Origin of the sequence: Acinetobacter sp. YH16053 (assembly GCF_013417035.1) — a bacterium.
In the GTDB taxonomy this organism is placed as follows: Bacteria; Pseudomonadota; Gammaproteobacteria; order Pseudomonadales; family Moraxellaceae; genus Acinetobacter; species Acinetobacter towneri.
On record NZ_VPEP01000001.1, the window covers coordinates 1 to 230,686 of the forward strand.

General features: G+C 41.1%; 213 protein-coding genes, 5 tRNA genes and 2 pseudogenes. 105 read left to right on the forward strand and 115 right to left on the reverse strand.

Features of this window, described 5'->3' with window-relative positions; translation table 11 throughout:
• Positions 1-180: 180 nt before the first annotated feature.
• Positions 181-750 carry an elongation factor P gene (gene efp, locus FTV43_RS00005; protein WP_004971615.1) on the reverse strand — a complete coding sequence of 190 codons (570 nt, stop codon included), beginning with the start codon at positions 748-750 and terminating at the stop codon, positions 181-183.
• 312 nt (positions 751-1,062) lie between these two features.
• Here efp and epmB point away from each other — a divergent pair, with 312 nt between their 5' ends.
• Genes epmB through FTV43_RS00020 form a run of 3 tightly spaced genes read left to right on the forward strand, consistent with a single transcriptional unit; the run spans position 1,063 to position 5,944 of the window.
• Positions 1,063-2,079, forward strand: coding sequence for an EF-P beta-lysylation protein EpmB (epmB, locus tag FTV43_RS00010; protein ID WP_096901068.1), 1,017 nt, complete (start codon positions 1,063-1,065; stop codon positions 2,077-2,079).
• A 14-nt stretch (positions 2,080-2,093) separates the two neighbouring features.
• Positions 2,094-3,839, forward strand: a complete 1,746-nt coding sequence (locus tag FTV43_RS00015; RefSeq protein ID WP_004971620.1) for a hypothetical protein — start codon at positions 2,094-2,096, stop codon at positions 3,837-3,839.
• Positions 3,821-5,944, forward strand: coding sequence for an EAL domain-containing protein (locus FTV43_RS00020; RefSeq protein ID WP_004971622.1), 2,124 nt, complete (start codon positions 3,821-3,823; stop codon positions 5,942-5,944). Before FTV43_RS00015 ends, FTV43_RS00020 begins: the two co-directional genes overlap by 19 nt.
• 86 nt (positions 5,945-6,030) lie before the next feature.
• On the opposite strand, the gene rpmE is transcribed toward FTV43_RS00020, so the two are convergent.
• The 4 genes from rpmE to FTV43_RS00040 all read right to left on the reverse strand — a co-directional run bounded on the left by rpmE (position 6,031) and on the right by FTV43_RS00040 (position 10,249).
• Positions 6,031-6,255 carry a 50S ribosomal protein L31 gene (gene rpmE, locus FTV43_RS00025; RefSeq protein ID WP_004971624.1) on the reverse strand — a complete coding sequence of 75 codons (225 nt, stop codon included), beginning with the start codon at positions 6,253-6,255 and terminating at the stop codon, positions 6,031-6,033.
• 203 nt (positions 6,256-6,458) lie between these two features.
• Positions 6,459-7,457: a bile acid:sodium symporter family protein gene (locus tag FTV43_RS00030; RefSeq protein ID WP_171062555.1), complete on the reverse strand. Its 999-nt coding sequence runs from the start codon at positions 7,455-7,457 to the stop codon at positions 6,459-6,461.
• Between the two features lie 190 nt (positions 7,458-7,647).
• Positions 7,648-8,049, reverse strand: coding sequence for a lactoylglutathione lyase (gloA, locus tag FTV43_RS00035; RefSeq protein ID WP_213064880.1), 402 nt, complete (start codon positions 8,047-8,049; stop codon positions 7,648-7,650).
• Position 8,050: 1 nt separating this feature from the next.
• Positions 8,051-10,249 carry an MFS transporter gene (locus tag FTV43_RS00040; protein WP_179994601.1) on the reverse strand — a complete coding sequence of 733 codons (2,199 nt, stop codon included), beginning with the start codon at positions 10,247-10,249 and terminating at the stop codon, positions 8,051-8,053.
• Positions 10,250-10,476: 227 nt separating this feature from the next.
• On the opposite strand from FTV43_RS00040, the gene FTV43_RS00045 reads away from it, so the two are divergent.
• The gene (locus FTV43_RS00045) at positions 10,477-13,137 is read left to right on the forward strand and encodes a Lon protease family protein (RefSeq protein ID WP_218950762.1); all 2,661 of its coding nucleotides are present in this window, start codon (positions 10,477-10,479) and stop codon (positions 13,135-13,137) included.
• A gap of 123 nt (positions 13,138-13,260) precedes the next feature.
• Here the strand turns inward: FTV43_RS00045 and grxD are convergent, their stop codons facing one another.
• Positions 13,261-13,602, reverse strand: coding sequence for a Grx4 family monothiol glutaredoxin (grxD, locus tag FTV43_RS00050; protein ID WP_019837647.1), 342 nt, complete (start codon positions 13,600-13,602; stop codon positions 13,261-13,263).
• A 161-nt stretch (positions 13,603-13,763) separates the two neighbouring features.
• Between grxD and FTV43_RS00055 the strand changes: the two genes are divergently transcribed.
• Positions 13,764-14,975, forward strand: a complete 1,212-nt coding sequence (locus FTV43_RS00055; RefSeq protein WP_131261143.1) for an aspartate aminotransferase family protein — start codon at positions 13,764-13,766, stop codon at positions 14,973-14,975.
• Between the two features lie 82 nt (positions 14,976-15,057).
• Here FTV43_RS00055 and FTV43_RS00060 read toward each other — a convergent pair whose 3' ends face one another.
• From FTV43_RS00060 to surE, 3 genes are all read right to left on the reverse strand, one after another.
• Positions 15,058-15,987: a LysR family transcriptional regulator gene (locus FTV43_RS00060; protein ID WP_104851775.1), complete on the reverse strand. Its 930-nt coding sequence runs from the start codon at positions 15,985-15,987 to the stop codon at positions 15,058-15,060.
• Between the two features lie 94 nt (positions 15,988-16,081).
• On the reverse strand, positions 16,082-16,900 hold the full coding sequence (locus FTV43_RS00065) for a peptidoglycan DD-metalloendopeptidase family protein (protein WP_104851774.1): 819 nt from the start codon (positions 16,898-16,900) through the stop codon (positions 16,082-16,084).
• Positions 16,901-17,006: 106 nt separating this feature from the next.
• On the reverse strand, positions 17,007-17,783 hold the full coding sequence (gene surE, locus FTV43_RS00070; protein ID WP_096901077.1) for a 5'/3'-nucleotidase SurE: 777 nt from the start codon (positions 17,781-17,783) through the stop codon (positions 17,007-17,009).
• A 211-nt stretch (positions 17,784-17,994) separates the two neighbouring features.
• On the opposite strand from surE, the gene FTV43_RS00075 reads away from it, so the two are divergent.
• The 4 genes from FTV43_RS00075 (at position 17,995) to FTV43_RS00090 (ending at position 20,979) form a co-directional block, all read left to right on the forward strand.
• Positions 17,995-18,366, forward strand: coding sequence for an MCR_0457 family protein (locus FTV43_RS00075; RefSeq protein WP_026438310.1), 372 nt, complete (start codon positions 17,995-17,997; stop codon positions 18,364-18,366).
• A gap of 317 nt (positions 18,367-18,683) precedes the next feature.
• On the forward strand, positions 18,684-19,076 hold the full coding sequence (locus FTV43_RS00080; protein ID WP_004971644.1) for an MCR_0457 family protein: 393 nt from the start codon (positions 18,684-18,686) through the stop codon (positions 19,074-19,076).
• A gap of 117 nt (positions 19,077-19,193) precedes the next feature.
• Complete coding sequence (gene dacC, locus FTV43_RS00085; protein WP_004971646.1) at positions 19,194-20,342, forward strand: D-alanyl-D-alanine carboxypeptidase PBP5/6; 1,149 nt, start codon at positions 19,194-19,196, stop codon at positions 20,340-20,342.
• 106 nt (positions 20,343-20,448) lie between these two features.
• Complete coding sequence (locus FTV43_RS00090) at positions 20,449-20,979, forward strand: gamma carbonic anhydrase family protein (RefSeq protein ID WP_004971648.1); 531 nt, start codon at positions 20,449-20,451, stop codon at positions 20,977-20,979.
• 42 nt (positions 20,980-21,021) lie between these two features.
• Here FTV43_RS00090 and FTV43_RS00095 read toward each other — a convergent pair whose 3' ends face one another.
• Positions 21,022-21,228, reverse strand: coding sequence for a DNA-binding protein (locus FTV43_RS00095; RefSeq protein ID WP_104851773.1), 207 nt, complete (start codon positions 21,226-21,228; stop codon positions 21,022-21,024).
• A gap of 133 nt (positions 21,229-21,361) precedes the next feature.
• On the opposite strand from FTV43_RS00095, the gene FTV43_RS00100 reads away from it, so the two are divergent.
• The 5 genes from FTV43_RS00100 to FTV43_RS00120 all read left to right on the forward strand — a co-directional run bounded on the left by FTV43_RS00100 (position 21,362) and on the right by FTV43_RS00120 (position 25,885).
• Positions 21,362-21,847 (forward strand): NUDIX hydrolase, encoded by a 486-nt coding sequence (locus FTV43_RS00100; RefSeq protein WP_096901080.1) that lies wholly within the window; start codon positions 21,362-21,364, stop codon positions 21,845-21,847.
• A 4-nt stretch (positions 21,848-21,851) separates the two neighbouring features.
• Positions 21,852-22,985: a tRNA 2-thiouridine(34) synthase MnmA gene (gene mnmA / locus FTV43_RS00105; RefSeq protein WP_096901081.1), complete on the forward strand. Its 1,134-nt coding sequence runs from the start codon at positions 21,852-21,854 to the stop codon at positions 22,983-22,985.
• Positions 22,986-22,997: 12 nt separating this feature from the next.
• A complete protein-coding gene (hflD, locus tag FTV43_RS00110; protein ID WP_004971659.1) occupies positions 22,998-23,729 on the forward strand; it encodes a high frequency lysogenization protein HflD in 732 nt (243 codons plus the stop codon).
• A 55-nt stretch (positions 23,730-23,784) separates the two neighbouring features.
• A complete protein-coding gene (gene purB / locus FTV43_RS00115) occupies positions 23,785-25,173 on the forward strand; it encodes an adenylosuccinate lyase (RefSeq protein ID WP_004971661.1) in 1,389 nt (462 codons plus the stop codon).
• 91 nt (positions 25,174-25,264) lie between these two features.
• Positions 25,265-25,885 (forward strand): DUF2238 domain-containing protein, encoded by a 621-nt coding sequence (locus tag FTV43_RS00120; RefSeq protein WP_179994603.1) that lies wholly within the window; start codon positions 25,265-25,267, stop codon positions 25,883-25,885.
• Positions 25,886-25,915: 30 nt separating this feature from the next.
• Here FTV43_RS00120 and FTV43_RS00125 read toward each other — a convergent pair whose 3' ends face one another.
• The 9 genes from FTV43_RS00125 to FTV43_RS00165 all read right to left on the reverse strand — a co-directional run bounded on the left by FTV43_RS00125 (position 25,916) and on the right by FTV43_RS00165 (position 36,709).
• The gene (locus FTV43_RS00125) at positions 25,916-26,542 is read right to left on the reverse strand and encodes a cytochrome b/b6 domain-containing protein (protein WP_179994604.1); all 627 of its coding nucleotides are present in this window, start codon (positions 26,540-26,542) and stop codon (positions 25,916-25,918) included.
• Positions 26,543-26,714: 172 nt separating this feature from the next.
• Complete coding sequence (sohB, locus tag FTV43_RS00130) at positions 26,715-27,677, reverse strand: protease SohB (protein WP_004971667.1); 963 nt, start codon at positions 27,675-27,677, stop codon at positions 26,715-26,717.
• Positions 27,678-27,750: 73 nt separating this feature from the next.
• The gene (locus FTV43_RS00135; RefSeq protein ID WP_004971669.1) at positions 27,751-28,395 is read right to left on the reverse strand and encodes a hypothetical protein; all 645 of its coding nucleotides are present in this window, start codon (positions 28,393-28,395) and stop codon (positions 27,751-27,753) included.
• Between the two features lie 96 nt (positions 28,396-28,491).
• Positions 28,492-29,418: a phosphate ABC transporter ATP-binding protein PstB gene (gene pstB / locus FTV43_RS00140; RefSeq protein WP_154320875.1), complete on the reverse strand. Its 927-nt coding sequence runs from the start codon at positions 29,416-29,418 to the stop codon at positions 28,492-28,494.
• A gap of 15 nt (positions 29,419-29,433) precedes the next feature.
• The gene (gene pstA, locus FTV43_RS00145) at positions 29,434-30,822 is read right to left on the reverse strand and encodes a phosphate ABC transporter permease PstA (protein ID WP_179994605.1); all 1,389 of its coding nucleotides are present in this window, start codon (positions 30,820-30,822) and stop codon (positions 29,434-29,436) included.
• A complete protein-coding gene (gene pstC / locus FTV43_RS00150; RefSeq protein ID WP_179994606.1) occupies positions 30,822-32,201 on the reverse strand; it encodes a phosphate ABC transporter permease subunit PstC in 1,380 nt (459 codons plus the stop codon). The genes pstA and pstC overlap by 1 nt, the downstream gene beginning before the upstream one ends.
• 100 nt (positions 32,202-32,301) lie before the next feature.
• Positions 32,302-33,324, reverse strand: coding sequence for a substrate-binding domain-containing protein (locus FTV43_RS00155; protein ID WP_096901088.1), 1,023 nt, complete (start codon positions 33,322-33,324; stop codon positions 32,302-32,304).
• Positions 33,325-33,798: 474 nt separating this feature from the next.
• Positions 33,799-35,331, reverse strand: coding sequence for an aspartate aminotransferase family protein (locus FTV43_RS00160; protein ID WP_004971679.1), 1,533 nt, complete (start codon positions 35,329-35,331; stop codon positions 33,799-33,801).
• A 4-nt stretch (positions 35,332-35,335) separates the two neighbouring features.
• A complete protein-coding gene (locus tag FTV43_RS00165; protein ID WP_179994607.1) occupies positions 35,336-36,709 on the reverse strand; it encodes a diaminobutyrate--2-oxoglutarate transaminase in 1,374 nt (457 codons plus the stop codon).
• A gap of 494 nt (positions 36,710-37,203) precedes the next feature.
• On the opposite strand from FTV43_RS00165, the gene FTV43_RS00170 reads away from it, so the two are divergent.
• Positions 37,204-37,908, forward strand: coding sequence for an SIMPL domain-containing protein (locus tag FTV43_RS00170; protein WP_179994608.1), 705 nt, complete (start codon positions 37,204-37,206; stop codon positions 37,906-37,908).
• A gap of 64 nt (positions 37,909-37,972) precedes the next feature.
• Here FTV43_RS00170 and FTV43_RS00175 read toward each other — a convergent pair whose 3' ends face one another.
• The 5 genes from FTV43_RS00175 to FTV43_RS00195 form a co-directional block, all read right to left on the reverse strand.
• Positions 37,973-38,227 carry an AbrB/MazE/SpoVT family DNA-binding domain-containing protein gene (locus FTV43_RS00175; RefSeq protein WP_179994609.1) on the reverse strand — a complete coding sequence of 85 codons (255 nt, stop codon included), beginning with the start codon at positions 38,225-38,227 and terminating at the stop codon, positions 37,973-37,975.
• Positions 38,228-38,338: 111 nt separating this feature from the next.
• Positions 38,339-42,118 carry an N-6 DNA methylase gene (locus FTV43_RS00180; protein ID WP_179994610.1) on the reverse strand — a complete coding sequence of 1,260 codons (3,780 nt, stop codon included), beginning with the start codon at positions 42,116-42,118 and terminating at the stop codon, positions 38,339-38,341.
• Positions 42,119-42,311: 193 nt separating this feature from the next.
• Positions 42,312-43,445, reverse strand: coding sequence for a glutamate 5-kinase (gene proB / locus FTV43_RS00185; RefSeq protein WP_096901091.1), 1,134 nt, complete (start codon positions 43,443-43,445; stop codon positions 42,312-42,314).
• 27 nt (positions 43,446-43,472) lie between these two features.
• Complete coding sequence (gene cgtA, locus FTV43_RS00190) at positions 43,473-44,687, reverse strand: Obg family GTPase CgtA (RefSeq protein WP_004971687.1); 1,215 nt, start codon at positions 44,685-44,687, stop codon at positions 43,473-43,475.
• Between the two features lie 46 nt (positions 44,688-44,733).
• On the reverse strand, positions 44,734-44,922 hold the full coding sequence (locus tag FTV43_RS00195; RefSeq protein WP_131261149.1) for a hypothetical protein: 189 nt from the start codon (positions 44,920-44,922) through the stop codon (positions 44,734-44,736).
• On the opposite strand from FTV43_RS00195, the gene FTV43_RS00200 reads away from it, so the two are divergent.
• Positions 44,903-46,099, forward strand: a complete 1,197-nt coding sequence (locus FTV43_RS00200; protein ID WP_179994611.1) for an MFS transporter — start codon at positions 44,903-44,905, stop codon at positions 46,097-46,099. The two genes, FTV43_RS00195 and FTV43_RS00200, sit on opposite strands and share 20 nt — an antisense overlap.
• A 64-nt stretch (positions 46,100-46,163) precedes the next feature.
• Here FTV43_RS00200 and FTV43_RS00205 read toward each other — a convergent pair whose 3' ends face one another.
• The 5 genes from FTV43_RS00205 to uvrB form a co-directional block, all read right to left on the reverse strand.
• Positions 46,164-46,526, reverse strand: a complete 363-nt coding sequence (locus tag FTV43_RS00205) for a helix-turn-helix domain-containing protein (RefSeq protein ID WP_179994612.1) — start codon at positions 46,524-46,526, stop codon at positions 46,164-46,166.
• A gap of 198 nt (positions 46,527-46,724) precedes the next feature.
• The gene (locus FTV43_RS00210) at positions 46,725-48,182 is read right to left on the reverse strand and encodes a glyceraldehyde-3-phosphate dehydrogenase (RefSeq protein WP_179994613.1); all 1,458 of its coding nucleotides are present in this window, start codon (positions 48,180-48,182) and stop codon (positions 46,725-46,727) included.
• A gap of 268 nt (positions 48,183-48,450) precedes the next feature.
• Positions 48,451-49,371: an EamA family transporter RarD gene (gene rarD, locus FTV43_RS00215; protein WP_179994614.1), complete on the reverse strand. Its 921-nt coding sequence runs from the start codon at positions 49,369-49,371 to the stop codon at positions 48,451-48,453.
• 177 nt (positions 49,372-49,548) lie between these two features.
• Positions 49,549-50,148, reverse strand: a complete 600-nt coding sequence (locus FTV43_RS00220) for a lipocalin family protein (RefSeq protein WP_004971700.1) — start codon at positions 50,146-50,148, stop codon at positions 49,549-49,551.
• A 170-nt stretch (positions 50,149-50,318) separates the two neighbouring features.
• Positions 50,319-52,346 carry an excinuclease ABC subunit UvrB gene (gene uvrB / locus FTV43_RS00225; protein WP_179994615.1) on the reverse strand — a complete coding sequence of 676 codons (2,028 nt, stop codon included), beginning with the start codon at positions 52,344-52,346 and terminating at the stop codon, positions 50,319-50,321.
• Positions 52,347-52,598: 252 nt separating this feature from the next.
• Between uvrB and FTV43_RS00230 the strand changes: the two genes are divergently transcribed.
• Positions 52,599-53,387 carry a hypothetical protein gene (locus FTV43_RS00230; RefSeq protein ID WP_004971705.1) on the forward strand — a complete coding sequence of 263 codons (789 nt, stop codon included), beginning with the start codon at positions 52,599-52,601 and terminating at the stop codon, positions 53,385-53,387.
• A gap of 56 nt (positions 53,388-53,443) precedes the next feature.
• On the opposite strand, the gene FTV43_RS00235 is transcribed toward FTV43_RS00230, so the two are convergent.
• A complete protein-coding gene (locus FTV43_RS00235; RefSeq protein WP_004971707.1) occupies positions 53,444-53,623 on the reverse strand; it encodes a hypothetical protein in 180 nt (59 codons plus the stop codon).
• A 218-nt stretch (positions 53,624-53,841) separates the two neighbouring features.
• On the opposite strand from FTV43_RS00235, the gene FTV43_RS00240 reads away from it, so the two are divergent.
• Complete coding sequence (locus FTV43_RS00240) at positions 53,842-55,077, forward strand: pyridoxal phosphate-dependent aminotransferase (protein ID WP_004971708.1); 1,236 nt, start codon at positions 53,842-53,844, stop codon at positions 55,075-55,077.
• A gap of 198 nt (positions 55,078-55,275) precedes the next feature.
• Here the strand turns inward: FTV43_RS00240 and FTV43_RS00245 are convergent, their stop codons facing one another.
• Both FTV43_RS00245 and FTV43_RS00250 read right to left on the reverse strand, forming a co-directional pair.
• Positions 55,276-56,103 carry a DMT family transporter gene (locus tag FTV43_RS00245; protein WP_096901096.1) on the reverse strand — a complete coding sequence of 276 codons (828 nt, stop codon included), beginning with the start codon at positions 56,101-56,103 and terminating at the stop codon, positions 55,276-55,278.
• A gap of 139 nt (positions 56,104-56,242) precedes the next feature.
• Positions 56,243-56,701, reverse strand: a complete 459-nt coding sequence (locus FTV43_RS00250; protein ID WP_178318832.1) for a hypothetical protein — start codon at positions 56,699-56,701, stop codon at positions 56,243-56,245.
• A 250-nt stretch (positions 56,702-56,951) separates the two neighbouring features.
• Between FTV43_RS00250 and FTV43_RS00255 the strand changes: the two genes are divergently transcribed.
• A tRNA-Asn gene (locus tag FTV43_RS00255) sits at positions 56,952-57,027 on the forward strand.
• Positions 57,028-57,308: 281 nt separating this feature from the next.
• Here FTV43_RS00255 and FTV43_RS00260 read toward each other — a convergent pair.
• From FTV43_RS00260 to FTV43_RS00310, 11 genes are all read right to left on the reverse strand, one after another.
• Complete coding sequence (locus FTV43_RS00260) at positions 57,309-57,962, reverse strand: tRNA-(ms[2]io[6]A)-hydroxylase (RefSeq protein ID WP_179994616.1); 654 nt, start codon at positions 57,960-57,962, stop codon at positions 57,309-57,311.
• Between the two features lie 39 nt (positions 57,963-58,001).
• Positions 58,002-58,727, reverse strand: coding sequence for a pyridoxine 5'-phosphate synthase (gene pdxJ, locus FTV43_RS00265; protein ID WP_179994728.1), 726 nt, complete (start codon positions 58,725-58,727; stop codon positions 58,002-58,004).
• Between the two features lie 11 nt (positions 58,728-58,738).
• On the reverse strand, positions 58,739-59,452 hold the full coding sequence (locus FTV43_RS00270) for a DNA repair protein RecO C-terminal domain-containing protein (RefSeq protein WP_179994729.1): 714 nt from the start codon (positions 59,450-59,452) through the stop codon (positions 58,739-58,741).
• 14 nt (positions 59,453-59,466) lie between these two features.
• Positions 59,467-59,661 (reverse strand): NF038104 family lipoprotein, encoded by a 195-nt coding sequence (locus FTV43_RS00275; protein WP_154320888.1) that lies wholly within the window; start codon positions 59,659-59,661, stop codon positions 59,467-59,469.
• A gap of 22 nt (positions 59,662-59,683) precedes the next feature.
• Positions 59,684-60,706: a GTPase Era gene (gene era, locus FTV43_RS00280; protein WP_178318868.1), complete on the reverse strand. Its 1,023-nt coding sequence runs from the start codon at positions 60,704-60,706 to the stop codon at positions 59,684-59,686.
• Between the two features lie 2 nt (positions 60,707-60,708).
• Positions 60,709-61,410 carry a ribonuclease III gene (gene rnc / locus FTV43_RS00285; RefSeq protein ID WP_004971722.1) on the reverse strand — a complete coding sequence of 234 codons (702 nt, stop codon included), beginning with the start codon at positions 61,408-61,410 and terminating at the stop codon, positions 60,709-60,711.
• A complete protein-coding gene (locus tag FTV43_RS00290) occupies positions 61,382-61,753 on the reverse strand; it encodes a DUF4845 domain-containing protein (RefSeq protein ID WP_178865619.1) in 372 nt (123 codons plus the stop codon). The genes rnc and FTV43_RS00290 overlap by 29 nt, the downstream gene beginning before the upstream one ends.
• Positions 61,754-61,777: 24 nt before the next feature.
• Entirely contained in the window at positions 61,778-62,605 is an 828-nt protein-coding gene (gene lepB / locus FTV43_RS00295) for a signal peptidase I (RefSeq protein ID WP_004971724.1), read from the reverse strand.
• A 21-nt stretch (positions 62,606-62,626) separates the two neighbouring features.
• Entirely contained in the window at positions 62,627-64,444 is a 1,818-nt protein-coding gene (gene lepA / locus FTV43_RS00300) for a translation elongation factor 4 (protein ID WP_004971725.1), read from the reverse strand.
• A gap of 318 nt (positions 64,445-64,762) precedes the next feature.
• Positions 64,763-65,209, reverse strand: coding sequence for a thioesterase family protein (locus tag FTV43_RS00305; RefSeq protein ID WP_179994617.1), 447 nt, complete (start codon positions 65,207-65,209; stop codon positions 64,763-64,765).
• A gap of 167 nt (positions 65,210-65,376) precedes the next feature.
• Complete coding sequence (locus tag FTV43_RS00310; RefSeq protein WP_131261155.1) at positions 65,377-66,759, reverse strand: Do family serine endopeptidase; 1,383 nt, start codon at positions 66,757-66,759, stop codon at positions 65,377-65,379.
• 331 nt (positions 66,760-67,090) lie between these two features.
• On the opposite strand from FTV43_RS00310, the gene nadB reads away from it, so the two are divergent.
• Positions 67,091-68,725 (forward strand): L-aspartate oxidase, encoded by a 1,635-nt coding sequence (gene nadB / locus FTV43_RS00315; protein ID WP_162495521.1) that lies wholly within the window; start codon positions 67,091-67,093, stop codon positions 68,723-68,725.
• Between the two features lie 178 nt (positions 68,726-68,903).
• Here nadB and mtlD read toward each other — a convergent pair whose 3' ends face one another.
• The 5 genes from mtlD to pabC all read right to left on the reverse strand — a co-directional run bounded on the left by mtlD (position 68,904) and on the right by pabC (position 74,264).
• A complete protein-coding gene (gene mtlD / locus FTV43_RS00320) occupies positions 68,904-71,033 on the reverse strand; it encodes a bifunctional mannitol-1-phosphate dehydrogenase/phosphatase (RefSeq protein ID WP_131261156.1) in 2,130 nt (709 codons plus the stop codon).
• Positions 71,034-71,227: 194 nt separating this feature from the next.
• Positions 71,228-71,638 carry a PaaI family thioesterase gene (locus tag FTV43_RS00325; protein WP_096901103.1) on the reverse strand — a complete coding sequence of 137 codons (411 nt, stop codon included), beginning with the start codon at positions 71,636-71,638 and terminating at the stop codon, positions 71,228-71,230.
• Positions 71,639-71,756: 118 nt separating this feature from the next.
• A complete protein-coding gene (gene tmk, locus FTV43_RS00330) occupies positions 71,757-72,365 on the reverse strand; it encodes a dTMP kinase (RefSeq protein ID WP_179994618.1) in 609 nt (202 codons plus the stop codon).
• A 2-nt stretch (positions 72,366-72,367) separates the two neighbouring features.
• Positions 72,368-73,438 carry an endolytic transglycosylase MltG gene (gene mltG / locus FTV43_RS00335; RefSeq protein WP_179990082.1) on the reverse strand — a complete coding sequence of 357 codons (1,071 nt, stop codon included), beginning with the start codon at positions 73,436-73,438 and terminating at the stop codon, positions 72,368-72,370.
• Positions 73,431-74,264, reverse strand: a complete 834-nt coding sequence (gene pabC, locus FTV43_RS00340) for an aminodeoxychorismate lyase (protein WP_179994619.1) — start codon at positions 74,262-74,264, stop codon at positions 73,431-73,433. The genes mltG and pabC overlap by 8 nt, the downstream gene beginning before the upstream one ends.
• Positions 74,265-74,424: 160 nt before the next feature.
• Between pabC and FTV43_RS00345 the strand changes: the two genes are divergently transcribed.
• From FTV43_RS00345 to FTV43_RS00375, 7 genes are all read left to right on the forward strand, one after another.
• Positions 74,425-75,432 carry a sulfate ABC transporter substrate-binding protein gene (locus FTV43_RS00345; protein ID WP_179994620.1) on the forward strand — a complete coding sequence of 336 codons (1,008 nt, stop codon included), beginning with the start codon at positions 74,425-74,427 and terminating at the stop codon, positions 75,430-75,432.
• A 319-nt stretch (positions 75,433-75,751) separates the two neighbouring features.
• Positions 75,752-76,357 carry an alpha/beta hydrolase gene (locus FTV43_RS00350; protein ID WP_179994621.1) on the forward strand — a complete coding sequence of 202 codons (606 nt, stop codon included), beginning with the start codon at positions 75,752-75,754 and terminating at the stop codon, positions 76,355-76,357.
• Between the two features lie 80 nt (positions 76,358-76,437).
• On the forward strand, positions 76,438-77,271 hold the full coding sequence (gene cysT / locus FTV43_RS00355) for a sulfate ABC transporter permease subunit CysT (RefSeq protein ID WP_004971748.1): 834 nt from the start codon (positions 76,438-76,440) through the stop codon (positions 77,269-77,271).
• Positions 77,268-78,161: a sulfate ABC transporter permease subunit CysW gene (cysW, locus tag FTV43_RS00360; RefSeq protein ID WP_179994622.1), complete on the forward strand. Its 894-nt coding sequence runs from the start codon at positions 77,268-77,270 to the stop codon at positions 78,159-78,161. The genes cysT and cysW overlap by 4 nt, the downstream gene beginning before the upstream one ends.
• Positions 78,162-78,172: 11 nt before the next feature.
• Complete coding sequence (locus FTV43_RS00365; protein WP_179990088.1) at positions 78,173-79,234, forward strand: sulfate/molybdate ABC transporter ATP-binding protein; 1,062 nt, start codon at positions 78,173-78,175, stop codon at positions 79,232-79,234.
• A gap of 52 nt (positions 79,235-79,286) precedes the next feature.
• Complete coding sequence (locus FTV43_RS00370) at positions 79,287-80,210, forward strand: CysB family HTH-type transcriptional regulator (RefSeq protein WP_131261163.1); 924 nt, start codon at positions 79,287-79,289, stop codon at positions 80,208-80,210.
• A gap of 184 nt (positions 80,211-80,394) precedes the next feature.
• A complete protein-coding gene (locus FTV43_RS00375) occupies positions 80,395-81,603 on the forward strand; it encodes an OmpP1/FadL family transporter (protein WP_179994623.1) in 1,209 nt (402 codons plus the stop codon).
• 74 nt (positions 81,604-81,677) lie between these two features.
• Here FTV43_RS00375 and carO read toward each other — a convergent pair whose 3' ends face one another.
• Positions 81,678-82,421 carry an ornithine uptake porin CarO gene (carO, locus tag FTV43_RS00380; protein WP_179994624.1) on the reverse strand — a complete coding sequence of 248 codons (744 nt, stop codon included), beginning with the start codon at positions 82,419-82,421 and terminating at the stop codon, positions 81,678-81,680.
• Between the two features lie 299 nt (positions 82,422-82,720).
• On the opposite strand from carO, the gene dapD reads away from it, so the two are divergent.
• From dapD to FTV43_RS00405, 5 genes are all read left to right on the forward strand, one after another.
• Positions 82,721-83,542, forward strand: coding sequence for a 2,3,4,5-tetrahydropyridine-2,6-dicarboxylate N-succinyltransferase (gene dapD, locus FTV43_RS00385; protein WP_004971762.1), 822 nt, complete (start codon positions 82,721-82,723; stop codon positions 83,540-83,542).
• Between the two features lie 80 nt (positions 83,543-83,622).
• Positions 83,623-84,333: a 7-carboxy-7-deazaguanine synthase QueE gene (queE, locus tag FTV43_RS00390; RefSeq protein WP_136144777.1), complete on the forward strand. Its 711-nt coding sequence runs from the start codon at positions 83,623-83,625 to the stop codon at positions 84,331-84,333.
• Positions 84,334-84,422: 89 nt separating this feature from the next.
• On the forward strand, positions 84,423-85,094 hold the full coding sequence (gene queC, locus FTV43_RS00395; RefSeq protein ID WP_179994625.1) for a 7-cyano-7-deazaguanine synthase QueC: 672 nt from the start codon (positions 84,423-84,425) through the stop codon (positions 85,092-85,094).
• Between the two features lie 13 nt (positions 85,095-85,107).
• Complete coding sequence (locus tag FTV43_RS00400) at positions 85,108-85,512, forward strand: hypothetical protein (protein ID WP_004971768.1); 405 nt, start codon at positions 85,108-85,110, stop codon at positions 85,510-85,512.
• Between the two features lie 70 nt (positions 85,513-85,582).
• Entirely contained in the window at positions 85,583-86,041 is a 459-nt protein-coding gene (locus tag FTV43_RS00405; RefSeq protein WP_096901114.1) for a peroxiredoxin, read from the forward strand.
• Positions 86,042-86,119: 78 nt separating this feature from the next.
• Here the strand turns inward: FTV43_RS00405 and FTV43_RS00410 are convergent, their stop codons facing one another.
• A complete protein-coding gene (locus FTV43_RS00410; RefSeq protein ID WP_179994626.1) occupies positions 86,120-86,692 on the reverse strand; it encodes a nicotinate-nicotinamide nucleotide adenylyltransferase in 573 nt (190 codons plus the stop codon).
• Positions 86,693-87,103: 411 nt separating this feature from the next.
• Between FTV43_RS00410 and FTV43_RS00415 the strand changes: the two genes are divergently transcribed.
• The gene (locus FTV43_RS00415; protein ID WP_096901116.1) at positions 87,104-87,904 is read left to right on the forward strand and encodes an enoyl-CoA hydratase-related protein; all 801 of its coding nucleotides are present in this window, start codon (positions 87,104-87,106) and stop codon (positions 87,902-87,904) included.
• A 150-nt stretch (positions 87,905-88,054) separates the two neighbouring features.
• Complete coding sequence (locus FTV43_RS00420; protein ID WP_178318846.1) at positions 88,055-88,831, forward strand: nitroreductase family protein; 777 nt, start codon at positions 88,055-88,057, stop codon at positions 88,829-88,831.
• 540 nt (positions 88,832-89,371) lie between these two features.
• Here the strand turns inward: FTV43_RS00420 and FTV43_RS00425 are convergent.
• A complete protein-coding gene (locus FTV43_RS00425) occupies positions 89,372-89,689 on the reverse strand; it encodes an NGG1p interacting factor NIF3 (RefSeq protein WP_167845893.1) in 318 nt (105 codons plus the stop codon).
• Between the two features lie 264 nt (positions 89,690-89,953).
• Between FTV43_RS00425 and FTV43_RS00430 the strand changes: the two genes are divergently transcribed.
• From FTV43_RS00430 to ruvB, 3 genes are all read left to right on the forward strand, one after another.
• Positions 89,954-91,294, forward strand: coding sequence for a deoxyguanosinetriphosphate triphosphohydrolase (locus tag FTV43_RS00430; protein ID WP_019837718.1), 1,341 nt, complete (start codon positions 89,954-89,956; stop codon positions 91,292-91,294).
• 129 nt (positions 91,295-91,423) lie between these two features.
• Positions 91,424-92,026 carry a Holliday junction branch migration protein RuvA gene (ruvA, locus tag FTV43_RS00435; protein ID WP_179994627.1) on the forward strand — a complete coding sequence of 201 codons (603 nt, stop codon included), beginning with the start codon at positions 91,424-91,426 and terminating at the stop codon, positions 92,024-92,026.
• A gap of 242 nt (positions 92,027-92,268) precedes the next feature.
• Complete coding sequence (ruvB, locus tag FTV43_RS00440; protein WP_004971787.1) at positions 92,269-93,276, forward strand: Holliday junction branch migration DNA helicase RuvB; 1,008 nt, start codon at positions 92,269-92,271, stop codon at positions 93,274-93,276.
• A gap of 82 nt (positions 93,277-93,358) precedes the next feature.
• On the opposite strand, the gene FTV43_RS00445 is transcribed toward ruvB, so the two are convergent.
• Positions 93,359-93,937 carry a hypothetical protein gene (locus FTV43_RS00445; RefSeq protein WP_179994628.1) on the reverse strand — a complete coding sequence of 193 codons (579 nt, stop codon included), beginning with the start codon at positions 93,935-93,937 and terminating at the stop codon, positions 93,359-93,361.
• Between the two features lie 228 nt (positions 93,938-94,165).
• On the opposite strand from FTV43_RS00445, the gene ybgC reads away from it, so the two are divergent.
• From ybgC to pal, 6 genes are all read left to right on the forward strand, one after another.
• Positions 94,166-94,573, forward strand: a complete 408-nt coding sequence (gene ybgC / locus FTV43_RS00450) for a tol-pal system-associated acyl-CoA thioesterase (RefSeq protein ID WP_004971791.1) — start codon at positions 94,166-94,168, stop codon at positions 94,571-94,573.
• Between the two features lie 27 nt (positions 94,574-94,600).
• A complete protein-coding gene (gene tolQ, locus FTV43_RS00455) occupies positions 94,601-95,299 on the forward strand; it encodes a protein TolQ (RefSeq protein ID WP_104851739.1) in 699 nt (232 codons plus the stop codon).
• The gene (tolR, locus tag FTV43_RS00460) at positions 95,299-95,748 is read left to right on the forward strand and encodes a protein TolR (RefSeq protein WP_168525762.1); all 450 of its coding nucleotides are present in this window, start codon (positions 95,299-95,301) and stop codon (positions 95,746-95,748) included. Before tolQ ends, tolR begins: the two co-directional genes overlap by 1 nt.
• Positions 95,749-95,751: 3 nt before the next feature.
• Positions 95,752-96,999: a cell envelope integrity protein TolA gene (gene tolA, locus FTV43_RS00465; RefSeq protein WP_179994629.1), complete on the forward strand. Its 1,248-nt coding sequence runs from the start codon at positions 95,752-95,754 to the stop codon at positions 96,997-96,999.
• Between the two features lie 195 nt (positions 97,000-97,194).
• Positions 97,195-98,478, forward strand: a complete 1,284-nt coding sequence (gene tolB, locus FTV43_RS00470) for a Tol-Pal system beta propeller repeat protein TolB (protein WP_179994730.1) — start codon at positions 97,195-97,197, stop codon at positions 98,476-98,478.
• 70 nt (positions 98,479-98,548) lie between these two features.
• Positions 98,549-99,118: a peptidoglycan-associated lipoprotein Pal gene (gene pal, locus FTV43_RS00475; RefSeq protein ID WP_104851736.1), complete on the forward strand. Its 570-nt coding sequence runs from the start codon at positions 98,549-98,551 to the stop codon at positions 99,116-99,118.
• A 156-nt stretch (positions 99,119-99,274) separates the two neighbouring features.
• On the opposite strand, the gene FTV43_RS00480 is transcribed toward pal, so the two are convergent.
• The gene (locus tag FTV43_RS00480) at positions 99,275-99,460 is read right to left on the reverse strand and encodes an NF038105 family protein (protein ID WP_004971800.1); all 186 of its coding nucleotides are present in this window, start codon (positions 99,458-99,460) and stop codon (positions 99,275-99,277) included.
• A 177-nt stretch (positions 99,461-99,637) separates the two neighbouring features.
• Between FTV43_RS00480 and FTV43_RS00485 the strand changes: the two genes are divergently transcribed.
• From FTV43_RS00485 to FTV43_RS00505, 5 genes are all read left to right on the forward strand, one after another.
• Entirely contained in the window at positions 99,638-100,609 is a 972-nt protein-coding gene (locus FTV43_RS00485; protein WP_179994630.1) for a class 1 fructose-bisphosphatase, read from the forward strand.
• Positions 100,610-100,663: 54 nt separating this feature from the next.
• On the forward strand, positions 100,664-101,440 hold the full coding sequence (locus tag FTV43_RS00490) for an RNA methyltransferase (RefSeq protein WP_070154119.1): 777 nt from the start codon (positions 100,664-100,666) through the stop codon (positions 101,438-101,440).
• Positions 101,441-101,596: 156 nt separating this feature from the next.
• Positions 101,597-102,211 (forward strand): RNA polymerase sigma factor, encoded by a 615-nt coding sequence (locus FTV43_RS00495; RefSeq protein WP_179994731.1) that lies wholly within the window; start codon positions 101,597-101,599, stop codon positions 102,209-102,211.
• Entirely contained in the window at positions 102,208-102,528 is a 321-nt protein-coding gene (locus FTV43_RS00500; RefSeq protein WP_168417773.1) for a hypothetical protein, read from the forward strand. The genes FTV43_RS00495 and FTV43_RS00500 overlap by 4 nt, the downstream gene beginning before the upstream one ends.
• Complete coding sequence (locus tag FTV43_RS00505; protein ID WP_179994631.1) at positions 102,518-102,919, forward strand: DUF3106 domain-containing protein; 402 nt, start codon at positions 102,518-102,520, stop codon at positions 102,917-102,919. The genes FTV43_RS00500 and FTV43_RS00505 overlap by 11 nt, the downstream gene beginning before the upstream one ends.
• A 100-nt stretch (positions 102,920-103,019) precedes the next feature.
• Here FTV43_RS00505 and FTV43_RS00510 read toward each other — a convergent pair whose 3' ends face one another.
• From FTV43_RS00510 to cxpE, 4 genes are all read right to left on the reverse strand, one after another.
• Positions 103,020-105,434 carry a CSLREA domain-containing protein gene (locus tag FTV43_RS00510; protein WP_257224081.1) on the reverse strand — a complete coding sequence of 805 codons (2,415 nt, stop codon included), beginning with the start codon at positions 105,432-105,434 and terminating at the stop codon, positions 103,020-103,022.
• Between the two features lie 57 nt (positions 105,435-105,491).
• A complete protein-coding gene (gene rbtA / locus FTV43_RS00515; protein WP_179994633.1) occupies positions 105,492-107,309 on the reverse strand; it encodes a rhombotarget A in 1,818 nt (605 codons plus the stop codon).
• 123 nt (positions 107,310-107,432) lie between these two features.
• Positions 107,433-108,137 (reverse strand): DnaA regulatory inactivator Hda, encoded by a 705-nt coding sequence (gene hda / locus FTV43_RS00520; protein ID WP_004971812.1) that lies wholly within the window; start codon positions 108,135-108,137, stop codon positions 107,433-107,435.
• A 14-nt stretch (positions 108,138-108,151) separates the two neighbouring features.
• Positions 108,152-109,372, reverse strand: coding sequence for a chloramphenicol efflux transporter CxpE (gene cxpE, locus FTV43_RS00525; RefSeq protein ID WP_179994634.1), 1,221 nt, complete (start codon positions 109,370-109,372; stop codon positions 108,152-108,154).
• A 134-nt stretch (positions 109,373-109,506) separates the two neighbouring features.
• Between cxpE and purM the strand changes: the two genes are divergently transcribed.
• Together purM and purN are read left to right on the forward strand one after the other, a co-directional pair.
• Entirely contained in the window at positions 109,507-110,577 is a 1,071-nt protein-coding gene (gene purM / locus FTV43_RS00530; RefSeq protein ID WP_004971815.1) for a phosphoribosylformylglycinamidine cyclo-ligase, read from the forward strand.
• Between the two features lie 10 nt (positions 110,578-110,587).
• Complete coding sequence (purN, locus tag FTV43_RS00535) at positions 110,588-111,217, forward strand: phosphoribosylglycinamide formyltransferase (RefSeq protein WP_179994635.1); 630 nt, start codon at positions 110,588-110,590, stop codon at positions 111,215-111,217.
• A gap of 88 nt (positions 111,218-111,305) precedes the next feature.
• Here purN and FTV43_RS00540 read toward each other — a convergent pair whose 3' ends face one another.
• Together FTV43_RS00540 and sppA are read right to left on the reverse strand one after the other, a co-directional pair.
• Positions 111,306-112,124, reverse strand: coding sequence for an alpha/beta fold hydrolase (locus FTV43_RS00540; RefSeq protein WP_179994636.1), 819 nt, complete (start codon positions 112,122-112,124; stop codon positions 111,306-111,308).
• Positions 112,121-113,143, reverse strand: coding sequence for a signal peptide peptidase SppA (gene sppA, locus FTV43_RS00545; RefSeq protein ID WP_179989048.1), 1,023 nt, complete (start codon positions 113,141-113,143; stop codon positions 112,121-112,123). Before sppA ends, FTV43_RS00540 begins: the two co-directional genes overlap by 4 nt.
• Before the next feature lie 127 nt (positions 113,144-113,270).
• Between sppA and FTV43_RS00550 the strand changes: the two genes are divergently transcribed.
• Positions 113,271-114,260, forward strand: coding sequence for a lysophospholipid acyltransferase family protein (locus tag FTV43_RS00550; RefSeq protein WP_179994637.1), 990 nt, complete (start codon positions 113,271-113,273; stop codon positions 114,258-114,260).
• On the opposite strand, the gene FTV43_RS00555 is transcribed toward FTV43_RS00550, so the two are convergent.
• Positions 114,217-116,562 (reverse strand): DNA internalization-related competence protein ComEC/Rec2, encoded by a 2,346-nt coding sequence (locus FTV43_RS00555; RefSeq protein ID WP_257224082.1) that lies wholly within the window; start codon positions 116,560-116,562, stop codon positions 114,217-114,219. The genes FTV43_RS00550 and FTV43_RS00555 overlap by 44 nt on opposite strands.
• Between FTV43_RS00555 and FTV43_RS00560 the strand changes: the two genes are divergently transcribed.
• On the forward strand, positions 116,561-116,788 hold the full coding sequence (locus FTV43_RS00560) for a hypothetical protein (protein ID WP_154648271.1): 228 nt from the start codon (positions 116,561-116,563) through the stop codon (positions 116,786-116,788). The genes FTV43_RS00555 and FTV43_RS00560 overlap by 2 nt on opposite strands.
• On the opposite strand, the gene lolD is transcribed toward FTV43_RS00560, so the two are convergent.
• On the reverse strand, positions 116,785-117,468 hold the full coding sequence (gene lolD, locus FTV43_RS00565; protein WP_179994639.1) for a lipoprotein-releasing ABC transporter ATP-binding protein LolD: 684 nt from the start codon (positions 117,466-117,468) through the stop codon (positions 116,785-116,787). The two genes, FTV43_RS00560 and lolD, sit on opposite strands and share 4 nt — an antisense overlap.
• Positions 117,461-118,696: a lipoprotein-releasing ABC transporter permease subunit gene (locus FTV43_RS00570; RefSeq protein ID WP_104853304.1), complete on the reverse strand. Its 1,236-nt coding sequence runs from the start codon at positions 118,694-118,696 to the stop codon at positions 117,461-117,463. The genes lolD and FTV43_RS00570 overlap by 8 nt, the downstream gene beginning before the upstream one ends.
• A 25-nt stretch (positions 118,697-118,721) precedes the next feature.
• On the opposite strand from FTV43_RS00570, the gene FTV43_RS00575 reads away from it, so the two are divergent.
• Positions 118,722-119,285, forward strand: a complete 564-nt coding sequence (locus FTV43_RS00575) for a PilZ domain-containing protein (protein ID WP_179994640.1) — start codon at positions 118,722-118,724, stop codon at positions 119,283-119,285.
• A 97-nt stretch (positions 119,286-119,382) separates the two neighbouring features.
• On the opposite strand, the gene FTV43_RS00580 is transcribed toward FTV43_RS00575, so the two are convergent.
• Together FTV43_RS00580 and FTV43_RS00585 are read right to left on the reverse strand one after the other, a co-directional pair.
• Positions 119,383-120,273, reverse strand: a complete 891-nt coding sequence (locus FTV43_RS00580) for a DMT family transporter (RefSeq protein ID WP_179994641.1) — start codon at positions 120,271-120,273, stop codon at positions 119,383-119,385.
• A gap of 12 nt (positions 120,274-120,285) precedes the next feature.
• Positions 120,286-120,753 (reverse strand): YaiI/YqxD family protein, encoded by a 468-nt coding sequence (locus FTV43_RS00585; RefSeq protein WP_004971836.1) that lies wholly within the window; start codon positions 120,751-120,753, stop codon positions 120,286-120,288.
• Positions 120,754-120,992: 239 nt separating this feature from the next.
• Here FTV43_RS00585 and FTV43_RS00590 point away from each other — a divergent pair, with 239 nt between their 5' ends.
• Together FTV43_RS00590 and FTV43_RS00595 are read left to right on the forward strand one after the other, a co-directional pair.
• Positions 120,993-121,925 carry a hypothetical protein gene (locus tag FTV43_RS00590; RefSeq protein ID WP_019837949.1) on the forward strand — a complete coding sequence of 311 codons (933 nt, stop codon included), beginning with the start codon at positions 120,993-120,995 and terminating at the stop codon, positions 121,923-121,925.
• Positions 121,926-122,414: 489 nt separating this feature from the next.
• A complete protein-coding gene (locus FTV43_RS00595; protein ID WP_004971840.1) occupies positions 122,415-122,555 on the forward strand; it encodes a hypothetical protein in 141 nt (46 codons plus the stop codon).
• 95 nt (positions 122,556-122,650) lie between these two features.
• On the opposite strand, the gene serC is transcribed toward FTV43_RS00595, so the two are convergent.
• A complete protein-coding gene (serC, locus tag FTV43_RS00600; protein WP_004971842.1) occupies positions 122,651-123,730 on the reverse strand; it encodes a 3-phosphoserine/phosphohydroxythreonine transaminase in 1,080 nt (359 codons plus the stop codon).
• 255 nt (positions 123,731-123,985) lie between these two features.
• Here serC and FTV43_RS00605 point away from each other — a divergent pair, with 255 nt between their 5' ends.
• The 7 genes from FTV43_RS00605 (at position 123,986) to FTV43_RS00635 (ending at position 131,036) form a co-directional block, all read left to right on the forward strand.
• Positions 123,986-124,429: a hypothetical protein gene (locus FTV43_RS00605; RefSeq protein WP_004971845.1), complete on the forward strand. Its 444-nt coding sequence runs from the start codon at positions 123,986-123,988 to the stop codon at positions 124,427-124,429.
• 241 nt (positions 124,430-124,670) lie between these two features.
• Entirely contained in the window at positions 124,671-124,985 is a 315-nt protein-coding gene (locus FTV43_RS00610) for a hypothetical protein (RefSeq protein ID WP_179994642.1), read from the forward strand.
• Positions 124,975-125,788, forward strand: a protein-coding gene (locus FTV43_RS00615; protein ID WP_167845880.1) for an IS5 family transposase whose coding sequence is annotated in 2 segments (ribosomal slippage) — positions 124,975-125,361 and positions 125,363-125,788 — 813 coding nt in all. Because the reading frame shifts where the segments join, the coding sequence is not laid out codon by codon here. Before FTV43_RS00610 ends, FTV43_RS00615 begins: the two co-directional genes overlap by 11 nt.
• 397 nt (positions 125,789-126,185) lie before the next feature.
• Complete coding sequence (locus FTV43_RS00620) at positions 126,186-127,667, forward strand: TolC family protein (RefSeq protein WP_168370507.1); 1,482 nt, start codon at positions 126,186-126,188, stop codon at positions 127,665-127,667.
• Between the two features lie 11 nt (positions 127,668-127,678).
• Positions 127,679-128,809 carry an HlyD family secretion protein gene (locus FTV43_RS00625; protein ID WP_005252470.1) on the forward strand — a complete coding sequence of 377 codons (1,131 nt, stop codon included), beginning with the start codon at positions 127,679-127,681 and terminating at the stop codon, positions 128,807-128,809.
• Positions 128,809-129,939: an ABC transporter permease gene (locus FTV43_RS00630; protein WP_004971855.1), complete on the forward strand. Its 1,131-nt coding sequence runs from the start codon at positions 128,809-128,811 to the stop codon at positions 129,937-129,939. The genes FTV43_RS00625 and FTV43_RS00630 overlap by 1 nt, the downstream gene beginning before the upstream one ends.
• Positions 129,936-131,036 (forward strand): ABC transporter permease, encoded by a 1,101-nt coding sequence (locus FTV43_RS00635; protein WP_096901141.1) that lies wholly within the window; start codon positions 129,936-129,938, stop codon positions 131,034-131,036. Before FTV43_RS00630 ends, FTV43_RS00635 begins: the two co-directional genes overlap by 4 nt.
• Before the next feature lie 27 nt (positions 131,037-131,063).
• Here FTV43_RS00635 and FTV43_RS00640 read toward each other — a convergent pair whose 3' ends face one another.
• The 10 genes from FTV43_RS00640 to FTV43_RS00685 all read right to left on the reverse strand — a co-directional run bounded on the left by FTV43_RS00640 (position 131,064) and on the right by FTV43_RS00685 (position 141,891).
• The gene (locus FTV43_RS00640) at positions 131,064-131,489 is read right to left on the reverse strand and encodes a DUF3887 domain-containing protein (protein ID WP_179994643.1); all 426 of its coding nucleotides are present in this window, start codon (positions 131,487-131,489) and stop codon (positions 131,064-131,066) included.
• A 68-nt stretch (positions 131,490-131,557) separates the two neighbouring features.
• On the reverse strand, positions 131,558-134,533 hold the full coding sequence (gene gyrA / locus FTV43_RS00645) for a DNA gyrase subunit A (RefSeq protein ID WP_179994644.1): 2,976 nt from the start codon (positions 134,531-134,533) through the stop codon (positions 131,558-131,560).
• A 404-nt stretch (positions 134,534-134,937) separates the two neighbouring features.
• Positions 134,938-135,870 (reverse strand): electron transfer flavoprotein subunit alpha/FixB family protein, encoded by a 933-nt coding sequence (locus FTV43_RS00650; RefSeq protein WP_004971866.1) that lies wholly within the window; start codon positions 135,868-135,870, stop codon positions 134,938-134,940.
• Between the two features lie 18 nt (positions 135,871-135,888).
• Positions 135,889-136,638, reverse strand: coding sequence for an electron transfer flavoprotein subunit beta/FixA family protein (locus tag FTV43_RS00655; RefSeq protein ID WP_179994645.1), 750 nt, complete (start codon positions 136,636-136,638; stop codon positions 135,889-135,891).
• Between the two features lie 547 nt (positions 136,639-137,185).
• Positions 137,186-137,557, reverse strand: a complete 372-nt coding sequence (locus FTV43_RS00660; RefSeq protein WP_004971871.1) for a hypothetical protein — start codon at positions 137,555-137,557, stop codon at positions 137,186-137,188.
• A gap of 282 nt (positions 137,558-137,839) precedes the next feature.
• Positions 137,840-138,754: a site-specific tyrosine recombinase/integron integrase gene (gene xerA / locus FTV43_RS00665; RefSeq protein WP_179994646.1), complete on the reverse strand. Its 915-nt coding sequence runs from the start codon at positions 138,752-138,754 to the stop codon at positions 137,840-137,842.
• The gene (locus FTV43_RS00670) at positions 138,754-139,392 is read right to left on the reverse strand and encodes an alpha/beta fold hydrolase (protein WP_179994647.1); all 639 of its coding nucleotides are present in this window, start codon (positions 139,390-139,392) and stop codon (positions 138,754-138,756) included. The genes xerA and FTV43_RS00670 overlap by 1 nt, the downstream gene beginning before the upstream one ends.
• A 131-nt stretch (positions 139,393-139,523) precedes the next feature.
• A complete protein-coding gene (gene dapF, locus FTV43_RS00675; protein WP_179994648.1) occupies positions 139,524-140,369 on the reverse strand; it encodes a diaminopimelate epimerase in 846 nt (281 codons plus the stop codon).
• 12 nt (positions 140,370-140,381) lie between these two features.
• A complete protein-coding gene (lysA, locus tag FTV43_RS00680) occupies positions 140,382-141,626 on the reverse strand; it encodes a diaminopimelate decarboxylase (protein WP_179994649.1) in 1,245 nt (414 codons plus the stop codon).
• Between the two features lie 25 nt (positions 141,627-141,651).
• The gene (locus FTV43_RS00685) at positions 141,652-141,891 is read right to left on the reverse strand and encodes a lipoprotein (protein ID WP_179994650.1); all 240 of its coding nucleotides are present in this window, start codon (positions 141,889-141,891) and stop codon (positions 141,652-141,654) included.
• Between the two features lie 359 nt (positions 141,892-142,250).
• Here FTV43_RS00685 and FTV43_RS00690 point away from each other — a divergent pair, with 359 nt between their 5' ends.
• The 3 genes from FTV43_RS00690 to FTV43_RS00700 all read left to right on the forward strand — a co-directional run bounded on the left by FTV43_RS00690 (position 142,251) and on the right by FTV43_RS00700 (position 146,524).
• Positions 142,251-143,606, forward strand: coding sequence for a sodium:alanine symporter family protein (locus FTV43_RS00690; RefSeq protein WP_179994651.1), 1,356 nt, complete (start codon positions 142,251-142,253; stop codon positions 143,604-143,606).
• A gap of 424 nt (positions 143,607-144,030) precedes the next feature.
• Positions 144,031-145,422 (forward strand): DNA repair protein RadA, encoded by a 1,392-nt coding sequence (radA, locus tag FTV43_RS00695; protein WP_104853204.1) that lies wholly within the window; start codon positions 144,031-144,033, stop codon positions 145,420-145,422.
• A 115-nt stretch (positions 145,423-145,537) separates the two neighbouring features.
• Positions 145,538-146,524 (forward strand): Tim44 domain-containing protein, encoded by a 987-nt coding sequence (locus FTV43_RS00700; protein ID WP_004971891.1) that lies wholly within the window; start codon positions 145,538-145,540, stop codon positions 146,522-146,524.
• Between the two features lie 350 nt (positions 146,525-146,874).
• Here the strand turns inward: FTV43_RS00700 and FTV43_RS00705 are convergent, their stop codons facing one another.
• Positions 146,875-148,053, reverse strand: a complete 1,179-nt coding sequence (locus FTV43_RS00705; protein ID WP_179994652.1) for a trypsin-like peptidase domain-containing protein — start codon at positions 148,051-148,053, stop codon at positions 146,875-146,877.
• A gap of 167 nt (positions 148,054-148,220) precedes the next feature.
• Between FTV43_RS00705 and FTV43_RS00710 the strand changes: the two genes are divergently transcribed.
• From FTV43_RS00710 to FTV43_RS00740, 7 genes are all read left to right on the forward strand, one after another.
• Positions 148,221-148,979, forward strand: a complete 759-nt coding sequence (locus tag FTV43_RS00710; RefSeq protein ID WP_004971895.1) for a Nif3-like dinuclear metal center hexameric protein — start codon at positions 148,221-148,223, stop codon at positions 148,977-148,979.
• 181 nt (positions 148,980-149,160) lie between these two features.
• On the forward strand, positions 149,161-149,787 hold the full coding sequence (locus FTV43_RS00715) for a superoxide dismutase (RefSeq protein WP_026438302.1): 627 nt from the start codon (positions 149,161-149,163) through the stop codon (positions 149,785-149,787).
• A gap of 146 nt (positions 149,788-149,933) precedes the next feature.
• Positions 149,934-150,009, forward strand: a tRNA-Asn gene (locus FTV43_RS00720).
• Between the two features lie 6 nt (positions 150,010-150,015).
• Positions 150,016-150,091 (forward strand) — tRNA-Asn (locus FTV43_RS00725).
• 217 nt (positions 150,092-150,308) lie between these two features.
• The gene (locus FTV43_RS00730) at positions 150,309-150,611 is read left to right on the forward strand and encodes a hypothetical protein (protein WP_004971899.1); all 303 of its coding nucleotides are present in this window, start codon (positions 150,309-150,311) and stop codon (positions 150,609-150,611) included.
• Between the two features lie 117 nt (positions 150,612-150,728).
• A tRNA-Asn gene (locus FTV43_RS00735) sits at positions 150,729-150,804 on the forward strand.
• Positions 150,805-150,882: 78 nt separating this feature from the next.
• Entirely contained in the window at positions 150,883-151,326 is a 444-nt protein-coding gene (locus FTV43_RS00740) for a DUF2726 domain-containing protein (RefSeq protein ID WP_179994653.1), read from the forward strand.
• Positions 151,327-151,342: 16 nt separating this feature from the next.
• On the opposite strand, the gene FTV43_RS00745 is transcribed toward FTV43_RS00740, so the two are convergent.
• From FTV43_RS00745 to glnA, 4 genes are all read right to left on the reverse strand, one after another.
• The gene (locus FTV43_RS00745) at positions 151,343-151,600 is read right to left on the reverse strand and encodes a hypothetical protein (RefSeq protein WP_167845873.1); all 258 of its coding nucleotides are present in this window, start codon (positions 151,598-151,600) and stop codon (positions 151,343-151,345) included.
• Between the two features lie 196 nt (positions 151,601-151,796).
• Complete coding sequence (gene ubiA / locus FTV43_RS00750) at positions 151,797-152,675, reverse strand: 4-hydroxybenzoate octaprenyltransferase (RefSeq protein ID WP_179994654.1); 879 nt, start codon at positions 152,673-152,675, stop codon at positions 151,797-151,799.
• A 14-nt stretch (positions 152,676-152,689) separates the two neighbouring features.
• Positions 152,690-153,178 carry a chorismate lyase gene (locus FTV43_RS00755; RefSeq protein WP_004971911.1) on the reverse strand — a complete coding sequence of 163 codons (489 nt, stop codon included), beginning with the start codon at positions 153,176-153,178 and terminating at the stop codon, positions 152,690-152,692.
• A 207-nt stretch (positions 153,179-153,385) separates the two neighbouring features.
• Positions 153,386-154,801, reverse strand: coding sequence for a type I glutamate--ammonia ligase (gene glnA, locus FTV43_RS00760; RefSeq protein ID WP_179994655.1), 1,416 nt, complete (start codon positions 154,799-154,801; stop codon positions 153,386-153,388).
• 894 nt (positions 154,802-155,695) lie between these two features.
• On the opposite strand from glnA, the gene FTV43_RS00765 reads away from it, so the two are divergent.
• The 5 genes from FTV43_RS00765 (at position 155,696) to folE (ending at position 159,520) form a co-directional block, all read left to right on the forward strand.
• Positions 155,696-156,280, forward strand: coding sequence for an aminodeoxychorismate/anthranilate synthase component II (locus FTV43_RS00765; RefSeq protein ID WP_004971915.1), 585 nt, complete (start codon positions 155,696-155,698; stop codon positions 156,278-156,280).
• Positions 156,281-156,297: 17 nt separating this feature from the next.
• Complete coding sequence (trpD, locus tag FTV43_RS00770) at positions 156,298-157,344, forward strand: anthranilate phosphoribosyltransferase (RefSeq protein ID WP_096901041.1); 1,047 nt, start codon at positions 156,298-156,300, stop codon at positions 157,342-157,344.
• A 21-nt stretch (positions 157,345-157,365) separates the two neighbouring features.
• Complete coding sequence (trpC, locus tag FTV43_RS00775; RefSeq protein ID WP_179994656.1) at positions 157,366-158,172, forward strand: indole-3-glycerol phosphate synthase TrpC; 807 nt, start codon at positions 157,366-157,368, stop codon at positions 158,170-158,172.
• 16 nt (positions 158,173-158,188) lie between these two features.
• A complete protein-coding gene (locus tag FTV43_RS00780; RefSeq protein ID WP_179994657.1) occupies positions 158,189-158,878 on the forward strand; it encodes a Smr/MutS family protein in 690 nt (229 codons plus the stop codon).
• Positions 158,879-158,971: 93 nt separating this feature from the next.
• Complete coding sequence (gene folE, locus FTV43_RS00785) at positions 158,972-159,520, forward strand: GTP cyclohydrolase I FolE (protein ID WP_171062567.1); 549 nt, start codon at positions 158,972-158,974, stop codon at positions 159,518-159,520.
• Between the two features lie 98 nt (positions 159,521-159,618).
• Here folE and FTV43_RS00790 read toward each other — a convergent pair.
• The 5 genes and pseudogenes from FTV43_RS00790 to hemE form a co-directional block, all read right to left on the reverse strand.
• Positions 159,619-160,886, reverse strand: a pseudogene (locus FTV43_RS00790) (diguanylate cyclase); the annotation flags it as partial.
• Positions 160,887-160,964: 78 nt separating this feature from the next.
• A complete protein-coding gene (locus FTV43_RS00795) occupies positions 160,965-162,914 on the reverse strand; it encodes a DUF4105 domain-containing protein (protein WP_179994658.1) in 1,950 nt (649 codons plus the stop codon).
• 87 nt (positions 162,915-163,001) lie between these two features.
• A complete protein-coding gene (locus FTV43_RS00800; RefSeq protein ID WP_096900956.1) occupies positions 163,002-163,472 on the reverse strand; it encodes a DUF3015 family protein in 471 nt (156 codons plus the stop codon).
• A 237-nt stretch (positions 163,473-163,709) separates the two neighbouring features.
• A complete protein-coding gene (locus FTV43_RS00805; RefSeq protein ID WP_179994659.1) occupies positions 163,710-164,531 on the reverse strand; it encodes a DUF817 family protein in 822 nt (273 codons plus the stop codon).
• Between the two features lie 72 nt (positions 164,532-164,603).
• Positions 164,604-165,674, reverse strand: a complete 1,071-nt coding sequence (gene hemE / locus FTV43_RS00810) for a uroporphyrinogen decarboxylase (RefSeq protein WP_179994660.1) — start codon at positions 165,672-165,674, stop codon at positions 164,604-164,606.
• A 271-nt stretch (positions 165,675-165,945) separates the two neighbouring features.
• On the opposite strand from hemE, the gene FTV43_RS00815 reads away from it, so the two are divergent.
• The gene (locus FTV43_RS00815; protein WP_179994661.1) at positions 165,946-167,190 is read left to right on the forward strand and encodes a L,D-transpeptidase family protein; all 1,245 of its coding nucleotides are present in this window, start codon (positions 165,946-165,948) and stop codon (positions 167,188-167,190) included.
• A gap of 202 nt (positions 167,191-167,392) precedes the next feature.
• Positions 167,393-168,085 (forward strand): pirin family protein, encoded by a 693-nt coding sequence (locus FTV43_RS00820; protein WP_004971950.1) that lies wholly within the window; start codon positions 167,393-167,395, stop codon positions 168,083-168,085.
• 138 nt (positions 168,086-168,223) lie between these two features.
• Here FTV43_RS00820 and FTV43_RS00825 read toward each other — a convergent pair whose 3' ends face one another.
• Positions 168,224-169,291: an ArsO family NAD(P)H-dependent flavin-containing monooxygenase gene (locus tag FTV43_RS00825; RefSeq protein WP_004971952.1), complete on the reverse strand. Its 1,068-nt coding sequence runs from the start codon at positions 169,289-169,291 to the stop codon at positions 168,224-168,226.
• Positions 169,292-169,651: 360 nt separating this feature from the next.
• Between FTV43_RS00825 and FTV43_RS15935 the strand changes: the two are divergent.
• Both FTV43_RS15935 and FTV43_RS15940 read left to right on the forward strand, forming a co-directional pair.
• A pseudogene (locus FTV43_RS15935) lies at positions 169,652-170,098 on the forward strand (sigma-54 factor interaction domain-containing protein); the annotation flags it as partial.
• A gap of 297 nt (positions 170,099-170,395) precedes the next feature.
• Complete coding sequence (locus FTV43_RS15940; protein WP_257224084.1) at positions 170,396-170,602, forward strand: helix-turn-helix domain-containing protein; 207 nt, start codon at positions 170,396-170,398, stop codon at positions 170,600-170,602.
• A 60-nt stretch (positions 170,603-170,662) separates the two neighbouring features.
• Here FTV43_RS15940 and FTV43_RS00835 read toward each other — a convergent pair whose 3' ends face one another.
• From FTV43_RS00835 to FTV43_RS00855, 5 genes are all read right to left on the reverse strand, one after another.
• Positions 170,663-171,082, reverse strand: a complete 420-nt coding sequence (locus FTV43_RS00835) for a DsrE family protein (RefSeq protein WP_004971976.1) — start codon at positions 171,080-171,082, stop codon at positions 170,663-170,665.
• 258 nt (positions 171,083-171,340) lie between these two features.
• Complete coding sequence (locus FTV43_RS00840) at positions 171,341-171,838, reverse strand: DUF2505 family protein (RefSeq protein ID WP_004971978.1); 498 nt, start codon at positions 171,836-171,838, stop codon at positions 171,341-171,343.
• Positions 171,839-172,003: 165 nt separating this feature from the next.
• A complete protein-coding gene (locus tag FTV43_RS00845) occupies positions 172,004-172,288 on the reverse strand; it encodes a hypothetical protein (RefSeq protein ID WP_096900962.1) in 285 nt (94 codons plus the stop codon).
• 12 nt (positions 172,289-172,300) lie between these two features.
• Positions 172,301-172,879, reverse strand: a complete 579-nt coding sequence (pnuC, locus tag FTV43_RS00850) for a nicotinamide riboside transporter PnuC (RefSeq protein ID WP_004971981.1) — start codon at positions 172,877-172,879, stop codon at positions 172,301-172,303.
• A 157-nt stretch (positions 172,880-173,036) separates the two neighbouring features.
• Positions 173,037-173,513 (reverse strand): hypothetical protein, encoded by a 477-nt coding sequence (locus FTV43_RS00855; RefSeq protein ID WP_179994662.1) that lies wholly within the window; start codon positions 173,511-173,513, stop codon positions 173,037-173,039.
• A 281-nt stretch (positions 173,514-173,794) separates the two neighbouring features.
• Between FTV43_RS00855 and FTV43_RS00860 the strand changes: the two genes are divergently transcribed.
• Positions 173,795-174,262: a GNAT family N-acetyltransferase gene (locus FTV43_RS00860; RefSeq protein ID WP_179994663.1), complete on the forward strand. Its 468-nt coding sequence runs from the start codon at positions 173,795-173,797 to the stop codon at positions 174,260-174,262.
• A 101-nt stretch (positions 174,263-174,363) separates the two neighbouring features.
• Here the strand turns inward: FTV43_RS00860 and cysN are convergent, their stop codons facing one another.
• Both cysN and cysD read right to left on the reverse strand, forming a co-directional pair.
• The gene (cysN, locus tag FTV43_RS00865) at positions 174,364-175,980 is read right to left on the reverse strand and encodes a sulfate adenylyltransferase subunit CysN (RefSeq protein ID WP_179994664.1); all 1,617 of its coding nucleotides are present in this window, start codon (positions 175,978-175,980) and stop codon (positions 174,364-174,366) included.
• Between the two features lie 144 nt (positions 175,981-176,124).
• Complete coding sequence (cysD, locus tag FTV43_RS00870) at positions 176,125-177,033, reverse strand: sulfate adenylyltransferase subunit CysD (protein WP_026438300.1); 909 nt, start codon at positions 177,031-177,033, stop codon at positions 176,125-176,127.
• A 354-nt stretch (positions 177,034-177,387) separates the two neighbouring features.
• On the opposite strand from cysD, the gene FTV43_RS00875 reads away from it, so the two are divergent.
• The 3 genes from FTV43_RS00875 (at position 177,388) to FTV43_RS00885 (ending at position 178,631) form a co-directional block, all read left to right on the forward strand.
• Positions 177,388-177,918, forward strand: a complete 531-nt coding sequence (locus tag FTV43_RS00875; protein ID WP_096900966.1) for a hypothetical protein — start codon at positions 177,388-177,390, stop codon at positions 177,916-177,918.
• Positions 177,919-178,044: 126 nt separating this feature from the next.
• On the forward strand, positions 178,045-178,353 hold the full coding sequence (locus FTV43_RS00880) for a type II toxin-antitoxin system RelE/ParE family toxin (RefSeq protein ID WP_104853185.1): 309 nt from the start codon (positions 178,045-178,047) through the stop codon (positions 178,351-178,353).
• Positions 178,350-178,631, forward strand: coding sequence for a HigA family addiction module antitoxin (locus FTV43_RS00885; protein WP_004971994.1), 282 nt, complete (start codon positions 178,350-178,352; stop codon positions 178,629-178,631). Before FTV43_RS00880 ends, FTV43_RS00885 begins: the two co-directional genes overlap by 4 nt.
• Positions 178,632-178,703: 72 nt before the next feature.
• On the opposite strand, the gene lysS is transcribed toward FTV43_RS00885, so the two are convergent.
• The gene (gene lysS / locus FTV43_RS00890) at positions 178,704-180,230 is read right to left on the reverse strand and encodes a lysine--tRNA ligase (protein WP_096900968.1); all 1,527 of its coding nucleotides are present in this window, start codon (positions 180,228-180,230) and stop codon (positions 178,704-178,706) included.
• 316 nt (positions 180,231-180,546) lie between these two features.
• Here lysS and FTV43_RS00895 point away from each other — a divergent pair, with 316 nt between their 5' ends.
• The gene (locus FTV43_RS00895; protein WP_026438299.1) at positions 180,547-181,053 is read left to right on the forward strand and encodes a YqiA/YcfP family alpha/beta fold hydrolase; all 507 of its coding nucleotides are present in this window, start codon (positions 180,547-180,549) and stop codon (positions 181,051-181,053) included.
• 110 nt (positions 181,054-181,163) lie between these two features.
• On the opposite strand, the gene FTV43_RS00900 is transcribed toward FTV43_RS00895, so the two are convergent.
• The gene (locus tag FTV43_RS00900; RefSeq protein ID WP_004972003.1) at positions 181,164-181,706 is read right to left on the reverse strand and encodes an adenine phosphoribosyltransferase; all 543 of its coding nucleotides are present in this window, start codon (positions 181,704-181,706) and stop codon (positions 181,164-181,166) included.
• Between the two features lie 495 nt (positions 181,707-182,201).
• Here FTV43_RS00900 and rubA point away from each other — a divergent pair, with 495 nt between their 5' ends.
• From rubA to FTV43_RS00925, 5 genes are all read left to right on the forward strand, one after another.
• Positions 182,202-182,366: a rubredoxin RubA gene (rubA, locus tag FTV43_RS00905; protein WP_004972007.1), complete on the forward strand. Its 165-nt coding sequence runs from the start codon at positions 182,202-182,204 to the stop codon at positions 182,364-182,366.
• A gap of 72 nt (positions 182,367-182,438) precedes the next feature.
• On the forward strand, positions 182,439-183,617 hold the full coding sequence (locus FTV43_RS00910; protein WP_179994665.1) for an FAD-dependent oxidoreductase: 1,179 nt from the start codon (positions 182,439-182,441) through the stop codon (positions 183,615-183,617).
• A 56-nt stretch (positions 183,618-183,673) separates the two neighbouring features.
• Positions 183,674-184,612, forward strand: coding sequence for an alpha/beta fold hydrolase (locus FTV43_RS00915; protein ID WP_218950759.1), 939 nt, complete (start codon positions 183,674-183,676; stop codon positions 184,610-184,612).
• Between the two features lie 13 nt (positions 184,613-184,625).
• On the forward strand, positions 184,626-185,531 hold the full coding sequence (oxyR, locus tag FTV43_RS00920) for a LysR family transcriptional regulator OxyR (protein ID WP_179994666.1): 906 nt from the start codon (positions 184,626-184,628) through the stop codon (positions 185,529-185,531).
• Positions 185,532-185,894: 363 nt separating this feature from the next.
• On the forward strand, positions 185,895-186,530 hold the full coding sequence (locus FTV43_RS00925) for a LuxR C-terminal-related transcriptional regulator (RefSeq protein WP_179994667.1): 636 nt from the start codon (positions 185,895-185,897) through the stop codon (positions 186,528-186,530).
• A 110-nt stretch (positions 186,531-186,640) separates the two neighbouring features.
• Here FTV43_RS00925 and ppk1 read toward each other — a convergent pair whose 3' ends face one another.
• Positions 186,641-188,722, reverse strand: a complete 2,082-nt coding sequence (ppk1, locus tag FTV43_RS00930; protein ID WP_096900973.1) for a polyphosphate kinase 1 — start codon at positions 188,720-188,722, stop codon at positions 186,641-186,643.
• Positions 188,723-188,855: 133 nt separating this feature from the next.
• Positions 188,856-189,530 carry a monofunctional biosynthetic peptidoglycan transglycosylase gene (gene mtgA / locus FTV43_RS00935; RefSeq protein WP_004972019.1) on the reverse strand — a complete coding sequence of 225 codons (675 nt, stop codon included), beginning with the start codon at positions 189,528-189,530 and terminating at the stop codon, positions 188,856-188,858.
• A gap of 76 nt (positions 189,531-189,606) precedes the next feature.
• Between mtgA and FTV43_RS00940 the strand changes: the two genes are divergently transcribed.
• Positions 189,607-190,422, forward strand: a complete 816-nt coding sequence (locus tag FTV43_RS00940) for a rhomboid family intramembrane serine protease (protein WP_179994668.1) — start codon at positions 189,607-189,609, stop codon at positions 190,420-190,422.
• 46 nt (positions 190,423-190,468) lie between these two features.
• On the opposite strand, the gene FTV43_RS00945 is transcribed toward FTV43_RS00940, so the two are convergent.
• Both FTV43_RS00945 and FTV43_RS00950 read right to left on the reverse strand, forming a co-directional pair.
• Entirely contained in the window at positions 190,469-192,958 is a 2,490-nt protein-coding gene (locus FTV43_RS00945) for an ABC transporter permease (protein WP_179994669.1), read from the reverse strand.
• Position 192,959: 1 nt separating this feature from the next.
• Positions 192,960-193,682 (reverse strand): ABC transporter ATP-binding protein, encoded by a 723-nt coding sequence (locus FTV43_RS00950; RefSeq protein ID WP_179994670.1) that lies wholly within the window; start codon positions 193,680-193,682, stop codon positions 192,960-192,962.
• 12 nt (positions 193,683-193,694) lie between these two features.
• Here FTV43_RS00950 and FTV43_RS00955 point away from each other — a divergent pair, with 12 nt between their 5' ends.
• Positions 193,695-194,324, forward strand: coding sequence for an arylesterase (locus FTV43_RS00955; RefSeq protein WP_179994671.1), 630 nt, complete (start codon positions 193,695-193,697; stop codon positions 194,322-194,324).
• Between the two features lie 39 nt (positions 194,325-194,363).
• Here the strand turns inward: FTV43_RS00955 and FTV43_RS00960 are convergent, their stop codons facing one another.
• The gene (locus tag FTV43_RS00960; protein WP_004972031.1) at positions 194,364-194,978 is read right to left on the reverse strand and encodes a carbonic anhydrase; all 615 of its coding nucleotides are present in this window, start codon (positions 194,976-194,978) and stop codon (positions 194,364-194,366) included.
• A gap of 299 nt (positions 194,979-195,277) precedes the next feature.
• Between FTV43_RS00960 and FTV43_RS00965 the strand changes: the two genes are divergently transcribed.
• Complete coding sequence (locus FTV43_RS00965; RefSeq protein ID WP_026438298.1) at positions 195,278-196,339, forward strand: alpha/beta fold hydrolase; 1,062 nt, start codon at positions 195,278-195,280, stop codon at positions 196,337-196,339.
• An 18-nt stretch (positions 196,340-196,357) separates the two neighbouring features.
• Positions 196,358-197,371 carry a hypothetical protein gene (locus FTV43_RS00970; RefSeq protein WP_179994672.1) on the forward strand — a complete coding sequence of 338 codons (1,014 nt, stop codon included), beginning with the start codon at positions 196,358-196,360 and terminating at the stop codon, positions 197,369-197,371.
• A 73-nt stretch (positions 197,372-197,444) separates the two neighbouring features.
• Here FTV43_RS00970 and nfuA read toward each other — a convergent pair whose 3' ends face one another.
• Positions 197,445-198,083, reverse strand: coding sequence for a Fe-S biogenesis protein NfuA (gene nfuA / locus FTV43_RS00975; RefSeq protein WP_096900978.1), 639 nt, complete (start codon positions 198,081-198,083; stop codon positions 197,445-197,447).
• A gap of 157 nt (positions 198,084-198,240) precedes the next feature.
• On the opposite strand from nfuA, the gene FTV43_RS00980 reads away from it, so the two are divergent.
• From FTV43_RS00980 to FTV43_RS00990, 3 genes are all read left to right on the forward strand, one after another.
• Complete coding sequence (locus FTV43_RS00980) at positions 198,241-198,858, forward strand: rhomboid family intramembrane serine protease (protein ID WP_004972041.1); 618 nt, start codon at positions 198,241-198,243, stop codon at positions 198,856-198,858.
• A 330-nt stretch (positions 198,859-199,188) separates the two neighbouring features.
• Complete coding sequence (locus FTV43_RS00985) at positions 199,189-199,383, forward strand: hypothetical protein (RefSeq protein WP_004972042.1); 195 nt, start codon at positions 199,189-199,191, stop codon at positions 199,381-199,383.
• Positions 199,384-199,635: 252 nt separating this feature from the next.
• Positions 199,636-201,183, forward strand: coding sequence for a hypothetical protein (locus FTV43_RS00990; RefSeq protein ID WP_179994673.1), 1,548 nt, complete (start codon positions 199,636-199,638; stop codon positions 201,181-201,183).
• Between the two features lie 128 nt (positions 201,184-201,311).
• Here FTV43_RS00990 and FTV43_RS00995 read toward each other — a convergent pair whose 3' ends face one another.
• Positions 201,312-202,928: an inorganic phosphate transporter gene (locus tag FTV43_RS00995; RefSeq protein WP_136144404.1), complete on the reverse strand. Its 1,617-nt coding sequence runs from the start codon at positions 202,926-202,928 to the stop codon at positions 201,312-201,314.
• A 495-nt stretch (positions 202,929-203,423) separates the two neighbouring features.
• On the opposite strand from FTV43_RS00995, the gene metH reads away from it, so the two are divergent.
• The gene (gene metH, locus FTV43_RS01000) at positions 203,424-207,113 is read left to right on the forward strand and encodes a methionine synthase (RefSeq protein ID WP_179994674.1); all 3,690 of its coding nucleotides are present in this window, start codon (positions 203,424-203,426) and stop codon (positions 207,111-207,113) included.
• Between the two features lie 325 nt (positions 207,114-207,438).
• Here the strand turns inward: metH and FTV43_RS01005 are convergent, their stop codons facing one another.
• On the reverse strand, positions 207,439-208,497 hold the full coding sequence (locus FTV43_RS01005; RefSeq protein ID WP_257224083.1) for a restriction endonuclease: 1,059 nt from the start codon (positions 208,495-208,497) through the stop codon (positions 207,439-207,441).
• A 65-nt stretch (positions 208,498-208,562) separates the two neighbouring features.
• Here FTV43_RS01005 and FTV43_RS01010 point away from each other — a divergent pair, with 65 nt between their 5' ends.
• Positions 208,563-208,985, forward strand: a complete 423-nt coding sequence (locus FTV43_RS01010) for a hypothetical protein (protein ID WP_179994675.1) — start codon at positions 208,563-208,565, stop codon at positions 208,983-208,985.
• 104 nt (positions 208,986-209,089) lie between these two features.
• On the opposite strand, the gene FTV43_RS01015 is transcribed toward FTV43_RS01010, so the two are convergent.
• A tRNA-Ser gene (locus FTV43_RS01015) sits at positions 209,090-209,179 on the reverse strand.
• Positions 209,180-209,265: 86 nt separating this feature from the next.
• Positions 209,266-209,763: a transcription elongation factor GreB gene (gene greB, locus FTV43_RS01020; protein WP_179994676.1), complete on the reverse strand. Its 498-nt coding sequence runs from the start codon at positions 209,761-209,763 to the stop codon at positions 209,266-209,268.
• Between the two features lie 363 nt (positions 209,764-210,126).
• Between greB and FTV43_RS01025 the strand changes: the two genes are divergently transcribed.
• Positions 210,127-211,242, forward strand: coding sequence for a transglycosylase SLT domain-containing protein (locus tag FTV43_RS01025; protein WP_004972108.1), 1,116 nt, complete (start codon positions 210,127-210,129; stop codon positions 211,240-211,242).
• A gap of 163 nt (positions 211,243-211,405) precedes the next feature.
• Here the strand turns inward: FTV43_RS01025 and FTV43_RS01030 are convergent, their stop codons facing one another.
• Together FTV43_RS01030 and ttcA are read right to left on the reverse strand one after the other, a co-directional pair.
• Complete coding sequence (locus FTV43_RS01030; protein ID WP_004972111.1) at positions 211,406-211,789, reverse strand: SCP2 sterol-binding domain-containing protein; 384 nt, start codon at positions 211,787-211,789, stop codon at positions 211,406-211,408.
• A gap of 248 nt (positions 211,790-212,037) precedes the next feature.
• Positions 212,038-212,958 (reverse strand): tRNA 2-thiocytidine(32) synthetase TtcA, encoded by a 921-nt coding sequence (gene ttcA, locus FTV43_RS01035; RefSeq protein WP_104853169.1) that lies wholly within the window; start codon positions 212,956-212,958, stop codon positions 212,038-212,040.
• Between the two features lie 556 nt (positions 212,959-213,514).
• Here ttcA and FTV43_RS01040 point away from each other — a divergent pair.
• The gene (locus FTV43_RS01040) at positions 213,515-214,402 is read left to right on the forward strand and encodes a lytic transglycosylase domain-containing protein (protein ID WP_004972115.1); all 888 of its coding nucleotides are present in this window, start codon (positions 213,515-213,517) and stop codon (positions 214,400-214,402) included.
• Between the two features lie 188 nt (positions 214,403-214,590).
• Positions 214,591-215,496 (forward strand): protease HtpX, encoded by a 906-nt coding sequence (htpX, locus tag FTV43_RS01045; RefSeq protein WP_004972117.1) that lies wholly within the window; start codon positions 214,591-214,593, stop codon positions 215,494-215,496.
• Positions 215,497-215,607: 111 nt separating this feature from the next.
• Here htpX and FTV43_RS01050 read toward each other — a convergent pair whose 3' ends face one another.
• From FTV43_RS01050 to FTV43_RS01060, 3 genes are all read right to left on the reverse strand, one after another.
• Positions 215,608-216,198, reverse strand: coding sequence for a DUF4112 domain-containing protein (locus tag FTV43_RS01050; RefSeq protein ID WP_179994677.1), 591 nt, complete (start codon positions 216,196-216,198; stop codon positions 215,608-215,610).
• A 146-nt stretch (positions 216,199-216,344) separates the two neighbouring features.
• Positions 216,345-217,679: a magnesium transporter gene (mgtE, locus tag FTV43_RS01055; protein WP_075175071.1), complete on the reverse strand. Its 1,335-nt coding sequence runs from the start codon at positions 217,677-217,679 to the stop codon at positions 216,345-216,347.
• 165 nt (positions 217,680-217,844) lie between these two features.
• Entirely contained in the window at positions 217,845-220,949 is a 3,105-nt protein-coding gene (locus tag FTV43_RS01060) for a multidrug efflux RND transporter permease subunit (protein WP_179994678.1), read from the reverse strand.
• A gap of 281 nt (positions 220,950-221,230) precedes the next feature.
• On the opposite strand from FTV43_RS01060, the gene FTV43_RS15945 reads away from it, so the two are divergent.
• Entirely contained in the window at positions 221,231-223,099 is a 1,869-nt protein-coding gene (locus FTV43_RS15945; protein WP_227865792.1) for a hypothetical protein, read from the forward strand.
• Positions 223,100-223,137: 38 nt separating this feature from the next.
• Here the strand turns inward: FTV43_RS15945 and FTV43_RS01070 are convergent, their stop codons facing one another.
• The 5 genes from FTV43_RS01070 to FTV43_RS01090 form a co-directional block, all read right to left on the reverse strand.
• The gene (locus FTV43_RS01070; RefSeq protein ID WP_179990240.1) at positions 223,138-224,289 is read right to left on the reverse strand and encodes a helix-turn-helix transcriptional regulator; all 1,152 of its coding nucleotides are present in this window, start codon (positions 224,287-224,289) and stop codon (positions 223,138-223,140) included.
• Positions 224,290-224,543: 254 nt separating this feature from the next.
• On the reverse strand, positions 224,544-226,178 hold the full coding sequence (gene groL, locus FTV43_RS01075; protein ID WP_096900991.1) for a chaperonin GroEL: 1,635 nt from the start codon (positions 226,176-226,178) through the stop codon (positions 224,544-224,546).
• Positions 226,179-226,237: 59 nt separating this feature from the next.
• Positions 226,238-226,528 (reverse strand): co-chaperone GroES, encoded by a 291-nt coding sequence (gene groES / locus FTV43_RS01080; RefSeq protein WP_004972131.1) that lies wholly within the window; start codon positions 226,526-226,528, stop codon positions 226,238-226,240.
• 185 nt (positions 226,529-226,713) lie between these two features.
• Positions 226,714-227,487 (reverse strand): metallophosphoesterase, encoded by a 774-nt coding sequence (locus FTV43_RS01085; RefSeq protein WP_178318551.1) that lies wholly within the window; start codon positions 227,485-227,487, stop codon positions 226,714-226,716.
• Positions 227,468-228,406, reverse strand: a complete 939-nt coding sequence (locus FTV43_RS01090) for a diacylglycerol kinase family protein (RefSeq protein WP_179994679.1) — start codon at positions 228,404-228,406, stop codon at positions 227,468-227,470. Before FTV43_RS01090 ends, FTV43_RS01085 begins: the two co-directional genes overlap by 20 nt.
• A 417-nt stretch (positions 228,407-228,823) precedes the next feature.
• Here FTV43_RS01090 and FTV43_RS01095 point away from each other — a divergent pair, with 417 nt between their 5' ends.
• A complete protein-coding gene (locus FTV43_RS01095; protein WP_179994680.1) occupies positions 228,824-230,653 on the forward strand; it encodes a phosphoenolpyruvate carboxykinase (GTP) in 1,830 nt (609 codons plus the stop codon).
• The last annotated feature ends 33 nt before the right edge of the window (positions 230,654-230,686 follow it).

The following is a 230,686-nucleotide window of genomic DNA, read 5'->3' on the forward strand; positions in this document are numbered from 1 at the left end:
GAATAATTCAAGTGAATTTGTTTGAAAGAAGAACTTTAAAAGCTTTATTTTCACCCGATAAAATACCCATAAAACAAGAGGAAGCTCAAATGAGCTTCCTCTTGTGAAAAATTGTGGGACAGCAATGGGGAATGATCTAGATCACTCCCCCTTTTTCAATAATCGTTTATAAATAAACCATTATGCACGTTCTAGGTATTCACCTGTACGTGTATCTACACGAACGCTTTCTTCTTGCTGTACGAATAAAGGAACACGTACCACTGCACCTGTTTCTAATTTCGCTGGTTTACCGCCACCACCAGAAGTATCGCCACGTACACCCGGATCAGTTTCGACAATTTTTAATACCACGAAGTTTGGTGCGTTTACAGTTAAAGGCACACCGTTAAACAACATAATGGTACATTTTTCGTTTGAATCATCTTTTAACCATTTTGCAGCATCGCCCATTGCGGTTTTGTCAGCAGCAATTTGCTCAAAAGATACAGGATCCATGAAGTTCCACATTTCGCCATCGTTGTAGAGGTATTCCATTTCTACTTCTACAATGTCAGCTGCTTCTAGTGAATCACCAGACTTAAATGTTTTTTCTAAAACTTTACCAGAACGAAGGTTACGAAGTTTTACGCGGTTAAACGCTTGACCTTTACCTGGCTTTACATATTCATTTTCCATGATTGAACATGGGTTACCATCAAGCATAACCTTAAGGCCTGACTTGAAATCATTCGTAGAATAATAGGCCATGACTGGCACACTCCAAACTGACTAACTTAACTATTTATGTTACAAAGCAAATGACCAACGCAGCTTTGCGATGCTCGCCATCTTGCAACATCTTTTTTCATCGGACGTATTGTAAATGAGCAAGCCATAACGAAGCAATGAAAATCCACTACCGATCACCTCAAGATATCGGTAAAATCAGCTGTTTTGTAATGATTCTGATTCAAAGCGATTAATCATTCGCGGCATTCACGCTCAATGAACAAAGAATTCATCTACGCTAAATAGATGTGTACTTGGTTCCTTTCACCTCATATTTAAATCTTTTCTGGCATGATCAACTACCTGTACCAAGAACAAAACTGGCAATCTCAACTCAGTGACTTGATCACCGACCCACGCGAATTGTTAAATATTTTAGAGCTGTCTGAACAGCAGTTGCTGTCAGGTGCTTTACTGGCATCCAATCAGTTTAAATTGCGTATCCCGCGTGCATTTGTGGCCAAAATGCAAAAAGGCAATCCACTCGATCCTTTACTGTTACAGGTTCTGCCACATCATTTAGAACTGGAAGATCATCCTGGATTTGTGACCGACCCTTTGGGTGAGGAACAAGCCAATCAACAACCTGGAGTCTTACACAAATATAAATCACGCTTTTTGCTGACCTTGACTGGTGCTTGCGCAGTACATTGTCGTTATTGTTTCCGCAGGCACTTTCCTTATCAGGAAAATCTGCCAAAAACTGAAGACTGGGACAATATCCGTAATTACATTGAAAGTCAGCCCGATATTAATGAAGTGATTTTAAGTGGTGGCGACCCGCTCACTTTGTCAAATCGTAAATTAAATATCTGGATTGAGCGATTGGCGTCTATTCCGCAAATAAAATTTTTGAGAATTCATTCACGAGTTCCGATTGTTATTCCCAACCGTGTCGATGAATCGCTGATTTCCTTACTAAAAAATAGTAGGCTGCGTATTATTCTAGTGGTACACTCGAACCACGCATCAGAATTAGATGACTTTACCTGTTCGCAACTTGCCAAGTTAGTCGAACAAAACATCACCGTTCTGAATCAAGCAGTCTTATTAAATGGGGTCAATAATTCTGCTCAGGTCTTGGTCGATTTAAGCTATCGTCTTTTTGATGCAGGGGTGATGCCTTACTATTTACACGTGTTAGATAAAGTAAAAGGAGCGCATCATTTTGATTTAATGCCGCAAGACATTGATCACATCTATAAAGAGCTTTTAGCGAACTTACCCGGCTATTTAGTTCCTAAACTCGTTAGGGAAATTGCGGGCGAAAAAAACAAGACACCGCTTTTTGGGGTTTCAACTTATTGAGTTAAATAACAATCATGAATATGAATACTTCAGATCTTTTTCTAGTTCCCAGCGAACTAAAGCTGGAGCAATTGAGTTTTTGTCAAAATACGGTTAAAAGCATTCAGGCATGGGCAGCGGATTTATCCATTTTACAATTGGGTGATTCTTCCCAAGCTCTATTTAATGCACTTTTAGAAATTTCAGAACTGAAATGTCAGGAAACATTACGTTTTGACTTAATTCAAGCTATTCATCCGACACTTGAAAATGTGCTTACCAGTCTGGAAAAGCATTTTTTCAACCAGGCTTTGATTAGTAATGACCGCAACGATCATATTATTGAACTCGCGCTGTTATTACGCAGTCATTTCGCCAAAGTCTATATTAATATTTCCCGACGTAGCCACCAACAACTCACCCAACAAAAATTTTCTTTATTTGCCTTTAATTTAAAAAAGAACTTACAAACTGCACGAGTTCTATCTAGCTATTATGCTTTACAACAATTAGCTCTACTGCGCTATCAACAACACATGCTTTATAGCCACGCCTTGCCAAATCAGTGGTTAATTGCACACCAACTTTTAGATACAGCCATTCAACAACATTATTATTTAAATAATATTAATCAGTTACAAGGCACACAACATCAACTGATTAATATTGCTCAAGCCTATGCACAGCTGATTTTATTGGAAATTTTCAATACCCATCAAATTCGACCTGCAGAAATTCAAGGCTTATATCTCTGTAGCTTTGATTGGGCAAAACTGATTCAAGTTTTACCCAAAGAAACGACGCTTTCACGTTATGTGGTCGATGCAAGCAAAGATCATCCACCTATTTACAATACGCACCAAAGCCAAGGTTTTCATGCCAATATTTTTATTGCAACTCAACCCCTACTCGATCATTTAAATGAAGTTCAAGGTCGTAAAGGTGAACATTTATCACGCAATGAAAAGCTATTCTTAACCCCTGCTTTGCATTTCCATTTGCACAATATTTTGACCAATACAGCAGAACGTGTGCATGAGCGTTATGAATATTCGGCACGGATTAAAATTTGCTTTGGTTTGACTGTGGCACATTTTTATCTGTCTAATGGTAAAAACTTCAATGAAACGCTGGCTTTGGGCGATAACTACCAATTCCAGAATGAAAGCCAGTTTATCAATGCCATGCATACCAACTCTACGGTAGATATTAGCGCTGTTAAAACCTTAGACCGTGAAGCCAAACAAATTTACAATGCCGATGTTTTAGATATTAGTGTCAACGGCTATCGTATTAAATGGACGGGTGAAACACCGAAAAACCTTAAAACAGGTGAATTTATTCTGGTTCAGGAAAATAGCCAAAGTCCGTGGCGTGGTGGTGTCATTCGCTGGATTAAACAATCTGCTGAAAAAAGCTTAGAACTTGGCTTGGAAATTTTAACCCAAGATATTTACCCTTGTGCTGTTTTTGTTAAAACAGATCGGCATACAGGACATTATCATCCAGCATTATTGGTACAAAGTACGCAGGTCAATGAAGTCAATACCTCATTGATTTTGCCAAGTCTGCAATTATTACGTGACAAACAAACCGTACAGCTACGTTTAGGTGAAGAAGAACTAAAAGTGTTCTTAATTAAGCCGTTATTGATTACCCAAAGCTTTATGCGCTTTGATTTTGAGTTGTTGAATGACCAACAACAGCCTTTACTTGATGGTTTTATTCAGAAACAAGTGAATGAAGTTAAAAATCACGATTTATGGGAAGCATTAAAGTGAGAAATCCATTATTGTCTAAAAAGCTCAAACGTACCGAAACACGTTTACTCATAATCGATGACAACCAAATACGTTTTAATCAAATTTGTGAACAACTCACTGCAAATGAGCACCGTGTTCAGGCTTATCTATTAGATGACATTAAAAACTTTGAAAAACAATTACATTTAACTTGGGATTTGGTGATCTTTGGTCGTGCTTATGACCTAAAAGTCGATCAGGCACTCACTTTAATTCGTGCATCACAGCAACCAAATTTACCGCTACTTTTGCTCAAACCAGACGATTACGATGCCACGCAATACACCAGTTATGTGCGCAAAGGCATCTATGACATTATCAATTTAGATTACCCCGAACGCTTCTATTTTGGCTTAATTCGCGCACTGTCTTTTAGTCGCTTACAGCAGTCACAAGAACAACTTATGACTGAACTGGAAAATGCACAATCACAAGCTCAGGCGTTGGTCGAAGACAGTAGCAAAGCAGTAGCCATTATTCAGGAAGGAATTCATGCACAAGCCAATGCTGAATATTTACAGCTATTTGGTTTAAAAAGTGAAGATGACCTTATTGGCTTGCCATTATTGGATTTATTGCAACCGCAAGATATTACAGATTTTAAATTCCGCTTTAAGAAAGTCAGTCAAGGACAATTTGAACACGGCCGTTTTGATATTCATAGCCAAAACCCGCTTCTGGCAAAACAAAACCCGCTCAAAATTGAATTTGTTGGAGCAGCTGACGACGCCATACAAATCACCATAGATATTGAAAATACGGCGCAAAATACTGTCCCTGCTCAAACGACAGCAGACAAAGCAGCGGCAAAACCAAGCACATACCAATTGGTAAATCGCACTTTAGCCAAACAGCCTTCTAGTGCCAATGCTTTGGTGGTGTTTTCTTTGGCGAACTGTCCTGAATCAATTTTCCAAGCCGACTGGCAAACCACAAAAAATTACTTTACCAACATTCAAAATTTTTTAAAAGAACAGACCAATGTACCATTATTTAATGTGAGTAATGGTTTAGTGGTTGGTTTGTTCCAAGCAGAATCGCCTGCAATTTTAGAATCGAAACTGATTGGCTTAAATTCACTCACGAAACCGCAATTACTTACGGTAGATCAACATACTTACCCACTTAATTTGCGTATTGGTTATGTGCCATTCACTCCAGACATTCAAAATGAAAGCAGTTTTGAGCAACTGATTAGCCAAGGTTTTGCCAACGCATTACCACAACAGCAAGAACAACATAACTCAGGTTTAACCTTAGACTTGTCCTTTGGTGAATCTAACTTAAATGTAATTGAATCTGCTGCAGCTGTACCACAATCGTATAGTGAATCTGCGATTATTGCAGCGATACGTCAAAGTCTTGATCGTGGTGAAATTCATCTGAAGTATCAACAACTTTATGATAAGCAAGACACCAATTTATATACCTATGAAGTAACTAGTGGCTTTATTTTCAATAGTGAATGGAAATCACTGACAGGCTTAATAGATTTGGCTGAAGACCCAGAATTATCCATTAAACTGGATCGTTGGATTTTGGTCGAAGCTTGTAAACAATTGCACAACTTCATCACCCAATATCCTGAAGCGAAGCTGATTATCAATTTAAACAAATTTGTTTTATTACAAGACCGCAGCTTCCCTGAGTTTGTGTCTAAACTGATAACGATTATTGGTAGCCGCCTCAGCCATCCATTAATTTTGCAATTCTCTGAAGAAGACATCAGCCAAAACTTAGGTGATGCGCAGAAACAAATCAGTTTATTACGTCAGCACGGCGCTGAAATTTCTCTGCGTGATTTTGGTCATTCGATTTATAGTGAATCTATCTTGAAACAAGTCGATATTCACTACTTGACCTTGCACAGTGCACTGACTGAAAAACTGGCTGCTGATGACTCGACGCAAGAATTACAGGAACAATTGAGCATTTATAGTGAAATTAAACCTGTAGAAGTGTTATTGCGTGACTTAAATGATATGAACCTGTTTGCGAATGCGTGGAATGTCGATGCGCGCTTTATTCAGGGTGATTATTTCCAGAAAAAACTCGATCATTTAATTGATGTGCAAGACCAATAAGGTCTTGTGCATTAGGGTCTATTTGTAGACCCTAAAATTTAAGGCACAAAAAAACGGGCAATTGCCCGTTTTTTTCGTACTGGATATTAACGTTTGATAGAACGTGACATACCAGCAAAACGTTGTTTGAACTTGTCGATACGACCACCAGTGTCAACGTTCTTTTGCTTACCAGTGTAGAACGGGTGGCATGCAGAACATACGTCAAGATAAAGAGTTTCTTTACCAACTGCTGAACGAGTTTCGATTACGTTACCGCAAGAACAAGTTGCAACTAATTTTTCATATTTTGGGTGAATATCGGCGCGCATCGTCGATTACTCCTAAGATTTAAGAAGGCTTAAGCTGTCATCGCAATTGGTCACTCTCATTAAAAAAATGAGGACATGCTTTAAAAGCAGACCAACACCACAACAGACCATTCTTTTGGCCCACCGAGACGGATACCGTCAGAGCTAAGCACAACAAGTTGGGCAATATTATACGGAATAAAATATTTTAAAGCTAATTATTCTTAGGAATTTAATTCCTGAGGTTCAGTCGAATCGGGCTGCTTTTCGAGATAATTGGCTATCACACCGCACACCATCAACTGAATTTGATGGAAAATCATGATCGGTAAAACAATCATCCCCAACGGCTGCCCAATAAATAAAATTTGCGCCATCGGTACACCACTGGCTAAGGTTTTTTTGGAGCTACAAAAAAATGCGGCAATTTGGTCTTCACGTGCAAAACCCAACCATTGCGGCACAACCCACGCCAACCACATCACAAGGGTCAATAACACGGAACAAGCAATAATCAACAGCAATAAAGTCATACCACTAACTTGATGCCACAATCCTGCTACCACTGCCCCACTAAATGCACCATAAACCACCATCAAAATCGAACCCTGATCAAATACCTTGACCAGCTTTGGTAATTTCAACATCTGAGGAAAAACATAAGGACGTAATAACTGCCCCAAAATAAATGGCACCAATAACAATAAAGTAATTTGAATAATCGAATTTGTCGGGTCAAAACCGTGTTCAGACTGCCCTAAAATAAAGATGCCTACTAAAACTGGGGTAATAAACATCCCAATTAAATTAGAGAATGACGCACTGCAGACTGCGCTGGCAACATTGCCTTTTGCCACTGACGTAAAGGCAATTGAAGATTGCACGGTTGAAGGCAAAAAGCACATGAACAAAAAGCCCCAATACAGCTCCTGCCCGAGCATTGGCACTAGAATTGGCTTTGCCAGCAAACCTAAAATTGGGAATAACGCAAAGGTAAAAGTAAATACCAACGCATGCAATTTCCAATGCATCATGCCCTGAATGACAGCTTCACGTGATAATTTCGCCCCATGCAAAAAGAATAAGATTGCAATGGCAACTGTCGTAATCACACTAAAAACTTCGGCTGCTTGCCCTGACACAGGCACGACACTGGCGAGGATGACCATCACAAACAAAAGAATGGTAAAGCGATCCAATGCCAATAACTTCAACATAAACACATCCTGTATATTCTTTTACTGTTGCAAAAAAGCCCAGCAATTTTTACCTTTCGATAAAGGTATATTACTGAGCAATATTCAAAAAGCGAGCATTTTCAGGCGATGTTCAATATTTTCAAAATGAATACTGAACAACATTCAGTTTATTGCGCCATAAAGGTTTGGTTTTTACTGCTTCACTGATGAAGACTTAGTTATTACGTGCGTTCTGATCTTGCTGAATCAATTCAACTTTATAACCATCTGGGTCTTCAACAAAAGCAATGACAGTCACGCCACCTTTCATTGGCCCTGCTTCACGTACCACATTGCCACCACGCGCTTTAATTTCTTCACATGCTTTGTAGGCATCTTCTACCGCAATTGCGATATGACCATAGCCATTGCCCAAATCATAGCTGTCTGTATCCCAGTTATGCGTCAACTCTAAAACGGTGTGATTTTCTTCATCGCCATAGCCTACAAAAGCAAGGGTAAAACGACCTTCTTCATAATCACGCTTACGCAGCAAAGTCATGCCTAAAACTTCTGTATAAAATTTTAATGATTGCTCTAAATTACCTACACGTAACATGGTATGCAGCATGCGCATGTCATTCATCCTTTTGTTCAATCGGTTTTGCTTGTATGTGTTGATGGTCACGTAACAATTTCGCCACCCACACCACTAAAATTAAAATAGGGATTCCAATTAATGTGGTCATGAGGAAAAAGTTTGGATAACCAATATTGGTCACTATAGTACCTGAATAACCACCTAAAATCTTAGGAGTCAAGGTCATGAGTGAGCTAAAAATTGCATATTGCACAGCAGTAAATGACACACTGGTTAAACTGGATAAAAATGCGATAAAAGCCGCGCCCGCTAAACCTGAAGCCAAGTTATCGACAATAATCGCAAAATATAACCATGCTGTGCTATATGGCTTAATCACCTTGCCCTGAATTTCAACCATATTGTTTGAAGATGATTGAACGATCGGCAAAGGTTGTATATCTACATCCAAAGCATTGCCTTCATGTGTGTTTAAATCGACCTGATAGGTTTGGCTGTGTTGTTGTACAGTTTGCTGTCCATTTAATAATACAGCTTGCAGTTGTTTACTTGGTGAGTCTGCCAAAAGCTGACCTGCAATCGCTGCCGTAAAAATTCCTTGTGCATCTAGTTTTGCATCAAAATTTTGACCATCTAGCTGCAGTACAATTTTTTGCTGTTCGGTTAAGGCAGGCCCTGCATATTGCCCACGTACGACAATACTGTTGCTGGCTTCATTTTCGCTAATACGATTATCCGAAGTCAGTGGTAAAAACTGGAGTTGTGCAGTTTCAATCTCAGTTTGGTGCAAATACGGCATCGACACTAAACGTGACGGCGTATCGCCCGTTTGGTATTGCGCACGTACCTGAATTTCATCCTGTGTTGCTAAAACCTGACTAGGCACAGCCACTTTCCAATATCCAACTTCATCGGCCTGGGTTTGATATTGTTGCTGCCCCACAGAAACTTGCACATCGCTCAGTTGCTGTCCTGACTTCACCAGACCAATAAAAATAAGATTGGTGGATGATGCCAACACCGCGCCAACAAACATTAATTTCATAATGTTCATACGCTGTGCCAGTAAACCGCCCAAGAAGCCACCCACTAAACTGAAAATGACCCCATAAACCTTAACCGCTTCGGCAATTTGTTCTTTGCTAAAGTTCAAATCCTGATAGAACACATTGGAAATTACACCTGCAATAATGTCTGAAACTCGATAAAAACCAATCAAGAGTAATAACACCAGTGCCAGTTTCATGCCGTAGCGTTTAAAGAAATCTGCAACAGGATGCACCCATGTTTCAAATGCCATCTGTTTATTGACTGCGCCCAATTTGACCAAAATTGTGCCCATGCCTACAGCAGCCGCACCCGATGCAATAAAACGTAAAGCTTCTATAGAAAATAATAAAAATGCATCTTTGAGTTGGAGTTGTTGTTTTAAGGCTTCGGTAAAATTACCCGAAAAGACGTAGCACAATACAAAACTGAATACCGCAACAAAAAACACCGTAACCAGACGAAAATAGTCGCGTCGTTGATAATGCTTGCTGACCCGATTCACTTGCGGCTCACGAATCACCAAAGTCGTGATAATGCCAATCAGCATCACCGCAGCCATCGCCAAATAGGTAATTTTCCATGCACTATAAATATAGTTGCCTTTGGCTGTACCTAACGAGGCTGCCAAAAATAAAGCACCTGCCCCTGCGACAATCATCCCAATGCGATAGCCCGCGTTATAGGTCGATGCCAACACGGTTTGCATTTGAGTTTCAGCCAGTTCGATACGGTAAGCATCAATCACAATATCTTGCGTGGCTGCAGAAAAGCCCAGTAATACTGCACCCAATGCCATTTGATATAAATGCGCCTGTCCCAAAGCTGGGTCAGAAAATGCCATCACCGCAATTGCACAAACAATTAAACATTGGGCGATGAGCAGCCATGCCCGACGTCGCCCTAGTTTTTTGGTTAAATAGGGTACGGGTAATTCATCAATTAATGGTGCCCAGACAAATTTAAAGGAATAACCCAAGGCAGCCCAACTAAAGAAAGTGACCGCACTTTTGTCAATGCCTGCTTCGCCCAACCACAAAGATAGACTGGAAAAAATCAGTAAAATTGGAATACCTGCAGAGAAGCCCAAAAACAGCATAATCAGCGCACGACGGTCTAAAAATGCCGTAAATGCAGCTTTCCACCCTGTATTTTGTGCTGAAGTTTGCCCAGTCTGTTGTGTGGTCATTCGATTATTATTTTCTATCAAGTCAAATTGTTGTTATTCAATCGCGGAATAGCTTCTGTTTCAACAGTATTTATGAAATTATCCACAACAGCCTTGTCATTTTGTAGTAAAAATTACGGCTTAGCTTGAATTTTCCGCTTAAACCTGTATACCTTTAAACTTCTAACTGCAATATTTCGTTTTGGATTTCTACAGTGACCCAAAGACTTGATCAAATCACCCCATCAATGACAACCAACACAACAACAGCAGCGCAAGATGAACAACAACCGCTTCTCAGCTCTGCCTTTGAACAAAGCGAAATACAAACGACTTTAGAAAATACACGACTCAAAGCAACACAACTAACCCATATTCCAAATTACGATAACATTCCCGCTTCGACCCGACGCATTAAACCGCTGAATAATTTTTTAGGACAAGATCGGGCACGCGCTTCGGTGGAAGCAGGTATTTCCCTGCCATATTCTGGCTACAATATTTTTGCAGTGGGTACGGCGGGATTGGGCAAACGTACCATGGTCAAGCGTTTGCTGCAGCAACATGCCAAGAGCATGCCCACACCGAATGACTGGGTTTATGTCAATAATTTCAAACACCCGCGCCAACCGATTGCCTTGCAACTGCCTGCAGGTCAAGCGCCTAAATTTCAAAGTTTGTTACATCAAACTTGGCAAACTATTTTAAAGCAACTCGAACGTCGCTTTACCGCAGAAACCTATCACAACCGCATTGAAATGATTCGTCAGCAAGCAGGTGATGAACAGCAACAAGCCTTAATTGAGCTGACCAGTGAAGGTGAAGAACTCGATTTAAAACTGATTGCGCAGGAAGATGAACATTGCTTTGTACCCGTGCATCTGAAAAATGACAAAATGCAGGAAATGTCTAAGGAAGATATTAACGCCTTGGACAGCAAAACCCGTGCAGAAATTGCGTCCAATATTCGTTATATGAATAAAAAACTGGAGCGTTTGGGTTTGCATTTAGGCGATTTAGAAGATGACGCACGTGACAAAGTACAAGACCTGAACCGTGATATTGCCAAACAAGTGGTAATGCCACGCATTGATATTATTCAAAATAAATATCCTAGTGTCGAAGGTTTGACTGAATATTTACAATACTATGCCGAAGATATTATTAATAATGTCGAGTTTGTTTTAGAACAGGAAGAAGATGATTTCCGTCCTGGCACCTTTAGCCGTATTCCTGCGCGCTACCAAGCCAATATTATTGTGACGCACAAACCCAACAGCGGTGTACCTGTTATTTTTGAAGATTTTCCAACCCATTACAATTTATTGGGGCATGTAGAACAACTCACGCAAAACGGCACCATTACCACTGACTTCACCTTAATTCGTGCAGGTAGCTTACATAAAGCCAATGGCGGCTTTTTGATGCTCGAAGCAGAGCAGTTACTGGAACAGCCTTATGCATGGCAAGGACTGAAACGCGCTTTAAAATCGGGGCAATTGAAACTTTCATCTTTGGAACACATGCTAACTTTAACAGGCAGCATTTCCATTGAACCGCAAGCCATTCCACTAAATATTAAAGTGATTTTACTGGCAGAGCCTGAAATTTATTATGAAATTTTAGAGCTAGAACCCGAACTTGGCAGCGTGTTTAAAATCCGTGCCGACTTTACCGATACATTACAACGTAATGACGAAAACGAGCAGGCATATATGCAGCTGATTGCCGACTATGTGCAATCTGACAAATTATTACCATTTGACCGTTCTGCTTTGGCGGCTTTACTTACTGACTCAAGCCGTCAAGCTGAAGATCAAAGCTCACTCTCCTTACATGCCCTCACCTTGGGGGATTTAATTCGTGAATCGCATCACCATGCGGCACAGGCGGGCGATAAAACGGTTTCCGAACAGCATATCAATACCGCACTGGATCATCGCAAATATCGCTTAGGCTATTTAAGAGAACTATACTGGCAAGATTTATCACGCGGTACGCAGTTAATAGAAACTCGCGGACATCGTTTAGGGCAAATTAATGCCCTGTCGGTCATTCACTATGCCGATGTCGAGTTTGGCTTACCTTCGCGCTTAACCGCCTCAGTCTATCAAGGCGGCGGCGATATTTTAGATATTGAACGCAGTGTTGAACTTGGCGGTTCTTTACATGCCAAAGGCGTGTTGTTGATGGCCAGTTTCCTCAAAGCACATTTTGGCCGTGAGCAAATTTTACATTTTTCTGCTGCCCTTGCCTTTGAGCAAAGTTATGGTCAGGTTGATGGTGACAGTGCAACAGTGGCAGAGCTTTCTGCTTTGATTTCTGCAATCAGCCAACTACCTATTGACCAATCTTGGGCCATTACAGGCTCCATGAACCAACTTGGTCAAGTACAGCCAATTGGTGGCGTGAATGCAAAAATTGAAGGTTTCTTTGATGCCTGCAAACTGCAAGGTTTAACTGGCAAGCAAGGCGTGATTATTCCACGTCAAAATATGCAGCATCTCATGTTACGTAAAGACGTGATTGAAGCCGTAGAACAAGGTCAGTTCCACATTCACGCCATTGATACCATTGATCAGGCCTTAGAAATTTTAATGGCACGTCCTGTGGGTAAACTCACTAAAAAAGGACGTTACAGTAAAGGTTCAATTTACGCTGCAGTGATGGAACAACTTGAGTATTGGCAAGCCATTGAAGATGGTGCTGAAATTGAAGAAGAGCCAAAGAAAAAGAAAAAGTCCAAGAAAGAAAAGGACAATAAAGACCCAGAGAAAAAGGACAAAGCGCAAAAAGCCAAGAAAAAACAGAAATCGGCTGAACCATCTGATGCGGCAACTTCTGATGAAGTCACTGCTGAGTCGGCTGAAACTGCTGAACTTGCAACTGAAAGTACTGCGGTAAACTAAGTGCAGTGATTCAAATCAGCTATTCAAGTGAATTCCAGATATAAAAAAAGCGCCAAGGCGCTTTTTTTATATCAACTTTTTTGTATGGATGACTTTGGTCTAGTGTGACCCAAGTCCAATACTTTAAGCTTCAGGTGCTGGGCTGTATTGCTCAACTAAAGGCTTTAACTCACCTTTCTGGAACATATCCAACATAATATCGCTACCACCAATCAACTCACCGTTAATCCACAATTGTGGGAAAGTTGGCCAGTTCGCAATTTTTGGCAAAGTGGTACGAATATCCTGATTTTCTAAAATATTCACATAAGCAAAAGGACGACCAATTTGACTGAGTGCTTCTACTGCGCGCGCAGAAAAACCGCATTGTGGAAATTGTGGTGTGCCTTTCATGTAAAGAAGAACAGCATGTTTAGCAATTTGTTCACGAATTAACGCTTCGGTATCGCGTACTTGTTCAGTCATTGGTAAATCCTCAACTCATCTGTGTGGCATTATACCCAAAACCGAGCAAAACAGTACGTCTAAAGCAATAAATCCAATTTTATTTACAATTAGGCTTTTCATCTGCAGTAGATTTTGCTTATATAAGTTTTTCCCTCCAACCTAACAGATAAGAGTTAGTCATGAATAACATTACCCTTGCTCCTGTGCAAACTGATCAACCATCACATTTGATGCCTGTATTTGGCCGTCAGCCGATCAGCTTTGTCCGCGGTCGAGGTTCTTATCTTTATACTGAAGATGGCACAGAATATTTAGATGCACTTACAGGCATTGCCGTATGTGGTTTAGGTCACGCACACCCTGCAATTACCGAAGCCATTGCAGATCAGGCGGCTACCTTAATTCACACCAGTAACTTGTTTGAAGTGCCGTGGCAGACTGCTGCTGCACAAAAATTGGCGCAAGTTGCTGGCATGGAAGAAGTGTTTTTTTCAAACAGTGGCGCAGAGTCTAACGAAGGTGCAATTAAAATTGCACGTAAATTCGGTCATATGCAAGGCGTTGCCAATCCTAAAATTATTGTGGCCGATCATTCTTTCCATGGTCGTACCTTGGCAACCCTATCTGCAACAGGCAATAAAAAAGTTCAGGAAGGTTTTGCACCTTTGGTTGAAGGTTTTATTCGTGTGCCTTTTGGTGATGTCGAAGCCATTGAAGAAGCTGCGATTCAGCATCCTGATATTGTGGCTATTTTAGTCGAGCCGATTCAGGGTGAAGGCGGTGTGAATACTGCACCACAAGGCTTTAGCTACCTAGAAGACATCCGCCGTATTTGTAATCAACACAACTGGCTGATGATGCTGGATGAAGTACAAACAGGAAATGGTCGTACAGGTAAATTCTTTGCTTATCAGCACACCAATATTGTGCCTGATGTATTGACTACAGCGAAAGGTTTGGGCAATGGCTTCCCAATTGGTGCAGTCATGACTCAAGGTCGTGGTGTGGGCGTTCTTACTGCTGGTAATCATGGCTCAACCTACAGTGGTACTGCGTTAGGTTCACGCGTGGTTTACACTGTTATTGACACCATCCAGAAAGAAAACTTGGTAGAAAATGCAGCAAAAATGGGTGGCTACATTGTGGAACAATTGCGTCAACAACTCGCAGACCAAAATGTAAGCGTGCGTGGTTTTGGCTTGATGATTGGTATTGAATTACCAAAACCATGTGCAGAGTTGGTCGATATTGCCCGCGATGAATACAAAATGATTATTAACGTAACTGCAGGTTCTGTGGTGCGTTTATTGCCAACATTAAATATTACTCAAGCCCAGGCAGATCAATTGATTGAACGCCTTGTAGCAATGATTAAAAAATTCTTGGCTTAAATAAATCCCTAACAAAAAGCCGCAGTTTGAACTGCGGCTTTTTGCTAACTAAATGGTCGATCAGTATATTATCAACATTCAATTAAGATGCTTCTTGAAACACTCGCCCACCCGGCAATTGAGAAAAATATTGTTTTAAGGCTTCCAAACAACGATGTACTTTCATCGGTTGTTGCTCATGTTTGGAAATGATTGCATACAAGGTAAATGCGGGTAATTTCCACTCAGGCAAAATTTCAACCAAACTGCCATTAAGCAAATCTTTTTGAATATCCAAATGCAAAATTCGCGCAAGCCCATGCCCTTGCATACACAAAGATTTAGACACCAACACATTATTGGTCGATAGACGCGAGCCCAACTCTACATCCACATTTTCAGCAGTGCTGATATGCTTAAAATTGAGTTGCTGAAAATTCTTCATAATGGTTAATGGAATTAACTCGTGATGTTTTAAATCTTCAGGACGTGAAATGGGCGCGGTTTGATTTAAATAACTAGGTGATGCGACTAAAACTTGGTCAATATGGGCAATTGGAATCACATGCTGGTTTTGATCTTCAATTTTTGGACTCATACGCAGCGCAATATCAATGCGACCATCAATCAGGTCAATGTATTGATTGTCGGTTTCTAGATGGATAGATAAACCACGATGGGCCGACATCCAATGTGAAAGAGCAGGAATCACATGATTCGCACCTAACTCAGGAGTGGTGGCAATTCGTAAATCACCGACCAGATCATCTCTTAATTCATTAATGCGGATTTTTCCGCGCTCAGCAGCGGCGAGCATTTCTTGACAGCTGTGGAAAAAAGCTTGTCCTGCTTCAGTCAAACTCAGTTTTCTAGTAGAACGATGCAGAAGTGTGACTTCCATTTCTTGTTCTAATGAACGGATTTGTTGACTGACGGCACTTGTGGTGATCCCTAGATCACGCGCTGCACCGCTAAACGAGCTTTTTTCAACAACACAAGCAAATACACCCATTGCTCGAAGTTGATCTAACATAAATTCCCTCTGAAATTATACAGGTGCTCTTATCTTTCGATAAAAGCAACCTATTGTATTATACGGTGAAATTTATGTTTTGTATTTGCAAAATTTAATTTATTGGTAAAACATTAGTCGGATTGATTGGCTTACCATCTAGGCGTACCTGAAACTCCAACATGGTACGTGTAGCACCCGAAGAGCCCATTTCTGCAATTTTTTGACCCGCTGTTACGTTTTGACCACTGCTCACATTCATCTTACTGTTATGTGCATAGGCGGTGATATAACCATCAATGTGCTTGATTAAAATCAAGTTTCCATATTCTTTTAAGCCATCTGCAGCATAAACCACCTGCCCATCTGCTGCGGCATAAATTGGGTCACCTACATTGCCACCGTAACGAATTCCTTTGATATTACTTGCCAAATTAAACTGTGCAATCACAGCACCTTGAGATGGTTTCACCCAGCGCAATGTGCTGCTACGCACCGGTGTACTTGGTGTTGTTGAGCTAGTGGTCGTGGTTGTAGTCGATGTTACCGGTGCAGGTGTCGTTGGTAAAGTGACTGTTTGACGTTGAATTGGTGCAGCCTGCGTTACAGGGCGAGTGCTTGTTGTACGTGGTGCATTGCCCGCTTTCAAACGAATCGACTGCCCGACATAAATACGATACGGCGGTGCAATATCATTCATTTCTGCAATGCTGAGATAGCTCAAACCATAACGTGCAGCGATACCACTTAAAGTATCACCTGAACGTACAGTATAAAAATTCGGCGCTGTTGCATAACGTGCAGAATTATTCACTTGAGGTTTAGAGGCACAACCACTCAACACGACGGTAGCCACAACAGCACTTGATAACACTAAGGTTTTCAACAATGCTGTTGGTGTGCTAAATAAACGATACTGAAACACCACAGGCATTCTTTCCTCTCTACAAATTCTAAATATTTTCTATTGCGCTAAGAGTAGCAAAAAAGTCCTTGTAATGAGGCTTACAAGCTACTTTTTCACAAAGTTATAACATTAGTTAGCCAATTTGGGAAAATTGACTGTGCAATGATTGCAAAACGTCATAATTGGTGGCATCCATCTGAATTGGTGTCACGCTGACATAGCCATTTGCTACCGCAAAAAAATCAGACTCAATTTCAGTTAAGCCTTTTTTCGGTGCAGCCACTGCCTCGCCCGACAAACCAATCCAATACACTTGACGCCCTCGTGGATCGACCTGACTAGTAATTGGCTTAGATTGGGTACGCTGTCCTTGATAGGTAATTTTTGTGCCCTGCAACACTGGCACATCTGGAATATTCACATTAAAAATATGTCGTGCAGGTAAACTTGGTAAACCTTGAGCAATAAAGTCATGTACCCACTGCGCTGCCTGCATATAATCTTGCGGATGCTGATAAGCACGTACATTATGCCCTGCAAGTGATACCGCAATCGCAGGCTGTTTCATCAAACGTCCTTCAAATGCCGCACCGACTGTGCCTGAGTACAGTACATCATCCCCTAGATTTGCACCGCTGTTAATGCCGCTGACCACCAAATCAAATTCGAAATCGAACAATCCATTCATCGACAAATAGACACAGTCTGCAGGTGTACCATTCACTGCCCAGACATCTTCAGCAATTTGCACAGGACGTAATGGTCGGTCTAAAGTCAGCGCACTCGAAAAACCACTGCGTTCACTTTCGGGTGCAACAATCACCACGCGACCCAAAGGTTTTAAGGCTTTCGCCAAAGCTTGGATACCAGGTGCAAACACGCCATCATCATTGGCTATCAAAATATTCACAGAAAAATCTCAGATAAAACAAATATAAAGGTTATATACTAAAATATAGCAACGTCGGTTCAATCTTAAACTTGTTTGTGCCTGATTCATGCCTAAGCACATTTAATAAGCACACGACAACAAAATGACTGATCAGCACATTTCATTGAAATATACAAAAGATTATATATATTTAGCGCTTAACATCCATCCAAAAATATATGTGATTCTCATGATTTTAGCTTTGTCATTTCGTCGTTTATTGGGTCTAGGTTTTGCTGCTGTATTAACGCAGTCTGTAATTGCAGAAGATTTGACTGCAGCAGAAGCCAATACGATTGTGAAAGAAGATGTTGCAGCGGCACAAGTCATGACTGAAATGTGCCCTGCACTGATTGGAAAAAATGCAAAATTAGATGCCAATATTCAAGCACTGATTCAAACTTATCTACAAGATTATTCAGAATCGAACATGACGCTTGCCAAACTACAAGCCGACGCAGAATATCAATCCGTTTTAGCTGAAGCGCGTGAAGCAGCAAAAGATACAGCCAAAGAAGAGCAAAAAGTAGTGTGTCAGGAAGCTTTAGAATTAGCACTTTAAATCACATGATTTAAATACTATTTTGAGCCTGTAAATAATTTTGCATACTCACCCTTTAAGGCAAACTTTCAAAGTTTGCCTTAAATTTTATGCTTAGTTTTTATATCTGGTATTTTTCCACTATTATTTTACGCTTTATATCAAGCCACTGATTTTCAAATTTCAGACTTTAATCTTCACTTTTTATACATGATTTGCGCTCAGATCACACAGCTTTAATACATTTTCACTCTTTCAATTCGCAAATAAATGATTCATCTTATAAGCACTTAAATGAATCGGTAGATTCAGTTCAAACAATATTTAAGGTACTTGATATGCAATTTTCTGGCTTAAAAAATTCACGTGCAGTTCATTTTTTTGGCGCAGTTGCGCTCAGTTTGGGTTTAAGTCAAGCCGCAATTGCGCAAGAAGAAAATATTGAAGTGACGCCATTACAACAAGTGACTCAGCAAGAATTAGCCGCTATTTATGTGTTATCTGAAGTTTGCCCTTCACTAGTCAAAGAACAAGATCAATTTCATCAGGGTTATACAAAACTTGCCCAAGAATATATGCCTAAAGAAAAAGACGCTGTTACTGCCTTAAGTAAACTCAGCAAACAAAAAAGCTTCCAGCCAATTTTAAAAGAAGCCCGTGCCGATGCCAAAGCTGCTGGAACAGCCAAAAACCAAGCAATTTGCCAAGAATTGACAGCATATAGCAGATAATACAATTTGGTTACAATACTTTTATCAATAAGCCGATTTCTCCCATAGAAGTCGGCTGAGCTTTGCCCTAAAATGCTAGCTCTTTTGTGCATACCTCAAGTATTGGAACCTCTTAGAATGACCCCAAAAAGCGCCCTTGCTGCATTATTACTATTACCAAGCTTTTCTTATGCAGCAACTGTCTTAGCTACACCACCAGAACTCAATAACAAATCATACGTTTTGATGGATTATGAGACGGGACAAATTTTAGCTTCAAAAAATGAAAACGAAAAACTCGCCCCTGCCTCAATGACCAAAATGATGACTAGTTTCATCATTGAACAAAAGTTATTAAAAGGCGAACTCACGGAAGATGAACAAGTCCGCATGAATGAGTCTGCATGGTGTCGTGGCAGCAGCACAGAATCATGTATGTATGTTCCTTTAAATGGCACAGCAACCGTACTTGAAATGCTACGCGGAATTATCGTGCAATCGGGCAACGATGCATCTAAAGCCATGGCAGAGCACATTGCAGGTAATGAAGGCACATTCGTTCACATGATGAATGAAGAAGCCAAACGTATTGGCATGAGCAATACCCAGTTTATGAACTCTACGGGTATGCCTGCTGAAGGTCACTTTTCTACCGCAAAAGATATGGCGACTTTAGCGCAGCACATCATCCATGACAGCTCAAAATACTACCCAATTTATTCTGAAAAAGAGTTTTCTTTTAATGGAATTAAACAAGGCAACCGTAATGCCCTGTTATATACCGACCCAAGCGTGGATGGTTTAAAAACAGGTCATACCAACGAAGCGGGTTACTGCTTAACCACTTCATCTAAACGTGGCCCAATGCGTTTAATTTCGGTGATTTTTGGTGCGCCAACCATGCAAGCTCGTGCAACTCAAACTCGTGAATTGTTAGCTTGGGGTTATGCAAACTACGAAACTGTACGTGTACAGCCTGCCAACCAAGTCTTAGCTAAAGCAAAAGTATGGTACGGTAAAAGCAAAGAAGCACAAATTGGTTTGCCAGAAAACTTTAACGTGACCATGCCAAAAGGCAAAGCCAACCAAATTAAAACTCAATTGGTGGTTCAACCTAAATTGACTGCTCCTTTGAAAAAAGGTCAAGTGATTGGTAAATATGTCGCAACCTTAGATGGTAAAGTGATTGCTGAAAAACCATTGGTGGCGTTGCAGGAAGTGGAAGAAGCGGGTTTCTTTGCACGTATGCTAGACCATATCAAACAATTCTTTAGCAACTTATTCTAAGATTCATAAGCTTAGACTAAAGCGCAAAGCACACATGCCCGCATGTGTGCTTTTTTATTTTATACTGTCCTCAATCCTAAATTTATAAGCTAAAGATTTGTCCATCATGAAAAAAAATGTGCGTGCTTATTTAGAGCAAACCCCAAAAATTGACGCAAGCTGTTATGTAGATGAATTGTCGGTGGTGATTGGTGATGTGCATTTGGCCGCAAATGTATCGGTTTGGCCATTTGCCGTGATTCGTGGTGATGTTAACCATATTCGGATTGGTCAAAATTCCAATGTGCAAGATCATGCCATGCTGCATGTTAGCCATAAAAAAGCCGACAAACCTGAAGGTTCACCGCTGATTATTGGCGAAGATGTCACAGTTGGACATGGTGTGACCTTACACGGCTGCACCATTGGCAATCGGGTGTTATTGGGCATCAACACAATTGTTTTGGATGATGTCATTATTGAAGATGATGTAATGATTGGCGCAGGGTCTTTAGTGCCACCGCGTAAGCGTTTGGAAAGTGGCTATTTGTACGTGGGTAGCCCTGTGCAAAAAGTTCGTCCTTTAACCGACAAGGAAAAAGAGTTTTTGCCTTATTCTGCACGGCACTATGTAAAAGTGGCGGGGAATTATCAATAATCCCCCCCTCAAAGTTCTTTTTGATTGTTGTAATTTGAGGGATTACACGTTCTGCACCGTTAATTTTAAACTCAGTGTATGAATGACATGATTAATCTTATCAAATCGAGAGGCTGAATCTTGACTTAGAGTTTTATACAAAGCTTTACGGTCAATATCTGCCTCTTTTTCTATTTGTGCAATAGCTTTGACTTTGGCAACAACACCTAGCGCAAATGAGATCACATCCAGCATCACCAAATGAATCAAAGAACAAAGTACCCCTCACATCTTCCCACAACTACACAAACCTACATTTACAGTTTTAAAGAAATCCCCTTTCAACATAGCCACATCCCCCTAAATTTTGTAGAATATGCGTTTTACCCCATGGTGCTTTTCAATGACCGCTTGGACTGCTCACGTTACTGTCGCCACCGTTATCGAAAAAAACGGAAAATTCCTGTTTGTTGAAGAACATACAGAAGGTGTGACGCATAGCGTGTTTAATCAGCCTGCAGGGCATGTTGAAGCTGGCGAAAGCTTAATTGAAGCAGCAATACGTGAAACCATGGAAGAAACTGGGCATCGGGTGAAAATTAATGCCTTACTCGGTATTTATAGCTATACTCCGCCTATGTTTCCTGACCGCACCTATTATCGCTTCTGCTTTCTAGCCGAATCGCTGCAACATGATGCGCAAGCCCAGCTCGATCCCGATATTATTGGTACAGTATGGATGTCTGCAGACGAACTGGCTGAATCAGCACGTGCCCGAAGTCCGTTGGTACTGAAAGCGGTTCAAGATGCGCTCAGTGGTCAATCTTATCCTTTATCGCTCATTTACGAGCACCAAAATTCTCCCCTTATTTCTAGTTTGGATGCCTAATCCTATGCAACAACGTGTCATCGTCGGTATGTCAGGTGGTGTAGATTCATCTGTTTCTGCTGCACTTCTACTTCAACAAGGTTATCAGGTTGAAGGGCTTTTCATGAAAAACTGGGAAGAAGATGACGGCACTGAATATTGCACCGCGATGGAAGATCTTGCCGATGCGCAAGCGGTGTGCGACAAGCTAGGCATTAAGTTGCATACAGCCAACTTTGCGATGGAATATTGGGATCGGGTTTTTGAGCATTTTCTTGCCGAATATGCCGCAGGACGCACGCCAAACCCAGATATTTTATGCAATAAAGAAATTAAGTTCCGTGCCTTTTTAGATCACGCCATGAATTTAGGCGCAGATTTTATCGCCACAGGTCACTACGCTCGTCGTGGTGGAACGCAGTACAACTCCAAAGGTGAAGCATACGCTCCACTGTTACGTGGTTTAGATAAAAATAAAGATCAAACCTATTTCTTACATGCAGTGCATGGTCGTGAAATCAATAAAACCTTGTTCCCTGTGGGCGAAATTGAAAAGCCGCAAGTCCGAAAAATTGCCGAAGAACTAGATTTAGTCACTGCCAAGAAAAAAGACTCGACAGGGATTTGCTTTATTGGTGAACGTCGCTTTAATGATTTCTTAAAACAATATTTGCCTGCTCAAGCTGGAAAAATTGTTTTAGACGATGGCAAAGAGGTTGGTGAACATCACGGCTTAATGTACTATACGCTCGGTCAGCGTGGCGGGATTGGTATTGGCGGCTTAAAAGGTGTTGCTGAAGGTGCATGGTTTGTCCTGCATAAAGATATTGAAAACAATCGTTTAGTGATTGGTCAAGGTCATGAACATCCACTCATGCAAAGCACTATTTTATGGAGCGAAGCAATTGATTGGGTGGCAGGTGAACAAGAAATTCCAGCGTCAGGCTTCCGTTGTACTTGTCGCACTCGCTATCGCCAAGATGATCAGGACTGTGTAATTTTCAATGATGACAGCATGCCTGGCGGTGTACGTGTGGAATTTGATGAACCACAACGTGCAGTCACTCCTGGTCAAAGTGTCGTATTCTATTCAGGCGAAATGTGTTTAGGCGGTGGTGTGATTCACCATACCAATGCACCTAAACCCGATTTTATTTAAGGATTGTTTTGGATGACAGAGTTACCGTTTCAACAGTCACCAACTCTGAATGTTCGCCAAAATCGTGCCTTGGCGTTAGCGGGTGTGTTTCAAGCCACCCAGCTCACGCACATGACTGCACTCACAGGCAGACAAAGTATTGGTGAAAGCGGTAACTTTTATTTTGAGCAATTAATTAAAGCCAGTTTAAATATCCGTCCAAGTAGCAATCACAGTTCGCAAACTTTGGATTTTTTTAATCATTTGGCCGATATTTCTTTGGGTTTAAAAACGCTAGAAAGCAGCATCAACCAACCTTTTAATACTGCTCCTAAATCGCGTTTACCTAAACTATCCAATACCAAACTACCCATGTCGTATGCGATGGCACTCTTACAATTAGAAAAGAAAGTGTATAGCAATCCTAAATACGTCGAAATTATTGAGCAGTCACAGCAAAAAATCTTAAAACAACTTTCATTTTTTGATCATAACTATTTGCATCCCAGTATTATTGCCAATTTAGCCCAAACCTATGTCGATACTGCGGGACAAATTAACCCGCGCATTATGGTACGTGGCAATGCAGAAGCATTTAAGGATTCTGCACATACCAACCGAATTCGAGCTTCGCTTTTTACAGGCTTACAAATGGCACACCTTTGGCGTCAACTTGGTGGCAGTTCATGGGGCATGGTATTTAGCAAACGTAAATTATTACGTGATATTCAAGATCTGGCGCGTTTACAGTATCAGGTGGTTTAAACCATGCTGAACACGCTTTTGTTTTAGGTTTAATTCCAAAGTTTAAGGAATCGATATGAACGCTTTAACCGCACTTTCTCCATTAGATGGGCGCTATGCAAGCAAATGTGATGCTCTCCGCCCTTTCCTCTCTGAGTTTGGTTTAATCCATGCTCGTGTGACTGTTGAAGTGCGTTGGTTACAAGCGCTTGCCAATCGTCCTGAAATTACCGAAGTACCTGCTTTCAGTGCTGCAACGAATGCTGCATTAGATGCAATTGTTGCAGATTTCTCTGAAGATGATGCCAACCGCATTAAAGAAATTGAACGCACCACCAACCATGACGTAAAAGCAGTTGAATATTTCTTAAAAGAAAAAATTGCCAACATTGATGAGTTAAAAAATGCAGGTGAGTTCATTCACTTTGCTTGTACTTCAGAAGACATCAACAACTTGTCACATGCTTTAATGCTTAAAAATGGTCGTGAAGTATTGGTTGCAGCGATGCAGCAAATCATTGATTCGATTGTTGCATTGGCAGAAAAACACGCAGATCAACCAATGTTGTCACGTACTCACGGTCAAACTGCAAGCCCAACAACTTTGGGTAAAGAAATGGCAAACGTGGCATATCGTCTTGCACGTCAAATCAAACAGTTCAAGCAAGTTGAGCTTTTGGGCAAAATCAATGGTGCAGTAGGTAACTACAACGCTCACCTTTCTGCATACCCAGAAATCAACTGGCCTGCACATTCTCAAGCATTTGTAGAATCTTTAGGTTTAAGCTTTAACCCATACACGACTCAAATTGAGCCACACGACTATATGGCAGAATTGTTTGATGCGCTACGTCGTTTCAACACCATTCTAATCGACTTCAACCGTGACGTTTGGGGCTACATCTCACTTGGTTTCTTCAAGCAAAAACTGAAAGAAGGTGAAGTTGGTTCTTCAACCATGCCGCACAAAGTAAACCCAATTGACTTTGAAAACTCTGAAGGTAACTTGGGTATCGCCAATGCAGTCTTGGCTCACTTAGGCGAAAAATTACCAATCTCTCGCTGGCAACGTGACTTAACTGACTCGACTGTATTGCGTAATATGGGTGTTGGTTTTGCACAAAGCTTGATCGCATTTGAAGCTTGCTCTAAAGGTATTGGCAAACTTGAATTGAACGCACAACGTATTCTTGAAGATTTAGACAATGCTCAAGAAGTATTGGCTGAGCCAATTCAAACTGTGATGCGTCGTTACAACATCGAAAAACCATACGAAAAATTAAAAGCTCTTACACGTGGTCAAGCTATGACACGTGACATGATGCTAGATTTCGTGAATGGTAATGAGTTGGAAGGCGTTCCTGCAGCAGATCGCGCACGTTTAGCGACAATGACGCCCGCAACTTACACAGGTAATGCAGCTGAACAAGCAAAACAAATTCAAGATTTAATTGCTAAAATCTAATTTGTAAAAGCATTCATCACAATACAAAAATGCGAAGCTTCGGCTTCGCATTTTTATTAGAATAAAACAAATCTTCCAACTTAAACATCACATGGAAAATCAATTCCGCATTCAACATTACTGTGCTTTAGGCTTGGTCATACTCGCCATGCTTGCTGCCAGTATTCAACCACTGGAATTTGAATCGTATCTACTGCATCAGGCAGGCACAGTTTTTATGCTCGCGGCTTTATTGATTGCGTTTAAAAAAGTAGGACTGAGTTTTTCTAGCTTTGTGCTGTATTTAATATTTTTACTGATTCATATTGTCGGAGCACATTATCTGTATTCTTATGTGCCCTATAATGATTGGATTTTGCACAGCTTTGGCTTCAATTTAGATCAGAGCATGGGTTGGTCACGCAATATGTATGACCGTTTTGTGCATTTGGCTTATGGTATTTTGCTCTATCCTGTTTTATTGCGCTTGTTTGAAGTCTGGTTTCCAAAAAACAAACCTATCGTTTTATATCTTTTGGTCATTCAATTTATCATGGCAAGCAGTTTAATTTATGAATGGGTGGAATGGCTCATTGCGCTTGGCTTATCGCCAGAAGATGCTGAAAATTATAATGGTCAGCAAGGTGATATTTGGGATGCACACATGGATATGCTTTTAGCAACGATAGGAGCAATGCTGATGGGATGCTTCTACTTGATCAAGAAACCCTAACAGGATGCCTCTTTCGTACTAAATCCAAATTTATTGCCAATACCACCACCAGAAGCCAGCTAAACTTGCGACTGAAATCATCCAGATCAATATCGTTAATACTGCAGGTTTACCCGAACCCCAAAACATGGTTTTGGCAAGCCATTTTTTAAACAATACGCTGCTTAAAGTTAAGCTTGCTAAATGCATCAGCACTGCAGCTAAGAATAAATTTGCAGCAAATTCATGCACCTCTTTTAAGGTATGACTTTGGGTATAATCGGTGAAAAACCCAGCCAACACGGTTAAAGGCAAAGCCAGCCAAATCAACAAAATACTGAATTGAAACGCACTGGAACTGCCTGACTTTAAAAACTGCAATGAAAAAAACTGCTGTGGCTGTTTCCAATAGCGTTTTACAAATTGTTGAATCATGCCTAAACGTTTAGAAATTCCTGTCGGCTGTGTGCTGTTCAACATACTCAACACCTGCCATACAATTCGTAAAGCTAAACTAATCCCCAACGTATAGCCAAAAGCCATATGTAACTGATGCCATTCTTCCGCATCACCTGTTAAATAAGCCCCTGTAAAACTTAGCAGCATCACCACATGCAAAAAACGAATCATTAAATCTGTAGATGTTGATTGCTTCGCGGGCACAATATTTGTTTGCATATTCAACCTATCAAGGTAGTTTTGTTCTTATCACAAAGATATAACATCAAGCTGAATTGAAAATTAAGATGCTTAAATCAAAGACCCTATATTTTTGAATAAAAGTGAATAAAAAAATTGCGCTCAATTGAGCGCAATTTTTAGATAAATTTTAGAAGTTAGATAATCTCTATTACAGTTTAGGATCACGAATTTGTAGCAAACTGCTGTTGGCTTTGCTTAGACTATCAACCAGTTTATTCATCACCGCAGGAATCAGGCTGTCTGCCATTTGTGCAGCTTGCAAACCCAGTTTTTCACCCAAAGTTGGCTTTTTACGAGTTTGAATCACATAAATATCATGCTGTGGCAATAAGCTCAGTAAGTATTCATCTGAGGTTTGTAGCTTGTCTACCAAGTTTAAATCCAGTGCATCCTGACCATACCAATGCTCACCTGTCGCCACTTTTTCAACATTCAGTTGTGGACGGTATTTTTCGACAAAGTGCTTAAATAGTACGTGAGTTTGTTGCAATTCCTCTTCAAACTTAGCCTTGCCTTCTTCGGTATTTTCACCAAACATGGTCACAGTGCGCTTGTATTGACCTGCTGTGTACATCTCAAAATCTATATTTTTTTCTTTGAGCAAGCGATTAAAGTTCGGTACTTGTGCCACTACTCCAATAGAACCCAAAATGGCAAATGGCGCTGACACAATTTCTGAACCAATACATGCCATCATATAGCCACCACTTGCCGCGACTTTATCGACGCAAATCGTGAGATGGAAACCTGCATCACGCAAGCGTACCAATTGTGCAGCAGCAAGCCCATAACCATGCACCATACCGCCTGGACTTTCCAAACGTACCACAACACGGTCACGTCCAGCTTTAGCCGTTGCCAAAATTAGGGTGATCTCTTCACGCAATTGCTCTACAGCAGATGCGGCAGTATCACCTTTGAAATCCAACACATAAATTTTTTGATTGTTCTTTTTACGGGCGCGTGCTTCACGTGCCATTTGTTGTGAAAGTTGTAATAACTCGAGTTTAGATGCTGTGGTTTGCGCAATTTTTTTTCGTTGTTCATTAATTCGCGCATTCAAATGACTAATCCGAATTTCGGCAGGTAGTTTAGGTAAATGAAATAACATAAAAATGAGTTCTCAATTTAATTCGGTTTATTAGGACTACATTAGGTCAATTTCGACTTTTTCAATACTTTTTCTATCTTAAAGCAGCTTCTTTTTGAATCAATCGTAAATATCGTTTAGAAATCTGCCGAACAGCCATTAAACGTACAGCAAACCAAATTTGCCCCTGATAGCAAATCCCAATAATAAGTGCGTTGATCGGCCACCAACCAAACAGTAGAAAACTACCTCTACGCTCATGATCTGAAGGTGTAAGCATTGAATAGAAACACACTAAACCTACGCAGAAACACATTACGCAAAGAAATTCACCTACTGCACTGTGCAAGAACGGTAACTTATTTTTTTGTTGTGCTTTTACATAGCGATAAAACTTAAATTTAGCATTGGCATCGATATAGTCTCGCCAAGCCTGCCGAAAATGGGGATCACTTGCTTGCTGCTGTACCCTAAAATAAACAACAAGCACTATCACACCTGAAACTATCACAAATTGATCATACAACCAACGATGATAATTGCTCATATTGGGGCTTTGAGAAGTTGGAAACCACCCATCATGGTTAAAAAACGTTGCCAATAAAATACTCAGCAAAACCAAAAGTGCTGCTATCGTCTCTGCACTATGTTGAAATCCAAACAAGGCATCGATTATTTTTTTCGTGGCTTGGCGTGCTGGTTTTGCCTGTTGTCGTTCTTCTTGTGAAGGAAACTGCATTTTTTATTTTCGCTGCGCGTACAAAACAATCAATACTATAACAAAAAAAACAGAATCCTAAGATTCTGTTTTAATAGCTTTCAGGACTTAAGCAGATTAACCAAAACGCCCTGTAATATACGCTTCTGTTAATTGATGGTCTGGCTGAGTAAATACTTTTTCAGTCGCATTCACTTCAATCAAATCACCCAAATGGAAGTATGCGGTACGGTCAGATACACGCGCTGCCTGTTGCATTGAGTGCGTTACAATCGCAATCGTATATTGAGTAGAAAGTTCAGAAATTAATTCTTCTACTTTTGCCGTTGCGATTGGGTCAAGCGCCGAACATGGTTCATCCATCAAAATTACTTCTGGACTTACCGCAATGGTACGCGCGATACAAAGACGTTGTTGCTGACCACCAGAAAGACCTGTACCTGGTTGATTCAAACGATCTTTCACTTCATCCCACAAACCTGCCTTACGCAAGCTGTTTTCTACAATTTCTTCTAAATCGTACTTATCACGTGCTAAACCATGCAATTTAGGACCATAAGCCACGTTTTCAAAAATTGATTTCGGGAATGGGTTTGGCTTCTGGAACACCATGCCCACTTGCGCACGCAATAACACCACGTCAAGGTTCGGGTCATAAATGTCTTGGTTATCCAACATTACTTTACCCGTTACACGACAGCTATCAATCGTGTCGTTCATACGGTTTAAAGTACGCAAGAACGTAGATTTACCACAACCTGATGGACCAATGAAAGCAATCACTTCATTTTCATAGATATTTAAATCAATACCTTTGATGGCTTCAGACTCACCATAATACACATGCACGTCATTGGTGCTTAACTTTACATTTGAAGATTTCGCTTCTTTTTTGCTTGAAGTTTGCGTATCAAATTGTGAAACAAACGAAGTCGATGATTGCTTCTGTTCTACATCGGTAGATGTAAATTGGCTTTGTTGTGGATTCACTTGCTTATCCTGTTCTAAGGAATTCGGTTTTTCTGTGCTTACTACAGTATTCATATTCTCTGCCCTCAATTACCAGCGTACTTCAAACTTCTTACGTAACCAAATTGCAAGGCTGTTTAAGCCAATCATTAGCGCAAGTAGTACGATAATGGCTGCAGCGGTACGTCCCTCGAAGAAGTTACGCAATTCATTACCCTGCCATAAGAAAATTTGCACAGGTAACGCAGTAGATTGATCAAGTGGAGTTGCTGGTACACTGGCAACGAAAGCACTCATACCAATTAATAACAATGGTGCGGTTTCACCTAAAGCTTGTGCGACACCAATAATTGCACCCGTTAAAATACCCGGCAATGCAAGTGGGAGTACGTGGTGGAACACTGTTTGTAAACGAGAAGCACCCAAACCTAAAGCAGCTTGACGAATAGACGGCGGCACTGCTTTTAATGATGCACGCGTGGTAATAATCACGGTTGGTAAAGTCATTAAACTCAGTACCAAACCACCGACCAATGGTGCAGACAATGGTAAATGCATCCAACCAATAAAGATCGCGGCACCCAACAAACCAAATACAATAGAAGGTACAGCGGCCAAGTTATTGATGTTCACTTCAATAATATCAGTAATCGCATTTTTTGGCGCAAATTCTTCTAAGTAAATTGCCGATGCAACACCAATTGGAATCGAAATAAAGATCACAATCAGCATCATGAATAATGAACCCATGAATGCACCTGCCAAACCAGAAGTCGCTGGAGAACTACGTGAGTCTGGGCTAACAAAAATATTGGTATTGAAAGTACTTTCAATAATACCTTGTGATTCGAGCTGATCTGCCAAGTGACGTACTTCAGGGCTTAATTGTTGCTGCTCATCTGGTAAGCTGCGGTCAATCTTGCCTTCTAGCCATACATCAACGTTCGCATCTGCAAGCACTTTCACTTCTTTAGTTTGACCAATTAAAGAAGGATCAGCCAAGACCATGTCACGAATACGGTATGCTTCAGAACTGGTATATAAGTAACCAAGATCATCACGCTTAGCTTCAAGCGCTTTGTCTTTCGCCACAATACCATTCACGATTAAAGCATCCCAATCGACCATACCCATTTCGGTTTGCCACGCAATCATACGGTCTTCGTATTGTGCTGGTGACTCGCCTGCAATCGCCTTAGGTTTTGGACCTGCATTGACAATCGCTGGATCGAAGTAAATTGGAAGGCTCATGCTGCTTTGCCAGAACGCAGGCAAACCTTTAGATAAGATACTGCCGAATAACAATACGACAAAGAATAAACCTGCAATAACTGCCGAGAAACCCATCAAGCGGAAGGTTTTTTCCTTACGATGACGCTTACCCAATGAACTGGCGATGGTTTTTTTACGTTGTTCACGTAATTCGGCAGCAGCTTGTGGATCTAACTGATCCAAAGACGATGTATTTGAAGTACTCATTAGTCGTATTGCTCACGATATTTACGCACGATGTATAGTGCAACAATGTTCAAACCTAAGGTAATCACGAACAGGGTCAAACCAAGTGCGAAAGCAACCAATGCCTGCGGACTTGCGAAATCTGTATCACCTGTTAATTGGTTCACAATCGTAATCGTAACCGTAGATACCGCTTCTAATGGGTTTGCGTGTAGTAAAGGACTATTACCTGCAGCCAACACCACAATCATGGTTTCGCCAATTGCACGTGACGCAGCAAGTAAGAATGCACCAATCACCCCTGGTAATGCAGCTGGCATCACCACGCGACGAATGGTTTCAGATTTGGTTGCACCCAAGCCTAAAGAACCATCACGCAGCGCACGCGGCACTTGCGTAATAATGTCATCAGACAATGAAGATACAAAAGGAATAATCATGATGCCCATCACTAAACCAGCGGTTAATGCACTCGTGGCATTAATATCTAGTCCAATGATTGCACCCGCAGTTTTAAGGAACGGGCCGATGATCATCATGGCAAATACACCGTACACAATGGTCGGAATACCTGCTAAAACTTCAATGGTCGGCTTTGCCCATGCACGGAATTTAGGCGATGCATATTCTGCAAGGTAAATGGCGATCATTAAACCAATAGGTACTGCAACTAATAAAGCAATACCACTCACCATCAATGTACCCCACAGTAATGGAAGTAAACCATAACTGCCATCTGCACTACCCGAGGTGCTAAAACCAGGGTTCCAGACTGTACCAAAGAAGAAATCCAGTGGGCTAACGAAACTAAAGAATCGCATCGCTTCACTGAACATGGACATCACAATACCAACCGTAGTTAGAATCGCAACACCAGAACATAATGCCAAAGAAATGTTGATGATTTTTTCAACTTGGTTACGTGCGCGGAATTGTTGTGAAATACGTTTCTTTGCCCACAGCAAACCAAATAAGGCCGCACAGATCACCACCGCAAGTTTGGCATAAGAACCAATCGTTTTAATTTTCGCTAATTGCTCTGCCGCTGCAACTTCGTATGCAGCAGGTGTATCACTTACACCAAAACCAGATGCAATGGCTTGTACGCGATCAACCAAAACACTTGTACTTGCAGGGTCTAGGCTTGCAGCAATGTGCGCTGGCACATTATTAATTACCACTTGCTCTAGAATACTTGGTTCAACCAAGTTCCAAACAATCAAAATTAAAAAAGCAGGAATACCACACCATAATGCTACCAACGCGCCATAATATCCTGGGCGTGAATGTAACATTGCAGAGTTATTTCCCTTACCTGCTAGGTTACGGCTCTTGCTTAACCCGATTTGATAGGCTACGGCGATAATCGCCAATAACACACCTATGAGTAGCAGATTCATGTATTCTCCACTGTTTTTTCAATTTGTGTTTTTGAAAAAACATTTCTTAGCAAAAAGCTGATGGCAGGTTATTCCCTGCCATCAGCTGCTTTAACTCAAATTACTTAACCGCTTTACCAGCTTTGAAGTTAGCAAGAACTTGTGCACGCTCTTTGTCAGACATAGAGATCAAACCTGCTTTGTCTAATTTAGAACCTTTACCAGATACTTTCTTGCTCAAGAAGTATTCAGTAAATTGCGGTAAACCTTTGATTGATTTAAGGTGCTCACCTTTCACGTAGAAGAACAATGGACGTGATACAGGGTAAGAACCATTTAAAATTGTGTTTTCAGATGGCGCTACGTTGTTTACAGTTGCAACACGTAAACGGTCACGGTTTTGGTCATAGAAACCTAAGCCGAATACACCTACTGCGCTTGGAGAAGTTTTCAAACGTGCCAGTGTTTCTGTGTAGTCACCCGCGATTTCGATTACACGACCATCCTTACGGAAAGTAGTACACGCTTTCTTTTGCGCATCTTTGTCTAATGCTTTGATTGCAGCATAAGCTTCACAGCCTGCATCAACCATTTTCTCTTGGAACACTTCACGTGTACCGTGGTTAGACGCTGGAATTACAAGTGTAATAGGCTCGTTTGGAAGTGTTTTGTCAATTTGGTTCCAACGTGTATATGGGTTAGCAACCATTTTACCTTTAGATGGTAATTGAGCTGCAATTGCTGCATATACATGGTAAGGCTTTAATTTGTAAGCCGCTTTGTTTGCGTTAGAAGCAAATACGATACCGTCGTAACCAATTTTAATTTCTAAAACTTGGTTTACGCCTGCTTTTTTACAAGCAGCTAATTCTGAATCTTTAATTTTACGAGATGAGTTCGCGATGTCGATTGTGTTATCACCCACACCTGTACAGAACTGCTTCAAACCACCTGAAGAACCGCCTGAACCAACAACTGGAGTTTTGAATTGTGGGAAAGTATTACCAAATTCTTCTGCTACAATACTTGCGTATGGTAGAACGGTTGAAGAACCCGCGATTTGGATGGTGTCACGAGCTGCGTTAGCAGTTGTTACAGCTGCTGCAGATACGGCTAAAGCAATGGCGATGTTAGTAAAGCGCATTCTGTTCTCTCTCATAGTATGCAAGTTCGGAGTACGTCACTTGTTATGAAGCTTTGTACTTATTTCGATAACTGCATTGTGGTTTTATAATATGACAACCATGTTACAGCTTTGTTACGCTTTGGTTATATTTGCTTTTCGTATCTGAAATAATTTTTAAATGATTTAAAATCAATAACTAATAAAACACTAGAGTGCTTATTTTTTTCAGTATTTAAATTTCAAATTGTAATAATTCATGCCAATGTCATCATTATTTATGGTTTTTTCTACCAAAATTGATGGTTTATTCGCCAATTGCGTAATTTTTATGACATCCGCAGTGCATTATTTGAGCCCAAAACACCCAATCCATCACAAAATTCAAGCAAGAACGGTACAACACTTCACTGCAATATTTTTAATCAGACACAAAAAAAGCCACCGTAGTGACTTCTTTTGTTGTATTTCATAACAATCTGAATAATGAAAGCATTAGTCGATTGGTGGCGTATAAGTACCCGCGACAATCGCATCTTTAATGCGATCTGCTTCTGCCAATACTAGGCCTAACAAGTTTTTCACGTTTTCAAGTGTTGCCACTGGACTTAAAGTCGTCATCTTCAATGATTGAACATTACCGACTTTAGTTACACCAATATTGGCCTCACCACGTGCAAATAATTCATCTGCCACGTTTTGGTTCAAGCTATCCAAGAACTCTGCAGGATAACCTTCAGGCACAACACGGAACAACACTGAAGCAAATTGTGGTTCAACCAACAATTCTAAACCTGCAGTCGCTTTAATATAATCAGCAACGTCACGGGTTAGCTTCACACCATGATCAATCATAGAACCGTAAAGCTCTTCACCTAATGCTTCAATCGTCATCCAAAGTTTCAACGCATCAAAACGACGCGTTGTTTGCAATGACTTAGACACCAAGTTTGGTACGCCATGTTCTTCATCATAAGCAGAGTTCAAATATTCTGCTTCATAGTGCATGAAACGATAGTTCGCTTCATCTTTCAGTAAGAACGCACCGCACGAAATAGTTTGGAAGTAATGCTTATGGAAATCCAGTGTCACAGAATCAGACAGCTCAATACCATCAAGCATGTCACGATGACTGTTAGAAAGAATTAATGCACCACCCCAAGCTGCGTCAATGTGCATCCACGCGCCATATTGATTAGTGATGTCACGAATCTTTTTAAGCGGATCAATCGCGCCTGCATCGGTTGTACCTGCAGTCGCAACCACACACGCAACGATCTTACCTTCAGATTTTAAATGCGCCATGGTTTGCTCAAGTGCAACCACGTCCATTTGTGCATTTTCATTAACAGGTACAGTAACAACCGATTGGAAGCCCATACCCATCATCGCCATGTTCTTTTGCACAGAGAAGTGTGCATTTTCAGAACAAATGACTTTCACATTACGCATTGCATCGCTTGGAATACCATCGCGCTGAACAGACCACGGATTACCGTTTTCATCTTTCCAGTTCTTTGCAATACACGCATCACGCGCCAATAACACACCCATCAAGTTAGACTGCGTACCACCTGAAGTGAACACGCCCGCTTGACCTGCACCATAGCCAACTTTTTGACGTAACCAGTCAATTAGTTGTACTTCCATCAATGAACCTGCAGGGCTTTGATCCCAAGAGTCCATAGATTGGTTGGTTGCGTTAATGAGAACTTCTGCAATTTGGCTTGCCACCATAGTTGGACAATGCAAATGTGCCAAAGAATGTGGATGATGAACTTTTAAACTTTTGTTTAAGAAAAGCTCAACCATGCGTTCCAATGACTTTTGTACACCCAAACCTTGTTTTGCAGGCTGGAAAGAAATCGCTTCACGCAATTCTTTAATGCTGCCGCCTGTGTACATTTTGTCATTTTGCAACCATGCCGCGACTGCTTGAGTCGCTTGTTCCATTGCTGCACTGTAGTCAGCAATGGATTGAGCATCATTGCAGAGTAACGCTTTACGATGTTCTGCAAAATCTACCATAAACTTATGCGCCTCGAACTGCGACTAACGCTTCAGCAACTGCTTTCTTGAAGCGAGCGATGACTTCTACACACTCTTCTTGAGTAATGATGAGTGGACAAAGTAAACGGATTACCGTACCACCACGACCACCTTTCTCAAGCAACAATTTGTTGTCAAAACATGCAGCTTGAACAGCAGCAGCCAATTGAGAGTCTGCTGGATAAGCACCTAAACGGTCTTTTTCTTGGCGTTCATCTACAATTTCGATACCAATCATTAAACCGCGACCACGCACGTTACCAATACATGGGAATTCAACAGCTAATTTTTTCAATTCAGCTTGTAAGAACTCACCACGCTCTTGCGCATTTTGTGCAAGGTTTTGTTCTTTAATGGTTTTAAGCACCACAAGACCAGTACCCATTGCCAATTGGTTACCACGGAAAGTACCCGTGTGACCTGCAGGCTGCCATGCGTCAAACTTACGTTTAATTGCAAGTACCGCCAATGGCAAGCCGCCACCAACAGCTTTAGACATTACAATCACGTCTGGCTCAATACCTGCATGTTCAAATGCAAACATTTTGCCTGAACGTGCAAAGCCCACTTGAACTTCGTCTAAAATTAAAACGATGTTGTGCTTTTCAGTCACTTCGCGGATTTTTTTCAACCATTTAATTGGTGCAGTCACTACACCGCCTTCACCTTGAATTGCTTCAAGAATCACAGCTGCAGGCTTAGTTACACCGCTTTCTACATCTTCAATGAAGTTTTCAAAATAATACGTTAAAGCATCTACACCCGCTTCACCGCCAATACCAAGTGGGCAGCGGTATTCATGCGGATATGGCATAAATTGAACACCAGGCATTAAACCATTGACTGCGTTTTTTGCAGACAAGTTACCTGTCATCGCCAATGAACCATGAGTCATACCATGATAGCCACCTGAGAAGCTGATGACTGAGCTACGACCTGTATAGGTTTTTGCAAGTTTGATTGCCGCTTCTGTGCCATCTGCACCTGTAGGACCACAGAACTGCAAGCAGTATTCTTCTTGACCACCAGGCATATGTGAAAGTAACGCTTCAGTAAAAGCATCTTTCAAAGGTGTCGTTAAATCTAGGGTATGTAATGGCAAACCACTCGCTAAAGTGTCTTGGATGCTTTGAACCACCGCAGGATGGTTATGACCCAATGCCAAGGTTCCTGCCCCAGCCAAACAATCTAGGTACTCAGTACCTTCAACATCGGTAACCCAACAACCCAGTGCTTTCGCTATCGCTAACGGTAATTTACGAGGATAACTACGCACATTCGATTCCATCTGACTTTGGCGAGTCAAGTAGTATTCGTTTGTGGAATGGTTGGCAGGGTTTACAGAAGTAACGCTCATATCGAATTACCATCTCTGATATGGGTTGAAAGAAATAAGTCTGGTGACTTGCGGTCCTTTGACTCGGTGCTTTTTTGATCTAGCGAGATAGAGTTTTGTTCTTCAAGACTAGGAAGCGGGATAATACCTAATTTTTCTAGAAAATAAACAGGTTTAACCCAAATATTGCCTAATTTCATCGAAAAAACATATCTTGCAGATGATTCGATTGAATTATCATCTTACATTGTGACAAAGGAAAGAAAATTTAACTCTTTCCACTTCCTTTTATACTTTTTTTTGCACAATCTCTCAAGTCATGCAGCATTTATTTTCAAAATAGTATAGATCATTATTTTTATTGAATTTTATAAAGCAGTATTTACCGCAATTTTTAACGCATATTTTACAAAGCCACCACAAATTCAACTAAAAATCCTCACAAAGCAAAGCTAAAATTTAAAGCAGTTAAAACACATTTTAAAATCTCGATAATTTGAACAAAAGGTCAGAATATGCGCTTACTTTCTCTCGCTGCTACCCTGTTGGCTGTTGGTGCTGCCAGCACTGCTTTTGCACAGTCAAATGAATCTTTAAATTACAATATCGTCAATGTTCAAGCCGAAGCTACACGCGAAGTTTCAAATGATCAAATGCATGCTGTATTGTATATTGAAAAAAGTCACAAACAGCCTGCAGAGTTGGCTTCGCAAATCAATCAGTTAATGAGCCAAGCTATTGCAACTGCACGTAAATATCCACAAGTGAAGGTAGAAACAGGTTCACAAACCACTTATCCAATTTACGACAATGACAGCCGTAAGTTAAAAGAATGGCGTGGTCGTGCCGAAGTGCGCGTGCAAAGCACCGACTTTAAAGCCGCAAGCCAATTGGTGAGTGAGCTACAACAAAACTTCCAAACCCAATCAATTAATTTTAGCGTGTCGGATGCGCAGCGTAAAAAAGTTGAAAATGAGTTGATGGTCGAAGCTTCTAAAAACTTCCAGCAACGTGCGCAAATGCTGAGTCAGGCTTGGAATAAATCGGGCTATAACTTAGTAAATTTAAACCTGAATACCAATTCTTATTTCCCGCAGCCTGTTATGCGCGCAAGCATGGCAAAATTTGCAGTCGCAGAAACGGCTGTAGCTGATCAAGATATGGCAGCAGGTGAATCTAAAATTACAGTCAATGCAAATGGAACGATTCAGTTTAAATAAACTTGAAATAAACTATTTTGAGGGGCGCTACTCAGACCAATGAGTCGCTCCGATCAATAAGTGCTTATTCACACCACTCTTTGCCAATAGGCTTTGCAATTAAGTCGCTATGTGCGCTGTCAGCATCAATCTTGGCAAGTAATTCAGCCTCACTGAATGGAAGTTTAGATTGCTTCTGAATCATGAGCTTGATCATCATGTTTCCATTTTGTTCTACGATCTCTACAGGTGTATCTACCCTAAGATTAAATTGTTGCATGACAGATGCTGGAATAATGATGCCTAAGCTATTCTCGATTTTTCGTAATTGTAATTGCATGATATTTCCCTCAACAAAGTGATAACAATATGCGCATTTGCTATTTGGTGAGTGTGTTGAGCATATTAAAGTCCCGCAAGTTGCTGTACGCTGCGGGACTTTTTTTATTACTTACAAATACTTTTGTAAAATGGCTTGTTTTTGCTGAGGTGCTGCATCAATCACTTGTTGCGCTTGTGCAATTTGCATTTCTAGGGCTTCGATTTTTTGAATAATTTTCACTTGTTCATCATACGGAATATTTGGAACCTCTAATTGATAAATATCATTTCGATTTATACCTGGAACACCAATTCCAACAATTGATTTTTCTAACCCTAAAGAATTTAAAAGATAGTAAATAAATTTCATATTACTTTCTATCAACGGCTTAACATAAAATGTTGTGTCAATTGGAAAACATGCTCTTTCGATATAGGTCACTTTTCCTGCTGATCCCTTGCGACCAACAATCACAGCAGGACTATCACATAATGATTCATTGTGATAACCACTGATGCCATTAGAACCCATTACTGGAACTTCTCCTGCTATTCTTTTCGCTTCTGGTAAACTTTTGCCATATTCCAACGCTAACAATTGACCTATTTTAAATTTATGAATAGCGGTTGTTTTAGCATTTTCAATAATGTCCTTAATTTTCTCATGTGCAGTTACGATTTTCTGACTTTCTGAATCCAGAGTTAAATCCACCACCTCACATTCTTCAACAATTTTTTGTTGAACTTCTAAAGGAGGAAGTGGGATTTTAAAACTTGAAATTTGCGCCAATGATAAATTAGGTTGTGCAATTCCAACCTTTAAGCCACTTAAATGTGCCTGCACTAAATTAGATTTCAATACCTCTTTTAAATAATTGTGAAATATAGGTTTTTTTGGTGACAAACGAATAATCGCTAAAGCTTGGTTCGTGTTAGCAGGCAATATAGTTTGTTCTACTTGATATACCCTCCCTAAAGCACCAGCAATCGAAAATAATAGATCATCTTTTTGTAACTGTGACCTCTTCAACTTCTCATGACATTCACTATCAATATAAGCAAATTTATTTTGATCTATCGTACTATCTTCATGAATTGACTCAATCTTAATGAAGTTAATACCTTCATCTTTAAACGAGTAACCTAGTGTTGTAGGTGTGGTTCCTTTGGTAATTACATCACATAACTCACCTAAATTGATTAAATCCCATTGAGTTTCAATCTCAACTTTACTTTGTGCCGATAGATTAAAAGCCTTATTAAACTCTTTGCGACTAAAATCAAGTACATCATGCAAATATACTTGTGACACAAAAGGCGTTAAATGCTCAGGAATACTCACCTGCTCGCCATTAAAATTCTGACGAATCAAATAACTGATTTTTTCACTGTTATCACGGTTTTTCGGGTCAAATAATGGGGTATTGATATCAAATACTGTTTCACCACCAATATAACTTAAACCCTCATTACCTTTGGCACTACTCCACTCATAACCCAAAAATTTCTTCTGCTCTTTATTGTCACTCGGGCTTTTCACCACCAATAACGGACGCGCTTTATGCTCAAGCGAAGCGTTATATTGCGTGAGCATAAAGTAATATAGCTTGTCTTTTTCAATTTCTGTTAAATAACTGAGTAAACGCGCATCTAGTTCCGCTTGTTGCTGCAATTCAGATTTGGCTTTAAATTGTTTTTGTTTCTTCAAATTCACAATTTCAGTGCGCTTATAAAAATCGGTTTTGTAATCTTTAAAAAATTCAACCGCCAATAAGTCATGATTCAGCTCACCTTTTAATAAGCTTTCATACAACGCAAAATCGACCTGAATATGCTGGCAATATTTCTCAACCACTTTAATATCTAAATATGCACCGCCACTACTTACTTTTTCACTGTCCCAATCTGCAAAGAAATTATTGACCCGATTTTTAAATTGTACGGCTTGCTCTGGTCGCTGTGCTTTACGACGCAAAAACAATACAACCGTATTGGTACCCGTTTTACCAAAGGTTTGGCTGCCTAGTTCAACAATGCTTAAAAAATCAAAATACTGTAATAAAATTTCACGTGTCGCAATATGAATACTGTCACTATTGCTTAAAATTGAGCTAGGTACAATCACACCCATCACGCTATCTGGTGCCAATAAGTGTTGCGCACGTTCTAAGAAGAAACACTGAATATTATTATTGCTAGGATTATTCACCAAATTAAATAATTTAAATTTTTCACGCTCCACCTCATCAATGGTTTGTAAAAAATCCTCGACAGCAAATGGAGGATTTGCCACCAATACATCAAAACTTTCAGGTTTAATATTTTCATGGGAGATTAAGGCATCAGCATCAATAATATTAATTTCATTACGCCCATACATAAACGATGCCACTTTAGATACTTTGGCTAAACGATCTTCTTTTTCAATGCCATAAGTTTGTGCATAGTAACTATTTGGTTCATCAATATCTTTAATTGGCTTAAGTAGTTTACTGACTTGCGAGCCATATTCATTAAGAAAGTGCCCTGAACCACACGCATAATCAATCACTTTTAACGGTTCAGAATGTTGTTGCAACATGCTTTCTAATGGCAATGCAGACACAATGAACTTACAAATAGGAATAGGTGTAAAGAACTGCCCTTCACTTTGTTTAATACCGTTATCTAAGAAATACTCAAACATATCCCCTAAGAATTGATTTTCTTCGGTCGAGGTTAGGCGTAAACCTTGCCACATTTGAATAATTTCAATCAAAATTTTGGCATTTTTCTCAAACTTTTCTTTGTTGGAAACTTTAATAAACTCAAAATCTAAGCCTTTATAAAATTTAAGTTGTTGAAAGAGTTCTTTAATTCGTTGCTCGGTGGCATTCGGTTTTTGTTTAATTGCCCAAAATGCACCATCAATATCATCTTGGCTGACATAAATAATATCTTGCTGTAAAAATTGTTGCATACCAATTTTATACAGCTTTTGCAGGCGATCGACTAAATCAAAATAACTGTCATATGCCATGCCTTTCCAATAAAAATGCAAATCTTCAGGATTTTGGGTTTCATCCACAATTTTACATAAAAATAAATTCACCAACACTTCAAAGGCATTTTCACGACGTGACACATTATGCTTACGCAAAATGGTACGAAACTCGTGATATTTTCCTTTAATATTCAGGCTATTAATTGGTTGAGTATCAATCGCTAGAGTGTATTTGTCTTTACCAATTTGGTAGGCTTGAATATTGTCTTCAAAAATGCCTTTTTCAGTCGCTTCTAACTGATAAGTCTCTTTCCATGCTTTAAAACGCTCCTTCACATTTTTGGCATTACTATAATGCAGTGCTTCGGGTAAATCCTTTAAAATAATTGGGTTGTCTTTAACAGAAATAATGCGCTGTTGATCATCAACTTTTTTATCTCGTTCGTTCCACTGTGATGCATACAAGCAAATAAATTCAACTGACTTTTCTTGTTCGACATAGCTAAAAAGCTGTCCGCCATCTTCAAGCGTATCTTTCCAAGCTTTATTAAATTCACGATCAAAGGTTTTACATTCAATAATTAAAAATGGTTGATTTTGATGATTTTTCACCATAATATCGGCACGACCACCACTCGCCCCATGCCCGAGCTTCCATTTAGGTTCAAGCTCAATATGTTCAGGTTTATAACCTTTTTCTAATAAACGATGTACGCATTCAAACACCACAAAATTTTCATTACTTGCGAAATTACAAGTCTGTCTTTCATTCACCTTTAAACCATAATCTTCAGGATAATTTATCGTTTTATTCTCAAAATCAATTGAAAGACTATAATCCCCAAACGAAAATTTTTTAATAAATACGTTTTGATGCTGTGTAAAGTTCAAAAATAATAATAAATCTTTTAAATTATCTTGGTTCATGTAAGACCACCAAACTGAAACATTCGTTACAAGTCGGGCAAAATGAAACCCAAAAACTTGTTCTTGATATCTAAATATATTTAACAGTAAAAAGCCTACTTTATGTTGAGTAGGCTCTTTACCAAGTCGTTAAACAAGTAGCTAATAAAATAAAAGAATAGTTTTATCCATTTATTTTCAATGTATTACAACATCAATAAATCGCCATGTGATTGCGATGGATCATCTCCAACGAACGTGCCTCGCCTAACACCTGATGCACTTTGTCAGAAGCCAAGCCTTTGACCAAATCTGCAGAACGTGAACTAAAATTAACACGTCCCACAGCGACACGATGACCTTGTGTATCTACACACTCCACCACATCGCCACGTTCAAAATGCCCTTCTACCGCTTTTACACCCACAGGCAATAAACTGCGATGATTTTCTTTAATGGCTTTGACTGCGCCATCATCAATCACCAAACGTCCTGCCGTTTGTAAATGTGCCGCCAACCACTGTTGATGCGCTGCAATACGGTCATTGTCAGTAATGAACAGTGTACCCAACATTTCGCCCGCCATTAAACGCGCAAGCACGTTGTCACTTTCACCACTGGCAATTAAAGTTGGACAACCCGATTTAGCCGCCAAACGCGCTGCACGGACTTTGGTCAGCATGCCACCGCGCCCAAACTTGCCGCCACCACCCGCCATATCAAACAGACTTTCATCCAAAGCGCGTACAGTATGGAACAGTTTTGCGTTTGGATTAGAACGTGGGTCGGAGTCAAACATGCCTTGCTGATCGGTCAAAATAATCAACAAATCTGCATGTACCTGCCCTGCCACCATCGCAGCCAAAGTGTCATTATCACCAAAGCGAATTTCATCAGTAGAGACTGTGTCATTTTCATTGATGACAGGAATCACGCGCCATTCAATCAGGTTTTGCAATGCATCACAGGAATTTAAATAACGACGACGATCTGCCAAATCATCATGGGTTAATAGGACTTGTGCAGTTTGAATCTGGTGTTTTTCCAGCACACTTGACCAAGTCTGAATCAGACCCATTTGACCAATGGCAGCGCATGCCTGAAGACTGGGTAGATCAGTGGGTCGATGCTCAAGTTTCATTCGCACCATACCTTCAGCCACAGCTCCCGATGACACTAAAATAATTTCGTGTCCAGCATTGTGTAGATCTGCAATTTGTCCCGCCCAATGCGAGATTGCATCCAAATCTAAACCTTGCCCATTGGCTGTGAGTAAAGATGATCCGATTTTAACAACGATTCGTTTACAACCCTTGAGCTGACGTTGCCCATCTACCACTTCTATCATCTTGTCCTCAGTCACTTTTTGTAGCGCTTAGCGTACGTAGTACACTTCTACTTCGCCATCTTCTCCATCATCGTCTTCGTCGTCATCGCCCAACATACCTGCAAGACGTTGCTGACGGCGCATCTCACGATACGCTTCTTTCGCGGCAATGGTTTGTTCACGTGTTTCAGCTTCCAGCTGATCACGGAATGCTTTCATTTCTGCTGCGTACTCAGGATCTTCAACTTCGCGTTCACGTTGTTGCTCAATTTGATCCATCAAGTAATACACCACTTGCTGTGTACCTTCAGACATTAAGCCTGAAGTTTTGAACACAGGACCATCCCACTGCAATTCTTCAAGAATGTGTTTACACCATTCTTCACGTGAATCTTCAGGAAGTTGATCAAGTTTATTCAACACCAACACGATTGGTAACTTTGCCAAAGTTGGAGAGAATTTTTCCAACTCTTGCAGAATTGCTTTGGCATTGTACGCAGGATCAGAACCATCAATAGGTTGAACATCCACAATGTGCAGTAAAATACGAGTACGCGCCAAGTGTTTCAGGAAGCGAATCCCCAAACCTGCGCCTTCTGCTGCACCTTCAATTAGTCCTGGAATATCTGCCATGACAAAAGAACGATGACGATCTGCATCCACCACGCCTAAATTTGGCACCATGGTGGTAAATGGATAGTCAGCAACTTTTGGTTTTGCCGCAGACACGGCACGAATAAAGGTCGATTTACCCGCGTTTGGCATGCCTAGCAAGCCTACATCGGCAAGGACTTTCAACTCCAAACGGATTTCACGGAATTCACCTTTGGTACCATGCGTGAATTTACGCGGTGTTCGGTTGGTAGATGATTTAAAGTGAGTATTCCCTAAACCACCATCACCGCCTTGAGCGACCAATACTTTCTGACCGCTTTCGACTAAATCTGCAATAATATCGCCAGAGTCTGTATCTACAATGGTTGTGCCCACTGGAACGGTCAAAACGACAGATTCACCACCACGACCTGCACAGTTTGCGCCCGAACCGTTTTTACCACGTTCAGCGCGAAATTTACGGGTATAACGATAATCTACAAGGGTGCTTGCGTTGTCGTCGGCTTGAATAAAAATACTGCCGCCACGACCACCATCACCGCCATCTGGCCCACCAAATGGTACAAATTTCTCTCGGCGAAAACTGGCTACGCCATTGCCACCGTCGCCAGCCTCTACGGTAATGACTGCTTCATCAACAAAGCGCATCTTGCCAATCCTCTAAAACTTTAAAAGCCGTATATTCTGCCATATTTTAGAGAATTTCTCGAATTATATTTATGCAATCGTATGCGTAGATGCTTTTTATCCTTGATTGTTCAAAACACTCATTTCTTTTAGCAATGATATGATCGTTTTTTCTTATTTCTCCTTCGCCATCTAAGTTCTTATAGTGCTTTAACCCTTGTTTGCTTTCTGCCGCCATGTCTAATGCTGTTGCCACCACAACCACGCCTGCTTTATCGCCTAAATTTATTTTACTCATGGCAACCGCCTGTGGCTTGTGTGCGGGATCGGCATATTTTAATCAGCCTTTAATTTATTCAATTGAAAAAAGTTTAGGAATTAGCACCAGTCAGGCAGGCTTTGCTGTGGTTTTGGCACAAATAGGCTATGGACTAGGTTTAATGTTACTCGTGCCTTTAGGTGACTTGCTAAATAAGCGTAAATTGATTGTCAGTCTGATGGTTTTTGCTGCGTTTTCGCAAATTTTGCTGTCTTTTAGCAGCAATTTAGCCATGCTGTATTTCTTTACCGTATGTGCCACTTTTGGTGCGATTTCTGCACAAGTGCTTATTCCATTTGCATCTAGCATCAGTCCACCTGAATCGAGTGCTGCCATTGTCGGCAAATTGATGAGTGGCTTGGTAATGGGGATTATTTTATCGCGCACTTTCGCGGGTTTTGTATCGACCTATTGGTCTTGGGAAGCTGTCTATTTCAGCAGCGGCATCATCACCCTACTTTTTGCAGGCTTAATGTGGACAAAACTTCCCTCTACAGCTGCCAATAAAAATTTGACTGTGGCAGGCATTTATCGTTCTTTAATTCAGTTGGCTATAACCCAACCACATTTAATTCGTAGAGCGTGCGCGGGCGCTTTGGGCTTTGCCATTTTGTCCTTGGTTTTTACTTCCATGACTTTTGTTTTAGCCAATCCGCCTTATTATTTTAGTGATTTTCAAATTGGGCTTTTTGGTTTATTGGGTGTGATTGGAATTTTCTCGTCAAGTTGGTCGGGTAAAACGGTCGGCAAAGGTCGTGAGAATTTTGTCGCAATATTATGTATTGGCTTGATGTTGTTTTCTTGCATTCCACTCTTTTTTGCACAGCAGAATATTGTGGCTTATGCCGTTGGCGTATTGATGAGTTATTTTGGTCTAACTGCTTTTCACGTATTGAATCAAAACTTGGTGTACCGAATTGATGCCACCGCACGTTCCCGCATTAATGCGGTATATATGACTATTTATTTTTCAGGTGCAGCACTTGGTTCACTGACGGCGGTCTACGCATGGCAACACTGGGGCTGGATGGGTTGTGTTGTCAGTATTTTGGTATTTGCCATCGGGATTTTGCTGATTGATCGTTATGATTTTTCACATCGACGCACTATTTAATCATCCAGAATGTGCTTTGGAGTAGGAACATCTACAGCGACTTCCCTAAAAGATGAGTAATCCATTAGTGAGAAGATTGCTGTGAAGTTTCAGGCAAATGCTGTTCTAAATACTCAATCAGTTGATTCACTCTTGCTGCAATTTGTGAACCTTCAAACGTAAGTTGATACTCCACTTTAGGTGGTACGGTTGGATAGACAGTGCGTAAAATCAAACCATCTTGTTCTAAAATTTTCAGGGTTTGTGCCAACATTTTTTCACTCACCCCTTCAATGCGCTGTCTTAACTCACTAAAGCGATGTAAACCCTCACTCAAACAATGCAGCACCAACATCGACCATTTATTGGCAAGGTGTTCTAACAAAATACGAGATGGACAATCTTTGGCAAGGACTTGTCCGAGTACATGACTGCTGGCATATTGCATAACTTAATCCTTGTGTAGATTGACCTTAAAAGTTGAATTAAAAATCAAGCTTACTTTTAAACATAGACTTTATTTTTGTAAGTTTAGAATAACTTATTTTGCTAAAACTTCAAATATCTATCATACGCTTTAAGCATAGAAAAAATGTAGAAAAAAAGAGCCTTAAAAAGGCTCTTTTTCAAATTCTGATGTTACAAATTATGCATTTGTTTCAGCAGGAATTTTTGGATAACTTACGCCACCCATTTGCTCAGCGATACGTAATACTTGACAGCTATAACCCACTTCGTTGTCATACCAAACGTAAGCAGTTAAACGGTTGCCAGAAGTAATGGTTGCTTGCGCGTCAAATACACCCGCAGTACGTGAACCAATGAAGTCGCTTGAAACCACTTCAGTCGAGTTGGTATAACCAATCTGACCTTGAAGGTTAGAGTGAATTGAAATTTGACGAATATATTCGTTCACTTCTTCACGATCTACTTCTTTCTCAAGCGTTAAGTTCAAGATAGCAAGTGATACGTTTGGCGTTGGAACACGTACAGAGTTACCTGTTAATTTACCTTGCAATGCAGGCAATGCTTTCGCAACTGCTTTTGCTGCACCAGTTTCAGTAATAACCATGTTCAAAGTTGCCGCACGACCACGACGATCTGCCTTGTGGTAGTTATCAATCAAGTTTTGGTCGTTAGTGAATGAGTGAACAGTTTCAACGTGACCATTCACAACGATGTACTTGTCATGCAACACTTTTAAAGTTGGTGTAATCGCGTTTGTTGTACAGCTTGCCGCAGAAATGATGGTATCTTCATCAAGAATGTCAGCTTGGTTAACACCGTAAACCACGTTTTTCATGTCACCTTTACCAGGTGCAGTTAAAATTACGCGTGCAGCGCCTGGGCATTGAAGGTGTTGTGCAAGACCTTCTGCATCACGCCATTTACCCGTGTTGTCAATCACCAATGCATTGTTGATGCCATAAGCCGTATAGTCTACTTCAGATGGGTTAGACGCATAGATCACTTTAATGAAGTTACCATTTGCGATAATTGCTTCATTTTCTTCATCTACAGAAATCGTGCCTGCAAATGGACCGTGAATAGAGTCACGACGCAATAAAGACGCACGTTTTTCTAAATCACCATCAGACGATTTACGTACCACAATTGCTTTAAGGTTTAAGCCACGGCCAAGACCAGATTGACCAATGATTAAACGCGCAAGGATACGACCAATACGACCAAAACCGTAAAGTACAACATCTTTGCTTTCTACAGTTGTTGGATTGCCCGCTAAAGATTTCACAGCGTCTGCAACAAATGCATTTACATCGCCGCCTTTTTCTTTATATTCAACAGCAAGTTTACCTAAGTCGATTTCTGCTGAACCGATGTTGTCTACTTTAGCCAAAGCTTCAAGCAATGGGAAAGTGTGAACAACTGAAAGTTCTACGTCCATCATACGAGTACGACGGTGTGCTTTCAAAATTTGAATCACAGAACGGTTAACTAAAGAACGACCAAAAACTGAAACCATGATATTTTTTTCACGGTACAACTGACCGAGTAAAGCAATCATACGTTCCGCGATTTCTTCACGGTTTTTCCAGCGACCTTGGTGCTCTGCGTGTAGGGCGATGATAGTCTCTTTGCTCACAGATACGTCCTCTAATTAATTGTATATCTAGGCATGAATTTCAAAACCCGATAATTGTAATGGAATTGTCGTCAAGATTGAATCAAAAGCTGGTACTGACCCGAATATTTTCCTATATATTCACTATAAATTCATAAAATAGTTGTAATTATTTTTGTGATTTTAGTTTTTTCAACAAAAGTTCAATTTTTTAGACGAAAAGGAGGATGATGCCAAACCTCATTATCCTCTTGGAAATTTGAATATCTCACCATAACGACGGCTTTTATTATTCAGATGACTGTTGAATTTTCCGCTGTAAATCTTGCTGATTCATTTTTTGCTTTCTTAAATGCAAGCACCCTTCAACCACCAATAATGCAACTGCCAACCAAATTGGGATATAAGTCAGCCATTCCCCTGCTTCAACTCGTTCACCTAACAACATAGACACAAAAGCCAACAGCACAGGTTCTAAATAACTCAGTAAACCAAAAATCACAAAAGGCAAATGGCGGCTGGCCAAAATATAACTGCCAAGTCCCAATGCACTTAAAAAGCCCAATCCAAGTACCGACCAAATTAAATATGGAAAAGCTGCGATGACATTTACACTGTCACTATAATAAAAGCCTAAATATACCGCGACAGGAATAACTAGCAGTAAATCCCACCAAAACCCGCCCAAGTGATCGGTTTGAAAGACCCGACGTAAAAAGAAATATAAAGGATAGGCAAATGCCACATATAAGGTTTCCCACGCCACCGTGCCAATGCGCCAGATTTCATGACTGACACCTAGCATGGCTAAGGCAACTGCTGCCATCTGCCAAGTCGATAACTTTTCTTTATATAGCACACAGCCAAGCAAAACCATGATCAAAGGCAATAAGAAATAACCCAAAGAAACCTGCAAACCACGCCCGTTAATCGGCCCCCACAAAAATAACCACAATTGCGTAGTGCATAAAAAAGAACTAAAAATCAGCCAAAGTATGAATTGTGGTTGTTGTTTGAGCCGCTGAAAAATCGCGGAAATATGTTTTAAATCTCCCGACCACCACATAAACAAAGTTAGGAATGGCAAAGTTGCCAACATACGCCACGCAAAAGTTTCTTCGCTGTCTAAAGGTTTGAGTAATTGGGTATAAAAATACAGCACCCCAAAAGTGACCGATGCTAAAACCGATAGTGCAATGCCTTTATACATCCGACTCTCCCCTATATCAGTCGGCATTATACTCATATATACGTTGTTTTAGAGATTGATCGAATGTTCAAAATTTAAAATGACAGGATATAAAAAACCACGCAGCTTTTGCGTGGTCAATTGGTCTGCATACGTTTGTCTGCTTATATCTATAAGTAGCTCTGGAGCTGCTGCAACTTAGTCTGACTTTTTAGTTTGCGTATGTCTGGTATAAATCACATCACTTAAGTCATAACCGAGTGATTTGGCATAGTTCAGATATTCAGTCACGACAGCCTGATCAGGATGCGGCGTACGTGAAAGTACCCATAAATATTTACGGCGTGGTTCACCCACCAAGGCAGTTTGATAGTCATCATCTAGCTTTAACACCCAATAATCACCACGCCCTACAGGCAACCAACGAATGACTTCAGGTAAAAAGCTAACTTTGAGTTTGCTGTTAAAAGGCGCATTTTGTACAAAAGCTTCGCCCAAAGCACGCATTTGTTTGCCATCTTTTGCAATACAACGGTTATCCACCTGCACATTGCCATTTTCATTCAATGTATATGCTGCTGTTACATTTGAACCGCATTTGTTTTGGAAATATAAAGGCTTTCTTGCAACCTCATACCAAACGCCTAAATATTTATCTAATTCGACTTTTTCTACCGTTTTCATCGGTTCATTGGTTTTGGAATATGCCATAGTCGCAGCACCCAAACCAATCAGCACCACACCACCAAGGGCAATTTTGGCAAGTCGCGCACCTGCAAACGGAAGTTTTTTAGCCATTGTCCCAACCTCTAAACTCTAATGTTCAGTCAATTTTGTTTATCTTCTTCAAAAATAACCGCAAGCATTTCAATTTACTGTATGGATATGTAATTTTTGCAACTCAAATTTTACATAGCAAGTTTAGTATGCAAACTCGCACTTACACTGACAGTGCAATTCGCCCCAATTTAGCCAGATTGCAACATTTGCGCTTTTAAACGCAAAATTTCATCACGTAAACGAGCCGCTTGTTCAAATTGCAGTTCTTTAGATGCTTTCAACATCTCTTTTTCAAGTTTGGCAATATGTTTGGCATACAGTTTAGGATCAGCCAAAATGTGCTGTTCATCGTCACTTAAAGCACGGCTTTGTGCATTGATTTTTTCATCAATTTGCTCATCGTTCAGCACTTCACCTGTGTCGATTTCTTTAATCACCTGACGCACTGCACTACGTGGAGTAATGCCGTGCAATTCATTAAATTCAATTTGTTTGGCACGACGACGCTCTGTTTCATCTATCGCCTTTTGCATTGAATCGGTAATGCGATCTGCATATAAAATTGCTTTACCTTTCAAGTTACGTGCTGCACGTCCAATGGTTTGAATCAACGAACGTTCTGAACGTAAAAAGCCTTCTTTGTCGGCATCTAAAATTGCCACTAAAGACACTTCAGGCATGTCTAAACCTTCTCGTAACAGGTTAATGCCAACCAAGACATCATGCACGCCTGTACGTAATTCGTGAATAATTTTGACGCGTTCTACGGTATCAATATCAGAGTGTAAATAAGCCACTTGAATGCCGTATTCTTTTAAATACGAGGTCAAATCTTCAGCCATGCGTTTGGTTAAAGTGGTGACCAACACCCGCTCATTCAATTCTTTACGCAAATTGATTTCAGACAGCACATCATCCACTTGCGTCAGCACAGGACGAATTTCTATTTCAGGGTCAATCAACCCTGTTGGACGCACCACTTGCTCTACAATTTGCTGTGATTTTTCCAATTCATATTGTGCAGGTGTGGCACTCACATAAATTGTGGATGGCACGATGCGCTCCCATTCTTCAAATTTCATGGGACGGTTGTCCAACGCACTTGGCAAACGGAAACCATAATTCACCAAGTTTTCTTTACGGGAGCGGTCACCTTTATACATTGCGCCTATTTGCGGCACAGTCACGTGTGACTCATCAATAATTAGCAAAGCATCATCAGGTACATAATCAAACAAAGTTGGTGGAGCTTCACCTGCGGGACGGCCAGACAAATGTCGTGAATAGTTTTCAATGCCATTGGTATAACCCAATTGTTGCATCATCTCTAAATCATAACGGGTACGCTGTTCTATACGCTGCGCTTCCAGCAATTTGTCGTGTTCACGGAAAAACACCAAACGCTCTTTCAACTCTTCTTTAATGGTACCAATCGCGCGTTCCAAATTATCTTTAGGCGTTACATAGTGACTTTTAGGATATATCGTCACCCGTGGTACTTTGCGTACCAATTTGCCTGTGAGTGGATCAAACCAGCGAATCGAATCAACTTCATCATCAAACAATTCTATGCGAATAGCATGCTGATCAGATTCAGCTGGGAAAATATCTAAAATTTCACCCCGAATACGGTAAGTACCACGCAAAAACTCTAGCTCATTGCGCGTGTATTGCATTTCGACCAAACGACGAATCAAATCATCCCGATTCACCCGATCTCCCTGCACCACATGCAGTAACATACTCATATAGGCATTCGGATCGCCCAAACCATAAATAGCAGAAACAGACGCCACAATAATCGCATCACGACGTTCTAATAATGCACGTGTCGCAGAGAGTCGCATTTGGTCAATATGATCATTAATAGCCGCATCTTTTTCAATAAAAGTATCGGAAGATGGTACATAGGCTTCAGGCTGATAATAGTCATAATAACTGACAAAATATTCGACTGCGTTGTTCGGAAAGAACGCTTTAAACTCACCATACAACTGCGCTGCCAGCGTTTTGTTATGTGCCATGACAATGGTCGGACGCTGTGTTCTGGCAATCACATTGGCCATGGTATAAGTCTTACCTGAGCCTGTAACCCCAAGTAATAGCTGATCATGATAGCCCTGTTCTATCCCTTGAACCAATTTTTCAATGGCTTGTGGTTGGTCACCCGCAGGTTGATAGTTGGTGACTAAATCGAAAGGTTGCTTATCACTCACAAATGCAGCTCTCAGGTTTGATGCGACCTAATATTTTAGCAGATTTGCCTACACTCAGGACATCCGAATATGTTGTGGCGATGTTGCGTAGCTACAAAGCCATTGCTCGGTTTTAATTCTGTATTGGACGCTGTTAGAACGAAGATGTGCTACGACTAAATTGAGCACGGGGAAACTGCTTTAAGACTTGACCCACTGGCTATTCAAAGGCAACATGAAATTTCAGGACGACAACCATAAAAGCACACATTCATGACTTACCAATATCACGACGAATCAATTATCAAAAGCCTCCCTGAAGATACTGTTTTCGTATTTGGCAGTAACATGGCAGGACAACATGCAGGTGGTGCAGCACGAACAGCCAAAGAATTTTTTGGTGCCGTTGAAGGCGTCGGGCGCGGTTGGGCAGGACAAAGTTTTGCCATTCCAACCATGAATGAACATTTACAACAAATGCCACTATCGCAAATTCAGCACTATGTGGATGACTTTAAAATCTATGCCAAAAACCATCCTAAAATGAAGTATTTTTTAACTTCAATTGGTTGTGGTATTGCAGGTTATACGGTTGAAGAAATTGCCCCTATGTTTAAAGGCATTGCCCATAATGTGATTTTTCCTGCGTCGTTTCGTCCTTTTGTCGAAAAAGCATTGCCTAAACTAACGCAAAAATTACTACACACCATTTACCGTGATTCTGTGATTTTTACCCCTGCCACCGATGAATTAATTGAAGTCTTGGCATTGAGCGATAATGAAAAAGCCTTGGCTAAAATCATATTGAATACACAAATGTACCCAACTGACAGCAATGGGCGTGATCGGGTCTTTGAAATTCAGGATATTTTGCACAACTTAAATGGTAAGGTATTCGAGTTCCAAAATAATTCAGAAGGCCCAATGCTATTTGGTGCAGCGATTTTGGCTTTATTGGAATTGTATAATATCAACGAGCAAGATTTTAGCGATGTATGGCATGGCGTACGTGAAATCTCGCCGCCAAAACCTGCCAACAAAGCGCGTAAGCATGTTCGTTAATTTCAATACTTTTAAATCCCCATCAATAAAAAATGCCACGTAATTGTGGCATTTTTTTAGCGCTTACCCATCGAACGACGAGTACCACGTGGCGGTGGCCAAGTCTTATCCGCATATTGCTCAGGTTTAGGACGCACCGAATTATGTACCGCCTGATCATTATCCTGCGCTGTGTTTGGCATTGGGAATGGGAGATTCACCAATGGTTTTTTTGAAGTAGGCTGCTGCTTACTCATGACCATCACTCTTATAAAATTTGGACTATTTTAAAGTTTTTTGCCGCCCGATGCGAGAAACTTCCACCTCACAGCAGTTTTAATCACGATTTCATAGGAAATTGGTCTAATTTGGTGATTTTTTATTAATTTGATGCAATTTTAAACGACGCAGACATCGAATTTAGGCTAAGATAATATGCTTTTTATTTTTTTATCCCTATAAGAAGGAATATGCCGTGGACGTACGTCTCTCTGATCGTGTCAATGCCATCAAACCGTCCCCAACACTTGCAGTAACCAATAAAGCCGCTGAACTTAAAGCTGCGGGTCATAACGTTATTGGTTTGGGTGCAGGTGAACCGGATTTCGATACACCACAACACATCAAAGATGCAGCTATTGCAGCAATTAATAACGGTTTTACAAAATATACTGCTGTTGACGGTACGCCTGGTCTTAAAAAAGCCATTATCGCAAAATTAAAACGTGACAATAATCTTGACTACCAAGCGAACCAAATTTTGGTTTCTTGTGGTGGTAAGCAATCATTCTTTAACTTGGCGTTGGCTTTGTTAAACAAGGGTGATGAAGTGATTATCCCTGCACCGTTCTGGGTAAGCTATCCAGATATGGTGATTATTGCTGAAGGCGTGCCAGTTATTGTGGAATGTGGTGAAGAACAACGTTTCAAAATCACGCCTGAACAATTAGAAGCTGCGATCACTGACAAAACACGTTTAGTGGTGTTAAACAGCCCATCTAACCCTACAGGTATGATCTACACTAAAGCTGAATTAGAAGCTTTGGCTGCTGTACTACGCAAATACCCTGAAGTATTCATTGCATCTGACGATATGTATGAACCAATCCGTTGGGATGATGAGTTCTATAACATCGCAACAGTTGCACCAGACCTTTATGACCGCACAATCGTATTAAACGGTGTGTCTAAAGCTTATGCAATGACTGGCTGGCGTATTGGCTATGCAGCGGGCCCTGCTAAACTAATTGGTGCGATGAAGAAAATTCAATCTCAATCGACTTCTAACCCAACTTCTATTTCGCAAGTTGCTGCAGAAGCTGCATTGAACGGCCCACAAGACGTACTTGAGCCAATGGTTGAAGCATTCAAACGCCGTCACGACTTAGTTGTAAATGGTTTGAATGACATCAAAGGTATTTCTTGCTTACCTGCAGATGGCGCATTCTATGCGTATGCAAACATCAAACCATTGATTCGTGCGAAAGGCTTAAAATCTTGCACAGAATTCTCTGCTTGGTTATTGGAAGAAACTGGTGTTGCCGTTGTTCCTGGTGATGCGTTCGGTTTAGGCGGTTTCATGCGTATTTCTTATGCAACTGCAGACGAAGTGCTTGTAGATGCGCTTGCACGTATCAAAAAAGCAGCAGAATCAATTGAAGGTGTAGATGAAGCGATTGCTTCAATCGAAGCTGAAAAAGCTGCCAAATAATCTAAACCTGTTTAGATGAACAAAACCCACGATTGAATCGTGGGTTTTTGTTTTAATTACGTTTTTTCACTCATCATTTTTCCTCATTTCTGAGGAGAGAGATCACAAATAACGCTTTTAAAAAGCCTCAAGATCATTTCTTGATTGATATAAAAATTCCAATACAAAAAAATCAAAACAACAGCAATCTAAACGGTTTTATACACGTGGTTTAGTTAAAATCACCATCAAAATACCACACAACACAATCAAGGTTGCCACGACCATCAACAGGGTGAGTTGTTCACCTAAAAAAATCACACCGCCTAAAATCGCCAAACACGGTACAGAAAGTTGCACAGTACTTGCGGTAATGTGATCAATTTTTTTCACAATGCTGTACCACAACACATACGCGCCAGCCGAAGCCAATGCACCCGACAACACTGCCAAAACCACACCCTGCCAAGTGATAAAACTTTCAGGTAAATGCCAAAGAAAAAATACAGCAACAAGTGGTGTCGCCAGAATGAAATTAGATAGAGTATTGGTTAAAGCATGCTGCATCGTCTTTGCAGCAATACTGTAAAAACCCCATGCAATACCTGCCAGTAACATCATCAATGCATATTTGAACGTTGGCGTACTGGCTTCAGGCAATAGCAACAAACCCATCCCCAATATAGCACAACCTAACCCGACCCAGCGCGGCAAAGTCATGCGCTCACCATGCAAAATCGCATAACTGATCATGGTGATTTGCACTGCGCCAAATAGAATCAATGCGCCTATGCCTGCGTCTATATGCAAATATGCTAACGAAAAACCGAGCAGATATACAGCAAGGCTGAGTGCAGATTTCCATTGGAATTGAATTGGTTGTTGAACCTGCAAAACAGCATAGAACAGTCCTAAGCACACTGCTCCACTGCCAACCCTGAGCAAACTAAAACTAATAGGGTCAATTTGCTGTTCAGCCAATGCCAAACGACACAGCAAGGAATTTGCAGCAAATGCGAGCATGGCAATGCATATTTTAATCCACACGGCTGAATATCCTTTTCAAGCTGTTCGCAAATCTTTATCGCAGTTTAGAACACTATTTTAGTGCAAGTCATTTCGCTCAATTCAATACAAATCTATTTGGCTGAAATGATAAATCATCTTAGATTAAATACTATTTAGATTAGATACTGTTTTTCAATGCTGCGATCAACTCTGATTTAGACACTACAGGTTGAGTTGTCGCTTTATATTCACATAAATAGCGAAAAGCAGAGTCTAATTCTACACGCAATTGTTTTTGTTCAGACACAGACCACACGCGTGAACGGTTGCTCCCCGAAAGCGCACTACCCGCCAGTTGGTACAAATATAAATCATGATCACGCTGTAATGGTTTTTTGGTGCCATTGTCTGGATGGTCTGAAAGCAATTGGCAGGATGATTGAATGAGCCATTTTTCACTAAACCACAACTGCAATAAATCGCCCAAATACAAATCTTGAGGTGCCAAAGGCCAGACATGAATAAACGCGCCTTCTACAGCAGTGTAGTATTGTTCAGGCGTAGACAAGATAGAAAGATAATGTTCTTGATAATAAGAAAATTGAGAAAAAATGTCAGAAATGCTGAGCGTATTCATTCGCTTACTCCGATTTAGCCATTTTAGTGCTGGCAAGTTGGGTTAAATCCACACTGTTTAAGATGCTACTTAAACGCTTTGTTCTGTTACTCAGACTAACAACCGATTTTATGTAACGCAAGTCTTGTGGGTGTTTTTTTAAGAAAATTTTGTTTTTTGTTCAAATAAAAAGCATATAAAGTCAAAATGAAAGAAACATGACAATTTATGCTTGACCCTTGCTTAAATCTGCTTATAATCGCATTCAGATTCTCCCATAGCTCAGTCGGTAGAGCGACGGACTGTTAATCCGCAGGTCCCTGGTTCGAGCCCAGGTGGGAGAGCCAAATTCTAAAAAGCCCAAGCATAACGACTTGGGTTTTTTATTGCCTAGAATTTATGGATGATGTGGTCTGTAAATAACCAAGCAGCGATTCATGCCTTAATCGTTCAAAAAGATGAATGTAACTGTTTTGGGCAATTCAGCTTAATGTAATTCCTAATCTTAGCCTTGATCATTTCTAAGTGACTTAGGCAACAATCCACAATCAAAATACCTAAGCAATAACTTGATTGATAAAAAAACGGAACCGAAGTTCCGTTTTCTATCTTAGATCATCTACAAGTTTTAAGCGGCTTGCACAGGCACGCCACTATGAAAACGGAACAAATCATCTGGACTTAAAATCAGATTCTTTTCCACTTCACGTATATGCTGAATTCGTCCCTGAATATCTTCTTCAGGGTTTTTCAGTTTTTCCGTTTTTGCAACATCCAAAGCCAGTGCCAAATAATCTTCATAATGCCGTGATTCTGATTTCAGTAAATAACGGTAATACTTACCTAATTCTTCATCTACCAATGGCGCAAGCGCATAAAACCGCTCGCATGAACGTGCTTCTACAAAGGCACCTATCACCAAAACATCAATTAGTGCTTCAGGCTCATAGGTTCGGATTTCTTTACGTAACCCCCCCGCATAACGCCCCGCACTTAAACCCTGCCACACCTGCCCACGCTTTGCCATGAACTCCAATACTTGTTCATAGTGCAGCATTTCTTCACGTACCAATTGCGCCAATTTGACCTGTAAATCGGTAAAAAAGCTGTAACGGAACATCAGGTTCATGGCTGTACCCGCTGCTTTCTTTTCACAGTTAGCATGATCCTGCATCAAAATATCTAAATTTTTTAATGCTTCGTTCAACCATTCTTTAGGTGTTTCACAGCCTAAAAATGCAATTACAGGCTGCATCAATTCATCATAATTTATGCTGGACATAACGTTTCAAATTTTATCTTTCAATTTTAAATATGCAGATTAACGCGCTGCATCAATCGCAGCTTTCATGCGTTTTACAGCCTGTTCCAAGCCGACAAATACAGCATCACCAATTAAAGCATGACCAATATTTAACTCATGGATGTGTTGAATAGCGGCAATTGCACCTACATTGTCCAAGTTCAAGCCATGCCCTGCATTAATCACTAAGCCACGGCTAGCTGCATATTCTACGCCCTGAACAATACGGGTCAATTCGGCTTGCTGTGCAGCTTCATTTTCTGCATTGGCATACGCGCCTGTATGAATTTCAATCGTTGGTGCACCACATGCCACTGCCGCATCAATTTGCGCAATATCAGCATCAATAAACAATGAAACGTCACAGCCCATTGCGGTTAATTCTTGCGTCGCAGCCTTGACAGCTTCAAAACTCCCCACAACATCTAGACCGCCTTCTGTGGTCACTTCTTCACGACGTTCTGGCACCAAACACACATGCTGAGGACGAATTTCTTTGGCAAAAGCAATCATTTCTTCAGTCACGGCCATTTCCAAATTCATACGGGTTTTCAGCAATGGACGCATACGACGTACATCATCATCCTGAATATGACGACGGTCTTCACGCAAATGCAAAGTAATCCCCTCTGCACCCGCTTGTTCACAAATCAACGCGGCCTCTACAGGGTCTGGGTAGTTCGTGCCACGCGCTTGTCTTAAAGTTGCCACATGGTCAATATTGACACCGAGTAAAGCCATAATAGATTCCTACATTACGCTTGAGTTTGAGAATTCTGAATCCACAATTGGCGACTTTTTAAAGGTCGATCACCCAACAGTGAACTAATCATTTGCCGATACAGTCTAGACAGAAATTGTAACTGCTCTGGGTTAAAATCCCTACCCTTTTCATAGTCACACATACTCAGAATCTGCGCACCGAGTAAGTTTGACCGTGAAGCTTGAGCGTTGGGAATAAAACCATCATTCAGTTGAAAATGATAATGTAGATTGGGCTGAATCGGCTCTTGGTTCGCATCGACTGAAAAATCAATCGCATAGCCTAATTCTTCCAATAATGCATGTTCAAACTGACGTAAAATTTGTCTTAAAAATAGATTAGGATTTTCTTGACTAGATAAATGTTGTAAATGCGCCAAAGTCTGGTGATATTGCACAAAAGTTTCAGGCATTTCCACTTCGGCAAAACACAAGCGCAACACAATTTCATTTAAATAAAAGCCTGAAAAAAATGCATCACCAAAGAAAAAAACGGGTTGATTGACAATTTCCAGCTTAGTGAAATTTTTAAGGTCTGATTTTCCCGAAGCTTGTATGCGAATCGGTTGATATTGTGGCGGTGGCATTTGTCTTAAAATACCATCGACCCGCCCATGTTCGCGAGTAAACAAATGCACAATATGGCTACGTTCGCGGTATTTTCGATGATGGATTAAATAACCATGCAAGATTTCATTACGCATGATTGCGTCAATTAATCCTATTCTTTAGAGGATTCTTGTTTGGATTTTTCTTCGTCATCACCATCTGGAATGACAGCACCAACTACAGCAGCAGTGCCTTTCACCACACCTTTTGTGGTTTTGTAGGCGACTTTTACGGGAACTGTCACAACTTTGTGAATACAACCTTGCAAGACAAACATACATGCCACAATGGCCAACACTTTCATCATCACAGTTCCCTTTTCGTCAAACTTAGATATCACTATATCCTAAGCTTTTTAATGCACGTTCGTCATCAGACCAACCACCTTTGACTTTCACCCAAAGCGTTAACATGATTTTTTGCTCGAACATTTTTTCCATGTCGACCCGTGCATCCATACCAATTTTTTTCAGCTTCGCGCCTTTTTCACCAATCACAATGGCTTTTTGACCTGGGCGATCTACAAAAATAGTGGCATCAATATAGGTACATGGCGCTTTCATACGACCCGTTTTTTCATTTAAAACCGCATCTTCAGTTTTAAATGATTCGATTTGCACGGTTAAATCGTAAGGCAGTTCTTCGCCCAATTGGCGCATGATCTTTTCACGGATAATTTCAGATGCCAAGAAACGTTCTGAACGGTCTGTGATTTGATCTAGCGAGTACAACGGTGGCTGGAATGGCAAATAGCGTTCAATCGTGTCACGCAAATGATCTAGGTTCGCGCCGCGCAATGCCGATACAGGTACAATTTCGGCAAAGTTCATTAACTTGGCACGTTCTTGAATAATCGGCAAAGCCTGATTTTTATTCTCAAAAGTGTCGAGTTTGTTAATCACTAGAATCACTGGCATTTCTGCATTTTTCAGCTTTTCTAGGACTAACTCATCATTTTGCGTCCATTTTTGTGCATCCACCACAAACAAAACCAAGTTCACATCACGCAAAGCAGATGATGCAGCACGGTTCATCATTTTGTTGATGGCACGGACTTCTTTTTTATGCATCCCTGGTGTGTCTACAAACACAGCCTGAGATTTTTCACGTGAATCAATTCCCACAATTTTGTGACGTGTGGTTTGCGGTTTACGTGAAGTAATGGATAGTTTTTGACCCAATAAGTGGTTCATGAGGGTCGATTTACCCACATTCGGGCGACCAACAATCGCAACAAAACCACTGCGGAAATCAGATGGAATTTCAGTTCCCTGACCGCTAAAGAATTGGTTAATTAGGTCATTGGCGTCGTTATTCGACTCGTGATCAGCATCTACGTGATCGGAATGGATGGTCATTCAGACTTTTGCTCCAAGAATTTTAAAATATCTGCCGCAACTGCCTGCTCGGCAAAGCGACGGCTTGAACCTTCACCCTTCATTACAGGCAAACTATCGACTCGGCATTCCACAATGAAATGCTGATTCGGTGCATCGCCCTGAATATCTACAACCTCGTAAACCGGGAGAGGTTTTTTACGTGCTTGTAAATACTCTTGTAAGCGTGATTTAGGGTCTTTGAGTTGATCGGTTGGCTCAATATGATCTAAATAAGGGCTATACCATTTTAGCACAATCGTTTGCAGCAAATTCAAATCACCGCTATCGACATAAATGGCGCCAATAATCGCTTCTACGGTATCCGCCAGTATAGACTCACGATGATGACCACCAGATTTCAATTCACCTGTACTGAGAATTAAATTTTGGCTGAGCTTTAAATCATTGGCAATTTTACCTAAGGCTTCCTGACGCACCAGTGTTGCCCGCATGCGCGTTAAACGCCCTTCATTTTCATGTGGATAAGCCACATATAAATAATTGGCAACAATCATTCCCAACAACGAATCGCCTAGAAATTCCAGACGTTCGTAATTGTGTTTATGACTCACCGAGCGGTGAGTCAAAGCCAATTTAAGCAATTCAGGTTGCTTAAACTGATAACCGATTCGGCTGGCTAGACGGGTCTCATTTAGCTTGGACTGAGCTTTGATCAAAACTTTTCTCGAACTTCATTACAATATCAATATTCAATAAGAAAGGTTTTCTTATTTCATATTCTTTTTTCACTTCTAAACCATCGACGTTAGTCACTTGAGCCACATCTGCAAATTTAATATCGCGAATGTTGTTCATGCTTAAACGCTTGTCCATTTCACCAATAAACTGTTGTGGTGATAGATTTTTTGGCCCATTCAACAATTGTTCTTCAATTTGATTGTCCAACATTCGATCATCGAAATATGGTGCCCAAACTGCAACTGCTACTTTTGCCATAAATGCAAAACCAATAATTGCAATTAAAATTGCAATATAGGATGCCCCTTGTTGATGACGCATTTTTTATTTTCCTAATCTGCTTTATTAATCAATTTTGCCGTTACGACTAAATGACGGCAAATTAAACCCAGGTTCTTTATGCATCCAGACATAGAATGCACGGCCTGTTAGGTTTTCCTCTGGTACAAAGCCCCAAAAACGACTGTCAGCACTTTGATCGCGGTTATCCCCCATCGCGAAGTAATGACCTTCAGGTACTTTGACTTCCCAATATAAACCATTTTCTGCTGAATATTTACCATTGTCTACATAGTTCAGGAATGGTGCCTGACGCGCCACGTTTACACCTTCAAGCTCGCGCATGGTAAATGTATGCGCCCCTAAAGTTTCCTGATGGTAAATTGAAGTAGGTGTATCTAGACTGTCTTTTTCACGGCTAAACTGGATTGGGGTTTTCGTTACTTTCTCGCCATTAATGCTCAGCTGACCATGATCATAAACAATATGATCGCCTGGTAAACCGACAATACGCTTAATATAACTAATGCTTGGTTGTGGTGGATAACGGAACACCGCAACTTCGCCACGCTCAGGCGAACCCACATCTATAATTTTGCTGTTAATAATTGGCAAACGCACGCCATATTCAAACTTGTTCACCAAAATAAAATCGCCCGTTTCTAAGGTTGGCACCATAGAATCTGACGGAATATTAAATGGTTCATACAGGAATGAACGCAGTACCATCACCACTGCCAAAACAGGCCAAAAATCATAAGCCCATGTGATAATGAAGTTTTCATTGCCTCGCCCTTTCGTCGCTCTTTGTTTAAATACAAATTTATCGAGCAGCCACACCGCAATAAAAAATAATGTGGCAGGAACGAGAATCAAATTAAAATCAAAATCCATGGGCTTGTTATCCTTATAATTTTAGCGTTCGACTTTAAGTACGGCCAAGAAAGCTTCTTGCGGGATTTCAACACTTCCCACTTGCTTCATACGTTTCTTACCTTCTTTTTGCTTGGCAAGCAGTTTCTTCTTACGAGAAACGTCACCGCCATAACACTTCGCAAGTACGTTTTTACGCATCGCTTTCACGGTTGAGCGCGCAATAATTTGTGCACCAATGGCAGCCTGAATAGCCACATCAAACATTTGACGCGGAATCAAGTCTTTCATTTTTTCAACCAAGGCAATACCACGGTGACGTGCATCCTGACGGTGACAAATCATCGCTAAGGCATCAACTTTTTCACCGTTAATCAGTACATCTACTTTAACCAAAGATGAACTTTCAAAACGCACAAAGTTATAATCTAACGATGCAAAACCACGTGAACATGACTTCAATTTATCAAAGAAATCCATCACGACTTCTGCCATTGGAATTTCAAAAGTAATAGACACTTGGTTACCCAAGAATTTCATGTCTTTTTGCACACCACGACGCTCAATACATAGGGTCATGACGTTACCCAAGTATTCTTGCGGCACTAAAATATGACATTCCGCAATCGGTTCACGCAAATCTTCTACAGTTGAACCATCAGGCATTTTAGATGGACTGTCGATATAAACCGTTTCGCCATTTTTCATCACAGCTTCATAAATAACCGTTGGAGCTGATGAAATTAGGTCTAAATCGTACTCACGCTCTAAACGCTCTTGTACGATTTCCATGTGCAACATGCCCAAGAAACCACAACGAAAACCAAAGCCCAAAGCATCTGAACTTTCAGGTTCAAAGAACAATGCTGAGTCGTTAATTTGTAGTTTGTGCAAGGCTTCACGGAACGGTTCAAAGTCGCTGGCATCAATTGGGAATAAACCCGCATAAACCTGCGGCTTAACTTTTTTAAAGCCTGGTAAGGTTTCTACTTCTGGTGTCGTTGCAAGTGTGATGGTATCGCCGACTGGCGCACCGAAAATATCTTTAATACCCGCAATAACAAAGCCAACTTCACCTGCTTCTAAAATACCTGTTTCGGTATGTTTTGGATTAAAAATACCAACTGAGGTAATGATGTGCGTTTGACCTGTCGATTTCATCAACATTTTATCGCCTTTACGCACACGACCTTGCTTGATACGTACCAACGACACAACGCCCAAATAGTTATCAAACCATGAGTCAATAATTAAGGCTTGCAATGGCGCATCGCGGTCACCTTGTGGTGCAGGAATGACATTCACCAAGGTTTCTAATACATTGTCGATGCCTAAACCTGTTTTAGCCGAACAGGTGGGTGCATCTTGCGCTTCGATACCAATAATTTCTTCAATTTCATGAATCACGCGCTCAGGTTCTGCCTGCGGTAAATCAATTTTATTCAGTACAGGTAAAACTTCTAAGCCTTGCTCAATTGCGGTATAGCAGTTTGCAACTGATTGCGCTTCTACCCCTTGTGCCGCATCGACTACCAATAGCGCACCTTCACAGGCTGCCAAAGAACGTGATACTTCATAGGAAAAGTCAACGTGTCCTGGGGTGTCAATGAAGTTTAACTGGTATTCCTGACCATTTGGATGGTTGTAGTATAAAGTCACTGAGGTGGCTTTAATGGTAATCCCACGCTCACGCTCAAGCTCCATAGAATCCAACACCTGAGCTTGCATCTCACGATCTTGTAAACCACCACAGGTTTGAATGAAACGATCTGCTAGAGTCGATTTACCATGGTCAATATGGGCAATGATCGAAAAGTTACGGATGTTTTTAATATCAACAGTTTTTTTAGCTTGCGCCATGGGTTACCTTGAAAAATAACACGCTCTGCACCTCAAAATTCATGCAGAGCAAAAGCCGAATAGAAATTGCGAAGGATTATAGCAGATGGATTTTTCAATGTATCCATAATAATGACTTCCTTTTGCAGCCTCACGCGTTTTTCTTTTTATTCGAGAGTTTCAGGCTTTTTATGCAGAGATGTATGTCGTGATTAAAGTGAAAATTGAAAGCCACATCATGCTGTTTGAAACGGGCAAACACCCTCTTTGACAACATCTAGAGCAATAACATGCGGCAACTTTCAATGACGCTACACTTGGTGCTTCAATTCCTCTTAATTAATCATACTCACTAAAATCCAACGGATTCACATCAGCAGCAAGGGGTTGATAGGCTTGCGTAAATGTCGGTGACATGCGTTTTGGACGACCTGTAGCAATTTCCACACAAGCCCATTGTGTATTGCCCATAAACAGCAGACTTTTATCTTGAGGGCGATAAAACGCATATTGGCGGAATGAATACAACGCATTCAAATCACTTAACCATGTACGCAAAATCAGCTCCTCACCTTCGAGTGCCGCTTTACGATATTGCACATGATGTTCCACCGCCACCATCGCATGTTTTAGTTTTAAGTATTCCTGCACACCTAAGCCTAATGTTTTGATATGTGCCGATGCTACATCCTGCATCCACTGCACATACACCACATTATTGACATGCCCTAAAATATCAATATGTTCTGGCTGTACGGTGATTTTTAAATCAAATATGCTGCTCATGTCATCCTTTTAACTAAAACGGCGATGTCGGTCTAGTCTAACAAAAATACCGAGTTACATAAAAAAAGTCGCTCCAGTTCAAGAGCGACTTTCTTAAAATAAGTGACTATCTAAAGTTTAGCAATATGCTAAATTTAGTTAGATTTACGATTTTATGCCACTTCAACTTATTGAATACGCATGCCAATAATCGCACGTTGCCCTTGGCGAATAATCACCACACGCGCAATTGTACCTTGTTTCAAGGTAGATACTGTTTCAACAAATTGGTTGGCATTTTGGATGGTGGTGTTATTCAGTTGCACAATCACATCACCTGGCATAATACGTGCCTGAGCTGCCGAACCACCACGACGCACTTCCTGAATCAGCACACCGCCTTTAATATCTAATTGGCGTTGTTCTGCAACGCTTAAATCACGAATCGACACCCCTAAAACAGGGCCTTTGGCTGCGGTATCAGGGTTGTTTTTGGCAGGCGTGTCGTCAGGTGCTGTGCTCACCGTAGCGGTAATATTACGGCGTTTATCATCGCGTAATACTTCAAGCTGAATACTTTGATTTGGCACTGAACGGTTTAAATAGTTCAACAATTCAGACGTTCTGGAAATAGGTGTGCCGTTGTATTTAAGAATCACATCGCCCGCGCGCAAACCTGCACGTGCCGCAGGTGAGTTTGGTGCAACTTGAGTAATTAATGAACCTTCAGGCTTACTGAGTTTATAAGATTCTGCCAAATTGCGGTCAATATCTTGTAAACTCACCCCTAAATAAGAACGAGTCACTTTACCGTTACGCTTTAACTGATCGGCAACATCCATGGCAACATCAATAGGAATGGAGAATGACAAGCCCATATAACCACCCGTACCACTAAAAATACGGGAGTTCACGCCGACCACTTCACCGCGCTGGTTAAATAGTGGCCCGCCTGAGTTACCTGGGTTAAGCGCCACATCGGTCTGAATAAATGGCACTGAAGTTTCACCCATCATATTACGCATTTTGGCACTCACGATTCCTGCCGATGCAGAATAGTCAAAGCCAAATGGTGAACCAATCGCAAGTACAGGCTCACCTACACGTAATTGATCGACATTGCCTGTACGCAGTTCTGGATAACTGCTGCCCTGCACTTTTAATAACGCGACATCGGTACGTTCATCACTACCCACGACAGTTGCATCAAGTTCACGGCGGTCATTCAGTACAATGGTAACTTTAGAAGCATCTTCAACAACGTGGTGATTGGTTAAAAGGTATCCATCTTTACTGATAAAAAAGGCACTGCCGTAACCTGTTTTTTCTTGTGGAATTTGCTGTTGAGGAATAATCACTTGATTGCCAAAAAAACGGCGTAAAATTTCTGGAACTTGTTGTTGTAAGAGTTCTTCCTGACTCATTTTTTTGACAACATTGACACTCACCACCGCAGGACTAACCTGCTCAACCAAATTAGAAAAGTCTACTGGTGGTGCTGCTTGAGTCTGCACAGTTGCCATAGTAAAAACAGCCGCATATAAACCTTTTTTTAAGTTGCGATTTTTCATAAATAGCATTCACTCAATAATAATTATGACTTTGAACTCACCTTATTTAGCACAAAATAATAGGCTTTTGCGTAATAAAATGTTGAATCTTTTTCAATTACGGTTTGGCAGGCACTGTGGAGGATAGCTGAGATCGCATCTTATATTTGACCCATCAAAAATGATGCGCCAAAGTGCTATAAATGAAAAGCGTGGAATCGAATCACAATAAAAGTGGGATATTCCATAAAAGTTGCCAGTTTATTCTTTTTTTTCATTATTCAAATCCACTTCGCACTTGCCTTTTTCTGTAAAAAGGGGTGTCATTATCCAACTTTTTTCAAATTAGCTGATGGACATGCCTAATTTAAACACAACACATCAATTTGATGTGATTATTGTGGGAAGTGGTGGTGCAGGTTTGAGTTTAGCGCTCTCATTACCCCAGCATTTCAATATTGCCGTTTTGGCGAAATCTACCCTTACTGAAGCCAGCACTTTCTATGCGCAAGGCGGTGTCGCGGCAGTTCTTGATGAAACAGATTCAATTGAACAACACATAGATGACACTATGATTGCAGGTGCTCATTTATGTGAAATGGATGCCGTCAAGCAAACCGTAGAAGGCGGCAAACCTTCGGTAGATTTTCTGCTGAAACAAGGTGTGCAATTTACTTTAGATGAACAAGAACAGTTGCACTTAACCCGTGAAGGCGGTCACTCACAGCGACGTATCATTCACGCTGCCGATGCAACGGGACGCGCAATTTCGACCACTTTGGTACAACGTGCCCAAGAACAGCAAAACATCACCATTTTTGAAAATTATATTGCGATTGACTTAATTACCTCGCAAAAATTAGGTTTAAATGAAAGCAATCGCGCTTTGGGCTTATATGCATTAGATGAAAAAACACAAAAAGTGCATAGCTTCCTTGCGCCATTTACCGCACTTGCCTGCGGTGGTGCAATGAAAGCCTATCTATATACATCTAACCCAGACATTGCTACAGGTGATGGTATGGCGATGGCATACCGTGCAGGTTGTCGTGTGGCAAATATGGAATTTAACCAATTCCATCCGACCTGTTTGTATCATCCTCAAGCACGTTCGTTTTTAATTACTGAAGCCATGCGTGGTGAAGGTGCATATTTGCGTTTACCCGATGGTGAGCGTTTTATGCTGCGTTTTGATGAGCGTGCAGAATTGGCGCCACGCGACATTGTAGCACGTGCGATTGACTATGAAATCAAACGCTTAGGTATTCGTCATGTGTGGTTAGACATCACCCATAAACCTGCAGAATTTGTGAAAGAACACTTCCCAACGCTGTATGCACGTTTACTGGAATTGGGCATTGATATCACTACCGATATGATTCCTGTTGTACCTGCTGCCCACTACACTTGTGGCGGAGTAATGGTGGATGAACATAGCCAAACCGATATTGCTGGTTTATATGCGATTGGTGAAACTTCTTATACAGGTTTACATGGTGCTAACCGTATGGCAAGTAACTCTCTTTTAGAATGTTTTGTCTATGGAATGGCTGCCGCCAAACATATTGAAGCTCATTACACCGCAGATTATAGCTCGCCTGACGTCCCTGCTTGGGATGATTCGCAAGTGACGAATCCTGACGAAGATGTGGTGATTTTACAAAACTGGGATGAGCTACGCGCAACCATGTGGAACTATGTCGGCATTGTACGCACCACCAAGCGTTTAGAGCGTGCCTTGCACCGCATTGAAATGCTGAAACGTGAAATCACCGAGTATTATCAGGACTATCAAGTCAGTAAAAACTTAATTGAACTGCGTAATTTGGTTTTAGTTTCGGAAATGATTGTGCGCTGTGCCATGCAACGTAAGGAATCACGCGGTTTACACTTCACGCTAGATTATCCTGAACTTGCGCCTGAATTGCGTAAAACTGTGCTTATTCCACCAAACTTCCAAGTGGAAACCCCATTGGTGAATGAGTGATCTGATTGCTTGTTACACAACAGCATTTGCATAAAAGTATCTGTGAATAAAGTGCATTTGAATTCTAATGCAAGAAAGCACCGAATCGTGTTCCATAACACGATTCGGTATTTTATCATTTTGAATATGATGACGTTAACTTACTAAACCTCCCCCCAAGAATTCATCAAGTTGATTTTTAGATTACGGCTGCAACTTGAGTACCATCTTGAATAAATGCTTCTAAGCGAACTTGACCAGCCAATAGTTGCTGTAATTGGTGGCTAATTATGTACTGCAATTGCTGCCGTGTTTGTTCGTCTATAGGCGCATTTTGCAATTGTTTTGACAAATGCTGTAATGCTGCTTGAGCCCCCAACTGCTGCATTTTAATTGCATACAGATAGCCCAACACCACTCCTTTCTGCACATAATTTGCAGCTAAATCATGCTGCAGATGATAAATCAAAGCACCCATCACCCGTTCATTGGCTGAGAGTTTACGCAAAGGGTCACGTGCCACACGCTGACACGGGTCTTTATAGGCATGTTCACATGAGTCCAGAAAGCTCTGTGCCAGATGCTTTAAGTTTTGCTGACGATGCGGCAACTGTGCAGCTAATCCCAACGCTACTTGTGCCGAAACAGCGCGGGTAAAATCTGCAACCAATGGGTCTGCCATTGCGACACCAATACTGTTATGCCCTATTAAACTGGATAACCAAGCCATCATGGCATGTACACCATTCCATAAACGATTTTTAATGAGTTGGATTTCGGCAATATCATCTACCAAAATCATTTGACGCATGTGTTGCAATAATGGACTGGCATTTTCCACATAAATAGGCATGTCACTTTCAGCATGAAATAAAATTAAATCCATACTTTGCAAAATGTGACTGGGCTGAAAATTGCGTCTTAAATCTTCTACATATAAGGTGGCTTGACGCTCTTGCTCAGGCTGCAATCGAGTATTGTCTTCAATTTCAATTGGCTCTGCTTCGTCATCCAACTGAAATTGCTTAAAAATATTATACTTGATGCGTAATTGGCGATATAAGTTTTGATCGCTTAATTTAGAGACCATTCTATTTACGACAGTATCGCAAAAATAATGCTGCGCCATAATTTTGGCTGCCGTATCGGGATCCAACAACGCCTCTAACGCCTGATGAATATGCGTCATCAAGAGCTGTTTTGCCCCAACTTTATTTAAAATTACCAAAATAGTTAAAGGCTGATGGAGTTCAAATTGCGCTATAAAACGGGCATATAAGCCCTGCGCAATTACTTTAGCCTCTTGCTGTAAAGCATGTTCAGGCAAACATAATGCAATTAGGCTCGACTCCACATACATTTGCTGCATCTGCTGCAAGTTCTCCGCATCAATGATGTGCATATTTTCAATTCGTTCATCATAAGAACATTGTCCATAACGAATTGAATACGTTCCAAAGGCGTTTACTGCAGAACGATATAAGGTATTCCGTGTAGAAGCATAAATACGTTTAGGACGGGTATAGCCATCCCAGTGCGATAAAATTTGGGCCAAATAGCCCCCACCTATTGCACCAAAACCATGAATCCCCACACTCAACTGATTTAAAGTTTGCGGGAAGGCCTCTTGTAAACTCGGCATTTCCAATACAGGAATAACTTGATTTAAGTCATCTAAATAAGCTTGCATACTTGCGTAATAATGCTGCGTGAGTGACAACATATTAGCATTAGGTTTTTTGATATCCCGAAATAGTATGGTTATGCCACCCGCTGCATGTGCAGATTTGATTCCATTTTCAGAATCTTCCAGCATAAAACATTCGCTGGGTTCTAGATTAATTTTTTGTGCGGCTGTTATAAAAATTTCAGGATGTGGCTTGCCCTGTTGCACCTCATCGCCACAAACTAATACATCAAAAAACTTATAGACATTGGCATTAATCAAATATTCTTCGGCAATGGCACGACGACTAGACGTAGCAACCGCCATTCTCAAGCCAGACTTTCGTAACCGCTCTAATACCTGCAACAAACCTTTTTTAATGGGCACACCAAAATTGCGCACACTTTCTAGTTCTAGTTCATCAGCACGCTGACGGATCTCACGGTAAGGAATGTCTGCACCATATTCTGCTTGCGCCAGTTGTTCAGCGCTCTTTGCACTCAAACCCAAACATTGCATGAGGTATACGTCTGAAAATTCAACGCCAATGAGCTCCTGAGATGCCTGCTTCAATGTTTGAAACCGTAATCGTTCAGTATCAAACATTGTTCCATCCATATCAAAGATTGCTCCATGAACAATATTGTTCTTAAATTTAAGCATTTAGCTCCCTTGTTTTATCACTTACGGGTTGCTAGCTTAGACAAAAGCAGATTTGATCTATATGAAAAACATAAAATGAAATATTTGTGATTATTTTTTAACCAATCAAACCCTGATTTTCATGTAGTATGTGTACATATGTAACCACATGGTAAATATAAGTAACTAAAATTAAGATAAAGCTGACTTTATTCTCAGCCAATCTGTGGAATCGAATACGTCCCTGTGACATGCGCCACGGCATCATCTACACCTTCGGAATATACCCAAACCTCACCGACCACGAGGTTTTTCCCTACTTTCATTAAGCGACATTCACCACGTAAATTACGCCCTGCTGCGGGCTTGCGTAAAAAGTTAATGTTTAAGTTGCTCGTGACCGCTAAAGCCACCAAACCTAATTCGCCTAAAATGGCGATATAAAGTGCATAGTCAGCAACGGTCATCATAGTCGGCCCTGATACCGTACCACCTGGGCGTAAATCACGTTCATCGATGTGATAATTCACCAATGCCCCACGTGGCGTGATGGACACAATTTCACATTTTTCCAAACTTTGCGGAAACTCAACTTTTAAAAATTCAATAATTTCGTCTTTGGTCATATTTACTATTCGCTATTATTTAAATAAAAAAATCTTCTAAAGCATTTCCACTATAGAAGATTTTTCCATTCAATCAAATGAATAACCATGACCCATTGGCTTGTTATACCTTTGTTTGTTATGCCTTAGCTTGCAAATAGTGCATCGCCTGTGCAAATACTTGATCGGGGCTTTGTGTTGCATCTAAGCGCTTCACTCGCTCAGGGTGTCGCTCCCACAAAGTTTGATAGCCACCTCTTACTTTCTCAAAGAAAGTTGCTTTCTCTTGTTCAAAACGATCAAGTTCACCACGTGCCCGTGCACGGGTCATACCCAGTTCAATCGGTGCATCCAGCCAGAAAGTTAAGTCAGGCATACGTGCCACAAAGTTATTATTTAAAGTCTGCAACTTGCTTTCACTCAAACCACGTCCTGCACACTGATAAGCAAAACTCGCATCACTAAAACGGTCACACAGTACAGTTTTTCCTGCAGCCAACGCAGGTAAAATCACCTGATCTAAATGCTGAGCACGCGCTGCATACATCAACAATAACTCAGTGTCTGAACACATTTTTTCTTCATGGTTGACCGCGAGTAACAAAGCACGAATTTGCTCTGCCATAGGGGTTCCACCTGGCTCACGGGTTAAAACCACCTCTTGACCTTGTGCAGTAAAATAATCATGAATACGGCGAATGAGTGTCGTTTTGCCTACCCCTTCGGTGCCTTCAAAACTGATAAACATGCTTATTCCCCTGATTTTTTCGCGCGCAGTACATTTAAATATTCCTGCACGGCACGGTTATGATCTTGCAAATTGGTGCTAAATTTATGTCCACCATTACCTGTCGCGACAAAATAAATGTTGTCAGATTGGTCTGGATGCATCGCCGCTTCAATGGCTTTTTGACTTGGCAAGGCAATTGGTGTTGGCGTTAAGCCACTCATGGTATAGGTATTGTATGGCGTTGGCGTGCGTAAATCCTGACGGGTAATATTGCCCTGATATTTATCGCCCATTCCATAAATAACAGTTGGATCGGTTTGTAAACGCATGCCTAGTTTTAAACGGCGTACAAATACCCCAGACACTTGCTGCAACTCAGCATCGACATTGGTTTCTTTTTCAATAATTGAGGCCATAATCAAGGCTTCATATTTATTTTTATAAGGTAAATCTGCTGCTCGATTATTCCAAGCATCATCTAATGCTTTCATTTGACGCTGATATAAATCGGTTAAAATTTTACGATCAGTTTCACCTTTAGCAAAAAAATACGTATTTGGTGCAAACAACCCTTCTGGATGTGCATAAGGAATATTTAAAGCTTTCAGCAATTCTGCATAAGGTAAATACACTACTTCTTTACTGACCAAATCATCTTTCTTTAATGCCTCAATCAATTGCTTAAAAGTCGTGCCTTCAATAACCAAAATACGGTTCATTTGCGCATTTTCAGCATTGGCGATCATTTCCAAAACCTGACGTACACTCATGCCCTGACGGACTTCATACACGCCTTTTTTCATGCTGTCGTGAATCATCACCCGTTGATAGAGTTTTAAAACAATTGGAAAATTCACATGATCTTGTTCTGCCAAACGGTCAATAAAACGTGAGTAAGTATCACCATTATTAATCGCCAATAATTGTTTTTGACCTTCAACAGGATAATCTCTAAACAGACTTGACCATAAAATCACGCCAAGCACCAGTAATAGCCCCAGTATAAAAATGATGCCACCTTTCAAGGCACGCATAGACTGTACTGTATTAGTTTTCTTTTTAGATTTTGATGGGCGTTTAGGTTTAGACATAAGAATGTATCTGATTCAGTTGAAGTTGCTTAAATAATTGAATACACGGTTGCACATCCAAAAGCTGTGACTGTAAATGGCTGGCAATTTTCATTGGACTAAGCGCATTGCAAAAAAATAAACTTTGAATGTTCGCAATTTCTGCAGCATCTATATCACGTTGTTCACACGCAATATTGTGCTGTTGCATCCGCGACAAAATTTCTGCCCGCATCACGCCGTGCACGCCATTATAACCAAGTTGCGGGGTAATCCATGTATTGTTTATAAGAATGAAACAATTACTACTCACACCTTCAACCACACGCCCCTGCACATCGGTTACCAAAGCCTCAAGCCACCCCGCTTGATCGGCCTCTTGTTTTAATAAAACCTGTTCAAGACGGTTCAAACTTTTCAGCCCAACTAAATTCGGCATGCTTAGTCCAATCGCTTGTGCCAAGATGCCACTTTGAATGATGTCATAATGATATGCCGTATCTAAAGCCGCTTGTACTTGTGGATAGAAAAACACCCAAACATCGGCAGGATGATCAGGCAAGCTGTAGCCACGCTGCCCCACACCACGACTTAAAACAATCTTCAAAGTACCATTTAACTCGCCATGCGCCTGCTTTAAAAGTGTCAGCGTTTCAGTGATTAACTCAAGATTGGCATTTAAATAAAGTTTGCAATTGGCATATTGCAAACGCGCCAAATGACGGTCAAATAATTCAATTTGATTTTGGCGAATACGTGCAGTGCTAAAGCATCCATCGCCATAATGAAACGCGCGATCTAACACATGAATCTGCTCAGTTGGCTTGGCATTTTTATAACACTGCATGGAAGAAGTACTCGTTATTTATCTCTAAATATAGAAAACAATGAAGAAATTTATATTTATCATTTACTGATATTCACCGCATTTTAAATTATTTTTTCAGCAAATAGACTACCGATATGCTTGCCTCATTCAACAACAGATTTAATACCTGAGGTCAAACATGAACTTTACAAAACTGAAAATTGGACTACTGGCGGCAGTACTTTCGGCAACAACCTTGAGCGTTTCTGCAAAAGACTTTCTGAATGTTTCCTACGATCCAACCCGTGAATTATACGATAACTTTAACAAAGATTTTGGTGCGTACTGGAAAAAAGCCACCGGGCAAAACATTAACTTTAAACAATCACATGGCGGTTCGGGCAAACAGGCACGTGCGGTGATTGATGGTCTAGGTGCCGATGTCGTGACTTTGGCACTGGCTGCCGATATTGATGAAATTGCCAAACGCGGTCTATTACCTAAAGACTGGCAAAAGAAATTTCCGCACAACTCGACCCCTTATACATCCACAATTGTATTTTTAGTGTGTAAAGGCAACCCGAAAGGTATTCGAGATTGGGGCGATTTGGTCAAACCTGGTGTGGAAATCATTACTCCAAATCCAAAAACATCTGGCGGTGCACGCTGGAACTATTTGGCAGCGTGGGCATGGGCAAAACATCAACCTGCGGGCAATGATGCTAAAGCGCAAGAGTTTGTTCGCCAAATTTATAAACAAACCAAAGTATTGGATTCAGGCGCACGTGGCTCAACCACCACTTTTGCAGAACGTGGCATTGGTGATGTTTTGTTAGCTTGGGAAAATGAAGCCTATTTAGCCGTGCGTGAACAACCGGGTAAATTTGAGATCATCACGCCTTCTCTATCTATTTTGGCTGAACCGCCTGTGGCGATTGTAGAGAAAAATGTGCAAAAAGATGGCAATCAACACTTAGCCAAAGCCTATTTAAACTATCTCTATTCGCCTGCGGGTCAAAACATTGCTGCGAAGAATTATTACCGACCACGTAATGCTACGGTGTTGGCACAATATAAGTCGCAATTTAAACCATTGAAGTTGGTGACGATTGATCAAGAGTTTGGTGGATGGAGCAAAGTTCAGAAGCAACACTTTGAAAATGATGGCATTTTCGATCAGATTGTCAAAGCCAACCAAACCAAATAATACTCCGAAAGGTAAATCATACCAAAGCTCTAGCTGAAAACACCCAAATTGAAAAATGCGGGTGTTTTCACAAACGCATTTTTACCTGATTCACATATATCTCTTTTATTCATATAAAATTCATTTTTAATTATTTTTTTTGCATAGAAACTCTAGTTATCCTTGTTGCAGATTATTTAAAACATGAATTTTACAGCATTATCTTACTGAGTTTTGAATCCAAGTGATCACAGCCAAAGCTGAAAATGATGGGTTCAATTCATATTCAAGCGTTATTCAGATCATTATTTCAGGCTGAAATATGCGAAGGAGCATCGACATGATTCATACCGTAATTGTTCCAGGTGTAGGTGGCAGTGAATATGCGCACTGGCAATCTTGGTTACAACGACAACTCATGTCTTGCTCGCGTGTACAACAGTCAGACTGGAATAGCCCAATTTTACAGAACTGGGTTGCTGAATTTGTCAAAACAGTTGCCCCGATTCAGAATGATATTCAAATTGTGGCGCACAGCTTTGGTTGTCTGACCACAGTGGCAGCCTTAGCACAGCACACTGAGCTTCAGGCGAAAATTAAAAATTTGGTTTTGGTTGCGCCTGCCAACCCTGCCCGTTTTGGTGAATCTGGTTTTGCAGAACACAGTCAAAGCAATTATTCGGCTTATTTTCAGCAACTTAAATTGGCTGTACCGACACGCTTATTGATCAGTGAAAATGACCCGTGGCTCAGTTTTACAGATGCACAGTCACTTGCACAAGCATGGCAAGTCACACCTATTAATCTAGGACAAGTGGGTCATATTAATGTTGCATCAGGCTTTGGGGCATTTCCTGAAATTTATGATTATTTGATTGCAGAAAATATGCAATCACATATCAACATTTCTGATAAAAGAAAGTATCTATTCAAATTTGTAATTTGATCTTCGCAACTTATGCTTGTGCCGGATTTATTTTTATCTGTTTGTTTTTAAACACTCATTCTCTCTTTTGAGGAGTCAACATGTCGCAGCGATCCAAAGTGCTGCCAGGATTTGGTCTTTCTCTAGGCTTTACCCTAGCGTATTTATCTTTAATTGTTCTTATTCCCTTATCGGCTGTATTTATTAAATCGCTAGGTATCGGTTGGGATGGTTTATGGGAAATTTTAAGTTCAGAACGTATCCAAAAATCTTTGCAATTAAGTTTTAGCGCTGCGCTCATTGCAGCCTTTATTAATGTCGTCTTCGGCTTATTATTGGCATGGTGTTTGGTACGATACAGCTTTCCGGGCAAACGTATTATAGATTCTTTGGTCGATTTACCTTTTGCATTGCCTACTGCAGTTGCGGGTATTGCCCTGACTTCTTTATATGCACCAACAGGCTGGATTGGACAATATTTAGAACCACTGGGCATTAAAGTCGCCTATACCCCTATCGGAATTACCCTTGCCCTGATTTTTATTGGTATTCCATTTGTTGTGCGTACCGTGCAACCCGTACTCAGTGACTTAGAAACCGAATTGGAAGAAGCGGCATCTGCGCTGGGGGCTAACCGCTTTCAAATTGTCACCAAAGTGATTTTCCCTATTTTATTGCCTGCACTGATTACAGGTTTTGCCCTCGCATTTGCGCGTGGCGTAGGTGAATATGGCTCGGTGATTTTCATTGCAGGTAACCAACCATTTAAAACTGAAATTGCACCCTTAATGATTATTTCTCGTTTAGAAGAATATGACTACGCAGGTGCAACCACAATTGCTGTGGTGATGTTGCTGATTTCTTTTGTCATGCTGTTCTTAATTAACTTATTACAAGCATGGGCAAGTCGTCGCACAGGGAGAACTGCACGATGAGTTTAAATACCAACAGCAATGCTTTGGCTGAAAAACTACAATCACGCGATGCAACACGTGAACCGACTTGGGTACGCTATACCCTGATTGCAATTGCCTTCATTTTCTTCTTAAGCTGTCTGATTTTGCCGCTGATTTTGGTTTTTGTAGAAGCCTTTAAACAAGGCATTGGTGTCTATGCACAAGCATTGGTGCATCCTGACACTTTATCGGCAGTGAAATTAACCTTACTCACTGCAGCCATTGCCGTACCTTTAAACGTGGTATTTGGTATTGCCGCAGCGTGGGCAGTGGCGAAATTTAATTTCCGTGGTAAGGCAATTCTCACCACCTTAATTGATATGCCTTTTTCAGTTTCCCCTGTCATTGCAGGTTTAATGTTAGTCCTGATTTTTGGTACACAAGGCTGGATGGGTGGCTGGTTGATGGAAAACGACATCAAAGTTTTATATGCCGTGCCTGCAATTGTGATTGCCACCATCTTCATTACCGTACCTTTTGTGGCGCGTGAATTGATTCCTTTAATGGAAGCACAAGGCACAGAGGAGGAAGAAGCTGCGATTGTATTAGGTGCATCTGGTTGGCAAACCTTTTGGAAAGTCACTTTGCCAAATATTAAATGGGGATTAATTTACGGCGTAATTCTGTGTAATGCCCGCGCGATGGGAGAGTTTGGCGCAGTATCTGTGGTATCGGGGCATATTCGCGGAGAAACCAATACCCTACCGCTACACGTCGAAATTCTCTACAACGAATACACCTTTAGTGCTGCGTTTGCGGTGTCCTCTCTCTTGGCACTTCTCGCGATTGTGACCCTGATTTTAAAAACTTGGGTTGAAATTCGTCAAGAAAAGCAAAACCAACGCAATGAAGATTCAACTGTTTCTTAAGGAATGACCGCATGAGTATTCAAGTTAAAAATATTGAAAAAAATTTTGGTGCATTCCATGCACTGAAAGACATCTCCCTCGATTTTCCAGATGGTCAATTGGTGGCACTGCTTGGACCTTCAGGCTGTGGTAAAACCACCTTGTTGCGTATTATTGCGGGGCTAGAATCGGCAGATCGTGGGCAAGTGATATTAGAGGGTCAGGATGCAACCGATGTGCATGTGCGCGAACGTCAAGTTGGATTCGTTTTCCAACACTATGCCCTATTCCGCCACATGACCGTATTTGACAATATCGCATTTGGTTTACGGGTACGTCCACGTGCAACCCGACCTTCAGAAGCCGAGATTAAAAAGCGTGTTATGCGTTTACTCGACTTGGTACAGTTAAGCTTTTTAGCAGACCGTTATCCTGCACAATTATCGGGTGGACAACGTCAACGTATTGCTTTGGCACGTGCCTTAGCGGTAGAACCACGCGTATTGTTATTGGATGAACCTTTTGGTGCGCTTGATGCCAAAGTGCGTAAAGAATTACGTCGTTGGTTAAGAACTTTGCATGATGAATTACACATCACTTCAATTTTCGTGACCCACGATCAGGAAGAAGCACTCGAAGTTGCCGATCAAATTATTGTCATGAACAAAGGTAATGTCGAACAAATTGGTTCACCGCGTGAAGTGTATGAACAGCCTGCAACTCCGTTTGTATTTGACTTCTTAGGTCAAGCCAACCGTTTTGAAGGACAACATCATCAAGGGGTTGTGCAAATTGGTGAAGATCGCGTACAACTTCTCAATCAACCAAATGCACCACAAGGCAAAGTGATTGCATTTGCGCGTCCAGATGAGTTGCATATTCATGCCCAACCACAGGAAAATACCATTCAAGCGACCTTCTTACGTGAGGTTTGGATTGCTGGTAAAGTAGTTGCAGAATTGCAAGATCGCCAAGGGAATTTAATTGAAATTGCACTCACTGCAGATGAAGCGAAACTGCACCAATTCCGCCCAAATCAAACGGTTTGGTTAAGTGTAACCACTTTACATTTATTTGAAAATCAAGTCGCATAAGGACATCAAGATGGAGCCTAACCCGCTCCATCCTTTTTAGGGTTGCACCACTATGAACTTCCAACAACTTAGAATTATTAGAGAAACCGTTCGGCAAAACTTTAATTTAACCGAAGCGTCTGCGGCACTATACACTTCTCAATCGGGCGTGAGTAAGCACATTAAAGACCTTGAAGATGAACTTGGTGTGCAGCTTTTTGTGCGCAAAGGCAAACGTCTATTAGGTTTAACCGAGCCAGGACAAGCTTTGCTGAGTATTGTCGAACGCATGTTGGTTGATGCAGATAACATTAAACGCCTTGCCGATGACTTTAATAAAGTCGATGAAGGCACGCTCACCATTGCGACTACACATACCCAAGCGCGTTATGTGCTGCCGCCTATTGTGAATTTGTTTAAAAAAGAATTCCCTAAAGTACATTTGATTTTGCAACAAGCCAGCCCTGTTGAAATTGCCGAAATGCTGCTACAAGGTGAAGCCGATATTGGTATTGCAACCGAATCTCTAACCACTGAAGAGAACTTGGCAAGTGTGCCTTATTATGACTGGCGCCACAGCATTATTACCCCGCAAGATCATCCTTTAGCCAGTAAAACTGAGATTAGCCTGACCGATTTGGCAGAATATCCAATCATCACTTATCACGGCGGCTTTACGGGACGTTCTAAAATTGACAAAGCATTTACCGATGCAGGAATTGATGTCAATATCGTTATGTCTGCACTTGATGCCGATGTTATTAAGACCTATGTTGAATTGGGCATGGGCGTAGGCGTGGTAAACAATGTGGCATACGATGCAGAACGCGATTACCGTCTAAAACAAATCCAGACCGATATTTTTGGGGTAAACACCACATGGATTGCGGTTCGCAAAGGACATTTACTACGTGGCTATGGCTATGAGTTTATTTCTTTATGTGCACCAAATGCCGATATTAAAGCGTTAAAGCGCATTGCTTATCCTGACGAATAACCCCATTCACATAAGAGAGCGCATTCGCTCTCTTATGTTTCATTATTTCGCCACGATCTTCGTTTATCTTAAAACAGGAAAATAATGTTTTAAATTGATTCAAATTATGCATAAAATATAATCAACAATAAAAATGATTATTTGATTTTAAACACGATTCTATCACTCAAATGCGGGACGTCACATGAAATATCATCTTTGCACTGCATGCTTGTACGTCCTGCCCATAGTGTATAGTCATGCTGCAGCTCTAGAACAAAGCCATCAATCTGTAAGCGCCTTTTTACAAGAAAATAATTATGCAGAAATAACCTTGCTTTATTTAGAGCCGAATGTTTCTGGGCAAGTACAATATCAACAACAACTCCGTGAACTGGGAGTTACTGATTTTTCGACTGGAGATTTGGTCGAAAGCAAACATTTCATCAATGCGGGCTTAAAATTACAGCTTAGCCCACAACTTTCCTTTGGTTTATTATTCGACCAACCGTTTGGTGGGCGGGTTAATTATCAATATACCCCTGAAATATATGCTGAAAAAATAGAAATTGAGTCCAGTCATATTCAGTTTGACAGTCGCAATATGACTGCACTAATCGGCTATCAACCTACCCCTCGCTGGAATTTTTTTACAGGTATTAGCTGGCAAGACTTTAAAGGCTATTTAGAGGTTTTTGGACAAGATTATGCTGTGTTTAATGGTTATAGCGTAGCATTTGAACGTGATTCTGCCCTAGGTTGGTTAACAGGATTTAGTTATCAAATTCCAGAGTATGCATTTAAAACCGCAGTGACTTATCGCGCTAAAATTAAACATCGTCTAAATACTTACGAACATACGCAACACACGCTTTTAAATCTTGTGCCCGAAAATCAGAGCGTGGTAGAAACTCCAAAATCTGTCAATGCACACTTACAAACAGCGATTTCGACACATAACCTCGTCTATGCAGATTTACGCTGGGTAAACTGGTCTGACTTTAGCATTCAACCGCCACAATTTAATGCGGTCATTGCTGCCTATGCACCGTATGTACCCGAAATTTCAGGTTATCAACTGATTTCCTACCCTAAAGACCAATGGTCGGCAAAAATAGGCTGGGCGCACCGTTGGACACCCACATGGGTCAGTTTTATTGAAAGCTCATGGGACTCTGGGACTGGCAATACTGTGTCTACACTCAACCCTTCAGATGGCTTTTCAAGTTTTGGAACAGGCGTGGTATATCGTGTAAATCAAAAAAATGAGATTACATTTGGCGCACATTATTTAAAGTTTAGAAAAGCCAAAATCAATACCAATACTGACAGTGCTGTGTCTTTTGCCTCGCTGGCAACGTCCAATAATAACAATGCCCTTGTTTATGGTTTACGTCTTGCCCATCGTTTCTAATATACACGTAAACCTACACAAATAAAAAACGAGCCGAAGCTCGTTTTTTTTGGTTTAGCTGAAACTAACGGATATTACCAGTGGTAGCTTACACCTAGTTTAGCTACTGGCATCCATTCGTATTTGTCATCGTTACGGATTTTTTGTTCTTCCGCATGTACTGACTCTGAAATACTTGGAGAACCAGCAACTGCATTAGATAAATTACCATATTCACTTAAATTAACAGTCGGATTGCCTGTATAGAACGCACCAACTTCACCAAATACACCCCAATTATTGTTAATCTTTGGAGCAAAACCTAAACCTAGATATGGCGCAATGTCATTTTCATAAGCGAGTTTACCTTTCACCCCACCTAAACCTGTGTATGCAACATCATTTACATGAATAGTACCTTGAGCATTTTTATTTTGCTTATCTAAACCGTATTCATTGTCAATATAGCCAACACCTGCTGCAACATAAACGCCTTGCGCCCATTTACTTGGACTTGCACCCCATGGACGAATTTCAGCATTTAAATAGGTCAAGTTATTGTCCATATCCATATCATACTTAGTACCATTAATAGATAAGTCATCCGACCAAGAAATATCGCCACCGTTATAGCCAAGAGCTAAGCCAACATAAGGGTTTGCAGTCCAAAGTAAGGCACCACCATAACCTGTTGTACCTACTTCAGCACGTACACCTGTTGGAATTAATTGGTTACGATCAAACGCATAACCATCTTTTACCACAGCTGTATCTGCCATTGCAGAACCTGCAACTGCTGCCAATACCGAAGCGGCTAAAATTGTATGTAAAGTTTTCATTGTGTTTCTCCTCAAACTAAAACTTTTTGAATTTTCATTCGTGTTTGTCATGAGAAAACTATAGAGCATGTTGCGGTCAGCTTTTATGCAAAATTTACCCCGTTTTTGTTATTTTTTGATACAAATTTATTCTTATTGTTTATTGCAAAAGCATTTATTTTCAAAACTTCAACAATTTAGCGCGCAACTTAACTTGTTTATCTTACTAAGGATAAATTCCAATCTGTTCCAATTTTTATCTATTCCTCACTCAATATAGTGTAAAATCTTTGGAAATTTTTTTTCTGGTAAGAACATCGATGTCTCAGCTTTCAACAATCATTGAACAAGCATTTGAAGACCGCGCTAATTTCAGCGCTGCAGATTGTCCCGCTGAAATTCGTCAGGCAGTTGAACAAGCAATTGCAGGTTTAGATAACGGCACATTACGCGTTGCTGAAAAAATTAATGGTGAGTGGATCGTTCACCAATGGTTAAAAAAGGCAGTTTTGTTATCTTTTAAACTCAATGATAACAAGCCAATTGAATCTTGCGATTTGCGTTTCTACGACAAAGTAGACACGAAATTTACAGGTTGGACTGACGAGCAATTCAAACAAGCAGGTGTGCGTGTTGTACCGCCAGCAGTTGCACGTAAAGGTTCATTCCAAGCCAAAAATGTGGTGTTAATGCCATCTTATGTCAATATTGGCGCTTATGTAGATGAAGGCACCATGGTTGATACATGGGCAACTGTAGGTTCATGTGCACAAATTGGTAAAAACGTGCATTTATCGGGTGGTGTAGGTATTGGTGGTGTACTTGAGCCACTTCAAGCAAACCCAACTATTATTGAAGACAACTGCTTCATTGGCGCACGTTCTGAAATTGTTGAAGGCGTGATTGTGGAAGAAGGTTCTGTCATTTCTATGGGCGTTTATATTGGTCAATCGACCAAAATTTATGACCGTGAAACTGGCGAAATCCATTATGGTCGTGTACCTGCAGGTTCGGTGGTAGTTTCTGGCAACCTGCCTTCTAAATGTGGCACTTATAGCTTGTATGCTGCTATCATTGTGAAGAAAGTAGATGCGAAAACCCGTGCAAAAACCAGTTTGAACGATTTATTACGCGAAGACTAAACTTTTTTTAGTTTTCTCCATCTCTACGGCCAGCAATGACCGTAGGGATTTTTGTTTTTTTACATACTGTGATGAATTTTATGAATACCCTCCGATCTTCCGCTATTCCTGTTTCTGATCCGTCTGCGGGTTTACGCATCACGGAGATTTTCTATTCATTGCAGGGCGAAGCCAATACATCGGGCTTGCCAACCGTGTTTATTCGTTTAACGGGTTGTCCATTGCGTTGCCATTACTGTGATACCACTTATTCTTTTGAAGGTGGCGAACGTCAATCTTTAGATGACATCATCCAAACCACGCTAGAATTTAAAACACCGTATGTATGTGTGACGGGCGGTGAACCTCTGGCTCAACCGAATGCACTGCCACTCATGCAACGCTTGGCAGATTTAGGTTGTGAAGTGTCTTTGGAAACCAGTGGAGCTTTAGATATTTCTAAAGTGGATAACCGTGTGTCGAAGGTGCTGGATTTAAAAACCCCTGCATCGGGTGAAATGTCACGCAACTTATTATCAAATTTAGATTTTTTAAACCCACATGATCAAATCAAATTTGTGATTTGCAATCATGACGATTATCTTTGGGCGAAGCAGCAAGTTGAGCAATATCAGTTGCATAAAAAAGTCGATACAGTGTGGTTCTCCCCTGCATTTGCTGTCGAAAAAGGTGCAGTCGCCTTGCCACAACTTGCACGTGATTTGGCACAGTGGATTTTAGCCGACCATCTCCCTGTTCGTTTCCAATTGCAATTACATAAATTGCTTTGGAATGATGAAACAGGTCGTTAATCTCCTCACGAATCCCCATTCGTATTGACGTCAATCTTCACACTTTTGCTCAAGTTCTATCGCTATATTTTAAAATTTGGAGTTCAATTATGCGCCCTCGTGCCATTGTATTGTTATCTGGTGGATTAGACTCAACCACGTGTTTGGCATGGGCACAAGCGCGTTATGAATGTATTGCACTTAGTTTTATGTATGGTCAACGCTCGACTACAGAGCTAGATGCTGCACGTGCCTTGACTAAAAATGCAGGCATTGAGCATCGTGTGATTAATATTGATTTAGGCAACTTGGGCGGTTCTGCCCTGACCGATCACAGCATTGAAGTACCTGATCATGAGCAAGAAGGTATTCCTGTGACTTATGTGCCTGCGCGTAATACCATCTTCCTGTCTTATGCTTTAGCAGCTGCCGAAGTTTTTGATGCAGAAGCAATTGTGATTGGTATTAATGCGGTAGATTATTCGGGCTATCCTGACTGTCGTCCTGAATTTATTGATGCTTTTGCCAATATGGCACGCTTGGCAACCAAAGTTGGCGTAGAAGGCAAACCGTTAAAATTTGAGACACCTTTGTTACATTTATCCAAAGCAAATATTATTCGCTTAGGTATTGAACATGGCGTAGACTATAGTCAAACGGTTTCTTGCTACCAAGCAGATGACCAAGCACGTGCTTGTGGTAAATGTGACAGCTGTCGCTTACGCAAACAAGGTTTTGCCGATGCCGGTGTTGCAGACCCAACGCGTTATATACCGTCATAACAAGGTAAAGTGTATGAAAAATTTAAAATCAAACATTATAGTTTCTGCGATTATGTCTGTTGCTGCATTATTCGCAACAACGACACACGCAAATAATGACAAGTTGCAACAAGCATATAAAAGCACCAATGTAAAAGCAGCTTTAATTAATGTTTGTAAAGAAGAAACTGCAAAAGGCAAAAAACTGACTACAGCTGAAGTAAGCAAATATTGTACTTGTGCAGTAGAAGCAGATGGTAAATTAACCAACGCTCAAAAATGGGAAATTCAAAGCGCAATTAACCAGAAAAAGAGCCCTGCGACTTTAGCTTTTGTACAAAAGCAAAATAAAGATTTGCAAACTTGTTTTGGTCCTCAGCTTACAGGTAAATTAAAAACCTTAACTGAAGAAGCAATGAAAGCGGCTGAGAAAAAATAATTTTTCTTAACAATTTCAACTAGCCACTTTATGTGGCTAGTTTTTTATGTGCATGATTTTGGAGAAAAATATGAGCACGACAATTCAATTACCAAATCAAGCTTTTCCTGCAACCACAGGCGAAGTCAATTTAACCGAACTTGGTACAGATTGGTTAGTGGTGTATTTTTACCCGAAAGATTCTACCCCAGGCTGCACCACACAAGCTGTCGATTTTACTGCGCTAAAGCCACAATTTGATGCGCTTAATACCACCATCATTGGCATTTCGCGCGACTCAGTCAAAGCCCATCAAAACTTTACCGAAAAACAATCTTTAGGCATCAACTTGATTAGCGATAAAGAAGAAGTATTGTGTCAGTTGTTTGATGTGATTAAAGAAAAAAATATGTATGGCAAAAAAGTTATGGGCATTGAACGCTCTACTTTTATTTTCCATCAAGGTCAATTACTGAAAGAATATCGTAAAGTCAAAGCTGCAGGACACGCCGAGCAAGTGCTTGCGGATTTAACCGCTTTACAAGCTTAATTTTCAGCCTCTAAAAAAACACAATGTTCTGGATGATTGAAAGCTTTTTCAATCATCCTTTTTCATTTAAAAACTGGATTACTCCGTCAAATTACTGCTATCCTGCTGCTGGTATTTGTCTTGTAATTGACGATAAATTTCCGTGTTTTGAAATGCGGTTAAGAAATCAATTGTGCCTTGCGGGAAAAAATTAGGCTGTATTTCCCCACGATAATAAGCCTCACGTGCAGGCGTAGCAGACATGGCATCTTGCAAGCTGTCTAATTCTACCATCTCCCATTCAGGGAAAAACTTTAAATAATAAGACGAGTCATCTTTAAAATGCCCAATTAAACCAACACGATCTTGCGGTTGAATCGATTCACCGACTAAAGATTTGACTAGTTTTTGCCATTTTTCATCATTGTAGACATCTACGACATGCACAAACTTAATCCGTTCTTGCATCTCAGGTGAAAAGTTAGACAAAATCATCTGCTCACGTTCTTTGGCTAAAAACGGATTTTTTAAATTGCGCTCATTTTGTGCAGAACCTAATGCCAAAATCACATAATGACTACGTGCGAACGCAATTTGAATGGTTTGCAAATGCGCCAAATGAAATGGCTGAAAGCGGCCAATGAAAACCAAATAATCAAACGTATATTGCATAATAAATACGCCAATCCTAATTTTGATAACAACATGATGCTATCTGATACGCGGAAATGTCATCCACAACCTGCGTGGTATCAACTCATTATTGTTTTTGCAAGATAATAAATCAAAAACAATAATTGGGCAGGTTTCGTGGATGACAAATGGTTTTGCCTACTTTTGCCAAAACAAAAGTAGGTCGAACCGAAGGTTAATCCTAAAATAGAATTAATAGACGTTAAGATTCCGCCTTGCTTATTCATTTTTTAAATGAACAACCCCAAATTCTAAATAAATTTCACATTGAATTAGGAACGCAAATCTCATCATTCACTAACTTTTTATGAACTCATGAGTTGTGCCAGCGCTGCGAATTTGCGACATAATGAGCCATAAATTCAAACCAATCAAAGCAAGGATAGTACGATGACACTGAGCTGTATTCAACAACCTCACCCACATTTGAATGCGAATTTAGACAATGGCGTACTGACTTTAGCCATCAACCGACCAGAAGCAAAAAACGCGCTGTATGGTGAATTGTATTTGTGGATTGCACAAGCCTTAGATGAAGCAGATCAGTCCAACGCAGTACGTTGTGTAATTTTACGTGGCACAGATGCAGATTTTAGTGCTGGCAATGACATGCAAGACTTTATGAAGTCTGCTGCACTTAAAGGACAACTACCTGCTGCCGAAGGCCCTCCATTCATCTTATTAAAATCTGCAGCTAAGTTTTCTAAACCGCTGATTGCAGCTGTACGTGGGGTGGCAATTGGCATTGGTGTCACAATTCTATTACATGCAGATTTGGTATATAGCGACAATACTGCCCTATTCCAAATTCCATTTGTGAGCTTGGGCTTATCGCCTGAAGGTGCATCAAGCAAACTTCTAGTAGAACAAGCAGGCTATCACAAAGCGGCTGAACTGTTGCTAACTGCACAAAAATTCAATAGCGAAACGGCATTATCGGCAAATTTAGTTAATAGCATTGAAACCGATGTCTATGCAACGGCGCAACAAAAAGCAGCACAATTGGCAGCTTTACCATTGGCATCACTTAAACAATCTAAAGCCCTCATGAAACATAATGTCAATGAAATTGTGGCGTGGATTGACCATGAAGCAGAGATTTTTATGCAACGTGTCGGCTCAGCAGAAATGATGGAAGCGGTGCAGGCCTTTATGCAAAAACGTAAACCTGATTTCAGCCAATTTAATTAAACGTTGTTTAACTGAAATGTACTTACACCCATTTCAAGTAAACTAGACGTTTTAAAACCACATTCATTTTGGCTGAATGTGGTTTTTTCTTTATTCGCCCCCATATTCTGCAATGTGCTATCAATCATTAAAAAATTGAGGAAAATTGTAATGTCTAATCCAAATCCAGCTGATGTTAAAGCTGAAAAAAAAGAACGTTATTTTGAGCCTGCACCACAAGATATTGATATAGAAAACTTTAAAAAAGTCATTCAAAGCCGTCGTTCGGTGCGTAAATTTACCGACAAAGCCATTCCTGTTGAAGTGTTGGATGATTGTTTAGATATGGCTTTATTGGCACCGAACTCATCTAATTTACAACCGTGGACTTTTGTCGTGGTGCAAAACCCTGCCAAGAAGAAACAACTGGTTAAAGCCTGCTTAGGACAGCTTGCTGCTCGCACTGCAGCAGAGCTAATTGTGTGTATTGCACGCACAGACCGTGTTGATGAAATGGCAAAAAAGAACATCAGCGAGTTTCCTTTTCCTGAAGCACCTGCAGCAGTCAAAAAATATTACAAGTTTATTCCTTATAACTACATGACTGGCTACTTAAACGCAGTAGGTAACTTTAAGAAAGTCGCTTTCAAAATTGCACGTAGTTTAGATAAACAATTACCTGTAACTGCATTTAACCCTGCCGATGCCAAACTTTGGGCGAGTAAAACCACTGCACTCGCTTGTGAAAATATGGTCTTGGCCCTTCGCGCACACGGTTTTGATAGCTGTATGATGGAAGGTTTTGATGAGCCGATGGTACGCAAACTCTTAAAACTGAATGAACAACAATTTCCAGTGATGGTGATTGCTGCAGGTGAACGTGCCGAAGATGGTGTCTTTTTCCCGCAATACCGTTTTGACCGTGACCTGTTTATTCAGAAAGTCTAGGGGCTGTTAACATTTCATAAATGGCTTGCGCTGTAGGCTAAAACTGAGCAGATTAGGCATGAAACGCAAGGAATAGCGGGACTATTGCCAAGTTTCATAACGTAATCTCAGAAAGTTTTAGCCACATGAGCAAGAACAAAGCGCTGCTTTGTTTGCTGCGCAAGGGGATGAGCATATTTTTTGCTGCTATTGCGTTATGAGTCAGTCATTTAGAATAACTAAATTTCCTGCCCCATGCCTTATAGCAGCTAAAAAACCTTGCGAGATATATCTCTCACGTCGCAAACATAGATGAAGTGTCAACAGACCCTAATATTTCAACTGTATTTTTAAAACCTAGCCACATTTTGACTCGTGATAAGGCGACAAGGATGTCGCCCGTTAGACTGTAGTACAGGACGTACCATCAGTCTAACAGAGGGCTTTTGTTACTTTTCGCCCGTGAAAAGTAAACTCTATCTACGCAACTTATATTTGCCCCAATCCATATATGAGTGATCGTGCAATTCTATTTTTCTTTAAAAATTGGTATTTAAGTCTTTAAAAATTAATATCTAAAAGTTGCATAAACTCAAAGGCAGGCTCTTCGTAAGGATGGCTTGCCTTGAGCGCTTTTGCGACTGCCTGAGCATTTTGCTCAGGTACAATGGTTTCCACGCGCCATTCGGCAACGTGTTCCAAAGCATCTAACTCGCCAACAAACGGATTTGCTCCTTTTACAGGTTTAAATTGCCCTGTGCCTAAAACCTGCCATGCACAATGTTCATAATTGCCAATTCCACCTGCACCCGCTGCAAAAACCGCCAGTTTAGTTTCTTCAAGATGAGATTCAGGCACATAGTAAATCAGTTTGAGCATATTTAAACTTCGCTATCCATTTCACAATTAATTAGAAATTAGCATAAAAAATTGGGCATCGTTGCTATTTTGGCAACCTATACGCATCATCCAATCCTCAATTTATACAGTTCCCCAAAAAAACTTTAAAGTACGCTTCGCCACAAACTTATCCCCCATTTTGTATGAATTTAGATTTAAAAAGACAAGCCATGTCGCACGCCCCTAGAGCTTTTGTCATTTTTTTGGCATGATGCAAAACAAGCACATAGTGAATAATGATAAATGACTCAAATGCGTTGGTTAGAACTGCTTTCCACAGTTCGAATTGGTAGTAAAAAACAAAGTACAGAACAGGCGCGCAGCCCTTTTCACAAAGATTATGACCGTATTATTTTTTCGCAAAGTTTCAGACAGCTTAACCGTAAAACCCAAGTCCATCCGCTCACTCAACATGATGGTATTCATACTCGCCTGACCCATTCTTTAGAAGTGTCTTGTATTGGACGTTCATTAGGGATGCTGGCTGCAGAAAAAATCAAAGACCACTTGCCAATGTGGATTTCTCCTGCCGATGTCGGTGCGATTATTCAAGCCGCATGTTTGGCACATGATATTGGCAATCCACCTTTCGGACATGCAGGTGAATATGCCATTCGTGAATGGTTTGACGATGCTTCACACGGCAATTTTCTCGCCAAACTGAGTGATGAAGAAGAAGCTGACGTGCGTCAGTTTGAAGGCAATGCGCAAGGTTTACGGCTACTCACCAAAATTGACTATCATCCAAATGATGGCGGCATGCGTTTAACCTATGCCACATTAGGCGCTTATTTAAAATATCCGTGGCTGTCTAAGACCATTGCTGAACAAGGCAACCGCCCTGCCAATCAACGTGATAAATTTGGTTGTTACCAAGCCGAAAAAGAAATTCTCAAACAAATTGCTGAACAGCTTGGACTGATTCAATTGGGCGATTATCACTATTGTCGTCATCCACTCACCTATTTATTGGAAGCGGCGGATGATATTTGCTATGCCTTAATTGATTTAGAAGATGGCATTATTTTAAACATGCTCAGCTATGAAGAAGTGGAGCCGATCTTTTTAAACTTGATTGGTGACTACGGTATTCCTGCAGAACTAGCGATGGCACGTACCACATGGCAACAAAAAATTGCCGCTTTGCGTGGTCGGGTCATGAAGCGTTTAGTCGATGAAGTCACCACAGCGTTTGCCAAACACCATTTTGAAATCCTAATGGGACAACTTAAAGGCAGCCTTTTACAGTATTGCTCAGCAGATATTGAAATTGGTATTAATCGCGCCAAAGACTTAGCGCGTGAGAAAATTTTCGAGCATCCGCAAAAAGCTGGATTGGAAATTATTGCGCATCAAAGTTTACAAAATATTTTGGATGCGTTTATTCCGCTCACCACACCCCATAAAACCCTAAGTTTTAAAGAGCAGCGTTTAATGTCCATCTTGCAACGCTCAGGGGCAGATTTTGCGCATAATCATTATGACAATATCATGCAAGTCTTGGACATTATCTCTAAGTTTTCAGATCACCAAGCCTATAATTTATCGCAAGAATTACAAGGCAATAAGGTTGGTCTGCTATGACGAATCACCTGCATATCAATAACTTATATAATATTGACGTAGAATTTAAGCACGAATTTTGCCTTTTGTGAAAATGCGCTCTACTATGCGAACAGCAACTTATTTTAAATCAATCAGTGAATCACAAATATGATCGGATGTCTTATTGGCGAAGTATTGGCTTTAGAAGCACCAACCGTGTTGCTGAATGTGAATGGTGTGGGCTATGAAATTGACACGCCACTCACCACATTTTGCCAGTTACAAAAGGGGCAGAAAATTACCCTGTGGACGCATTTAGCTGTGCGTGAAGATGCTCAATTGTTATATGGCTTTTTAGAATCCCAAGAAAAAACCATTTTCCGTACTTTACTCAAAGTCAATGGTGTCGGCCCGAAAATGGCGCTAGGTATTTTATCAACCTTGAGTGTCGAATTACTGATTCACACCGTAGAACATGAAGACATCAACACCCTGATTAAAGTACCGGGTGTGGGTAAAAAAACCGCTGAACGCCTGATGATTGAATTACGTGATCGCTTTAAAGCCATGTCCAACGAAGTGAGCAGCAGCAATTCCACTGTGACCCAAATTCAGTTTACAGGCAATTCTGCTGTTGCCGAAGCCGAAGCCGCTTTACAATCTTTAGGTTATAAACCTGCCGAAGCACAAAAACTGATTAATGCAGTTAAGGCCGATTTTACTGAAGCCAGTGATATTATCCGTGCAGCATTAAAGTCGATGAATAAATAAAAGATGCCAACAAACCTAGCGTAAGTTCATCTTTCCAATATTGGATACATGACTGGCGACATGGATGTCGCCCGTTGAGTTGGGGTATAGGGATATACCCTCAACTCAACATAAGATTTTTGTTACTTTTGATCTTTCAAAAGTAAAATCATGCCTTCGCAAAGGCATTTAAACGCAACTCATACTTTGAGGCTGTGCATGCAGCATCAAAATGCCCAGCTCAAGAGATTAGTTAACACGATATGCAAGACCGTCTCATCAGTGGTTCTGAAAAACCCGAAGATCAAATTGATCGCGCCATTCGCCCCACTTCACTCGATGACTATATTGGGCAACCTGTAGTGCGTGAACAAATGGAAATTTTCATTGGTGCAGCCCGTGGACGCGCAGAAGCATTGGACCACACCCTGATTTTTGGACCACCAGGTTTAGGCAAAACCACACTCGCCAATATTATTGCCCGTGAAATGGGCGGCAACCTTAAATCTACTTCAGGGCCTGTCTTAGAGCGCGCAGGCGATTTAGCCGCCATGCTGACCAATCTTGAAGAAGGCGATGTGTTATTTATTGATGAAATTCACCGTCTTTCACCTGTGATTGAAGAAATTTTGTATCCAGCGATGGAAGATTATCAACTGGACATCATGATTGGTGAAGGGCCTGCAGCACGCTCCATTAAACTGGACTTGCCACCATTTACCCTTGTCGCCGCTACCACACGTGCAGGCTTACTCACCTCACCGTTACGTGACCGTTTTGGTATTGTGCAGCGTTTGGAATTTTATTCGGTTGAAGATTTGACCCATATTGTCAAACGCTCGGCGAGTTTAATGGATGTGCCAATGACCGATGCAGGAGCCAATGAAGTCGCTCGTCGTTCACGTGGTACACCACGTATTGCCAACCGATTATTGCGTCGCGTTCGTGACTATGCGCAGGTCAAAGGCACAGGTGAAGTCACGCAAGAGATGGCACAACGTGCGCTAGATATGCTGAATGTCGATAAAGATGGTTTAGATACCTTAGACCGTCGTTATTTATCAATGTTATTAGAGCGTTTTGATGGTGGGCCTGCAGGTGTGGAAGCTTTGGCCGCTGCTATGGCTGAAGACTCTGGCACTTTGGAAGATGTAATTGAACCATACCTAATTCAACAAGGTTATGTAATGCGAACCGCTCGCGGGCGTATTGCGACCAATATGGCGTATTTACAATTTGGGATGACACCGCCAGAGCCAAAAGAAAAATAGCTCAAAGGAAAAAATAGCTTGAAGGGAGCTATCTCCCTTTAAGTTATTAAATATTTAGGTCAATTGGGTCTGTAGATAGACCCTAATTTTCAATAATACGCACATCTTCAACAAGCATTAATTCACACGCGCCCGCCCCTGTATCATGACGGCTTAAAGAACTGCGCCACTGCCACCCATCTGCGGCAGTAACTTCAACCAATTTACCTTTCAAATAAATCAAATCATCTTCATCAATCTGTTTTAACTGTGTCGCAATCGCGGGTGTGGCCGGAATTAAATGCGTATTAGCGCTCAAACTTGCAATCTCTTGCACAGGAATCGGTGGTGCTTGTTCATAACGCCAATGATACCAACGGTTGCTTTGACGAATAGACAACTGTTTATACACTTCAGGCTTGGCCATTTCGTCCCATCCCAAAGCAAAATCGACAGGGCTAAGTTCGGCTTCACGTCCAAAATTATAATTTTCACGTGACAATACCCGAAACTCACCTTCATAGGTTTCCAAAGCTTGAATGGTATAGTCTTTAAATTGATGCACTTGCTGCGATGACTGATAGGTTGTGCTATCCGCAATTCCTCCATCTGGCTGGAACAGCGTCATCCACAACAAATACAATATGGCAATTACCACAAAAAATTTAACTAAACGGCTCATGTGCTGCTCATTGGGGTGGATCATCTGCATGTATCAGGCAGGCAGCTAATTTTAACTTAAAAGCATGTTTGAAATCTTGTGCCATTGGACGAAGCGTTGAGAATGATAAACTGCCACGCTATACACAGCTTGACTTATAGCCCCGATTCACGTCAATTTCATAGACATGGTTTAAGCTATAAGTATTGCTTATCAAACAACTTTGCAACATTGAAGCGGAACATCATTATGGCGAATAAATTTGAATTTAAAATTCGTATCTATATGGAAGATACTGATGCAGGCGGCATTGTTTACCACGCCAATCATATTCGCTTTATGGAACGTACCCGTACCGAATGGCTTCGTGCGTCGGGTGTTGATCATTATTGGCATCAACAAGATTACAACTTTGTCGTACATAAAATTAACGTGAAATATTCACGTCCAATCTTAATGGATGACCTAATTACTGTTACAGCAAGTGTAGTTTCGTGTAAAGCGTCATCATTTGTATTGCAACAAAATATTTATCGTGGTGAAATCATGCTTGCATCTGGCGAGGTTGAATTGGCCTGTCTTGGTTCAGATATGAAACCACGTCGTCTGCCAGATGAAATTCGTAGCCTTATTCTGAAAGAATTAGGACAAGATTAAAAAAATGAATTGGCACATGTAGTAACTATGGCAACACAACTCGAATCATCTCTTCAAGTATCAGATCTTATTTTACAAGCAAGTCCTGTTGTTCAGCTGGTAATGCTCTCGCTGCTTTTAGCATCATTATACAGTTGGTATCTGATTGCCAAGTTACACATGAGCTATAAAAAAGCACAGGCAGATGATCAGCATTTCCAAAAAATCTTCTGGTCTGGTGCAGAATTAAATACGCTTTACAACAACGCACAGCTCAATTCAAAACGTGTCGGTTTGGAAGATATTTTCTATCAAGGCTTAGGTGAGTTTTTAAAACTCAAAAAGCGCCAAGCGCCTGCAACACAAACCATTGAAGGCACAGAACGTATTTTACGTGTCGGTTTAAGCCGCGACCAAGCTCAACTTGAACAAGGCTTAGGTGCATTAGCCAGCATTGGTTCGGTTGCGCCATACGTTGGTTTATTTGGTACCGTCTGGGGCATTATGAATGCCTTTATTGGACTAGCAGATGTCGATCAAGTCACATTGGCAACAGTCGCACCAGGGATTGCCGAAGCCCTCATTGCCACAGCCATTGGTTTATTTGCCGCCATTCCTGCGGTACTTGCCTTTAACCATTACACCGCCAAAGGCGAAGCGATTTATTCTGATCGTGCTTTATTTGCCGAAGAAATGGTGGCTTTATTACAACGTCAATCTTTAGGCAATACTAAGGATCACGACTAATGGCCATTCAACGCTCAGGACGCTTCGAGCGCATTAAGAAACCACTGAAAAGTGACATGAATGTTGTACCTTATATTGATGTCATGTTGGTGTTGCTGGTGATTTTTATGGTCACCGCACCTATGATTACCAGTGGTATTCAGGTCGATTTACCACAAGCCAATGGTAATGCCATTGAATCGAAAAGTGCTATAGCTCAGGTAACTTTAGATAAAGATGGACGTTATTTTTTAGAATATAAAGAACATAAAGCAGAACCTTTAGAATTAGCCCAACTGAAACAAATTTTGACCGAGGCTCAAATTCAAGCCAAAGCTGAAAATAAAGAATTTCAGGTTGTCATTCGTGGGGATAATACACGCCCTTATGGTGATGTGATTGCGTTAATGTCTAACTTACAAGATGCAGGTTTAACCCAAGTTGGATTGCTAACTGAGCCTTTAAAGTAATTTATGAAAGATTTTAAAAAGCCACCTTTTCAACAAAAAGCTATTGCGATTGGGTTCACCGTTGGTGTCCATATTGTCGCTGTGGTCGGCTTGCTTTATTTAGGTATGAGTAAAGCACCTGAGCCACCTAAACCTATTAAAACAGTACTCATTAAACCCGAAGATTTAAAACCCTTATTAGAAACTAAATCTGCTGAAACCACACATGAAAATGTAGCGGAACAAATTACTCAAACTGCTGAGCCTGCGCTTGAACCTGCACCTGTCATTCCAACACCCGCAGCGCCCCCTACTCCGCCTGTGCCTCAACCTGCACCACAGATAGATACACAAAAAGCAGCGCAGGCAGCAGAAGCTCAAGCGCGTGCAGAACGTCAAGCTGCTGAAGCAAACCAAATTGCAGCACAACAAAAAGTCGAAGCTGAACGCTTAAAGGCACAACAGACACGTGCTGAAGAACGTGCGCAACGTGAAGCCGATGCTAAAGCAAAAGCTAAGGCTGATGCTAAAACACGTGCTGAAGCTGAGGCTATACGCCGTAAAGAAGCCGAAGCGCTAAAAAAAGCTGAAGCCGCAGAAAGACGCAAACTTGAAGCCAATGCAGTAGAAAAGCGTAAAGCGGAAGCAGATGCAAAAGCGAAGGCGGATGCCGAGGCAAAACGTAAAGCCGCGGCAGATGCTAAAGCCAAAGCAGACACAGAGGCAAAACGTAAAGCCGCGGCAGATGCTAAAGCCAAAGCAGACGCAGAGGCAAAACGTAAAGCCGCGGCAGACGCTAAAGCCAAAGCTGACGCAGAGGCAAAACGTAAAGCTGCAGCAGACGCTAAAGCCAAAGCGGACGCAGAAGCAAAACGTAAAGCAGATGCCGATGCAAAAGCCAAGGCAGATGCCGAAGCGAAGGCTCGTGCTGATGCAGAAGCCAAAGCATCTGCCGCTAAACAAGCCGCAGAAGAAGCAGCACAGAAAAAAGCTGAGGTACGCCGTATTACTTCAACAGCTAAACGTGATTTTGAAAATAAAATCAAACGTGCGTGGGATACCCCTGTGGGTTCATCGGGCAAACGTGCAACTGCGCGTGTAACTCTAAGTGACAGTGGTGCAGTGCAATCTGTAGTGGTCAATTCCAGTGACCCAGACATGAAAGCCAGTGTAGAAGCTGCGGTTCGTGCTGCTGCGCCTTATCCAATGCCATCTGACCCAGATGCACGCCGTGAAGCACGTAGCTTCACCTCAACCTTTACGGCACAATAAGCTAAAATGGTCTGAGTAAAATCATTTACTCAGACTCTCCCCTATAAAAATATTCACGACTTTAAATAAATTTCATTTTTCACAGTGTTATAACAGTTTTATTATACATTCATGCTTTCATTCCCAATAAAGCATGCCATTATGTACAACAATTACATCCAAAAAAGTTATGTTGATTAGAGAAAATAGCGAATGATGGAAACAACGCGTAAACACCTACTTTGCCTTGCCGTTTTAACTGCACTCAGCCCAGTTTTAAGCACACAATCTTTTGCCCAACTGCATCTAGAAATTGCCAAAGCACCAGAAGAAGCACCACAAATTGCGATTGTGCCATTTGGAAACGATCAAAGCATTTATCCCATTGTAGAAAACGATTTAAACCGTTCAGGCAAATTCACCAGTTCATCTAAAAACCTTGCTGCAACTGCAAGCATGAACAATCCAAATGCAGCTGCATGGCAAGCCGCAGGTGTACCTTATGTGGTGATGGGAAATGTCAAAGCCACTGCAGAAGGCGGTTATGAAGTTCATTACCAACTTTATGATGTGCAAAAACAGCAATACTTATTGAATGAATTATTAAGCGTGCCTGCGTCACGCGTACGTTCTGCTGCACACATGATCAGTGATGCCATTTATGAAGCACTCACGGGCATTAAAGGTGACTTTAGCGGACGCATTGCTTATGTACTGCGCAACCCTGCAACACCTGAACAACGCTATACCCTGCAAATTGCCGATACTGATGGTGAACAGCCTAAAACCATTTTGACTTCGCGTGATCCTATTTTATCGCCTGCGTGGACACCAGATGCCAAAAAAATTGCCTATGTGTCGTTTGAAACCAAACGCCCTGCTATTTATGTGCAAGATTTGGCGACAGGTCAGCGTGAAAAATTAGCCAGTTTCCGTGGTTTAAATGGTGCTCCAAGCTTCTCACCAGATGGTCAAAGTATGTTGTTTACCGCATCCATGCATGGCAATCCAGAAATTTATCAAATGAATTTAAGCACCCGTGAACTGCGACGCATGACCAATGACAGTGCGATTGATACCGAAGCACGTTATGCACCAGATGGTAAATCATTTATTTACACTTCAGATCGTGGTGGTTCCGCACAAATTTATCGTTATGACTTTGCCACAGGCAGCAGCAAACGCCTAACCTTCCGCGGTGCATTTAACGCACGTGGTACGCTCAGTGCCGATGGTCGTAAACTGGCATTGGTGCATCGCCCAAGTGGCAGTAATTACAAAGTCGCAATTCAAGACATCAACACCAATATCACCAATATTTTAACCCCAACCAGTTTGGATGAGTCGCCAAGCTTCTCACCAAATGGGCAAATGGTGGTGTATGCAACGCGCGAAGGCGCACGTGGCTTATTGTCAATTATGTCTTTAGACGGTCGCTTCCGCATGAACTTACCTAGTGAACAAGGTGAAGTGCGTGAACCTGCGTGGGCACCAAAATAATGAGTACCCGCAAGGTAAACACTTTTCAGTTCTGTTTTAAAACCAAAAATCAAGCTTCATGGAGATGAGGATGAACGCAGTTAAATTATTGGTACTCCCTGTTTTGGCATCGGCTTTAGTGATGACAGGTTGTGCAAACCGCAAACCAACGACTGACTCACAAGCAGGTCAAACACCAAGTGGTGCAACTACAGTCAACACCCAAGGTTTGAGTGAAGATGCAGCTTTAAATGCACAAAACCTTGCAGGTGCATCTGCCAAAGGTGTAACCGAAGCCAACAAAGCTTTCTTGGCAAAGCGCGTGGTGCATTTTGACTACGACAGCAGCGAATTATCTAATGATGATTACCAGACCCTACAAGCACATGCACAGTTTCTAATGGCGAATGCCAACTCTAAAGTAGCGCTTACAGGTCATACCGATGAACGCGGTACCCGTGAATATAACATGGCTTTGGGTGAGCGTCGTGCTAAAGCGGTTGAAAGCTTTTTGATCACCAACGGTGTCAATGCTGGTCAGCTTGAAGCTGTGAGTTATGGCAAAGAAATGCCAGTCAATCCAGGGCACGATGAAAATGCCTGGAAAGAAAACCGTCGTGTAGAAATTAACTATGAAGCCGTACCGCCATTATTGAAATAATAATTTGCTGTTTGGGAAAAACTCGTTTAGAACGTGTTTCCCCAATACGAAAAAAGCGCTCTTTATTACAAGGGCGCTTTTTTATGACATAAAAAACTGGGCGAACGAATATTTTAAAAACTAACAGATAAGTGCAGAAATACAGCTTTGCTTCAGTTATTCCGACTCGGCATCAGCTTTTGCAGTTTGCATAGATTCAATCAAATCATGCTTGTTAAACTTTTTATATTCAGGTTTAGACTCGTAATCTTTCCAAGCGGCTTTCATCTTGTCCTCAGAAATATCGTCTAAACTAATCCCTTCGCTTGGCGTTGGAGTCGCATCAAACTTTAACGTTGTCATATCTGTGCTCCTATCTCAAATTAAATCCTTCACATCAACATAGCACTTTCTGCAGGACTTGCAAGGGTAAAATCACAGCAAATAGTCGAGTTTAATTTTTCTTTTAACGCGTTCTCATCTAAACTATTGCAGCATATTGTTATCCTCATTTTTGCAGTTATTCGGAGTTTTCCAGTCATGTCATACCGTACCCTTTCCCAATTTCTAAAACAACAAACTGGAAATTTAACACCCGAACTTGCTCAAGTAATTGAAACCATTGCCAATACCTGTAAGACTATTGATCAAACATTACAAAAAGGTGCTTTGGCAGGTGTATTAGGCAGTGCACAAAATGAAAACGTACAAGGCGAAGAACAAAAGAAATTAGATGTCATTTCAAATGATTATTTAATTGAAGCATTACAAAAACACCCAAATGTTGGTGGTTTGGCTTCTGAAGAATTAGATGAATTCACCCCTGCTCAAGAAAATGGTCAATATTTAGTCTTGTTTGACCCACTAGATGGCTCAAGCAACATCGACATCAATATGTGTGTGGGTACAATTTTCTCCATTTTACCTGCAAAAAATGCGGTGACTCAGGCTGCAGACTTTATGCAAGCAGGCACACAACAAGTGGCAGCAGGTTATGTTCTTTATGGCCCATCCACTATGATGGCGCTCACTGTTGGTGCAGGCGTGGTGTTCTTTACCTTTGATCCGGAAAGCCAAGAATTTTTAGTGACTGCAGACAATATTCAAGTTGCAGCAGACACCAAAGAATACGCCATTAACGCATCTAACCAACGTCACTGGGAAGCGCCTGTAAAACGCTATATCGATGAACTTTTGGCAGGCAAGACTGGCCCACGTGAAAAAGATTTCAACATGCGCTGGGTAGCATGTATGGTGGGTGATATTCACCGTATCCTTTGTCGTAGCGGTATTTTCATGTATCCATACGACTTAAAAGACCCAAAAAAAGCAGGCCGTTTACGCTTAATGTATGAAGCCAACCCGATGAGCATGCTCATGGAACAAGCTGGTGGTGCTGCAACTACAGGCCGTGTGCGTATTTTAGATATTGAACCAACCGACCTGCATCAACGTGTACCTGTCATTATTGGTTCAAAAAATGAAGTCGATTTAGTCAGCAGCTATCATTAATCATTTTTCAATAACAGCAATTGGTATTGCGCCAATTGCTGTGGATTTTATCGCATGCCTACGATTTTTTTAGAATCAAAAGATAACCCAAAAATTAAACACTTACGTGGTTTAATTGAGCAAAATAGCTATCGTAAAAAACAAGGACAAACTGTGCTTGAAGGCACGCACTTGTGTCTTGCGTGGTTACATGAAAATAAAAAGATCAATTCGATTTTCACTACAGAACATGCACTCAGCCATCCCGACTATGAGCGTATTTTGGCAAAATATACTGGCGCAGTCTTTGTTATTAGTGAATCGTTATACAAAGATTTAAGCACTTTAGGTACTTCATTAGCTTGTTTAGCCATTGTCGATTTACCAAGCTCAAGTCAAACGCTGGACTTTAAAGCAGACACGCTGATTTTAGAAAATGTGCAAGACCCAGGCAATGTCGGTACCTTATTACGTTCTGCCGCCGCAGCTGGGATTGAACAAATTATTTGCACCAAAGGTTCTGCATCACTATGGTCACCACGTGTGTTACGTGCAGGCATGGGCGCGCACTTTAGCTTACAGACTTTTGAAAATGTCACACTGGAAGAGGTTTTACCGCAATTTCAGATTCCGGTATATGTAACCAGCTCACACCATGCAGAAAGCTTGTACAGCAAAAACTTGCGTAAAGCCTGCGTCTGGATTTTAGGTAATGAAGGACAAGGTGTGTCCGATTATGCCTTACAGCATGCAGAAGCGGTAAGTATTCCACAACCAGGTGGACAGGAATCTTTGAATGTGGCAATTGCAGGCTCAATCTGTTTCTTTGAAATGGTACGCCAACGTCTGTAAATGGTTAATTTATTTTAAAAAGACTAGCCCTGCAAAAAAAATAGATTAGACTGAAAATAATAACTTGCAATGTCAACCAAACCATTGTTTTTAGCGTTATAAAAATATGATGTTAAAAATAATGGTGGGTATCCAATGACAGGATTTTCCATCTCTATGGATTTAAACCCGAAGTCGTCACACTCGGAAAATTTGAGTGCTCTAAAGAGTACGGCTGAGCAACGTCTGAAGAATTTCATGCAAGACGTAACGGGGCGTGCCTTAGTGATGATGGAAAGTGCAACGCAAGGACAGCACGGCATTGCTATGGATTTGGTGCAAGAAGCCTTTATTTCCTTGCATAAATCTTATGCTGACAAAGCCACAGAGGAATGGTATCCCCTGTTTTACACCATTTTAAATAACAAATTACAAGATTGGCGTCGTAAAGAAGCACGACGCGCTCAACCGTTTTCATGGTTCAAAAAAATCAGTTTAGATGATGACGATGTTGAACAACTTGATATTGTCGATGAGCAAGCACTCAATCCTGCAGAGTTTTTAGATCAAGCTGTGACTGTAGAAGAAATTCAGGCAGCAATTGCGGGGCTTCCTGTGCGGCAACAACAAGCTTTTATGTTACGTGCTTGGGAAGGTTTTGATACGCAAACCACCGCACAAATTATGAACTGCACTGAAGGCAGTGTAAAAACGCATTATCACCGTGCCATTCAAGCCTTACGCAATAGTTTGGCACATATGAATCCAAATCTGGGAGGGTCATCAGAATGAAACAAGATGATTTCTTAAAGCAAGTCACTTCCAAACTAGATGGGCTCGCTCACCATCATCAAGACAAAGCAGCGGTCATGAACCATGTCTTAGATCATATTCAAGACAAGAAAAGCTCGCGCTATGGACTCTGGAAAATGTCAGGCTTTGCTTTGGCAGCAGCAATTGCAGGTTTTGTGGTCTTGCCAAACTCAATGGAAATGACCACAGCACCACAAAATCAAGCTGTTTCTGTACCTAAACTTTCTCCACAAATGGTGGAAGATTTAGAAATGTTAATGGTGTTAGGTGAGGACAAAGTTCCACATGGCAGCTAAGCGAATTGTATTTGCGTTTTGTGCACTTGGTTTTCTGCAAACCAGTTTTGCAGGGTTCGAGCGTTTTTGGATTTTTTCCAAAGATGCTGACACGCAAATTGCAGAAACTTGGGAAACGCTGTCAGAAGAAGAACAGATGGCACTAATTAAGCGTTATCAAAATCTGAAAGAAATCCCTGCAGATAAAAGTGTGGCTTTACAACAACGCATGGATTGGTTTACCCAATTGCCTGAAAGTGAAAAGCAAAAAATGCGTGAAATCTGGCAGAAAATGAGTACGCAAGAACGCAGAGAATTAGGTCAACGGCTACAACAAGCTACTCCAGAGCAACGCCCCTTGATTCGTCAGGAATACATTCTTAAATATCAGCAGCCTGCAATGAGTCACTAATTTTATCTGTTCATGGATAATAGAAAGTACTTGAAGTCACCAATAACAAAAGCCTCATCGTGTAAAACAGATGAGGCTTTTGCAATAAAGAGTCGGTAGATTACGATTTTCTTGGACGTTGACGATAGAACGCCAATCCGATTAAACCAAACATACCCCAGAAACCTAAGCTTCCCCCACCGCCACCACTGGCTTCATAATTGGTATTTTTCGCTGTATTTTCTAAAGTAATGGTCGCTTCAGGCGATAATTCCAGTTCATGATCGAAAATCGTGTATTTCAGCTCATAATCAAATGGGCTAAAGCTATTTCGTACTTGAACCTGAATATTGCCACCATAACAAATTTCACGTGCATAATCCCCAGGACAAGGTGCTTGACGATCTGCCGTAAGTACCACACCTGAAGGTACTTGTGTAAAACGAATTGCCAGTTCTTGTCCTGTACTATCTTTATAGAATGCAGGCTTATTGGTATTTTCTTTCAAAGTGCTGATAGAACCATCGCCTGCATCGCTATCATTCAGCAATGGATTAAAACTCACTTTGAGGTCTGTACCATATTCAAGTCGTACACGATCATCTTTTGCAATTGGGGCAATATTGCTAAATTTACCTTCAAGTAAGCCCGAAGAATGCAAATTACTGTCCAATTTTGAGGTAATGGTGTATTTACAATACGCTGAATCGGTTGCTTCTGTGACTTTATCATTCAGTCGATACATCACAATCCGTTGCAACTGTGCATCCCATTCACATTTGAATAGTGGATCTTGGGTCAATTTATCGGTACTAAATGTGGTACCTGAACCCGAAATTGCACCAATCCCCAATACTTCAGTGCTAATGCTAAAGTTGTCAGAATTAAGCTGTCTTAACTGAACAAATTTCCCATCTGCAGTTGGTTCATCTTGCTTTAATGCCATCGCAAATGGATCAACATAAATGGCACGATATTGCTGCTTAGCTTTGGTATTCGCCAACAAATCCTGCATCGTTTTCAAATCAGTACGCGATTGAGAAACGACCGAAGATGCAGCATCTTTACTTTGATCTATCGCAGACTGAATACGGTCAATTTGTTGCTGATAATTGGCAAATAAACTTTCATAAGAGACATTACGCAAGCTTTGAATATCGGCTGCATTTAAGCGCATCACTTCTACAGAGCCAATTTCACAGGTATTTTTTGCATCAGGATTTAAAGTTAAAGTTGCATTACTCACCCGCGCTAAACCACGTTGTTCATAATCACTACACCCCATGCTGTTTACATCAATCAAATCTTTCGCAGGGTCTGAACCAAGTTTTGGATAATACAACGGCAGGAATAAATTATAAGCAGATGGTTCTTGCAAGGGCTGCAATACTTGATCAAAGCTAAGCCCTGTCAAATCCAAATTTTTAGCACCATCATAAGAACTATTTGCTGTTTCAGGCAAATCACACTCGCCTTGCTCTGTCGCTGATCCCATTGCGAATAAGGCATTGCGAATTGTGTTGATGTTGCGCGCCTGCTCTAAGCTCGCAGGGAATGCATAACGACAAGATTTACCTTGGTTAAAGGCCAACATATTAAAAGAGAGGACAATACGTGGATAATTGTCATAAAACAAAGTACTCAATGCTTTATTTTCAACAATGGTATTACTTTGCAAATACACCTGTGACAAAGTGCTAAGCGGATGATTTTCTGCATTACTTAAGTTAAAGATATGACCTTTGCTGGTATCAGCTTGGTTTTGTGCAATCGTACTGGCAGTCAACGTAAGATCTGGTTGGCCGCAAAGATCAAAAGTACTAAGACTATTTGCAGCACCATTTTTCACAATACTGCTGCGGTCAATTTTCACCATAGAGCGTGTATTGACCAAGTTGGCACTACAATCCATTGCCAACACACTACCTGCTTTGGCTTGGTTCGCATGGATATAAGCATTTTCTAAATTGACTTGACGCTCCGCTTGATGAGCAACAACGTAAATTGCACCACCTTGTTCTGCATGCGAATTTTGAATTTCGACATTGTTCGCAGCTAATGGGCCTGCCACAAATAATGCACCACCCTTGCCTGCATCTGCAGGGTTTGCATTACCACCACCATGGGCATTCCCATTTTTTAGAATGACATCGTATAGCGCCACGCTGGCTTGGGTATCTGAAGTATTGATAATGCGGCTATTGCCATGTGCATTAATAGTGGTTTTTAACGGTGCAATTGAAGGATAACGATGTGTAATTGGATCTACTTGGTTATAGTCGACCGCTGTCGCCCCATAAATACGCACCATAGATTGCGGGCGTAATTCTGAGTTTAAGATATATTCCCCAGCCTGCAACTGAATCATATCGGTTGCACCACGGTTGGTATTGCCTGCGCTACATCCACCGAACGCAATATTCTGCTTGGCCGCAACTAACGCTTCACGTAATGAACATTTGCTTAAGTCTTCACCATTTTGATCTTCAAAGGTCGTGACCTGAATCACACGATTATCTGCTGCCATAAGCGACATAGCAGACAGCACCATTATCCCTAATAGTGTTTTTTTATTATTTTTCATATTCATCCTTTATGCTTTTCTACGGCGTAAACCCAACAAACCCAATAAAGTCATTAATCCGTAAGCGCTCCATGCACCACCAGAAACTTTTATTTTATCGCTTTCCATACGATTTTCATGTTCTTGAATAACTTGGACTTTCACTTCCTTATAAGGTGTTGTGCTGTTAAAGCGTGTGGTGCTGGTAACTAATTTAATTTTAAAGACATCTGCACCATGCCAAGCAGAATCTGGGGTATATACCAAATTCCCCAACTCATCTACGGTCAATTTTCCTTTAGAACGTGTATCGAGTTGCTCAATTTGCACACAACCTGCTTGCCATGCTTGGCCTGTCGGATTGTTTGGATAGACTTGATCACAAAATTCTTTAGGCACCAAATCACTATCACCCAACAAATCACTCACCGACATTTTAGCAATTTGACCCGCCAAAATATCTTGACCTATAAGCCCCATAGTTTCAGGAACCATCACCTCTATTGCACCACGGTCACATAAGGTAATATCTGACTGACGGTTTTTACCGCGCTGATCTGAAGCAGCACAACCGACTACCGTATTATCCCCCAGTTGTAATTGCCCCTGATTCAACACCACAGAATCTTTCAGGCTGTTATAACTGAGCAATACGCGTGGGCGCATAAAGCCCAAGAATGAGTTTTCAGGAACTTGATATGGACAAAAGAGTGCCGTTTTATCTTGACTGAGGGTTTGGCATGCACCTTCAAGCAGATTACCTGCAAGCACCGAATTTGCAGTCCATAGCGTATTTGGATAGTTGCTATCGCCTGCTCCACAGCCTGCGCCGACTAAATTATTTTGCAATCTTGTTGCATCTGAACCTGCTTGCACACAGTTTGCTGCAGTATTGACACTGACAGGATGTGGATTACCCAAAATCACACTATTGGCAATATAGGCTTTACCCAAAGGTGCGTTGAGATACACACCACGGCTGTTACCAATCAAGCTAATGTTATTGACACCAATATCATCCAGCACATTCATAACATAGCCTTCATTTGCAGTAAAAGTACTGCTCACGATCATATTCCCCATACTAGGAAAGGCTTTGATTTCTTCATCTGCCAAACTTGCTGCAGAATAGAGATTGGCTGAAGCAACTGATATGGTTTTGTTGCCTTTAAATACTGAAGTTGTAATCACAAAGCGTGGGAATTGCGTATAAATGACGCCACCTTCCTGCGCTTGGTTAGCTTCAAGCAAGCTATTTTTGATCTCAATAAAACCTGCAGGGATCTTCTCGTCAGTCATTTGTGCGAGGTTATAAATTGCCCCACCTTGATTGGCTACACCCTGACTCAGTTTCACATAGTCTAAAATTAAATGTTCATTATTATAAATCAGACCACCTTGTTGCTGACGACAGCGTTCCTCACCGCAGCCCTGTAAAGTTAATTCTTTTAAAGAAACTTTTAAGAAACGATCCTTGCTATCTTCAATGTGGAAAATTCGCTCATTGCCGCGCATCTGAATCGTGGCATTATTCAAACCTGGGGCAGTTTTATCATTCAGACTACTGTCATAGGTGGTTTTAATTTCAAGGTTTTCTGTAATTTTAAGTTGAGTATCAATTTGATAGACGGCTTTCTTTTCTAATAAAATCACACTTGAGGCATTTTTGCCGCCACAGCCCAAATAGCCTTCTTCAGGCATGCCTAAATTAATATACTCAATGGCTTCACGCAAAGAACATTGTTGATCATCTGCTTTGGTGTCAGCAGTGGTGGTGACAATGATATTACTACTATATGCATGACCTGCGATAAACAGCATACCAATGCCGATGCTCTGCTTGAGCATAAGCGTACTCCTTGTAATTTTCTTTGTTTTTTTTTCTTCTTTAGTTGCAAATTCCCTGCAACTTCGAATTATTTTCCGAATAATTTGGCATAGCTTGCGCAAATTCTCAAGTAATTTTAATTTTTACCGATATTCGTCAATTAAAGCATAAATCTGACGCAGGTTTGCGCCACTTAATTTCGTTTTCTCTCCTTTAAGTAATTGCACCAACTGTTCAAGGCTTTGCAGCAAAATCGAGGTCTGCTGTGGGCCATGTAACAACAAATAATCAATAATTTGTGGGTCGATGATAATCCCGCGACGCTCTAACACAGAACTCACCAAAGCTTGTCGGTCTGCATACAAACTGCCTGAAGGCACTTTAACACTCACTGCCTGCGTCAAACGTGATTGCAAATCGGGCAATTCAAGCTTTAATTCAATCGGTGCAAAACGTGATGAAAACACCAACTGACCACCAACCTCATTGCTGTAATTGATTAAGTGAAACACCGCACGTTGCCAATGTGGTACACCACTAATCGCTTCAATATCGTCTAAAGCAACCAAATCATAACGGTCTAAAGAGGTAATTGCTTCTGTTGGGGCATCCAATAATTCAAGTAAAGATACTTTAATGGCTGATTTGCCAATTTCTAAATAGGAATCACAAATTGCAGACAATAAATGACTTTTGCCTGTACCCGCACCACCATAGACATAAAAGCGATTGACCAATCCTGCATGAAGCTGTCGAACTGCATCAATCACATGCCCCCAACCTGGACCAGAAAAATCACTGATCCGTGCATCTAATTGAGGCTCGATATCTAACTGCAGTTGACGCATAGAATTGTAATCACCTAGGAGTTTTGCTGATCTGAGGGCTTTATCTTACTTGATTTTTCAGTCTGTTGCAGTGAATTTGCTGACTGAGGATCAAGCTCAATATCAATATGAACTTGTGCTGTATCAATGCTAATGTCACCCGATGCACCATCTTCCGACACCACCACAGGTTGCCCATACAAATAACTTTTTTCGTAAAAATCACGTAAATGACGCAGTAAAACCACAATCACTGCTGCTACTGGTAAAGCAATCAACATCCCCATGAATCCAACCAGTTGTGCACCTGCTAAAACAGCAAACACCACCGCGACTGGCGAAAGCCCGATTTTATCACCCAATAAAAACGGTTGTAGAATATAGCCTTCCACCGCCTGTCCAATCATAAAGACCACAAGGACTAAAACCAATTGCATCCAGTCAATGCCAAATTGCAGGAAAGTGGCAATAATGGCTGCAACAATGCCTACAGCGAAACCTAAATACGGAATAATACTAGCAAGTCCCGCTACCATCCCAATAATCAAGCCGACTTCTAAACCAATCAGTTGCAATCCAGTCGCATAAACGACGCCCAACAAGATCATCACCAAAAACTGACCTTTAACGAAAGCGCCTAACACACTGTGACATTCTTGTACCACAGCCAACGTGCTTTGCTCATAAGGACGCGGAATTAAGCGACGCAGGCTGTCGAGCATACGCTGCCAGTCGAGTAGGAAATAGAAAGCAATAATTGGAATCAGCACCACGGTGCCGCCAATTTGAATAAAATTCAGACCAGACTGTGCGACACGCAATAACATGGCTTGAATACTATCGGCGCTATAATTGGTTTGCACATAATCCATGACGATGCTGCTCATGTGCGAGGTATCAATTTCCATTTCTTCAATATTGAAAGTGGATGATACCCACGGCAAGAAGGTCGAATTGATCCAGTTAATACCGACAGGAATACTGTCACGCGCAATCATCAACTGCTTCCAAACCAAAGGAATGATGTACCAAACTGCCAAAGTCAGCGCGATGCCAATCCCAATAAAAACCAAACTGATAGATAGCCAACGTGGCAAACCGACTTTGCAAAATTGTTCAACCAATGGGCTAAATAAATAAGCCATGAAAAATGCAACAACAAAAGGAATGACAACCGGTTTTAATAAGTACAGCACCCAAAGGAGCAGCACTATCCCAGACAGGATAAAAATGCGACGCAAGGTACGATCGACCATAGAAATTCGCCTTTTTTCAGTTTATTCGTTATAGAAGTTAAAATATTTGAATAAAGATAGCATTTTAGCGCATAAATAACATAAGAGTTTCGTATATTCAGGTATAATCGCCCCGCGAATGCGGAGACTTCATTATGAGCAACTCAACTTCTAACCCAACCACTGGTTTAAGCTATAAAGATGCTGGTGTCGATATTGAAGCGGGCGACGCGTTAGTCGATCGTATCAAATCTGTCGCTAAGCGCACGACTCGTCCTGAAGTGATGGGTGGATTAGGCGGCTTTGGCGCACTTTGTAAAATTCCGAAAGGTTATGAAGAACCTGTGCTCGTATCTGGCACAGATGGTGTAGGAACTAAATTACGTTTAGCGTTGAACCTAAACCGCCATGACACAATTGGTCAAGATTTGGTGGCAATGTGTGTAAATGACTTGCTGGTGTGCGGTGCTGAACCTTTATTCTTCTTAGACTACTATGCAACAGGTCACTTAAATGTAGACGTTGCAGCCAATGTTGTTACAGGAATTGGTAAAGGCTGTGAGCTTGCAGGCTGTGCGCTTGTAGGTGGTGAAACTGCTGAAATGCCAGGCATGTATGAAGGTGAAGATTACGATCTTGCAGGCTTCTGTGTGGGCGTGGTTGAGCAAAGCAAAATTATTGATGGCTCTAAAGTAAAAGCTGGCGACGTTCTGATTGGTGTCGCTTCTTCAGGTGCACACTCAAACGGTTACTCTTTACTTCGTAAAATTTTAGACGTAAAAAATGTTGATTTAACTCAACTGGTTGATGGTCGTCCACTGGCTGACGTTGCCATGGAACCAACACGCATTTATGTCAAATCAATGCTTGAACTGTGCAAACAAGTTGATGTGCATGCTATGGCGCACATTACGGGTGGCGGTTTACCAGGTAACTTACCACGTGTATTGCCAAATGGTGCGCAAGCAGTGATTGACGAATCATCTTGGGAATGGCCAGAACTGTTCAAATTGTTACAACGTGAAGGCGGTGTAGAACAGTTTGAAATGTATCGCACCTTTAACTGTGGTGTAGGTATGGTTGTTGTTGTAGATGCCAACGATGCAGACAAAACAGTTGAGCTTCTCAACAGCCTTGGCGAAAAAGCTTGGGTGATGGGTCGTATTCAAGACAACGCCGAATCCGTTGAAGGCGCAGATGAAAAAATTCGCGTAATTTTTGCGTGATTTGACTCAGATGATCAAAATAGCTGTCCTCGTTTCAGGCAGCGGAAGTAACTTACAAGCCCTGATAGATGCCAATCTTTCAGGGCAAATTGTTGGGGTTATTTCCAATAAGCCTGATGCTTATGCTTTACAACGCGCTCAACAAGCAGGGATTCAAACTGCAGTGATTGAGCACAAACAATATCCGAGTCGTGAATTATTTGATGATGTCATGCATCAACAATTACTTGATTGGGATGTTGATTTTGTTGTTCTCGCAGGCTTTATGCGTATTTTAAGTGCCAAATTTGTGCATGCTTGGGAAGGTAAAATGCTCAACATTCATCCTTCACTCTTGCCGCATTATAAAGGCATGCACACCCATCAACGTGTACTCAATACAGGCGATACTTTACATGGTTGTACCGTGCATTATGTCACTGCTGAATTAGATGCAGGTCAAGCACTGGCACAAGGTGTGTTGCAAGTAAACATCCACGATGATGCCGAAAGCTTGGCGAACCGTGTGCATGTGTTGGAGCATTTGATTTATCCGCAAGTGGTTGAATGGATTTGTAACGGAACCATTCAGCACACTGCGCAAGGTGTGATGTATCGCCAACAACTGTTACAACAACCTGTGCAGTTTTGCAATTTTTAAATATTCTTTAAGTATGTAGCTTTTGATATATACGAAAAACGCCTGTTGATCAGGCGTTTTTTATGGTTCGTATTTGGTTCAGACTGAATTAAACAGAAGCAGCTTTACTCTGCTGTGCTTGAATCAAATCTTTAATCAACTGCACCGTCGCTTCAGGTTTTTCTAAAGGGAACATATGTCCACCTTCAACCACCTGATAAGCAATGTTGAATTTCTTGGCGGTAATTTGTGGGAAACCTGCTTTTAAGAACGGCCCTTTTTTTGCAATCACCAATTCTGTCGGCACTTGCAGTTTTGCTTGCGGCAACCACCACAGTGAGGGATTGGTTCTAAAAATATTGACTTCGTCCATTTTTGGAATGGTCAATTGTACTCCGCCTCGCACATGGTCATCAGTCAAAGCATGCTCGATATAAGCCTGAAAACAATCGGCATCGAAATCTTGATAAAAACCTTTCGGACGCAATAAGTCTGCTGCTTGCTCACGACTATCCCAATGATCACGACGGCGCAAAGACAAAGATGCAGGCGACAGTTGATCTACTGCTTTAAGCTTAAACATTTTGGCAAAATGTAAAAACACCGATGCTTTACCCATAATTAAAGGTGGATCAAGCATGATCACTTGTTCAAATAATTCAGGGCGTTGTAAAGAGGCTTGAAACGACAACACTGCACCTAAAGAATGCCCCAACGCAATCACTTTACGTCCCTGAGCTTGACGTACAACACTGTCAATCACTTGTTGGGTTAAGCTTTGCCAATGATTATCAATCGGATAACGCTTATCTGGCCCCAACAAAGGGACGTAAATCACATCGTAATCATCTTTAAGTAAATCAAACAGTTTTTGATAAACCTTCGATGGCACGCCATTGGCATGCGCAAAATGAATCAGTGGTTTCATTGTAATTTCACGTTTTGCTCAGTCTGAATATGTTGAGATAAAGAAGTGGCAAAGCCCTCTCCCACTGCTGCACCCATACGACCCAACACAGAGTCTAAAGGACTGTGTTCAATGGTATAGTTCACTGTTTTATCTAGGTTTAAATCACGCTTCAGGCTATTTAAACTGCCAATCTTATCGGCAATGCCTAAAGTCACGGCTTGCTCACCTGTCCAGAACAGACCTGAGAAAATCGCAGGATCTTGTGATTTCAGTTTCGCGCCGCGTCCATCTTTCACTGCTTGAATAAAGTGGCCATGCACATTATCTAATACGGCTTGCACATGTTTTTTCTGTTCAGGATCAACAGGTTGTGTCATCGACAATAAGGCTTTATTTTCACCTGAGGTCATAGTACGATCTTCCACACCCATCTTCTGCATTAAACCGCTCAGCCCATAATTTGGCATAATCACGCCAATTGAACCCACCAAACTTGATGGATTGACAATAATTTCATCTGCAGCGGAAGCAATGTAATACGCACCTGAAGCGCCAGTATCGCCAATCACGGCATAGAGTTTTTTCCCTTGATGCTGTTTTTTCAGATATTGAATTTCTTGCCAGATTTCATCTGACTGCACAGGTGAACCACCCGGAGAATTAATATTTAGCACCACCGCCTGACTGTTGCTGTTTTCATAGGCTTTTTTCAGTGACTTGATGGTGTCATTGCTGTTCACACTTTGCTTATCAGATGCAATTGTGCCAACAATATCCACCACCGCGATATGTGGACTCGCTGCCGATGGATTCGTGGTCGTGGTACTGCACCCTTTGCCCATTATCACCAACAGTAAAAATATATAAGCAAAAGTTAAAAACTTAAAGAAAATCCCCCAACGACGTGCACGACGTTGTTCTTCAACTGAAGCTAAAACAGCTTTTTCTAATAGTTTCCACTCATTGCCTGTGGGCTGCTGTGCTTGTGGAGATATTTGTTGTGATTCATTTTGTGGTTTTGGTGGCCAATCGGACATGAAACAATCCAAAAAATAGTAAATTTGCTCCATTATATACACGGAATTGGCAAAAACTGTCTAAAGCCTGTATTTTCTCCTATAATATTTTACATCTTTATCCTTTCTATCAATTGATGCTGTCGTTATGACCGAACCTGCACCGACAACGGCTTTATCGCGCCTGCTTAATTTTGTCAGTCGACAACCTTTAACTGTTGCGCGTCTTTTTGCAAAATCTTTGGCTTTTTTGGTCAATACTCTGCGTTTGAGTAAGACCTCTCAAACCATTGAGCTTAATCTACAAATTGCGCTTCCTGAGCTGAACTCACAACAACGCGAACAGATTACCCAGCAAGCAATTCGTAACGAACTGACCTCTTATTTTGAGTTTTTTCATATTTGGGGATCAAGCAATCAAAAAAATATTCAAAGAATCCATCAGGTACATGGTTTAGAACTATTACAAGATGCACTGGCTGCACAAAAGGGTTTGGTCTTAATTGTGCCGCATTTTGGCACTTGGGAAATTATGAATGCGTGGATCGCTCAATATACGCAAATGACCATCATGTATAAACCTGTCAAAAACCCTGCGGCAGATGATTTTGTGCGCCAAGCACGTAGCCGTGAACAGGCACATTTAGTCCCAACAGATGAATCTGGGGTACGTCAAATTTTTAAAGCACTCAAACAAGGCGGAACCACTGTCATTTTGCCAGACCATACCCCAAATATAGGTGGTGAGATGATTCCTTTTTTTGGTATTCCGTTGGAATCGAGTAATTTAAGCGCCAAATTGATTCAGAAAACTAAAGCAAAAGCTTTGTTCTTATATGCGTTAAGAAATGCAGATCAAGGCTTTGATATGTATATCGAAGCGATAGATGAGCACATTTATCAGTGTGATGCCAATGCAGGGACAGCTATTATTCACCGTGCAATTGAAGATTTGATCCGTCGTTATCCTACACATTATCACTGGAGTTATAAACGCTATAAAGCCCATCCAGATTTACGCGGGGTCTATCATAAACCTGTGCAAGAAGCCTTGGCAGATGTGCAGGCTGTACGTGCCCAGACACAGAACCAAACTAACGCTGCAACCACAATTTCTGCTGCCGATACGGCTGTATAAGCATACGCTGTTGTGCATCTACAGAAAAACGTACGCTGCCCTGTTGTATGGTGTTCATGAACGGAATATTGAGCGCAGCCAAGCGTTGCTGAACTAAAGAACTAGGATGTCCATAACGATTATCAAAACCTGCAGATGCCACGGCCAATTTGGGTTTAAAATGTGCTAAAAAATCATAGGCAGAACTGTACTTACTCCCATGATGACCCAAAATTAACACATCTACTTTTAAATCAGGATATTCCTGCAACAATTGATATTCAGTTGCCCAACCTGCATCGCCCATCACTAAAAAATGCTGATATGGCTGTGCGGATGGCACTGAAATATACAACACACATGACAACTCATTTTGTTGCTGTGCGGCATAGGGTAATTGACTCGGTTTAGGAGATAAAACTTGTATCTGTACCTGATGTGGTAAAGACCACTGTTGCCCTTGCTGACACAAATTAAACTTGCTATTTACTGCCACATCTACGGTCTGATTGGCAAAGACATGCTGAATATTGACTTCATTTTGCAAATGAGGAAATGCACCACTATGGTCTTGGTCTAAATGACTTAAAACCACCAAGTCCAGTTGTTTAATACCATGCACCGCTAAAAATGGACGTAAAATTTGCTGTCCAATACTAAACTTACTTTCATCATAAGAACCGCCCACATCAATCATCATGTTGTAATGACCTGAACGTAAAAATAAAGCTTGTCCCTGCCCCACATCGAGTACTGTTAATTCAAATGGTTGTCGTTGGCTATCGACTATAATCAGTGGAACAAAACATAAGATTGCCCAAGTTTTAGGCAATACCGATTGTGGTAAAAATAGCAGAAATAAGCCTAAACATAGACAGACATACACCGCTGCAGACATCGACAAAGTATGTAACCGTGGTACAAAAACGGTTTCCATCCCCCGAAAAATCAAGCGCAACAAAGCCATAGCTAGATCATTCAATTGAAACAGTATTGACGCCAAGGGTTCAAAAATAAAAAAGCAAATTCCTGCCAAAACATCTAAAGGCACGATCAGCATACCAATCAATGGAATTGCGATGATATTAATAAGCGGTGCAATCCACGCCACTTGTTTAAAAAACACAATCACCAAAGGAAATAAGGCAATAAAAATTTTCCATTGCGACTCGATTAGAATTTTGCTGGCATGTTTCAGTTGCTGCCAACGATTCAGCTCTATACGTGGTTGCGCACTCAAGCTCTGATAAATACGCAGTAGAATAAAACAGGCCCCGTAAGACAGCCAAAAAGCAGCAGACAGCACACTTAAAGGATCAAACCATAGCAATAATGCAGCACTATAAATAAGTAAGGCAAAACCTTGAAGCTTCTGCTTCATCACCAGCATCGCTGTAACGAGACTGCACATGAGCAAGGTTCTTAAGGCAGGAATTTCAAAACCAACAAAGGCGGTATACAGCAATACACAACTTAAAAATGGCAACATGAGCAAGTATTGTTTAGGCATCCACAAATACCAATGCGGACGGTAATACCTAATCAGCTGACGTAATGCCCAACAGAACATGCCTGCAAAAATCAGCACATGTGGCCCTGAAATAGCCAATAAGTGGCTAATTCCAAAACGCTGAAACTGTGCTTCAGTTTCTGCATCTAATAGGCTTTTATCTCCTGTGAGTAATGCAAGAATTAAACCTTGATGATGCAAAGGTTGCTGCTGAATAAACAGTCGAATTTGATAACGCTGCTGTTCAATCCATAATCGAAATTTTGCCCATAGCGTCTGTTGGGCACGCCAATGTTGTGTAAACCCCATGGCATAAATTTGTTCAGCCGAGATAGGCTGAATCTGCTCTACTCGAAAACCACTCATAATATTTTGCTGTAAATACCACCGCTCTACATCAAATGCACCTGCTGTGGCATAACTATGCGCAGGGCGAATTTTTCCACTTAATTTGTAATAGTGTCCAAGTTCTAAATTTTGCTCTTGATCTACCTGAGTTTGTGCTAAAGTTGCTAACCATGTCACTGTTTGAGGATGTCGGTTTAACACCTCAACCCTTTGTGAAATGCTGTTGTCATTTAGCTGATTTAACTGTCTGACATAAACCACGACTTCAGCAAATTCAGGTTGTAGTTCACGCCATTGCAAACGCTGCTGCATCTGCGTATCCGCATAGATCAAACCGAAAACAAGACTCAAAACACCTGCCACTCCTACATTCAAACATTTCCAATAGATTGAAGATAAGCGAGCTTGCAACAAGTATTGCACAACGATACTGCATAAAATCAGTAAAACCATTGCACTAGGCATGGAAGTCAATGAATGTATTGGAAAAGAAGAAGAACGTATTCCGACACAGGCGATCCCAATCACCCAAGCCAGACCAATCAATTGCAGCATGAATATTAAACTTATTATTTTTATTGGCATGCATCATAAAGCCCACCGAAGTGGGCTTCAACAAAACAATCTTATTCCAGCAATTGCTATTTTAAACGCAATCGCTTTTGAGCGGCTTTACGAGCTATGCCCCTAAGCATCTACCCAAACACCATCTTGCATGTGCAAAATGGTATCGGCAGATTTTGCCAGTTCTTCATCATGGGTCACAATCAGCATCGCCATGTTAAATTCACTGCGTAATTCACGCAGCAATTCAAAAATTTTAACTGCAGTTTTGCGGTCTAAGTTTCCAGTAGGCTCATCGGCAAGCATGAGTGCGGGTTTTGTTACTAATGCACGTGCCAACGCAACACGCTGACGCTCCCCTCCAGAAAGCTCACCCGGTTTGTGGGTTAAACGATGCGATAAACCGACTCGCTCAAGCAGATAGTCTGCCTGTGCCTTCACCTCTTTGTAATTTGTGCCTGCACGTAACATTAACGGCATTGCCACATTTTCAAGCGCACTAAACTCAGGCAATAAATGGTGAAACTGATAAACAAAACCGAGGTATCGATTACGCAAATAGCCGCGTTCAGCTTCGCCTAAATTGTCAAAACGCTGCCCATGTAAAAATACTTCGCCTGTGCTTGGACGGTCTAAACCACCCAACACATGCAATAAGGTACTTTTGCCCGAACCACTCGCTCCGACAATCGACACAAACTGCCCTTGCTGAACTTGTAAATCTAGACCACGAATCACTTCAACAGTGGTTTTGCCATCGGTAAAGTGTTTAGAAACTTGCTTGGCTTCCAGAACAATCTTACTCATAACGCAATGCCTCTGCTGGTTGAATTTTCGCGGCACGTAATGCAGGGTAAATCGTCGCCAAGAAACTTAAAATTAATGACAAGCTCACAATCACCACCACATCTTGCCATCTTAAATATGAAGGTAAGTAGTTGATAAAGTAGGCATCAAATAAGTTTAGCCCTAATACATTATTCAACCATGCAATAAAGCCACTGATACTGGACGCGAAAATAATCCCCAAGATTGCACCTGAAACCGTACCAATAACCCCAATGACCGTACCTTGCACCATAAAAATTTTGGTAATCGTGCTTGGTGATGCACCCAAAGTTCTTAAAATCGCAATATCCGATTTTTTATCGGTCACAACCATCACCAAAGAAGACACGATATTAAATGCAGCCACCAAAACAATTAGGAATAACAATAGGCTCACCATCGCCTTTTCCATTTGAATGGCGCTAAACAAGTTACCGTGCGTATAAGTCCAGTCCGAAGCGTAAAAGTTGGCAGGTAGCTCTTGCACAATATCTCGAGATACTTGTGGTGCAGCAAAAATATCATCCAGTTTTAAGCGTACACCTTGCGCACCATCGGGTAAACGCAGCAAAGTCGAAGCATCATTCAGGGCGATATATCCCATCATCGAATCGACTTCTGCACCAATACTAAAAATACCGACCACTTTGAAGCGTTTAAAACGCGGTACAACGCCTGCAGGTGATGGCGTCGCTTCAGGTAAAACCAAGGTAATGCTGTCGTTTAAACCCAAACCCAAGGCATCAGTCATTTGTTTGCCCAAAACAATACCGAACTCACCCTTTTTCAGATTGTCGATACTGCCTGCAACCATGTGGTTTTGAATGATGGATACTTTCTTTTCGTATTCGGGTTCAATTCCCGTGACCATAATGCCCGACACTTGCCCTTGTGCAGTCAACATGCCTTGCAATTGCGTAAATGGTGCAGCACCAACAACATGCTTATGTTGCTCAACTTTCGTTGCAAGTTCTGGCCAATTTGTTAAAATTTGTGTTGATGAAACAGTGGCTTGAGGTATCATGCCCAAGACACGATTTTTTAATTCGCGATCAAAACCATTCATCACCGAAAGTACGGTAATGAGGACGGCAACACCCAAAGTTAGACCGATCATCGAAACTAAGGCAATAAAAGAAATAAAGTGGTTACTGCGCCGAGCGCGCGTATATCTCAACCCTATATATAGCGAGATTGGTTTAAACATACCATCAAGTCCGAGGTAATACATTATGGAAAATTTACAGCATCAAAGCGTCGCGTCTGAACGTCGTGTCATGTCACGAATTGATGCTGCCCTGAGAATCAATTACCAGATCATTTCTGACGATGTTGCGCTGAACGACCCTTACGATGCTAATTTTGTTTTACCGCGTTATTTTCTACTACTCGCAGAATTAGATCAATTTGATCATGCATTAAACTACGAATTAGAACAATTAACTGAAAAAGATCAACAAATTGCTCGAATCTTATCCTTATTCAACCAAAAATTAAACCTTATTACAGGGTCTTTATACGATGCAATTGTACAAAGCATGTTACCTATCCCTGAACAGGTCAATTTTTCAGAAAGTGGTTTCAGTTTTTATAGTGAACGTGAATTAAACACGGGCAGTTATATTCATGTCACGCTCAGCCATCCTGAAAAATTTTTCCATATAGCCGCAACCGCGCAAGTGGTTTACAGCCGTGAAGAAGAAAATGGACAATATCGTACTGGGGCGTATTTTATTACTCTACACCCTCAAGATCGCGTCAAACTTGCAGAAGCCGTTGCTTTAAAACAAGCATAATCTCAGAAATAAAATAAATCATTTCTGCATGTTCGCGTATATAAAATCACGTGGATAACGCCATCTTTGCATATCGTTAGGATGGTGTTTTGATTTTCTAAGCCAATGCCCGACTTGCTTTAAGATCACGATAAAAATACAGCACTAAGCCTGACAATAAAACCAAAGCGCCCACAAATACCATGACCGATAAAGCTTCTTGATTGAATAAAGCACCAATCAACAAAGCAATCATTGGCGTCATGACGGTGGTTAAAGATAAGGTGGTCGCCTGAATATTCTGCACCAATTTAAAATAACAGAACATTGCAATCAAAGAAGCCATGATCACGGTATAAAGTAAAGCTGCGATAGATTTAAGACTCGGCAAACTAGTCGGTACATATTGCCAAATAAACGGCACAATACATAAAGCCGCAATGGTTGATACCAAAATCGAGCCAGTTGCCTGTGCTACAGGTTCAACTTGCGCATTAACTTTTTTCACCCAGAAAATAGACATGGTGTAGGTCAATACACTAAACAGCATTAAAACAATACCCAGAGGATGCACATGCTGTGTTTCGCCGCCAAAGCAGATGATGCCAAGCCCTAAAATGGACACTGTCATTCCGATCCATTGAATACGTGCCAAATGCAACTGAAACACAAAACGACCAATCAAACCTGCTATGATGGGGGGCAGACCAAACATCAGGGCGATAATGCCTGAGCTTAAATAAGCGGTGGCAATGTAGGTGAAAATTTGTGAACCGATCAGACTAAACGAACCTGCCAAATAACTATGCCACGCTTGTAGATGATGTGGAAATTTCACTTTTAACAGCAGCAATAAAATAATAGCTAAGGGCAAAGCAATGAAAAAACGTAGCACCAAAGCCCAAAGCATGTGTAAATCTGACACACTCCAGACAATTGCCAAAGGCGTTGTTGCCCAAATGAAAACCAATAAGGCATAGGTCATCATAATATTGGTTTTAGAAGGCATGCGTGACTCGTATTAAGCAGTTTTACGTTTTTGCTTTTGGATGGTTTGATCTAGACTACTTGAAAACTCACGTTTATCACGTTCTGAAATAGGTGCTGGCCCACCTGTTTGTACGCCTGCACCACGCAAAGTATCCATAAAATCACGCAAATGCAGACGCGCTTTCACATTGGCAACAGTATAAATTTCACCACGTGGATGAATCGCTATTCCGCCCTTTTCAATCACTTGTGCCGCTAGTGGAATATCCTGCGTGATCACAATGTCGTGTTCCTTCATGCGATCTACAATTTCCTGATCGGCGGCATCGGCACCATGCATCACTTGAATAGAGTTAATCCGTACCGAAGGCGTAATCCCGACCGATTGATTGGCAACAAAAGTGACTTCAAGTTGGTAACGATCTGAAGCACGTAAAATGACTTCTCTTAGAATTTTAGGTAATGCATCTGCATCAACCCAAAGTTTAAATGGCAGCACTGTGCAACCCTGATAATAATATGCGACTAGTGTATCAAACTCATTACATTGCAGTATGTTTAAAATGCTCAGAATTGCATGCTAAAGTGTAGATGGATGTGATTTTGTTTCTGCTGCATCGCTGTCCACAATCTGTACAAATGCAGTGGCATTACATGAAATTTCAGCCAAAGACTTGAAAAATCGAAATAACCCTCGATCTAAGAGTAAAGAAAAGAACCCAACATCTCAAAGTGCTTATGAACAATCAAAATAGACCAGAAATCATCCGCATTGAAGATCAGAACTTCGGCAGCCATGTCGAACATTGGAATTTACTCACGGATGAACCCTGCACCGAAGTTCCAAAATGGTTAGGACTGGCTCTAGATGCACCAATTATGCCAATGGGTTTATGCCGCCAAGAAGCAGAAATGGATCAAAGCACATGGCTGATTCAAGGCCCAAGCAAAGAGGCAATTCAATTGACACAAGTGATTGCGGTTGAAAATAACAAACCACAAGCTGTAAAAACGGCTTTCCCTTGCTTTGAAAGTCCTTACAAAGTTGAAGCTAAAATTGAACGTATCATTAGCTGCAAATCTAACACTCAAGCGGTGCTTCGACTCAATTTAGGCAACAACAGTATTGTCTATGCTTTTGACAGTTTATACAGCGTCAACCATCAACAATACCAAAAAGATCAAACCTACTGGGTGCATTTAAACGCATGGGCGTATGAACTTGAAGCTGTTGCTGAAGGCGAACAATTGGTGGTCGATGATCCTGCGTCAATTAAACACCATCGTGCGCTGAATGATATTTTAGCAGCCAATGATGGTGTTGCACCTGCCAATCTGCAAGAACAAATTGACGCATGGCAACCTAAGTCCGAAGATGACAAAGCACCTGTAACGGTGGATTTTTCTAAAATGGTCGCATATTTATATGGCGAAAATATCGGTCAGGAAGATGAAGCTTGGTTTCAGGGCAATGTTGTTGGTAAAACCAGTTTTGAATTCATGAATCAAGCCTATACTGTTTATGATGTCACTCTAATTCATGATGAAAATCAGCCTGCGATTTTAATTCGTCTTGCAACTAAAAATCCTGCGCACCAAAACTTTGAAATTGGACAATACATTCGTGGCAATATTTGGATTCAAGCCAATATTCACAATATAAAACAGTAGTTTATTAAAAATAAACCTCAAAGTAGCTGTCTAAATAATAAATTCATATTCATCATCCCCCCATCCTCGCCTTCTCCTCAGGGAGAAGGAACTTTCAATACTTATTTCACTGATGGCTTATAATCAATTTTTGATTGTTAAAAGCGTGCTATTGATAGTATGAATATATTGATGCTTATTTAAGCATTTTAAATTCAAAAAAACGCAGTTATCCACAGCTTTAAATTTATTATAAATTCAAAATCAGCCATATTTTAAATCGAATATGTGGATAAGTTATTTTAAAACCCAAACATCTGCACCAAGCACCGTAGATAATCTGAAAGCCTTGAGTGGTGCGGATTTAAAAAATCAACACAGAATTAATTCATTATTGGCAGATATTATATTTAAAATAAAATTAGTACTTTATTTAATCAATTTTTTATGCTAAAAATATAGCCGTATTTAAATATTTAACGATAAATAGATCATCGGAAAATAATATCTATGAAAATCGTGCAAGAAGAAAACTTACAGCATGTAGAACATCAACTTGAGCAACGCTATCAGCTCGACCCGATGTCTTGCCTATTTTTTGCATTAGGCATGCTGCTCTCCGCCTACGGCTTACACTATTTTGTGTTCTGAGTTTCACTCATCAACAAGCCTCTATGACTTTTCACCTATTTCTATAAAAAAAACCCAGCTAATTCAGCTGGGTTTTTGCTTTTTACTACTATCAATTAACCGTGACGTTTTGCAAAGTCATCCATAAAGTTAACCAAAGCTTGTACGCCATCTAATGGCACTGCATTATAAATACTTGCGCGCATACCACCTACAGAACGGTGACCTGCCAAGTTCAACAAACGGTTTTCTTCAGCTTCTTGCAAGAATTGTTTTTCCAGTGCGGCATCAGCCAAAGTAAACGGAACGTTCATAATTGAACGGTTTGCGCTATAAATTGGATTCGCGTAGAAATCGCTTGAATCGATATAACCGTATAATAATTTCGCTTTTTCTAGGTTAGCTTGATGAATCGCATCTACACCACCGTTTTGCAATAACCACTCAAACACTAAACCAGACAAATACCATGCATAAGTTGCAGGTGTATTCACCATGGAATCATTTTTTGCCTGTGCTGAATATTTCAAAATGCTTGGAATTTCAGGCTTGGCTTGATCAAGCAAATCTTCACGTACAATCACAATGGTTAAGCCTGCTGGGCCAATATTTTTTTGCGCACCTGCATAAATCAGACCAAATTTAGATACATCTAAAGGTGCAGATAAAATGCTTGATGAGAAATCACATACCAACGGTTTGTCTGTTTCTGGAATATTGGCAAACTGCAAACCACCAATTGTTTCGTTATCTGCATAATGCACATAGGCAGCATCGGCAGATAAGTTCCATTGGCTTTGTTCGCTAATGGCATGCTTACCTTCAATCTGAATACCCGCTTCAACGACATGAATATCGCCATAGCGCTGCGCTTCTTTTAAGGCTTTTTCAGACCAAATACCCGTGTGGATATAATCTGCCTTGTTGTTTTTACCCAACAAATTCAATGGAATCGCAGAGAATTGTAGCGATGCACCACCCTGCAAGAACAATACTTTGTAGTTCTCAGGAATATTCATGAGTTTGCGCAGGTCTGCTTCCGCTTTTTCAGCCATGGCAACATAGTCGGCACTACGGTGGCTCATTTCCATGATCGAAAGACCTTTGCCATGCCAGTCAAGCATTTCAGCTTGAGCTTTTTCAAGTACGGCAGTCGGTAATGCTGCAGGACCAGCACAGAAGTTGTACGCGCGCATGATTTTTCCTTTCAGAGTGAAACACAATAAAATGATGGCATTTAACCATATCTGGCAGGGTCTTGCACAAAATTATTTCAATCTATGAGCCAAGATAGAGTCAAAAAATCAATGTAGATTCGAGGGATAAATTTACTAAATCAAAAAAAGAGGTTGAAATGTGTGCGACAATATCTGTCGTAAATTGATCAAAAAAACCACCCACTACTCCTAATTAAATGATATTTTAAATAAATATTAAAGGAGAAATAAACAATGACAACATTCCTCAATCACTTTAAGGTAGATAAAAATTTACTTGAAGTTGACTTCTTTGACCCTAATCTGGAAACAGATACTCGCTTATACATTGATAGTTATTATTTAACTCGTTGTGAGAACATACATTCCAAGTCTGCTCTGACTACTCAGCAAAATTTTATGAAATGTTTAATGGAAGCTCTTAAAGAAAAAGATGAAATTAAAGCAAGAAAATTATGCTCCCATTTTCCTGAGCCCAAATATACTGGCATTGGTGCAACTAAAGAAGGAGTAAATGGCAAAGGATCACACGATATTAAAGTTGAATATATACTCACATGCTTAAAGTCTTCTCAGGCAGCTCAGACAGGCTTATTAGAAGATCTTGAAGAATTAATATTAGTTGCAGATGGTATAGGTCCGGACACTATTTCAGATATAACGACTAGGGTCTGTTGACATTTCATAAATGGCTTGCGCTGTAGGCTAAAACTGAGCAGATCTGGCATGAAACGCAAGGAATAGCGAGATTATTGCTAAGTTTCATAACGCAATCTGAGAAAGTTTTAGCCACAGCCTTTCAGGGCGAGCATATTTTTTGCTGCTATTGCGTTATGTGCCAGTCATTTAAAATGACTAAATTTCCTGTCCCATGCCTTATAGCAGCTAAAAAATATGCGTTGCCGCAAACATAGACGAATTGTCAACAAACCCTAATATTTGCTTTAAACATTTTGCAGAATATACATTAGAACAATGTGAAAAATTAGGTATAGAAACGACTGAAACAAAAGAGGCTATTCATTTCTTTTGTGCAATCGATAACGAATGGAAAAAATCAAAATTTTCACTTCCTCACGCTCCTTGGGGGCCTAATAAAGTTGTTGGACCTGTAATTTTGTTACCTCAAAATATCTTGAAATCTATGATTAGCTATAAAACTAATTATTTTTTCACTAATATTAGACCTCTTGCGAAAGTAAAAAATTGTTTATACTCATCTCATGAAATATGAAAATTTAACAAGATTTAATGATGAAGAATTTAAACGACTTGTTGGAGTTCCTCGTCCATTATTCTTAAAAATGGTATCAGTGTTACAACATGCTGAACTTGCCAAGAAAAAATCTGGAAGACCTCATTCGTTGTGTTTAGAGGATCAATTGTTGTTAACTTTAAATTACTTACGCTGTTATAGAACTCAAATTGAGTTATCCGCCGACTATAACCTAGCTGAAAGTAATGTGAATCGTACGATTCAGAAAGTTGAAAATGCTCTGATTCAATCACGGATTTTCGCATTGCCGAAAAGGAATCAAAAGTTTAATGAGGGGGATTATGTAATCGTTGATGTTACTGAGTCACAAATTGAGCGTCCCAAAAAAACAAAGAAAATTCTATAGTGGTAAAAAGAAGAAACATACGCTAAAAACACAGGTCATTTTTAACCCCCAATTAAAGCAAATTGTAAGTATACAGATTGAAGATGGCAGAAAACACGATCTGAACATTGCGCGTAAGCATTTGAAGGAGATGATTATTTATCCTTATATCATGGCAGATTTAGCCTATAAAGGATTTCATCAGATTAAGAGTAAGTTACTCATTCCAATCAAGAAACCTAACAATTTATCATTACCCCAAATAGCAAAACAGATCAACCAAGAAATCAGTCGGCGTAGGATCACAATTGAACATATCAACGGCAAACTTAAACATTTTCGGATATTAACAGAACGCCATAGAAATAGACGGAAACGATTTGGTCTAAGAATGAATTTAATTGCTGGAATGGTGAATTGGATGCTCTTAAATTAACTTTCGCAAGAGATCTATTGCCACCCCTTTATTTAAAGAAGAAGTTTTACGTAGAGATGCTTCAGCAAGCTTTATTTATTCTTTAAAATCTGGTGAGAAAAGAGTGAATGTAAAAAAATGCGAGAGCAACATCCTGAATTTCGAGGGGGGAAAAAGCAATATGGATGAATTAATCGCAAAAAATCCAAGACTTTTAAAAGAATATAGAGAAAAAGTAGCTAAAAAACGCTATTTAAAAAGAAAAGGTAAAAAAAGAAGATTAGAGGACGCATAAGCGTGCTTTTTATAGACAAATGTACAAGAAACAATACTATAACTTTACACTAGTTCTATCTGCGAACCTTTGATTTATACTAGCGGGATAACATTACCGGCTTTAAATCAGTTTAGCGACTTTATGAACTTAAAGAAAAATAAAAGACAGCTTGTCTGGGGTTTAAATCTGCTTGCATCTATGATGTATGGCAGCTTTGCTCATGCACAGAGCATCAGCTTTCAGGATGCTGAACGTCAGTTGTTGCAAAATTCTTATAGCAGCCAAGCCTATCAAAGTCTGGAACAGGCTTCAAAACTTGAAGCTGAAGCAGTAAAAGGCGTAGGTCTGCCACGTGTCGACCTGAATGTTCGTGCCTATGCCTTTCACAGTGAAGTCGATATTCCATTAAAGCAATTTAAAAATAATCTGGAGAATTCACTCTCTCAAGGCGTGAATGGCCGGCTTAATGAGTGGGAGGCCAGTAATGGCGTGGATCTACCTGCAGGTATTACCGATCCACTGCGTGATGGACTTAACAATACTATTCATAGCGGAGTTGGTCTGATTCCGGATACGTCTAATGTCATCCTTGAAGATCAGGTGATTCGCCCCACTGTTTCCGTGATTATGCCAATATATACTGGAGGCCTCACCCGTAGTGCCAAAGAAATTGCCAATATTCAGGTCGGTCGTAGTCAGCTCAGCAACAAACAGCAGCAAGATACGCAGCGTTTTGAACTGATTCAAAGTTATTTTAATGTGCAGCTCCAAAAGCAATTGCATGCAGCTGCGCTGTTTAATCTGAATGCCATGCAGCAGCATTATCGCAATGCCTTAAAAATGGAACAGCAAGGTTTTATCAGTAAAGGCCAGCGTATGCAATTTGAAGTGGCACGTAATAATGCCGAGCGCAGCCAGCAAAATACGCAGGCCAATTTGAATGCTGCGCTGTTCCAGCTGAATAATCTGCTTCAGGAAAGTAGCATCACTGAGCTTTCGACGCCTTTATTTGTCAATAAAACCGAGCCACAGGCCTTAAATCATCTGCTAAAAACTTTTAGTCAGAACTCTGCGCTGATTCAAAAAATGCAGCTGGATACCCAATTGGCCCAAGCCAATGTGAAAGCCCAGCAAGCAGCGAAAAAACCAAATGTATTTGCTTTTGGCGAATATAGTCTGGATCAAAATGAAAACTGGATTGTCGGGGTTGCCGCACGCTATAACCTGTTTTCCGGGATCGATAAAAACAAGAATATTCAGGCTGCCGAACTCAAACGCTCTGCAACAGAACTGCTTACTGCACGCACCCAGCAGGAAATTGAAAATCTGATTTATAAATCTTATAGCGAAGCACTCAGCGCACAGCAAAGTGATGCACTTCTGGCACAAAATTTGAAAGCCGCACAGGAAAATTTACGCATCCAAGAATTGTCCTTTAAAGAAGATATGGGCACCGCCATACAGGTCATCGATGCACAAAATATGCTGAGCGGACTACGAGCCGAAACTGCCTTGAATGCTTACAAATATGTGATGTCACTGGCCACACTATTACAAAGCCATGGCTCGATTGCAGAATTTCCGAACTACATCCAACATACCAACACTCACTATATTCGCTAATGGAGCCGAACATGAACGAAGATCAAAAACCCAATGATCCTGTGAATGAAGTGGCTTCATCCAGCGATACAGAAAAATCGCCTGCGCAACAGGTAGAAACAAAAACTGAAATAGAAAACAACGCGACGACTTCGACCGAGCAACAACAAGCTCCTGAAATCGCTAAAAAGAAAAAATATTTATTGCTCGCCCTGATTCCAGTTCTGCTGGCAGTCATCGCATTTGGATTATGGAAAAGCTACCAACCGGCTCCGCTTGAATTGCAGGGTCGTGTAGAAGCTGAAACAGTTCAGGTGGCGACCAAAGTGCCAAGCCGTATTGAAGAAATTTATGTAGAAGAAGGTCAGCGAGTCAAAAAAGGCGATGTGCTGGTGCGCTTAAACAGCCCGGAAATTCAGGCCAAAAAACAGCAAGCCGCAGCGGCTTTACAATCTGCGCTGGCCTTACAATCGACTGCTGAACGTGGCTCGCAAGAAGAAAATATCGCCAGCCTGTATGCCAACTGGCAATCGCTGAAAGCACAGCAAAATTTAGCCAAAGTTTCTTATGAGCGTGGTGCAAATTTATTGAAGGAAGGTGTGATTTCACGCCAGCGCCGTGATGAATTGTATGCAGCCAGTCAATCAGCGGCGCAAATGACAGAAGCAGCGTATCAGCAATACGCACGTGCCAAACGTGGCAGCACCTCGCAGCAAAAAAGTTCTGCCGATGCACAAGTAGATATTGCCCAGGCTGCGCTGGATGAAGCCAATGCTTTAGAAGCAGAAACCCAATTAGTAGCACCTGTAAACGGAACGGTGTCTAAAACCTATGGCAAAGTCTCGGAGCTGGTAGCCACCGCAGTCCCTGTGGTCAGCCTGATTGAAGATCAAATGTGGGTGAGCCTGAATATTCGTGAAGACCAATATGCCCCATTTCAGAAAATGAGCAGTATTGAAGGTTATATTCCCGCCCTAGATAAAACCGCCACTTTTCAAATTAGACAGATCAGTGCTGAAGGTGAATTTGCCACCATTAAGACCACACGTCAAACCGGCGGTTATGATGTGCGCAGTTTTAAGCTGCATCTTGTACCCACACCAGCGATTTCTGAACTGAAAGTCGGGATGAGCGTGTTATTTAAACTGAAAGAGACCCGATAATGTGGACGGGTATATGGCGCGAACTGCGCTATTTGCTCAGCGAAAAATGGGATCTGTGTCTGGTCACGCTGGCACCTGCACTGGTGATTATTTTATTCAGCAGCATGTTTGCTCAAGGGAAATCGGATCATTTACCGATTGCGATTATTGATCAAGACCAGAGTGCGCTGAGTCAAAGCATTTATCAACATGTGGCGCTGAATCATACTCTTAAAATTGCTACGGTGTCGGAACAAACAGCTGAAATTGAGCGCCTGTTAAATCAAAATAAAATTTGGGGTTATATCCATATTCCAAGCGGTGCCGAGCAACGTCTGGTTCGTGCCCAGGATGCTGACATCAGTATTGCTTTTAACCAGAGTTATTTCAGTATTGGAAATACCATTTCCTCGGCCATGCTGGTCAGTACCCTACAAGCACTCGCTGAATTTAGCGGACAGCAATATCTGGGCAACCGACTCCCCTCTCTCGAAGCACCGTCACCGCATATTAAAATATCTCCGCTGTATAATCCGCAGCTGAATTATGAATTCTATCTGGAACCCTATGTCATTCCGGCAATTCTGCATTTACTGCTGTGTTGTTGTGTGGCATTTTCCGTCGGTCAGGAACTGAAGCGGCAGACCTTAACAAGCTGGATTAGCAACTCATCCATCTGGATGGCATTGCTGTCTAAGAACCTGATCTATGTGGCTATTTTTAGTCTATGGACCTGGATCTGGATGTTCTGGCTGATTGAAATTCGCGGCTGGTTTGTTGCCGGCTCGCTCGCTCTGATTCTATCGGCACAATTTCTGCTATATAGCGCTTATGCATTTTTAAGCAGTGCAGTGGTTCTGGCAACCAAAGATTTAAGTAAATCTTTTGGCATCATTGCGGTCTATGGTGGTTCATCTTTAAGTTTTGCCGGTGTGACTTTACCTTTAAATAATGCGCCCCTATTCACCCAGTTCTGGTCCAATATTATTCCGTTTACGCCCTATGCCAAATTACAAACTGAACAATGGGTGATTGGTAGTCCATTGCATATTTCACTGCAAGCTGGATTCATGCTGCTGATCTATGCCCTAGTTTACGCTCTGCTGGCTTATCTGTTTCTTAAAAAAATAGTTAAAGGAGCAGTCCAATGAAATCCCTCTGGTTTTACTATCTGCAAAGCTTTAAGGATATTGTCAGTCACGGCACGATCTTTACCACGCTTATTCTATCCGTCTTGTTTTACAGCTTTTTTTATCCAACCGCTTATCAGGCACAGCAGGCTGAAGCCTTACCGATTATTATTGTCGATGAAGAACAAAGTAACTTAAGCACCCGTATTATTGGTCAAGTGGCACAAAGCCCCAATGTGGAGATTGAGGCGATTACCGGCAATTTTTCCGAGGCCAAACAATGGGTGGAATCACAAAAAGCCGATGGTATTTTACTTCTGCCAGACAATTTATCGCAAAGCTTAAGGCATGGTGAAACAGGTGGCATTGGCCTGTATTTAAGTACAGCCAACTTTTTAGTAACCAAACAAATTGGTCTGGGCTTAGCCACATCAGTTGAGCAAACTTTGGCAGATTATACTGAACGCTTTGGCAAGGTCTCGGATTTTTCACCTGCCCTTTCTGTGCATCAAATTCCTTTATTTAATCCGCTGTCCGGCTATGGCAGCTATGTCTTTCCTGCGGTTGCACCTTTAATTATCCACCAAACCATTCTTTTGGGTTTGAGTATGCTGATTTTGGTATATCGGGAAAGAAAAATAGAATTAAACACAAATGCATTGATTGGGATGTGTTTAGCGGTCTTCACCATTGGTTGTCTGGGATGTTTCTATTTATTCGGCTTTAGCTTCTGGCTATTTGATTATCCGCGCGGTGGCAACCTGCTCGGGATGCTGCTGGCTGTTGCGGTTTTTATCTACACGATAATTGGCATGACCTGCTTATTTGCTAGTTTTCTGGATCTGCCGGAACGTGCGGGGCATGTCATTGTATTCACTTCTATTCCACTGTTCTTTTTATCTGGTGCGGCCTGGCCGCATGCTGCCATGCCCACCTGGATGCAAGTCGTTGGCGAAATCCTGCCCTCTACCCAAATTGTGCAGATGTTTATTCAACTCAATCAGATGGGTGTGCCTACAACACTGATCTTGCCTAAATTGCTCTATCTTGGAATGATCGGTAGCTTGTGCTTTTTTTTGGCTTATCGACGTTTAATTTCTGGTCATCAAAGCAGATAGAGCATTATAGCAATGCTCCTATTCCACTTATTTACCCGATTCGCCAAAGACTTGAATATTGAAATTATGAATCTTGTTGCTACCATTCGGCTTGTCAAAACTAACATCATACTGAACCAGATTTTCTGGATAGGCAATTTCATAGCTGACCTTATATTGCCCAAGCTGATCGGTTGCTTCTTCAATCTCTTTGGTCATTAAAGTCTTAGACTTGTATTCACCTTGAGGAATTGAACGTGAAAAGCGTTTCATCAGCTTTTCATTGTCCTTAAACTGGGTTTGCAACTGCGGCTCTAACTGATCCAAAAACTCGTCATACTTCCCATCACGCAACTCCTCATAGGCTAGCTGTGCCGCCTTTTCCTGTTCAGGACTCGGATCTGGAATATTGTCCATTGAATTACAGCCACTCAATGCAACCGCTGCTGCCAACAACATTAATTTGGTTTTCATCGCTTACCCTTATGCAGTCAACGTTTATAAAAAAGGACGCCGAAGCGCCCTTTTTATCAGTAAAAAACTTATTCTTCTACTGAATTTTCACCGTCTTTTTCCACTTGCTCAGTTTCAGCAACTGCATCCGTTTCAGCCACTAAAGATTCTGCACCTTCAATCGCTTCAACAAACTCGTCTTCTTCAACAGCTTCAATCGCTTCTACACCCACCAGTGTTTCGTTTTCACCCAAGCGGATTAAACGTACACCTTGTGCATTACGACCTGTTTGCGCCACTTCAGAAGCGCGAGTACGCACTAATGTACCGCCATCAGAAATCAGCATCAGTTCTTTGCTTTCATCAATAGCAACTGCACCGACCAATTCACCATTACGTTCAGAGGTCTTAATGGCAATCACACCTTTACCACCACGTTTTTTGGTTGGGAAGTCGTCTACAGGTGTACGCTTACCATAACCATTCGCCGAAGCACACAAAACTTCGCCTGTTTCTGGTACTACGACTAGCGATACGATACGGCTGATGAGTGCTGAATCTGAACTGTCTTCATCATCGCCATCGACTTCTACATCTTCGACATCTTCAACTTGTGCTGAACCGAAGCTGACACGCATACCACGTACGCCTTTGGCCGCACGACCCATTGAACGTACATCGGTTTCAGCAAAACGAATCGCTTTACCTTCATTGGAGAACAACATAATTTGCTGTTCGCCATCGGTAATTGCAACACCAATTAAAGTGTCTTCTTCATTCAATTCAATGGCACGTAAACCATTCGAACGTACGTTACTGAATTGTTCCAATTCAACACGTTTCACTGTACCTGATGCCGTTGCCATAAAGACATAAAAGTTTTTACGCAAGGCTTCTGCTTGTGATGCAAATTCTGCAATGATCTCATCGTCTAAATCGGTTGCAGAAAGCTCTACACCCAATTGTTTCAATTGCACACGCAATGCATCAGATAAATCATCACCATCTGCTAATTCAGCAAAGGCAGCTTCTAATTCTGCATAATGTGCAGCAATGATTGCGTTGGTTTGTAGATGTGCCGCATTGGCTTTCACATAGCTACGGAAGTCTGCCAACCGCTCAGTAAATTTCTTCGGCGCATCAATGACAGGTAAAATCGCGGTGATGGTTTCGTTGGCATCTAACGGCAACAAGTTCACCATTGGACGACCTTTCGCACCACGCGATGCCTGTGGCACTTCAAACACTTTCAGACGGTAAACTTTACCCACATCGGTAAAGCACAGCACCGTTGCATGGTTAGATGTCACGATTAAATGCTGCACATAATCGTCTTCTTTCATCGACGTTGCAGATTTACCACGACCACCACGACGCTGTGCTGCGTAATCTGATAATGGCTGAGTTTTTGCATAACCTGTTTGTGAAACTGTCAGTACCACTTGTTCTTCTGGAATTAAATCTTCACGCGAGAAATCAATGCGAGATTCTACAATTTCAGTACGACGTGCATCGCCATATTGTTGCAAAACTTGCGCCAATTCTTCACGAATCACGCCCATCAAAAGATTAAAGTCATTCAAAATTGCAGTTAATTCAGCAATTTGTGCCAAAATTTCAGAATATTCTGCATGTAATTTGTCTTGTTCTAGACCTGTTAAACGATGCAAACGTAATTCTAAAATTGCGGTCACTTGCGCAGGTGATAAACGATACACCTGACCATCTAAACCAAATGGGCGGTTAGGATCTTCACCTTCAATTTCGTCTGGACGTACAGAAACTGAACCAGCTTTTTCTAATAATGCGACTACACCGCCTGCTGCCCATTCGCCTACCTGTAAACGCTCACGCGCTTCGGCTGGATTTGCAGAAGATTTAATGGTTTCGATGATGGCATCAATATTGGCCAATGCGACGGTTAAGCCTTCTAAAATGTGCCCACGTTCACGTGCTTTACGCAACTCGAACATGGTACGGCGGGTCACCACTTCTTGGCGGTGACGAATAAATGCCGCAATAATATCTTTCAGGTTCATCAATTTTGGCTGACCATTGTCTAGGCAAACCATGTTGATGCTGAATGAGTTTTCTAATTGTGTATTCAAGAATAGGTTATTCACAATCACTTCAGCGTTTTCACCACGCTTCAGATCAATTGCAATACGCATCCCTTCTTTATCAGACTCATCACGTAGTTCTGAAATACCTTCGAGTTTCTTCTCTTTTACCAGTTCAGCAATACGCTCAATGGTTTTGGCTTTATTGACCTGATAAGGGATTTCAGTAAAGACGATGGTGGTACGACCAGACTTTTGATCTTCTTCAAAATGATACTTACCACGAATATGCAAACGGCCTTTGCCTGTACGGTAAGCATCGACAATGCCTGATTTACCGTAGATGATGCCACCTGTAGGGAAGTCTGGACCAGTAATATGTTCCATTAGCCCTTCAATTGAAATATTTGGGTTGTCTGCATAAGCCAAACATGCATGCACCACTTCAGTCATGTTATGCGGTGCCATATTGGTCGCCATACCCACCGCAATACCTGCAGCACCATTGACCAATAGGTTTGGAATACGAGTTGGCATTACTTGAGGAATACGCTCAGAGCCGTCGTAGTTATCTTCCCAATCGACGGTGTCCTTTTCTAAATCGGCCAACAATTCGTGGGTAAGTTTGCGCATACGGACTTCGGTATAACGCATAGCTGCAGCACTATCGCCATCAATCGAACCGAAGTTACCCTGACCATCGACCAATTGATAACGCAAACTGAAATCTTGCGCCATGCGAACAATCGTTTCGTAAACTGCATAATCACCATGTGGGTGATATTTACCGATGACGTCACCGACTACACGGGCAGACTTTTTGTAAGCTTTGTTGTAGTCATTGCCCAATTCGTGCATTGCGAATAGCACACGACGATGCACAGGTTTTAGACCATCTCGTACATCTGGCAGCGCACGTGACACAATCACGCTCATCGCATAGTCTAAATACGAGTGCTTGAGTTCATCCTCAATGGCAATCGGTCTAATTTCCGATACGCTCATGCATACTCCTTATTCTGCAAACAAATTTTGCTTGCATTTTATATGTCGTAAAACTTGCAAATGATTAGCCTGAAATGCAGGCTAAAAATAAAATCTAGCGAAAAATTATAGCATATACGCCTGTGTTTTTGTGCTTTAGAGATGATCTTAATCTTGTTAATTTACTTAAATTTAACGGTGATTTTTTAGGCAAAAAAATATTCACACCCAAGAAACAAAAGTGCTTCATATTTTTAAGAGTCACGTCAAAATATCTTCAACATATACTTGCTCGATATGTACCCACATATACGCTAAGTTCACATAATGTACTTAAAACCAATCACTGCATCTTAATTAAAAAAAGACAATAAAAAACGCCTCTATGTTATTCACATAGAGGCGTTATAGACTGTGTTCAGTAATTAGATTTTAGAAACCAATTCTGGAACAACAGTGTTCAAGTCACCCACTAACCAGTAGTCAGCTACTGCGTTGATTGGCGCTTCTTCGTCTTTGTTGATCGCAACGATCACTTTAGAGTCTTTCATACCTGCCAAGTGCTGGATCGCACCCGAGATACCTACAGCGATATACAAATCAGGTGCAACAATTTTACCTGTTTGACCAACTTGCATGTCGTTTGGTACGAAGCCTGCATCTACTGCTGCACGAGATGCACCTTGTGCTGCACCAAGTTTGTCTGCTAATGGATCAAGTACTTTGTGATAATTCTCACCAGAACCTACACCACGACCACCAGAAACTACAATACGTGCTGCAGTTAATTCTGGACGCTCTGATTTCACAATTTCTTCAGAAACGAACTTAGAAATACCTGCATCACCTGTCACAGTCGCAGCTTCAACCGCAGCCGAACCACCTTCTGCAGCCACTGGGTCAAATGCTGTACCACGTACAGTACCTACCACAATCGCTTCTGAAGATTCTACAGTTGCAATCGCGTTACCTGCATAAATTGGACGCTTGAATGTCTTTGCAGAATCTACAGCGACGATGTCTGTGATCATGCTAACATCAAGAAGCGCAGCTGCACGCGGTAAAATATTTTTACCTGTTGTTGTAGAAGCAGCAAGGATATGGCTATAACCTTTGCCCAATTCTGCAACAAGTTTTGCTACGTTTTCAGCCAATTGGTTTGCATAAGCTGCATCGTCAGCAAGTAATACTTTGCTTACACCTGCAACTTTAGCTGCTTGGTCTGCAACTGCTTGTGCACCAGAACCCGCAACCAATACAGTGATATCACCACCGATTTTTTGAGCTGCAGCAACAACGTTTAATGTTGCACCATTTAGTGCTTTATTGTCGTGCTCAGCGATAACTAAAATACTCATGATTTTTATCCTTCTGTATTAGATCACTTTCGCTTCGTTTTTCAATTTTTCTACAAGCTCATCTACAGATTTCACTTGTACGCCCGCTTTACGCTCAGCAGGTGCTTCAACTTTTACAGTTTTCAGCTTAGAACCTGTTGCAACGCCATAATCTGCAGGAGATTTGGTGTCTAGCGGTTTTTTACGTGCTTTCATGATGTTTGGAAGTGCCGCATAACGTGGCTCATTCAAACGTAAGTCAGTGGTGATGATTGCAGGAAGTGCAAGCTCAACAGTTTGTAAACCACCGTCAATTTCACGTGTTACCTGAACTTTGTCGCCATCTACTTTTACTTCTGAAGCAAAAGTACCCTGACCTGCACCAAGTAAAGCGCCTAGCATTTGACCAACTTGGTTAGAGTCGTCATCAATAGCTTGCTTACCCAATAAAATAAGTTGTGGTTGTTCTTGTTCAACAACACCTTTTAAGATTTTAGCCACTTCAAGTGCACCAATCTCATCGGCTGTTTCAACCAAAATACCACGGTCTGCACCAAGCGCCATTGCAGAACGAATTTGTTCCTGCGCTTCTTTAGGACCAATGGATACCACTACGATTTCTGAAACAGTTCCTTTTTCTTTTAAACGAACCGCTTCTTCCACTGCGATTTCACAGAATGGGTTAATTGACATCTTAACGTTAGTTAGGTCAACTCCACTATTATCCGGCTTAACGCGAACTTTAACGTTGGCATCTACCACACGTTTTACAGCAACAAGAGCCTTCATGTAATCCTCGGCTGTTTTAGCAAAAGTAAATATTGAGAAAAGTTAATAATAACTCTTCGCTTTAAATTTTTTAGGTGTCCTATCTTGCTATGTGATCGGCATTTCGGTCAAGTCAGAATTGTCTAAACAAGGCTAAAAATGCCGAAAATTAACTGAACGATGCGTTCATACTTTTTTATTTCTAAAAATTAACAAACCAAGCGACGATTATATAAGCAATTTTAAGCTTTGATTTATATTATGTTTTTTATTTATTTCCCTCATCAACAAGATTGATTGAAATGCAATTCAAATTGAGTTCCGCCTACAATTTAAGCAAAGTTCCTTACATAAAACCCCATAATCTGACTGTCATTAAAGATAGAAAACTTTATTTTTTGCAGTATTTTTTCAGATATAAATGCTCTTTTAAAATGTGACTGCTGGTTCACAAAACTGTATTCAGCAGTTTATTGGGTATGAAATAAACAATCTGTTTTATTTTGATGGATATTTATGCGCTTTCACCACGCCACCTCCCTGATAAAGGGCATAAAAAAAACTCAGCTTAAACTTGCTGAGTTTCTAAAAAGTCACGGTGGATATGACTTAAATCTATCAACTCATAGGCCTGTAAATTAAAAATTTCCCAAACTGCAATAAAATCTTCTTTTACATCTATTTTACTACCAGCGGATGAGCGTGCTTGCCACTGCTGATCTGAAATCCATAAATAGCTTTGTTGCGTTTGCGGATGAATCGCCTGCATTTTACCTTCGGCATTAATACCCTGCACTAAACAATCGGCAGGTAGTTCTTGCTCGATCATCGGCAAGCTTATTTCGACAAAATGTTTCACTTGACGCAAGCCATAACCTGCAAAAATTTCTTTTTGGCTTGGGCTTAATTGTTCATATTTTTCTTGAAGATTCGAAATCATGGTTTTGCCTATCATTTGATATCCAAAGTGTTATGCAGTGGAACAAAAAATAATGTCATCCATGTCTATTATTCGTGTGACCCACTCTTTCTGCTTCTTTATACTGCATAACGCACTTTTTTATTATTCTACAATAGTTGCAATGACATCTTGGTGAAAGCGCTTTTACTTAAAGTATTAAGTACAGCACAAAGGCTTTACAACTGACTGTGAGAAAAATATTTGCAGTATGAAATAGCTATATTTTAACTTGCAAAAATAATGCCGACTTTAGGTAAAGCTTTACTTTTTACTCGCACGTGGATGTGCCTGATCATAAACTCGCGCTAACTGATCAAAATCGACATGGGTATAAATTTGCGTGGTGCTTAAATTGCTATGCCCAAGCATTTCTTGGACTGCACGTATATCCCCACTATTCGACAGCATGTGACTTGCAAAACAATGTCGCAATAAGTGCGGATGCAAATCGACATTAACGCCCGCACGCTGCGCCTGAAACTTCACCCGATTTTCAATTTGGCGTGCTTTTAAAGGTTCACCTTTTTGAGTAATAAACAATGCTGCATCGGGTACAAAATCGCCCTGCCATAAAGGGTAAATCTGCAGCCATTGCATCACCGCATCTTTGGCTTTGCGACCAAAAGGCACAATCCGGGTTTTATTGCCTTTACCCGTAATGCGCAGCAATTGACGGTTAAAATCTAAATCGCGGATACGTAAACTTTGTACCTCTGCTAGGCGCAAACCACTCGAATAGAGCAATTCTAAAATCGCTTTATCGCGTCGCCACATTTGTTGTTGTACTTCAGTTTCAGGTTCAGGCTGATCCAAAATTTGATGAATCGTTTCAATATCAATCAAACCGGGCAAAGGTCGTGGCTGACGTTTTAACTGAAAATTATCAATTGGATTAAATTGTAAATATTGTCCATGCTCTGCCCATTTCATAAACTGACGAATCGCTGACAACATGCGCTGCAAACTGCTGCTATTTAATTGTTGCTGTTCTACTTTTTGCGCTAAATAATGGCGCAAATCTGCAGCTTCTACATCATATAAGGCAAGTTGTTGTTGCTCACAAAAGTTAAAAAAATCATTTAAATCGCGCGCGTAGGCTTTTAATGTATGTGGTGACTGCTGTTGTATTTCACGCTCTTTGAGCCACATCTTTAATAGTTGCTGCGGATCGTACATTAGTCACGCTCCGATTGCTGAAATGCGGCAAACTGAGATAAATAAGCAGCAATATGTTCAGCCGCCTGATCTGCATGTGTTTCTAAAAACAAATGATCACCATCATGCACAATTTTTAATACGGCTTGTGGAAATTGTTGTTGTAAAAACTCACCTACCGCCAGTGGACTTATCGGGTCTTGATCACCCCATAACAACAAAATAGGCATGTTGATTTTAGCAAAGTCTACCGTGTAATCGGCCTTTGCCTCTACAAACCAGTCAGGATAATTTGAATCACTTGCTAGATAGTCTTGTCGCCAATCTTGCACCTGAAAACCACTTAAATCCATGCCACCTGATGTTGCAGCCAATACTAATCCTTTCACTTTTTCTGGATATTGCAACGCGGCAGCAACTGCAAAAATACCGCCCATCGACTGTGCAATGATAATGCAATCATCTGGGATATTCGCCAACACATAAGCCTGCAAACTTGCAAAATCATGTACCTGTGAGTGTGCAGGTTGATGATTAAATTTAGGATAAGCCACAATTTTTACAGCACTCTGCCACGGCAGCTTTTCAATCTTTTCGATTAGAGGATGAAAAAATGCGGTATCGCCTGAAGCGCCAGGTAAAAAAATCAGTTGCGGCATAATGAGTAGAAATTTTTAGAATGACGTTCGGTACAGCATACCTGATCCGTGCCACAAGATACAAAAAAGCACCATTCGTTTTGAATAGTGCTTCTAAGTAAGATAAGGGCTGCTCATGTTAGAACGTAGCATCAACCCTGAAAATAATTTAAATCCAAACGACCATGATAGACGTTAGCAGTTGGCCCTGTCATCCACACCACATCACCTTCACACCATTCGATTTGCAACTTACCACCTGCCAGTTCAATTTCAACTGAATTAGACAATAAGCCACGACGCATACCCGAAACGGCTGCAGCACATGCACCGGTACCACAAGCCAAGGTTTCTCCCACGCCACGTTCAAACACACGCAAACGTGCATGTTTTTCGTCAATGATTTGCATAAAACCTGCATTGACACGCTGCGGGAAACGCTCATGTGATTCCACTTGTGGGCCAATTCCTGCCACATCGGCAGTCAATACATCGGGCACAATGGTCACAGCATGCGGATTGCCCATGTTCACCACATCAATGGTCAATACAGCACCATCTTTCAGCGCGATGTCGTATAAATTATCAGGCTCATCGGCAATGAATGGAATCTCATGCGGCAAGAATTTTGGATAGCCCATATTCACCCGCACCCAACCGTTTTGCCCCAATTCAGGCTCTACAATGCCTGCCTTAGTTTGCACCTTGATTTTGGTTTTGGTCGTAAGCTGACGCTCATGCACAAAACGCGCAAAACAACGCACACCATTGCCGCACTGCTCCACTTCAGAACCATCGGCATTGAAAATGCGATATTTAAAATCGACATTCGGCAAATCGGGCGGTTCCACAATCAGGAGTTGGTCAAAGCCAACCCCAAAGTGGCGGTCTGCAAGGCGCTGAATGGTCAATGCATCCAAATAAGCACGTTGGCTGATGAGATCAACCACCATGAAATCGTTGCCCAAACCATGCATTTTGGTAAATTCTAATAACATCTCGAATTCCCCTTATGGCAATAAACGCTCTCTTTCCCACAACGATTCAATGCTTTCACGTTCACGAATTAAATGTGCTTGATCTGCATCGACCATGACTTCGGCTGCACGGCCACGGCTGTTGTAGTTAGAGCTCATCACAAAACCGTATGCGCCCGCACCCATCACTGCCAAAACATCATTCTCTTTGATCGCAAGCTGACGTTCTTTACCCAAGAAATCACCTGTTTCACAAATTGCACCAACCACATCCCACTCTAGCGTTTCAACATCCGTACGCGGGGTGACGGGCTGAATGTCCATCCACGCTTCATATAATGCAGGACGGATTAAGTCATTCATGGCAGCGTCAACAATCGCAAAGTTACGATGATTGGTTGGTTTGAGCAAATCAACTTTCGTTAGCAGCACGCCCGCATTTGCAGAAATACTACGCCCCGGTTCCATATACACTTTAAGACCTAACTTTTCTAAAGCGGGACGCAAAGCATTGGCATATTCTTCAACTGTTGGTGGGGTTTCATCTTTATAAGTCACCCCTAAACCACCGCCAATATCAATGTGTTTGAGCTGAATACCCATTTTTTTTAAGGTATCAATCATCACAATTACGCGATCTAAAGCATCTACAAACGGTTGTGTTTCGGTCAATTGTGAACCGATGTGACAGTCAATTCCAACGATATCTAAGTTTGCTAAAGAAGCCGCATATTCATAAGTGCTATATACCGAATCAGACGGAATCCCGAACTTGTTTTCTTTTAAGCCTGTAGAAATATAAGGATGGGTTTTGGCATCGACATCTGGGTTAACCCGTAATGAAATTGGTGCTTTGACATTCATGCTTGCCGCAACTTTTTGAATACGGTCTAATTCTGCATGCGATTCTACGTTAAAGCAGGCAATCCCAACTTCCAACGCTTTTTGAATATCGGCTTCAGTTTTACCTAAACCTGAAAAAACAATTTTCGATGCATCACCACCTGCTTTGAGAACACGCGCCAATTCACCGCCTGTCACAATATCAAAACCTGCACCCAACTTAGCCAATACATTCAATACCGCAAGATTCGAGTTTGACTTTACCGCAAAACAAATTTGATGATCGATAAAGTGGAAAGCACGATCCATATCTAAATAATGCTTTTCAAAAGTCGCTTTTGAATAAACATAGAGTGGTGTGCCAAATTGCTGTGCGAGTTGTTGTAGCGAACATTGCTCGGCGTGCAAAACCCCTTGAATGCGGGTAAAACTCATGAATGTATCCTTTATCTAGAAAGCGTTAAGGTGTAGTCGATGTAGAGGCAGCAGGTGCAGCAAACTGCTGTTGCACAGGTACGGCTGTGTCTGACGATGTTGCCAATTGCGTTGCACGTTTAGGCGCAGCATCTGGATATAACAAATATTTTGCGCGTTTGTCGTAATTTGGGTCATTGGGTAACTGTAATGTACCTGACTGACCACAACCGACCAAAACCACTGTTGTAAGCAAAACACTCATGCAGCAAATGACGGTACGCATCTGACCACCTATAAAATATTTTCGATGAAGTATAACGCGATCACTGCCGCGACCAAAGTGCTAATGCAGAGAGATTATATTGAGCTTAGTAAAAATTCTAGCTTACTTACTATTCTGCTGGCATAGATTGACCTTATCAGGTCTGAAAAATTGCGACTTCTGACACAGATAAAGTCAATTTTATTTCAAGGCATCAATTGTCAAAATCTAAAAACTATGCAAAAAATATAACGTGCTTAAAACCAAGTTCTTTTAACAGGAAGTTTTAAAGACTGGCATATCACTTGCTTAATTTTTACAACTGTTCAACTACAGTCACAAACTAAGCATTTATACACTGCGTTTATAAGAAGAAATTTATGCAAAATTTACAATCGATGATGGAAACCTTAAGCGGTTGGGTCTGGGGTCCATACATGCTAGTTCTCATTGTGGGAACGGGCGTTTTCCTCACCTTTCGCTTATTGTTTTGGCAATTCCGTATGCTGCCACTGGCTTTTAAACAAGTCTTTTGCAAACACGACAAAGCTCAAAAAGAGCAGGGTGATATTTCACATTTCGCATCACTCATGACTGCACTCTCTGCCACCATTGGAACGGGAAATATTGCAGGTGTTGCAACGGCTTGCGTCCTCGGTGGCCCGGGTGCAGTGTTTTGGATGTGGATGACTGCCCTGTTTGGTATGGCGACCAAATATGGTGAAGGTGTTTTGGCGGTTAAATACCGTATTAAAAACGAAAAAGGGCAAATGTCAGGCGGCCCAATGTACTACATTGAACGCGGACTAAAATGGAAATGGCTCGCGATTATCTTTGCCTTTTTTGGCACAGTCGCCTCGTTTGGAATTGGTAGTTCAGTACAATCCAACACCGTAGCTTTAGCAGTTGAAAATAGCTTAGGTGTAGAAACTTGGATTACTGGCGTGGTAATTACCGTATTTTCTGCATTGGTGATTTTGGGCGGAATTAGCTCGATTTCCAAAGCATCTTCGGTGATTGTTCCGATTATGGCCATTCTGTATGTCGCAGGCGGCCTGATTATTATTTTAAACAATCTGCACCTCGTTGTTCCTGCATTTGAACTGATTTTACGTGATGCCTTTACTGGTGAAGCCGTTGCAGGTGGTGCAATTGGTGCCGTGATTCGTTACGGTGTGGCACGTGGCGTGTTCTCGAATGAAGCAGGTATGGGTTCTGCGCCAATTGCCGCTGCCGCTGCCAAGACCGACCACCCTGCCCGTCAAGGCTTAGTGTCTATGACAGGTACATTTATTGACACCATTATTGTTTGTAGCATTACAGGTATTGTTTTGGTCATGGGCTTTATTATGGCCGACAATAGTTTTGGCGGTGCAACAGGTGCAGTACTCACCACACAGGTTTTTGACCAGTTATTGCCAGGCTTTGGTGGTTGGGTCGTCACTTTCGGGATCATCTTCTTCGCCTATTCCACCATTCTCGGTTGGAGCTATTATGGTGAAAAATGCTGTACTTATTTATTCGGCGAAAAATACGTGTTGATTTACCGCTTAATTTATATTGCTTCAGTGTTCATTGGCACCATCGCCACCCTAGATTTAGTCTGGTTATTTGCCGATACCTTTAATGGTTTAATGGCTGTACCAAACTTAATTGCCTTGTTGTTACTGTCTGGTGTGATTGCCAAAGAATCCAAAGACTTTATTGCGAAGCGCAAGTCTGGCGAGTTGTATTAGGGTCTGTTGACAATTCGTCTATGTTTGCGGCAACGCATATTTTTTAGCTGATATAAGGCATGGGACAGGAGATTTAGTCATTCTAAATGACTGGCGCATAACGCAATAGCAGCAAAAAATATGCTTGCCCTGAAAGGCTGTGGCTAAAACTTTCTCAGATTGCGTTATGAAACTTGGCAATAGTCTCGCTATTCCCTGCGTTTCATGCCTAATCTGCTCAGTTTTAGCCTACAGCGCAAGCCATTTATGAAATGTCAACAAACCCTAAATAAACCCAATTCATTGAATTATTCCGTTCAAATCATAAATCATACAATCACCCACGTGGTTGTATGATTTTCCATGAAAAATCCAGATAACATTCATTTCGCGAACATTCCTCTGTATGCTGTAGTCAGTTTTTAATTGATGCAATGACTGGGTTATGGCAAAAGTAAAAAGTGTCTATCGCTGTGAACAATGTGGTGCAGATCATCCTAAATGGGCAGGTCAATGTTCAGAATGTGGGGAATGGAACTCACTTCATGAGGTCAGTATTGCCCCTGCGGTGACGCATCGTGCCCAACCTAAAATGGGCGGTGGCTATGCAGGACAAGCGGCCGCCATTACCACGCTTAATAAAGTGTCTGTATCGCACGAAACCCGTTTAACAACAGGCATTGGGGAATTTGACCGTGTTTTGGGTGGCGGTTTGGTTACGGGCTCTGTGGTACTGATTGGTGGAGATCCTGGTATCGGGAAATCGACCATTTTGCTACAAACTGCGACTCACATGGCGGCTGCCAATAACACCGCTTTATATATCACAGGTGAGGAATCTCTTTCGCAAGTGGCGTTACGCGCTCAACGCTTAGACTTACCCACCGATCAACTGAAAGTCATGGCAGAAACCTGTGTCGAACGGATTTGTGAAGTTTTGGCGCATGAACGCCCTGCGGTAGCCATTCTGGACTCGATTCAAACTTTATATACCGAAACGTTGCAGTCTGCTCCAGGTGGTGTTTCACAAATTCGTGAATCAGCTGCCTTGCTGACTCGTTTTGCTAAAAATAGTGGCACTGCGCTGTTTATTGTCGGTCATGTGACCAAAGAAGGGGCTTTAGCGGGGCCGCGCGTCCTTGAACACATGGTCGATTGCGTCTTGTATTTTGAAGGACAGTCAGACTCACGCTACCGTATGATTCGAGCAGTCAAAAACCGTTTCGGTGCAGTGAATGAACTGGGCGTTTTTGGCATGACCGATAAAGGCTTACGCGAGGTTGCCAATCCATCTGCGATATTTTTGAGCCGTTATGATGAGGCAATTCCAGGTTCTATTGTCATGATTAGCCGCGAAGGAACGCGACCACTTTTAGTTGAAGTACAAGCTTTGGTGGATGATGCACATGGTCAGCCTAGACGTGTGGCTTTAGGTCTGGAACAAAACCGTCTGAATATGCTATTGGCGGTGATGCATCGGCATGGCGGCGTACAAACTTCAGGGCAAGATGTGTATGTGAATGTGGTCGGCGGCTTAAAAATTACCGAAACAGGTTCAGACCTTGCTGTACTACTTGCCTGTGCTTCTAGCTTGCGTGGCAAAGCCCTGCCACAACAATTGGCAGTATTTGGTGAGGTCGGTTTATCGGGTGAAATCCGCCCAGTACCAAATGGTCAGGAACGCTTAAAAGAAGCTATTAAACACGGATTTAAATATATTATTGTGCCGCGTGGCAATGCCCCACAAAAAGCCATTGCAGGTGTGCAAATTATTGCGGTGGCGCGTTTGCATGAAGCCTTAACTGAAGCCATGAATTTAAGTGAAAACTTAGGTTAAATCCTTGGATGATATTTTTTCAGTTTCAAGAAAAAATATCATATTTATATTGAAATTCGCAGCAAATGCCTGCATAAATACACAGCTTAACTTTATTTTAATATAGGAAAATTTGATGGAAGTTCGACAGCGTGGTTTGATCGCAGCAATGCTCACAGCGACTTTATTGGTAGCTCCGTTAGCAGCAGAAGCAAAACGTGCAGGTGGCGGTAAAAGCCATGGCATGAGTCGTTCGGCTGCTCCAACTCAGTCTTACCAACAACCTCGTCAAACAACGCCAGCACAACAACCAACAACTGCACCAGCACAGCAAAAATCTGGTCCAGGCGTAGGTGGTATGGTTGCTGCAGGTGTTGCAGGTGCGGCAATTGGTGCGGTTGCTGCCAATGCCTTGGCCGATGATCAAGCTGCAAGTGCTGCCGAAGCGCAAGAGGAAAAAGGCGGTATTCCAAGCTGGATTTGGATTTTACTCGCTGCTGCTGTTGCCTTCTTCATTTTCCGTAAGATGGGCGCAAAAAAAAAACTAACGCCTAATCCGTATGCGCCAAATAGCGGTGCCAATCAGGCACCGTTTGCGCAAACACCACCTGCTGCAGCGCCACGTAACGACAATACCAATATTTTTGGTCAATCTGTTGGGGGTTCTGCCGCTTCTACCCAAGCGCCTTTTGGTCAAGCTGCCAATAATAACGCGCCATTTGGTGCAGCTTATACCAACAGTGGCAATCAATTGCCTGATGGTTCAGAGCCTGCAACCTTTTTACGTGTAGCGCGTCAGCGTTTTAACCATATTCAGTCTATGAACACAGCCAGTAATATCGCAGAAATTCAGCGTTATTTAACTCCTGATTTATATCAGTCGATGTATCAGGACATTATGGCAAACCAAGACCAAGATGTAGCAGAGTTTTCTAACTTGAATGCCATGGTGGTCGATTCTGCAACTGAAAATGGTCAATATGTCATAAGTGTACGCTTTACAGGTACAGTCAGCGAAGACCTGAACAGCTTACCGCAACCATTTACAGAAATTTGGCACTTTGTAAAACCTGCAGGCTCTAATCAAGACTGGTTAGTGGCAGGTATTCAGCAAGAGCAATAATTTCAATGGATCTAGAAAAACAGCGACTTCGGTTGCTGTTTTTTATGCCTTTCTTTATCTAAGTTGAGACCCATCATGTTTAAACAGCACGTTTAAATCTTCTAAGACATCAACACCGAATACATCCACACTTGCCACACAAAACCAAACCCTCGATTGATTAGATCTATCAAAAAGTATCATCATTCATCAATACAGTTTATTTAGCCCACCTTCTCTTTGTATCTACCCAGAGATAAATCAAATCACGTTATCCGTATTACTTTGGTTATTTCCAGTCGATCTCCATTTACTTAGCCAACAAAAAAGCCCTGCAAACGGGCAAGGCTAAATTGTTACTGTTAAATCTATTATTCAGGCAATGGAATAAATTGCTTATCGGTATTTTGAACTTTGCGCTCACCGACTGCGACTTCCAAATCTAAGGCTTCTTCACCACGTTCAACTGAAACAGTCACCGTCGTATGCGGTGCTTGTGCAGCAACATAATTAATTAAATGCGAGGTTGAAGTAATCGCTTCATCATTCACTTTTAAAATTTTGTCACCACGTTTTAAACCTGCTTCTGCTGCAGGGCCACCGCGCAGTACATCAGCAACCACTACACCGCCTTGTGCAGGTTCTAAAATATTGTCTTGTTGCACAGGCAACAAACTAATACCTAACCAACCACGAATCACACGTCCATCTTTTAAAATCGAGTTTAAAACCTGCTGACAGACTTGTGCAGGAATTGCAAAGCCGATGCCCAATGAACCACCTGATTGCGAGAAAATTGCCGTATTTACCCCAATCAAATTCCCTGCCACATCAATCAATGCACCACCTGAGTTACCTGGATTAATTGCTGCATCGGTTTGAATGAAATCTTCATAGGTATTAATACCCAAGTCAGAACGTCCTGTCGCAGAAATAATCCCTTGAGTCACGGTTTGTCCCACACCAAATGGGTTACCAATCGCAAGTACGACATCGCCCACTTCATTGCCACTCAGTTTAAATGGCAATACAGGCAGTTTTTCTAGATCAATTTTAATGACCGCTAAGTCTGTGTCTGGGTCAGTTCCAACAACTTTTGCAACCGCACGGCGTCCATCGTGCAAAGCCACGACAATTTGTTCAGCCTGCGCGATCACATGATTATTCGTTAAAATATAACCATCTGGACGAACAATGACCCCAGACCCCAAACTGTTTTCATTTGGGCCTTGCTTAAATTGATCGGGTAACTGATTGCCAAAAAATTCACGAAATGCAGGGTCATTTAACAATGGATGATCCATTTGTTTCACTTTTTGTGTGGTAAAAATATTTACCACCGCAGGCGCTGCCACTTTAACCGCAGCGCTATACGACACCACCCCACCTGTCCGTGTTGTATCAATTAATGGTTCAACTTTCTCGGCAGGCATTTTGACCCCATCGGCAGCCACAGGCGCTTTCGGTTTTTGCAGTTGTTGCCAAGTCACAAAGCCAATAATAACCAGAATGAGTAACACCCAAGGTAACCAGGTAAAGGTCCGGCGCACGTTTTGTACCTCTAAGTAAATTTTTTTTGATGATTAAGTCATTGAATGAGCTATTGTAAAACGAAACACAAATAGAAACATAAAAAAGCCCAAGAGTTTTGTCTTGCTTTAGTTACAATACAAAATATGTTTTGATATTGGCTAAATATGAGCAATTTGAGAAAGTTATGGCGCAGCTAAAAGAAATTATTCAATGGTGTGATCAAACTTTAAATACACATGAATTTAAAGATTACGCGCCCAACGGTTTACAAATTGAAGGTAAGTCTGAAGTTCAAAAAATTTTATGTGCAGTGACTGCCTCTCAAGAGGCTATTGATGCTGCTATTGCCCAAAATGCAGACTTACTGTTGGTACATCATGGCTATTTTTGGAAAGGCGAACCTTACCCAATTACAGGCATGCGCGGTAAACGCATCAAAAGTTTAATCCAGCATGATATTTCTTTGGTGGGTTATCACTTACCGCTCGATTCACACCCAAGTCTAGGCAATAATGCTGCCATTGCTGAATGTTTGGCATTAGAAAATTTGCAAGCCCTAGACCCGAGTGAACGTCATCCTATTGGTAATATTGGTTTTTTAAAGCAAGCCATGAGCGCAACCGAATTTCGTGACTATCTCACAGCGCGTTTAGGCTTTAAAACCATTCATCTTCCTGCCGAAAAAAGTCAGATTCAAAAAGTAGGGTTCTGCACGGGTGCAGCACAAGATTTTATTGGCAAAGCGGCAGAACAAGGTTGTGATGCCTTTATTTCGGGCGAAGTCAGTGAACGCACCTATTATGAAGCCAAAGAACTAGGCGTGCATTATTATGCCTGCGGACATCACGCGACTGAGCGCTATGGTGTACAACGACTCGCAAAAGCTATTTCAGAACAGTTTAATATTGAGTATAGTTATTTTGAATTAAATAACCCAATTTAATACACCGTTTCACCCAACGATTTCACTCAAATGACATCTGTGTTTAACATAGTCTTTAGATGTATACATTCGAGTCTTATTCTGTATGGTTATTTATACCTAATGCGCAATTTGATCTCGAAATCTATTACAATAGAGCCACTTAATGTTAAAACCCAGCAAAATGCAAGGAATTGAAAACATGACAACCATTACTTTACCGGCTTTACCATACGGTTACGAAGATCTTGCTCCACACATCAGCAAAGAAACTTTAGAATTCCACCACGACAAACACCACAACACTTATGTTGTGAACCTGAACAACTTGATCGCGGGTACGGAGCTTGAAGGTAAAACTTTAGACGAAATCATCAAAGCAACTGCAGGCGATGCAGCTAAAGCTGGTGTATTCAACAACGCAGCGCAAGTTTGGAACCACACGTTCTACTGGAACTGTATGGCGAAAAACGGTGGTGGTAAAGCTACTGGTGCTTTGGCTGCTAAAATTGATGAAGCTTTCGGTTCTTACGAAAAATTTGCTGAAGAATTTGCTGCTGCAGCAACCACTCAATTCGGTTCAGGTTGGGCTTGGTTAGTAGCTGACGAAGTGAATGGCAAACTTTCTATTATGAAAACTTCAAATGCTGACACACCAATGGCGCACGGCAAAGTTGCAGTATTGACGATTGACGTTTGGGAACACGCTTACTACATCGACTTCCGTAATGCACGTCCTGTTTACATCAAAACTTTCTTAGAAAGCCTTGTAAACTGGGATTACGCAAATGCGAAATACGCAGGTCAAGATGCTGGTGTAGAAAAATAATTTCTATTTTTCTGTAGAAAAACTGCTCTTTATGGGCAGTTTTTTTATTTTTGCAGATGAAATGAATATTTATAAAGCAAACAATACATTTCTGATGATGAACGTGTTGACGACTTAAACTTTCATCCCTAAAATGCCCCACAGATTCTCCAATAGCTCAGTCGGTAGAGCGACGGACTGTTAATCCGCAGGTCCCTGGTTCGAGCCCAGGTTGGAGAGCCAATCTATTCTCCCATAGCTCAGTCGGTAGAGCGACGGACTGTTAATCCGCAGGTCCCTGGTTCGAGCCCAGGTGGGAGAGCCAAGATTCTAAAAATCCCACGCAGTATGACGTGGGATTTTTTTTTGCAATTTTTATTGTTTTTATAGTGGATATGATGTTCTAAACGAATGGAACAGGCCTCACTCTCCCCTTAAATCAAAATTAAAACCATACAGTGAAGATCGGGCTATCCCCTCTTGTGATGACTCTATTTTTTCGCTAACTTAGGTTCATCAACAACAATAAAACTTGAAAGCCCATGCAAGCGCCTTGGTTAAAATCCCTGATTTTTTGGACAATTCTGATTGTGGTGATTTTTGCAATTTTTCAATGTACGCAAAAATCTGAAAGCAATAAAACTGCTGCGACACTCATGTATGAACGTCTGTATCAATGCAGTCGTGATCTGAACGCACAACAACAAGCCACCTTAAAACAAATTCAAAGCCAAGTGAAAACAGAAATGACTCAGCAAGAGATGCTGCAATTAATTAACTTATGTCGTAAAACCAACCCACCACAGACACGCGAAGATTATATAAAAGCCATTCAAGCACTCTAAAAACTGCGTTAAAACAAAGCTAGATGATTATTTTTAAAGCAGTTAATCTATAATTACGGTTTTTTTTCAATTCCAGCTTGACCAAAAACAGATACCCACATAGAATGCGTGTCAGATTCTCCCATAGCTCAGTCGGTAGAGCGACGGACTGTTAATCCGCAGGTCCCTGGTTCGAGCCCAGGTGGGAGAGCCAAAATTCTTAAAAAACCCACGCATTATGACGTGGGTTTTTTATTCCTGCTGTTTAGGGTCTAACGACACCGCATCATCTATGTTTGAATCCAGTCAATCGACTTTCTTGCTTATTGGCAGCTTGGCTAGCCTTGCCCTGTTTATCTTAATTTTTAAGCAATTATTTTTCCCCAAGAAAAACTTTTATCCTAAACCGATGATGACTGCTTTTGAACACAGAATGTTTATGCGTTTAAAACAAGCTTTTCCTGAGTATCACATCTTGGCACAAGTGGCGTTTAGCGCATTAATCACCAACAACCACTATAAAATTCGTGCGCTGTTTAATCGTAAAGTGACTGATTTTGTGATCTTAAATGCAGAAATGCAGGTCATTGCAATTATAGAGTTAGATGACCCCTCACATATTGGCAAAGAACAGGAAGATGCAGAACGGGATGCAATGTTTCACGAGGCAGGTTATCGCGTTGTCCGATACACCGAGATTCCAAGTATCAGACAACTACAATCAGATTTGAGTTGAAATCATCAACTCGATATTAAGGTGTAGCTTCTGAAGCAGCTTGTGTCTGACCCGCCTGCTTCGCTTGCTGTGCTGCAGCTTCACGCGCTTCAATACGCGCAATAATTTCTGCCTGTTGTTGTTTATATTTTTCCTGATTTTTAGCATCACTATTAACTGCTAAAAATGCCATGCTAACCAAGAAAATAGGAATCAACAAACCTAAGCTTGCCAAGAAAATCATCTTTTTTAGGCTTGGCTTTTTTGCAGGTGCTTGCTGTTCAGACTGTGACATCATCTATTCCTAATTCAAACTTCAAAATGAGGCTCAATATATCAGAATAATGCTGATTGTGCTTTGTGCATAAGTACGCACGCTCTAATGCTCAGTTTAATTTTTAACAGCAAAAATTGATCAGCGATCGAATAAAAAAGCACCTGACCAAACTACCATCAGATGCTTTGCTCAGTTTTTTATCGCACAGAAATATTTACATTAAAGCCAATACGATTCCTGAAAAAATAATCAGCCCTACCCAACGGTTATGACGAAATGCCCAAAAACAGCGTTGCGGGTCTTTATCTTTGGTTTTACTCCATTGGTATATAAAGTCTGCAACCACAACCAGTAATGCCGCTAAACCAAACGGAATCAATAAATTTTCTAACCACAATGCCGTACCAATCAAAAGTACACTGCCCGCTTGCAACAATGAAATAATTTGAATGTCATAGCGACCAAATAAAATTGCGGTAGATTTCACCCCAATTTTCAAATCATATTCACGGTCTGTAATTGCATATTGAGTGTCATAAGCCACAGTCCACGCCAAATTGCCAAAATACAATAACCAACAAGTAAGATCAGGCGTTGCACCTACAGCGGTATAAGCCATAGGGATAGACCATGAAAATGCCGCTCCCAAGAACACTTGCGGTAAATGAGTGTAGCGTTTCATAAATGGATAAATAAACGCTAAAAATAATGCCCCAAATGACCAATAAAAAGTTTCAATCGGTAAGAACAACAACATGGCTGCGCTTAGTGCAACCAAACCTAAGAATACATAAATGGCTTCTTTGGCACTAATCACACCCGTGGCTAAAGGACGTGTTTTGGTACGCTCTACATGACCATCTACCTTACGGTCAGCAAAGTCATTAATGGCACAGCCTGCAGCGCGCATAAAAATTGTGCCCAGAATCATAGGGATTAATATCCCGATAGACGGCATGCCCTGATTAGCAATCCACAAGGCCCAAATGGTTGGCCAAAACACCAGTTCTGTGCCAATCGGTTTATCGAAACGACACAAATAATAATATGCTTCTAAACGCTCACGCCACGTGATCTGCTGTGCCAATGCCATACCAATCTCGTATCTTAATGTTGTTGAATAAATTGCTCAAAACGGGGTAAAAAAGTTTCTTGCACAATAAATTTACAGCCATGCCAAGTATAGCAACTCTGCCGTGTCCAGCCTTCATCGAGCAAAACCACACGCCTTTGACACAACGGATTGGTACGCTGAAATAAAAACCAGCCAATGGGTTTATTGCCAATATGCTGAAATAAACGGGCTTTGCTTTGCAAACTTAGAATCGGAAAAATACTTTTGGCTTTGACCCATGGCTGTTCATCACACCCATATAAATAGCTTTCACGCACCCATGAAGTGTGCCAATGTGGCATTTGCATCCACTGGGCATCTTGTAAATTTAAACGCTGAAAAGATTGCTGCAGTGGTTCAACTTTAAATTGTCCGCCTGCGAGCTGAGTCAGTTGTTGGGTCAAAGAACCTGCTGCATATAGCCATGTTTTTAATTCAGAAGGCAGATTTGCCTGCTTGGGAAAAATAGGCTGTGTTCGCATGTTCCGCCACCTTAACAAGATAGCCTAGTGTAGCCCAAATTTAGGCAAAGTTTTGTGACCGATGGCGCAATTCCCTGCAATTATCCAAAAAAATTAAGCGAATTCTTATATTTTGATAAAATCCATGCCAATTCAAAACCATGATTGCACCATCTAAAACAAAAAACCCGCCGAAGCGGGTTTTTCAAATTTAAGATTTTTGATGTATTACAAGCTGTAGTACATATCAAATTCAACTGGGTGAGTCGTCGTGTTCAAACGACGTACATCTTCAGTTTTCAATTCGATATAAGCATCAAGCATGTCTTTGGTGAATACACCACCTTTTAATAAATAGTCGTGATCTTCTTTCAAAGCATCAAGCGCCATTTCTAGGTTGTGTGCCACAGTTGGGATTTTTGCTTCTTCTTCAGGCGGAAGGTCATACAAGTTTTTATCTGCAGCTTCACCTGGGTGAATCTTGTTTTGAATACCGTCAAGACCCGCCATCAACAATGCCGCAAAACCTAAGTACGGGTTCATCATTGGATCAGGGAAACGCGCTTCAATACGTTTGCCTTTCGGGCTAGACACGTAAGGAATACGAATAGATGCAGAACGGTTACGCGCTGAGTAAGCCAACATAATTGGTGCTTCAAAGTGCGGTACTAAACGCTTATATGAGTTGGTCGATGGGTTAGTCAACGCGTTCAAAGAGCGGGCATGTTTGATAATACCGCCAATGAAGTACAACGCCATTTCTGACAAACCTGCGTATTCATCGCCTGCGAATAAGTTTTTGCCATCTTTAGAGATAGACATGTGTACGTGCATACCTGAACCGTTATCGCCTACCATTGGTTTAGGCATAAAGGTTGCAGTTTTTGCATATTGATGCGCAACGTTCCAAACTGCATATTTGAACTGTTGCACTTCGTCAGCCTTACGCACCATAGTATTGAAGCTCACACCAATTTCTAACTGGCAAGATGCAACTTCATGGTGATGTACTTCTACACGACCAGGCCCCATGATTTCTTCAATTTTTGCACACATATCTGCACGCATATCTTGAGAAGAATCTACTGGTGGTACTGGGAAATAACCGCCTTTCACACGTGGACGGTGACCTGAGTTACCAGCTTCATAGTCTTTACCTGTAGACCATGCTGCTTCTTCTGCGATTAATGTATGGCGCGCGCCAGACATATCGATGTCCCATTTTACTTCGTCAAATACGAAGAATTCTGGTTCAGGACCAAAGAAAGCCGTGTCACCAATACCTGTCGATTTTAAATATTCTTCAGCACGGCGAGCAATAGAGCGTGGATCGCGATCATAGCCTTGACCTGTAGATGGTTCGATAACATCACAAGTCACAACCACTGTTGGCTCAGCAAAGAACGGGTCAATGAAACCAGTTGCAGCATCTGGGCGTAAGATCATGTCTGATGCTTCGATTCCTTTCCAGCCAGCAATTGAAGAACCATCAAACATTTTACCGTCTTCAAAGGTATCTTCATCGATACTGTCTGCAGGATAAGTTACGTGCTGCTCTTTACCCTTAGTATCTGTAAAGCGGAAATCGACCCATTTTGCACCACTTTCTTGGATGAGTTGAAGGACCTTGTTCGCCATGCTCATTTTGCTCCGATGTTTTTTGTTGCACTCGAAAGTGCGTGTTAGTAGTTGGTAGTTATTAAGCAATTAGCGTACCAACTTTTAAAAGCAATGCTAAAACCATGAATTCCGTATGAGAACACATCATTTAAATAATTTACTTTGACGCTATTATACTGTCAGAAATACGAATTGCACCATATTCAAACACTGTTCATTTGTTTTGATAAAAAACGCCAAAACAAAGCACTATTTTAGTGCATTTTTTGTAAGCTTCTGCAACTGTGCCACTAAAAACACCAGCCAAACTCGCTCAATTCGCGGCAGTAATTGTTCTGATCTATATAATGATTGCTCTATCTAATAAATTGCGTGCTGCAAATGTTGTTATTTTATTCAGCTAAAATAACAACATACTTTAAAAATTATAAACCCACCTAATTTCTAAGCGACATCCACGTAAAAACAGCATAGCAAGCATCAATATTTTCTTTGACGTTTTTAAAGTTTTAGTTGGCTTAGCCTTTTAATTTTTACGCATAGGAGATGCAACTTTTTAGCGCAACAACAATCTTATCGGTACAGTCATATAGTTTGTAGCCTGTCTATGACAGCCCGATGAACATTTTTTGATTTCCTAGAAAATTGCTTTCGTTTATTTTCTTAAAAGATTGAATACCACTGAATTCACATTGAAAAAAACTCAATGCAGCACTCTGCTGATAATCCTTAACAGCGATTATCATATAAATAGTCCGCAGAAAATGCTTATTTTTTGCTATGATGATAAGCGCTTCCTTATTCCACCTTCTTTTCGACAAGAAAAATAAAGTCCTTTCTCGTTATAGGCGCAGGAATAAAGCAAATTATCTCAGACTCTTTAGCACTTAAAGTGTTCAATTTTCAATAGGTTAGCTCATGCTTTTAATGATCGACAACTATGACTCTTTTACCTACAACATCGTCCAGTATTTTGGCGAGTTAAATCAGGAAGTAAAAGTCGTTCGTAATGATGCCGTGACATTAGAAGATATTGAGCGATGGCAACCCAAGTATTTGGTGATTGGCCCAGGCCCTTGTTCTCCATCTGAAGCAGGGATTTCTATTCCTGCAATTCAGCATTTTGCAGGCAAAATTCCGTTACTGGGTGTGTGTTTAGGACACCAAAGTATCGGACAAGCCTTTGGTGGAAACATTGTGCGCGCTAAAACCGTGATGCATGGTCGTTTATCGGATATGTACCACAGCAACACAGGTATTTTTAGCAATCTGCCTTCACCATTTTCTGCAACCCGTTACCACTCTTTGGTGATTGATCAAGCAACCTTGCCAGATTGTCTGGAAGTGACATGCTGGACCAAAGAAGCAGATGGTTCGATGGAAGAAATTATGGGCGTGAAGCACAAAACTTTGCCTGTTGAAGGCGTGCAATTTCACCCCGAATCGATCCTGAGCCAACACGGTCATCAAATCTTTAAAAACTTTTTGGAAATTTACGCATAATGAGCGAGTCAAATCACATGAATATTCAACAAGCACTCAACCATATTACAAAACAAATTCACCTGACTCAGCCTCAAATGGAAGATGTGATGCGCGCGATTATGTCGGGCGAAGCAACAGACGCTCAAATTGGTGCATTGATGATGGGCTTACGCTTAAAAGGCGAAAGCATTGATGAAATTACTGCTGCTGCACGTGTAATGCGTGAATTTGCCATCAAAATTGATGTCAGCGATATTCCTTTTCTCGTAGACATTGTTGGTACAGGTGGCGATGGTCAAAACCTATTTAACGTATCTACCGCTTCTGCTTTTGTGATTGCAGCTGCAGGTGCAACCATTGCCAAACACGGTAACCGTGGGGTTTCAACAAAATCAGGTTCATCAGACTTGCTTGAGCAAGCAGGCATTAATCTTGATTTAAACATGCAACAAACTGAACGCTGTATTCGTGAAATGGGCGTAGGTTTCTTGTTTGCACCGAATCATCACAAAGCCATGAAATATGCGGTTACCCCGCGTAAAGAGTTGGGTATTCGCAGTATTTTCAACTTGCTTGGGCCATTGACTAACCCTGCGGGTGTAAAGCGTTTTGTCATTGGGGTGTTTAGCAATGAATTATGCCGCCCGATTGCAGAAGTGATGAAACAGCTCGGTGCTGAGCATGTCATGGTGGTGCATTCTAAAGATGGTTTAGATGAAATTAGCCTTGCTTCGAGCACTTATGTTGCAGAACTCAAAGATGGTGAAATTACCGAATGGGAACTTACCCCTGAAAGCGTGGGAATTGAATCTCAAACTTTAACAGGACTGATTGTAGAAAACTCTGCTGAAAGCTTGAGTTTGATTAAAGATGCTTTAGGCAAAAACAAATCAGACAAAGGCGAAAAAGCGGCCAATATGATTGCACTCAATGCGGGTGCGGGTATCTATGTTTCGGGTCTAACTACAAGCTACAAACAAGGTGTCGCTTTGGCACATGACATTATTTATGGTGGACAAGCTTTGGAAAAAATGGGCGTGTTGTCTGAATTTACCAAAACGCTCAAACAGTACGAAGCATAAAGCAAATCAGGAAGGTGCATCATGGTGGATATTAGCAATACCATTTTAGGTAAAATTGTAGAACGTAAAAAAGAAGAGTTTGCCGAGCGTTTAAAACAACGCAGTTATGCAGACCTAGAACAATTGGCACGTGCAGCAACACCTGCACGTGGCTTTGCACAAGCCTTGCATAACAAACGCCCAGCGGTGATTGCGGAAATTAAAAAAGCATCACCATCTAAAGGCATTATTCGTGAAAACTTTGACCCTGCCGAAATTGCACAGCAATATGAAGCCGCAGGCGCAGCCTGTTTATCTGTGCTGACTGATGTCGATTTCTTTCAGGGTGCAGATGAAAATATTCAGATTGCCCGTTCACACTGTAACTTGCCTGCTCTGCGTAAAGATTTCTTGATTGATCCGTATGGTGTGGTAGAAGCACGTGCCCTACACGCAGACTGTGTGTTATTGATTGTGTCTTGCCTATCTGACCAACAGTTGGAAGAAATGTCGGAAACGGCTTTTGAACATCACTTAGATGTGTTGGTTGAAGTGCATGATGAAACTGAATTGGAACGTGCTTTAAATCTTTCAGAGCGTTGTATTTTAGGGGTCAATAACCGAAATTTAAAAACCTTTGAAGTCGATTTAAATACCTCATTGCGTTTAAAAAACTTGTTGCCGCCTGCGCGTTTATTGGTCACTGAAAGTGGTATCGCCACACCAGAAGATGTCCGCATGATGCAAGACCATGAGATTCACAGTTTCTTGGTCGGTGAAAGTTTTATGAAACAAGCACGTCCTGACCATGCCTTTACGGCACTGTTTGGTCGGCCTGAAAATCTATAATCCAATTTGAAATACCATGAGTAAACATGATTCTTCGCTTTCTAAAGAACAGTACAATTTACTAAAATCTTTTAAAAAGCAAATCACTCAGCCTCATACTTCAAGCATTGCCAAGCCGTCTGAACCCAAAGTTCAGACGCCTGAGCAACAACAGGAAGATGATCTCGCATTGTTTCGTCAGCAAATGCAAGGCGTTCAAAAAATGGACGCAGGCAATATTGCAAAAATCGAACACACTGCCAAGAAAAAACCAGATGCCCAAACGCTGGCCAAACGTGCTGCAGCGATGGGACCAATGGAAACAGATGAAACTTTGCTGTCCGATACACAAGCCATGCTGAATCCAGTTGGCAGTCAAGCTGCATTGAGTTATCGGATCGCAACCCTGCAACATAAAGTCTTTGAAGATTTAAAAGCAGGTAACTTACGCTGGTTTGAAGCTGTAGATTTACATGGCTGTACCGTAGAAGAAGCACGAGTTGCAGTGCTGCAAATCATTCAAATGGCCAAAGATGAAAACCAGAACTTGATTAAAATTGTACATGGTAAAGGCCCTGAAGCCATTTTAAAAACCTATGTGAACGGTTGGCTGCGTCAGCATCGAGATGTTTTGGCTTTTGTCAGTGCGCCTGAAAAACAAGGTGGTACTGGTGCGGTTTTAGTGTTGCTTAAACGCAGTGAAAAGAACCCAAAGTTTAAACAGTAATCGGATTCATCTTTTAAACAGGGCATTGCAATAGTTTTCTGTTACAATGCCGTCCTTGTTCAATATCAGTGTAAGTGAACACGTCTTATGTCTATGCAGCAATCCTACGCAAACATCCTAACCGCCGTTGGTGAAGATCTTAATCGTCCAGGTCTCAAAGATACGCCGATGCGTGCTGCTAAAGCTTTTTCGTATTTAACTTCAGGTTATAGCCAAACTTTAGCCGAAGTCACCAATAATGCAGTGTTTCCATCCGACAACCGTGAAATGGTGTTGGTTAAAAATATTGAGTTCTACTCACTATGTGAGCACCATTTATTGCCATTTTATGGTCGCGTGCATATCGCCTATTTACCTGAAGGTAATGTTTTAGGCTTGTCTAAATTTGCCCGTATTACCGAAATGTTTGCACGTCGTTTGCAAATTCAGGAAAATCTGACTCAGCAAATTGCGGAAGCTGTGGCTGAAGTGACCAAAGCACGCGGTGTTGCTGTGGTGATTGATTCAGCCCATATGTGCATGATGATGCGCGGTGTAGGCAAACAGGAATCGACCACACGTACCGTATCTTTTGTAGGTGACTTTAAAACAGATAAAGAAGCCCGTCGTGAATTTTTAAGTGCGGTGCCTGAGAGTTTTTAAATTGTGGCTAAGTTCCTCAATCAAATAAAAAATCCCGAAATTTATGTTCGGGATTTTTGGGTTTTAGATTAAAAAATTAGCTTGATACATCTTCAGATTCAACCTACAGACACATTGTTGCGTCCATTATTTTTTGCCATATACAAGGCTTTATCCACTTCTTCAAAAAAACGTTGATAGTCTGGATGCCCATCATATTCATGCACACCTATACTAATGGTAAAGTTAAATTCTTCACCTGTTGATGTTTTTAATGTGGCTTTTTCGACACGTTTACGAATATTTTCAGCGACTACCAAGGCACGATCAATGGTGGTATCAATCTGTAACAGTAAAAATTCTTCGCCGCCAATTCGGAAGGCATAGTCACTCCCTTTTGCATATTGCAAAATCACATCAGCTAAAAACTGTAATGCATCATCTCCTGCTGCATGTCCATAACGGTCATTGATTGATTTAAAATGATCGGCATCTATCGCCAACAATGTTAAAGGCGAATTATTTTTTCGTGAAAAATTAATTTCACGGGACACGATGGTATTTAAATAACGGCGGTTGAGCAGTTGAGTTAAGGCATCATTGCCTGAACTGATATATTCAGACACCTGAAAAATTTGATCGACTAAATGCAAAATTTCACGATTCTTGGCACGAATGGATTGAATCATTTCAATTGCCTGTGCCTGACTTTCACATTGACCAATTTTCTGAATTAATTCATCCACCTGATAAATAAATTCAGTAATAGTTTGTACTTGTTCCGAACTTGAAAATGCATAAGCCGCTTTATGAATAAACCATAAACCAAATTCTGTTTTAGATAAAATCGGTTGCGTCATTTTGGTGTGATCGGACACCACCTGAAACATCAGTTCATTTTCCCAATCCAGCAAAGTTCCGCGTTGTCGATCTTTGTGCACGGCAACATCTTGCATGGCAGAAAATAAGCGATAGGTATGTTTCATATCATTATGTACTTCGACCTTCATTTCATAAGATCGGCACATAATTTCTGTGGCAAAGCATAAAATTTGGCTTAAATAATTAAACTGATTTAAGTTGCTATTGGCTTCTGTTGCAAAAAACTAAAAGCCTTTTTTATAATAACGCGCACACCACGAATAATCAGCCAAGATGGAATTTGTACACGTGCATGCACATCGCCCACTTTAAATTGCTTTTCTACAATCTCGTTATAATTGTGTTGAAACGGAACTTCAAAACTGGAAATTAGCCACTGATATAAAGAGTTTTTTAAGCGATTCTTCACCATCTCTGCAGACAAAAATTCTGTCGCATGTTCTTCAAGCAACATTTGCTGATAGAACTCGATCACAAAATCTTCTGCATGTGCTTGAATAAACTGCTAAATTTTAACGGGTTTCACCAGCAACTCAACTTGTTTAGCTGGTTTTTTACAATTCAGTATAAATTCAACAGCTCTTTAAAAAAAATGCACATAGCCTAAACTGGTCTTGTTCCAGTCCTGTTTGTCCTGTTGTTGATATTCCCAACCCAATCGCAACACATGCTGCGGGTTGAGTACATATTGCAACTGGCTGTTCAGCTTAAATTGCCATTGGTGACGATCTTCCCAATACGGTAATTCAAGCTGAACCAAACTATTCATGCGTGCTGACCAGATATTTTGACAACCCAGTGTTGGGCCAATTCCAACACGCCAGCCTTTGTCTAAAGCCTTACCCGCTTGCACATGATTTTTAATTTGCACACAACACAAATGTTCACGCGCTTGATTAGCCACGCTATAACCAAACTGTGTTTTTAAACTTAAAACACCATGCTGTTCCGTTTCGCTAAAAGCCCCGTGCGAATTCAGGGCTTCTTGCTGCCAACCCAAATTAAAGCCCCAACTAAGTGGTGTTTTAAATGCGGTCATTGGGTTATAAGAGTTCACCGAGAGTAAATCTAACTGATTCAGTTTTAAGCGGTCTTCACGATATTGCACAGAAGCTTCTAAAAAGTTGAGCTGCGTCCCTGTACGAAAACCACCTTGCGGATCAAGTAAGTCATGGTAAGCCTGTCGATGACTCAACTCTACAAAATGCTCGCCTTGCACCTCGCCAGTACGCACAGCAAAGCTTCGTGCATGATGCCCCTGCACAGGATCGACCTGAGGGCGTGCGACATCCTGACGTTGTTTTTCTAAATTGATCTGACTTCTTAAACTTAAAATTTGTCTCAGTCGCGGTTGTGCAATTTTGGCTTCAATTTTGCGTCCAATCAGTTTCAGATACAAATCGTCATAAGCCATTTCCAGAATTTTAGCTTGATCGATTTGGCTGTAATTTTGCAAAATTGCCGCCACATTTTCAGGTTCTGCTTCGGCCACTTGATGGGCAGTTTTTGCCAAAGTTGTACCATGTTGTCTGGCTTGCGCCAATAACTGAGTTTCCAAAGCAGGACGATAGACAACATCTGCCACTAAATTTTCCTGCTCTACAGCTTTTAGTGTTTCAATTGGAATAGATGCGACTTTAAACTGCTGCTGTAAATTTAGCTCAGGACGCACCAAATCCATTAAGCCCAATAAGCGATAGGCACAATTGTCACTGATAAAATAATACGGAAATTGCACATGCTTCATTTCCCAAATGTGCTGCACCAAAAATGTGGTTTCCTGCTCATTCATTGCCAGTTCGTACTCCCACAAATCTCGGCTTTCTAAATCACCATATTCTTTTACTTTGCGGTAATACGGCATCAGTGAATATTCACCCGGATATTGCCCTGTAAGTCCTTTCCATGCATAAGACCAATCTTCGCTGCCCGTTACCGTTGCTGCATAATTGACAGCATAGGAAATTAAATTCAGTTGTTTTTGATCTTTTGGGTCTAAGCGCAATAAAGTATGCCCAAACATAGAACTTGGATTGCCCATAAAGTCTGTGGCATAAATCAGCACTGCTTTATAAGGTTTAATTTGTCCAATCCATTCGTCCAATTCAGGACATTGCACCTGTGCCAAATCTTGTTGAGGAATTTGTAATTGTTCAATTAACCAGCGGCTACGTGCAGGAAATTTGCACTGCACCGATTGATTGGCAGGCGCTGTTTCAAATAATGCCTGCACATTGCGAAGTAACTCTTGGTTTAAATTGCTTCCGCCTTGTTCCGACACAAAATAGCCTGCATATTGCACTTCACTTTTGCCTTGCTGCGCATACATTAAACGCTGCCAAGTCACCTGTTCTGCCAAGTGTAGGTCTTTGGCTTTTTGCACATAATGTGCGGAAAACATCGCTAATTTATTTGTATTTTGTACTGTAGAAGTGGCTGTAAGTGGCTGAATCTGTATTGGAGATATTTCAGGAGATAACGCAAAAACCGTAGGAGATAAAAAAACTAAACTACTTAAAACAATTGATTTCATGGACATTTTATAAATTTTATATAGGGTCTAAACGTATTCTTGTGCTATAAAAAAGCCCTGCGAATGATGCAGGGCTTTTATTCAAACTTAAACGTATGCTTTTAATACGTCGTCATTCGCCATCACGTTCTGTAAAGATGCCAATACTTCTAAAGAAGTCTGGTTTTCTGCAGAATAAATAGATGCAAAGTTTTGCTTAGAAACCGCAAAGAAATGTGCTTTATCTTCAGCTTTAATGCTTAACAATTCAGCCAATACGTTTAAGCTTTCGCCTTCACCAACTGCCATATCGCGTGCCAATGTTTCAGCATTTTCATTGGTGAATGTCACAACTTGTGCAGTTACTGTACCTGTACCGCTACAACCTAAAGTACCAAATGTGATACCAAACAATTGGTTCGCAAAAATACCATTGGTGGTGGCTGCTAAAATTTTTGCAACTTTGCCAGACTGACCTGCCCAAACTTGAGAACCGATACCACAACCTGCATCACGGTCTGCAAATGCTGCTGTAGAACCCACTGCCAAGACAGCAGCCAATGCTAATTTTTTAATCATAGTCGTACTCCAGAGATTTATTATCCGAAAAATTATGCTTCGAATCGTTATTCTTTATTGCTATGTGTAACTTTTATTACACTATTTTAAGATAGCGAGATGTCACTCAGAAGGCAAAACATTTATCCCAAAATCATGCATTATTTTTGTGCATTTTTGTAGCGTCGATTGGTTTTTAACTTAAAGATTGGTCTTAAATTTGAAAATAGATTCTAGTATTGAAGATAGCATTTAGATTTACTGCTGCTGTTGATCCTCAGTTTTCAGTGTCCACTGCCCTTCTGCATCGCGGTGACCCAAAATTTTCATGACCAAAACCAGACTCAGTAAAAGCAATAAATACCACGAACCGAGTTTGCCCCAACCGACCATGTGCCACGCATCGACCTGACTTGGATACAACCAAATTTGATAAAAGGTACTAATGTTTTCTGCCACCCAAATAATAAATGCCAACAGCAGTAATATAGGTAACATCGGCAGTTGTAATAGATGCTGCTGTAATTGAAACCGAATTTTGGTTTTCCAGAAAATTACGACACTCCAAGCAAATAAGCAATAACGAATATCGGGGATAAAAAACTTGCTCATGAAGTTGATATAAGACAACACTGCCAAAGCCAACATATTGCTAAAAGTCGGCAAATTCAGCAAAGATACCCGATACAAACGCAAAGAACGCGCAAAGAAACTGCCAACTGCAGAATACATAAAGCCTGCAAAAAGCGGTACGGTCATAATTTTAAAGACAGCAGGTTGAGGATATTGCCACGATGCAATTTGTGGATGGGTTAAAAAAATTTCCATGATCATCGCCAAAATGTGAAACAAGGCGATGACTTTGGCTTCTGCCCAAGATTCTAGTTTTAAATATAAAAGACAAACTTGAATAATTAAGGCATAAAACAATAAATAGTCGTAACGGAAAAATCCGAAATATTCCTGGCTACCCATTGATGCAGTGAGTGCAAATGCAATCAGCAATAAAATTCCAAATAAGGCAGCCGAAGCTGTCTTAGTCGAAAACTCAAGTCCTGACTTTAACCATGTTATCCACATGATCTGACAACCTGACCGAAGCTGAGATTACACCTATACATCTACAAATGATCCATCTATATCATTGTGCGATTATAGATATTTGGCACTGTATTCATGTACCGTGTCGATAAATACTTTAGGACGTTCAGGGTCTACCCACTGGGTAATACCATGCCCTAAGTTGGCTACATAACCTGTTTTTTCACCATTGGCATAGGCATCATCCAGCATCGCACGTGTTGCTTTGGCAATCGCTTCAGGTGAACCATATAAAGTGGCAGGGTCTAAGTTTCCTTGTAAAGCCGCACGACCATTTACAGTTTGACGTGCCACATTCAGTGGTGTTGTCCAGTCCAAACCAAAGGCATCTGCACCTGTTGCAATCATTGGCTCAAGCCATTGACCACCGCCTTTGGTGAATAAAATAACAGGAATTTTACGGCCATCTTTTTCACGCTGCAGACCTGACACAATCTTTTGCATATAATTCAATGAAAATTCAATATATTCACGATGTGCTAATGCACCTCCCCAACTGTCAAAAATTTGAACAGCCTGTGCGCCTGCATCAATTTGTGCATTTAAATATTCAGTCACTGCATCCGCCAAACGACCTAACAGCGCATGCAATACTTCAGGCTGTGCATACATCATGTTTTTGGTATAGCGGAAATCTTTACTTGAACCGCCTTCTACCATATAGGTTGCTAAGGTCCACGGACTGCCTGAAAAGCCAATTAAAGGTACTTGTCCGCCTAAAGCAGAACGAATGGTCGATACTGCATTCATGACATAGTCTAAGTCTGACTTGGCATTAAATTTAGGTAAATTGGCAACGTCTTGCTCGGTACGCACCGTTTTATGAAACTTTGGCCCTTCGCCTACTTCAAAATACAGACCTAAGCCTAATGCATCGGGTACAGTTAAAATATCTGAAAATAAAATTGCAGCGTCTAATTCATAACGGCGCAGCGGTTGCAAGGTCACTTCACATGCAAATTCTGTATTTTTACATAGAGAAAGGAAGTCTCCTGCCTGCGAACGTGTGGCACGATATTCTGGTAAATAACGTCCTGCCTGACGCATCATCCATACGGGCGTGCAATCTACTGGCTCACGTAATAAGGCACGAAGAAAACGATCATTTTTTAAGGTCGTCATTTACTTTCCCAACTCATTTTCAATCTTGCAGCCATCATATCAAAAAGGTTGAAGTTTTAATAACTTCATTTCTGGTTGGTCTTTTTATCCTGAACTTTACGTGCAATTTCAATTTTTATTTTCGTGAAATACATCACATAAACAAAAGCATCGGTAAAAGCATCATCCTCTTGCACATTTACACAAAACAACTACTGCATCTCCTTAGTTTTTCTGCAATACTTGGCTAGTTTTTATCTATGTAAATGAATAATTCTCAAGGTTGAATTACATGTTCGTTCGCACAATACTCGCAATGAGTTTAAGTTGCATTTTTGCAGGAACTACTTTTGCTGCATCTACTGCTGAACAACCGTTAAATCCACAAGTGATCAGCAATACTGCGGTTGAAGATCCAATTGATCCTTTAGCAACAGAAGCTTCTGCAGCACAAAGCACGCTCAATGCAACCGATACTGCTATTACGCAACAAGAACAAAATGATTTAAATAAGGCATCACAAACCTTAGATGATCTACACAAAACTGAAGATACCACTGCCGATGTAGGCACTGCACCAACAAAAAGCTCTGCAAGCCAAACTGCTACATCCAACACAGCAGCACCAAAAGCTTCATGGACTTTAGATGGTTTAAATAATGCCACTTGGTATGAAAATATTGGTAAAGGTCAGTTCCCTGTGTATGCACGTGCACACGTGATGCTGAACAATTCACATGCTTCTCCAGGTGCAATTGATGGCACTAGTGGTAAGAACACCCTAAAAGCAATTGCATCATTCCAGCAAATGAATGGCATTAGCCCAACGGGTATTTTAACCAAAGAAACTTGGGATGCGTTGGTTGCACGTCAAGGTTCACGTCCTGCATTTGTAGAATACACGGTTACTGAAGCGGACTTAAAAGGTCCTTATGCGAAATCTATTCCGCATGACTATGCAGAACAAGCCAAAATGAAAGGCTTGTACTACACCCGCGTAAGTGAAATGTTAGGTGAAAAATTCCACATGGATGAAAATTTCTTAAAGAAATTAAATCCGAATGCAACATTTAATAAAGTGGGTGAAAAGTTATTGGTGACCAACGTTCGCAATGACTTACCTGAAGACATTCACCTGATTGTGGCGCACAAAGGTGCAAAACAACTGTATTTGTTCAACAAACAAAACCAAATGGTCGGCTCATTCCCAGCAACCATTGGCAGTGCAGATACTCCATCGCCAACAGGTACTTATAAAGTGACAGGTGTTGCACCAAACCCATGGTACAGCTATTCACCAAGTAACTTTATTCAGGGCAAAAACTTAAAACCGCTGTCTTTACCACCAGGCCCTAACGGCCCTGTGGGGAATATCTGGATTGGTTTAAGTAAAAAATCATTCGGTATTCACGGCACACCAAACCCATCGACCATTTCAAAAACGGCGTCGCATGGTTGTATCCGTTTAACCAACTGGGATGCAAACGATTTAGGTCGTAAAGTACGTTCTGGCGTGACTGTAAAATTCCTTGAATAATCAGTGATCGCTTTAAACCGCAAAAGGCCCACGTTTTTACGTGGGTTTTTTAATGCCGCGATAAAACTCTAAAATGTCTAGGTTCTGCAAAAAATCTACACATGTTGCAATTTTAGAACGGCATGTTGCAGTTCGCCTCTAGGTCGGCTGCGGTGAAAAGATTAAGATTAGTTCAAGTTAAAAAAATGATAGGAGCATTATCATGAATGCTTATTTACACCGTAGTGAAGATCGTGGTCATGTGAAAATGGGGTGGTTAGACACCAAACATAGTTTCTCTTTTGGTAATTGGTATAACCCGAAATATATGGGTGTTAGTGCCTTACGTGTCATTAACGATGACCGTATTGCCGCACATAATGGTTTTGGTACTCACCCACACGACAACATGGAAATTTTGACTTGTGTATTAAGTGGTACGATTTCCCACCGCGACAGCATGGGCAATGAACGCCATATTACTGCAGGTGAATGGCAGTTAATGAGCGCAGGTACAGGCGTTCAGCACAGCGAAATTAACAATGGTGATGAAGAAGTACACATGCTGCAAATTTGGATTCAGCCGAATGTACGCGATGCAGAGCCGACGTATCAGCAAATTCAACGTGACCCAAATACAGCACCCAACCAGTGGCATTTAATTGTCGGCCCGAATGACAATGCCCCAATGCACATTCGTCAACAGGCAGAAGTAAAAGCAGCTGTTTTAGAAACTGGACATCGTTTAGAAGTTACAGCAACACAAGCGGTAAACTATGTGCATGTAATTCGTGGTGAAATCACCATTGGCGAGCAAACAGTTAAAGCGGGCGATGCTTTGTTATTTGCTGATAATGCTGTGATTGAAGCAAAAGAAGACAGCCAGTTCATTTGGTTTGATTTACCAAAACAGTAAGTCCTGACTGTCACCTTATTATAATTGAGCATCTTTAATTTTTTGAGTTACCCTCTTGCCCTCTTCTACAGAGGGCTTTTTTATGGCTGAAATTGCATGATTCATTTTTTAAACACAGTTTTTGTCACGTTAATGACTTTACGCTGTTGTCTGCAAATACGCAGCAATTTGCTCTGCCACATTCCGTGCGGTTCGGGAAACACCAATTAAAGTTGCCGAGGCTGCGCCTGTCCAATCGCCATAACCAACCAACCATAAATTTTGCTGTTGTAACGCTCGATTTTCTAACACATCGACTGTGCCTTGTGCATTAACCACATTCAAACTTTGTAAATGCGACAATGCTGCCTTAAAACCTGTGCACCAAATAATGGCATCAATTTCCTGTTCGCGCCCATCTGCCCAAACTGCACTATGTTCGGTTAAATAGTCAAATGGCGGCAGACCATGTAATACATCACGTTGCCGTGCTTCTTTGACACTTGGAATCATCACAATATCGCCCAAACCACCGATCGGTTGTTCAATACTGCGACCTTCCTGCTGGGCTTTTAAGCGCTCCGTGGCACGTAAAAATAAAACCCGTCCATCTACATCATCGGCTAAAAAACTTGGCGGTTGCTGTGTAACCCAAAAAGTTTCGGCCACTTTAGACACTTCTGCCAAAATTTGTGCGCCTGAGTTACCCCCGCCGACAATCATGACTCTTTTGCCCTGAAAAGCATTGGCATTGCGGTAATGAGCCGAATGAATTTGTGTGCCTAAAAAGCGTTCGCGTCCTGTATAAGCAGGAATAAAAGGCTGACTCCACGTTCCAGTAGCACTCACAGCGGCTTTGGCTCGCCAGCTTTGCTGTGCCGAACACACAATTAAATCATTGCCTTCCTTCAGGACTTTTTCGACCTGCACAGGACGCAGCACAGGAAATTGATAGCGTGTTTCATACGCTGTTAAATAGTCAATCACTTCTAATCGTTTCGGATATTCCTGTTCGGTTTTTGGCATTAACCAGCCGGACAAAGAACTCCATGTATTTGGAGAGAACAGCTGTAAAGAATCCCACGCATGTTGCCACGCACCGCCCGACTGCGTTTGATTATCCAAGATCAGAAAATTGATTTTTTGCCGTTTTAAAAAGTAAGCCGTGGCCAATGCTGCTTGTCCGCCACCAATAATAATTACATCGGCATCCATTATTTGATTCAAAATGGCTCTCCTGCTCGCAATACGCACCCTGTTGCTATGCCTAATCTTAGCGCATAAGTGCAACACGTGAGAGATTAAAAATTCAGTCCACCAAACTCAACTTATGGAAGCACGTAATTAGAAGCAAGCCATCTTGAAAAATGAGGCTGCAAAAAAGCCAAGTCTTTCAACTTGACTTTGTTTTGTAAGATAGCTTGATGTGCAACACTGCAGAATCAGGTTCAGGTGTTAAAACGCCCTGCCGATGAGCTAATTCAGTTCATGTCGCCCTAACCGATGGAACAGGAACTCATTTCACTGCAAGCCGAATTGTATGAACTAAAAAAGTCGATTTATACCATCAGTAAAAATTACTACAGTATGTTCAGCTCAGTCGGACAATCAGCAGCTTATCAACGGGTTTGTGACTTACTCAAAAAAGCGGCAGGTGCCAAAGTTTCCACTTTGCTGCAAGGTGAAACAGGTGTCGGGAAAAAAGCCCTTGCTCGTGGTGTGCACGAACTCAGTCAACGTAAAAAACATGCTTTTGTCGCGGTCAACTGTGCGGCTATTCCACCTGAACTGATTGAATCTGAGCTATTTGGTGTCGAAAAAGGAGCGTTTACAGGTGCACATCAATCACGCTTAGGTAAATTTGAACGCGCCCATGGCGGTACTATTTTTAGATGAAGTGATTAAACTTTCACCACGCGCTCAAGCGGCTTTGCTGCGTGTGCTACAAGAAGGTGAAGTGAACGTGTCGGAGATTCACAAACCCGTCATATTGATGTTCGCGTGATTGCTGCAACCAATGAAGATTTAGAACAAGCCGTTAAAGCAGGTCGTTTCCGTGCCGATTTATATTACCGTTTAAACATTTTTCCTGTGCAGATTCCACCGCTGCGTGAACGCCGTGAAGATTTACCATTATTGGTTGCACATTTCTTAAAACGCTTTGAAAAAATGTATGACAAACAAATTCAAGGCGTCAGTGAAAAAGCCACTAACTTTATGCAAAGCTATGCGTGGCCTGGCAATATTCGTGAACTGGAAAACCTGCTCGAACGTGCGGTACTACTGACGGAAGATCAACAACTGATTAAACTGAATGCCCTGTTTCCGCAAATGCACAGCGACCATACTGTAGATGAGCAAGACAGCGTAGATTTAGACACGCTTTTAACCGAAGGTTTTGATTTAGAACAGCATGAGCAACAACTGATTATCACCGCGATGCAAAAAGCCAAACACAATGTATCTGAAGCGGCACGCTTATTGGGAATTTCCCGCGCTGCACTGGATTATCGTTTAAAAAAATACGCCATGCGCTAGAAATTCCGCAATAAAAAAGCCCTGTTTTTCAACAAGGCTTTTGCATTTCAAGCAGCCGAATTACCAGCTCAGTGTCTGAGTGCCTGGACGGAAAATTGCTTCACCCATAGCATCTGGATTGGCATATTTCAGACCTTTCATTAAGTCACCTTCAACAACACCGTACTGCTCCATACACATTTTGCAGATATACACATCACCACCTTTGGCGATAATACTTTTCAGCATGTTCTGATGCTCTGCATATTTATGTTCAAAGCGGTTAGATGCCAACATTACGCCTTGATCGACCAAATAAATCGTCAGTGGATGACCTTTGCCAAATTGGTTATTGCTCATGCCAATTGCCATTTTGGTGCGGTGCGCATCACTGCTGGTAAGCAAGACAAAAAGTGGATCTTTTTTGCTCTCTGCCATTGCTGGAGATAGACTGGCAAAGGTCAGCAAAACCGATAAACATAACAACTGAATCAATTTCATGGCAGAACTCACACTCAATTTAAATCTGGTCAAAATATTAGCATAATAAATATACTATATTTAAATAATAAATTAAGACGATAGTCTGTATGCAATAAAGCCAAGCACTAAACTTTTTCAAAAATCAAAAATTGATCACTGTAAAATGACCCCAGCATCAACAATCACAATTCAATACGTCCAAAAAACAAAGCGCCACCGAAAACGGCAGCGCCAAGCATGTATTTAAGAGCAATCTTTTCTAGTAGAAATGAAGGGTTAAGCCGCTAAATTTTTCTTAAGCTCATCTTCCACAATCCCAATTTCCAACTCACTGAAACGACGGATTTCCCCTTCTGCATGTTTTTCCAACATGCCGCCAATCAATGGCACTTTAACCTTAATTGTCCAGTTTAATTGAATATCAATTTTTTCATGGTTGCCTGTCACACTACGCTCGCCTTTAGCTTCTAAAGGCAAGTTTGCACCAAGCTCCACGGTAGAAGTAAGCGCCGTTAAATGGGTCACATCATTGCGTTTTAAACGAAATGCATCTTTTAATAATTTTTTAGCCATATCTGGAATATTCACATCTAAATTATAAGCACGGCGTAAAGTGTAAATATCACCGTTCTTTTTAGATTCTAAAATTTCCAAATTTTCACCAGGAATACGCTTGCAGACTGCTTCATGCAAAGCAACATCTGCCACTAAACGCTTAAATTCGTCAATTGAAACGCCATGAATGGTGGCGTTTACAGTAAATTGATGAGCCATTTGAGTTCCTTTTATTTTGTTTATTGATGGAGTAGGTCTAGCATCATCGTGCAATATAATTTGGCTGATGCTCAACGGGTATAAGCTGTTTTATATCCTAAATACAACTTTATTTTCAGGCTATTAAAATGTTTTTTCCGCCTGCTGTCATTGACTCTATTTTGTCTATTCTGTGTGAATGATGCCAAATTCAGCGGCATAGGTTTCATGGCTATAAATAGTTAAATAATGCCCATAAAATTCAATTTTGGCATAAAAATGTTCTGCGCCATCATCTAGTCCTGTGGAACACCATGTCGTCCCTTTGGGGAAATCATCTAACCACTGGGCTTGGTAAAAATCTGCAATCGAATCAAACTGTAAATAACGCTCAGGATACGCTAAAATATCCAATGCCAATAAATCAAATTGTTTAAGCTGCGCCTGTTTAAAATCAATTAAATTGCTCATCGCTACACGCCATCACACCGCAGAATGTGCCGCATGTTGTTGTCGGATTTTATGCCATTCACGCCAGCCCAAATAAGCAAGAACCACAAAACCTGCATATAACACAGCCGTTAACAGCAACTCTTTGTAAATAAACATGCCGATATACACCAGATCGACCACAATCCATAACACCCATGTAGCCAAGTATTTACGACTGGTCCAATAGGTTGCCAATAGACTCATAGCTGCCAGTTGTGCATCCAATAAAGGCAGTGAAGCCTGCGTCCACCACTTTAAACTTAGCCCAAACAGTAAACCCAGTATGCTACTCAGTGCAATTTGCAGCCACATTTTAGAGAGTGGCAAGCTTTGAATGATGATATGTTGTTTTTGCTGCTGTGCAGTTTTCCACTGGAAAAAACCATAAACAGCCATGCCCATAAATAGGGTTTGTAATACCGTTTCGCCATACAATTGATATTCAAAGAACAAATAGGCATACAGCAAACAGGCAATAAAATTCACCACCCAGCAAGCTATATGTCGCTTAATGGTTAAGGTCACGCCTAAAACACTAATCAACACAGCAATGATTTCTAAAACTGACATTGATGCTGCCTATGTAAAAGAAAAAGGCATGATACCTCTTTTCGGGAAAATAGCGCAAAACTCAACATTTAACCAAACACTTAACTGACAAGAAGATGCTGCAATTAATTTTCAAGAAACCTCTGTAAAATCATAAACAGAAAATCAGGCATGAAAATCAATCTGTTTGAAACCGCTCTGAATTATTGTATTTATGCTCTTGCCCAAAGCGGTCTACATGGGTAATAAAAACTCCGTATTTGCCGACAAAATATTCAAGGGATTGCTCGTAAAAACTCCAGTAAATTGACCACTCCCCCAAGTCTAACTGACGAATTTGCGTATGTGCTTTGGCAGGCATTTTATTCAGCACTTCTTGTTGAATAGTTTCGGCATCTTCAGGGTCACGACTAGATACTTTTAAGCTTAAAAATATTTCTGCGATATCATCAAATAATTGCTGTTTGTATTCGGCAACTTCTTCCACCACCTCTTCTACAGGGCGCGGTGCTTTGTGGGTAATCGGGTCTTGGACAATATTGGCAATATCTTGACAGCTTTGCTGAAAAGTACGATTAATTTTTATTTTGAACCAGACTTTCCAGACTGCATATACGGCAATCAACAACAAAATCCATAACAATAGTTTTGCCATCTTGGTCTTCGCTCTTATTTCAGGCGTTTCAATAAAGTATAACCATTTCAGGGCTTAGCGTCTATTCGCTGCTGCACGCTTCAACGCTTATGCTTTAACATATGATTCCATCCATGCATCGCTAAAAAGTGCAATGCTCAATTACACAATGATACCGATTGCCTTAAAAATAGGACTTGTGCTGCAGTATAACGCAGTAAAACACAACAATTTTCTGCTATTTCTTTAAACACTTTTCGCTTCCAATAGAGCCTTGTTTTTATCTATCACCCTAAGCCTAGATGATTAGAGCTGCACAAATTCAAGATGTCGCCAATTTGGTTGCGGTATTACACGCCAGTATTCGCTCTTGTATTCAAGATCATCAACGCAATGAAGCCAAAATTCAGGCATGGCTAGAAAATAAAAGCTATGAAAATATTTTAATGCTGCTGCATTACAACAATTGTTGGGTCTATGTCTTACAGCATGTGGTGGTTGGCTTTATTATGATGAGTGATCGCGGGCAAATTTTACAACATGCCATTGCCCCCGAAGTACAACAACGCGGTATTGGTCAAGCCTTGTTATTTGAAGCAATAAGCGATTTAAAGTGCAAAAATGTATCGCACATGAGTGTATTTAGCACACAGACTGCTTTAAGTTTTTATGAAAAAAATGGCTTTGAAATACAACCTCAAAAAATTAGCTATGGGCACTTCACACCCATGCTCAAACATCTCAATGGCGAACCCTTAGAGCACACTTAAAAAACAAACTTTCCAATATAGTGAACGCACATAAAAAAACCGCTTTCAGGTGAAAGCGGTTTTTTGGGGATGTGGATTCGATTTTATAAACGAATCTAATTTTATAAGCGAACTAGGGCAATAATTTTTTCTGCCAGTTCTTCTGTAGCTGTCGCAGTCAACTCTGCATCTGCACCACTGTTTACATCACTAATGACCACAATGCCCGTTTCGCGGAGTAATGCAACCTGCGCAGCATCTAAACCTGCTTTGGCAATGGCAACAATACCCTGCTGAATCAGCAAGCTTTCAAGTGCTTGTGCCTGTTCAAGTGCTTGGCTTGGTACACATACCGCTGCAGGTTTTTGACCCAAACGTGCAGCACGGTCTTCGGCTGTTACAGGTGTACTGTGTGCAGTCCATTCTACGCAAGCTTCAACCATACCTGCGCCAATGGTCACGTTATTTAAACGATCAATGAAAATAAACGAACCCGTATAACGACTGTCTTGATAACGGTCAAATACCACAGGCGCATCAAATTCGATGGTGACATTGGCAATTGCATTCAATTCAAGCTGTTCAACCTGCACCTGTTCCAAAGTATTCACATTGGTACGGTAATGAATGGCTGTGACTTTTGCAGGCACAGTTTGTGTACCCACTTTTAAGTTATACAGCTTGCCAATAGATAGTGGCTGATCAGCCATCCACACCACAGTGGCATTTACAGCACGTGAAATTTCAGGACGCACTTGATCTTCACGCACCAACACATTACCACGTGAAATATCAATTTCATCGTTCAGTGTTAGGGTAACTGCTTGACCTGCAATTGCATGTTCAAGATTGCCATCAAAAGTCACAATCTCTTTTACTGTCGAGCTTTTACCCGATGGCAATGCCACAATGCGGTCACCCACATGAATATCGCCCAAAGCAATCGTGCCGCAGAAACCACGGAAGTCAAGGTTTGGACGGTTGACATACTGCACAGGGAAACGGAAATCATTTTGAGCCGAGTTACGGTTAATTTCTACCGACTCCAATGTTCCCATTAAAGTATCGCCTGTGTACCAAGGGGTATGCTCAGACTTGTTCACCACGTTATCGCCATTTAAGGCAGAAATTGGCGTGAAAATAATATTCGATGGTTTACGATCACCCAGTTGACTCACAAAGTTCGCATATTCCGTCTGAATTTCGTTAAATCGTGCTTCTGAATAATCCACCAAATCCATTTTATTGATGGCAACCACAATATTGTTAATGCCCAATAAACTAGAAATAAAAGTATGACGACGGGTCTGAGTTTGTACGCCATAACGCGCATCAATCAAAATAATCGCCAAGTCACAAGTCGATGCACCTGTTGCCATGTTACGTGTATATTGCTCATGCCCAGGTGTATCGGCAATGATGAACTTACGCTTTTCAGTAGAAAAATAACGATAAGCCACATCAATGGTAATGCCCTGCTCACGCTCGGCTTGCAAACCATCGACCAATAAAGCTAAATCAGGTGCATCGCCCGTAGTGCCGACTTTTTTCGAGTCACGAGTCACGGCTTGTAATTGATCTTCATAAATCAATTTTGAGTCATACAACAAACGACCAATTAATGTCGATTTACCATCGTCTACGTTACCGCAAGTTAAAAAGCGCAGTAGATCTTTGTTTTCGTGCTGTTTTAAATACGCCAAAATATCTTGGCTAATTAAATTCGATTGATGAGACATTGCTCAAAGCTCCACATATTTTTTAGAAATCGGTTTTTTAATCTTTAATCCCTCTAAATCTCCCTTTTATAAAGGGAGGCTTTGCTCCGCTTTTTATAAGTCCCTCTTTATAAAGAGGGGTTTGGGGAGATTTTTCAGGAGAGATTAGAAGTAACCTTCTTGCTTTTTCTTTTCCATCGAGCCAGCTTCATCGTGGTCAATCATACGACCCTGACGCTCTGAACTGGTTGCCAATAGCATTTCCTGAATAATTTCAGGCAAGGTATTCGCTTCTGATTCGACTGCACCCGTAAGTGGATAACAACCTAAAGTACGGAAGCGTACCGATTTCATTTGTGGAACTTCACCTTCTAGCAACGGCATGCGTTCGTCATCGACCATAATTAAAGTGCCGCTACGCTCAACGACAGGACGTTCTGCAGCCAAATACAACGGTACTAATGGAATACTTTCGAGGTAAATGTATTGCCAAATATCCAATTCAGTCCAGTTAGACAATGGGAACACACGAATACTTTCGCCTTTATTGACCTTGCCATTATACAAATTCCACAATTCAGGACGCTGATTTTTCGGGTCCCAACGATGTTTTGCATCACGGAAAGAATAAACACGTTCTTTGGCACGTGATTTTTCCTCATCACGACGCGCGCCACCAAATGCCGCATCAAAACCGTATTTATCTAAAGCTTGTTTTAAGCCTTGGGTTTTCATGATGTCGGTATATTTAGAACTGCCATGATCGAATGGGTTAATGTTGGCATCTACCCCTTCTTTATTTTGATGAACAATCAAGTCAAAACCGTGCTGTTTTGCCATGTTGTCACGGAAAGTGATCATGTCTTTGAATTTCCAGCCTGTATCCACATGTAACAGTGGAAATGGCAGTTTCGCTGGATAGAATGCTTTTAAAGCCAAATGCAACATTACCGCTGAATCTTTACCAATCGAATACAACATGACTGGATTTTCAAACTCGGCTGCAACTTCACGGATAATATGAATACTCTCAGCTTCAAGCTGTTTAAGATGAGTAAGTCTTTCCTGATTTATTGACATTGATCACACCAGATGTACTTAAACTTGTGTACGAATAACACAGATAGAATTTGATTTTCATTATAGTGACTTAGTTATGCAGACTATTGCTTGTTTTATTATATTTATATGCAAAAAGCTCATATAAAAGAAAACCAATAAGCAGTATAAGTTTTATTTAATCAATAGTTTATTCCATCATATATTGAAATTTAACGTCATTCTCGCTACGTTTGATACATACAAATCGCGCTTACAAGCTGCTCATTTTTGAATAACTTCATAGATTATTCATCTAATTCAGTGCTTCAAGCATGAACAAAAAATGCTTAAAGTAAAAACATATTTTTTTATTTTTAAGATGCTCCCATGCCACAGATTGAACAGATCAAATCCAAACTTGAACAGGCGCAGCTGGCTGGTTTTTTGTATCAGCACAGCCCTGAGCTACTCGTCCTACAAGAGCCTTTAAACGATGATGCTTCAATGCTGAATGTTTTTGTGCAACATGAACTCAGTGCAGATCAGATTGGGCTGCAATTTGGTTTGCGTTGCCGTGATCAACAACTCTCCTTTTTAATAGGCGTGACGCATAGCAATCAAGACCGCAGCTATGAAATTGGTGCGGGCAATTTAAAGGCCGAACAAAAAGCCTTTAACTTAATGTATGCATTTTATAATTATCCTAAAGGTTTTTATTTGGTAGATGTGCCTTTAAATGCAACCACGGCAGAACTGCATCAAGCGATTGAAACGCAATTATTTTCGCAAGAAAAACTGGATTTCTTAAACACTGCTATTAAAACCAACCCCATGGGTACACAAGTAACTTGGATGAAAGCGCATATTTTGCAGCAAGCTTTAGAGATGAAAGTACGGATTCAAACGGCGTTGTTATAAGCATCATCACTTTAAGTTTCTGCGGATTACGCAAGATGCACTTAAACCCCGCCAAAACTGGTTGATTGATTAAACTCGAAATTATCGCATACTGTACATATACACAATACACTTGGATACTAAGGCTTGATTAAGAGTTTTAAACATAAAGGTCTTCAGGCTTTTTTCCAAACTGGTTCAACAGCAGGTATTCAAGCAGCGCATTCTACAAAATTACGTTTAATACTTGCAGCACTACATGCTGCATCTACGGTGAATGATTTGCGAACTCCACCCAATTGGCGTTTACATAAATTGAGTGCAAATCTACAAGATCAATGGTCACTAACAGTAAATGGTAATTGGCGTGTAATTTTTAAATTTGAAGATGGTGATGTCTACATTGTAGATTATTTGGATTATCACATAGCTTCTAGCGCAGGAGTACAAAGATGAATATGATGTTTAATGCACCTCATCCGGGCGAAATGTTGCGCGAATATATTGGTGAAACTTCTGTGACTGAAGTGGCTCAAGCACTTGGAGTGACACGTGCAAACCTATCTCGCATTTTGAATGGTCATACTGGAATTTCTGCAGATATGGCGATTCGTTTGAGTGAAGCCTTAGAAACCTCACCAGAGTTTTGGTTGAATTTACAAATGCAGCATGATTTATGGCTTGCCAGTCAACGCCAGCGACCTATGATCAAAAAATTGGTGGCAAGTGTTTAACTTTAAGTTACAACAAAAAACAACCTGCATTTCTGCAGGTTGTTTTTTATGTCGTCAACGATGCGCTAAAACTTAGTTTTTATGACGCATGTGTGGGAATAAAATCACATCACGGATACTCGCAGCGTTGGCAAACAACATAACCAAACGGTCAATCCCGATGCCCTCACCTGCAGTTGGTGGTAAGCCGTATTCCAAAGCTTCAACAAAGTCTGCATCGTAATGCATCGCTTCATCATCGCCTGCGTCTTTTTCTGCAACCTGTGCTTGGAAACGCTCAGCTTGGTCAATCGGGTCATTTAATTCTGAGAAACCATTCGCCAATTCACGACCACCAATAAAGAACTCAAAACGGTCAGTAATGTGTGGGTTATCGTCATTACGACGTGCCAAAGGCGACGTTTCTGCAGGATATTCTGTAATGAAAGTCGGCTGACGTAATTGAGTTTCTACGGTTTCTTCAAACACGATGGTTTGTAGTTTGCCCAAACCAAAACCAGGCTTCACCTGTTCTTTCAATTCTTCCTGCACAAATTTAGCCAAGAAATCACGGTCATTAACATTTTCTGGCGTGAATTGTGGATTATGCTCAAGAATGGCATCAAACATAGAAATTTTCTTGAATGGGCCTTTGAAGCTATACACTTCATCGCCATACGGCACATCGGTAGTACCCAAAATATCCAAAGCCAGTTTTTCTAGCATTTGCTCAGTCAATGCCATCAAATCTTTATAGTCGGCATAAGCTTGGTAGAATTCGATCATGGTAAATTCAGGGTTATGACGTGTAGACACCCCTTCATTACGGAAGTTACGGTTAATTTCAAACACACGTTCAAAACCGCCAACCACTAAACGCTTTAAATATAATTCAGGCGCAATACGCAAGAATAACGGCATATCTAAAGCATTATGATGCGTTTCAAATGGACGTGCCGATGCACCGCCAGGAATCACATGCATCATTGGCGTTTCAACTTCCATAAAACGCTGTTCAGTTAAAAATGCACGAATACCCGAAACCACTTTGGCACGAATTTCAAAGGTTTTACGGGTGTCTTCATTTACGATTAAGTCTAAATAACGCTTACGATATTTCGCTTCGGTATCGCTTAAACCATGATATTTGTCTGGTAATGGACGTAAAGATTTGGTCAACAATTCAAAATGTTGAATATGAACATATAAATCGCCTTTGCCTGAACGACCAATATAGCCTTTCACTGCGATAATATCGCCCAAATCTAGGCTCTTGATCGTCTCTAATGTTTCAGCACTAAGTTCTTTACGCGCCACATACAACTGAATACGACCTGTCATGTCTTGAATTACGATGAATGAACCGCGGTTCAACATCACACGACCTGCTACAGACACATACACTTTTTCGCCTGCTTCAATTTCTTCTTTAGAAACTTCTGCGAATTGTGCCTGCAAATCTTCTGCGTAGTTTTCACGCTTAAACGTATTTGGCCAAGGGCTAGTTCCCTTCGCCTGCGCTTGTTCTTGAATTTGCTTTAACTTGGCATGACGCTGCGCAATTAAATCGTTTTCGGAAATAGTGGGTTCAGAAGTCGATTGAGCGTTATGTTGCGTCATCTCTGCCTCGAATAATTACTAAAAAAAGAAGTTCAATAGAATAGCAGATTTAGACACGATTTCGTATGCCTTCTCTGACTCGAGCAATTTATTTTTTAAATTGCCACTTGCTTTTGTGATTTTTTGTAGACTTAGACCAAAAGCTAACTTCTTTCTCAGGCTAAGCGCACTACAATATTGTTCAGAAAATAGATGAAAAAGACCGTATTTTGCTGTTTTCAAACCTGCTGATGTATCAGTCTAAATATTTTATTTTCTATCCACTTTATCTTTAGGCTCAGTTTGACTCAAGATGTTTAACTTTGTGAATCTGGCAATGAATACATGTGCTTTAAAAGTCTTGTTTTTACATGGATTAGATTCCTCGCGGGAGTCGACTAAATTCCATGCCATAGATGCAAAACAAAAATTTTGTATCAATGTCGATTATCGCAACTTAAATTATCAAACTGTTGCCGATTTTTATCACAATATCATTCAAAAAATTAAGCCTGAAATTTTGGTGGGACATAGTCTAGGCGGCTATTGGGCACTCAAAATGTCTTTGTCGCACCATATTCCGTGTGTGGTGGCAAATCCAAGTTTAGCTCCCACGTTTCGCAATGACTATCCTGCAATTTCAGATGATGACTTGCAGCACGATATTCCACAATTGGCTTATTTAGAATTGGGCGATGAAATTTTGGATATGCATGCCGCGCAAGCATTTTTAGAAAACTATATGCAGACCTCTACTTTTGAGTCTGGGCATCATCGCTTATTGCATCCAGAAAATATTAATTCTTGTATTCAGCAAATCGAACAAGCTTATCTTGCCAAATAAAGTCAAAGCTATCCATTAAAAATAATCAATTAAACATCACCCATTAAAAAAGCCTGATCACAACTATGGAGATCAGGCTTTTTTACAGCAGTTACAATAACTTAAAAGGATTAAGCCACTGCTTGTTCTGGTTTAGATTTATTGTCCAATACGGACCAAATATCTAAACCTAAATTTTTGTGTAAATCTGGTAAGTCTAGGAAAATGCTTGCACCTAAAACTTGATGATTACATTTTTCAGCCAATTGTTTCACTGCTTTTAAAGTGCCACCTGTCGCCAATACATCATCTACAATAATGACTTTTTGCGCTTGCACATCGGCAGCCATTTCTAAACGGTCTAAACCGTATTCTAAGCTATAACCCACACCCACAACTGGTGGTGGCAATTTACCTGCTTTACGCACAAGTACCAAACCTTTGCCTGTACGCTGTGCCAAAAGGCTCGCCAATACAAAACCACGTGCTTCTACTGCAATAAAGCTTTCAACTTCAGCTAATTTTTCTGCAGGAATGCTGGCAATTAAAGCATCTGTTAATGAATCCAAATTATTCATAAACAAAGGCGTTAAATCATAAAAATCTACGCCTGGTTTTGGAAAATGAGGAACTGTACGAATATGCGACCACAAAAAAGTAGACAAATTGCTCATGGAAGATCAGAAATGTGACTAAAGAATGGTTGAATTTTACCGTTTATTTTCACATAAGGCTAGTGATCGAATCGGCAAGACTGCCATCAATCACGCATCAAAACACTACAAGGTTTTGATTTATATAAACTTTAATATACTTAAAAAATACTTAAAAATATTAATATATATTTATTCCATAATAAAATAGCAAAAATATAAGACTTTTACTGTACGACCAAGGTCTTAAATGGCATTTAAACGCATAAAAACGTGATTTTTCCTGCAGCCATTCTCTCATTACAATGCCGTATCTATATCAAAAGAGGTCTTTTCTGCGCGGTTATGTCCCATGCAGCTATTCATTCTATAAAAGCACAGATTAAAATCGCTTATTTACTTTACTTTAGCCGTATAACTGCGTAAAAATTTAATCAAATAGATATATCATACAACTAGTCGTAGATAAGTTTTTTGCTGATCTGGAAATTTAAAGATCGGTTTATGGAGAATTGAATGAAAAAATATCAATGCATCGTTTGTGGATGGATTTATGACGAAGCAGAAGGCTGGCCTCAAGATGGTATTGTGGCAGGTACATTATGGGAAGATATTCCTGATGACTGGACTTGCCCAGACTGCGGCGTTTCTAAAGCTGATTTTGAAATGATTGAAGTTTAAGACCACGAAAAGACCATGTCCGATGGTCTTTTTTTAACGCCAATTTCTATGCCCTCATTTGGAGTACACCTTATGCATCCTATCGTTATTATTGGTTCAGGCATGGCAGGTTATACTGTTGCACGCGAGTTTCGTAAGCTAAATGCAGAACAAGAGTTAGTCATGATTTGTGCAGATGATGCTGCCAATTATGCCAAACCAACTTTATCTAACGCATTGGCGGGCAATAAAGCCCCTGCTCAAATTGCATTGGGCGATGCAGCTAAAATGGCAAGCCAACTCAATATGCGTATTGAAACCCACACTTGGGTTAAAGCAATTGATGCAGAAGCGCATGTACTTGAATTAGAAAAAGAGGGTGTGAGCAGCCAACAACCTTATTCTAAATTGGTTTTGGCAGTGGGTGCGAATCCTGTGCGTTTAGCGATTGCAGGCGATGGCAGTGATGATATTCATGTGGTGAATAATTTAAGTGATTACACTGCATTTCGCCAACAGCTTGAACAACGTCAAGACAAACGTGTGGTGATTTTAGGTGCGGGTTTAATTGGTTGTGAATTTGCCAATGACTTGCAGCAAACAGGACACCAAGTCACAGTGATTGACCTTGCACCACAACCGCTAGGTCGTTTATTGCCAGACTATGTAGCCAGCGCCTTTAAACAAAACCTAGAAGAAACGGGCATCCATTTTGTATTGGGCACAACCGTTGAAAAAGTTTCAAAAATTAAAAATAACGACTATTTAGTGACCATTACCAGCGGTCAGTCTTTAATTGCCGATGTGGTACTGTCTGCGATTGGTTTACAACCAAACATTGCTTTGGCTAAAACAGCAGGCATCGAAACCAGTCGTGGGGTCTTAACCAATGCGCAACTTGAAACCAGCCAAGCTGATATCTATGCAGTAGGTGACTGTGCGGAAGTGAATGGTATTTTATTGCCGTATGTGATGCCAATCATGCAGCAAGCACGTGCCTTAGCCAAAACCTTAAATGGTGAAACTACTCAGGTACACTACCCTGCCATGCCTGTTGCAGTGAAAACACCTGCTGCACCACTGACCGTTTTACCTGCGCCACTAGGGGTAGATGTCAACTGGCATACCGAAGAATTTGACGATGGCATGATTGCCAGAGCCTATGACCAAACCGATACCTTACGTGGCTTTGTCCTATTAGGCGCAACAGCGGCCAAACAACGCTTGAGTTTGACCAAATTAGTGCCAGACTTATTGCCTGTATCGGAATAAAATAAAAACAATAAAGGGCGATTGATTTCGCCCTTGCCTGACATGAGGATCACAACATGAATAGTGCACTTCAGTTCACCACATCGCCCTATACGGCATTTATGCACGAAACCAAAGTCGATTTAGGCAACGGAATTCAGCTGCATGTCGAAGTGGGCGGCAAAACTGAAGATCCACCTATTTTGCTGATTATGGGTTTAGGCGCACAAATGTTGTACTGGCCCGATTTCTTTTGTAAATCACTGATTGATCAGGGCTATCGTGTCATTCGCTATGACAACCGCGATATTGGTTTGTCATCCAAAATTCGCCACAAAGGTTCACGTCTGAACACCTATAAAATGATGGGGCGTTTTAGCTTAGGTCTGCAAAACCACGGTGCGCCTTATAACTTATTTGATATGGCGGATGATGCTGCATTGCTATTAGAGCGCTTAGGCATTGAAAAGACCGAGGTGATTGGTGCTTCTATGGGCGGCATGATTGCACAAATTTTGGCAGCCAAATATGCAGATCGCGTGAATAATTTAGGCTTATTATTTACCAGTAATAACCAGCCTTTTTTACCACCACCATTTCCGAAACAACTGTTCAGCTTGCTAGAAAGACCAAAATCACAAGATGAAAATGGCATTGTTGATCATAGTTTAAAACTCTTTAAGGTGATAGGCTCACCTGGCTATGTGAATCAACTCGAAACGATGCAAACTGCACGCAAATTATATCAGCGAAGTTATTACCCTGCGGGTGTACTTCAACAGTTTTTAGCAATATTATGTACAGGCTCGTTGCTACAACTGGACAAACAAATTCAGCAACCTACCCTTGTGGTACATGGTTCGCAAGATCGTTTGCTCCCACCAGGGCATGGTAAGGCTGTTGCGAAAGCGATTCCGGGCGCTAAGTTTGAATTAATCAAAGGAATGGGGCATGATATTCCTCCACACTTTATTCCTCATCTTAGCGAACTGTTTGCTCACCACTTTAAATCATAATCATTAGGACACTATGGCTGCATTACCATCTTTAAGACAGCTGTCATACCTCGTTACACTGTCTGAAACGTTACATTTTACAGAAGCGGCTCGCCGTTCTTTTGTAACTCAGTCGACTTTGTCTGGCGGGATCATGGAACTGGAGCGCCTGCTTGGCGGCGTACTGGTAGAACGTGATCGACAGAATGTACGTTTAACCCCATTGGGTGAACAAGTCGTAGCACGCGCCCGTGTTCTGTTAGCAGATGCACAGGACTTAATGCGTTTAAGCCGTGAAATGAGTGAGCCTCTCACAGGTGATTTACACTTAGGCGTGATTCCAACCATTGCCCCATTTATTTTGGCGCAACTGTTAAATGAAGTGCATAAGCAGCTACCTAAAATTCAATTGCATTTACACGAAGCGCAAAGTGAAAAAATTGTCGAAAAACTGGAACACGGCAATTTAGATATGGTGGTGTTAGCCCTGCCATTCGATACGCGTGGTTTGAAAGTGGCTGAAATTTCTAAAGAAGATTTGTTCTTGGTTTATCACAAGGGCGATCAAAAATCGGCGCAGGCCAATTCTTTAGATGATTTGGATTTATCGCGTTTAATGCTACTTGAAGAAGGTCATTGCTTACGTGATCACACTTTAAGTGCTTGCCCGATTGGTGAACGCAAAAACGATCATCGTTTAAAAGCCAGCTCTTTGCCGACCTTGGTTGAAATGGTGTCTGCAAATTTAGGCTTTACCCTATTGCCTGAAATTGCAATTCATAATGCCATGATCAAATCGAATCCAGATTTACAGATCAAAAGTATTGAGGCTGCACCAAGCCGTACTTTGGCTTTAGTGACGCGTAAAAGCACGCCATTACAAAGTGAATTTGACGTTTTGCTGCAGATTTTACAGAAAATCACTCAAAACGCAGTCTAAATTTAGACACACGATCCAACATTTCATTAAGGAGCCAACATGGCTCCTTTTTTATTTTTCGTTCAAAAATGCGTATTGTTTTTGCAGTTCACTATGATTTAAGTGACTTATAAATATGAATAAGTTTTAAAATGTGAGATTCATCACAAATTCAACAATTCACTCTTACCACTGAACGAAAGAACGGTATCGAGTTACATTACTCACGTTTTCAACACATTTCAAAAAACATATTCAGCAACAATTACTTATATTTACCCTTTTTATATAAAAATCACTATATTTAAGGATATTCAGTTACAGCAATATCACGCACAATCTATTTATCAAAATTATTTATAGAACAGCACAGGAGTAATTGCCATGATTCACAGAGATCTCATTTTACCTGTGCCTGTTCTGCTGATTGATGATCAGGTAGAAGCACTAAAAAATTTAAGCCACATTTTACAAAATTTTGGCTACCCTAAAGAGGTTTTGCTTTGTAGCTCATCGCTCGCAAATGCAGTGTTGATGGTGCAGCAACATTTACCTAATTTGGTATTTATCAATTTACAGTCTTGGTCAAAAGCTCAAATTGATTTTATTCAAAATCTCAAACATTTCCGTAAAGACACCTTAATTGTGGCAGTGCTGCCTTCCAGTATGCCCAAACAATTGCTACAAGCCATCCATTTAGGCATTTCAGCCTATGTCTTTAGCGACCAATCTGCTACAGGCATGCAAAACCAGATTCGCACTATTTTACGTGGTGGCTCACCGCTAGATGTCAACTTGGCCAATGAAATTTTAGCCTGCGAACAATCCATTGTCGCACATGGCCATTCTTTGGCACTCTCTAAAACTGAACATGAAATATTGACGCTTTCAGGGCAAGGTTTGCCCTCACAACAAGTAGCAGCCAACCTAAATGCATCCGAACAACTGGTGCATGGTTATGTAAAAAGTATTTATCGGAAAATTATGAATGCGGATGATGCGATGTGCTGTTTTTCTTAAATTATTGATCAATAAATATCAATCAAAAATATAAGTCTTAAATAAATATTAGAAACAAAAAAAGAGCGATGTCTGGCATCGCTCTTTTTACCTGTTATAAATGTTTGAAACTAAACAATACTATCGGTCAGGATACGCTGCGCATTGTGTGGTTCTTCACCCTCAGCTGCTTTTACACGCACCCAAGTTCCATCACCCTGCAACAGCCACGCCTGTTGATTGTCTTGCATGTAGGTCAATAAACCTTGCTCATAAATACGCTTTTTCAAAGCTGGATCTTCAATTGGGAAACACGCTTCAACGCGGTTAAATAAGTTACGATCCATCCAGTCAGCACTTGAACAATAAATACGTGGATTGCCATTATTAGAGAAATAATAGACACGGGTATGTTCAAGGAAACGTCCGACAATCGAACGCACACGGATATTTTCCGATAAGCCCGGCAAACCTGGGCGCAAGCAGCAAATTGAACGGATGATGAGATCAATTTGCACACCCGCCTGAGACGCCTCGTACAATTTATTGATCAATTGCATTTCAGTCAGTGCATTCACTTTCACAATAATTTGTGCGGGCTTACCTGCTTTAGCATTGGCAATTTCTTCATCAATATAATTCACCAACTGTGCGTGCAGGGTAAATGGTGCATGCAACAACTTTTTCAGTTTTGCCATTTTACCCATGCCTGTTAGCTCTTGGAAAATACGATGCACATCTTCACACAGCTCTTTGTCTGTGGTCAGTAAACCATAGTCGGTATAAATACGCGCATTGCCTGCGTGGTAGTTACCTGTGCCTAAATGTACATAACGCACCAATTTATTATTTTCACGGCGCACCACCAAAATCATTTTGGCGTGGGTTTTATACCCCACAATACCGTACACAACCACAGCGCCCGCTTCTTGCAACACGTTAGCCACAGCAATGTTAGATTCTTCATCAAAACGTGCACGCAGTTCAATCACCGCAGTCACTTCTTTACCGTTTCGTGCAGCCTCTGCAAGCACTTGTACAATTTCAGAATCTGCGCCACTACGATATAAAGTTTGTTTGATTGCCAAGACTTGTGGATCACGTGCAGCTTCACGCAGCAAGTTAATCACGGGTGCAAAAGATTCAAACGGATGGTGTAATAAAATGTCTTGCTTTTGCATCGCTGAAAAAATATTTTCAGACTTTTTTAACACCTTTGGAATGGCGGGTGTATGTGAATCATAACGTAAATGTGGACGTTTAAAATTAGACAATAAACGCGCCAAGTTCACTGGGCCATCTACTTTATAAAGTTGTTCTTCTTCAAGATCGAACTCATCTAGCAAATAATCATAAATGGCTTTCGGGCAGTTGTGCGTTACTTCTAAACGTACCGCACGACCAAAACGGCGTGAGTTTAATTCGCCTTTTAGGGCTTTGGCCAAGTCTTCTACATCTTCATTTAAGGCCAAATCTGCATTACGGGTCACACGGAATTGATAGCATCCAGTCGCAGTCATGCCCGGGAATAAGTCAGACACATGCTCATGAATAATTGCTGAAAGCATGACGTGGTGCTCTTTACCGCCTGTAAGTTCATCGGGTAAACGAACTACACGTGGTAATGAACGTGGTGCAGGAACAACCGCCAAATCAATTTGACGACCAAAAGCATCTTTCCCTTCTAAAGTCACAATAAAATTCAGACTTTTATTGACCAAACGTGGAAATGGATGTGCAGGGTCTAGGCTAATTGGGGTTAATACAGGGGCAACTTGCTCTTGGAAATATTTTTTCACCCATGCCGATTGTGCAGGGGTTAATTCACCACGACGTAAGAAACAAATGTCTTCTTCACGTAATTTTGGCAAAATTTCCTGATTTAAAATACGGTACTGGCGTTCAATAGCAGCATGTGCTGTTTTAGAAATTTGATCTAACACTTGTTTAGGTGTTAAACCATCTGGGCTTCGGCTTTCATTGCCCAAGTCCAATTGTTCCATCATGCCCGCAACACGAATTTCAAAAAACTCATCCAAGTTACGTGAAAAAATCAGCAGGAAGTTCATGCGTTCCAACAAAGGATGCAACGGATCGACAGCTTGCTCAAGCACGCGCAAATGGAAATCTAAAATAGACAGTTCGCGGTTAATGTAGCGATCATTATATGTATATTCTGTTTGCGCAGGAGTCGCGCCTGTTGCCGTATTCATACCCACCTATGCTTTTTTAAAATGTTTGGCACTGCTACAAGTATGCTTCAATTTTGTGACATTTTCATAAAAAAAGCCTAAAAAATTAGGCTTTGTGGATATTTTCACATTTTATAGTTTGTTTTCGCTCAATTTAGGGAATTTCCGCATAACGCATATAGCGCTGCACCATCTGTTTACGGGCTTTTAATGCCCCCGCATTACGATGTTCCTGAAAATATTTTGGATTGGTTAAAATCGCAGCCAAGAAAATTGCTTGATCACGGCTTAAACTTTTTGCACTTTTGCCAAAATAATGCTGTGCCGCAGCTTCGGCACCATAAATATTATCGCCAAATTCTACCGAGTTGAGATAGACCTCTAAAATACGCTGCTTTGACCACATGCGTTCCATCATCCATGTCGCCACAACTTCTTGCCCTTTACGCAAAAAAGATCGCTTATTGTATAAAAACAAATTCTTGGCGAGCTGCTGAGAAATTGTGGAACCACCTGCAACAACCTTGCCTTCATCTTTGTTCCGTTCCAGCGCAGTTTGAATACCTTCCCAGTCAAAGCCATGATGTTGCATAAATTTGCCATCTTCGGCAGTCACCACAGCTCGCTTTAAATTATCACTGAGTTGGTCATAGTCGCGCCATTGATGTTGTATAGGCTTACTCGGTTCAGCCCAATAATCCAAACGCATCATCATGGTCGATTGCACAGGCTGCGTACGCCACCACACCAAGCTGCTAAAAATCCATAATTGAACCAAAAGCACCACACTGACAAGAATTAACAAAGTTCGTATAAAAAAAGCTTTCATCTTGGTGCATGGCTCCTGAAGCGTTATTTTTTCGTGTTAAGCTTAGATTGATCACTACGACACAATATTCAAATATATGTCCCAACATCCCCCAAACCTGCGCAACAATAAAGTTGAAATTCACCTGTGGTGGATTACCGCAGCCCTGATTGCAATAAACGTGGCTTTGTTTGCATGGCAAGTGCTCAACGGCATGAACATTAGCAATCCTAGCCCGCAAGATGCAATACGCTGCGGTGCTGATTATGCACCTTTAACCTTTTTGGCGGAACCCATTCGCCTGTTCAGCAGCATGTTTTTTCATTTCGGTTTAGTACATTTAATGTTAAATATGTGGGCCTTGTATATTTTTGGCAGCGTCAGTGAACAGTTGTTTGGGCGTGTCTATTTTATAGTGTTATATGTTTGCGCAGGTTTGATGGGTAGCCTGCTTAGTGGCTATGTCAGCATTCAAGACAGCTATACCCTGCTCGAACAAGGTGTCGCTAATCCAAAGCTGTTACCTAGCGTGGGTGCAGGTGCATCGGGTGCAGTGATGGGACTTGGAGCTGCACTGACGGTATTGGCGTTATTGCCCCAATTACCTCGCCAAAAATTTCTGTTGGATGGCAAGACTTTGGTGATGGTGATGGCACTGAACTTAGGTATGGGCTTTATGATCAGTGGCATTAATAATGCTGCACATATTGGCGGCATGCTCATGGGCGCAGCCATGACACTCATTTGGTACCTTGGACAATGCAGCAAACACAGTAACTTAGTGAACAGTTTTGCGATGCTCCTTGCACCATTGGGTTGTGCTGCATTTTACTGGTATTGCCATAAACTGCTTGCTCCAATTCAACCCCTTTGGCAAGAACTGCTTAGCATGATGCAACGCAGTCTGGGTTGAACAATCAACCTTTACAGCAAGTAAAACAACATCAACTAGATATGAATCAGGACTGATTCATCTCCCTTAAACTTTGCAGTGGCGGAATATCGCATAAATAACTTAAACGATAACGTCCAATCAAGGCACACAGCACGGTCATAAATACAGGCAAAATCAGCCAGATTTCCCAATGTGGTTGCAGCATTAAATCCATGCGGTAACTGGCAACAGCACTAATGACTTCGGCAAATAAACACGCCACTATTCCCGCTATAAAGCCCATAAAACCGATTTCCAGACTCAACATACGTTTGAGTTTTTGTTTAGAACTACCAAAAGAACGCAGTAATGCGACTTCGCGTTTGCGCTCATCCATCAGCAAGTTTAAACACGCGATTAATACCAACAGCCCAGACACACTCACCAAAATGGCTAAAATGGTGATGATCTGCACCAACACATTCACAATGCGTTTAATTTCATCCAAAATTAGGCTGACATCAATAAACACTGTGTTGGCAAATTGCTGAATCAATTGAATTAGTTTCGGTTTATCTGCTTCAGGCACATAGAAACTGCCCAAATAACTGCCTGCATTTTCATCCATAGTGTGCGGTGAAAAAATAAAGAAAAAGTTAGGGCTAAAACTTTCCCATTCCACCGTGCGCAAATTAATGACTTTGGCTTGTAGGATGCCTTCAGGCAAATTAAAACTGAGTCGATCACCAATTTGAATGCCCAACTCGGCAGCCGTATCTGCTTCTACTGACACTTGTCCCACTGCACTGAAATTGGCTTGCCCATTTACAATGATATTATCGGCAGGATAACGGTCAGACTGTGTCAGGTTGAGTTCGCGTCTTAACGTATTGCTTTGCTGAATTAAGGCGTCGGCAAAAGGTTGATCATTTTTGGCGACCAAACGCCCACGTATATTTGGATAAAGTGGCGTGCTGTGCCACTGCTGCTGCGTTAATTGTTGTTGAAACTCAGGCATATCAAACGGTGGCAAGCCGTAAACAAACTGATTGGGTGTTCCTTCGGGCAATTGCTGCTGCCAACGATCTAGCAGGTCGGTACGCAACACTGCAAGTACCGTAATTAAACTTAATCCTAAAGCCAATGCAGTAATTTGAAATGCCGTGACAGCAGGCGCACGAATATACGCTGCGAGTCTGCCTTTAGAATGACGCAATAATTTTAATAAACTCCACACCACTCCATACAGCAATACGCACAGCGCAATAATCGCACCAATCACCCATGTACTAAGCACTAAACTTTCGGTCAAGACCACACAAAATACGATTAGACTTAGCGTCCCTGTAAGCAACATCCACCACCAAGCGCGCATGCTTTTGTCTTGTTGGCGAATCACGCGAATCGGTGCGGTATTCAGCAATTGCAATAAATTAGGCAGCACAAAACCCAACAACACCACAGCACTGGTGAGCATGGCGATTGGCAATGGCCCAAGCAACATTGCCATGGCTGAAAATTGAATTTCCAGGTGCGGAATCAGTTGCAGCATGATTTGCAACAAAGCATAGCCCAAGGTCACGCCCAAAATACTGCCAATGCCCATAGCGATAATTAAGACCAAAGCAAGCAAAGCCAAATAAGCGGCTAAAATTTGTCGTTTACTTGCACCAATACAACGTAATAAGGCGATATGATCCTGATTTTGTTGCACATAGCGCTGACTGGTCAAACCAATCGCAATCCCACACAATAAAATGGTCAGGATATTCGCTAACTGTAAAAAGGTATCTAAATTGGCAATGGGGCGCATTAAGCGAGTATTGCCTTCACTGGCATTGCGTAGTCTTAAACTACTTTGTTCTTCAAAGTTTTGTTCAGGGCTGGCCGTTTGCTGTGCCTGTGCAGGCTGTTGTGTATGTGTTTTAAAATACTGCTCAAAATTTTGTGTATCTTTGGCGCTGCCTGCCAACAACAAACGGTAATCTATGCGGCTACCCACTTGAATCGCGTGGGTACGTGCCACATCGGCCTGTGAAATAATTACTGTCGGCGAAAAACCTGAAAAACCGAGTTCCTGATTAGAATCATGTTCAATTTTGGCAGTCACGGTAAATGCTGCATCGGCAATATTTACTGTTTCACCCAGTTTAACGTGAAGTAAATCCATAGCGCGCTGACTTAGCCAAATTTCACCTGACTGAATTTTGCCTGATGCAGGACTCACCCTTAACTCACCACGTAACGGAAAGCTCGAATCAATGGCTTTAACATTCACCATCACAAATTGGTCTTGGGTATGTGCCATCGAACTAAAAACTGTTACATGCGATTGTTGTAAGCGTTGTGCTGTGGCCTGATCTTGCCAGTCTTGTGCAATCGGCTCATTGTCACTCAGGACTAAATCACCCGCCAACATTTCAGCAGCCTGTAAAGCCACTGCATTTTGAATTTGTTCATTACTAAATTTTAAAGCAGTCGTCGCGCTAATGGCTAAAGTCAGTGCAATAATCAGTAAATACACACCGCTGCTTTTAAAGCTTTGCTTGAGTAAAGGATGAAACAGTGCATTCATTTCATCCTCCCGACTGGTCAATTAATTGACCATCTATCAAGGCATAGTGGCGCTGACATTGTGCAGCAAGTTTAGGGTCATGCGTCACCAAAACCAAAGTAGTGCCCAATTCACGGTTCAACTCAAATAACAATTGTTCAATTTCTGTTGCAGTTTCACCATCCAGATTTCCTGTTGGTTCATCAGCAAAAATGATTTTGGGTTCACGAATTAAAGCACGCGCAATGGCAACACGCTGCTGTTCTCCACCTGAAAGTACTTTGGGCGTTTGCTGCGCCTGACGCTCTAAACCCACTCGTTTCAGCAAATTGAGGGCTTTTTGTTCTGCCTCTGCATATTTGAATTTTACCTGCAAACGTAGCGGCAACATCACATTTTCCAATGCTGTCAAATGCGGCAATAACTGAAATGACTGGAACACAAAACCAATATGCTTTAAACGAACTTCTGCACGTTGTTCTTCGTTTAATTCTGCAATTGACTCACCACACACCACCAATTTTCCACTGCTGGCCTGATCTAATGTTGCCAAAATACCCAATAAGGTCGATTTTCCTGAACCCGAACGACCTGTAATGGCCACTTGTTCACCTGCCTGAATATCGAGGTTTAAATTCTCGAAAATGGTCAATTGTTTTTGTGCAAGTTGTATCTTTTGTGTCAAATTTTGGGCAGAAATGATGGTTTGTGGCATGATATTAGATTCTTCGGTATTTTGAGTCATACGTTTCCCATTATGCAAAATCGCAATCTAAACAGTCGTGTTCTTTCTCGTGTGTTACTACTTGGGCTGTGCTTAAGTCCGCTCACGCTGTCTGCAAAAACCATTATGATTGTGGGCGACAGTTTAAGTGCAGGTTACGGCATACAACCACAACAAGGTTGGGTTCACTTATTGCAAAAACGTTTAGACCAACAGTATCCGAAACAGCATAAAGTGGTCAATGCAAGTGTCAGTGGTGAAACCACCAGTGGCGCTTTGGCTCGCCTGCCTAAATTGCTGCAGACCCATCGTCCAGACGTTGTAGTCATTGAGTTAGGCGGTAATGACGGCTTGCGTGGACAACCACCACAAATGATTCAAAAAAATTTAGCCAGTCTGATTCAGCACAGCCAAAAAGCTAAGGCAAAAGTGGTGATTTTTGGCATGAAGATGCCACCAAACTATGGCACAGCTTACGGCAAGGCTTTTGAAAACAACTACAAAGTGGTTAGTCAGCAGTATAAAATTAAACTGCTGCCGTTTTTCTTAGAGGGTGTTGCGGGCAATAAGCAATTGATGCAAAAAGATTTGATTCATCCAAATGCCAAAGCTCAGCCTATTTTGCTAAATAATGCTTATCCATATATCAAAGGCGCTTTATAAAGCGCCTTTGAGGAAAATCTAATTGCTGTGCGGTTCGGATTAAAAATCAAAAAAAACCACTTCACCTGTTTCCAGTGAATATTCTGCACCGACTACTTTCAACTGACCTTGTTCAATCAGGTTTTCTAAAACTGCTGAACCATGACGCAATTGATTTACCGATGCAAATACATTGGAACGTACTGCATGCTTAGACAATTTCGCCAAATCATTTTTCAGTTCAGTCTGCATTAAGGTTTCAACTGAAGGGCGAACACGGTTCACAATCGACATTAAATTTGCCGATGGTGGACAGTCTGGGCACATTAAAGTATCAATTGTCGCTTGAATTGCACCACAGTGACTGTGTCCTAAGACAACAACCACAGCACAGTCATAACGCTCTGCCGCAAATTCAACACTACCTACCTGTGATGGCGCAACCACGTTGCCCGCAACACGAATTACAAAAAGATCACCCAATCCTTGGTCAAATACCATTTCTGCAGGAACACGTGAATCTGAACATCCTAAAATAATGGCAAATGGATTTTGGTCTTCTGCCATTTCTGCACGCTGTTGGTGCGACAATTGCTTCGGATGTCTGGTATCACCAGAAACAAAACGTTGGTTTCCTTGTTTAAGACGTTCTAAAGCTTCTTGAGCTGTTAGCATTCTTGATTTACCACCGATCTTTGAAGTTGCGATATTCTAAAGCCAGTTTTTATGAATGTCACTTGCAAAAAAATATGCAGCTGCGCTTTTCTTTATTCATTTTTGTTATAAATTTTTTCACTTTTTATTGAGATAGGTCACATTTTCTACCAATTTCAAAGCTTTGATCAAAAAAGCAAGGGATGACTTTCATTTTTAAACGCCTACAATAGACAGAATACACTTGTGCAATTAGACCTAAGAGCTAGTGCCTATCATTATTGGAGCCTGTTTTGGGTTCGTCAGGGGAAGACGTTTTCATGATGAAATTTATTCGATCACGTTATCTACATACGACTTTATTGGCTTTGGGACTAAGTACATCTTGCCTTGTGCAAAGCGCTGCGCCCAATCCATATACCTTCACAAAAAACAATAACGCCAGTAACAGCAACGCAACTGAACTTAAACTATTACAAAATCATTTTCAGCAACAGCGCAAACAAGCAGGACTAAGCTCTAAAAGCATTCGTGTTGGAGATGTCGTCTGGAGCTATAACGAAGGTGGCTCGCACAGCAAACCCACAATTTTATTGATTCATGGTTTGGCAGGCACACGTGATAATTGGAACCGTGTCGCGCAATTTTTAACCCCACATTATCATGTGATTATTCCAGATTTACCCAATAGCGGTGACACCAAAACTCCAAGCAATTTTGATAATTCAGTTCCGAATGTAACTTCACAACTGCGTCAATTTATTGAAGCAATTGACTGTGAAGAAAACTTACACGTGGCAGGACATTCTTTAGGCGGCTCAATTGCAACCGTGTATGCCTCGCAATATCCTTTTGATACGCAAAGTTTATTTTTACTCAATAGTGCAGGCATTTATAAACTTGCTAATACGCCTTACACCAAAAATCCATTATCTTTAAATGACTTAATTGTGAGCAAACATGGCGATTTAGCCGACGTCGCCAAACAAATCATGCAAAGCCCGCCTGCCATGACCTCACAAATTCAACATGCGCAAGAAGAAGTCCTGATTTCTCGCTCAGAACAAACCCGTAAAGCAATTGAGCAAATTGTCAAACTCAACCGTATTTATACTCCAGACTCATTTGCACGTTTAGCAGGATCAATTGAAGCACCGACCCTGATTTTATGGGGTAAGCAAGATCGCATTATTAATGTTGAAGTGGCGAAGGAATTACAATCTTTACTCAAACGCGCCGAAACACCTGTGATTCTTAATAATGTTGGACACATGCCGTTATTGGAAGCTGAAAAACAAGTCGCACAATATTATTTGCCGTTTCTGGCTAAAACTCAGAACCTAAAAAACCCACTTGCTGATAAACTGATTCCTCTAAATTAATTATTATATAAAACCTTCATGCAGAAACATCCCATCATTGAGCAACTAATTGAAGCTCAGCTTGATTTTTTAGATCAAGAATTTAACCAAAGTGAAATGGTACAAACTGAATTTGTGCAGTTTTACCAATGGTTTCGCAAACAAAGCTTACAAGATTTATGGACATCTGAAGCCATTCATCAACTGATTCAACATCAAATTTTAAATACACCTGCCAGTTCATTTTTAGTGGAACAAATTGCTGAGCATATTCGTTTTGCACTGGTACACCCTGTTAATGACAGCAGTAAAATTGCCGATGTGATACCTGTGCTGACCATCGACAAAATTGCACAATATGTTGCAAGTAAAAGTGGACATCGTCAGCGTTTGATTAAAGCCGTGGTGAATAATCCTGCCTTTGCCGCCATGATTACCCAACTCATTCAACATTCCATTCAGGATTATATGGATAATTCGGTGATCGCCAAAAGCGTGCCTGGCGTATCGCGTTTTATGAAAATGGGTAAATCGGTTTTGGAAAGCGTTACCGATACCAATTTAGACCAGACCATTCAGCTTTATTTGCAAAAAAATGTGCAGAAGCTGACTCAAATGAGCGAGTCGGTGCTTAATCAACATTTTGATGAGGAAAAACTGTATCACTTCCAAGCCAATTTATGGCACAAAGTTAAAGACTTGCCACTTTCCGTTTTAAAAAATTATATTGAAGTACAAGACCTATCCCAAACTGTCAATTTAGGACATGAAATTTGGGATCATTTACGCCAAAGTGACTATTTGAAACAGCAAGTGCATGATGGGGTTTATGCGTGGTATGTACGCAATCAGGCGCGCCCTTTTGACTTGTTATTGCACGACTTAAACATTGATGAAGCGCTAGTCCAACAACAATTACAACAACTGTTAAATCCAGTCATTCAAAAAATGATCGCTGAAGGCTATTTAAAGCAACGTGCGCGCCATTATTTAGAGAAATTTTATTATTCTGAAAAAACACAACAAATTTTAAATCTACAAACGAATGAATAGGGTCTGTTGACAATTTCAGATAAAAAATAACCTCCTAAAATTTAGGAGGTTATTTTTAAGCGAGGCTTAGAGCTTATTTAAAATAAGCACCTTCAGATTGACTGTGGTCAGTCTGATCCACCACACGCATCAATTCAGGTACGTGTTGTTTCAAGGTTGTTTCAACACCTTGCTTTAAAGTCACATCAATCGCTGAACATCCTTGGCAACCGCCACCAAATTTCAATACTGCAGTTAAGCCGTGTTCTTCATCTTCAACCACTTCAACCAAAGCACAGTTACCACCATGCCCTGCTAAACCTGGGTTAATTTCAGACTGTAAAACATAAGTAATGCGTTCTTCTACTGAAGCATCTGGGCCTACGCGTGGCACTTTTGAGTTCGGTGCACGGAAAGTCAATTGACCACCAAAACGGTCTTTGTTGTAGTCAATTACGGCATCCAATAAATATGGAATAGACGGCGTATCAATAAATGCAGGAAAGTCTGGATATTCCTGTTTGTAGTCTGTAGGTACAACTTCATCGGGCGCACTATAAGCCATGCAACATTCAGCACGCGGTGTACCAGGATTTTCCACAAAAACACGCACACCAATACCCGGTGTATTTTGCTTTGCCAATAAATCCTTCAAATACTCTTGAGCAGTTGGCGTAATCAATAAGTTTGGAATTTCATCTACAACTGCTGTGCTGCTGTTCTCAGTCGACATAACAATAATTTCCTCAAGCTGAAGTGGCTATTTTAACTGAAGATGCGGGGGAATAAAAAAAAATCAACCAAAATTGTCGGATTTATTCCTAAAGTTCGACTCAAACTCAGTTTTGATGCATTATTACAGCAGAATTCAAGTAAAAGAATAGGCGTTTATGCTCGATTTACCTTTTAATCATACCGTGACCATTATCATTATTACGGTCATTGTGTCTATGTTGGCATTTTCCAAACAAGAATTAATGAATCGCCTGATCTTTTGGCCGCCTGCCATGCAACGTGGACAATACGATCGCTTCATTACCCATGGTTTTGTGCATGCCGATGGTGCGCATTTGCTGTTCAATATGATTACCCTGTTTTTCTTTGGCAGCATTATTGAAAGTTTTTATCGCCAATACGTCTATGATTTAGGCTTTGTTTTATTCTATTTGGGTGGTTTGATTGCCGCGATTATTCCAAGTTATTTAAAGCATAAAAATGACCATCGTTGGGCGAGCTTAGGCGCATCTGGTGCTGTATCTGCGGTGTTGTTTGCCTATATTTTGTTTGAGCCGTGGAAGTTGATTTTCGTGTTCTTTATTCCAGTGCCTGCCATTATTTTTGCAATACTGTATGTAGCGTATAGCATTTGGTCGGGTAAACGCGGCAATTCCAATATTAATCACAGTGCGCATTTATGGGGTGCGGCCTATGGTGTGATTGTGACTATTTTAATTGAACCACGCATCTTGCCTCACTTCCTGAATAAACTGGCGCAACTGCCGTTTTAACTTTTGAAACTATAACGACTCGGTACATCTACCACTGAGTCGTTGCTACTTTAAAGAATTTTCAAATCCGTCAATAGACTGCTTTCATAAATCCGCTTAACACCATCATTTATTGCCTCTCATCTTCAGCCTCTCTCATTGGGAAAAACGACTTTCAATCGTCATTTTATGAACTGCTGATAAGTATTTTTGATTGATGAAAGCATCTGAATGATCCAATACAGCATAAAGCACACAACAAATAACATGCAGTTACTCGACAAGCACTTATACCAAGCACTTATACTAAGAATATAAAGACTAAAACTATCAAGCAATCAGGAGTCAGCCATGAAAAAGTTTGCACTTCTAAGCGCCCTGTTACTCAGTCTAGGATTAAGCGCCTGTGCCGTACATACCCCTGAAGGCAGTGTAGTGATTGATCCTGACCGCACGATCTACCCGAAAGGCTATTATCCACACCAACATCCGCATGGTGATGGTGATTTTTGTCCTCCAGGTCAGGCGAAAAAAGGACGTTGTTAAGCTGTTGGTCTGAGTGAATAAAACATTGTTGATACAGCATCAGACTCATTTATGATTCGAACCTAGACATTTAAACACTAACCTTTAAATCTCAACAACATTTCATTCACATTAAAAACCTTTACACTTCGTGAAGGTTTTTTTATTCAAATTTCACTCAATTTTGGTAGTTTTTGCTACCCCATATCGCAACTTGGCATAGATAATGTATACATCTGTATATTAATTTCAATTTAGTTTGCGAGTTTTTGCATGTCCACTTCTTACGATGGCTTACAGTTTCCAATTCATCCAGAAAATCATAAACCCAGCACCTCAAGCACGGGCAAACAAATTATTGCCGAAGCCTTAGCCACAGTCGATCATCAAAGCTCAGTCGATGCTTTGGCAGAAAAAAACTGGCGTAAACACTATCCAAAATACTTTAAAGCCCTCGTGACCAATGGTATTCGTGAACAAGCTAACGCAATTCAAATTGCAGAAGATGGTTTAAGAAAAGCGCATCAAAGTTTTGAGTTTTATCGTCATGAGCAAAAATATGTGCTGAAAGATGTCATGCACTTGCCTACTGAAACTTTACATACCTTTAAATTACAAGGCAGCAGCCAAGCAGCACCCGAATGGTATGTGCCGTATCGTGGGCAAAAGTTACAAGGTCAAGCTCTACTAGATCAAATTGCAATTTGGCTAGCAGCAGGCATTATTGAACCAAGTCATGCCGAAGCGTTAAATGCTGCAATGGCGCATCCTGAATGGTTTGATTTGTCTGACCGTAACATGGTGCTATTTGGTGCAGCTTCAGAAGCAGGGCCACTCACATGGTTAGCCAAATGGAAAGCCAATATTATTGCAGTCGATTTACCAAATAGCCGTGTGTGGAATAAAATTTTAAGCACTGTGCAACAAGGCAATGCCACCTTATATGCACCCAGTACAACACAACTCGCGGCAGATACCCCACTTGATATTTTAACAGAACAGTTGGGTGCAAATCTACTGACACAAACCCCAGAAATTGCACAATGGTTAGCTCAAAAACCTGAAACGCTAGATTTAGCAGCCATTGCCTATTTAGATGGTGAAAAACACGTGCGTGTTGCGATGGCGATGGATGCCATTATGCAATATGTCAGCGAACACAAAGCTGATAGCAGCCTTATGTTTATGTGTACCCCAACCGATGTTTATGCCGTTCCTGAAGAAGTGATTAGCGCATCGGCAGAGAAGTTTCAGCAGCGTTCACAAGGGCAAAAGCTACTCACCAAAAGTATTGAAACCATTTCACGCAGTCATTTCTTCCAAAAGAATCTGCATAATTTAATTGCTTCAGACAATGGTCAACATTATGGTATTGCCGACTGTTTGGTGGTTGAACAAGGGCCAAACTATGCTTTAGCAAAACGCATCCAGCAATGGCGTGCAATTTTAGCGCGTCATCAAGGACAGCATGTCAGCATCAATATTGCACCTTCGACCACCACACACTCTGTGACCAAAAATCCATTACTCAAAGCAGCATTTAGTGGCGCAAGTTTGTTTGATGTTGAAGCATTTAGCCCTGAAACCACCAATGCGATTATGGCGGCATTGTGGATTCATGACTTACGCAATCCAAACTCGGCAGCCAATCCTGAAGTGAAACTTGAGCATCCGCTCGAATTGATGATGGAAGGTGCGAACCATGGTGGATTGTGGCGCGTGGCGTATTTGGCACGAACGGCCCTACCTTTCGCTGCGCTCTATGGCTTTGCTGCAGATAAATTACCGCTGGACAAAGTCATCCAAAAATTTAAAAAGTAATGTAAACCGCTAATCTATCTATTCAAAAACTTGCCTGCAAATATTTCTCTAGACTGATCTGCAGGTATAAAAAAAGCGCTGTATCATCACAGCGCTTTTTTCAACCACTCAAAAAAGTTGAGAATGGATTAAAACACTTTTAAGAACAACCAGAACAAGCTACCCGATAAACAAATTGTCGCAGGTAAAGTGAAAATCCAAGCCGAAAGAATTGTACGCACCATTTGGAAATTCAGACCCGATTTATTTGCCACCATGGTACCTGCCACCGCACTGTTCAGTACGTGTGTAGTTGAAACTGGCATCCCCAAACCATCTGCAGCAGCAATAGTTGACATTGCCACAAGCTCGGCAGACATACCTTGACCATAAGTCATGTGCTGCTTACCGATACGTTCACCAACAGTCACCACAATACGTTTCCAGCCGACCATCGTACCCAAGCCTAGTGCTAAGGCAACGGCAACTTTGACCCAAGTTGGAATGTATTGTAAGAATGAATCTAAATGGCTGCGGTAGCTTTTAACCACTTTTTTCTGTTCTTCCGACATTTCAGGCAAGGCATTGGCTTTGTCTAAACGCTTGAATGAAGTCGTGCTTAAATACATATCATTACGCATTTCTGCTACTTCAGCTTCAGGCACATCTTTCAAGTTGCCATATTGACCCACACGCTCACCCAAATGGTCAGTTAAGCTTGCCAAAGCAGGCACGACTTCAGGAGTAATTTCTTTGGTCTGAATATAACTAGTAATAATCTGACGCGCTTTTTCATCTGGCATATCGGCATGTTGTGGATAAATCACATCAGCCGTTTGCGTTGAAAGCTGCTGGAACGATTGAATGTGGTTTTGGCCTAACTCTTTATTTAATGAGTACGCCAACGGGACAATCCCGATCAAAATCAACATGATTAAACCCATGCCTTTTTGACCATCGTTTGAACCATGCGCAAAACTTACCCCAGTACAAGTAAAAATTAGAATGGCACGAATCAGTGGTGGTGGTGGCTTATTGCCTTCAGGCGGCTGGAACAACTCCATTTGTTTCTTGAAGATTTTTTTCACCAAGAAGAACAAAATCGCAGCAAAAGCAAAACCAATCAGTGGCGAGAACAATAAAGCCTTGCCCACTTTCATGACTTGTTCCATATCTACACCACTTGCACCCGCACCTGAGTTAATCAAGTAGTTCATAATCCCCACACCTAAAATCGAACCGATTAAAGTGTGCGAACTTGAAGCAGGAATACCGAAGTACCACGTTCCCAAGTTCCAGACAATCGCGGCAATCAACATGGCAAAAACCATGGCAAAGCCTGCGCCTGAACCGACATTCATAATCAATTCGACTGGAAGTAAGGCAATAATACCGTAGGCAACTGCGCCACTGGCGACCATCACCCCAAGGAAGTTACAGAAACCCGCCCACATTACTGCCACAGGTGCAGACAGGGCATTGGTATAAATAACCGTTGCCACTGCGTTAGCTGTGTCGTGGAAACCATTCACAAATTCAAAGCCTAAGGCAATAAATAAAGCGGTCGCCAATAAAATCACCGAGTACATGCTTAGCGCAGGCACGTGGGATAAGTCCGCAGACAATTGGAAACCAATATAAATAAGGGTAGAAACGATGATCGTTAAAAACACCGGCATAAAAAATTTCGGTGTAGGCACATGAACATTGGTCGATTTAGTGGTCGACTTGTGTGCTGAATCTACAGGAGTTGGATTAGAATTCATGCAAGCAGAAAAGAGGATTTAAAATCCCCTTATTGTTCAATTAAATTGTGACAATTATATGACAAAGAGCTGCTATATAAAGCAACTTTCATACTTTATTTTCAGACTTTAAGCTGTTTTTTTGTGCATAAAATTAAAATTAACTTTTAAATTTAAACACTTAGAATAAATAAACCTACTTTTCTTATGCCATTCTCTCAAATTTAGATTGTTACACCTTTGTCATATTTGCCTAAAGTGTCAGACAAAATTCACCGTGAGCCAATTTTGCCTGAGCAATATGACAAAGCGATGACGCATTAAAGAAAATCACAATTAGAATGTTCCTCATCACAACTTTTATTTAGGTTCAAAAGCTACAGCAAAATCCTAAAAATACCGCTTTATACACAATTTTTCAGACTTCCTGTCTCCGTATCTGTTTCAAGTGCACGAAAGCGTAGCGAACTCTGCTAAAATAGCGCTCATTTCGGATTCAGTCATAAAGGGTTTTTTATGTCCACGCTTACCACCCTGAAAGCGCTTCTTGCCCAAAGAATTTTAATTATCGATGGTGCCATGGGTACTATGATTCAACGCCATCAATTGGAAGAAGCCGATTATCGTGGTGAACGCTTTGCAGATTGGGCACATGACCTTAAAGGTAACAATGACTTATTGGTACTGACCCAACCGCAAATTATTCAGGGCATTCACGAAGCCTATTTAGATGCAGGCGCAGACATTATTGAAACCAACAGCTTTAACGGCACTCGGGTTTCTATGTCTGACTACCACATGGAAGATTTAGTTCCTGAAATTAACCGTGAAGCAGCACGTTTGGCCAAAGCGGCCTGCGAAAAATATTCAACCCCAGACAAACCACGTTTTGTGGCAGGTGTACTCGGCCCGACATCTCGTACTTGTTCAATTTCACCCAACGTAAATGACCCTGCATTCCGTAACATTACGTTTGATGCACTCAAAGAAAATTATATTGAAGCTGCGCATGCCTTAATTGAAGGTGGTGCAGATATTCTGCTCATTGAAACTGTGTTTGATACCTTAAACTGTAAAGCTGCCATTTTTGCGGTTAAAGAAGTATTCAAACAACTCGGTCGTGAGTTGCCATTAATGATTTCTGGCACCATCACTGATGCTTCAGGCCGTACCTTAACGGGTCAAACTGCAGAAGCGTTCTGGAACTCGGTACGTCATGGTGATTTACTTTCAATTGGTTTTAACTGTGCTTTGGGCGCAGATGCCATGCGTCCACACGTTAAAACCGTTTCAGACGTTGCCGATGTGTTTGTTTCTGCACACCCGAACGCGGGCTTACCCAACGCATTTGGTGGTTATGATGAAACGCCTGAAGAAACCGCAGCTTTCCTCAAAGAATTTGCTGAAAGCGGCTTGATCAATATTACAGGCGGTTGCTGTGGTACAACGCCTGATCATATCCGCGCGATTTACAATGCGGTAAAAGACATTCCACCGCGTAAAATTCCAGAGATTAAACCTGCATGCCGTTTAAGTGGTTTAGAACCATTTAACATTTATGATGACTCTTTATTTGTAAACGTGGGCGAACGTACCAACGTCACAGGTTCTAAAAAATTCCTGCGTTTAATTCGTGAAGAAAACTTTGCCGAAGCCTTAGATGTTGCTCGTCAACAGGTAGAAAGCGGTGCGCAAATCATCGACATCAACATGGATGAAGGCATGCTCGATTCAGAAGGTGCGATGGTGCACTTTTTGAACTTGGTAGCCTCTGAGCCTGATATTTCTCGCGTACCCATCATGATTGACTCCTCAAAATGGGAAATCATTGAAGCAGGCTTGAAATGCGTACAAGGTAAAGCCATCGTCAACTCTATTTCTTTAAAAGAAGGCTATGACGAGTTTGTCGAAAAAGCCCGCCTCTGCCGCCAATACGGCGCAGCAGTTATTGTTATGGCCTTTGACGAAGTCGGACAAGCCGACACTGCAGCACGTAAACGCGAAATTTGTAAACGCTCTTATGATGTCTTGGTCAATGATGTTGGCTTCCCTGCCGAAGACATTATTTTTGACCCGAACGTGTTTGCAGTTGCGACAGGTATTGAAGAACACAACAACTACGCCGTCGATTTTATTGAAGCCACAGGCTGGATTAAACAAAACCTACCACATGCTATGATTTCAGGTGGTATTTCTAACGTGTCGTTCTCCTTCCGTGGTAATGAGCCAGTGCGTGAAGCGATTCATGCGGTGTTCCTGTACTATGCGATTAAACAAGGCCTGACCATGGGCATTGTGAACGCCGGTCAGCTAGCCATTTACGATGACATCCCAAAAGAACTAAAAGATGCGGTTGAAGCGGTTATTCTGAACCAGAACCAAGGCGAAAGCGGTCAGGATGCCACAGAAAAACTGCTAGAAGTGGCAGAAAAATATCGTGGTCAATCAGGCGCACAAAAAGCCGAAGAAAACTTAGAATGGCGTAGTGAATCTGTCGAAAAACGTCTTGAGTACGCTTTAGTTAAAGGCATCACCACCTTTATTAATGAAGACACCGAAGAAGCGCGCCTGAAAGCCAAACGTCCATTAGATGTGATTGAAGGCCCGTTGATGGATGGCATGAACGTGGTCGGTGACTTGTTTGGTGCAGGTAAAATGTTCCTGCCACAAGTGGTGAAATCTGCCCGTGTGATGAAACAAGCCGTTGCATGGCTCAACCCGTACATCGAAGCTGAAAAAACCGAAGGTCAGTCTAAAGGTAAAGTCTTGATGGCAACGGTAAAAGGTGACGTACACGACATTGGTAAAAACATTGTTGGCGTGGTCTTGGGTTGTAATGGATACGATATTGTCGATCTCGGTGTGATGGTACCTGCAGAAAAAATCCTGCAAACTGCCATTGACGAAAAAGTCGATATCATTGGCTTGTCTGGTCTGATTACCCCATCTTTAGATGAAATGGTTTTTGTTGCCAAAGAAATGCAGCGTAAAGGCTTTAACATTCCATTGTTGATTGGTGGCGCAACCACATCTAAAGCACATACTGCAGTTAAAATTGATCCACAGTTCTCAAATGATGCAGTGATTTATGTTGCCGATGCTTCGCGTGCCGTTGGTGTTGCGACAACCTTACTCTCCCCTGAAATGAAACCTGCTTTTGTTGCAGAGCATCGTGCGGAATATGCTAAAATTCGTGAACGTATTGCCAACAAGCAACCGAAAGCCGCGAAATTGTCGTATGCAGAAGCCATCGACAATGGTTTAAAAATTGATTGGGACAACTATACACCTGCAGTACCAAACTTGATTGGTACACAAGTGCTAACCAATTACCCACTTGAAACCTTGTTACCATACTTTGACTGGACACCATTCTTTATTTCTTGGAGTTTGGCAGGCAAATTCCCAAAAATTCTGGAAGATGAAGTCGTGGGCGAAGCTGCAACCGACTTATATAACCAAGCGCAAGCCATGCTCAAAGATATTATTGCAAATAATCGCTTTGATGCACGTGCAGTCTTTGGGATTTACCCTGCCAACCGTTCTGCGGCAGATTCAGTACAAGTATATGATGCAGCACGTAATCAAGTAACGCATACCTTCCATCATATTCGTCAACAGTCAGACAAAGTCACAGGTAAACCAAACTTGTCTTTGGCAGACTTTGTCGCAACTACAGAGCAAGGGCAAGATTACTTGGGCGGCTTTACCGTGTCGATTTTTGGTGCGGAAGAAATGGCCAATGAGTTTAAAGCCAAAGGCGATGACTATTCTGCCATTTTGGTGCAGTCTTTGGGTGACCGTTTTGCAGAAGCATTTGCAGAGCATTTGCATGAGCGTATTCGTAAAGAATTCTGGGGCTATCAGCCGAATGAGCAGCTAAGCAATGAAGAGCTGATTAAAGAGAAATATGTAGGGATTCGTCCTGCACCGGGCTATCCTGCGTGCCCTGAGCACTCTGAAAAAGCCACACTGTTTAACTGGTTAGGTTCGACTGAAAAGATTGGCACACAGCTTACGAGCAGCTTTGCAATGTGGCCGCCTTCATCTGTGAGCGGCTTCTACTATGCCAACCCTGCTTCTGAGTACTTTAACGCGGGTAAAATCTCGTTAGATCAGCTTGAAGATTACGCACAGCGTAAAGGCTGGAGTTTAGATGAAGCGAAGCGTTGGTTAGCTCCAAACTTGGATGATTCGATTAATTAATTGCTTTATGCCGCTTGGGTAGTACATCGGCCTATGCGCTCTACATAATGTCATTTCAAAAACCAGTGAATTGTAAAATTCACTGGTTTTTTGTTAAAAGGAAGTTTTAGCTAAATTGCATCAAATTATTGGAAGATCGTAATCCCCCTAAAATAAAATAATCTAAAAGTAGAATTTTCTTTTAAGATTCATGTACGTATGACTACATTAAATAAATTTACGGACTTAGACAGACCACATATTCGAGTTGTTACTTAAATTTGAATGGATTTCGGAAAATTCGGCTTCTGAATGTTTAGGCAACAAATCCTGACGATACTAGGAATTAGTCACCAATATCAGGAATAAAAACCTGCTTTAAAGGGATTAAAGCTCTATATTGTGGTTTAAAATCTTCATAATAACGATAAATTAACTCTACAATCTCTTTACCATCAATAAGTCTTAACCGTGATTTATTCGTAGCTTTACTCTTTGCTTGATTACTATAACTTCCAAGATTAACAAATAAAGCATATTCGCCATCTTCAAGAGTACCTAAAAGTTGATTTATTTCAGGTAAGCCATTAGATATTAAAGTTTTTTTACATTGAACCTTAATAATAGGGGGTTCGAAGCCAAGTGTATCCTTGTGAGCAATAACATCAACACCGCCATCACCCGACCTCTGAGTAACCCTAGCAACATACCCCATGCATTCAAGCAAATGAGCGACAAATTCTTCAAACTGATAACCGTTTAAATGTTGATGTAATCTGCGAATAATAAAATCTTCAGTTGAATATTTTGCTGTTTCATTAATTACTTTAGTTACTGTTTCATCATCGGGTATTTCTTCTTGTTCTAATTCTTGCTCTTGTAACTCAACTATTGGGTCTTTATTTATTGTAGCTTGGTATTCAATACCTACAGCATTTAAAAAATCACCTGCTGTTTTCTTAATTTCAAACAACGTAATGTAAGCACCAATTTCATATAACGCTACTTGAGAAAAATTGTTACGTGGGACTCCATTAGGTGTTAGCCATGTTACAGGACGACGATTTAAATAAGCATCTTCGTCTTCAGAATTAGCTCTCTCATAATCTCCACTAATAATACCAATATAGACCAATCTATCCGATTTGCATGGGTATACCACATAATCTCCTGTTTTTACCACATGCATAAATCTGTAAATTGTGGCTACCTGAGTTCGGATAGAAGGCATTGAAGAATCAGGTTGCTTTGCTTGCAAAGCAAATTTAAAGGCTTCCCTATCAGCATCAATCTGACTTAAATCACCTAACTCTGACCAGCCAATTCCAATGTAATTTTTTTCAACTGGCTCAGTTCCAACATGTACGCCCATGTGTACACCCCAAACAGTCGGAGTATCAGACATTTATTAACCTTAAATACTTGTAATTTATGCCGTTCAGCATATCTTAAATAAGGATTAATTTGAATATGAGTATTATTGTGGGTATCGTTTCTGAGTTTAAAAAATTTGATGCTGATCTTAAAAATCCGAACTGGTCAGTATCTTCAATTAGCTCTAATAATGAGCTAATTGTTAGTTTATGGGGTCATAAACCTTTATTATCTAAACATCCAACTGAAAGAAAACAGGTTTATCGTGACCGTATTGATAGATGGTCTGGTAATGGACGTAATGAATTTAAGAAAAACCTTGATCTAGCATTAGAAGAAAAATTAAAAATTAGACCTATTATAGCTATGCTCGATAAAAGCTCGGATTTTCAAAATATTTTAGATGGCAAAGATGGCAGCCAATACCCTGAAAGATTTAATGCAAAAACCAATTGGATCGGTGAATTAACTATTTGGGATGGTATCCAATTTGAGATTGTATTTAGTCTTGAACAATAATTTAAACTCAAACCAAGTTTTTATTATGCTTACTACAGGCTTACCTTGCATAAACCCCAAATACAACAAAGCCCTGAGTATGTCAGGGCTAAGTCATTGATATTTGGCGGAAGCGGTGAGATTCGAACTCACGGAGGACTCACACCCTCGTCGGTTTTCAAGACCGGTGCATTAAACCGCTCTGCCACGCTTCCAATGGCGGCTATCATATAAAGAAAAATTCAGCTTGGCAAATAGTTTCTAAAAATTATGATCCAAATGTTCAAAATAAAATCAAAAATCAGTCATTTTCTGCAATTTCAGGCTTTTCATAGCGTATCGAATTAATAAACCAACTCTTTTTGCCTAGCGGTGTCTGCACTTCCACCTCATCATCTACCTGTTTAGACAACAAAGCCCGAGCCATAGGTGAATCAATCGAAATATGTTGTGGATGATGATCATAAATTTCATCCTCACCCACAATTCTCAAGGTCTTTTGCTCGCCTTGTTCATTTTCAATTTCGACCCATGCGCCAAAATAAACTTTACCCTCTTGTTCCGGTGCAAAATCGACAATACGCAGCTCTTCTAAACGCTTGCCCAAATAACGTACCCGACGGTCAATTTTACGCAAAAGCTGTTTGTTATATTGGTAATCTGCGTTTTCAGAGCGATCGCCGAGACTTGCCGCCCAGTTTACTTTTTTGGTGATTTCAGGGCGTTCTTCATGCCACAAATGCTGTAACTCTGCCACGAGTTTATCGTGTCCAGAACGTGTAATTAAGTTAGATTTCATGGTGTTTTTGCAGCCGGTTTTTTACATTTGGTTAACATCAATCCTATATTTTATTGCATTTTTATACACAATAAAAATTTATAAAATTTATTTCTCAATGAAATGAATATCTTATGTTACATTTTTCAAAAAATTTATGTACAAAATTTGACATCCAAAATTTTCATCTTTATTATTCGCACATCTTTTAGTTTTGATCACTTTTTAACCTGTGTATAAATTTTACACATTTTCCCTTTAATCCCAAGTCATTTTGAATGACGTCATGACTGCCCAACCCTTATTGAATTTATCAAACTTGAAAAAGTTTAAGGTGTGTTGCCTTTGCTTTTTAGGGCATAAATTACTTGTAGCGGAGCCAACATGCACAGTAGTTCAACGTCTGGGTCTAGGCTTAGCCTTCACTCATTTTTTAATCGCCTCCCATTCAAAGTCCTCGCTTTCAGTACTGTTCTTCTCCCATTCCACAGTATTAACGCAGGCAAAGCCGTTCATCAATTTGACAGCGTCGTCAATCAGAACAAATTGACCGTTGTGTCTGTGGAAAATCCAACCACAGTGTTTAAAGATGGACAACATTTACATGGCTTTGGTTATGACCTTGTGCGTAACTATGCCGACAGCATGAATGTGAAACTCGAATTTAAAACGGTAAGCGACAATGCGACCGCTTTAAAATGGGTGTCTTCTGGTAAAGCGAACTTTGCCATGACCACGTCGAGTATCCAAAGCATCGAAAAGCAGCAACTCACGGCATTTTCTGCCAGTTGTGGCGATTTAAATACTTTAAAGCGTAATGGTTTAAATAGTGAGCTGAACTGGGTGTTTAAACACGCAGATGATCCACTTAGCCAAACCGCAAGCAACTTTGTTTGTCGTGGCAAGCAAAACGGCTCAATTACCCAATTGGCTTCATTTTATAATCGTAATGTGGTCAAACAAGAATCGTGGGATGTGATCCAGCGGGATTTGCGTAATCGTTTACCTTTATATAAGGCCAACTTTAAAAAGACTGCCACGCAGTACGATTTAGACTGGCATCTTTTGGCGGCAATTGGTTATCAGGAATCTTACCTCAAACCCAACTCGGTTTCGCCAACAGGTGTGCGCGGTATTATGATGCTGACCAATAATACAGCCAAAGCGATGGGCGTAAGCAACCGTACCGATCCTGCACAAAGTATTCAGGGTGGTGCTAAGTATTATGACCAAATGCTGAGCCGTTATGAGCATATTCCATTTCCTGATCGTAACTGGTATGCCCTAGTCGCTTATAACATGGGTCCTGGTGCAGTCAGTCAAATTCAGAAGCGTATTCGCTCACAAGGCAAAAACCCGAACAATTGGGTTAACCTATATGCGTATTTAGACCGTAACAAAGCGAGCAACGGTCGTTATCGTCAAGCAGTGCAATATGTGACTCGTATTCGCGCCTACCTTGAGCATATTAAGACCACACCGCAATTGGTGAATATCTAAAATTTACCTCGCGTGATTGAGTTGCAGTGTATATCAGCTGCAATTCAAACATGAATAATGCGCTGTTAAAGCTGCAGTGCATAAAAAAGCCTAGTTGATACTTCAGCTAGGCTTTTTTGTACTATAGCGGGAAATTCGCCTGCTACAGCGTAAATCGCTTGAATTAAGCAGATTGCTCAAGAATCTTCTTAAATAAGTCTTTTTGTTCTTGGCTTGGTTTTGCAGTTTGTAATGCCATTAATTGTGACATATCGCCCTGTACTTTGATTTTACCTGTCATAAAGGCTTGCATAGCAGCCGCCATGTCAAACTCTAGGAATACTTTACGTAAAGTTTCCGCATCCATATTTAATGTTGTTTTTGCGTTGTCCGCCAAACCTTTTTGGATTTTACCGCCATCTAAAGACAATTCTGTGTTGCCTGCAGCATCAGTCACCACTAAGTTAATTGCCAGATTTGCAAGTGCTGGAGGTAGGTTTAAATCACCAGCTTGAGCCGTTAGATTTTCTACAGTTGCAAACCAATCATCAGTTAAAAAAGCAGGCATGATTTTTCCTCAATATATTTGTGCATGTGTGTTGTCTATCCAGACACCATCATTATTAAGCTGTTTTGCTTGCTGATTGTTATAGCATGAACCTTTCGTGAAAGGCTAAGAAATTTTGTACGGGACGTTCAGTTTTTGTATTTTTAGTCGAAATGACGACTTTCTCAAATAAATCAAATTCATAAAAAAACACCAAGCTCTGGCTTGGTGTTGATTACATTTTAAAGGGATTGACAGGCTGTTATCGCTTAGTCTGCAGCGTAGCCTAAATTGACCATATTGATGCGTTTGTTTTGCTCTGCTGCGTTTTGTTCGGCCTGATCGGCAAAATCAAATACGCGCTGGCTGTCTAACGCTTCAAAGTCGAATAATTCACGGTCTGCCAACTGCGATGGCGATACATTCTGTAATGCGCCAAAAATACTGTGCAAACGCTTAGGATGTGCTTTATCCCACTCACGTAACATGTCGTTAATAATGGCACGCTGTAAGTTTTCCTGTGAACCACACAAGTTACACGGAATAATTGGGAATTTACGCATTTCTGCATATTTAATGATGTCTTTTTCTTCCACATAAGCCAGTGGACGAATCAGCATATTTTTCTTGTCTGATGACAACAACTTCGGTGGCATGGCTTTTAAGCTACCGCCATGGAACAAGTTTAAGAAAAAAGTCGCCAAAATATCATCACGGTGATGCCCAAGCGCCACTTTGGTTGCCCCTATTTCCTGCGCAAAGCCATACAAAGAACCACGACGCAAACGCGAACACACTGCACAGTAAGTTTTACCTTCAGGCGTTAAACGCTTGGTGATGCTATAGGTGTCTTTTTCTAATATGTAATATGGGATGTTATTTTCTTCTAAATAACGCGGCAATACATCTTCAGGGAAGCCTGGTTGCTTTTGGTCTAAGTTCACAGCCACCACATCAAAATTGATGGGTGCGATGCGCTTGAACTGCAACATAATGTCCAGCAAGGTATAACTGTCTTTACCACCAGAAATACACACCATGACTTTATCGCCATCTTCAATCATGTTGAAGTCACGAATCGCATGCCCGACTTGGCGACGCAGCTTTTTCAACAAACGATAATACGCAGAGCTGGTTGGAAGTTCTGGTTTGAAATTAAAGCCTTGATCGGACTCAACTGGTGAGAACATAGACGCGATTAACCCATGAAAAAAATTACCGCGCAATTTTAGCCGATTCAGACCAATCCCGCATCAAAAGAATGTAATTTCATCGCAATCTTCCTTTTCGTCAAAGAACTTAATTTCTGACTGCGCGTTCATTTCTGTTTACACACTTTATTTCTATCTGCGCAGATCGTTTTTTTCTGTGGCAAGTTTGAACCCTCAGGTTCACTTTTTCGCCAAGATGCTTATCTTTTGGACTTTTCCACAGTTTTCCACAAAAGCTGTGGATAACTTTGTGGATTTAAAACAACTTGACAACGCCTCTTGCCGTTATTCTAAGGCTTCTCTTTAAATTGATCACTTTTTGATCTATTTTATTTTAATTCAAAATCATACACTTAAGTGTGTCAAGCTGATCCAATTAAAAAAAATAAATATTTTTTTTGATTACTCTGTCAGCAATTAAGCTTGATTTTTTTCGACACTACTGTAAATGAATTTGTACAAAGCCTTTTCATCTGTGAGATTTTTGTTAAACTCCTCATAACTGTTTGGGGACAGCTTTTAGTGTATTCACAGCATGAACAATAAAATTAATGCCTTTTTACTGTATATTTTGGGGACTGCCAGCATCATGCCTTTGGCAACGACAACGCACGCAGGTCAAATTTATATGTATAAGGACAGCAATGGCAGTACCTTGCTGACCAACCGTAAAAGTGCAGATCGTTCACTGACAAAAGTAAAAGTCACCTATTATCCAGACAGCAATATTCACAGTTATCGCAACTGGGGCAATTCCGAAGCGTCGGTATTGCCAAGTTATAGCCGCAATAAAAACGCCTTTGACCACATTATTCAGCAAGCAGCACAACAACACGGTGTTTCAGAAGGTCTAATTAAAGCAGTGATGCATACCGAATCAGGTTTTAATGTCAACGCCCGCTCGCCTGTCGGTGCACAAGGTCTAATGCAGCTCATGCCTGCGACAGCACGACGTTTTAATGTCAGCAACGCTTATGACCCGCATGAAAACATTATGGCGGGTGCAAAATACTTGGCTTGGTTACTCAAACGCTTTAATGGCAACACCACTTTAGCTTTGGCGGGCTATAACGCAGGCGAAGGCAATGTTGCAAAATACGGCGGCGTACCGCCTTTTCGTGAAACACAGGATTATGTACGTCGTGTGACCAGTCGCTATAGCAACCTATATGCTAGCGGCGTTAGTGCAAGTTCTGGCAGTAACGCGATTACGGCAAATAACAATAGCAATACTCAGAGTCAAAATGCACAAGTGATTGCGCAGTCAGACAATTACACTGCCAGTAATCATCAAGTGGCGGCAAACAAACGTCCACAACGTCAAATTATTATGGCTGCCGATGGTCGCTTTACCGATGCACCTGCAGGTTCTTACGCGACAGGGAATGCCACGGCTTCGGCACGTATTTTTATTTCAGAATAAAAGCTACAGCACTTCATTTGAGCTTGCGTTGCCGCAAGCTCAAATGAAGTGCCGATTGCAGTATCAGCTCAAAATATTTTTAGTACAGTTTTATTATTTTTCTTGAATTTTTAATACATACACCGCATATTTACGGCATGGTTTATTAATAAATCAGATTACATTTTTAATATAAGAGGATTTACTCAATGATGCGGATTGGTTTGTTCTTGCTAACCAACCTCGCGGTACTGGTTGTAGCTGGCATAATTTTGTCACTCTTCGGTGTCGGTAGTTACCATGGCGCGGGTGGCTTAAACCTAGGCAACCTGTTGGTCATCTGTTTTGTCTTTGGTATGGTTGGCTCTTTAATTTCACTATTCATGTCTAAATGGATGGCGAAAAAAACAACTGGGACTGAATTAATTGACCCGAATGCCCCTCGTAACCAAGCTGAAGCGTGGTTATTAAATGAAGTTGCGCAATTGTCGCAACGTGCTGGTATCAAAATGCCAGAAGTGGGTATTTTCCCTTCTTACCAATCGAATGCTTTTGCAACAGGTTGGAATAAAAACGATGCTTTAGTCGCTGTATCTACAGGGCTGCTTGAGCGTATGAACAAAGATGAATTACGTGCAGTTTTGGCACACGAAATTGGTCACGTTGCCAATGGTGACATGGTGACCTTGGCACTGATTCAAGGTGTGGTCAACGCATTCGTCATGTTCTTTGCCCGTGTTGCAGGTGACTTCATTGACCGTAACGTATTTGGTCGTGAAGATGGCGAAGCACCAGGCTTGGCTTATTTTGCAATTACCATTGTACTGGATATCGTATTTGGTATTTTGGCCTCTTCAATCGTGATGTGGTTCTCGCGTCAACGTGAATACCGTGCCGATGAAGCAGGTGCACGTTTGGCAGGTAAGCAAGCCATGATTTCTGCATTATTACGTTTACAGGCAGAATCTGAAATGCCTGATGCAATGCCAAAAGAAATGAAAGCTTTTGCGATTTCTGCAGGTAAAGAAGAAGGTTTTAGCTTGGCAGCGTTATTCCAAACTCACCCAAGCATTGAACAACGTGTTGCAGCTTTACAGCAATTAAATTTACCTTAATACTGCTAGCAAGATATTGTAACAGCGACACCAAAAAGCTTCCTCAGGGAAGCTTTTTTCATGTCTGTAAATTAGATCTGCCAGATGGTTTTGTACTTTAAACAGGTTCATTTAAACAGCAAAACTTTGTGACCAGTGCCACAACCAACTTGCACCGAGCCATGCTGCCCAAATAAAGAAAATAAGAAAAATCACACCAAGCAAATCAGGCAAATGTAGCCACAGCCATGCCACTACAGGATTACGCCAAAATGCTGACTGCTGCTGTTTACGTTCCAATCGCTCATGTAAAAAAGGATGTACCACATGATGCTCACTGTGAATCTGATATTCTTCACGGATATGCGTATGCACTACATCTAAAGCTTTACGGCTTGGACGAATAAATACATCAAATACTGTGCCGACAATGGGTACAAAACCAACTATTGCATCCACCACAGCAAGTTTAATCACTGGCGTGAGTTTGGTTTGCGGTACACCAATTTGTTTGGCTTTATAAATCGCATAACAGGTCAGTGCAAAACCTGCGACATCCCCCGCGACAGGTACAGTGCCTAATGCGGCATCTGCTCCCACACCCTGCTTGGTAAATGGAATACGCACCACAGAATCCATCATATTGGCAAACTTGGCTAAATCGCGCTCTAAGCGAATCACCTCTTGCTGGCTAAGTTTTTTTGAAGATGCTGGTTCTGGCATAGAAAACGTATCGTTGGGTAAATGCAATCTAATTGAGAATAAAGCAGTTTTTTACTCAGGTCTGTTATGATTTTATAAACAGAATTTTGATCAATGCAAAAAGTTTTAAGATGAGGTGTTGAATGAGTCATCATCACCGACAGCGTTTAAAGTAACAACTGTGAAGCAATAAATAAGTACACCACCACACCCGTTGCATCACAAATCGAAGTCACCAAAGGTGCAGAGGCGCTGGCAGGGTCTAGTTTCAGGCGATGCAAAATAAAAGGTAGACTCATGCCAATTAAACAACCCATCAGCACAATGCCCAGCATACTCAGTGCCAATACCACAGACACCATCATATCGCCACGGTAATAGCCTAAAATTGAAACCGCAAAAGCCATCGTTCCACCCAAACATAGCGCCACCAAACTTTCACGTCCGAGTAAATGCAGCCAATCTTTAAATTGCACATCACCTGTAGCCAGTGCCCGTACCATTAAGGTCGCAGACTGAGAACCCGCATTACCACCACTACCGACCAAAAGCGGCAAGAAAAAAACCAGTACAATATGTGCTGCAATAATGTCTTCATAATGCGCAATGCCAATTCCAGACAATAAACTGCCAAATACCAAAATCACCAACCAAAACACACGTTTGCGATATAAAAATAAAATTGGCGCAGTTTTTATACTCATGCCAGGTGAAGACGCTACCGCACTGGATTTTAAAAAGTCTTCTGTAGTTTCTGCCTGTACCACGTCCATCGCATCATCATAGGTGACAATCCCCAGTAAATGCTGTGCATCATCTACAATCGGTAAGGCCAAAAAATCATAATGGCTGAGTTTTTGCGCGATACTTTCCTGATCTTCAGTCACCAAACCTGTGACCAAATCGGTGCACATCACATTTTTAATTTTTTGTTCAGGCGGGTTTTGAATAATTTCCCTTAAAGAAATAACACCCAATAGTTTCATTAGTTCATCGACAATATAAATCAGGTACAAAGTTTCCCGATCTGTGGTCATTCTGCGCAATTCATCTATAGCTTGCTGCATGTTCAGTTCTGGCGAGAGCACCACGAAATCCGAACTCATAATCGCGCCCGCAGATTCTTCAGGATAGCGCGCTAAAGTCTGAATCTGTGCGCGTTTTTCTTCCGTAATGTGTAAGCTGACAAAACGCTGTAAATGCGGAGAAAGTAACTTAAATAAGTCGGTGCGGTCATCTGAATGCATGGCTGAAATCAGTTTGACCAATTGCTGCGGTGCAATCGCTTCGGCAATTTGAAGTTGTGAATGCAGTGGTAAAAATTCCATCACCAAGGCAGCACTGTCAATTTGTTCAATTAAACTCAGCTGTGCTTTCAGGCTTAAATACTGCATTAAGTCGGCTAAATCGGCAGGATTGATACTGTCGATCAGGCTGTGTACTGTGCTTGGCTGATGCAATTGTAAGGCTTGTTCTAACTGTTCAGCGTGCAGATTGGTCATTGCTCTCACCCACTCCATCATTCCAAAAACGTAAAATGAAGAATGGGCGCAGTGTCTCGGCCCAAACCAACCCTTAAAAAACCGAAAATCTGTAGATTTATGCAAGATTTTTAGCGTTTCATATCATAGCCTATAATTTTGCTAAGTGCCTAATAAAAAACATCTTTAGTTTATGGGTGATGAACGATTCACTTGAAATATAGAACGAACCAGCACATACATAAACGGAATAAAAACAAGCACTAAAATTGTGCCAAAAATAACTCCACCTAAAACACTCACCCCAATTTCCTGACGGCTTGCTGCACCTGCACCAAAGGCAAATACTAGCGGCAAAATACCTGCACCAAATGCCAATGAGGTCATTAAAATAGGTCTGAGCCGTAAGCTTGCACCTTCTAAAGCGGCTTGAATCACCTGTTTGCCTTGTTGCTGCGCAGCCGAAGCAAATTCCACAATTAAGATGGCATTTTTACATGACAAACCAATGGTGGTAAGCAAGGCAATTTGGAAATAAATATCGTTCGGGAAACCTGCCAAATAGCTGAAAATAATATTTCCACCAATCCCTAAAGGAATGGCGCTCATCACGGCTGTTGGAATACTCCAACTTTCATACAAGGCCGCAAGGCACAAGAAAATAAACCCGATGGAAACCAAATACAGTAACAAAGCCTGATTGCTAGACTGATTTTCTTCAAAAGACAACCCACTCCATGCCAAGTCAATGCCCTGCTGCTGTGCCACCATCTGTTCTAAATCACGCATCGCCTGCCCTGAGCTATATCCTTCGGCAGTATCGGCTTCCATTTGCACGGCGCTATACCCCATAAAACGATTGACGACTTCTGGCCCACCGCTCCAACTGAGTTGAGCAAACTGGCTAAAAGGTACCATTTGATTTTGCTGACTGCGTACCGACCATTGATTCAAATCTTCAGGTTTACCACGAAATTCGGCATCACCCTGCATAATCACACGTTTAATTCGACCACGGTCAATAAAGTCGTTGATATAACTACCGCCCCAAGCTGCCGCTAAGGTACTGTTAATAGCCGTTTGATTTAAACCTGCTGCCATCGCCTGTTTCTGATCAATCGTGACGTTTAACTCCGCTTTTTCAGGATTGGCACGTTGATCTAAATTTTTAAAGCTTTGATATTGAGCGGCTTGCTGCTGTAAATTTTGAAATTGCTGAATTAAAAAATCGCGTCCTGTACCATTCACATCGCGCATCCAGAACTCTAAGCCATCGGTTTGCCCCAAACCACGAACTGCTGCGGGCATGCCAATGGTAATTTGTGCATTGGGATGCTGTCGAAAATGCTGCATGGCACGTTCACGAATAGCTTGTGCGGTATGCTGTTGCCCTTGACGCTCATCCCAATGTTTTAGCGCAATAAAACCCTGCCCTAAATTCTGCCCTGTTCCCGAAAAATTACGTCCATAACGAATCATCACCAAATCAACATTGTGGGCTTCATGCTGCATAAAGTATTCACGTATGCTTTCGCCCACTTCACGACTTTTAGACAACGGCGCACCTTCCTGTAATTTAAATTGCACCGACAACATGCCCTGATCTTCATTCGGGATAAAACTGGTAGGTAAGGCACGGTAAAACAAGGCAAACACCGTCAATAAACCTGCAAAAATAACCAGACACACCGCTTTATGCTGAATCGTCCAGCCTGATAATTTGAGATAGTGTTGTTTTAAGCGTTCCAGTTTTTGATTAAACCAGATGGCCCATTGGGCTGGTTGTGGATTGGGTTTTAAAATCAAGGCACACAAGGCAGGCGTTAAAATTAAGGCCACACCTAAAGACAGCACCATCGCAGTGACTAAGGTGATGGAAAACTGGCGATAAATCACCCCAGTCGAACCACCAAAAAATGCCATTGGAATAAATACTGCGGTCAAAACCAAGGTAATGCCGACCAAAGCACCGCTAATTTCCTGCATCGATGCGATGGATGCCTGTTTAGCCGAGAGCTGCTGTTCGTGCATTAAACGCTCGACGTTTTCCACCACGACAATCGCATCATCCACCAATAAACCAATGGCTAAGACCAAAGCGAATAATGTCAGCGTGTTAATACTCATCCCAAAGAGTTGCAACACGGCCATGGTGCCTAAAATCACTACAGGCACGGTTACGGTAGGAATGAGCGTCGCGCGCCAGTTTTGTAAAAACAAGAACATCACGATGACAACTAAAATCACCGCTTCAATTAAAGTTTTCACCACTTCATTAATTGATTCCTGCACGAAAGGCGTGTTATCTCGTGGATAGACAATTTGGTAACCTTCGGGCAATTGTTGTTTTAAATGCTCAATTTGTTTTTGAATTAAGGCTGAAGTTTGTAACGCATTGGCACCAGACGATAAAGAAATCCCCATCCCTGCCGATGGAAAACCATTAATGGTATTAAAGCTTTGATAATTTTCTGCACCAAGTTCAATACGTGCCACATCTTTTAAATAAACAAAGCCACCTGCCTGATCTGCTTTTAAAATAATATTTTCAAATTCTTCTACCGTTTTTAAGCGTGAACCTGAGGTGACTTTGGCATTGAGATATTGTTCTTGTGCTGTGGGTAATTCACCAATTGCCCCTGCCGCGACTTGGGTATTTTGCGCTAATACTGCAGCACGTATATCACTTGGCATGAGTGCGTATTGTTTTAACTTTATCGGATTCAGCCAAATCCGCATTGCATATTGCGCACCAAAAACATCGACCTCACCCACACCTTCAATGCGTGCCAACTCTTGCTCTAAATGACTCATCATATAGTCAGACAATGCAATATTGCTGCTTTTACCTGTGGCATCGTACAGCCCAATGACCATGTGGGTATCACCCAATGATTTAAAGACATTTACCCCCTGACGCTGCACATCTTCAGGTAAGCGGTTAATTGCGCCATTAATCGCATTTTGTACCTGGACTTGTGCGGTATCGGGGTCGGTACCATTTTCAAAGCTAATGCTGATGCGACTTCGTCCTGAAGAATCACTGCTAGAACTGAAATACAGTAAGTGATCTAAGCCTTTAATTTGCTGTTCCAAAACCTGTGTGACGCTTTCTTCAACAGTTTCTGCCGAAGCTCCTGTATACGTTGCGCTGACGGTGATACGAGGTGGTGCAATGTCTGGGTAGCGTTCTACAGGTAAATTTAATACTGAAAAAATCCCGAGTGCCATCACCACAATGGCGAGCACACCTGCAAAAATTGGACGTTCAATAAAAAATTTAGACAGCATAAAACTGGATCACTTATAGATAACAATAATGAGATTTATATGAAATGAATCAAGTGGATGAAGATCATCAAAAAAACTTGAAACCGTGTTTCAAATTAACACAGCAAAATAGAACTTGGATGACTGCACATCAAAAAATCTAGTTTTGTCACAAAAATGTTGATTGGTCTTCATTTTTTCTCACAGATTTTTGTGTACACCCTCCCAATTTTGGGATAGCTCCTAGATTCATCTTATTTCTATACTTCTAACATAACAATTTGGATGACAAGGAATTCATGATGAAAAAAACCTTATTATGCTTAACTTTAGCAGGCTTACTCAGTGCATGTGGTGGTTCAGACAATGATTCTGGTAGTTCTGCTCCCCCACCATCAAACACCACAAAAACTGGCGTACTGACCGATGGGCCTGTGAGTGGTGCAACTTATACAATTAATGGTGTCTCTAAACGTACAAATGCTCAAGGGGAGTTTGAATATCAAGAGGGTGATGAAATCACTTTCTCCATCGGAAATATTGAAATTGGCACAGTGATTGGTGCTGATCGTATTACCCCTGTGGAGTTAGCTGATGATGTAACAACACGAACAAATTTACTTATTTTTTTACAATCTTTAGATTCTCAGGGGGGGCATGACGATGGTATTCAAATCCCTGACTCAGTGAGTCAACTCCCTGCAAACTCAATTGACCTCTCTAAACCAACAACTGAATTTATTACAAGCTTTCAACCTGTTCTACAAACAATAGAAGATTTTAAAGATAAAGTCGTAGTTAGCGCAACAGAAGCACAAGCTAACTTTAACCAAACACTACTCAAAGATATCGTTGGGGTTTGGTATGCGAAAAATGCTGACTCAGAAATCGTACTTCAAGTAACCTCAGACGGGAAATACCTGATTGGCGAACCTATTGTTAGCTCACCATCTGATAGTGCAAATGGCATGGAGTATGGTGAATTATCGGTAAATGCTGTTGCTGGAGATTTATGGGCGCAATCTTCAATTGATACAAATGAAGATTGGGGCTTAACTGATTCTGGAAAAACACGTGATATGAAAATATCATTTGATGGTACGCAGTTAAAAATTTCTGAAGCTCAAAACCCTAATGAAAGTGCAACATTTACTAAAGTCCCTCAAAACAATTCGAGCATTGCCGGTGCTTGGAACTCAAGTTCAGGCAAGCAACTATTTGTTTTCAATCCAGATAATAATACCTATATCATGGTTGATGCTGTTGGGGACGATCAAGTGGAAGTTGGAGAAATGCCTTGTGGTGGACCAGGTATCGAATATGGTAAATATCGTGTTCAAGATGGAAAGTTATTCGTAGATAATATCCTGATCGATACAAATGGCTGTGCAGGCTTATCTGACAATAGTGCAAACTCAAGCTCAGGTCTACCAGTCACGGTTAATTCGACATCACTTACACTCCACGAACCAAATGAAGGTACATTTATACTCACAAGACCCAATACAGAAGGTGCTACCACAAGTAGCGCAAGCCAATTCTATAAAGATATTGCTGGAACTTGGGAAATTGGACGTACCAATGCATCTGCTGTTTTATTACATATTTTACCCGATGGACGTTATGCTCTGGGTGAAGCAGATGTAGCTGATGAAACAGGGAAGCCTGGTATTGAAATCGGACAATTAAATTGGAATGCTTTAACCTCAGCGCTGAACCCTGTAATTTCCATAGATACAAACGGTGACTACGGGCTTTCACATCCTGACAATGATGGTCACCACCGCCTAAGTTATAATGGCACAGATCTAGTGCTGACTGATGTAGGAAGTAATAGCACCTATATTTTAACTAAAGTAAAACAATCATCAGGTCTAGTTGGCACTTGGCAATTTAATCAAACTCACTTGTTTGCTTTCTTTGACACAGGATTCTATTTCTTGTTAGACACCGAAGGTGATTGCGATAACCCAGGAATTGAATATGGTAAATATTCAATAACATCCAATACACTTGCCGTAACAGAAGTGTTATATGACACCAACGGTTGCGGTGGATTACATGACACTTCGGATAGCGCTAAAGTTAATGCAACTTATAGCATCTCCGGAACAAGTCTAACCTTGCATCCACAAGGCGAAGACACTATTACCCTACAACGTAGTAACTAAACATATTTTAAAGCTGCCTAAGCAAAATTTAGGCAGCTTTAACCAATATGCTCAAAATGAATGGTACAACCCATTAATAAATGCATGAGTTCAATTTGCGATTTGCATTGGGTTTTTTCATAAATATTTTTAAAATAAGTGCGCACCGAACTGAGCGTAACTCCACAATGTTCCGCGATTTCTTCTAACTTACAACCATTCAACAACAACTCACACAGCTCAAACTCACGTTTAGACAATTGATAAGCTTGCTGCAAATAGGCTTTTGACAAGGCATAGTGCTGATGCTTATCGGTCAGAAATACCGCAATTTGATGTTGTCCTGCATTTTGATGCTGCATATTTTTTAATTTAGAACAAGGTACGATAGTCAGCATTAATTGTTGTCCTTTCGCATCTGACAAAGACAATACACCGCCTACATCTGCGTTTAATGCCGACTGTCCCAACAACGCTGAATGTAATAATTGATCTAAACGACTTTGATCATAAGCATGGGTTTTTAATCGATTATACAAATCCAAATCTAAACATGAATCGTGTTCCAGCATGCTTTGAGCTAAAGGGTTTGAATAAGTCAAACTCAGCTGATGATCAAGCAAAATTACACCTGTTTTTAAATGATCGAGCACGCTATACAAACTTAAATTTTCTTGTTTAACCAAACTAAACTGACGATGGATTTGTAAAGCACGGCGTAAATGCACACCCAAATGCTTTAAAAAATCCAACTCTTTTTGTTGATACGGCGCTACATCTGGCGCACGGTGTAATCCCAAAACCGCCCAGCGATGTGAACCCTGATCGAGCAAAACAGCCGAGATATAACTAATTCCCGTCGGATTCAAACACCGTTCATAAAAGATATATTCATCACTTTCAGGGTTTTCCCCATAATGCGATAAATCCGAGCTCGCTACTTGGCCCACACCTAAATTTTCCCACAATACTCGGTGTAACTGCATGTCAATCACACGAATCCGCTCATCACGATAGGCATGCAAAGCTTCATCTGGAATATTGTGACTAAATAAAAAATCGTAACTTGGACTAAATTGATCTAAGGCAGTAAAAATGGCGGTTTTACTGTCTGTATATTGAACAATTTTTTCAATTACTTGCGGCCATAAATTCACATCTACAGCGGCATCATAAATACTGCCTATAATTTCGTGTTCTCGGTTATCCATTTTTATCCCCTTTATGCCTACTCCAATCTGCATTACATTTATTTAATCATTTGTTTTTCTTATTGTTCTAAAAAGAATAATGAGTTTTATTCACAAAAAAAAGCAGTTTAAATACATATCACGCATTTAATAAATGAAAATGGCTAGGCAGTTTTGCTTTTTCATGTGTGCAAACTCTGAATTATAAAAACCACGCCATAAAAAAACCCCGTATCTGACGATACGAGGTTTTTGAAGTTTGGGTACGCTGAGGTTTACATCATACCGCCCATACCACCCATGCCACCCATATCTGGCATTGCTGGCTTGTCTTCTGGAATTTCAGTAATCATACATTCTGTTGTTAACATCAGGCCAGCAACAGACGCTGCATGCTCAAGTGCAGAACGAGTTACTTTTGCAGGGTCAAGAATACCCATTTCCAACATGTCGCCATATTCACCAGTCGCAGCGTTATAACCATAGTTACCTTCACCGTTCTTCACAGCATTGATTACTACAGATGGCTCATCACCAGCATTGGCTACGATTTGACGAAGCGGAGCTTCAATTGCACGACGAAGAATGTTGATACCTACGTTTTGGTCATCGTTAGCACCAGTCAGACCATCAAGTGCAGATGCAGCACGCACCAGTGCAACACCACCACCTGCAACAACACCTTCTTCAACCGCAGCGCGAGTTGCGTGAAGCGCATCATCCACACGGTCTTTCTTCTCTTTCATTTCAACTTCAGTTGCAGCACCAATTTTGATGACTGCTACACCGCCTGCTAATTTAGCAACACGTTCTTGAAGTTTTTCTTTGTCATATTCAGAAGTAGATTCTTCGATTTGCGCACGGATTTGCTGAACACGCTCAGAAATCTGATTTGCATCACCAGCACCATCCACAATCACGGTGTTTTCTTTAGAGACTGTAACTTTGTGCGCGCTACCCAAATGCTCTAGTGATGTTTGCTCCAAAGACATACCAATTTCTTCAGAAATAACCGTACCGCCTGTCAAGATTGCAATATCTTGAAGCATTGCTTTACGACGATCACCAAAACCAGGCGCTTTCACCGCACATACTTTGATGATGCCACGCATGTTGTTCACAACAAGCGTTGCTAGCGCTTCGCCTTCAACATCTTCAGCGATGATCAGAAGAGGCTTACCTGTTTTTGCAACCGCTTCTAGGACAGTAATCAGTTCACGAATGTTGCTGATTTTTTTATCAACAAGAAGAATGAACGGGTTTTCAAGTTCTGCAGTTAAAGTATCTTGTTTGTTCGCGAAGTATGGCGAGATATAACCGCGGTCAAACTGCATACCTTCTACAACGTCAAGCGCGTCTTCAAAGCCTGAACCTTCTTCAACAGTGATTACGCCTTCTTTACCAACGCGTTCCATTGCTTCTGCAATTAACTTGCCCACAGTCGTGTCCGAGTTTGCAGAAATAGAACCTACTTGCTCAATCGCTTTCGTGTCAGAAGCAGGTTTAGCCGTTGCTCTAATGTCTGCAACGACTGCCTTTACAGCAAGGTCGATACCACGTTTCAAATCCATTGGGTTCATGCCCGCAGTTACAGATTTGATGCCTTCATTTAAAATGGCTTGTGCAAGTACTGTTGCAGTGGTCGTACCGTCACCTGCGATATCATTGGTTTTGCTAGACACTTCACGTACAAGCTGAGCACCCATGTTCTCAAACTTGTCTTTCAAGGTGATTTCTTTCGCAACAGATACACCATCTTTAGTGATGTGCGGCGCACCGAAAGAACGGTCAATCACTACGTTACGACCTTTAGGGCCTAAAGTTACTTTAACTGCGTCTGCAAGTACGTTTACACCTGCGATCATTTTTGTGCGAGCTGAATCACCAAATTTTACGTCTTTAGCTGACATGTTTAACTCCAAATATTTTTAAATAATGTTCAAATTTGCTTTGAATATGAGTTCTGAACTTAGCCTTCAAGTACCGCTAAAATATCAGACTCTTTCATAATTAGAAGTTCTTCACCGTCTACTTTAACTGTGGTGCCTGCATAAGTACCAAACAAGACTTTGTCGCCCACTTTTACGTCTAAAGCGCGTACGCCATTGTCTGTAATTTGACCATTACCTACTGCAATCACTTCACCTTGGGCTGGTTTTTCTGCAGCAGAACCTGGAAGCAAGATACCGCCAGCTGTTTTTGTTTCTTCTTCAACACGACGAATAACTACGCGGTCATGTAATGGACGAATGTTGCTCATAAATAACTCCATTAGACTAAGTCAATGTATAGATTCCTGATGACGACTTAATTATTCCTTTGGTCATCATCAAAATAAATTTTAGATGACACAGTTGTGGGGATGGAAAAAAACGCTTCAAGGGGAAAAGCTAAAAATTTTTCAATTTTTGTTGTTTTTTTAGACAAGTTGGCTAGATCGGTGATTTATTCTGCATTTTGTTGCCACAACACAAATTGCTTTTTTTCAGCATCAAAAATGTAATGCTGCACATCACCATTGTTACACAATACATTTAAGCTATTCGGCATACCTTGATGCAAACGATATGAAATTGCAGTACCCGCATGAATATCCAGCACAGGATGCGCTGCGCCTAAGGCATAAATTTGATTTAAGTCATATACTGCGGGTTGATGTAAATGCCCATGCAGCAAGGCATATAAACCATTTTTACTCCACTGCTCTAAGGCAATTCGCCCCAACACTGGGCAATCTTTAATGCTGTGGCGATCATCTGGTGGTGTATAAAATGGTTGATGCGCCACCAAAATTTTAAACTTATTACTTGGCGCAACTTGTAGCAAAGCTTCAACTTCCTGAATTTGACTTAAAGAAATATGCCCGCGAGTATGAAAACGGCGTCGAATACTATTTACGCCTATCAGATAAAAATGTTGCGTTTCCAACACACTTTCCATGCGCCCAAAAAACAACTGATACCGCGCAAACGGACTAAAAAAACGATTCCAAAGATGATATAGCGGAATATCGTGATTTCCTGGCACAACCAAATACGGTAAATTCAAACTGTCTAAAAAATGCTTACAAGCATAAAACTGTGCATAGCGTGCACGTTGGGTTAAATCACCACTGACCACAACCGCTTCCGGTCGCATACTTGCACACAGTTGTTGTACTGCCTGCATACAAGCCACATTTTCAGTGCCAAAGTGCAAATCAGACAGATGCAGCAGCATGCGGCACCTTAATCTTCAATGCATTTTTCAATACAGAAATACGCAGTGGTGGGCGCATTTTGACAATTTCTCCATCAAGCGCCACGGTCAGTTGTTGGCGTTTACTATGAATGACCACCTGAACTGCAGCAAAACTATAAACATCACTGGCTTGATCTAGTTTGCCCTGAATCATTTGCCATAAAATTTTAAATAAAGTCAGCTTATCGCTTTTGGCAACCACGACACCCGCAACTTTGCCCTGTTCTGCCGCTTGCGCAATACGTAAATTCATTTCAGATAATTGCAATTGATTATTGCCAAAGAAAATCAACGGGGTTTTTAAGGGATAAAGTGTGCCATCGATTGCAATTTTTAATTTTAACTCTTTACGGTCACGAATCAGCACATCCAAACCTGAAGTATAGGCATGCAAAGGTAAACGTCCTAAATATTGGTTATAACGCTCGCGCTTTTGAATGAATAAAGGATACAAACCCAAACTGGCATTGTTTAAATAAATATGTTGATTGATTTGTGCCACATGCACAGCTCGCGTCGTGCCTGTGGCGATGACATGCGCTGCTTCAATTAAATCTAGCGGAATATTCAGTAAGCGCGCCACATAATTAAACGTGCCCAAAGGCAAAATACCCATGGGGATAGATGTCCCTTTTAACTTTGCAGCAACCGCATTTAAAGTACCATCACCACCTGCTGCAACCACTACACCGCTTAAATGCGCTGCTTGATGCCGTGCTAATACCTGTTGCATCAGTTGATCAAAATTGGCGATTTCACCCATTTCAAACAATTGGATTTCAAAACCATGCTGTGACAAAACATGCAACAGTTCTTCATATACACCTTCTTGCTGTGTGGCATGAAATCCTGATTTTTGATTATAAATAAGAGATAAAGGCTGTAATGTTGTCGACATTTTCTTCAATCATTTTAAAGCTTTTGCTCTAATTTCAACCAATTGATGCAGAATGAAAAGCAGCTTTATGTAAAAATCGAATGACGACCATTCATTAAATCAATAATCATTCTTTATAAAATTTAAGCTATAAATATATGTTTTAATTAAAAATAATTAAAATAAATAATGCCCATATTTTTTTTAAATAATGATAAATAGAACACAAAAAAGTTGTAAGCCCATGTTTCATATATGTTATTCATTATTTATATGGGTATTTTTCACATAAAGCTAAATCAAGCCTATGTCTTATTTTTTTTATGTTTTTGTGCTTTAATACAGCCACTTTTTTTTCATATTTCATCTGAACCATGTACCCCATCGTTCAGATTGTACTTTGTACACGACTTGTACACATTTAAGATAGGCCTCACCATGACCCAAGTGAACGCACCAGAATTCGTTCGTCACCCTAAGCTTATTGCATGGGTTGAAGAAATTGCAAAGTTAACGAAACCAGCAAAAATTGAATGGTGTGACGGTAGCGCAGAAGAATATCAACGTCTAATCGACTTGATGATCGCTAACGGCACCATGCAAGCATTAAACCAAGAAAAACACCCTGGTTCGTACCTTGCAAATTCTGATCCTTCTGACGTTGCTCGTGTTGAAGACCGTACTTACATCTGCTCTGAAAACAAAGAAGATGCTGGTGCGACAAACAACTGGGAAGCGCCAGCTGAAATGCGCGCTAAATTAAACGGTTTATTCGACGGCTCAATGGCTGGTCGTACCATGTATGTGGTTCCATTCTCTATGGGCCCATTAGGTAGCCACATTGCTCACATCGGTATTGAATTAACTGACTCTCCTTATGTTGCTGTCAGCATGTCTAAAATGGCTCGTATGGGTAAAGCTGTTTATGACGTATTGGGCACAGATGGCGAATTTGTTCCTTGCGTACACACTGTGGGCGCACCATTGGCTGAAGGCGAGAAAGACGTTGCTTGGCCATGTAACAAAGAAAAATACATTGTACATTATCCAGAAACTCGTGAAATCTGGTCGTATGGTTCTGGTTACGGCGGTAACGCATTATTGGGTAAAAAATGCTTAGCGCTTCGTATTGCTTCTGCAATGGGCCGTGAACAAGGCTGGTTAGCAGAACACATGCTTATTTTAGGCGTGACCAACCCACAAGGCGAAAAACACTACATCGCAGCAGCATTCCCTTCTGCATGTGGTAAAACCAACTTTGCGATGTTAATTCCACCTGCAGGTTATGAAGGCTGGAAAATTGAAACTGTAGGTGACGATATTGCTTGGATCAAACCAGGTGAAGATGGTCGCTTATATGCAATTAACCCTGAAGCTGGTTTCTTCGGTGTTGCTCCTGGTACAAACACCAAGACTAACCCGAACTGTATGGCAACTCTGCACAAAGACGTGATTTATACCAACGTTGCTGTGACTGACAACGGCGAAGTATGGTGGGAAGGTCTATCTAAAGAAGTTCCTGCAAACTTAACCAACTGGAAAGGTCAACCACATACTGGCGCAGAAAAAGCAGCTCATCCAAATGCGCGCTTCACTGTTGCAGCGAGTCAATGTCCTTCTATTGATGCTGACTGGGAAAATCCAGCAGGTGTTCCAATTTCAGCGTTCATCTTCGGTGGTCGTCGTGCAGACACAGTGCCTCTAATTTCAGAAGCATTTGACTGGGTAGATGGCGTATATAAAGCAGCAACGATGGGTTCTGAAACGACTGCAGCAGCCGTTGGTCAACAAGGTATTGTACGCCGTGACCCATTTGCAATGCTTCCGTTTGCTGGTTACAACATGGCAGACTACTTCTCTCACTGGTTAGAGATGGGTGAGCAAGTTGGCGAGAAAGCAAAAGCTGCAGGCAACAAATTACCAGGTATCTACAATGTAAACTGGTTCCGTCGTGATGCAGAAGGCAACTTCGTATGGCCTGGTTTTGGTCAAAACATGCGTGTACTTGAGTGGATCATTGATCGTTGCGAAGGTCGTGCAGAAGCTGTTGAAACTCCAATTGGTTTTGTTCCAACGTATGAGCAATTGAACTGGACTGGTTTAGATTTCTCTAAAGAGCAATTTGAAACTGTAACAGCGCAAGACAAAGAACAATGGATCAAAGAGTTAGAAAGCCACACTGAGTTATTCAACAAACTTGGTGAGCGCCTACCTGCTGCATTGAAAGCGCGTCAAGCTGCTTTACTTGAAGCGGTTAAATCTGCGTAATTCAACGCTGATTGCTAAGAAAAGGTCACTTCG

Bases quoted from the DNA above. Each gene is read 5' to 3' on its own strand.
- FTV43_RS00945 (WP_179994669.1), bottom strand. From the start codon at position 192,958: ATGAATGCACTGTTTCATCCTTTACTCAAGCAAAGCTTTAAAAGCAGC.
- FTV43_RS00235 (WP_004971707.1), bottom strand. From the start codon at position 53,623: ATGAGTAAGCAGCAGCCTACTTCAAAAAAACCATTGGTGAATCTCCCA.
- FTV43_RS00425 (WP_167845893.1), bottom strand. From the start codon at position 89,689: ATGCTCAAACTGATTTACTATGTGCCTGAATCTCATCTTGAAGAAACT.
- FTV43_RS00400 (WP_004971768.1), top strand. From the start codon at position 85,108: ATGAAAAATTTAAAATCAAACATTATAGTTTCTGCGATTATGTCTGTT.
- tolQ (WP_104851739.1), top strand. From the start codon at position 94,601: ATGGCAACACAACTCGAATCATCTCTTCAAGTATCAGATCTTATTTTA.
- FTV43_RS00290 (WP_178865619.1), bottom strand. From the start codon at position 61,753: ATGCGTCATCAACAAGGGGCATCCTATATTGCAATTTTAATTGCAATT.
- cysW (WP_179994622.1), top strand. From the start codon at position 77,268: ATGAGTTTAAATACCAACAGCAATGCTTTGGCTGAAAAACTACAATCA.
- dapD (WP_004971762.1), top strand. From the start codon at position 82,721: ATGTCTCAGCTTTCAACAATCATTGAACAAGCATTTGAAGACCGCGCT.
- FTV43_RS00415 (WP_096901116.1), top strand. From the start codon at position 87,104: ATGACACTGAGCTGTATTCAACAACCTCACCCACATTTGAATGCGAAT.
- FTV43_RS00690 (WP_179994651.1), top strand. From the start codon at position 142,251: ATGCAAAATTTACAATCGATGATGGAAACCTTAAGCGGTTGGGTCTGG.
- FTV43_RS00505 (WP_179994631.1), top strand. From the start codon at position 102,518: ATGGCAGCTAAGCGAATTGTATTTGCGTTTTGTGCACTTGGTTTTCTG.
- FTV43_RS00165 (WP_179994607.1), bottom strand. From the start codon at position 36,709: ATGAGCGTTACTTCTGTAAACCCTGCCAACCATTCCACAAACGAATAC.
- FTV43_RS00710 (WP_004971895.1), top strand. From the start codon at position 148,221: ATGGCGCAGCTAAAAGAAATTATTCAATGGTGTGATCAAACTTTAAAT.
- queE (WP_136144777.1), top strand. From the start codon at position 83,623: ATGAATACCCTCCGATCTTCCGCTATTCCTGTTTCTGATCCGTCTGCG.
- FTV43_RS00040 (WP_179994601.1), bottom strand. From the start codon at position 10,249: ATGACCACACAACAGACTGGGCAAACTTCAGCACAAAATACAGGGTGG.
- FTV43_RS00980 (WP_004972041.1), top strand. From the start codon at position 198,241: ATGCTCGATTTACCTTTTAATCATACCGTGACCATTATCATTATTACG.
- hflD (WP_004971659.1), top strand. From the start codon at position 22,998: ATGACAGAGTTACCGTTTCAACAGTCACCAACTCTGAATGTTCGCCAA.
- groES (WP_004972131.1), bottom strand. From the start codon at position 226,528: ATGAGCAACATTCGTCCATTACATGACCGCGTAGTTATTCGTCGTGTT.
- FTV43_RS00325 (WP_096901103.1), bottom strand. From the start codon at position 71,638: ATGACCAAAGACGAAATTATTGAATTTTTAAAAGTTGAGTTTCCGCAA.
- FTV43_RS15940 (WP_257224084.1), top strand. From the start codon at position 170,396: ATGCACAGCGACCATACTGTAGATGAGCAAGACAGCGTAGATTTAGAC.
- FTV43_RS00940 (WP_179994668.1), top strand. From the start codon at position 189,607: ATGTCCCAACATCCCCCAAACCTGCGCAACAATAAAGTTGAAATTCAC.
- cysT (WP_004971748.1), top strand. From the start codon at position 76,438: ATGTCGCAGCGATCCAAAGTGCTGCCAGGATTTGGTCTTTCTCTAGGC.
- FTV43_RS00405 (WP_096901114.1), top strand. From the start codon at position 85,583: ATGAGCACGACAATTCAATTACCAAATCAAGCTTTTCCTGCAACCACA.
- sohB (WP_004971667.1), bottom strand. From the start codon at position 27,677: ATGTTATTTCATTTACCTAAACTACCTGCCGAAATTCGGATTAGTCAT.
- FTV43_RS15945 (WP_227865792.1), top strand. From the start codon at position 221,231: ATGAAAAAAACCTTATTATGCTTAACTTTAGCAGGCTTACTCAGTGCA.
- lepB (WP_004971724.1), bottom strand. From the start codon at position 62,605: ATGGATTTTGATTTTAATTTGATTCTCGTTCCTGCCACATTATTTTTT.
- FTV43_RS00575 (WP_179994640.1), top strand. From the start codon at position 118,722: ATGGAAAATTTACAGCATCAAAGCGTCGCGTCTGAACGTCGTGTCATG.
- FTV43_RS00020 (WP_004971622.1), top strand. From the start codon at position 3,821: ATGGGAAGCATTAAAGTGAGAAATCCATTATTGTCTAAAAAGCTCAAA.
- FTV43_RS00365 (WP_179990088.1), top strand. From the start codon at position 78,173: ATGAGTATTCAAGTTAAAAATATTGAAAAAAATTTTGGTGCATTCCAT.
- FTV43_RS00370 (WP_131261163.1), top strand. From the start codon at position 79,287: ATGAACTTCCAACAACTTAGAATTATTAGAGAAACCGTTCGGCAAAAC.
- FTV43_RS00660 (WP_004971871.1), bottom strand. From the start codon at position 137,557: ATGATTTCGAATCTTCAAGAAAAATATGAACAATTAAGCCCAAGCCAA.
- FTV43_RS00250 (WP_178318832.1), bottom strand. From the start codon at position 56,701: ATGAATACGCTCAGCATTTCTGACATTTTTTCTCAATTTTCTTATTAT.
- FTV43_RS00180 (WP_179994610.1), bottom strand. From the start codon at position 42,118: ATGAACCAAGATAATTTAAAAGATTTATTATTATTTTTGAACTTTACA.
- FTV43_RS00310 (WP_131261155.1), bottom strand. From the start codon at position 66,759: ATGAAAAATCGCAACTTAAAAAAAGGTTTATATGCGGCTGTTTTTACT.
- serC (WP_004971842.1), bottom strand. From the start codon at position 123,730: ATGCGCGCGTACAACTTCTGTGCTGGTCCTGCAGCATTACCGACTGCC.
- hda (WP_004971812.1), bottom strand. From the start codon at position 108,137: ATGCGTCAACTGCAGTTAGATATCGAGCCTCAATTAGATGCACGGATC.
- FTV43_RS00420 (WP_178318846.1), top strand. From the start codon at position 88,055: ATGTCTAATCCAAATCCAGCTGATGTTAAAGCTGAAAAAAAAGAACGT.
- groL (WP_096900991.1), bottom strand. From the start codon at position 226,178: ATGTCAGCTAAAGACGTAAAATTTGGTGATTCAGCTCGCACAAAAATG.
- FTV43_RS00590 (WP_019837949.1), top strand. From the start codon at position 120,993: ATGAACAATCAAAATAGACCAGAAATCATCCGCATTGAAGATCAGAAC.
- ruvB (WP_004971787.1), top strand. From the start codon at position 92,269: ATGCAAGACCGTCTCATCAGTGGTTCTGAAAAACCCGAAGATCAAATT.
- ppk1 (WP_096900973.1), bottom strand. From the start codon at position 188,722: ATGAATACGGCAACAGGCGCGACTCCTGCGCAAACAGAATATACATAT.
- FTV43_RS00780 (WP_179994657.1), top strand. From the start codon at position 158,189: ATGAGTAAACATGATTCTTCGCTTTCTAAAGAACAGTACAATTTACTA.
- FTV43_RS00275 (WP_154320888.1), bottom strand. From the start codon at position 59,661: ATGATGAAAGTGTTGGCCATTGTGGCATGTATGTTTGTCTTGCAAGGT.
- FTV43_RS00990 (WP_179994673.1), top strand. From the start codon at position 199,636: ATGTCCACTTCTTACGATGGCTTACAGTTTCCAATTCATCCAGAAAAT.
- FTV43_RS00640 (WP_179994643.1), bottom strand. From the start codon at position 131,489: ATGAAAACCAAATTAATGTTGTTGGCAGCAGCGGTTGCATTGAGTGGC.
- FTV43_RS00715 (WP_026438302.1), top strand. From the start codon at position 149,161: ATGACAACCATTACTTTACCGGCTTTACCATACGGTTACGAAGATCTT.
- lolD (WP_179994639.1), bottom strand. From the start codon at position 117,468: ATGAGTAAGATTGTTCTGGAAGCCAAGCAAGTTTCTAAACACTTTACC.
- FTV43_RS01030 (WP_004972111.1), bottom strand. From the start codon at position 211,789: ATGCCTGCTTTTTTAACTGATGATTGGTTTGCAACTGTAGAAAATCTA.
- mtlD (WP_131261156.1), bottom strand. From the start codon at position 71,033: ATGCTTAAATTTAAGAACAATATTGTTCATGGAGCAATCTTTGATATG.
- FTV43_RS00605 (WP_004971845.1), top strand. From the start codon at position 123,986: ATGACAACATTCCTCAATCACTTTAAGGTAGATAAAAATTTACTTGAA.
- FTV43_RS01070 (WP_179990240.1), bottom strand. From the start codon at position 224,289: ATGGATAACCGAGAACACGAAATTATAGGCAGTATTTATGATGCCGCT.
- FTV43_RS00845 (WP_096900962.1), bottom strand. From the start codon at position 172,288: ATGAGCAATTTAATTGATTTTAAACAGGCGCAGCTTAAACAATTTGAT.
- FTV43_RS00860 (WP_179994663.1), top strand. From the start codon at position 173,795: ATGATTAGAGCTGCACAAATTCAAGATGTCGCCAATTTGGTTGCGGTA.
- nfuA (WP_096900978.1), bottom strand. From the start codon at position 198,083: ATGTCGACTGAGAACAGCAGCACAGCAGTTGTAGATGAAATTCCAAAC.
- FTV43_RS00060 (WP_104851775.1), bottom strand. From the start codon at position 15,987: ATGTTAGATCAACTTCGAGCAATGGGTGTATTTGCTTGTGTTGTTGAA.
- FTV43_RS00540 (WP_179994636.1), bottom strand. From the start codon at position 112,124: ATGAAACCACTGATTCATTTTGCGCATGCCAATGGCGTGCCATCGAAG.
- dapF (WP_179994648.1), bottom strand. From the start codon at position 140,369: ATGTTATTAGAATTTACCAAAATGCATGGTTTGGGCAACGATTTCATG.
- purN (WP_179994635.1), top strand. From the start codon at position 110,588: ATGATCAAAATAGCTGTCCTCGTTTCAGGCAGCGGAAGTAACTTACAA.
- dacC (WP_004971646.1), top strand. From the start codon at position 19,194: ATGACCCCAAAAAGCGCCCTTGCTGCATTATTACTATTACCAAGCTTT.
- FTV43_RS00375 (WP_179994623.1), top strand. From the start codon at position 80,395: ATGAAATATCATCTTTGCACTGCATGCTTGTACGTCCTGCCCATAGTG.
- FTV43_RS00160 (WP_004971679.1), bottom strand. From the start codon at position 35,331: ATGGTAGATTTTGCAGAACATCGTAAAGCGTTACTCTGCAATGATGCT.
- gloA (WP_213064880.1), bottom strand. From the start codon at position 8,049: ATGCGCATGCTGCATACCATGTTACGTGTAGGTAATTTAGAGCAATCA.
- FTV43_RS00345 (WP_179994620.1), top strand. From the start codon at position 74,425: ATGAACTTTACAAAACTGAAAATTGGACTACTGGCGGCAGTACTTTCG.
- purM (WP_004971815.1), top strand. From the start codon at position 109,507: ATGAGCAACTCAACTTCTAACCCAACCACTGGTTTAAGCTATAAAGAT.
- tmk (WP_179994618.1), bottom strand. From the start codon at position 72,365: ATGTTTATCAGTTTTGAAGGCACCGAAGGGGTAGGCAAAACGACACTC.
- FTV43_RS00015 (WP_004971620.1), top strand. From the start codon at position 2,094: ATGAATATGAATACTTCAGATCTTTTTCTAGTTCCCAGCGAACTAAAG.
- nadB (WP_162495521.1), top strand. From the start codon at position 67,091: ATGGACATGCCTAATTTAAACACAACACATCAATTTGATGTGATTATT.
- FTV43_RS00080 (WP_004971644.1), top strand. From the start codon at position 18,684: ATGCAATTTTCTGGCTTAAAAAATTCACGTGCAGTTCATTTTTTTGGC.
- FTV43_RS00995 (WP_136144404.1), bottom strand. From the start codon at position 202,928: ATGAATTCTAATCCAACTCCTGTAGATTCAGCACACAAGTCGACCACT.
- trpC (WP_179994656.1), top strand. From the start codon at position 157,366: ATGGTGGATATTAGCAATACCATTTTAGGTAAAATTGTAGAACGTAAA.
- glnA (WP_179994655.1), bottom strand. From the start codon at position 154,801: ATGAGCATGGCGAACAAGGTCCTTCAACTCATCCAAGAAAGTGGTGCA.
- proB (WP_096901091.1), bottom strand. From the start codon at position 43,445: ATGATAGAAGTGGTAGATGGGCAACGTCAGCTCAAGGGTTGTAAACGA.
- FTV43_RS00260 (WP_179994616.1), bottom strand. From the start codon at position 57,962: ATGTCCAGCATAAATTATGATGAATTGATGCAGCCTGTAATTGCATTT.
- FTV43_RS00685 (WP_179994650.1), bottom strand. From the start codon at position 141,891: ATGCGTACCGTCATTTGCTGCATGAGTGTTTTGCTTACAACAGTGGTT.
- FTV43_RS00055 (WP_131261143.1), top strand. From the start codon at position 13,764: ATGAATAACATTACCCTTGCTCCTGTGCAAACTGATCAACCATCACAT.
- FTV43_RS00895 (WP_026438299.1), top strand. From the start codon at position 180,547: ATGAATACATGTGCTTTAAAAGTCTTGTTTTTACATGGATTAGATTCC.
- FTV43_RS00570 (WP_104853304.1), bottom strand. From the start codon at position 118,696: ATGTTTAAACCAATCTCGCTATATATAGGGTTGAGATATACGCGCGCT.
- FTV43_RS00480 (WP_004971800.1), bottom strand. From the start codon at position 99,460: ATGACAACGTTAAAGTTTGATGCGACTCCAACGCCAAGCGAAGGGATT.
- htpX (WP_004972117.1), top strand. From the start codon at position 214,591: ATGATGCGGATTGGTTTGTTCTTGCTAACCAACCTCGCGGTACTGGTT.
- FTV43_RS00745 (WP_167845873.1), bottom strand. From the start codon at position 151,600: ATGTCACAGTCTGAACAGCAAGCACCTGCAAAAAAGCCAAGCCTAAAA.
- FTV43_RS01025 (WP_004972108.1), top strand. From the start codon at position 210,127: ATGCACAGTAGTTCAACGTCTGGGTCTAGGCTTAGCCTTCACTCATTT.
- purB (WP_004971661.1), top strand. From the start codon at position 23,785: ATGAACGCTTTAACCGCACTTTCTCCATTAGATGGGCGCTATGCAAGC.
- mltG (WP_179990082.1), bottom strand. From the start codon at position 73,438: ATGTCTAAACCTAAACGCCCATCAAAATCTAAAAAGAAAACTAATACA.
- ruvA (WP_179994627.1), top strand. From the start codon at position 91,424: ATGATCGGATGTCTTATTGGCGAAGTATTGGCTTTAGAAGCACCAACC.
- grxD (WP_019837647.1), bottom strand. From the start codon at position 13,602: ATGACTGAACAAGTACGCGATACCGAAGCGTTAATTCGTGAACAAATT.
- gyrA (WP_179994644.1), bottom strand. From the start codon at position 134,533: ATGAGCGTATCGGAAATTAGACCGATTGCCATTGAGGATGAACTCAAG.
- FTV43_RS01010 (WP_179994675.1), top strand. From the start codon at position 208,563: ATGAGTATTATTGTGGGTATCGTTTCTGAGTTTAAAAAATTTGATGCT.
- queC (WP_179994625.1), top strand. From the start codon at position 84,423: ATGCGCCCTCGTGCCATTGTATTGTTATCTGGTGGATTAGACTCAACC.
- FTV43_RS01085 (WP_178318551.1), bottom strand. From the start codon at position 227,487: ATGCTGCTGCATCTGTCTGATTTGCACTTTGGCACTGAAAATGTGGCT.
- FTV43_RS00875 (WP_096900966.1), top strand. From the start codon at position 177,388: ATGCCACAGATTGAACAGATCAAATCCAAACTTGAACAGGCGCAGCTG.
- FTV43_RS00155 (WP_096901088.1), bottom strand. From the start codon at position 33,324: ATGCGCTTTACTAACATCGCCATTGCTTTAGCCGTATCTGCAGCAGCT.
- FTV43_RS00125 (WP_179994604.1), bottom strand. From the start codon at position 26,542: ATGCAAACAAATATTGTGCCCGCGAAGCAATCAACATCTACAGATTTA.
- epmB (WP_096901068.1), top strand. From the start codon at position 1,063: ATGATCAACTACCTGTACCAAGAACAAAACTGGCAATCTCAACTCAGT.
- FTV43_RS00915 (WP_218950759.1), top strand. From the start codon at position 183,674: ATGAATAGTGCACTTCAGTTCACCACATCGCCCTATACGGCATTTATG.
- FTV43_RS00120 (WP_179994603.1), top strand. From the start codon at position 25,265: ATGGAAAATCAATTCCGCATTCAACATTACTGTGCTTTAGGCTTGGTC.
- FTV43_RS00065 (WP_104851774.1), bottom strand. From the start codon at position 16,900: ATGCCTGTGGTGTTTCAGTATCGTTTATTTAGCACACCAACAGCATTG.
- lysA (WP_179994649.1), bottom strand. From the start codon at position 141,626: ATGAGTTTTACCCGCATTCAAGGGGTTTTGCACGCCGAGCAATGTTCG.
- FTV43_RS00960 (WP_004972031.1), bottom strand. From the start codon at position 194,978: ATGCTAACAGCTCAAGAAGCTTTAGAACGTCTTAAACAAGGAAACCAA.
- FTV43_RS00955 (WP_179994671.1), top strand. From the start codon at position 193,695: ATGCAAAATCGCAATCTAAACAGTCGTGTTCTTTCTCGTGTGTTACTA.
- metH (WP_179994674.1), top strand. From the start codon at position 203,424: ATGTCCACGCTTACCACCCTGAAAGCGCTTCTTGCCCAAAGAATTTTA.
- mnmA (WP_096901081.1), top strand. From the start codon at position 21,852: ATGCAACAACGTGTCATCGTCGGTATGTCAGGTGGTGTAGATTCATCT.
- FTV43_RS00925 (WP_179994667.1), top strand. From the start codon at position 185,895: ATGATTCACAGAGATCTCATTTTACCTGTGCCTGTTCTGCTGATTGAT.
- FTV43_RS00430 (WP_019837718.1), top strand. From the start codon at position 89,954: ATGACTCAAATGCGTTGGTTAGAACTGCTTTCCACAGTTCGAATTGGT.
- FTV43_RS00985 (WP_004972042.1), top strand. From the start codon at position 199,189: ATGAAAAAGTTTGCACTTCTAAGCGCCCTGTTACTCAGTCTAGGATTA.
- FTV43_RS00970 (WP_179994672.1), top strand. From the start codon at position 196,358: ATGCAGAAACATCCCATCATTGAGCAACTAATTGAAGCTCAGCTTGAT.
- FTV43_RS00305 (WP_179994617.1), bottom strand. From the start codon at position 65,209: ATGAGCAGCATATTTGATTTAAAAATCACCGTACAGCCAGAACATATT.
- cgtA (WP_004971687.1), bottom strand. From the start codon at position 44,687: ATGCGCTTTGTTGATGAAGCAGTCATTACCGTAGAGGCTGGCGACGGT.
- FTV43_RS00555 (WP_257224082.1), bottom strand. From the start codon at position 116,562: ATGCCTAGTGCAATGGTTTTACTGATTTTATGCAGTATCGTTGTGCAA.
- FTV43_RS00765 (WP_004971915.1), top strand. From the start codon at position 155,696: ATGCTTTTAATGATCGACAACTATGACTCTTTTACCTACAACATCGTC.
- rbtA (WP_179994633.1), bottom strand. From the start codon at position 107,309: ATGCTCAAGCAGAGCATCGGCATTGGTATGCTGTTTATCGCAGGTCAT.
- FTV43_RS00670 (WP_179994647.1), bottom strand. From the start codon at position 139,392: ATGCCGCAACTGATTTTTTTACCTGGCGCTTCAGGCGATACCGCATTT.
- FTV43_RS00220 (WP_004971700.1), bottom strand. From the start codon at position 50,148: ATGGCTAAAAAACTTCCGTTTGCAGGTGCGCGACTTGCCAAAATTGCC.
- FTV43_RS00655 (WP_179994645.1), bottom strand. From the start codon at position 136,638: ATGAAGGCTCTTGTTGCTGTAAAACGTGTGGTAGATGCCAACGTTAAA.
- FTV43_RS00205 (WP_179994612.1), bottom strand. From the start codon at position 46,526: ATGCAATATGCCAGCAGTCATGTACTCGGACAAGTCCTTGCCAAAGAT.
- ybgC (WP_004971791.1), top strand. From the start codon at position 94,166: ATGGCGAATAAATTTGAATTTAAAATTCGTATCTATATGGAAGATACT.
- mtgA (WP_004972019.1), bottom strand. From the start codon at position 189,530: ATGAAAGCTTTTTTTATACGAACTTTGTTAATTCTTGTCAGTGTGGTG.
- pstA (WP_179994605.1), bottom strand. From the start codon at position 30,822: ATGAGTACTTCAAATACATCGTCTTTGGATCAGTTAGATCCACAAGCT.
- FTV43_RS00755 (WP_004971911.1), bottom strand. From the start codon at position 153,178: ATGCGAACACAGCCTATTTTTCCCAAGCAGGCAAATCTGCCTTCTGAA.
- FTV43_RS00135 (WP_004971669.1), bottom strand. From the start codon at position 28,395: ATGCAGTTTCCTTCACAAGAAGAACGACAACAGGCAAAACCAGCACGC.
- ubiA (WP_179994654.1), bottom strand. From the start codon at position 152,675: ATGGCATTGGCACAGCAGATCACGTGGCGTGAGCGTTTAGAAGCATAT.
- tolR (WP_168525762.1), top strand. From the start codon at position 95,299: ATGGCCATTCAACGCTCAGGACGCTTCGAGCGCATTAAGAAACCACTG.
- greB (WP_179994676.1), bottom strand. From the start codon at position 209,763: ATGAAATCTAACTTAATTACACGTTCTGGACACGATAAACTCGTGGCA.
- FTV43_RS00815 (WP_179994661.1), top strand. From the start codon at position 165,946: ATGTTCGTTCGCACAATACTCGCAATGAGTTTAAGTTGCATTTTTGCA.
- mgtE (WP_075175071.1), bottom strand. From the start codon at position 217,679: ATGACCAATCTGCACGCTGAACAGTTAGAACAAGCCTTACAATTGCAT.
- lysS (WP_096900968.1), bottom strand. From the start codon at position 180,230: ATGACGCAACATAACGCTCAATCGACTTCTGAACCCACTATTTCCGAA.
- FTV43_RS00835 (WP_004971976.1), bottom strand. From the start codon at position 171,082: ATGAAATTGATTCAGTTGTTATGTTTATCGGTTTTGCTGACCTTTGCC.
- FTV43_RS00485 (WP_179994630.1), top strand. From the start codon at position 99,638: ATGTCATACCGTACCCTTTCCCAATTTCTAAAACAACAAACTGGAAAT.
- hemE (WP_179994660.1), bottom strand. From the start codon at position 165,674: ATGACGACCTTAAAAAATGATCGTTTTCTTCGTGCCTTATTACGTGAG.
- carO (WP_179994624.1), bottom strand. From the start codon at position 82,421: ATGAAAACTTTACATACAATTTTAGCCGCTTCGGTATTGGCAGCAGTT.
- FTV43_RS00170 (WP_179994608.1), top strand. From the start codon at position 37,204: ATGCGCTTACTTTCTCTCGCTGCTACCCTGTTGGCTGTTGGTGCTGCC.
- FTV43_RS00800 (WP_096900956.1), bottom strand. From the start codon at position 163,472: ATGATTAAAAAATTAGCATTGGCTGCTGTCTTGGCAGTGGGTTCTACA.
- FTV43_RS00100 (WP_096901080.1), top strand. From the start codon at position 21,362: ATGACCGCTTGGACTGCTCACGTTACTGTCGCCACCGTTATCGAAAAA.
- FTV43_RS00820 (WP_004971950.1), top strand. From the start codon at position 167,393: ATGAATGCTTATTTACACCGTAGTGAAGATCGTGGTCATGTGAAAATG.
- pstB (WP_154320875.1), bottom strand. From the start codon at position 29,418: ATGAATACTGTAGTAAGCACAGAAAAACCGAATTCCTTAGAACAGGAT.
- FTV43_RS00045 (WP_218950762.1), top strand. From the start codon at position 10,477: ATGACAACCAACACAACAACAGCAGCGCAAGATGAACAACAACCGCTT.
- FTV43_RS00950 (WP_179994670.1), bottom strand. From the start codon at position 193,682: ATGACTCAAAATACCGAAGAATCTAATATCATGCCACAAACCATCATT.
- FTV43_RS00090 (WP_004971648.1), top strand. From the start codon at position 20,449: ATGAAAAAAAATGTGCGTGCTTATTTAGAGCAAACCCCAAAAATTGAC.
- FTV43_RS00650 (WP_004971866.1), bottom strand. From the start codon at position 135,870: ATGAGTATTTTAGTTATCGCTGAGCACGACAATAAAGCACTAAATGGT.
- radA (WP_104853204.1), top strand. From the start codon at position 144,031: ATGGCAAAAGTAAAAAGTGTCTATCGCTGTGAACAATGTGGTGCAGAT.
- FTV43_RS00625 (WP_005252470.1), top strand. From the start codon at position 127,679: ATGAACGAAGATCAAAAACCCAATGATCCTGTGAATGAAGTGGCTTCA.
- FTV43_RS00910 (WP_179994665.1), top strand. From the start codon at position 182,439: ATGCATCCTATCGTTATTATTGGTTCAGGCATGGCAGGTTATACTGTT.
- FTV43_RS00490 (WP_070154119.1), top strand. From the start codon at position 100,664: ATGCCTACGATTTTTTTAGAATCAAAAGATAACCCAAAAATTAAACAC.
- FTV43_RS00495 (WP_179994731.1), top strand. From the start codon at position 101,597: ATGGATTTAAACCCGAAGTCGTCACACTCGGAAAATTTGAGTGCTCTA.
- tolA (WP_179994629.1), top strand. From the start codon at position 95,752: ATGAAAGATTTTAAAAAGCCACCTTTTCAACAAAAAGCTATTGCGATT.
- sppA (WP_179989048.1), bottom strand. From the start codon at position 113,143: ATGTCCGATTGGCCACCAAAACCACAAAATGAATCACAACAAATATCT.
- FTV43_RS00510 (WP_257224081.1), bottom strand. From the start codon at position 105,434: ATGTCGCTTATGGCAGCAGATAATCGTGTGATTCAGGTCACGACCTTT.
- FTV43_RS01090 (WP_179994679.1), bottom strand. From the start codon at position 228,406: ATGTCGACAACATTACAGCCTTTATCTCTTATTTATAATCAAAAATCA.
- lepA (WP_004971725.1), bottom strand. From the start codon at position 64,444: ATGGCGCAAGCTAAAAAAACTGTTGATATTAAAAACATCCGTAACTTT.
- cysN (WP_179994664.1), bottom strand. From the start codon at position 175,980: ATGTCTCATCAATCGAATTTAATTAGCCAAGATATTTTGGCGTATTTA.
- pnuC (WP_004971981.1), bottom strand. From the start codon at position 172,879: ATGTCAGTTTTAGAAATCATTGCTGTGTTGATTAGTGTTTTAGGCGTG.
- FTV43_RS00350 (WP_179994621.1), top strand. From the start codon at position 75,752: ATGATTCATACCGTAATTGTTCCAGGTGTAGGTGGCAGTGAATATGCG.
- FTV43_RS01060 (WP_179994678.1), bottom strand. From the start codon at position 220,949: ATGCTGTCTAAATTTTTTATTGAACGTCCAATTTTTGCAGGTGTGCTC.
- FTV43_RS00795 (WP_179994658.1), bottom strand. From the start codon at position 162,914: ATGAAATCAATTGTTTTAAGTAGTTTAGTTTTTTTATCTCCTACGGTT.
- pabC (WP_179994619.1), bottom strand. From the start codon at position 74,264: ATGCAGTGTTATAAAAATGCCAAGCCAACTGAGCAGATTCATGTGTTA.
- FTV43_RS00175 (WP_179994609.1), bottom strand. From the start codon at position 38,227: ATGCAATTACAATTACGAAAAATCGAGAATAGCTTAGGCATCATTATT.
- rubA (WP_004972007.1), top strand. From the start codon at position 182,202: ATGAAAAAATATCAATGCATCGTTTGTGGATGGATTTATGACGAAGCA.
- FTV43_RS00805 (WP_179994659.1), bottom strand. From the start codon at position 164,531: ATGTGGATAACATGGTTAAAGTCAGGACTTGAGTTTTCGACTAAGACA.
- FTV43_RS00855 (WP_179994662.1), bottom strand. From the start codon at position 173,513: ATGGCAAAACTATTGTTATGGATTTTGTTGTTGATTGCCGTATATGCA.
- FTV43_RS00500 (WP_168417773.1), top strand. From the start codon at position 102,208: ATGAAACAAGATGATTTCTTAAAGCAAGTCACTTCCAAACTAGATGGG.
- folE (WP_171062567.1), top strand. From the start codon at position 158,972: ATGCAGCAATCCTACGCAAACATCCTAACCGCCGTTGGTGAAGATCTT.
- xerA (WP_179994646.1), bottom strand. From the start codon at position 138,754: ATGTACGATCCGCAGCAACTATTAAAGATGTGGCTCAAAGAGCGTGAA.
- FTV43_RS00560 (WP_154648271.1), top strand. From the start codon at position 116,561: ATGGAAGTCAATGAATGTATTGGAAAAGAAGAAGAACGTATTCCGACA.
- FTV43_RS00445 (WP_179994628.1), bottom strand. From the start codon at position 93,937: ATGAGCCGTTTAGTTAAATTTTTTGTGGTAATTGCCATATTGTATTTG.
- cxpE (WP_179994634.1), bottom strand. From the start codon at position 109,372: ATGGTCGATCGTACCTTGCGTCGCATTTTTATCCTGTCTGGGATAGTG.
- trpD (WP_096901041.1), top strand. From the start codon at position 156,298: ATGAATATTCAACAAGCACTCAACCATATTACAAAACAAATTCACCTG.
- rarD (WP_179994614.1), bottom strand. From the start codon at position 49,371: ATGTATAAAGGCATTGCACTATCGGTTTTAGCATCGGTCACTTTTGGG.
- efp (WP_004971615.1), bottom strand. From the start codon at position 750: ATGGCCTATTATTCTACGAATGATTTCAAGTCAGGCCTTAAGGTTATG.
- oxyR (WP_179994666.1), top strand. From the start codon at position 184,626: ATGGCTGCATTACCATCTTTAAGACAGCTGTCATACCTCGTTACACTG.
- FTV43_RS00900 (WP_004972003.1), bottom strand. From the start codon at position 181,706: ATGAGCAATTTGTCTACTTTTTTGTGGTCGCATATTCGTACAGTTCCT.
- pal (WP_104851736.1), top strand. From the start codon at position 98,549: ATGAACGCAGTTAAATTATTGGTACTCCCTGTTTTGGCATCGGCTTTA.
- FTV43_RS00730 (WP_004971899.1), top strand. From the start codon at position 150,309: ATGCAAGCGCCTTGGTTAAAATCCCTGATTTTTTGGACAATTCTGATT.
- FTV43_RS00840 (WP_004971978.1), bottom strand. From the start codon at position 171,838: ATGGCTCATCAATTTACTGTAAACGCCACCATTCATGGCGTTTCAATT.
- FTV43_RS01005 (WP_257224083.1), bottom strand. From the start codon at position 208,497: ATGTCTGATACTCCGACTGTTTGGGGTGTACACATGGGCGTACATGTT.
- FTV43_RS01040 (WP_004972115.1), top strand. From the start codon at position 213,515: ATGAACAATAAAATTAATGCCTTTTTACTGTATATTTTGGGGACTGCC.
- FTV43_RS01050 (WP_179994677.1), bottom strand. From the start codon at position 216,198: ATGCCAGAACCAGCATCTTCAAAAAAACTTAGCCAGCAAGAGGTGATT.
- FTV43_RS00075 (WP_026438310.1), top strand. From the start codon at position 17,995: ATGATTTTAGCTTTGTCATTTCGTCGTTTATTGGGTCTAGGTTTTGCT.
- FTV43_RS00595 (WP_004971840.1), top strand. From the start codon at position 122,415: ATGAAAATCGTGCAAGAAGAAAACTTACAGCATGTAGAACATCAACTT.
- FTV43_RS00550 (WP_179994637.1), top strand. From the start codon at position 113,271: ATGACCGAACCTGCACCGACAACGGCTTTATCGCGCCTGCTTAATTTT.
- tolB (WP_179994730.1), top strand. From the start codon at position 97,195: ATGGAAACAACGCGTAAACACCTACTTTGCCTTGCCGTTTTAACTGCA.
- FTV43_RS00580 (WP_179994641.1), bottom strand. From the start codon at position 120,273: ATGCCTTCTAAAACCAATATTATGATGACCTATGCCTTATTGGTTTTC.
- rpmE (WP_004971624.1), bottom strand. From the start codon at position 6,255: ATGCGCGCCGATATTCACCCAAAATATGAAAAATTAGTTGCAACTTGT.
- FTV43_RS00635 (WP_096901141.1), top strand. From the start codon at position 129,936: ATGAAATCCCTCTGGTTTTACTATCTGCAAAGCTTTAAGGATATTGTC.
- FTV43_RS00230 (WP_004971705.1), top strand. From the start codon at position 52,599: ATGACTTACCAATATCACGACGAATCAATTATCAAAAGCCTCCCTGAA.
- FTV43_RS00885 (WP_004971994.1), top strand. From the start codon at position 178,350: ATGAATATGATGTTTAATGCACCTCATCCGGGCGAAATGTTGCGCGAA.
- FTV43_RS00200 (WP_179994611.1), top strand. From the start codon at position 44,903: ATGTCTAATGCTGTTGCCACCACAACCACGCCTGCTTTATCGCCTAAA.
- FTV43_RS00965 (WP_026438298.1), top strand. From the start codon at position 195,278: ATGATGAAATTTATTCGATCACGTTATCTACATACGACTTTATTGGCT.
- pstC (WP_179994606.1), bottom strand. From the start codon at position 32,201: ATGAATCTGCTACTCATAGGTGTGTTATTGGCGATTATCGCCGTAGCC.
- FTV43_RS01095 (WP_179994680.1), top strand. From the start codon at position 228,824: ATGACCCAAGTGAACGCACCAGAATTCGTTCGTCACCCTAAGCTTATT.
- FTV43_RS00620 (WP_168370507.1), top strand. From the start codon at position 126,186: ATGAACTTAAAGAAAAATAAAAGACAGCTTGTCTGGGGTTTAAATCTG.
- FTV43_RS00410 (WP_179994626.1), bottom strand. From the start codon at position 86,692: ATGCAATATACGTTTGATTATTTGGTTTTCATTGGCCGCTTTCAGCCA.
- ttcA (WP_104853169.1), bottom strand. From the start codon at position 212,958: ATGTTCTCACCAGTTGAGTCCGATCAAGGCTTTAATTTCAAACCAGAA.
- FTV43_RS00630 (WP_004971855.1), top strand. From the start codon at position 128,809: ATGTGGACGGGTATATGGCGCGAACTGCGCTATTTGCTCAGCGAAAAA.
- FTV43_RS00700 (WP_004971891.1), top strand. From the start codon at position 145,538: ATGGAAGTTCGACAGCGTGGTTTGATCGCAGCAATGCTCACAGCGACT.
- FTV43_RS00740 (WP_179994653.1), top strand. From the start codon at position 150,883: ATGTTTGAATCCAGTCAATCGACTTTCTTGCTTATTGGCAGCTTGGCT.